We start from the raw sequence: 230,686 nt of genomic DNA, 5'->3' as shown, positions 1-230,686 counted from the left end.
CTCCAAAGTTCCTTGACTGTAAGCTATTCTAGAGCCACGGTGTTCTCCAAACTCCTCTAAAATCGCTTCAAATTCCTGCCAGTTAACATCGTTTAACAGCAGTCTATGTCCTGGGGGTACACTGATTTGTCTCAATTGCAGCGTTACCATTTCAACCTCCGATTTATGTAAGTTTATTGTAACTAAATACGATTTAGATCAGATAGGACGTACGGTTGAAACCGCGTCTACAAAAAATTTCGTCCGAATTCAGAAGGTGTAAAGAAAACAACCTAATTCCATTCGCCCTTTCTTTCTTCTTTCTTCAACCCCTCTGATCTCGGGTTTTGTCTGTGTAGGCGCGAATTCCATTCGCCCTTTCTTTCTTCTTTCTTCAACCCCTCTGAGCTCGGGTTTTGTCTGTGTAGGCGCGAATTCTATTCGCCCGATTTTCTACTCAACGATTTTTTGCTGTTTATAAAGTTCCTTAAACTTGCGCTGCTGCTCGTTGTGGTCTACGATCGGATCGGGATAATGAAGCAGCCGCCGTTCTAAAGGCGAAATATTTCCTGTTAGCAAAACTTTAGTATCTACTCGGCGCAATTCGGGAACCCACTGCCGAATATATTCCCCTTCCGGGTCAAATTTTTGAGCTTGACTGGCGGGATTGAATATTCGCAAAGGTTTCTGATCCATGCCACTCGATGCGCTCCACTGCCAGCCACCATTGTTAGCAGAAAGGTCGCCGTCTATCAAGTTTTGCATGAAGTATTTTTCGCCCCACTGCCAGTTAATAATTAAATCTTTGGTGAGAAAACTAGCGACTATCATGCGACAGCGATTGTGCATCCAACCAGTCTGATTTAACTGCCGCATTGCCGCATCGATAATCGGATAACCTGTTTTGCCCCTACACCAAGCTTGAAACAGCTTTTCATCGTTCTCCCAAGGAAAGTCTTTGAATGCTTTACGATACGGCCCGTCTGCTAATTCTGGGAAGTTATACATGGCGTGTTGGTAAAATTCCCGCCACGCTATTTCCTGCTGCCAAGTGCGGATGCTTGTGCAGGCTTCTTCGCTGCGGCAAGTATCCATTACTATCTGGGTAGCTTGCCAAACAGTGCGGATGCCTATTGCACCAAATTTGAGAGCGGCACTGAGTTGGGATGTGCCGTTATTTGCGGGGAAATTGCGCTGTTCTTGATATTGGTAAATTGCCCGATCGCAAAATTCTTCTAATTTCGATCGCGCTGCATCTTCTCCGGGTTCTATTACTAACGGATTTTCCCAAATAAATCCCAAACTAAAGGCAGTTGGCAGTGTTTCCATGGCACCTGCTTGGTTGGCGATTGCTTGTTCTTCTGCGGTTAATCCAGTCATTAATTCCAGATCAGTTATCGGCAGTGTCTCTACAGGTTGGGCTTTCGGTTTGCTGTTCCATTTTTTCCAAAACGGGGTATAAACTGTGTAGGGTTGTCCTGTCCCGCTGCGAATTTCATCCGGCGCGTGCAGGATTTGATCCCAGCAATTTTGAACGTTAATTCCTGCTTGTAGGAGGGCGTTTGATACGGATGTATCGCGTTTTTGTGCATAGGGTTCTACATCCCAGTTCCAAAAGACTGCTTGAGCATTTATCGCTGTTGCTAACTTTGGTATTCCCAAAATCGGGTCATCTTGAATTATCAGTAATTGGCTGCCAAATTCGACGTAACGCGAGGAGAGTTTTTGCAAGCAGCCGATCATGTAGGTGACTCTGGCTGGCGCTACATCGTCGAGATTTAGGATGTTGCGATCCAGACAAAAAATTCCGACTACTTTCGGGCTTTGCTGGCGCGCTGCCGCCAATCCGATGTTGTCAGAAATACGCAAGTCGCGGCGGTGCCAAAATAAAATTAAATCAGACATTTTTTTATATTTTAACTTCTTACAGTTCCCGTAGGGTGAGCATTGCCCACCTTACTAATATACCTTAAGTAAGGTGCGGATTCCGCACCCTACAGATAGATTGTTTGCGTCCAAGACTGTTTGCTTAAGTTAAAAATGGACGCGCCAAGAAAAAGCTAGAAATTGATTTCGCGTCAATTGGTTCGCCAGCTAAGATCGCTTTTTCTAATTCTTCGGGAGTGAATAAGACTGTTTCCATGTCTTCATCATCGTCTTGTGCTGGGGGCTTTTCCAATTTTTCCAAATCTTGTGCTAAAAAAGCATAAATTATTTCATCGGAATAACCGGGGGCGAGCATGAATTTGCCTAATTCCCGCCATTTTCCGGCGCGATATCCGGTTTCTTCTTCGATTTCGCGTTTGATAGTTTCGGCGGGGCTTTCATTGATTTCGACAGTACCTGCGGGAAATTCTAAAATCCTCCCTTTGGCGGCGAAGCGGTATTGTCGCACCAAGACGAGTTTGCCTTCGGGGGTGACAGGAACCGCCAGTGCTCCGCCGGGGTGGCGAATACATTCCCATTCGCCTTCGGAACCGTTGGGAAGGCGGAGGGTAGCTACGTCAAAGTTAAATTTGCGCCCTTTGTAGAACAAGCGCTGTTTGAGGAGTTGGGGTAGTTCTTGACCGATCGACATAAGCGAGAATCGAATAATGTTTGATGGCACCGATTTAAGACATCATAGGCGATCGCAGCCCGGAATTTTGCTCAATTTCTACACTTTCATTTTTTCCACTCCTGAACAGTTTACCGTTTGCAGGATTTTGCCGATCGCACTTTTGGTCACTGGATGCACCCAATCCGGGGCAATTTCTGCTAAAGGTACTAATACAAAAGCTCTTTCGGTCATCCGGGGATGAGGTAAAGTCAGTGTCGGAGTGTCTAGGATTAAATCATTGTACAGCAGCAAATCTAGGTCGAGGGTTCTCGCCCCCCATTTTTCTCGGCGAATCCGATTAAATTTTATTTCAATTTCTAATAAAGCTGCCAGCAATTGTTCTGGTTCTAGTGCAACTTCTAGGATGGCACAGGCATTGATATAATCGGGTTGCGGCGGCCCGACGGGGGCAGTTTGATACCAGCTAGAATGGGATTTTACGGTGATTTCCGGGGTGTTGTTGAGAGTTGCGATCGCACTTTTGAGTGTGGCGAGGGAGTCGCCTAAGTTGCTACCGAGGGCGATCGCGCATTTTATTAATTTCATTGGTAATTGGTAATTGGTAATTGGTAATTGGTAATTGGTAATTGGTAATTAATTTTTCAGTAACGCGGGGGCGGGTTTATCGATTTCCTTCGCTACCCAAAACGCTTCAGGTGAAACCCGCCACTACAAGCCCTATTTTCGGCCGAATCTGATTATACAGAATAATAATTTAATCAAACCTTAATTTGGGATTAATTTTTATTTATTACACTTGACAAGTGTCAGTATTTAGTCTAAAAAAAAATGAATTTGCATCGGCGCTTATTTTCAGGCCTTATTTTAGTAACGGTCTTTTTTGCCGCAAGTATGTCAGTATCTTTCGCAGAAACCAAGGAAAGCTATCTTACCCTAGATTCGGACGGCAGTCAATCTTTTGCGAGTTTAGTGCAGCAGGCGGAAGATTTAGCCGCATTGTCGATCGCCCGCGAGTTTCAACAAAATCCGGCATTAACAGAAGTTACGATCGTCATTACAGCCGATCGCAGCCGGCTAAGAGTTCCGGTTTTGCGATCGAGAGTATCCCGCAGCCAGTGGCAGAAAGATTCGAGAATCGAACAGTGGACTAGATATTTTGCGGATTCTAAATTGCTGCTGGGATTCATAGATCCCAATATTTCACCCGCCAATTCCGGCCAACCGCAAAGGATTAATGTACCAGCGCCTAGTCGATCGGCATCCCGACAAAACGATCCGGCTTTTCGAGATGATTAGCTTTTAAACTCGTAGGGGCGGGTTTAGCGAAAAAACTCCAGTTATAGACATAAACTCTGTACAAAACCCGCCCTCTAACTAGCTCCGTGTGTACCATAAAAATTTTGGAGGAAGGTGCGCCCATAAGCACCCGACGAGTTAGGAAGAATTCGCTTAGTCTAGATTTAACGTATTTTTAACCCAAATATTCCCCAACTTTAATTAATCAGAAGTTTAACTATCCTTAATTTAACAGTAGTAGATTTCTATTGAGACTCGTCTGACTAGGGATGTTGGGTTGAAAAGGAATTTATGTCTAAAATAACTCGCCGACAACTGCTAATTTTCTTCGGTAGCAGTGCAGCTACCACCGTGCTTGCTCCTGGCCTAACTCAAACACTGTTCGGCATCAATTCCAGCGATGCCAAAGCTGTAGTTCCGACATCTTTCACTCCTCTAAGACTTCCCCACCCGCTGCCAATTTATCGAGAACTGTCGAGCTTCCTGCCGACAGCCCCGGGCGGACTGGGAACAGTGCTCAGTGCTTCGCCAGATACTAAATTAACCAGCTACAACGTGGTTGACGATGTGGTTGTGCCACCGGAATACGAACGTTACGTAATTCTCCGCTGGGGCGATCGCGTTTTCCCCGATTCGGCAGACTATTTCGGCTACAACAACGATTACACGGGCTTCATAGGCCTGCGCGGCAGCACTGACGACGGCTATCTGTGGGTAAACCACGAGTACGTAGGCTTCCCAATGTCGAAAGTGGCGCCGGATACCCCGTCAGATGTGGCATCTTTTCCAGCGAGCGATCGCGCCGTCCTCGGTATAGACTTGTCAGTTAAAAATCGCGATACCCTCGGCGAATTCCTGTACAATCTCGGTGGTTCGATCGTCCGCATCACCAAACAAGCTGACGGACGCTTTGCCGCCATTCCCCGCGACTCCCTCAACCGACGCATCCACGGACTTTCCGGCCTGGGAATCAACAGCCAGCGTTCCGACAAATACAAGGATGTCACCCGATGGGGAACCAGACAAGGCGACAATAACTATCTCACAGGAACCGGCCCTGCTGCTACCCAAGTCTTCGCCACCGTCAACAGCGACGGACTCGGCAACCGCATCATCGGCACAGCATACAACTGTTCCGGCGGCACCACCCCTTGGGGGACAATCCTGTCCGCCGAAGAGAATTTCCAAGGCAGCGAACTCTTCTTCGTGGGAGTTCAGGAAAACGTCAAACCCAACGGCGGCCAAACCAGCTACGCCAAGGGAACAACCGGTGAAGAATTCGGTTTAGTCGGCGAAAAATACGGCTGGATGGTAGAAGTCGATCCCCAAGATCCCAACTTCCGCCCCCGCAAACACACTGCTTTAGGCCGTTTCCGCCACGAAAACGTCGCCTTTCGCGCCGAAGCGGGACGCAAGTTAGTAGTGTACATGGGGGACGATCGCCGCGGCGGACACACCTGGAAATTTGTCAGCAACGGTACGATCGCAAATCCCGCAGATAAAACCAACAGCCGATTATTAGAAGACGGCGTTTTGTACGTCGCCCAATACAATCGCAACGGTGCGGGAAGATGGCTACCACTGACAATCAATGCCCAAACAAATCCGGTGAGTCCCCAAAAAATGGCCGAAGCCGAATTGGCAAGTTTTGGCAAAGCTCAAAGAGATGGAAATACTCGCTTGCCAAAACGCGCCGGAATTGCAGGTCAAACCGAAGACGGCGGTTCTTTTGTAGCAGATACAACTAATGAAGCAACAGCACTTGCCGGCTACAGAAATAAAACTCTTGCTAATTTCTACAGTAGCCAAGGTGCGGTTTTAGTTGATGCTTTCTTAGCTGCTAATTTGATTGGTGGCACTCCGACGGCGCGGCCGGAAGATTTGGAAGTTAATCCTACTACTAAGGAAGTTTTCATTGCCTATACTGACGGCGCACCGGGAAGCGATGGCTATCCAGATTCTCGCATTTTTAATGTTGCAAAATACACTGCCGCCCTCAACAGTGGCCAACAGTCGGGAGGAATTTACAAGATAATTGAAGATAGTCCCGACGGTGCTGGTTTGACTTTCCGCTGGCAGCGTTTTGCCCAAGGTGGAGAAGCCGGTGCGTTAGCTGGAGCGGGATTTGCTAGTGTTGACAATTTGGCTTTTGACCCTCAAGGCAATGTTTGGGGCGTGACTGATATGTCTACGAGTACGCACAATGGTTTTGATGTGGGTTCTGTTGGGAAACCCGCTGCGATCGACCACAAGAAAACTGGAAATGTCTCGGAATTTACTGGTGTTTTCGGTAACAATTGGTTGTTCTACATTCCGACTTCTGGGCCGAATGCGGGAAGTGTAATTCCGTTTGCTCACGGGCCGAATCGGTGCGAAATGACGGGGCCGACTTTTGTCGGAGATACGTTGTTGCTTGCGGTGCAGCATCCGGGGGAAGATTGCCCGATCGATGATGGTACTGTACTCAGCCGCCAAATTGAAATGTTGGATTTGAGCGGTGCTGTTTTCAATCAAACTCGGAGTGTTGCTCGCGGCAGTTTGTGGCCGAGCAATATCTCGAATGATTCGCGCCGATCGCCGATGCCGTCGGTGATTGGAATTCGTCGCGTGCGATCGAGCCCAATCGGCCAGTTTGTCTAGAGTCATCCGCTAGATTGTAGGCAATATCAGTAGGGACACGGCAATGCCGTGTCCTTAGTTGTCAGAATAGGTATTACTTCGTTGGGCGCGACACCTAGCCAAAAGTTCAGGTTATTTCCTGCACTTGCGATCGGCTTAGTGGCTGGCATATTTTATTGTCTAAAAACTAAACCATGAGTTAGCACATTCCTTGGGCTTATTCCCCTAAAGTGGTTTTACAGAGCAAAGACCAGCAGAAATAGTCTAGAGGCTTGTTGGTTACTTGGAAATTTGCAACACCTATTCAGTGGAGGTCGTTTATGCCTTGTGCAGTCGGTACTTCGTACATAGTAAAGGCTGAAGATAAGCTTTATAACATTGCCCAGCAACAATTAGGTGATGGTAATCGTTGGCGTGAAATGAGTAAACCAGATGGCAGCTTATTGACAGACAATGATGCTAGCAATTTGCAGCCTGGTCAGGAGATATGTATTCCTGGCTATACCCCTCCCTCTCCGTCATCTGGTGGTAATGGAAATTTGCAAAATATGCTAGAAGCACTTGGAGCATTTGAATCAGGCTTACCATCAGGAGATCCCAATCAGTACAAGGTTGAAAACTCATTGGGTTTCATGGGAAAGTATCAATTTGGAGAACCTTTGCTGATCGATCTAGGTTACTACACAGCAGATGTTTTCTATGGAAATGGTGCTGACAAGAATTATTGGCTGGGTACTTGGACAGGAAAGAGGGGCGTTAATAGTCAAGAACAATTCAAGAATTCTCCAGATGTTCAAGAAGCAGCAATTCGTGAGGCTTTTAACCAAAACAGGCAGCGGGTCAATAGTGCGCTTGGGGAGCAAGGACAGTCCGTAAATAATTACCTTGGTCAGCCCAAGGCATTTATGGATAATGGGGTGTCAAAAACCATCACGATTTCCCTTTCTGGCATTCTAGCGGGAGCGCACTTGCGCGGCCCCTATGGAGTAGCTAAACTTCTATTGAATAACGAAGTCAGTCATGATGAATTTGGCACATCTATTCTCCGTTACATCGAAGAATATGGTGGTTACAACGTGACACCAGCAGATTTTTCGTAACACTTTCTCAAGCCAGCTTTTTACCCAAATTTTGGGTGTCAGCATGGGTGAGAGCATCTTTTGCGAAAACATGGCGCACTACTAAAAATTCTGTAGATTCTGTTTCAAAAATTTTGTAGCAAGTGTTCTGGATGCGCCGCACAACATATCTGGAACCCTTGCACAAAATACATCCGATCGCAAGATGTAACTATCATTATGTCGGAATTTCTTGGCGTCGCCTTGATTTATTCACAACTCAGGTAACACCAAAGCCTTCAACAAACCTAGCAAAAGGAGTTTAAACATGGAAACGGAAACGTTATATAACTTGATCCATCAATATCGTGCCGAGAATGGGATGCCAGAAATAATTCCACGATCGCGATCGCTCGATTATGTAGCTCAAACCCACGTGGAAGACTTAGACGGCTTTGCTACTGAGATTACACATAGCTGGAGCAACTGTGCTTACGATCCCAATCATGAGGAAGGTCAAAAATGTATGTGGGATGCTCCTAAGCGGTTAACCTCCTATCAGGGTAACGGCTATGAAATTGCTACAGGCCGTCTAGGTGGAAATATCACACCTGAAGCAGCCCTTGAATCATGGAAAAATAGTCCCCCTCACAATAGTGTAATTCTCAACCAAGGTATTTGGACTCAACCCTGGAATGCAATGGGTATTGGCATCTATAAAGGCTATGCAGCAGTATGGTTTGGACACGAATCCGACCCGGCTGGATAAATATTAGCTTGTTGAAAACTCACTTGTTTAAAAATTTTCATTCCACTGTCAGGGTATGAGGTTAGTTGAGGAGCGATTGCGAGGTTAATCTTATTCTTTGTTTATTCCACAGAACAAAACGCCATGAAAAAACAGCTTGGTTTAATTGGTATACATGGGATTTTTGTTACAAGCATTTTACTGTTGAAAACCGTTCCTGTTTTTGCCTACTGTGTTTATAACAGAACCGACTTCGATATTCAAGGAGAAGACATACAAAGCCGCTCATTGGACAATATGTTTAAGCGATGGCAAAGAACAACTAATCCTATTCCCAAAGGAGGAAAAGACTGCTGCCCCGGAGGTAATAGTGAATGCACAGATCCAGAGTTAAAAATTAGCGTTAGAGTGCCAGATAGAGATGAACCTCTAACTTGTAAAGAAAACATTGGTAGTCGTGATTGGCTGGTTGTGCGAACATTGTCTGAACATGGACGAACAAAATTAGTCTGTGAAAAAAACGGAAAACTTTGATTGTTTCAGTTGGCGGAATCTGTTCTATTATTCAGTCTGTTATGGCTTGTGCGGTGGGTAGCTTGTAGATAGTAACAGATTTACGCTTGACTTGATAAATCGATAGTTGCAGAAAACTCACAAAGTAAGTTGAGAAAAATATCAAAGTCAGGAGATAACGAATATGCCTTTGGAATTGGGTGCAAGTTTGAAGATCAATGTGGATCTGCTGGGAATTGCTCAAGCAATTTCATCTGGTGTTAGCGCTAATCAAAACCGAGATGGATTTGTAAAAATTCTCATGGAGACAGCCTTCTATTCTGCTAAGGAGCAGTACAACGTGATGGTGTTTAATTTGAGCCAAGATTACGAGGATCGATTCAACGGTGTTCAGCTATATGGCTCTGCTAATTATGACAGTATTGTTTACGGAATCTGGGTTTTTGAAGATGGCGAGTTCGCGAATAACGGTGATGGTGGATACATCAATTGGGCTTTTAGAGGTTGGTTTGATAGAGATGGCAGTAAAGTTAAATTTAGAAAACCTTGACTTAATAAGACAGCAGATTCCACTCAATATATCGACGCTCGACTCTATCTATTGAGCGTTGAATAAAACGCCATCCCAGTGTTTTTTTCTGTTGATGCACTTAAGAATGATTAAGGTCGGGTATATGCCTCTACAAATTTTCGACATACTATTAGCAGAGCAAACAGCAGCCGATAAAGCCTCCGGGATTGATTGTGACTTTAGGATCGTTTGGTATCTCAGGACTGCTGATCTGGGTAGGTTACAACCTAATGAGGTCAGGAAATCGTAATGAGAAAACAGGTGTTGACCTGATGGGTATAAAAATTAACATGGAGAGTGCTGCAGGAGGGTGTTGTATGTTGTTTTCGGCGCTGATACTGATGAATTTTTTGGGTCATTTTTATGGTAAGTGACTGAGGCAGGAGCTTTTATAGGGGCTGGAAACTAAACTATGAGTTACGACCTTTGTTGCGTTTATCGCCTTATAGTTTAGTTGCCGCGCCAACTTCCGGCAGCGCATCGCCCCAGCCACAAAAAACACTCATACCGCAGATATAATGCTACAAAAACCTTAAACTCAAAGGAGCGTTCCCTAATGACCCACTTCGGCATTATCTGTCCAGCATTCGACGGCCACCTCAACCCGATGACAACTTTGGGCAGCGAACTGCTTCGCCGAGGGCATCGAGTCACCCTGTTTAGTTTTGCCGATGCTCAAGCCAAAACTTTGTTCTGCGGATTAGAATTTCAGCCACTAGCTGAAGCTGAATTTCCCGTCGGCGCGATCGCCCAAAACTTTACTCAACTCGGCAAGCTCAGCGGACTGGCTGCCTTGCAATACACTATAAACTCGCTCGCCCGCATTTCGGCTGTGATGCTCGCAGAAGCTCCCGCCACCATTAAAAAATCAGGTGTAGAAGCTTTACTTATAGACCAAGTTTCATCGGAAGCAGGAACGATCGCAGATTTTCTCAACCTTCCTTTTATTACAGTTTGCAATGCGTTACTCCTAAATCAAGAGCCCAACATTCCTCCCTTTTGTACCCCTTGGCAATACAGTCCAAATTGGAGAGCGCGTTTAGGCAATCAACTTAGCTATCAGTTACTCAATTTGCTTACCAAACCAATTAAAGAAGTCATCGCGGAGTATCGCAAAGAGTGGAATTTACCTTTGCAATCCCACCCAAATGATGCTTACTCTCAACTGGCTCAACTCAGCCAACAACCTGCGGAATTCGACTTTCCCAGGCAAAAATTACCCCCACACTTCCATTTCACCGGCCCTTTTCACAACCCAGCGACGCGCAAACCAGTGCTTTTTCCTTTTGATAAATTAACAGGCAAGCCATTAATTTATGCCTCAATGGGAACTGTGCAAAATGGATTGCTGGATGTTTTTCAAATAATCGCCTCTGCTTGTGAAGGATTGGATGCTCAATTGGTGATTTCTCTGGGAGGAGGCGCGAGTCCAGAATCCTTCCCGGAATTGCCGGGAAATCCGATCGTTGTTGGCTATGCACCGCAATTAGAACTGCTGGAAAAAGCGGCTCTCACAATTACTCACGCGGGCATGAATACAACTCTGGAATCCTTGAGCAATGGAGTACCGATGGTGGCAATTCCTGTGGCGAATGACCAGCCTGGAGTCGCGGCTCGGATTGCTTGGACGGGTGTTGGTGAGGTGGTTTCTTTGAAGGAGTTGAGTGTTGCTAAAATGCGAAGTGCAATTGAGAAAGTGCTGACACAAGATTCCTACAAAAAAAGGGCGGTGGAGATGCAAGGGGCGATCCTCTTCGAGGGCTTCGCTAACGCGCGATCGGGCGGAGTCAAGAAAGCGGCTGATATTATCGAACAGGTTGTCTTGACTGGGAAACCTGTCTTGGCGTCTCAAATCTAAAATCTAAGCTGTGGAGTCCAATCTAAAATCTAACATCTAAAATCTAAAATCGGCTGATGCACGTATTGTGCGATCGGCATATTTATGCTATGTTCGACTCCACAGTTGACCGCAGGGTGAATATGCTGACTATTCCTGGCGTTGAAGTCACAAGTCAAATCTACGAAAGCGCGAATTCTCTGGTTTATCGAGCATTTAGTCGATCGCACGATCGGGCGATCGTCCTCAAAGTCCTGAAAGAAAATTATCCCACACCCCAAGAACTCGCCCGCTACCGCACAGAGTATAAGATTACGCAATCTTTGAACCTGACGGGGTGTATCAAAGCCTACGATTTGCAGCAATATCAAAACACCCTCGTGATGTTTTTAGAGGATTTTGGCGGCGAATCCTTGAAAATTTGGATGCAGCAACAAAAATTTACTCTTGAAGAAGTGTTACGAATTGCGATCGCCACCGCTGACAGTTTGGGACAAATTCACGCAGACAACATCATCCACAAAGACATCAACCCTTCAAACATCGTTTTCAATCCAGATACCGGCCAGCTAAAAATCATCGACTTTGGCATTTCCACGCAGTTAACGCGAGAGAATCACAGCCTAAGAAATCCCAACATTTTAGAGGGAACTCTCGCCTATATGTCACCGGAACAAACTGGCAGAATGAACCGCAGTCTCGATTACCGCACTGATTTTTATTCCCTCGGTGCTACCTTTTACGAACTGCTGACGCATCAACTGCCTTTTGACACTCATGATGTGCTGGAATTAGTACACAGCCATATTGCAAAACAGCCTTTATCTCCATCTGAGGTCAATCCCGAAATTCCGCAAATTATTTCGGATATTGTGATGAAGTTGCTGGCTAAAAATGCTGAAGAGCGCTATCAAAGTGCTTTGGGAATTAAAGCAGATTTAGAAGAATGCTTGAATCAATTGCACGACTATAATACAATATCAGTTTTTCCGTTAGCTTGTCAAGACATTTCCGATAAATTTCAAATTCCGCAAAAACTTTACGGCAGGGAGCGAGAAATTGCCACTATTTTAACTGCTTTCGATCGAGCTTCCGAGCAAAGCGAACTGTTTCTGATTGCGGGTTATTCTGGTATTGGCAAAAGCGCGATCGTGCAAGAACTCTATAAACCGATTACTCAAAAGCGTGGCTATTTTATTTCCGGCAAATTCGACCAGTACCAGCGCAATATTCCCTACAGTGCTGTTGTCAGCGCCCTGCGATAATTAGTCAAGCAACTGTTAGCTGAAAGTGAAGTACAACTTCAAGAGTGGCGACAAAAATTATTAACAGCTTTAGGGATAAATGGTCAAGTCATCATTGATGTAATTTCCGAAGTAGAGTTAATAATAGGCAAGCAACCAGCCTTACCAGAAGTAGGGCCGAGCGAGAGCCAAAATCGCTTTAATTTAGTGTTTCAGAATTTCATTACAGTCTTTATTAAACCAGAACATCCTCTGACTGTATTTATAGACGATTTGCAGTGGGCTGATGGCGCTTCTCTAAAGTTAATCGAACTGTTAATGAGCGGTACGACACCAGGTTTGTTTTTAATCGGCGCGTATCGAGATAACGAAGTTTCTGCCGCTCATCCGTTAAGCTTGACAATTGAAGAAATTATCAAAAATAAAGTCAGTGTCGATCGCATTTTCCTGTCACCTTTGGATTTGCCCACCCTCACTCAATTGATTTCCGACGCGCTGAATTGCCGCGAGGAAATAGTCTCAGCCCTTGCTGAGTTAGTGCTGTTAAAAACGGGTGGCAATCCTTTCTTTATGAATGAATTTCTCAAAGCGCTTTATACCGAAGGGCTGTTACAATTTGACTTTACCGCTGTCAGATGGGAATGGGATTTAGGGGAAATTAAAGCCAGGGGATTCACTGATAATGTTGTCGAATTGATGTCTAGCAAGATTCAAAAACTGCCGGATAATACGCAGGAAACTTTAAAAATAGCAGCCTGCATTGGCAATCAATTTGATGTCAAAACCCTAGCTTCGATTTGTCAAAAATCTCTGCGAGAAACGGCGGATGATTTGTATGCAGCAGTTGCGGAAAATTTAGTCGTGTTGCTGGGGAATATGGGAGATGTGGAATTAGAAATTGCCGGGAAATTACCCAGCAGCCAATCGCTAGAATACAAATTTGTTCATGACAGAATTCAGCAAGCTGCTTATTCGCTAATTGCCGATCGAGATCAGCCGATCGTCCACAGACAAATTGGACAAATGCTGCTGCAAAATACTCGTGGCGAACAGCGAGAAGAAAAAATATTTGACATTGTTAATCAACTGAATTTTGCCACTTCATTAATTAGCGATCGATCGGAAAAAGATGAACTAGCTCAGTTAAATCTGATTGCTGGCAATAAAGCCAAGGCATCAGTAGCTTATCAGCCAGCTTTCAACTACCTGCAAACAGGGATAAATTTGCTGGCAGAAAACTGTTGGCTGGTGCAATACAACCTCAGCTTGCAACTGCATCAAGAAGCCGCAGGGATAGCTTACCTTTTGGGCGATTTTGAGCTGATGGAAACTTTAGCATCCATCGTGCTAGAAAATGCTAAAACAGTCCTCGATCGAGTCAAAGTAATTGAGGTAAAAATGATGACTCATGCTGCCCAAAATCAACAAGATATGGCAATTAATCTGGGGCGATAAATTCTGATGCAGTTGGGAGTCAAACTGTCTGCAAAGCCTAACAATCTAGATAGCATAATCGGATTATTGGAAGTTAAGTTAACCCTAGTTGGAAAACGCATTGAGGATTTGGCTAATCTACCTCAAGGAAGCGATCCTGCTAAACAAGCTGCGCTACGTATCCTGTCATTTATGGTTACTGTAGCCTATGGCGCTGCTCCTCAACTGTTGCCTTTAATTGTGTTTAAGCAGGTGATTTTATCTGTAAAGTATGGCAACTATCCAGAGTCTCTCCATGCCTATACAGTTTATGGATTAATTTTGTGCGGAGTGGTGGGAGAGATTGAAGATGGTTATAAATTTGGTCAACTAGCATTGAAGATGTTGGAGCAATTTAACAAACCAGAATTGAAGAGCAAAGTCCTCGAACCATTTAATGACTTCATCCATCACTGGAAAGCACCAGTGAAAGAAACTTTACCATCTTTGTTAGAAGCTTACAAAAGTGGATTGGAAACAGGTATAGTGGAAGAAACTGCTTGTGCTGCTCAAACTTACTGCGGTTATTCGTACCTCGTAGGCTCTGAATTGTCGGGACTATAACGCGATATTATTATTTATCGTGCTGCGATAGAAAAGTTAAAATTTGACCCAATTATTTGGCAGATTAAACCTCTACAGCAGTCTGTTTTTAATTTATTAGGTAATTCGGAAAACCCCTGCTATTTAGTTGGCAGTGCCTATGATGAGCGGGCTGCGCTGCCGCTGTTAACTGAAGCAAACGATCGCACTTCGATTTTTGCCCTGCATTTTTATAAAATGATTCTTTGTTATTTATTTGGGCAATATGCTGAAGCTGTCTCAAATGCAGCTTCTACAATGCAGTATGTAGAGAGTGCTAGTGGAACTCTTCAAGTGTCATACTGTTATTTTTATGAGTCACTGGCTCAGCTTTCATTCTATTCTGATGCTTCTCAAGTAGAGCAAAAGCACTGTTTAAAAAAAGTCAGGAACAATCAGAAAAAAATTAAAAAATGGGCGCATCATGCCCCCATGAATCACTTGCACAAATTTAATCTAGTTGAGGCAGAAAGATATAGAATTATTGGTAAAGATTCCCTGGCTGTAGATTATTACGATCGCGCGATTTCCCTCGCCAAAGAACATGAGTATATCCATGAAGCCGTCCTCGCTTACGAACTCGCCGCCAAGTTCTATTTATCGAGGGGGAAAGAATTAACAGCTAAGGCTTATATGCAGGAAGCTCGTTACTGCTATCAACTTTGGGGTGCGGCGGCTAAAGTCAAAGATTTGGAAACGCGATACCCGCAATTATTTGCGATTTCGACAAGTAAAAACATTTTAACTACGACATCAACCACCGGCAGCCGTTCTAGTTCTGCTTTGGATATTTCTACAGTTATGAAAGCTTCCGAGGTAATTTCCGGCGAAATTGTGCTGGATAATTTACTGTCAAAATTGATGAAGATTTTGATTGAAAATGTGGGGGCGCAAACTGGTTACTTGATTTTGGAAAAACAAGGTAAGCTACTGATTGAAGCTGAAGGTACAGTGGATACTGAACGAGTAAAACTATTGCCTTCAATCCCTATTTAAAATTGCTCGAATCTTTGCGAAGCCGTTATTAATTATGTCGCTAGAACTCAAGAAGATTTAGTGCTAAATGATGCCAGCCGCGAAGGACAATTTACCAATGATTCTTACATTAAAGCGCATCAAACTAAATCTATCTTGTGTGCTGCTTTGATGAATCAAGGTCAACTTGCTGCGATTGTTTATCTCGAAAATAACCTCACCGCCCAAGCTTTTACTCCCGATCGCCTGGAAGTGTTACAATTGCTATCGGGACAAGCTGCGATCGCCATTACGAACGCTCAACTCTACGCCCAAGTCAAGGAACGCGAAAGCCGACTGACTCAGTTTATCGATGCAATGCCGATCGGCGTAAGTGTGCACGACACCACCGGACAAATCACCTACGCAAATCGCACAGCGCATCAACTAAGCGCCATTCCGACTATACCGGAAGTAAATACAGAGACATTAGCAGAAGTTTGTCAGCTTTATCTCGCAGGAACTAATCAGTTATATCCAACTCCACAACTCCCTTACGTTCGCTCTTTAGCTGGTGAAACGGTCAAAGTAGACGATATGGAGTTGCACCGACCTGATAAGATTGTTTCCTTGGAAGTTTCCAGCACGCCAATTGTTGATGAAACTGGCAAGATTAATTATGCGATCGCCACTTTTGCAGATATCACCGATCGCAAACAAGCCGAAAAGCTGCTAGCCGACTACAACCGCACCTTAGAACAGCAAGTGAGCGATCGCACTTTTGAACTCCAGCGAGAAATAATCGAGCGCAAACGAGCCGAATCCGCAGCCCAAGCAGCCAACCAAGCCAAAAGTATATTCCTCGCAAATATGAGCCACGAATTGCGAACTCCCCTCAAGGCAATTCTCGGTTTTTCCCAACTAATGAATCGCAATTCACACCTATTTCAAGAACAGCAAGAACACCTGAATATTATCAGTCGCAGCGGCGAACATTTGCTCGCACTAATTAACCAAGTATTAGATTTGTCAAAAATAGAAGCCGGACGTGCAACGCTGAACCAGACAAGCTTTGACCTCCACCGCCTGCTGAACGATATCGAAGATATGTTCCAACTTCACGCAGAAAATAAGGGATTGCAGTTATTAGTAGAGCGAGCATCTGGCGTTCCGCAATATGTGGAAACTGATGAAAAAAAATTGCGCCAAATCTTGATAAACCTGCTTTCTAACGCGATAAAATTTACCTCCCAAGGCGGCATTTCTGTGAGAATTAACCGTCAGGAGTTGGCTCGAAAAATCTGCTTTGAGATAGAAGACACGGGAGAGGGAATTGATGCTAGTGAATTAGACAAGCTATTTGCAGCTTTTGTGCAAACCCAAACCGGGGAAAAATCCCAACAAGGAACCGGATTAGGGTTGACAATTGCCAGTTATTTTGTGCAATTAATGGGCGGTGAAATGACTGTTAACTCTCGTGCGGGGGTTGGTACACTGTTCAAATTTGACATTAAAGTTAATCCTGTCGAAAATGCCGATCGCCCACCGGAACAGCTAAACAGGCGAGTAATTGCGATCGCACCCAATCAACCCCGCTATCGAATTTGAAGAACTAAACGCTGCGCCCAGTTTCCCAGAGAATGAAGTAAATGTATTGACAAAAACCGCCTTTTCTGAATTACCTCCTGAGTTAGTAGCCAACCTCCAGCAAGCCATTAGCAATCTCGATTTGGAACAGATGCAAATAGCGATCGGTCAAATCCGCGAAATCAATCAACCGTTGGCTAGGGCGATCGCAACTTGCATTAAAAACTTTCAGTACGAACAGTTACTAAATTTAATCCAAGACGGTTCAGTTAAGCCAGATCCCCCCTAGCCCCCCTTAAAAAGGGGGGGACAAGAAGGTTCTCAAAGTCCCCCTTGCTTTCGGGGGATTTAGGGGGATCTCCGGGTAATAAACAGTGTTAACCCAAACGTATTGACATTCAATCCACACATTGAGGGAGAAAAAATGAACAAAAACCTCAGCTTTACGAGTCAAGAAAGTATTTTAATTATTGATGACAGTCCTGAAAACTTAAAACTTTTAAGCGGGATACTATCAGCCGCTGGATATAAAGTTCACCTAGCCCCAAGCGGCAAATTAGCTCTGAACTTTATCCAGTCCCATTTACCCGATTTAATCTTGCTAGATATTATGATGCCTCAAATGGACGGTTATGAAACTTGCCAACAACTTAAATCTTGTGAGCGCAGTCAGGATATCCCAGTAATTTTTATCAGTGCTTTGCAGGAAATATTTGATAAAGTCAAAGCATTTTCTGTGGGCGGCATAGACTACATTACCAAACCTTTTCAACAACAAGAAGTTTTAGTGCGCGTCGAAAATCAATTGCGGATTAGAAGGCTTTCTAGACAACTCATCGACCAAAATATACTAGAAGAGCGCAACCGCATGGCGCGGGAAATTCACGACACTTTAGCGCAAACTTTTACAGGCATTATTATACATTTGGGAGTTGCACAAAGGCTAATTGCAGCCAATCCAGAACAAGCACAATCGCACATCCAAACAGTGTGCGAACTGGCTCGCTCTGGACTTGGTGAAGCGCGGCGCTCTGTCGAATCTTTGCGCCCGCAACTTTTAGAAAATGGCGATTTGTATAGCGCTCTCAATTACATTACCAAACAAATGTCATCAGATACTAATACGCACACTATTGTTGAAGTAGTTGGTACGGCATATTCCCTGCCCTTAGAGGTGGAAAATAACCTGTTACGCATCGGGCAGGAAGCGTTGACAAATGCTTTTAAATATGCCAAATCTACGGACATTAAAATTAATTTGGTTTACGAAACATCGAAGTTTATTTTGCGGGTTAAAGACAACGGACAGGGATTTGACACGGAAAGTATTTGTTTTAGTAATGGCTTTGGTTTATTGGGGATGAAAGAACGCGCGGGACGCATTAACGCACAATTGGATATCAACAGTCAGCCGGGAGATGGAACGGAAGTTATAATTTCAATTAATCGGGAGTAAGATAGGGTTTGGTTTTCATAAAGTAAGGTACGCAGTGAATTGGTGTTAAATTAAGCTCAAATGTAGTCACAGAATGCTGTCTGACGATTAGGCTCTCGATCCCCCCTAGCCCCCCTTAAGAAGGGGGGAACCGGAAAGGATCAAAGTCCCCCTTTTTAAGGGGGGATTTAGGGGGATCGAGACTAAGCTAGAAGCGAGATTTTTCAAGGGTTTTAGTCTTAAGTTTACACCAATGGTGCGCCCATAAGCACCCAACATAATAAGTTTGTAGTGAGGACTTCAGTCCTCTTTCATAAGATTAACAGGGGAATCATGACTAACCAATCAAATATTATTCGCGTTTTAATTGCCGACGATCATTATATTGTGCGGCAAGGTTTAGTGGCATTGTTGGAGAATGAATTAGATCTGAAAGTTGTGGCGCAAGCTAGCAACGGCGAGGAAGCTGTGACAATGTTTCGCCAACATCAGCCCGATGTAATGCTGATGGATTTGCGGATGCCTCAAATGGATGGAGTCGCGGCGATTGCTGCGATTTGTGGGGAGTTTTCTACCGCGCGAATTGTTGTCTTGACCACTTATGATGGTGATGAAAACATCTATCGTGGATTGCAAGCGGGTGCTAAGGGCTATCTGCTTAAGGATGCGGAACCGGAGGAGCTTTTAGCAGCAATTCGGGCGGTTTTTGAGGGAAAAAAGTACATTCCGCTGGCGGTGGGTGTTAAGTTAGCCGATCGCCTGAGTGGGCCCTCCTTGAGCGATCGCGAATCAGAAGTCATCCGCCTGATCGTCGCAGGTAAAAGCAACCACGAGATTAGTCAAGTGCTGCACATCAGCGAAAGCACAGTCAAGTTTCACATTAACAATATTTTGAGCAAGATGGGAGTTGGCGATCGCACGCAAGCCGCCATTACCGCCTTAAAACAGGGGATTGTCAGTTTGTAGTTTAATTCTCAGTATTTTTACTGATAAGTATGACTATTATGACGGCAAGTAATGAAAAATAAGACCTCAAGTTTTACGTCAAAACTTTTGAGAAAGGCTAAGCTAGAGCTAATCGGACAAATTAGCTCTTATCAAAAAAATGCTTTATTCACTTTTGCCCAAATCTCAAGTCAAAGTTCGAGTTTTAAAACAGTTAGCAGCCGCCATTTCGGCGTCTTTAGCCCTCAGTGCAACAATTAGTTTGAAACCCTCGCCCGTATTAGCTGCTAGCGATATCCCCACGACAACTCAAACCTCGACTCAGAAGGCCACAAAACCCGATTCTAGCTCGCAGCTAGGGCAGTTGCGCACCACTGTTCCCGTGCAGGCAATGCAGCTCGATGGGGGTGGAGTTATCCCGATCGCGATCGGCGGTATGATAATTATTCTAGTGTTGCCGTTATTTTTTGGTGGATTAGTCGTAATTGGCGATCGTGAAGTTGGCATTGTCAGTAAAAAGTTTAGCTTCAACGGCAAATCTTTACCCCCAGGAGATTTAATTGCCTTAAACGGAGAAGCTGGATATCAAGCTGATACATTACCCCCCGGCTGGCATTGGGGTTATTGGCCTTTGCAATACAACGTCCGCAAAGAATCTTTAACAGTAGTTCCCCAAGGTGAAATTGCCCTGATTATCGCAGCAGGCGGCGAGTCGATTCCGCCCCAGCGCATCCTCGGCAAATACACAGAATGCGATAATTTTCAAGACGCTCGCAAATTCCTCAAAGACGGCGGTGAAAAAGGTCGGCAACTCGGTATTATTACAGGCGGCAGCTATCGAATTAATACGGCATTATTTACGGTAATTACAGCAGCCAATGCTCCCAAACATGGAATGACAGCCGAACAGTTGAAGTTGTACAAAATTGCCCCAGATAAAGTGGGAATTGTCACAACCTTTGACGGAGTTCCGATTCAAGATGGCGAAATTGCCGGCCCGATTATTCCGAATCACGACAACTTCCAAAACGCGCAAAAATTTATCACCGCCGGCGGGCGGCGCGGTTTGCAGGAACAGGTTTTGCTTTCCGGTTCTTGGAACTTGAACCCTTGGTTTGTCGGCGTTGACCAAGTGGTGATGACCGAAATCCCGATCGGCTATGTGGGCGCGGTGATTTCCTATGTCGGCAAAACCTCCGAAGATGTCAGCGGCGCAGCTTTCACCCACGGTAACTTAGTAAATGTGGGCAATAAAGGCGTGTGGGTGACACCTCTTTATCCCGGAAAACATCCCTTGAATACTCGCATTTTGAAAGTAGAGTTAGTGCCGACTACAAACATTGTCTTGAACTGGTCGGGCAAAACAGAACGGCACAGTTACGATTCTAAACTTTCATCTTTAACCGTGCGTTCTCAAGACGGTTTTGCCTTTGACTTAGAAGTAGCTCAAATTATCCACGTGGGAGCTTTAGATGCTCCGAAAGTCATCTCTCGCGTCGGTTCGATGCAGAATTTAGTAGACCACGTTTTGCAGCCGACAATCGGCAATTATTTCCGCAATTCCGCTCAAGCCTATTCTGTCTTAGACTTTCTGTCGGCAAGAAGCGGCAGACAAGCGGAAGCCGCCGAGTATATCAAAGCAGCTTTGCGCACCTACGACGTGCAAGCAATTGATACTTTGATCGGGGATATTTTGCCACCCGCAGAGTTGATGCAAACTCAAACAGACCGCAAAATTGCAGAAGAACAGTGTAAGACTTATGAGGTGCAGCAAATAGCACAAACTCAGCGGCAACAATTGGTAAGAGAAACAGCTTTAGCAGAGATTCAGCAAGAGATGGTAAAATCGGAACAAGGCGTGAAGATTTCTGAGTTAAAAGCGAATTCTCAAGTCAAACAAGCTCAAGGCGAAGCTGAATCAATTCGGGTGAAGGGAAATGCTCAAGCTGAAGCTTATCGCGCGGGTGTTGTGGCTTTGGGTGGTTCCGGTTATACGGCTTTGCAGTTAATGCAAATTATCGGCGATAGCCATGTGCGAGTTGTGCCGGATGTTGCGGTTAGCGGTAACGGTAGCGGCGGCGGTTTGGTTGACGGTTTGCTAGGAATGATGATGTGGAATCAAACCAGCAAAAATGGGGAAAATGGCGGGGAGTTGCCTGTAATTACTTTGGAAAAATCGCAGCCTGCTGTTTTGGAACCTGCGGCCAAGTTACCAGCAAAGGTGAATTCAACAAAGCCACCAGTTGCGAAGTCTGATGCTGTTGCAGAGTCTGATATTGATTCGCTGTTTGACGACAAATCTTTTAGTTAGAAGGTTTGGGCAATTTGAATGATTCATATTTAATCATTCGTAGGGTGCGCAATGCGCACCTTATGCCAGATTTGTAGGGTGCGCATTGCGCACATTATATTTGATTATTATGCGCACCTTACATCTAATTGGTAGGGTGCGCATTGCGCATATTATACCTGATTCTTCTCGGACTACGCCTGATTCTTATGGTGCGCAGTGCACACCCTACACCGCGAAGGCGGACTTTGTTTGTGTAGACGCGAATTCTATTCGCCACGAAGCTCTCCGTTGCGACAAATCGCAGTACAATCGATCGCAGTATTGCATATAAGGAATCTCCCATGTCAGACCAGTTTTCCACTGAAATTAGCGATCGCATCTGCACTCACATGAACGAAGACCACGCTAGCGCCGTAGTCCTGTACGCTCAAGCCTACGGCGACAAGCCAGAGGCGACATCGGCTCAAATGCTCGCGATTGATGCCAACGGCATGGATTTAACCGCTCAAGTCAATGACGAAACAGTGCCAGTCAGAGTTAAGTTCGATCGCACTTTAGCAGATGCCGAAGATGCCCACCACATTCTGATTGATATGTTGAAACAAGCCCGAAAAGCTGCTAAATAGCCAACTGTGCACGATTCTGTTATAATTTCAAGGTTCGTTCGTAGTACGGACTTTAGTCCGTTTAAATCCTTGATACGGACTAAAGTCCTTACTACAAACCTTTAGTCCGGTTAAAGATTTTAAAGGACTAAAGTCCTGACTACAAACCAAATATTTAATAAAGTTCAATTTACATCTAAGATATCAAATAAAATGACAGAAACTTACCCCCATTCCAGAGAATTAGATGCCATCAATGGCAGTAAAAACAACCCTTTTGAGGCACTTATAAAGCGACTAGATTTGATGATTCGCGCCCGATATTCACTGCTGTACATTGTCGGCGCCGAAGAAGAACCAGTCGAAGCTGTAATTGCCCAAGTAGCGCTGCAAGTAACACCCGCGCGCCGAGTATTGTTCTGGGATATCGTGCGTGGCTGGGAAGATAACGGTTCCGGGAAAGGTTCGGTAATGGCGGCGCTCGATCGCATCGGCAAGACGGCTGTCGAAGAATATACTATATTTGTACTGCGGGATTTGCACCCAATTTTGAGATCGCCGTACACCGAAAAAAATGCGCCAGTAGTCCGGGAATTGCGGAATTTAACCAGGGAATTGAAGCGCAGCAAAAAAACGATCATCCTCACTTCTCACGCGCTGGAATTGCCAGAAGAATTGAAAGAAGATATCACAGTAATTGATTTCCCTTTGCCCAACATCCAAGAAATCAATCATTTAATTTCTCATGTTGTGGAAAATCCAGAACAATTGCAAGTTAGCGGCTTAGCAAAGGAACAATTAGTTAAAGCTTGTCAAGGTTTGAGTCGCGCTCGCATCGGGCGAGTTTTGGCGAAAGCTTTGGCCACCAAACAGCAAATTAACGAGTCGGATATTGACGGAGTTTTGGAAGAGAAACAACAAGCAATTCGCCAAACTGGAATTTTGGAGTTTTGCAACTCCCGAGAATCCCTGAAAAATGTGGGCGGCTTGGAGAATTTGAAGCAGTGGGTAAAGATGCGCCAAGATGCTTTTACTGACGAGGCGCGCCACTATGGTATACCCAATCCTAAAGGGGTTTTGTTAGTAGGAATTCAAGGAACGGGCAAATCTTTATCTGCCAAAACTATTGCTTGCGAATGGCGTTTACCGCTGCTCAGATTGGATACTGGGCGATTGTTTGGCGGCATTGTCGGGGAAAGCGAAAGTCGTGTTCGGCAAATGATACAATTGGCAGAGGCGATCGCACCTTGCGTCTTGTGGATCGATGAAATAGACAAAGCCTTCGGCAACATCATCAGCGGCGGCGACGGCGATTCAGGAACTTCGCGCCGGGTATTCGGCAGTTTGATCACTTGGATGCAGGAAAAAACCAGTCCCGTGTTTATCGTCGCCACTGCAAATAACGTGCGGATTTTGCCCGCTGAGTTGCTGAGAAAGGGCAGGTTTGATGAGATTTTCTTTTTGAATTTGCCCTCGGAATCGGAACGCCAAGATATTTTTAAAGTGCATTTGCAGCGTTTGCGGCCGACTAGATTGCGCGATTTTGATTTGGAGATTTTGGCGAAGTCTGCTGAGAATTTTAGCGGTGCGGAAATCGAGCAAGTTGTGATTGATGGATTGTACCGGGCTTTTGGCACTTTTGTGAACGGGCAGCGCCGAGATTTGACGACGGAGGATGTTTTGAGGTCGATCGAGGATACTGTACCATTGGCTGCGATCGCGCGATCGCAAATTGAAGATTTGAAACAGTGGGCGGCCCAAGCGGGTGCGAGAACAGCTTCTAATGATACTCGATTGATTGATGAATTGAAGCGCTACAGCCGGCCGCTGGGTGAAGATGCGATCGACAATTGACCCAAATTTGGCAAACCGAACCTCCACAGACGGATACCACCCTAATTGCAACATTAACATCTCAGTTACATTTCGTTACGATAAGGAAACAGAGAGCAAAAAACTCTCACCCATAATATCAGAGGTCGTCATTATGAATAATACATTTCGCGTCGGCAACCTGTTTGGAATTCCCTTTTATGTCAACGCTTCTTGGTTTTTAGTTCTGGGTTTAGTAACTTGGCAATACGGCGGCGCACTAGCTGGTCTGTTTCCCACATTGGGGCCCGTAGCGCCGTGGCTGCTAGGATTATTCGCAGCGTTGCTGTTATTTGCTTCCGTCTTGGCCCACGAATTAGGACACAGTTGGGTAGCTATCAAACAGGGAATTGGCGTGAAATCAATTTCGCTATTTCTGTTTGGCGGACTGGCTAATTTAGAAAGAGAATCGAAAACCCCAGCCGAAGCATTTTGGGTAGCGATTGCAGGCCCATTAGTCAGCTTATTTTTGTCCGGTTTGTTAACTGCGATCGGCGTCGGTGCAGCCCTCACAGGCCCCGCAGCAGCCATCGTTCAACTTTTAGCTTCCATCAACCTAGCTTTAGCCTTATTTAACCTCATTCCAGGTTTGCCCCTCGATGGTGGTAACATCCTCAAAGCGATCGTCTGGAAGATTACCGGCAACCCTTATAAAGGCGTAATTTTTGCTAGCCGCGTCGGTCAAATAATTGGCTGGATTGCCATTGCTACAGGCATATTCGGCAATATTTGGAATTTAGTAATCGGTTGGTTCTTGTTGCAAAATGCTGGTCAATCTGCACAATACGCCACTGTCCAAAATAAACTCGCAGGGCTGACAGCCGCAGATGCTTTGAGTGCCGAAAGCCCGATCGTCCCAGAAAACTTATCGCTCAGAGAATTTGCCAACAACTATGTGATTGGTAGCACTCATACCTGGCGCCGGTTCCTAGTTACCGATGATGCTGGACAATTGGTAGGGGCGATCGACCTTGACGACATCAAAACCATCCCCACCGGAAGCTGGCCCCAAGTTTTGGTAAAAGAGATCCTGAAGCCGATCGAATTTTCCACCACCGTCAAACCAGAATTATCCCTCCTCGAAGTCGTCAGCCTCTTTGAACAACTCAAAGTACAAGAGCTCCCCGTCATTCGCGAAAACGGCGTCCTCGTGGGGCTTGTAGAAAAAGCGGAAATTGCCCGCCTGCTACAGAAACAAGCTGAAGCTAACCCTGCTTAATACCCTCAGATACTTGACAAATAACAGTTAACCCCCTCGATTTCCCTTGACCAAAAGGGCGATCGGGGGGGTTAACTGTAGCTGGACAAAAGTCAAGTAAAATACTAAATTATTAGCTGCAAATCAACGATGATAACTATAATAGTGTATTGATCATCTGAGCGAGGACGCTATGCCATCTCAGGACGTTTCCTCTCAATCCGAAACAAAAGACTCAAAAGTTCTCCCTGCTATCACAAACAATATATTGCCCGAGGCGCAATCGCCTCAACCAACAGCTCAATTAAAAAAATCAGAGCTGACTGTTTCTGCCGCTCAAGATATCATTTACAAATTTTTTATATATCATATCAACAACTCGGCATCCGAAGTAGTTTTGCAGCAATTTAAAAAAATATTTATCGAACTGATTGCTCCAGTTAATCCCAAATTAATTCAAGCCATATACACAATTATTGAGTTTAACAGTCAACTAGAATTTAACAACTTATTTAAACGCTGCTGTTACATCTTATTAAATAACTGGATAACTCAGAGAAAATACCAACTTGCTCGCGATTTAATTCAAATTATTAGCCAGAGAACCCTCAGCGAACCCCAGGCGGACAACTGTCTGAAAATACTGAGAGTGTGGCTGACAAACTTTGTTAACAGTCAAGACTATGAAGACCTCCAATTATCTGTATTCAAATACGGTGACTACCAGCCGGTACCACATAACTGGACTTCTCGCTATCAGCCTTATTTGCTGGCTGCTCAATATCTAGATGCTAAAAACACCATCGAACAACGCCAAACCGCCAGACTGTTGTCGCAGCAGCTAAAAGACAAGTACAAGTTTGACCTCGCAATGTATACATCTCGTTCTCAGTCAGCCGCATTCAAATTTAAAAAATCTTATAATCCTACACTTTTAGGAGATGAAGCCCTGCGTTTAATCAAAATAATTTTGATTAACCGAGGCTCCAGAAGCTATCGCAGCCTAGCCAATATTTTTCTAACTCAAACTCAAAATATTACCTACAAGCAGTTTAAGGAATATCTGATTAAATATTTATTTTTTTACGATAAAGTTTTCACTCACAATGATATATCTCAAGAAAACATAATTAATCTGTTAGAGATTTTTTATCCAGAGAATGACGGAGACACTTTGAACAGCGGTATGCAGCTCAGAACTTGCAATTATCTCATCAAATGTTTGACTGTGGAAAATTCGGCAGAACCGACAGCCTTATTTCTGTGCGCCACTCAACTAAATCCTTTAACACTAGCAATTCTGATTCTCAAGATAATTTTGATTTCGCCGCATTCCCGAACCTATTTAGAACTTTGTTTAGCTCGATTAATTCAATACTATCAAGATATTTTGCCTGATGAATGTCACGGGCTGATTAATTTTTTAGAAGTTTGCCAGATTGCTCTAACTATTTATGGGGAAAATGTTCAATACAACCTAGTGAATATGTCAGAAAAACAGCAAGAAGAACAGTTGTTTATTGACCTCAATAACTGTCGCGTCTTTTCTCAACATAAACCAATCAAAAAAGATCAAGATTAGTCATGAGCCATCAGCCGTAGGGTTCGTCGAAAGTCATGAGTCATGAGTCATTAGACCTCTTGCACAAATACCTAGGACGGGCGGGACGCCCATCCCACAAGAAAAAGAAATTGTGGGATGGGCGTCCCGCCCGTCCAAAAAGTTGATTAAAAGAACTTTTGCAATCCCACAAGAAAAAGAAATTGTGGGATGGGCGTCCCGCCCGTCCAAAAAGTTGATTAAAAGAACTTTTGCAATCTTGTCTATTAGTCAATCAGCCGTAGGGTGCGTCGCAGAAAGACAATCCTCAAAAAACAGCGACAGTTGAGCTGGCATCTCGTTGAAAGACTGGGCTAATGCGCGCAGTACAGGTAGCGTCACCCACCGGGCTGTCAGCACTCCGGCAATTGTCGATCGCACATGAACGCCGCCGCACAAAGTAAAATTGTTCTGGTTGCGGCTTTCCCGACCTCTTTCTAAAGGTTGATTCTTGACTGGAACTGGCAACCAGCAAGCCCGATCGTTCAATAATCAAAATTTGTCCCCTATGGCTAAACTTGAGGCGATCGAGATATTGCTGAATTTCCCAGAGTGAAAAATCTACAGCACTAACTCTCCTGCGGGCTGGGGCCGTTCTAACAGTAAGTTTAATTCCCTGCGGTCGATCACGAAGAGCGTTAAGTTGATTTACCCAGTGCGAATTTTCCAGAAAACCAGTCAGCTTTTATTCAACTCTCTTCCCCGTCTGGGCGATAGATTCCTGCGCGAGTTTTTCAACAGCTATTTGTCCGTTGCCAAAGGAGAGATACCCGATCGTCCCGAGGGCTGCAACGATTTGAACCACAAAAGAGGCGACTAGAAGGCCGCGCAGGGCTATTTTTGTGGGCTGTTGGGAAGTTTTACTCGCGAATCGTGACAACGGCATAGGCAGGCGACAAATTGCTCCCTCACACTGTAACTGTTCTGACCCGTTATTTCATGTCGGGGCGATCGGGCTTGTTTGCTTCGAGTCAGTCCACTTGAGATTTTAGACTTGAGATTTTAGATTTTGAGAATACGTCCGCCATTTTCTTGGCGAAGTGAAGTTTCTTACCTCAACCAAACCTGCTTCTTGCCTCAAACCTCACCCGTGACATCCGTTAAATCCGTTATAAAATCCGCTGCCGAACCTCATCCGTGACATCCGTTAAATCCGTTATAAAATCCGTTGCCGAACTTCCCTCGAACCTCTTCCTTCTTCCCTCTTCCTTCGAGCAACTGTCAACTCTCAACTGCCAACTGTCAACTGCCAACTGCCAACTGCCAACTGCCAACTGTCAACTGTCAACTGTCAACTATCAACTGTCAACTGTCAACTCAACAGCTACACGGAAAATCCCCCGCTTGTCCAAACGGATATAGCGAGGGGCGAGAATAGGTATTCTCGGAAAATATGAATTAGTGGCAGTGGCTTTTGTAGAGCCATTGCCATCTCATCTATAGAAGCAATATTGCTTTAGGCGCGCCGAAAGATTTCAAAGACAACTCTTTGCTGGCAGTCAATGATTGAAATCAAACCAACCAATTCAAGCAAGAAGTCACAGCAAGTCGTAAAAGCCTAGGATACTTCTTCGCGATCGATTTGGCGCAGGTGAATGTGCTTGCGTCCCAGAGAAATTTCAAACTCATCTCCCGGTTGGAGTTCCATCTGCTTCGTGTAGGCAGCTCCAATCAGTAAGTTGCCGTTAGATTGAACGCTAATCCGATAGCTGGCCGAGCGTCCGCCACGTCCGTTGCCGTTTTGCTTCCCGTCTAGCTGAATGCCTTCTGCATCAATCAGCGCATTCAGGAATTTCATCATGTTCACCCGTTCTACGCCATTTTTGGTAATGGTGTAGTAGCCACAGGCTCTAGCTTTTTCTTCCTTGGTAAGGTTCTCTAGGTCTTTGACCTTTTTGATCAGACCTTCGCCTTCAAGGGGTTCGATAGTTTTCTTTTTAGCCATTTACTGAGTCCTGAAATATTCAACTGGTGTACGGAATTTTTCTCGGTTGATTTTTGTCTTGACCAAGAAACTTTAGCTTTATAGCTGGTCGTAAAACCATATTACACCGATCGGCTCAATTGTTAACCACTATTATCTAAATATTTTTAACAAGGTGCAGTCTTTCTTGAGGAGTAGCTGCAAGGCAAGCGAGCAATCTCTAAACTCGGTAGCATAAGCTATCAGCTATCAGCTAGCTGAATATTTGCCCCAATCTTAAAATCCCATGAAGTTAACCACACGCGGACACTACAGTGTCAAAGCATTACTGGATCTAAGTTTGCAACCTCGGTTTGGGCCGACATCGGTGAAATCGATCGCGAACCGACAGGAGTTACCGGCTCCATATCTAGAAAAATTGCTGATTGAAATGCGACGAGCCGGTTTAGTCCAATCAGTTCGGGGCTCCCAAGGAGGATATCAATTGGCCCGGGAGCCGGCTCAAATCTCTTTAGGACAAATCTTAGAGGCTGTAGGCGAAACTATTGAACCTTTACCTCGACATTCTCCCGACGCCACCCAAGCAGAGGACTGGGTAACATTCAGTTTGTGGAACCGATTGCACAAAAAACTCGCCGAAGCGCTGTACAGCATTTCCCTGGAAGACTTATACTATGATGTCCGCAGTTGGCAAGCTGCTCTTGGGGAAGAAACTAGCTTTATCATTTAGATGGTAAGTTCATTTATTCGATCGCCAGCTTGCAAACATGGACGCAACACTTGTTACCTCCTGGCGGCGGCACACGCTGCGGTGCTGTCGGCTTCACAGTCGCGGCAGGGCAAACACGAAGCACTCAATTGCAACTGCTCTATCTGTAAAAAGAAAGGATTTTTGCACCATTGTTGTGCCGCCGGAACGTTTTACGTTGCACAGCGGCGAAGATGTTTTGACCAGCTATACGTTTAATACAGGCATTGCTCAACATACTTTCTGCCGGATTTGCGGCATTCACTCGTTCTATCGCCCCCGATCGCATCCCCATCGCTTCGATGTCAACGTCCGCTGTCTTGACTCAGATGCCGTTTCCCAATTTCAGAGCCTACCCTTTGACGGTGTTAATTGGGAGCAGAACCTGCACTTGCTGGGCGACGAAAGTAATCTCAGCAGTTAAAATCAGGGATCGAAAATCCAAGTTCGCTCTTGGTAGCAGCAGTTAAAATTGCCGATCCCGGATCACTCCATCCAGCTCGGACGAACTATCAAGTTTGAGCCGCCAAAAAACGGATACCGTCTCACGTACTTAAGTCGTGGAGAGATCAAAATTTTAGACCAAAGTTAAAGATCCCAGATTCAATGCTGCAAGTAAATCTAAAATCTAAAATCTAAAATCTAAAATCGACTGACACAATATATAACGATGCCGGATCAATTTGCTGTTTTAATTTTAGCTGCGCTATTGGATTATGCGATCGGCGATCCTTGGGGTTGGCCGCATCCCGTACAGGCGATGGGTTGGGCGATCGACCTTTATACTCGATTTGTCTTTAATATCTGGAACAATCCCGCAAACATTGTACCTCCGGCTGGCGATCGTCCCGCAGGCGACCGGCACAAACTGCTGCTGCGATGTGCTGGTACAATACTAGCGATCGGGCTGATTCTAGGCAGTTATACTGTCAGTTGGTCGATCGTGCTTGCTGCTAGTTGGGTGCATCCTCTTTTAAGTATTGCCCTACAGACCGTTTTGCTGGCAAGCTGTTTTGCAGGTCGCAGTTTGAGGGCGGCGGCCCAAGACGTGCTCGCACCTTTAAATATTGGAGATTTAGTCAAGGCGCGAGAACGCTTGAGCCTTTACGTCGGCCGGGATACCGAAAACTTATCCGAGCCAGAAATACTCAGAGCACTGTTAGAAACAGTAACAGAGAATGCGGTCGATGGCGTGACGGCACCGCTATTTTATGCCTTAGTTGGGTTCGCTCTGCCGCATCTATTATTAAGTTTTACTGATTTGCCGATCGCTCCTAACTCGATGTGGGATCTGGCAATGGTTCCCTGTGCGATCGCTTACAAAGCAGCCAGCACATTAGATTCTACTGTCGGCTACAAAGAAGCGCCATACACAGATTTAGGATGGTTTAGCGCCAAACTAGATGACGTGCTGACGTGGATTCCTTGCCGGCTAACAGTGATTACTTTAGCCCTGATATCTGGAAAACCGACGTACATTTGGCAGATTTGTCAGAGAGATGCTGTGAAAGATGCCAGTCCCAATTCCGGTTGGAGCGAGTGCGTCTACGCCGCCATCTTGGGAGTACAACTAGGAGGTATAAATTCCTATCGCGGAGTTATCAAACACAAACCGCTGTTAGGCGAGCCGATTCGCCCGATCGCCCCGCAGGTAATTAGCCAAGCATTGCAATTAACTCGGTATTGCTTTCTGATTTGGTTGGGACTATCATTGCTTGTTTATACTGTATGGTGTTTTGTCCGCTAATCATGCTGACCTCACCTAGCGACAGGTACAGGGCCGCAGATTCATCTGTGAAATCAATTCTGCAATGTTGTGCAATCCCAAATCTCAAGTTGTGCGATCGCGATCGACAGCAACAATCAGCTCCCAGCAAAGCAATGACTAAAATCATCAAAATTTTATCCCCGGATGAAGTGAGGCGCACCCTCACCCGCGTCGCTTCCCAGATTGTCGAAAAATCAGGAGATCCGTCCGAGTTAGTGCTGTTGGGGATTTATACTAGAGGAGTGCCATTAGCTCAAATGTTGGCAGCTCAAATTGAAGTCCTCGAACAAGTCAAAGTATCCGTAGGCGCTTTGGATATTACGTTTTACCGAGATGACTTGGATCGATTTGCGATGAGGACGCCGGAGAAAACAGAAATTCCTTTCGATTTGACTGGCAAAACTGTGGTGTTGGTAGATGACGTTATATATAAAGGCAGAACGATTCGAGCAGCTTTGAATGCGGTAAACGATTACGGGCGGCCGGAGAAAATTTGGTTGGCAGTATTAGTCGATAGAGGCCACCGAGAAGTACCGATTCAGCCGGATTTTACGGGTAAAAAGTTGCCGACTGCAAAAGAAGAACAAGTTAAAGTTTACGTTCAAGAGTACGACGGGCGCGACGGAGTGGAATTGATTAAGCGTTGATCTCGTTGACCTTTTCATCAATAATATTTTTTGGAGTGAGCGTGCGAACTCGTATAGCTCGTGAGCGAGTCGATCAACTTGCGTGTCTAGTTGGCGATGGTACCCTAGCCTCAGAACCCTGCGAGTTCAGAAACCGGGTTTCTGCGTATATTTTTCGTGACTCAACGTAAAAATTCGTAGAAACCCCGTTTCTCGCCCCCGATGCGTCGAGGGAAGAAGCCCGGTTTCTACGCGGATAGAGCATCTTGATTTATTTAAAATCGGCAGTGCAGGAGTTGAACCTGCCTGGGGCGAATTATGAGTTCGCTGCCTAAACCGCTCGGCCAACTGCCGTTAAATCGATTTATTCGATCCAACTAGAAACCAATTATAACATAATTTCCCAGTCCGTGCTAAAACTAGAGAACAAAAATCAAAATCTTTAGATCTGTGAAATCCCCGATCGCCTGCGCCGCCGTGCGTGCCCGAGCCGATCGACCAGACAAAGCAGTTTCTATTCCCTCGGCATAAACTTATAGGCAATGGCAGTGAATTCGACGGTAGTGCTGACTCTAATTCTGCTGACTCTGATGTTTGGAGCAGGTGTGACGAGTTCTGTTTGGGGATTTACTATAGGTCGCGAAGCCTTGAAAGGAACGACTCAACCCGATGTTCGCCCCAGCAACAATGCTCGCAGCGGCAAGCAGGGAAATGTGGCTAGCAAAGACCAAGTGAGTATTTTGAAAGAAAAAGACATTCTCAAAACCGTCAAAGCGCGGGTAGAAGGTCGCGATCCTGAGAAAACAACAGCTCCAGCAAATACAAAAGCCGACAAAACAGGCTCTAAATCAGCCACAGCCAAAAAACCGGGCGCGTCAAATGCCAGCGCCAAGTTTCCCCTGAACAGTCGCGACGGGGGAGTAACCCTGGAAGTGAGCGCGGCCAGTCAGCGCAGCAACTCGATGCTGCTAGACGTGAGCATGAAAAATGAAGGCTCTCAAGCTGTGAGATTTCTCTACAGTTTTTTGAACGTCACTGACAATCAGGGCCGGGCCCTGAGCGCCACAGCCGAGGATTTACCGGCGGAACTGCCGCCAAACGGGCAGGTGTTTTACGGTACGGTGAGTATTCCCACAGCTTTGCTAGAAAATGCGAAAGAAGTTTCGCTGACGCTGACAGATTATCCAGGTCAAAAACTGCAATTGCAAATATCTGGCATTCCAGTGCCGAAGTAAGACAATCAGGAGACCAAACCTCCAGACGGATTCTCAGGTTGATCGATCGAGAAAGTTGTTCTAGGGAGAATTGTGTCACTTTTAGGGGCGAGAGTGCAGGAGATATCTGATTTACCCGCGATGAGTTGGCCAGAGGTGCTGTCGCGGTTGCTTTCAGTGCTGTTGCTGATTGCGATCAATGCTTTTTTTGTGGCGGCTGAGTTTTCGATGGTGACGGTACGCCGATCGCGCATCAATCAATTAGTCGAGGCCGGCGATGTTCCGGCGATAACTGTTCAATCTTTGATACATAGTATCGAGCGATTGCTCTCGACAATGCAGTTGGGAATTACTCTTTCTAGTTTAGCTCTCGGCTGGATTGGGGAAAGTACGATCGCCGTGCTAGTCCGAATGTCGATCGGCTATTTGCCACTGCCAATTTACATCAAGTCTGCGATCGCCCATTCTTTTAGCATATCAATAGTAACTTTTTTCCTGCTAGCTTACCTACAAATCGTACTCGGCGAACTCTTTCCCAAATCTGTAGCCTTACTTTATTCCGAACAGCTAGCCAGAAGTTTAGGGCCTCCGAGTTTATTGATTTCCCGTTTGTTCAATCCCTTTGTGTCGTTTCTTAATCACTCAACTCGATCGCTCTTGCGGCTTGCGGGCATCAAATACGACCTCACACACCGGCCGGTGACTCCAGAAGAACTGCAATTAATTATAGCCACTTCTAGCGAATCAAGCGGCTTGGAAGCAGAAGAGCGAGAATTGCTCAATAACGTGTTTGAATTTGGCGAAGTTTGGGTTGAAGAAGTGATGGTACCCAGACCGAGTATTGTCGCACTTCCGAAGACGGCAACCTTTCAAACTTTGCTCGAAGAAATAGCGATTTCCAACCATTCCCGGTATCCCGTAACGGGAGATTCTTTCGACGACATTATCGGGATTATTGACTTCAAACAACTTGCCAAACCCTTAGCTCAAGGTTTGCTATCTCCCGACACGCCAATTGTAACGTGGATGCGCCCGGTGAGGTTTGTACCCGAGATGATGGTGCTGGGGGAATTACTGCCTTTGATGCAGAGTTCGTCGTCAGAAATTGCGATCGTAGTTGATGAATTTGGCGGCATTTCCGGGTTAGTCACGCTGAGGGATTTGATCGCCGAAATTATCGGCCGTACTTACCAGTCGCCCGATCATAAAGAAATTGCTGTGCAAGTATTGGACGATCGCACTTTTTTAGTACAAGCGCAGTTAAATGTAGATGATGTGAATCAAATATTAAATTTGGATTTGCCAGTAGCTGACGACTATCAGACAATCGGAGGTTTTTTGAGCTATCAGTTGCAAAGAATGCCGGCTGTCGGGGAAGTTTGGCGCTGCGAAAATGTGGAACTTACGGTGGTTTCTGTGTGCGGGCCGCGCTTGGAGCAAATTCAAATTCAGTTGCTGTCAGGGGCGGCGGGCGATCGAGCTTTGGGTGAAGTTGCAGCCGCGGGCGGGGCATTTAGGGGGAAAGGGCGATCGAATAGCGGGTTGAGAGGTGTGGCGAAGTTTTCTAGTTAAGATGGGGATGGGGAGGGCGATCTTGACAGTTGACAGTTGACAGCTACCTCTACCTGGAAGGAAGAGGATTGAAGCAATGAATAGTCTTCTTTTAATTTCTCCCTCAAAGGGTTCCGGCTTTAAACCAATTCTTTCTGGTAAGGCACCGGATCTTGCAACCCCAATTCCTCAAAAGCCGCCAGCCGCAGCCGACAAGAATCGCAAACGCCACACGCAGTTTCGCCGCCTGCATAACAAGACCAAGTTTGCTCCCAAGGTACTCCTAATTTGTTACCCAATTCAATAATTTCTGTTTTTTTAAGTTCGATCAAAGGTGTGACAATCTTAATAGTTTCTCCTTCCCTTCCCTGCTTCGTTCCTAAGCGAAATACTTCCTGCATTGCTTGGATGTAATCGAGGCGACAGTCGGGATAGCCAGAATAATCTAAAGCGTTAACGCCGATGTAAATCCGCTGAGCTCCTAGAGTTTCGGCGTAGGCGACGGCAAAGCTGAGAAAAATCGTATTTCTAGCTGGAACGTAGGTAATTGGGATGTTTTGAGACATTTCTGCAAGGTTGCGATCGATCGGCAATTCCATCTGATTATCCGTCAAAGCCGAACCACCCCACAGCGTCAAGTCAAAGTTTACCACCTGATGCGCCTTAATATCCGCTGAAAGTGCGATCGCCCGTGCTGATTCCAACTCCCGCCGGTGCCTTTGCTGGTAGTCAAAGGAAATCGCGTAACACTCGCAGCCGTCGGCCTTGGCTTGATACAAAACTGTTGAGGAATCCAGCCCTCCCGACAATAAAATAACTGCTTTCACTTAAAACATCCTCGATCGCATCCGGTTTTATATTTATATCAAATCTGTTGTCACTTGACAAGATACAATTCCTATTTTATTTTTTTTACGGGCAAGATGCCCGTCCCACCAGAGCAGAAAACTTGCGCTGTAAAATTACAATGTAAGCTGCTTGACTAACATTAGATATCTTGCAAAAGTCTTTTTAATCAAATTTTGGAACAGGCAAGATGCCTGTTCCACATAAAAAAAAATTGTGGAACAGGCATCTTGCCTGTTCCTAGTTATTTTTGCAATATATCTAGTAAAAATGCGCGCCCCAGCACATTTTACTTAACTTGCAACAAATCATCTAGTTCGCGATAATCGGGCAAAGTTGTATCAATTTCTCTACCCTGCCGCAAAACTGTGCGATCGCGCTGCGACCTAGATAACAATTCGCTGAAATTCCGCGCCTTAAACAAAATCAAATCTGCTGGTAAACCAACGGCAATTTTTCCTAAATTCGGCAATCCCATTAAATTTGCTGGTGTCTCTGTCACTGTGCGCGGCCAATCTTCCCAAGGCCTATCTAAATGGGCGATGCGGACTGCCATATTAAAGACTTCTAAAACATCGTGATCGCCAAATCCGTAAAACGGATCGCGACAATTGTCGCTAGCAACTGCGACGGGAATTCCTGCTGCTTTGAGTTCGTGCAGCAGCGTGACTCCCCGCCACCTCGGTGTACGCCCAGATTGTCTGTCTTGCAGGTAAAGGTTGCACATCGGCAAGCTGACAATGCCAATATTTGCTTGCTTGACTAATGTCAAAGTTTCTGTTACTAATTCGGGTGGTTGTACGGCTAAACTACAGCAGTGTCCGCAGATAATTTGACCGCTAAATTCGTGGCGGATGGCGGTTTTTGCGACTTCTCGCAGTGTTGTTGATTCTGGATCGTCGGTTTCGTCGGTGTGGAAGTCGAGGTTTAAACCGCGTTCTTGGGCTAAGCTAAAAACGCGATCGAGTTGTTTTTCTAAGTCGGGATTCATGTAGGCGACGCCGCCGAGGATGCCGCCGATTTGGGCAATTTTGTCGGCTAATTTTTCGCCTGCGGGTGTCAGGAAATAGTCGAGGGAAACCAGGGAAACTGCTTGCAAGATCAGCCGATCGCCCCATTCGGCTTGCAGCGCTTCAAATACTGCTAAACTAACGGTTCCCTGTTCCCCGGCGCTGTCGATGTGAGTGCGGATCGCCTTGGTTCCGTGGGCGTAGCTGCATTTGAGGCCGAACTGCATCCGCCGGTAAACATCCTCTGCATTCCAGTGTTTTTGAGCGTCAGCCCCCACTGCTTCGATCGCCCTGGCAAAAGTTCCATCGGGATTTGGCGATCGTTCCCAAATGTGTCCTTTGTCTAAATGCGTGTGCATATCGACAAAACACGGCCAAACTAAGCCATTGCACAAATCTACAACTGGGATATCTGCAATTGGGAATAAATGTTCTGTACCTGTGGGGATGATTTGGGCGATCGTACCGGCGGCAATTTCCAGATCCACTACACAAAAATTGTTCTCAATCCCCCCTGTGGCGACATTAGAAGCTGATGGGGCGATCGATTTCATCTCTAGAAGAGACGCGGGGACGCGAGCATTTTTGAGCAAATAATTAGATGTACTTGGCAACATTAATTTTGTGAGTTAGTATTTTATTGAGAATAAAGGGCGATCGCAAAAACGCTACCGACCATCATTGTCTGTTGAGCGTCGGTTGTATTCTCGGTAACAAACGCTACCTTCTCAGTCTAACTCTTTAGACATAAAATCGTACAGCGCAGATCGGGGTCGATGCCAACCAGCCGAGCATCTACAAACACGGATCGGTCAAGAAAAATATTACTCGATCGGCTTCCAGGCGTGCACTCTACTAGCCCTACTAATGGTAAAAAATCGTGGTTGACACACTGCCATTAGCAACTGTTAGAAACTGTAAAAACTCTGAAAATGAACCATGCAAAAATATACAAAGTGCCCAGTTTGTAGCTCCCAAAAAATCAGCTTCCGGTACACAGCAGGGACAGCACGCCAACCTAAAGAGGCTCCTAAATGGTCAGTTTACGGATGCGAAGATTGCGGATTAGTATTCGTAAATCCCCGCCCGACATGGGATGAACTGAGCGATTATTACCCTGAGGGCTGGCAGTGCTACAACACTTACGCACCAGACGAAGAAGATGTAGTAAAACAAGCCAAAGAACTCAATGAATACCGACACATTCCTATCCCTGTAGGCAAGCGGCTGTTAGACGTGGGATGCGGCGGAGGTTCCATTATCCAAGTCTTCAAAAAACTCGGAGTTGAGGTAGCAGGAATTGAACCTAGCGCCTCAGCAGCAGCAGCGGGCCGCGAATGCGGTGTCGATATTTTTACCGGCACTGTAGAAGAATACATTGCACAAAAAGGTACTGGCGAAAAGTTTGATGTCATACTCTGCTCCCACGTTTTGGGTTCGACCCCTTTCCCAGCAGAAACACTCGACGGTATGAGGCAATTGCTAGCTCCAAACGGTTACATTTGGGTGGCTGTACCGAACGCTGACAGCCCCTACGCGCGGAAACTGGGCTGGCGCTGGCACAGCACCGATTATCCTTACAATTTGATCGGTTACACTCCAAAAACCTTGGCTCTAGCCGGCGAAAAGGCAGGTTTGGAAATTCAGCGCAATTACACATACTCTTTGCCGGATGCCCTTCGTTACTCTATTTGTTTGTGGCAGCGCTATAAATGGTTTGTACCGCACAAAGTTACCCGTTCCTTCCTTTCTGACGAACGTGTTGAGAATATGGCGAAGGAATTGGACTCCCGCGGCGAAGGGGAGGCAATTTTAATGGAATTCTGTCACCCTCAAAGCCTGGTTTAAGGCGTTTTGAGCAAGAATATTCGATTTGAGATTTGAGATGAACTCGAACTTCAAACATCCGGTTTTTTTGAGGTAAGTGCGTAAAATCATGTCAGGACGCAGGCCTTGACTGCCAACCCGGTTTTTGAGCAGATATCTGGTAACTCTTAACCAGATTTTTGATAGAAACCGGGTTTCTGACTGTAAGTCCTGCTTGTACGTGTCTGTCTGCATCTACTTCATGAGAGTGCCCAACAACTAGAAAAACTTACCATGCAACAACTGACAAATTGCCCTGTTTGCGATTCCCCAAAAATCAGCTTTCGCAACCAAGTGGGCAATTGCGAGCGCCCTAAAGAACCGCTGCATTGGTCGCTCTTCGGCTGTGACGATTGCGGTCTGGGATTTCTCAATCCCCAACCTAGCTGGCAGGAATTGATTCCCTATTATCCCCCCGATTATCTGTGCTACAACACTCACGTTGACGATGAAGATGCAGTAGTTGAAGAAGCAAAACGGCGGGGCGAGTACCGACACATTCCTGTTCCTGCGGGCAAGCGGTTGTTGGACGTAGGATGTGGCGGAGGTTCTTTTCTGCAAGTCTTAAAAAAGCTGGGAGTTGAAGTTAAAGGGGTTGAGCCTGGGGAATCGGCGGCGGCGGCGGCCCGCGATTCTGGACTCGATGTTTTTACAGGCACTTTGGAGGAATATATCGCACAAAACGGTACTGAGAAAAAGTTTGATGTTATCACTTGTTCTCATGTTTTGATGGCAACACCTTCGCCTGCACAAACACTCGACTGCATGAGGCAATTGCTGGCACCTGATGGTTATATTTGGGTATCCGTACCGAACCTTGACTGCGAATCGGCGCGCCTGCTCGGCTGGCGGTGGCACAGCGCTTATTTCCCCCGCAATATCATACAATTCACTCCCAAAACTTTGAGTAAAGCAGGAGAAGTTGCTGGTTTAGTAATTCGGCGACAGTCCACTTATTCTTTTCCAGCAGCGGTGGCTTATTCGCTTTGTTTGCGTTGGCGCCATCGCTGGTTTTTACCTCATAAAATTTCCAGTAGGTTGCTGTCGGAAAACTATCTCCAGCAGGCTGCGAAGGAATTGGATTCGCGCGGCGAAGGCGAGGCAATTTTAATGGAATTTGGTCATCCTCAAAGCCTGGATTAAGCAGGTTTGAGTAAAAGTATTTGATTTGAGATTTGAGATTTGAGATCGAGTGCAGCTTGGTGGCTCCGCATCTCAAATCTTTTTTTCGCATCTCTTAAAACTTCGAGTCCTGGACGCACGGGTGGTCAGAAACCGGGTTTTTTTACGAAAAGACGAGTTGTTACCCACAGATTTGGTAAAAAACCCGGTTTCTTTAGTCTTAATGCGTCCAAGACTGACTTCAAAATTGCGGTTTGACAGTTGTGCAGTCTTTGGCGTTGGCTATACTGGGAAAGATTTAACTCTGGACTCATATCAAATTTGACGAAAAGCTCCTGTCACCCTGAAACTGAAGCCGCTCAAAGGTTTTTTGTGTGTAGCGCGAGTGTTTCCAACAGGGATACCTGTACTATTGGTATGATGAATTACTGTTTCAGATGGCGATTCGGCTTACAACCAATAGCAGTGTCTATAGCAAGAGTCAAAAATAACTGTGTCAAAACCCAAGCATATAGTTTTAACATCCCATCCCGACAGAGCGGGCACAAAACCTCTTCCCATTTATTGGGGAGAAATCGATCCCCTGAAACGGGGGCCTGTGATTGGCAGCCTCAGCAAATCCTCTCACCGGAATGCGATCGGCACTCATTCGGGTTCTTACTCTGTTTATCGAGCGCTAGCAGTGGCTTCGGGCGCGCTCCAAGCGGATCACCGCCCCGATTTTACCAACACGTCTCCGGCGGCACATATCGGGCCTCACCCGAGTTGGGGCGATCGCAATTTGATTGTTTCTCTCGATCCCTTTGGGGGTTTGGTTAGCGAAATTTATACTTCATTTTCCCAGCAGGGATACGATATTCGACCGACAATTGCTGTTACTAAAGCTCACATTAGTATGCCGGAATTGCAAGATGCCATCGCTAAGGGGCGGGTGCAAATTGATGGCAAAATAGTTAAAGAAGGCGGCAATTTAGCAGTAACTAAAATTGCGATCGACCCGGTGTGGTATTTGCCGGGAATTGCTCGGCGGATCGGAGCCCAAGAAAGCTTTCTCCGCCGTGTCCTGTTCGAGCAAACAGGCGGTATGTTCTCGGATTTAGTGACGCGGCCGGATTTGCACGTTTTCTTGCCGCCCATTGGCGGAACTACGGTTTATATTATTGGCGATGTCGCGAATATTTCTGACCCAGAGAAGCAGTTGGCGGTACGGGTACATGATGAATGCAACGGTTCTGACGTGTTTAGTTCGGATATCTGCACTTGCCGCCCTTATTTGGTACACGGGATTGAAATTTGCATCCAAACTGCACAATCTGGCGGTTCTGGGGTAATTGTTTACTTCCGCAAGGAAGGCAGAGCTTTGGGGGAAGTTACTAAGTTTTTGGTGTACAATGCCAGAAAACGTCAGGAAGGTGGCGATCGCGCTGATGCCTATTTTACTCGCACTGAATGTGTTGCGGGAGTTCAAGATATGCGGTTTCAAGAACTAATGCCTGACGTGCTGCACTGGTTGGGTATCTCTCGGATTGACAGTTTAGTTTCTATGAGCGATATGAAATACAATGCGATTATCAATTCTGGCATTCAGGTGGTCGATCGCATCCCCATTCCTGAAGATTGGATTCCCGCAGACGCACAAGTCGAAATCGTCGCCAAAAAAGCCGCTGGCTACTACACGCCAGACCCCGTGCCAGATGCTACAATTCTTGCAGAAGCGATCGGACGTGATTTAGCTACATAGACGGGAATCCCTCGCTTGAAGAGCGGTACTCCGCTTGGTGTCGGGATGTTCATGCGAGCGACGGATTCCACCCGCCTACAATCTGACTCTTCGTCGCAAAGAGTGCCGCGCACCATCCGGGTGGACTCGTTTAGCGAACAAATCTTTACCCTTGTAAGAGTCTTTGTACCTGTGTTATCATGGTTTTTTTTAGCGTGATAAATAACATTGTGTTAAAAGCAGTCAAGGTCAGAATCTATCCCAGCGAGGAACAACAAAGCCATCTAGCGCAAGCTTTTGGCTGTGTCCGTTGGGTATGGAATCAGTCATTGGCTACCATGTCCCAGACCTACAAAGAGACTGGGAAAGGTGTCTCTGCTTTCACAATGAAGAAACAGATTCCACTCTGGAAGACTGAATATGAATGGCTCAAAGAGTGTTACTCTCAGTGCCTCCAGTCCTCGGTGCTGAATCTGTCTCAAGCGTTTATCAATTTCTTCGATGGTCGAACAGCATATCCAACCTTCAAAAAACGCCACGACAAACAATCGATTCAATTTCCGCAGAATGTTAAAGTTTTGGGTGATGATGCTTGCTGTGAGCGGAGTCGAACCGAGATTAAATTCCCTGGTAATCTTGGAGTGGTTAAGGCTAAAATTCATCGTGAATTGGTGGGTAGCGTAAAAACTGTTACGGTGTCTAAAATGCCTGACGGTCGTTACTACGCATCATTACTGATGGATGATGGTATTGACAAACCATTAGCGAATGAAGACGGTAAAGCCATCGGTATTGACCTTGGATTACTTGACTTTGTTGTCACATCTGATGGTTCTAAATACCAGAATCCTCGACATCTCAAAAAGCATGAACGCAACTATCAGCGGAAGCAGCGTAAGTTATCTCGCAAACGAGATAAAACTACAAAATCGCGACGTAAGGCTAAATTGGCTGTTGCTAAAGTCCATGCCAGAATCGCTAGAGTGCGTGAAGATTTCCGACATAAACTATCCCGTAAGATAGTCGATAAAAACCAAATCATTGTCGTAGAAAATCTGGCAGTAAAGAACATGGTGAAGAATCATTGCCTAGCTAAATCCATCAGTGATGCTGGCTGGGGAATGTTCTGTACAATGCTCAAATACAAAGCAGAAGCAGAGGGTAAAGTATACCTAGAAGTAGGTCGATTCTTTCCATCGTCACACCTTTGCTCTGAAACATTACTGTCGCTGCCGCATATGGATCTGTCTGTCCGTGAATTCAATTGTCCCCACTGTGGGAAACGGCATGACCGAGACATTAATGCAGCCATAAATATAAAAAATGAAGGCTTACGGATATTGACGTTGGGAACCAGCGTTACTGCCCTTGGAGGCAATGTAAGACCAAAACAGTATGGGCGCAAGTCTACTATTGTCGAGGCGGTTGCCCTTGAATTGGGAAGCAAAGAGCATATCGGTACTCCGATTGCTGGTCGGTAGTTCACGAGATTGAGATGGCAAAGACGCGATCGATCGTTCGCGAGCGATCGCGTCTTTGCCAAATGAAATTTATTGCTGGTTTTTGATCAGTCAGGGTAGGTTATGGCTAATTTGCGTTCTACTGTGATCGTAAAAACAGATATTTGCGGATATACCGCCCGAGTTAAAAAATTATCTCAGTCGGACTTAAGTAGTTTGTTGAACGAGCATAAAAATTTTATTTCAGATATTAGCACCAGAAATGAAGGCAGCGTAATTAAAGGAGAAGGTGATTCGTTTTGGATGATTTTTCCCAGCGTCACAGCAGCGGCGGTGGCAGCCCTAGAAATGCAGCAAGAATTGAGAGCTGAACAATCTAGCAAATCCAACGACGAACGATTGGCTATTCGCGTGTCGATTACATTGGGAGATGTCTTGCATCAAGATAAAGATATCTTTGGCGATACGGTGAATTTAACAGCGCGCATAGAATCAGTAACTCCGCAGGATGAAATATATTTGTCGCAAGCAGCATGGCTGGCGCTCAACAAAGCAGAAGTCCAAACATCTTTTGTGAATGAGTTTTCTTTGAAAGGAATGAGCGAACCTGAAAAGGTATACAAGGTTGACCAAAGTTACAAAACCAGAATTGTAGAAAATCAAGCAATAATTAAAGCAGATTTGAGAGGTTTTATTGCCTATCAAGAATCTAATTCTATCAAAGATGTTGAATATTTGCTCACGAACTTCGATACTTTTGAAAAAACAATTTGCGAAGAATACGGCGGCACAATTCGGAGTATTGTTGGCGACTCGCATTTGTTGACTTTCCCGGAAGCTCACTCAGCTTTAGCTGCAATGGAAAGTTTGTGCGAGAATTGGAAACTGTTTATTCACGGCAATCAAATACCTTGCGGCTTGTCGGTGGGAATTGCTAAAGGAAATTTGTATATATTTCGCTCTTGTACTTACGGCAAAGATATTAACATCGCCGACAGGTTGGAAGATTTGAGTAAAATCGTATCTCCGGGTACAGAAAAAAATTCGGTGATAGTTTCCGATCAAGTAAGACGCGAAGTCAGCGGCTCGAAGTGGGAATACAAGCTGATCAAAATTGATAGAAATGTGATTTTAGATAATCTTTTAGATTATAGTCAGTTTGACTTTTTCAAAGAAAATGATGTTTATCGGTGCTTAGTGGTATGAAGTTGGACAATATTGAACTTGAGACTGTAGAATATCTGAGAACGTCGGCTGCGATTCGCCAAAAGTGCGATCGGCTTTTTGATTTAGCCTCCGAAAATAAACTGCGCTACTTCCGCGTCGATTTATCCCAACTCGACAAAGCAGCAAATTATGTAATCGACACAACCCGCCAACAGTATCCCGATTTTAACATTCCCTTTCACAGTCGCTGGCGGCATTTTGAAGCCGGCAACCAACCGCGCATCGCCGAATTGAATGCTGCTTTAGCAGGATTTTCACTCATAGAACAAGCTAAGATCAAGTTTGATTTAGCAATTGTCAGCGTTTTGCTGGATGCCGGTGCGGGTGCAGATTGGCAGTATTGCGAAGCAGAAACAGGACAGGTTTACCGCCGTTCTGAAGGATTAGCAATAGCCACTTTTCGGATGTTTTGTCAAGGTGTTTTTTCCAGCAATCCCGATTTTCCTCTTCAAGCTGATTCTCGGGGACTTTCTCAATTAAAACTAGAAACTTTAGCTGCTGGATTTCAAGTAAGTCGAGACAATCCGCTAGTTGGTTTAACGGGCAGATTGCAATTGTTGCAGCGTTTGGGGAATGCGATTTGCCAGCATCCATTATTGTTTGGTAGCGAAAACCCGCGTCCCGGCAATTTGGCAAAATATTTGCTCGACAGTCGAGTTTCTGGAGTCGAAACTGTGGATTGTGCTGATGTGTTGAGCGCTGTTTTGACTGGTTTTGGGGAAATTTGGCCGGGAAGATATGCCATTGCTGGTGTTAATTTAGGCGATGTTTGGCGGCATCCGGCATTACAAGGAGAAAATTTGGGAGATGAATTTGTGCCGTTTCACAAACTCTCGCAGTGGTTGACTTATTCGCTGTTGGAACCGTTGCAAGAGCTTGGTTTAGTCGTCGCCGGATTGGATGAGTTGACGGGATTGCCGGAGTACCGCAACGGTGGTTTGTGTTTGGATATTGGGCTGCTGCGGGCAAAAGATGCGGCTATTTTTGAAGAGAGTTATTTGCCGGGTTCGGAGGTTATAGTGGAATGGCGATCGCTAACTGTGATTCTTTTAGATAAAATTGCCGCTGCTATGCGAAAAAAGCTGCATTTGAGTGCGACAGAATTGCCGCTGGTGAAGATTTTGCAAGGGGGAACTTGGGCGGCGGGGCGGAAAATTGCGGCAGAATTGAGGGCTGGTGGAGTGCCGCCAATTCTGATTGAAAGTGACGGTACTGTGTTTTAGAAGAGACCTCTTGCAAAAATAGCTAAGAACGGGCCGGAGAGCCAGTTCCAAAATTTGATTAAAAGGACTTTTGCAAGATATCTAAGGAAGTTCGGCAACGAGCAATGTACGGGATGTAACGGATTTCAGCCTACAAATAAGCTGTTGCGTATTTAAATTGGAAATTCGGGACGGGCTATAAGCCCATCCCACAAGAGTTTTATTGATTTTTGACACACAATTTAAATGTAGAACAGCTTACTGTTGCATGATTTTTAATAATTGGTATAATTAGCGCAGTAAAAAACCCGGTTCCTTTACGAAACCGGGTCATGGGTGTTATGTTTTTTTGGCGATTTTGCTTAGCGGCAAGTGCGATATTTGATGTGATAAACTAAACCGCGATGAGCCAAATCGAAGGAGTCAACGGTGGCTGCGCCCGCACCACTGGCTGTCATCGAGGCATTCACCCGCATATTTACACTGTCGCCACAGCGAGACCAAACATCAGCTACAGTGACTAAACTATCTCGAACATTGTAGTTAGTTTCACCGCTTAAATTCCGATTAAAAACTGGGCCGCGACTTCCTGCGAAAAAGTATTCTGCTCGCAGGTTTCCTGTGGTTCTAGGAGCAACGTAGCCGCGGTAATCGGCATCGTAGAGAGAAATTTGGAAGCCTTGGGGTACTTTGATGGGAATGCTCAGATTGCAGCTTTTCCGCCTTTCTGTTGAGACATTCCCTTGGGCTGCAAACTTATCAAATAGGATGGTGAGTTCTTGACCGTCGGGGCTGACGCTGACGCTGGCGGAGCGATCGGGGCAACCGCTACCACCGTAGCTTGCACCTAATATTTGAACTGACGGAGTAGCAGCAAAGGCGGGGCTGATAGCAGCAGTCGTTAATACTGTCGCTAGCAAGAGTTTTACAAATTTCATTGATGTTCTCCTTAATGTTTTTTTTCTTAGGACAATCCTGAATAATTCAAGGAAGATTGAGGCTATGCCCTTCCATTTAGGAGGTGCAGGCCTTTACTGAAAAGGCAGTCAGATTCTGACTGAGAGCTAGATACCTGTATTTTGCTCTGGGCTTCTTCGAGTAGCATTAGTTGATGGACTAATGCCTGTTTTGTCCTGGTACTTTCTAAGCTTCATGCCATTTAAATACTCTTCCGGACGATTCGATGCCAAAATTTATAGATTTTTTGCCAGTGTTTTTGGGGAACAACTATCGGGTTTTTGTGTCGGTGCTGTACTGGCGAATATTTGTTGAGCTGCGAATTATATTCAGGCGCTATTGCTTGAAAGAATATGCTTGATTTCTGGAATCAGATCCGCTGGAGTTGTAGTAAAAGGCTCGGTCTGGTAGCGGTAAATGATGCAAAATAGACGATATCTGTATTTGATGTCAGATTTAGGACAGGAGAATTATAATTAAGAAAATTAACTGTTTAAAAAAATGACTGCTAAAGTTACTGTGATCGAGCATCCTTTGATACAGCATAAGTTAACTCTGATGCGGCAAACTCAAACGAGTACGGGGAAGTTCCGGCAGTTGCTGAAAGAAATTGGGATGCTTCTAGCCTATGAGGTGACGCGAGATTTGCCGCTGAAATACGAATTAATCGAAACGCCGATCGCACAAATGAATGCACCGATGCTGGCTGCGTCCAAGAAAATGGTGATTGTTTCGATTATGCGCGCTGGTCAGGGACTTTTAGATGGTATTTTAGAACTGATTCCGTCGGCGAGGGTGGGACATATTGGTTTGTACCGCGATCCGACAACTCATATGGCGATCGAATATTATTTCAAAGTTCCGCTGGATATCGAACAGCGAGATGTTTTAATTGTCGATCCGATGCTGGCTACTGGTAACTCAGCAGTGGCGGCAGTCGATCGACTTAAAGAAGTTAATCCTAAGTCTATTAAGTTTTTGTGCTTGCTGGCGGCACCGGAGGGAATTGAGCACTTCCAGCAACAGCACCCTGACGTGCCGATTTATACGGCTGCTATTGATGAGCGTTTGGACGATCGCGGATATATTGTACCCGGACTGGGAGATGCGGGCGATCGGCTTTACGGCACTATGTAAATTTAATAAATTTTTTTTTGGTGTATATGCCAATACCTTCATTTAAAAATAAGTTGAATAACATAACTATTGGTTTGATACTCCCATACTATGTAAATTGTAATATTTCAATGTCAGGAAAAATCCATATGTAGCCATGGTTGCAGGATTTTTGATCTCGAATTCGCAAATTGCATGATCTAGATGTATTTACTGCATCCTATCGTTAAATTCTATGTATTTGGTGTAACTAATAGCAGTAATTAGTACATACAATAGAGGTATGATGCTGACTGCTTACATCGACTACTAACATTTTTTGAACGAGGAAAAAAATCATGGAGACTACAGCACAGAAGGAAGCCCCACATCAGCCTGCTGAGGAAGTGAAAGTTAACAGCATCAACAGTTTAGAGTTTGAGCTTTGGGCTAAAGCGGTGAAACGGCAGATGATTGCAGCACTGTCTAAAAAGGGCGCGATCTAATATCTCTAGGTTTTTTTGTGCACAAGTTCTGTAGAGCTAATTAAGAAAATTGTTGTCTGCATTGTGGTGCAAGATTGATAGGAGGGGATCGGGAGAGTGGGGAGGGGGAAAAGAAAGCCTTTTGCTTCTTCCTAGTTTTGGAGGCACCGCTGGTCGGAAACCGGGTTTTTTTACGGAAATACTTCTGTTGCAATCAACAGAAATGGTAAAAAACCCGCTTTCTTGGTGTCAAGAGTGCATCCCGGACTGTTCCCTCTACCGAATGCTCGATCCCAGATTACGAGAAAGAATTGGTTTAAAGCCTCTTCCTTAAAGGCGAGAAATTAAAACAAGACTATTCATTACTCGAATCCTCGGACTTCCAGGTAGAGGTCGCCCTCAACTGTCAACTGTCCCAGGTCAACTATCAACTGTCAACTATCAACTGTCCCAGGTCAACTGTCCCAGGTCAAGATCGCCTGTCAACGGCCGCCAGCAAGCGCAGACTTCCGTCTTGAACCTGCACGGCTTTCACCGTTCCCACAGCGACTCTTTGTTGACCGTTAGCCATCGCTACTTCAATCTGAATTTTGGGGTCAGCCTGCAAGCCCAGCCGTCCCCAGAGCCACTTGACTTGAGTATCAGGAAAAGACCGCACTTCTACATCTGCAAAAGGCGAATTGACCCAGCGTTGGCCGTCGTAAAAACTGGCTACCTGCACCTGATACCAAACTTGTTCTCCGGTCAATTTTAACTCGGTTTTCGATTGGGGTTCCAGCCACTCAGCGGGATTGATACTGCTAATTACAGTAGCAGAGCCAATGATTTGACTCTTGTGGTCTTGTAAAGTTTGAGCCTGAGAAACTGCTTCCTCAAGTTTGTTGACCAAATTCCGAATTCGACTTCTAGTTTCGCTGTCAGTATCTAATTGCTGGTCGAGCCAAGTCATCGCCTCGCGAGTTCCGTCTTGAGCGGCTACAATCAGGGCGCCCCAAGCTTTGACATCGGCGTCTGCGGCATTGACTCTCAAGGCGGCGTCTACGCGGTTCAAGAGTCGCCCGCCGTCATTTTTGAGGGTGGTGGCAATTTCGTGACTGTTGCTGGGATCGGCTTCAAATACTTGCAAAGCTTGGCTCCAGCGGCCGTCGATCAATTCTGCGAGCACTTGTTGACCGGGACTGGCCCAAGAGGCGAGGGCCTGAGCCCGAGTAATTTTAGCGTGAAATTCGATCGTTTCTAGCTGAGCTTGCGCGATTGCGGGCCAATTCTGACCGGCTTTTGTCTTAGCCATACGCATGACATTTAATCCCGGAGACCACAGCCCGCTGTTCGCAAGCCGCAGCCCATTTTTGTAAGTCTCGTCATTCAAGGCAAATTCTTCTAAAGAAATCGCTGTTAACTGAACTGGATTCGGCAGAAATTTGCGGGGGCCAATTTGATAAAGGGTAAATTGCGGCTCTAAACCAACTGTTTGGTCGATCGCCAACTGTGGGTTTTGCCCCTTAACAATTTGCTGCCAATTCGGCGGTTGTCCGGCCGCACTCACCCAATCCAACAGTGAGATTAAATGATTTTGGCTGGGGTTGTAGCGAACAACTTGTCCGTAGGGAATTTTCTTGTCACCGCGCACCAGTTTACCGCTGACATTAAACCAAATGCCCGAGGCGGGGGGCTTGCCGTCAAAGCGGCGCAATTCTGTCAGGGGTAGCGACTGATTAGAGGCTTGATTGTTAGATTGAGAATCAGCTAAAGAAGCAATGACAAAAGATTCGGCAGGGCCTTCTATATTTACTGAACTTGCTAGCTGAAAATATTGCTCTGGCTCGGAATCGCGATCGGGAAGCTGCACCCGGTTGTACACTCGAAGTTCGACAATTTGACGGCAAGGATTTTTGCAAACAGTAGAAGCATTAACAGTTCTTTCCACCATCACCGGCAACAGCAAATCGGAAACAGAATTATCGGTGGATTTATCGACAGGAAGCGGCAGGGGTTCTCCGGTGACGAATCCCAATTTTCGGACGCTGGCTTTGATTTGATCCAGAGTTTGGATGGAATCTCTGCTACCTGTAGGCAAGCGCGACCATCCTGGCACAAACTGAGAGATCAACTTGTTGCCGTTGGGATCGACAATTAACTGGTAACTCAGCCAAGCGCCGCCACCCATCAAAGCGGAGCACCCGCACAAGACACTCAGGGCTGTCAAATTTGCTACCAGTCTTTTCCAAGGATATCTGGCGGGAGTTGGGGCCGCAGGTATGGGAATCTGGGACTCTTGAAGATTTTTGGGGCGTCGGTTTTGGCGGCGGCGTCTTGTCGGAGGTGGAGCAACTTTTTGATTTTCTGGGGGTTTGGCTCGATTTTTTGAGGGGTTGATTTTGTGTTCCATCGTCCAATTTTTAGAATTTTAGATTTTAGAATTTAGAATTTAGAGTTTAAAGTTGGAATAGCCGATCGTACTGCCGACCTATGATATCCCAGGTGTATTGGCTTTCTACGAACGATCGCGCACTATCAGACAGTTCTTGTCTTAGCTGATGATTTTCAAACAAACTGGTAATCGCCTCAACATACTCCTGAACTTCGTTCGCCCGCAAGGCCCTGATCGGTTCTGAGGTGCTACCATCGACGGCTAAACCTTCCAAACCTCGATCGCTCGCAACCACTGGGGTTCCCGCAGCCATCGCCTCCAAAGTTTTATTTTTAATCCCAAAACCAATCCGCATCGGCACCACACAGACAGCAGCCTGATGCAAATATTCTGCCATCCTTTGCACCCGACCTACGACTTGAATTCCCGGAAGTTTCCCCAAAGCGAGCACGGACGGAACTGGCGAGGCCCCGACTAGGATCAGGGTAGTATCCCGATAGCGCTGCTGCAAAGAAGGCAGTATTTGCAAACTGAGAAACCGCGCCGCGTCAATATTGGGCAAATTGTTCATGGCGCCTGCAAAAATTAAGGTGTGTCCTCCCGGATCGATCGCGCGGTAAGGAAATTCTGCCACATCCACGCCGTTAGGAATCACATCAATGGGAGGGACAAAAAAATCTGCTTTCCCTCGCAGCCTGGGCGGCGACAGCAATTCGAGGAGTTGCTGCTTGTCTGTGGATGTGGTGGTGGCAATCCGGGAGAATTTGGCACAGTAGCGTTGTTCGTAGCGGGCGAGTAGGGGTAAATTCAGGCGATCGCGCAGGGGATTTTCGGACGTGCCGGTGGCTAACATTTCCCTGCAAGTTCCCCAAACCGAACTGTGAATATTTGCGACTGTCAGCAGTTTTTGCCGCCATTCTGGACGCACGTAAATCTCGTTAACGCTGTGTTCGCAGGTGACAGCATCGCATTTGCCGGCTGTTACCAACTCGTCAGCCCAATTCTGCATTGCTGTTGAGTAGCTTGAGAGTACGTTGGGAGGCGTCCCGGATAACAAAAATTGACTGAAACGCCGGATTTTTCCAGCGATCCCGGTGGAAACTGTTCCAGGAGTCTCGAAAACTGCTAATTCTGTAACTTGCCCTCGTAATGCGTCGATTTGTGCATCTGTGACATCGGGCGATCGCACAGTACCGAGAATTACATCGTGCCGCCGGCTCAAGTATTTCAATAAATTAAACGTCCTTACTTGAGTTCCGCCGCGGCTTGGCGGGTAGGGAAAAGTCGAGGAAAGCATCAAAATCTTCATAAGATGTTAGATAAATAAAGTTGCCGCTGTCGCGATAAAATTGACTGATAAAACCTTTTTAACAATCCTCGCACTTATGGACGAATTATCTGTCAAGGCGCTGCTCGAAGATTTGAAAAACTCCGACGAAAGCGTGCGCGATCGGGCAACTACAGAACTCTGGCGCACTTGGTTTAATCAGAAGGGAGATTACGGGATGCAAATTCTCAGGCGATCGCAAGTTTCGCAAGATGCAGGCGATGTTCGCCACGCTTTGGATTTGCTGACGAAACTGATCTCTGATGCGCCAGATTTTGCTGAAGCTTGGAATCGGCGCGCCGTACTTCACTATACCCAAGGAAATTATAAAAAGTCGCTCCACGACTGCGAAACGGTTCTTAAACTGAATCCGGTGCATTTTGGGGCGCTGCACGGTCTGGGTTTGTGCTACGCTGCCCTGGGAGAATACAGAAGTGCTATTCGAGCTTTTCGTCGCGCTTTAGAAATTCAACCGTTTGCTTTGGTGAATCAAAAGTTAATTCTAGAATGTACGGCTCGTTTGAGTTGAAGTCAACTAGAAGGAAGTTCGGCAACGGATTGCGTAACGGATTTAACGGATAGAAGGAAGTTCGGCAACGGATTATCTAACGGATTTAACGGATGTCTGCAAGAAGGAAGAAGGAAGAAGGAAGACTTTAATTTTTAGCAATCTAAAATCTAAAATCTAACATCTCAAATCTAAAATGGTCTAAGTTAGTGCCGAAAATTAGTGTTTGCATTCCTACTTGCAATCGAGTGCATTTGCTGGCTAGTGCGATCGCCAGCGTGCTAGATCAAACTTATACAGATTTTGAATTAATTGTCTGCGATGACGGTTCGACGGACAGCACACCGCTGTTGATGTCGGAATTTGTCGATCGCCCGATTCGCTACATTCGCCACCCGCAGAATATCGGTAAAAGCAATAATATGCGATCGGGCTTTGCGGCGGCAAGGGGCGAATATTTTATTAAATTTGACGATGACGATCGCCTGAGCGCGCAATTTCTAGAGCGGACATCTGCTATTTTAGATAAAGACCCCAGCATCGATTTTGTCAGTACAGATCACTGGGCGATCGACATTCACAATAATATTGACGAAAACCAGACAAAACTGAATTCGCAGCAGTGGGGCCGCACCGAGTTGTCGGCGGGAATTATTGAAGATTTGTTGGCTACAGTTTTTTTGAGACAAAGTTTGCAAATAGGCGCAACTTTGTTTCGGCGCAGCGCCCTAGAAGCAGTCGGATTTCTGCGGCCGAATTGGCAAAATTGCGAAGATAACGATTTGTTTGTGAGACTTGCAATTGCGGGCAAAAAGTGCTATTACTTGCCGGAGCTGTTGATGGAGTATCGATTTCATGCAGGACAGCAAGGAGTCGATCGGGCAATTCCGTATTTAAGCGATAAATTGCGCTATTTGACCAGCTACGAGTTTGACTCCGAGAAGTTGGAATCAGTCAGGTTCAAGAGGATTGCAGAAACTCAATTAGCGCTAGGTTTGCGGCTGATTGAGGTGGGTGAAACAGCAAAAGGGCGGCGGATGGTGCGATCGGGAAAGTCAGTTTCTGAGGCGAAAATGTGGGCTGGTTTGGGATTGTCGCTGCTGCCGGTAAAGTGGCGGGGGAGGGCTTTTGCGGCGGTGCGGGAGTTGTTGAAACGCGAGTTGTGAAGGTAGAGAATTTCGACAGAATACCGGGCGGTTGAGACGGCGGTTGAGACGGCGGTTGAAACCGCGTCTACACAGACAAAACCTGCCTCCGCAGGTTGAAGAGTGGGTGGTTAAAATCACGTTATTTTCTTCAGCGGTTGAGACGGCGGTTGAAACCGCGTCTATACAGACAAAACCTGCCTCCGCAGGTTGAAGAGTGGGTGGTTAAAATCACGTTATTTTCTTCAGTCTGCGGAGGCAGACTTCGTTTGTGTAGACGCGGTTTCAACCGCCGAGTCTACTTCATGAATAATTAAGACATATTGCATAGAAATCAAACCTATTTTCCTCTAATTTTAAACATTCACTGCTGAGTGACTTCGCTAAGTGCTTCACGAATGACTGCTTCGCTCACACCGTGACGCTTCAAACTGGCAATCAACGCAGAAACTGTATCACCTTCTAGACGCTCCAGATCCGATCGCAATCCTTGTCCAATATAAGCACGTAGCAATGGCTGATAACCAGAAAAACCCAGCAATGGTGCTACTCGTTTCAAATCTTCGATCACATCTTCGGGCATCCGAATGGTGATACTTGTCATGGGACGATTTCTATCTAGTCGCTTTTTCAATGCCTCAATTTTCATAGTATTCGCGTTCCTTGCGTGTAGCTTTACGAGCCGAAATTATCCGAATGATGTCGTTTTCACGCTCAATGTAGACGACATACAAAAGATTCCAATGTCTGTCCAAACCAATGACAGCATCTCGCTCTTCATCGTTGCGACTGGCATCAACCACCACTAGAAGCGGATCGAAGAAGGCTTCTGCTGCTTGCTGAAATGTTACGCCGTCATGATTTCTGGGATTGATCCGAGCTTTCTCGTCATTCCAAACGAAGGCTACACCATTGAGTACGAAATACACATCCATACCTGATAGTGTAACCAAGATGTATTTACATTGTCAATACGTTATGCGGTGAATCGACTTAAAGAATGCACGAATTTTTCTCCCTAAATCGCGATCGCCCTCTCCGGCCGAAATGGATTGAATCTCTACTAAAGTAGTACACAGTGCCCGATCGCAGTTTTTCCTAAATATCGTGTCTATATTATCTGAAATTCCGACTGTGTGGTTGCAAATTTCCCTCGTGGGAGCCTGGTTGGGCTTGATTTTGCTGGTAGCTGAGGGGTTAAACCGCTTTACCGCTGTCGATGCGGAGGTATCGCGGAAGGTGGTTCACATCGGTACTGGGAACGTGATTTTGCTGGCTTGGTGGCTGGAAATACCGGGCTGGGTGGGGATATCGGCGGGTTTTTTGGCTGGTGCGATCGCCCTAATTTCCTACCAATTTCCGATTTTGCCCAGTCTTAACAGTATCAACCGCAAGAGTTTCGGGACTTTTTTCTATGCTGTGAGTATCAGCGTTCTCGTAGCTTGGTTTTGGCCGCTACAACATCAAGAATACGCTGCTTTGGGGATTTTAGTAATGGCTTGGGGCGACGGATTGGCCGCTGTCATCGGCAAAAAATACGGTAAACATATTTATCGAGTTTGGGGAATCCAGAAGAGTTGGGAAGGTTCTGCAACTATGTATTTGGTGAGTTTTGCTGTTAGCAGTTTGATTTTGCTCTTCGTTCAAGGAAATATTTGGCAAACTTGGGCGGTGTCAGCAATTGTGGCTTTGGCTGCTGCTACTTTGGAGTCGGTTTCCAAGCTGGGAATTGACAATTTGACTGTGCCGATCGGCAGTGCTGCGATCGCCTTTTTCCTCAATCAATTTTGGGTAATTGGTTCGTAGTGAGGACTTGAGTCCTCATAAAAATATGAGGACTCTTCGTCCTCACGATCGACCTAATTCTCACCGCAGTAAGGTGAGTTTTTCTAGCGCCCTACATATAGGTATAAACTCGCTGAATTGCTGCTCATTCTTTGAATTTAGAACTTTTGGAGAGTTTACCTTCAAAAGGTTGAACTCCACTATTTGGATAGTTGTCATCGCTGGGGCTGAAAATCCGCACCGCTGCTTCCGAAACGTAACGCATCGCGTTTGCAAAAGATTTAGAAAGATTCATGAAATCTGCCTCTCTTGTCTGGGTTCTGATACTTTTATATTACTTTTAGCTTCTGTATTGCGATTGCTTTAGCAATATTTGTTTGAATTACTTATTAGTCTGCAACATCGAAGCAAACTGAAGCTTTTATGACTGGCGCTTTTTTGGGCGATCGACCTCATTGGCTGGTATATTTCTCCTTACTCAACCCCAGCAGTCACAACTTTCAGAAACGGGGTTTTTTAAGTTTGTTCCAAGGCTGCAAACAAATATTGTCCTGAAAAAACCATAACGCTTGAGTTTTTTGGGTTAATTGCTCAGATTGTCAAATTGATGTTTTTATTGATCCTACCATAATATTCATCCATAAATTAACCTGAAACCCTCTATTCACGGCGAGAATTCAGGATTATTTCAGATAGTACCAGCAATCTTAATCAAATATTTACAAAAAGATATGGTGTTTGTCACTATAATTAAAAAAACAAAGTTTGTCCGGGGTTTTTAGCTATGAAAACTGCGACAGAAAGCCTGCACCTCGCGGGTTTTGAGGAAATCTTAGAAGATCGGGAACTCACGGTTTGTCCAGCAGATTACAGCCTGTTGACCGATCTCTACCAGCTAACGATGGCTGCTTGTTATGTCGGGGAAGGGCTCGACGATCGCACTGCGAGTTTTGAATTGTTCGCGCGCAGGCTACCAGAGGGTTTTGGTTATGCGATCGCCATGGGTTTAGCTCAAGTTTTGGACTATCTAGAGAAATTTCGGTTCTCGGAGGCGCAAATTCAGGCTTTGCAGTCCACCGGGATTTTTGCTGGCGCGCCGGAGCGATTTTGGACTCTACTCGCCACAGCCCGCTTTACGGGCGATGTTTGGGCGGTGCCGGAGGGGACTGCGGTATTTGCCAACGAGCCTCTGCTGCGGATCGAGGCTCCTCTGTGGCAGGCTCAGTTAGTCGAAACTTATTTGTTGAATGCGATCAATTATCAAACTTTAATCGCGACGCGATCGGCCAGACTGCGGGATGTGGCGGGCCCAGACGCTAAGTTGCTGGAATTTGGGACGCGCAGGGCTTTTGGGCCTCAAGCTGCTGTGTGGGCGGCGAGGGCGGCTCTGGCTGCTGGGTTCGATGGCACTTCTAATGTTTTGGCTGCTTTGAAGTTGGGGCGCAAGCCTGTTGGTACGATCGCCCATGCTTTAGTAATGGCTGTGTCGGCTCTCGAAGGCAGCGAGAATCAGGCGTTTGCAGCGTTTCACCGCTATTTTCCCGGCGCACCGCTGCTGATCGATACTTACGATACTGTGGCGGCGGCGCGGATGTTGGCATCGCGAGTAAACAGCGGTGAAATCCAGTTGGAAGGCGTGCGGCTGGATTCGGGGGATTTGGCGGCGCTGTCGAAGGAAGTGCGATCGATCCTTCCGGGCGTGCCAATTATTGTCAGCGGCGATTTGGACGAGCTAGAAATTGCTAAATTAAAAAGTGCCGGCGCTTGCATTGACGGTTACGGTTTGGGAACGAAGTTGGTCAGCGGTTCGCCTGTAAACGGTGTTTATAAGTTGGTGGAAATTGACGGGATTCCGGTGATGAAGGAGGCCAGCGGCAAACTAACGTATCCGGGAAGAAAGCAAATTTTTAGAACTGTGAAAAATGGACAAATTATCGGTGATTGTTTGGGATTGTCCGAGGAAACTCTTCACAATTGGGATTCTTACATACCATTAATGAAATTGATTGTCAAGGAAGGCAAACGAGTGCAGGAGTCGGAAAGTTTGGAGGCGATCGCCAAACGAACTGCTGCTTCTGTCGCCAGTCTGCCGCCAGAAACTCGCCAACTAAATAACCCGATTTCGCCACCCGTGGAAATTTCTACCGATTTGCAAACTCTCACCCAAAAAACTAAAAAGAGTCATTAGTTATTGGTCATTAGTCATTGGTTTTAATTTAAGACTGAAATTATAACTGGTTCCCAGGCTAAGAGCCTGGGAACCCCGATCACTCTTGCTCTGCCTCGCTGCGCTTAGTCTGGTAACGAGTAAACGGTTTGTAGTGCGTCCTGGTGTCCGCGCAGCCGGAGAGCGGACACCAGGACGCACTACGAACCTACGAACCGTTTTTAGTGCGGTTAATCGATCGGACACGATATAACGAGTAATTCCCATTTCCCATTCCCCATTACCGATTCCCTATGCAGAAAATTGCCTTGTTTGGAACCAGTGCCGATCCGCCGACAGCGGGACACAAAACAATCCTGAGTTGGCTTTCTCAGCATTTTGATTGGGTAGCAGTTTGGGCGTCGGACAATCCTTTTAAGTCGCACCAAACATCCCTAGAACATCGATCGGCAATGCTGCTGTTAATCATTCAAGAAATTAATGCGCCGAGACAGAATCTGTGCTTGCATCCAGAGCTCAGCAGTCCAAGGACGCTAGAAACCGTGGAACAAGCAAGATTGCAGTGGCCGGATGCAGAGTTGACGATGGTAATAGGTTCCGACTTGGTGGGACAACTGCCTCGCTGGTACAAATTTGAACAGTTGTTAAAACAAGTGGATTTGCTAATAGTACCGCGACCTGGTTATCCCTCAGAACAGTTAGATTTGTGGCAGTTGAGGCGCCTGGGTGCAGAGGTGGCGATCGCCTCTTTGACTGCTCCCGATGTTTCTTCAACCTCCTATCGCGAAACAGGAGACACGGAAGCCCTAACTCCAACTATCGAAGATTACATTAATCGGGAGCATTTGTACGCATGGCACGAGGAACGAAAAAGAGCGAAGGTTGCTCATTAGCTGACTTTAAAGTAGGAGTAGATAATGTGATTTTCTCCGTCGATACCGTGCAGAACCGCTTGTTGGTGCTGTTGGTAATGCGGCCAGACGAACCGTTTATCGATTTTTGGAGTCTTCCCGGTACTTTGGTGCGGCATGGAGAGTCTCTGGAAAATTCGGCTTACCGGATTTTGTCGGAAAAAATTCGGGTCAAAAATTTGTATTTGGAGCAATTGTATACTTTCGGGGAACCTGGGCGCGATCCGAGGGAATTCACCAGGGGCGATCGCTATCTTTCAGTGAGTTATTTTGCTTTGGTGCGGTTTGAGGAAGCTGAGTTAATTGCTGGGAGTGTAGTTGCGGGTGTCGGGCACCGCGTCGGCGGCATTGCTTGGTATCCCGTGCAACAAGTTCCTCAGCTAGCCTTCGATCACAATCAAATTCTCGAATACGGATACCGACGACTGCGTAACAAACTTGAATACAGCCCGGTAGCTTTTGAAGTTTTGCCGGAGCTTTTTACTTTGAGCGATTTGTATCAACTGTATACGACTATTTTGGGGGAAAATTTTTCGGATTACTCTAATTTTAGAGCTCGATTGTTGAAATTGGGTTTTTTGTGCGATACCGGTGTTAAGGTTTCGCGGGGGGCCGGCCGCCCTGCTAGTTTGTACCGCTTTGATGCGGCAGCTTTTGCTCCTTTCAAAAATAAGCCGTTGGTGTTTATCTAGCGGTTCTTTGGATGACATTCGGGGATCAATTTAGTAAGATTAGAATAGAAGCTATTAAGGAGTGCCGGCGATGAAAGACCCTGAGGAATGCGCTAATATTCACGAAGTTCGGGAGGAAATTGATATCATCGATCGAGAAGTGATCGACGCTTTGAGCAAGAGATTTCAATACGTCATCGCCGCTGCAAGGTTCAAAACGAGTGAAGCTGGCGTTAGATCGTCCGATCGCTTTCACGCTATGTTACAGCAGCGGCGCGAGTGGGCTAAAGAATCTGGTTTGAATCCTGATGTGGTTGAAAATCTTTACCGGGATTTGGTAAATTATTATATTGAGGAAGAGTTGAAACATTACAAATCTGATTAATGTTTCCCTACATTCAAATCTAGGCATATAGGAAATTGAGTCCGCGCGGGCGGACTGTTAGCAAGATTTATGAGGTGATTTGGTAATATGATGAAAATTGCGATCGCACAACTCAACCCTACTATTGGTGATATCTTTGGCAACTCCAACCTAATTCTGGAGGCTGCGAAAAGATCTGCTGTTGAGGGCGCCAACTTATTGCTAACACCGGAACTTTCCCTGATCGGTTATCCGCCGCGCGATTTGTTGCTCGATCCGAGTTTCATTGCCGCCGCCGCAGCACAGTTGCACCAACTGGCGCGAGCTTTGCCACCCGAGTTGGCGGTGATTGTCGGCACTGTCGTACCTAATGCTGATGCTGTTAAACTCGGCGGCAAATCATTGTTTAACAGCGCTGTTTTGTTGCAAAATGGCGCGGTTAAACAAGTTTTTCATAAACGCTTGTTGCCTACCTATGATGTATTTGATGAAGATAGATATTTTGAACCCGGAGAAAACAGCAATTACTTTACTATTGCCGATCGCAAAATTGGCGTTACAATTTGTGAGGATTTGTGGAACAATGAGGAGTTTTGGGGTAAACGCAGTTACGCGGGCGATCCTATTTCCGATTTGGCAAAATTCGGCGTGGATTTAGTGGTTAATTTGTCGGCATCGCCGTATTCTGTGGGGAAGCGGGAAGTGCGATCGGCGATGTTGCAGCACAGCGCCATCCGCTTCGGGATACCGATTGTTTATGCTAATCAGGTAGGGGGAAATGATGATATTATTTTTGATGGCAGCAGTTTTGCTCTGAATCGCAAGGGTGATTTGATTCAGGTATTGGCTTCTTTTGAAACTGATTTTGCGGTGCTGGAATATGACGCAAATAAACAAGATTTGATTGGCAGTGGGAACGGGCAAGATGCCCGTTCCACAAGTGATTTGGGATGGGAATGTGAAGCACAAAAACCACGTTTGATTAGTAGCGGTGGGAACGGGCATCTTGCCCGTTCCATAACAGAAACAGATTTAAGTTTTGAACCGCCATTGGGAGATGCAGAAATTTGGGCGGCTTTGGTTTTTGGAGTGCGAGATTATGTTCGTAAGTGCGGTTTTTCTAAGGTTGTACTTGGTTTGAGTGGCGGGATAGATTCGGCTTTGGTGGCGGCGATCGCCAGTTGGGCGATCGGGCCCGAAAATGTGCTGGGCGTGCTGATGCCTTCTCCTTACAGTTCGGATCATTCGGTTAATGATGCTTTGGAATTAGCCCGAAATCTGGGTATGGCGATCGAACTATTGCCGATCGGCGATTTGATGAAAACTTACGATCGCACTCTCGCCGATTTGTTCCTGAATACAACTTTCGGGATTGCTGAAGAAAATATTCAATCGCGGATTCGTGGCAATCTGTTGATGGCCATTTCCAACAAGTTCGGACATCTGCTGCTTTCGACTGGCAATAAATCGGAAATGTCGGTGGGTTACTGCACTCTCTACGGCGATATGAATGGGGGATTGGCGGTGATTTCCGATGTCCCAAAAACTCGCGTTTATTCGCTTTGTAGGTGGCTGAATTCTGACAGCGGAATGGGGAAAGAGATCGTTCCGGTTAATATTATCAGTAAAGCGCCGAGTGCTGAACTGAAACCCGGGCAAATTGACCAAGATTCTTTGCCGGCTTACGATGTTTTGGATGACATCTTGCAGCGGTTAATCGAACATCATGAATGTGTCCAAGAAATTGTGGCGGCGGGACACGATGCAGCGGTGGTTAAACTTGTAGTAAAATTAGTCACGCAATCGGAGTTTAAACGGCGCCAAGCAGCGCCCGGTTTGAAAATTAGCGATCGAGCTTTTGGTACCGGTTGGCGGATGCCGATCGCCAAAGCTTCCTTTTAAGCAGGTGGTTATAAATAAACATTACATGGGAGAGGGCGGGTTTTGAATAAAATTATTGGTTGGGATGTTATAGATTGTGGCTTAACCCGCCCCTACCAGATACTATGTTTTTTGTGATGACTTACTTATTAAAAACAAAATGGTTAACATCGACGGTACTTTAGGCTTCGATTTTCTCCTGGGAACTCCCGGAAACGATACGATGAGAGGATTTGCGGGTAATGACACAATTCAAGGTTTGGGGGGAAATGACTTGATTTTTGGCGATCGCGACAATGATTTGCTCGCCGGAAATGAAGGCGCTGATACGCTGTCTGGAGGGCAAGGAAGCGATACAATCTATGGAGGAGAGGGGGACGATTGGATTAATGGCGATCGGGGTAACGATTTGCTAATCGGCGGCGAAGGCAAAGATATCTTGACAGGAGGCGCGGGCGATGATTTATTTGTAATTGAAAGTACCTCAGCCGCATCTACGATCGCCCAAGCTGATGTAATTACAGATTTTGGCAACGGTAATGATAAAATTGTCTTGACAGAAGGCATAAAATTTAGCAACTTGGATATTTCTGTTTCGGAGAATCAAACTGTTATAAAATATAAAATTTTTGGCAACTATTTAGGAGTTGTTTTGGGAAAACATAACCTGACTGAATCCAACTTTATATCGATGTTTGGCGGGATAGATATGGGTCAGCTTTTGCCAGTTTCTGTTAACACGATTGTGGGCGATCGCGCGCTCGGACTAGAAGTGGCGAAAACTCCCCAAGAACAAGCGATCGGCTTAATGTTTCGCACAGAATTGCCGGACGATCGGGGAATGCTGTTCCCGATCGCCCCCGCGCGAAACGTGCGTTTCTGGATGAGAAACGTGCAAATCGAACTCGATATGATTTTTCTGCGGCAAGGCATCGTGCAGGCGATAATTCCCAACGTACCGCCGTGTTTCAGCGAAACCTGCCCCAACTACGGCCCGGATGTTCCCGTTGACGGAGTGATCGAACTCAAAGGCGGCAGGGCGGCCCAATTGGGATTGAAAGTGGGCGATCGCATTCCCAATTTACCCTAAAAAGGTATATGATTTTGTAAAAGTATTCAACATTTGTGCATCCCATGAATCCTATAGAATTAAAAATAATCCCCAATCAAACTCAAGACGGTTTAGCTTACCAACATTTGCGCTTGCGAATTGCAACTCAAGACGGTATTATCACACCCGAGGATTTACAAGGTTTGAAAATTCCTGAAGACGTTCAATTGGGCCAAGGAATTGTCATTGAAGGCCGAGGGGCGATTTGGCTGTACGGGTATTTAGTACACGAATGCCATCCTGCGGCGTGGGTTGGATGTTACGATCCGCGATTAGAAGGTGCGGTGGTGGTAGCGACGCACAAACACGAGATATCAGTTGGACAGGTATTGAAATTAAATTTGCCGAGTTAGTAAATTGGGAGCATCTCTTTCGGAGCGCAAACAGCGTTTTTTGGGAGTGCGAGCTTAAGATATCGCTTACTGAGTTAAGTCAATACGCTTGAGTTAATGCTTTTGTACCGTCATTGCTCGCGAAAAGCGTTAGTGGAGCGCTCTAGAGATGAAAGCAATCGAGCGTAAAATCTATGATATTAGAAGTAGCAATTCTTGATGTTAAAGCTAATATGGCTGCTGAGTTTGAAATCGCTTTCAAAACAGCTTCAGCTATTATTTCTGCTATGCCGGGGTATATCTCGCACGAGCTGCAACGGTGTATAGAAACCACAAATCGTTATATTCTGCTGGTGCGGTGGCAAAGTTTGGAAGATCATACTGTGGGATTTCGAGAATCGCCAGATTATCAAAAGTGGCGTTCCTTATTGCACCACTTTTACGATCCATTTCCCACAGTGGAACATTACGAAGTCATTTTGTAAAGCTAGAATTCTCAGCATTGAGGAACATCACAAATGATTGATATCGGTTTAACTCACATCGCACTCCCCGTTTCCGATGTTGAGCAAAGTATTGATTTTTACTCTAAGTATGCGGTCATGCAGGTCGTTCACCGCCGTATTGATGCAGCAGCAGGTGTTGCTGTGGTGTGGCTTTCTGACCGCACTCGTCCTTTTGTAATTGTGCTAATTCAGACCGACTCGGTACATCCCGTTTTGTCTCCATTGGCACACCTTGGGGTTGGCTGCAAGAGCCGCGAATATATGGATGCTCTCTGCGATAACGCACGTCATGAAGGCTTACTGGTTGATGAACCAAAAGATTCTGGGTATCCGATCGGCTACTGGGCTTTTTTGCGAGACCCGGACGGTCACACTCTGGAACTATCCTACGGGCAAGAAATTGGATTTACTATGCAGGAACAACCCCCATGAATATCTCTATTCGACTGCTTCAAGAAAATGAGTTATCGACGGCTGAACATATTTTTAAACTTGCCTTTGGTACTTTTATTGGATTGCCTCAACCTACTGATTTTTGTGGTGATGCGAGCTATGTTAAAACTCGATGGCAAGTCGATCCGACAGCGGCTTTTGCAGCCGAGGTTGATGGGCAGCTCGTTGGCTCGAATATAGCTGTTTGTTGGGGGAGTGTGGGTTTTTTGGGGCCGCTGAGCGTTCATCCTGACTTTTGGGATCGAGGTGTTGCTAAACGTTTGATTGAATGTGCGATCGACCGATTCTCGGAATGGGGGACGCGACAGGCGGGGTTATTTACTTTTCCCAACAGCCCAAAACACCACGCGCTTTATCAAAAGTTTGGGTTTTACCCGCGTTTTCTGACTTTCATTATGGCAAAACCAATTCAGTCGGTTGAGCTGAAGTTTCCAGGAACAAAATACTCTGAATTAACTCCCCAGGAGCGATCGCACTGTCTCCAAGAATGTCAACAACTAACGGATGCTATTTATCCAGGGCTAGATTTATCGCGCGACATTTTGGCAGTTGAGGCTCAAAACTTGGGCGATACGGTTTTACTGTGGGATGACAAAGGTTTGGCAGGATTTGCTGTTTGTCATTGCGGTGCCGGTAGCGAAGCTGGTAGTGATGTATGCTATGTCAAGTTTGGGGCTGTGCGGCCCGGAACGCTTGCAGCCGCACTGTTTGAACGGTTGCTCGATGCCTGTGAAGCGTTTGGGGCGAGTCAAAAAATGCTGCGTCTCAGGGCTGGAGTGAATACCAGCCATGATGTCGCTTATGGTAGGATGGTCGATCGCCATTTTCGCACTGAAAGTACAGGTTTAGTAATGCACAGGCCAAACGATCCCGGTTACAATGGATCTGAGATTTTTGTATTAGACACTTGGCGCTAATGTAAACTTGTTTGGGGATTTCCTTAGATATTAAGGCAATTTGACTTCTTTTAAATGCGATCGTCCTTTTGGTAATAATTTCAGCGTTCAAAGACTGAGCCTCAAAAGTAAGGTAAGATATATCTTACAAAATATCGTTAATATTACTTTGGACGTTTAACCCCTCCCTTCCGTTTAACTTTAAACCCATACAAATAGATTTCAGGCATATTAATACGTCCATCCGAACGATTTTCTACAATCCCAAGTTGAAGTAAATATTGCAAGATGCCTTCAGGGTTAGTTACAGGTGGTTGTTTTTCAGGACTCCATGTGGTACATTTTACCGCCTCTAAAAATATTTCCTTTTGCATGGGAGCACTCAGACCTACTAAGCTCGTCTTAAGAGATTCTAACCAGGGGTACTCTTCTTGTAATTCCCTAATTCTATCATCTGAAGTATCCATTAAAGCCCCCTGTAAGTCAGAGGGTTGCAAAATTGCTGTTCCAGATAGGTTCTGTTCAACTTGTCCTTTTAATCTACGGTCTGCTGCTAAGGCAAATAATTTCAGAAAAGAACGTGGCGCAATTCGACCACCAGCATCCTGAAGGTGATTAGGAATCCAACGATAGGTAATTCCTTTTTTAGCGTTAGCCCCCATATACTTGCCAATCATTTTTTCGATCAGTTCTTCAAACAGTTTCTCGTTTGATGTTGCAGTCAATCCCAAGCTAGTTTTGTTTTCAATAATCAACTGTGGGATGTTTTGCAAATATTCTGTCATTTCAGTACCCGAGTTAGCTAGACGCTTAACCAAGAGTTGGTAAAGCCTGGAATGTTCCCATTCCAACCGAATCTGATGGGCTTGCAGTTTGGAAGCATCAGGAAAACTCAAAAATTCATCTCGAAATAGATCGGTACGCAAAAAGATTTTGGGGCGTATTCTTTCCCAACGCCGCCATCGATCGAGCCACAAAGCCAAAAGTTCGCGAATTGGGCTGGCTAAGGCGACATAGGAAGGAACTATCCGATCCAATTCGTCATAAGTGACAAACAACCAATCATCTATTTCAATGAGTCTTTCATCTAACTTATCTAAAACATAATTTAATTTCTCAATATTGTTATTAACTAGGGGCAGCCATTCTGACAAGAGAGATAATTTCCCTTTAAGTACCTTAACGATTTCCGGCTCTATTTCTTCAAGAAGAAAATCTTTGAGCTTAAATTCTTCTTGCTCTAGGATGACACCTAACATTAAACCGATCCAGAAGCTACGCCATTCAATATTTTTAGCTCCTTGCATTTGGCGCTCAACAATGTCTGGTGCTGGAAATCGCTTTTCTGCTTGGCGAGTTCGCCCAAAGCCAGCTATCCACGTGGTTTTGCTCAAAGCAGGTAATGCTCTGATTACCAAACTTTCAACCAAAGCTTCCCTTCCTGAAGGGATGGCTAGTAAACGGAATAATTCTGTTTTTCCTACCCCGCGTCCTCCTAGTATTAACAAGATGTTGGGTTCTAAAGCATGGCGATAATCTGGGAGCGGCAAGAAATTTTTTAAGAACGTCTCCTCATTATCACTTTCGCGTTCAGCAGTCGCCCTTCCGGGGGCGATTTCAATTATCAATTCCAGCAGTTTTTGTTGATTAAGTTCACTCATAGTTTCAATCAATCTGTCTTAAATTCACGAGCGAAAAATCCGCATAACTTTTCTGCAATATCCGGATAAGGATGATTAGTCATAATCCTGACCAGTTCTGACAGTCTATCGGATTCTTCTGGGGTTTCGTTTCGAGGAAATAGAGCAATGTCCCCTCGCAGGGTCTCCTGATACGGTACAACAAAAGGAGTAAAGGGCTCCTCAGTATCATTTGCATTAGGAACAGTTTCATTTTCCGAGTAATAATTTTCTTGAAAAATGGTGTATGCTTGTTCTCTAAATTCTGTTAACTCTAGTTCCCTGCCCGGTATTCCTAATGCGGGAGCCATCGAATGTACGAGAATTAATGGTAAACGCTCATCAACTCCAGGGCTTGCTAAATGGCGGATAACATGGGTTAACCCCGCCCAACTTTGACCCGATTGAGTTCCAAAGATAACTGCCGCATGGGAAAGATTAGCAATCGCCAATCCACCAATATCGTGAAAACCAGCCCGCGCATCCATCAGAATAAAATCTAAAGGTTTTGCTGCACTTTGTAATTCTTTTAACATATCTCCCATTGTACTTAGCAGTTCACCACCGACAAGGTTCTGAAAGTCAAGACGGGCTAATTTTTCTAAGTAATCTCGATCTACAGTCCCCGCCGTAAGTAATTGCAGGCTTTCACCATTATCTCCTCGCAAAGTGCGATCGTTAATATTTATTAGGTGGGTGCGAAGTTTCCAATCCTTTTCTTGAATCTTCTTTTCTAATAAATAATCGATTACACCAGGATTGTTGAAGTTGTCGGGTGAAAAAATTGTACCAAGGCCGGGTGCTTCTAAATCGAGGTCAACAATGGCAACTCGATGACCGTTCCGAGCTAAAGTCAATGCAGTAGCAACGAGGGTACTGGTTCGTCCCACACCTCCTTTGAAGGAGAAAAAAGATACGATCGCAGGCTTACGCTTTTCAGAGACTAATTCTTGTTTCCAAGGTGGTTCAGCTACGTTTTTATCTGTCCATGCCTGTTTCGCAATGTGACGCTCAAGAATATACCAGCGAGGCAGAACTAATTCATCATCCCAAGATGCAAATTCCCTGTCAGTCTTGATAATATCAATTAAGGATTTGTAAGCATCGTTTTCTCCGGCTGGCAACCAGATATCCTTGCCGTAATAAGGCCCTAGCTTTTCAGAAAGAAGCCGTTCGAGGTTAGTAGTATTAACTTCTTCGGGTTTTTGACCTTCAGATAAATCAAGAAAAAGTCTAATTTTTCCATTAACATCACGAATAATGGTTACAGACTGAAGCTTAGGCACAAGTTCAGATACAATGCTTTGTTCCTTAAAGCATTCCCGGACTCGCTCAAAAGTTTCACCAAAACTGATCGTCATGTGTTAAATATCCTTGCTGGAAATTGATCCATTTAGCACTAATGTGGGGATGATTTCTCGGTAAATTTCTTCGGCACGTTGAACAGCTAACTTTGCTTCTTCCTCCGTCCAAAGCTGAGACTTGGCGTATCTCCTCTCTGGGTGATCTTGAGCTAGAACAGTGCCAGCTATTCTTGAAGCCGGAAGTTGCCGATCCAAAATGGGATAAAGAACCCGCAACCGTTCCATTGCGCTTCCTTCAAGTTCCGTGAGGTCGTGTCCATACTTCTTTACCGCACCTCGATCGTGTTTAAAGTATAGCTCCACAAGTAGTTTAAATGAACATTCCACGACATAGGCAGCAAGGTAAACAGCGTTATCCCAGCGTTGGGTTTGCAAGAGAAGTTGGGCATCCTGTAAATGCCTGCCTGCTGAGTTGGAAAAGGACTCTTGCATTGTCTATGTAACGAATACTTCCGACAGTTGCACTATAATCATTTTCTGGATTAGTCCGGTACTGTCTTTGGCAATGCGCCATCGATCGCCCCCGACACCATCCAAATCTACTTTCGGGAGGAAGACCACAGCAACAGTATAGCAGCGCGGTGCAGCCAACTCCTCACTAAAAGCGTTCCCTGCTGAGGGGATTCGCCCTGCTGTTAAATTTACCCGCACAATTGCCCGCTTGCCGATCGCCAAAAATTAAATTTTTCCGGGGAAAAGTTGCTATTTAATGAAGAAGACTTTAAGATCCAGCAATGTCAATCAAAACTCTTAAGCAGCAGCCCTGCAAGCACTAACCTGAAATGGGTCGCAAGTGCCAGAAAGCAGCAACAGCTACCTTTATTAACTCTTCCAACAGCAAAGCATTGGCAGAAAAACTCAGGGATCGATGGTTGATACATTGCAACGAATGCTTTGCTGGCAATACTACAAATGAATCAAAATTTTTCTGCCCAAATTTAGCACCAGCAGATGCCTAGCCCAAACGCCTGCTGCGTAAGGTTTAAGTTAATAATTAGGCTGGTTTTCTTGTCTTTAACTACTTGAGGATTCCATCGCATGGTTTCGATTTCTAAAACTCAGTCCAACGTACTCCCTGTATCTGCGCCCAGCTTGACGGCTGCAACCCAAAGCAGCGCCGCTACTGCAACGGGAGTGTGCATCACAGTTCACGGTCACTTTTACCAGCCACCGCGAGAAAACCCTTACCTGGACGCGATCGAGCGCCAAGCTAGCGCCTCTCCCTTCCACGACTGGAACGAACGCATTGACAACGAGTGCTACCGCCCGAACGCCTTTGCGCGCATACTCAACGACCGCGGCGAAGTCACGGGGATCGTCAACAACTACGAGTATCTCAGCTTCAACATCGGCCCGACCTTGATGAGCTGGCTGGAACGCTACGATCCGGAAGTTTACCAGCGGATTCTGGAAGCCGATCGCAAAAGCTGTCAGCGCCTCAACGGTCACGGAAACGCGATCGCCCAAGTCTACAATCACATCATCATGCCGCTGGCGAACGAGCGAGACAAATACACCCAAATTCGCTGGGGGATCGCAGATTTCCGCTCCAGATTCGATCGCAATCCCGAAGGAATGTGGCTCGCCGAAACCGCAGTAGACTACGCCACCCTCGAAGTTTTAGTCGAGTCCGGCATCCGCTTCATTGTCTTAGCCCCCTCCCAAGCCGAACGCTGCCGCCCGCTAATCGGGCAAAACCAAGAAGGAGATCAACACACAGATTCGGAATGGCACGAAGTCGGCGGCGGCCAAATCGATCCGACTCGCCCCTACCGCTGCTATTTGAAGCCAGAAATGCGGTTGATGGCTGACCACCAACTTTCGCCGCTGAGCACTCACCACCTTACTCGCGGACACGGCCAGCATTCGGCAGCCTCAACTCCCAACACTCCCTACATCGATATCTTTTTCTACGACGGCCCGATCTCGCGGGATATGGGCTTCAATGACGTTCTCAGCAGCAGCCACCACTTGGCGGGGCGCTTGGGTCAAGCAGTACGGGGAGACCACCGACCGGCCCAATTAATCTCCGTGGCTACGGATGGCGAAACTTTCGGCCACCACAAAGACAGCACGGAAAAATGCCTCGCCTACGCCTTCACAGAAGAGTTTCCCCGCCGGGGCTGGACGGTGACGAATTATGCTCATTATTTAAGTCAAAATCCCAGCACTTGGGAAGTGGAACTCAAACCCGTGACGGCTTGGAGTTGCTCGCACGGGGTCGATCGCTGGCAAGATGATTGTGGCTGTGGTGGTGGTGGCGGGTGGCACCAAAAATGGCGCAGACCTTTACGCGATAGTTTGAATTGGCTGCGCGATCGACTGATTCCGATTTATGAGGAAGCTGGAAGCAAGCTGTTTCGCGATCCCTGGAAGGCGAGAGATGAATATATTGATGTGATGCGCGATCGATCGATCGCTAGTGTTGACAGTTTCCTCGATCGGCATCAAATTCGCGAACTTGATGTCGCCGAACAGATAGACGCATTGCGCCTACTGGAAATGCAGCGCCACGCTTTGTTAATGTTCACTAGCTGCGGCTGGTTTTTTGAGGAAATTTCGCGGCCAGAAGGTGTGCAAATTCTGCGCTACGCCGCGCGGGCGCTGGAATTGGCCGAGGATGTTGCTGGTGTGCAGCTAGAAAAAGAGTTTATCGCATTACTTGACCAAGCACCGAGTAATGTTGAATGCTTTAAAACTGGGGCAGAAGTTTACCGCCAAATGGTCACGACGGCCCAAGTCAGTCTCAAACAAGTCGCCGCCCACTACGCCATTAGTTCTCTGTTTGCCAAGTATCCCCGCGAACAGCGAGTTTACTGCTATCAGGCCGAACAGCAAGATTTCCAAATTCAGCGCATGGGATCGATGACTCTGGCTGTGGGTCAATTGCAGTTAACTTCCGAAATTACGCGGGAAACAGAGCTTTTTGTGTTTGCTGCGTTCCACCTCGGCGGCTGGGACTTCCACTGCTGTATTCAGCCTTTTGGTAGCAGCCGGTCTTACACGATGCTGAAAGAGCGGTTGTTTGGAGTTCTGCAAGAAGCTTCCGCAGCCCACGCGATTCTGGAAATGGTGCGGTTGTTTGGCGATCAGTCGTTTAGCTTGCGGGATTTGTTCGCTGAGGAACGCCACCGCATCGTCCGGTTGCTGAGTCAGGAAAATTTGACTCGCTTGGATCAGCTTTACACTCAGGTTTACCGGGAAAATTACGGGGTGATGATGGCTTTCCACCGCGACGAATTGCCGGTACCGGTAGAGTTGCAGGTGGCTGCGGAGGTGGCTTTGGGACACCGCTGTTTGACGGCGGCGAAGGCCCTGGAACAGGAAATGGGGGACGGGGAGTCGCTGCGGTTAGAAATTGAGGCGATCGCCACTGAAGCGGGCCATCTCCGCAGCCGGTTGAAGGTTCCCGAAGTTAAGCAAATTTTGGAACGGCTGGTTTGGCGCGAACTTGACGCGCTGCTGCAAGCTGGATCGGACGTGGATGAGCGATCGCCACTGAAGTTAGAAGCTGATATTCTCCACATCGAGCGTTTGATTGCTGTGGGCGATCGGCTGAGTCTGGGTTTGTGTTTGGATCGATCGCAGGAACTGTATTTCGATTCGCTGTACAGTCAAATTGTGCCTCTGTGTTTGGGCTGGCTGCAACGGCGAGCTGCGGTGGCGGGCGAAAACAAGGTCGACCCGGTTGCCTGGGATATTGCCCGCTCAGACGGCGGCTGGGAGTTGTCTTCGATCCGCCAGTTGCTGGAGTTGGGTCAAACTCTCGCCGTTGATGTTGAGTGTTGGTTAAGTCAGTTAAGCCGATCGCCTATCGATTAGCCCGCATCAATTCGGGCGCACCAGAATCCGCCCGATCGGCCTTGAAACCGATCGGGCGTGGGGTATCGAAGGAGAGTCGATCGGGATTGGGGGTTCCCCGGAATCGAAGTACCGACAGACAACCGCTAATTTTCTTTAAGTTTTCGCTCTACTTCTGTGGGAAGATGAAAAGACTGTCCCCAAAGCCTACAGGTGTTCTGCACTTGCACGCTTTGTAAAGTTTTGAAGAAAGAACACTAAATTTTTAGCTATGAAAATTGGCGATCGCGTTTGCGTTAAAAACTCTGTTGTTGTCTACCACCACCCGGAAAATCGCAGTCAAGCAGTTGAGATTAAGGGTATGGAAGGAGAAATCGTGGCGATCGTTCACGAATGGCACGGCAGACCTGTCAGTGCTAATTGGCCGGTTCTAGTTCAGTTTGACAAAAAATTTCGAGCTCACTTCAAAGAAGATGAAGTCGAAGTCATAGCTGCTGAAGTTTAGCACTCTCAAAAACAGCGCCGGAGCCCAAAGACAATATCAAATCCGGTCATATAAATGTTGTAGAGTTTGTAGTGAGAACTTCAGTCTTTTCTCTGAGTGTTAGTCGATCGGCAGACTAAAGTCCTTACTATAAACATTTTTTTGTTTAACTCTTAATGTTTGTGCCGTGCTCGGTTGAACCAACCGAAGATATTCAAATCTCCCTGCATTTTCTGCAATTCCTGCTGGTGCTGCTTGGCTGTAGCGTAATACCACTGACAGTGACGTTGTAGTTCTTCACGGTACTTAATTTCGCCGTAAAACTCCCGAACAATTTGGTTCTGTTGGAAAATTTCGGCTGCTGGGGTCGATTCTGGGACAACGTTTTGCAACTCGTGGGGCAACATGATTGTTTGGGGGCGACTGTGGCAAATATTGGCTGTAATGACTTTAAGCTAACACATAGCAGTTGACAGTTGACAGTTGACAGTTGTCAGTTGTCATTGGGAATTCTTGCATCCGTTACATCCGTTACATCCCGCACATTGCTCGCTGCCGAACTTCCTTCTTAGCTTAAGATATTCAATCTAAAATCCCAAATCCCAAATCTAAAATCTGTTAAAGCCATCCCCGCAGCCGATACACAATTAAGCCAATGTATTCTTTCAAAGCTTTAGTTGACTGATGTAGATAATAGGTATCAGGCAATAAATCCAGCGCGAATGCTTGCGAGTTGTTCTGGGATGCTGCGATATCCTGCTGCGTTATCTGAAAATCTGTTGGCGCGGCAATAACTTTTATTCCCTGACGCTGGAAAATTAAGAGCGATCGAGTCATGTGCATCGCCGATGTCACGAGCAAAACAGACCCTTTTATGCCTTTAGCGTCTAAGATTTTCCGCACGTTGACGGCATTTTGATAAGTGTTGTTTGAATCGGGATCTTGCATAATTGCTGATGCCGGTACGCCCATTGTTTGGGCAATTTCTGCCATGTCTGCCGATTCTGGAGACCCGCCGCCTTTCCAATCTACTCTACCGCCGCTGAGCACTAACAAAGGAGCTTTGCCTTGACGGTAAAGTCGTGAAGCGTAGATGATACGATCGCCCGCTTCCCCCAATTCTACCCAAGGGCGGGGCGGTAACGCTGCTTTGACACCCCCGCCCAAGACGACAATCGCGGATGCTTGCGGGAGTTCGGCGGTTGGTATATTTTGCCATTCGAGCGATCGAACTAACGATTTTGACACCCAACCGCTACTTCCCAGCAGTAAAATAATTAGAGCCGCAGCCACGGGCGCCGCCGCCCATTTGGGGCGCTTCCAAAGTGTGATTAAAGCCGCCATCATTAACAGACAACTCAACCCCAAAGGATAAATCAACAGCGGCAGCAGTTTCGACAAAAATAGAAACATTCAGCAACTTATTCCAATTGCTCGTTAGCGGGAATGGGGAATCGGTAATTAGTAACTTGGTTGACCGTAGTTTTTGATTTTTATTATTGAGTATTGAATTTTGAACGCTTTAACTTAAAGCTCAAAACTCAATACAAAAACAAATCGGTGCTAGCGGCGGTCTTCAGGAGTCGAGAACCAGTCAAACAGTGAAGTAGCTTCACGCCGGGAGGTTTTATATTTATGCCCGTCTACTTCCACTACTTCTTTATTGAGGATAGCATCCGAGGTTTTATCCTTGGAACGTGTATTCGGGTTGAGTAGTAGTTCGTTGTGCCACCAAGCCACCATTAAACCTGCTGCCACGCCGCCGATGACACCAAGGCCAAGACTCACGGGCAGGCTACATCCTACTAAGCGAAACCCAACGGTAAACAACACAAACCAGATCAGAGCGGGGTTAAACCCCTTGGAGTCTCCGTTAAATTTTGGCATAAGCTGCAAGTTTTGTTTGTAATAATACGGAAAGATATTGACAATATTAGCAGACAAGTAAGATTGGCAAGGGATCTCGCACTGCAACTACTCCCCACAAATCAAGTTTAATTGTACCTCTAAGTCTTGCGCGGTATCTACAATGTTTACAGAAATTTGCTCTAATTCTGTAAAAGGTTCAAAAGCTACTTGCTGCGAGCTCAATAGTTCTGCTGTCGCGTCGGCAATATCGCCTGTGCGCTGTTGCAGTCGTTGTCGCAATACTGCCATTGGTGCCGTGCAGTAAACGATTTGCAAAGGCAAGCCGCGGGATTGAGCCAGATTAATTGCATCGGTTCTCAAGTTTTGGCGATCGAACTTAGCATCTAAAATCACATCCCAACCTCGCTGGGCCAGCATTATCCCTAACTCTAACAATCTACCATAAGTCCGTGCAGTCATTGCATCCGAGTACAAATCTTGGCCGCCGCGTTCATTGACTGGAATTCCACCTAAATGTTTGCGAACAGCATCGGATCGAATGTGAATCGCCCCAGTACGGCGAGCCAAATATCGAGCCGCTGTACTCTTCCCAGAACCCGACAAACCCGACATCAAAGTTAACTTTCCCCGGCGCGGTTTAGTGTATTCCCAAGCCAGTTTATAGTAATCAGCCGCTGTCTGTGAAATCTGTACTTTTTCAGCAGTTAAAACCGAGGCATCATCCAACATCAACGAAGTTACTTTTGCTCTCACATAAGCTTGACGGCTCAAATACAGCGGCAGCAATTGCAGTCCTTCCCAATCGCCTGTTTGTTCGACGTAAGTATTTAGAAAAACATTGCCTAAATCTCTGCGCCCTCGCGATTCTAAATCCATGACTGTAAAAGCCACATCGTACATCACATCAACAAAGCGAAAAGGCTCGTTAAATTCAATGCAGTCGAACAGCAATATTTTATCTTGCCACAGAGCGATGTTCCGCAAGTGCAAATCTCCGTGACACTCGCGAATTTTATTGTTAACTATCCGCTGCTTAAATAAATCATTATTTTCCACAAAAAACGCATCAGTATAATCTTTAGTTTCCTGATATTGTGTCTGAGTCTGCGGCCCGCCGATATATTTGTGAGAAACCTGATAATTGTTATCTATTGCTGTGCGAATCTGACCGACTTCGCCAAATGTGCGAATGTAGCTATTAGTAACTGCCGTGCTGTGAAACTTGGCAACTTCGCGCCCTAAGTCTGCCATAAGTTGCGCGGTCAACAGTCCGCGTTCCAACAAACTGAGGAACAGCGAATCTTGAGGAAATTCCCGCATTTTCAGCGCGTATTCTACAGCAACTTGTGCTGGAGTTAAAGCAGGTGAATCGGTGCCGAGTTGAAACGAATCGCCAGTTGGAACAATTGGCAAAACTTCCAGATAAATTTCCGGTGCTGTGCGCCGGTTCATCAGCAATTCTTGAGTGCAGAAATGCTGCCGTTTCTCCAAAGTCGAATAGTCCATAAAGCCAAAATTGACTGGTTTCTTGATTTTGTAAGTATAATCTCCTGTCAGCAGGACAAAGGAAGCGTGAGTCTGAATTAGCTGCACGGGTTCTGTCACGCCGTGCGGGTAAAACCCGGGCTGCAACATTTGCTGAATCAGAAGGGGGAGGGAAGTATCAGTCATATCGATTTAAGATTTTAGATTTTGGATGTTGTATTGAAGCCGATTTATTATAGAGTTGATAGTTAGTGTAAACCAAAAATTAGTGATGACAGAAAACAATCAAGGTTCCGGTTCCGTGGATGTGTTCGGCGTGGGCAATGCCCTAGTGGACATCTTAGCATTGGTGGAAGATGAATTTGTAGTCGGACACGGGCTGAATCGTGGCGGGATGACGCTGATGAATTCGGAAACCCAGGGGGGAATTTTGCACGATTTGGAACACAATTCGCTGCAAATGCGATCGGGGGGTTCGGCCGCAAATACGATGATTGGCTTGGCTCAGAGCGGCGGTAAAGGGTATTATTCGGGGAAGGTTGCTCAGGATACTAACGGCGAATTTTACCGCCAAGATTTGCTGGCGGCGGGGATTGATTTTAACGTGCATCCTGCTACTGAGTCCCATGGGCCCACGGGTACTTGTGTCGTGCTGACTACGCCGGATGCGGAACGCACGATGTGTACTAATTTGGGGGTTTCTACTACTCTGGCGGTGACTGATATTGATGTCGATCGCCTGTCTCACTGCAAGTACAGTTATGTTGAGGGCTATCTTTGGGATGCTCCCGAACCCAGAAAGGCTAGCATTGAGACGATGGAGCAGTCTAAGCGTCTGGGTGTGAAGGTGGCTTTTACTTTTTCGGATGGCTTTTTGGTCGATCGATTTGCGGATGATTTTCACAAGGTGGTTTCGGAATATTGCGATGTAATTTTTTGCAATGCTGATGAAGTTCGGAGCTTTTTCAAGGAGGAATCTCTAGAAGAGTGTGCTCGAAAAATGAGCGAGATTTCGGATTTAGCTTTTATCACGAATGGGGATAAGGGCTGCATGGTGGTGGAAAACAAGCAGATTGTTGATGTGGCTGGATTTCCCGTAAAGGCGATCGATACTGTGGGTGCTGGAGATGCTTTTGCTGGCGGTGTTTTGTTTGGAATTACTAATGGTTTGAGTGCTGCACAAGCGGCTCGTTGGGGCAATTTCTTAGCTTCTAGGGTGGTGCTGATTCATGGGCCTCGTCTTGAGGGTTCCCAGGCTCATTTGCTGAATCAGGTGATTTCTGGTTAGGAATTAAAATGCAATACGCTTGGCTTAACACTATTTATGCCCCGGAGATCCCCCACAATCCCCCTTAGGAAGGGGGACTTTGATCGGAATCTTGTCCCCCCCTTCTTAAGGACGCAAAACACTCTTGTCCCCCCCTTCTTAAGGGGGGTTAGGGGGGATCGAGGACTCAGTTTCAGACATAAAATTTGTACTATCTTCAACATGAATTTGCACATCAGCCAACAAAGGTAGCTGCGGATGACTGCAAATCTGTTCTGGATAATTCCACACTTTCAGATATCCATCAACTCCAGAAATAGCCGTCGCTGCTGCATCCAAATCCCCAGCTTGACACCCATGATAATGTGCTCTGATCAACGGCTTAATATCCTCGATATCTTGCCATTCCGATTCAGGTTTGAGGGGAATGCTGATAAAATAGTGGTAAGCTTGGCGGTGTGCGCTGCGAAAGTTTTCGGGATTTTGATTCAACAATCTATCGCCCTTTTCGCGCACTAACGGATGCAACTGATAAGATGACCGCTGAAAATCATAATACAGCAATTGTCGGCGTTTGAGAGCGAGGATAATATTTTCTTTGAGTTCGTACTTGCTAACTTCCGGCATTTGAGCCGCAATTCCCGCAAAATTCAGCGGATATTCTGCGGTTTGATAGACAGAAATTCGGCTCAAGCAAGTTCGCTCAATGTCGCTAAGACGGGCGATGATTTCATCTAGCAGACTCTCAATCGGTCGAATTAGCAACCAGTCTCTATCTTGCAAAAATTTGCTGACATTGCCTTGATATTCGCTGTCATCGCGAATCAATGAGGCTATTAGTTGCAATGCTTCGGGATGTCCTTGATAGCGGTGGGCAAGTTCGATTAATTCTTCTATTGTACCGATTAAATTAAATGATGTCAATAGGGCAATGGCGGAATTATTTGTGAGTCCATCGAGCCTAATTTTGCGGGTAATTGTTGGTGGCAATTCTGCTAAGGTTTCGCGGCTGATAAATATGATTTTACTTTGATGTGCTGTTTCTATAAGTAGTTTGAATAACCAAGCGTATTCGGATTGGGTTTCGGCAAAATATCCGGCTGTTTCGGCTCGCCCAAATTGCAAAATTGTTTCTAGGCGATCGCACACAATTAAGCAGGGTTGATTTTTGAGCAATTTTAGCAGTTTTTCGATCTTTTGGAATGAGTGCACTGGGGCCGCACTTGGTGCATTTTGATCGGAAAAGTTAGGTGTATCTACGGAGGAAAGTGCAGATAGGAGGGAATCGAGAAACCAATCAAATTGAGGTGCTTGGTTTTTGACGAATTCCAATGATTGCCAAGCGACGGCGACAAAGGGATTGTTTTCTGTTTGAAGTTGGCGGATGAGTTGACTGATTAGGGTTGTTTTGCCGATTCCGGGTAAGCCGACAAGGGCGATCGCATTTGGGGGTGGATTTCGGTTGTCTAGGTTGAGTAGCAGGGTTTTTAGGGTGTTGAGGTGGGATGTGCGATCGAGCCAATTCCAGACTGGGGGTATGTTGTCGGGAAGTGCGAATGTGCGATCGGTTTGGGTGTCTGGGGCGATATCTGCGATCGCTGCGGCTAATAGTAATTCTGTGTGCTTGATATCATTGCGCTCAATAATATCTTCCCAGTTATTGATTCCTACAGCTTTGCAAATATCGATAAATGTTTCGCGTCGAATTCGGTTTTGCGCCCAAAATCGCTTTAAAGTCGCTTTTGAAGTTAGAGCCGCTTTGCACCAGGTATCTTCAGTTTTATTCCATCCGAAATTGCGTCTTACCATATCGATGATTTTTAGCCCTTCCTCGGATGCTCTGAGTAAACCTGCCATTTTTACCCCTTTACCATAATTTTGCCCCAATGGAATTATAGATTACATCGGAGAGCCGAAAGATGAGCTAAATGAGCTAAATGAGACAAATGAGCCGTTTATGCTGAGCCAAAGGATGAGCCGTTGAGCCGATACAGATTCAGGATTCTGGAGTATTGTGAAGTGATGAGTTCGGATTGCTGCTACATATCTAAGTTTTAGGGTGCGATCGAGGGCGATCGGGCGATCGGGCGATTCCCTAGGGGATAGCTCCGCTTCACGGCTATTTGAGCAATGTAAAGTTTTGTTACAAAAATCGGGCGATTTGCATAAAAAGCAGATGAACGCCCTGATAGATACATAGAAAGGCTTGCAAGGCGGGCTTTGCTGGTTTTTACGCAACTATATTTTTGAGGAGATGGGATTTATGAAGTTACTTACAGATGATGTGTTGTTGGGTAGTGCAGTGGATGCGAGTGCGATCGGGGCGGCTAAAAGCAATTCTGTTTGCTTGATATCATTGCGCTCAATTCATTTGCTATGTTGAAAAGTTTACAAAATCGCCACCGGAATTTTTATTTTCTAGGCTTCTTGCTTTTGGAAGTATTCAAGTATCTTGTGTTCCCAATTAGGGTAGCAGAAGCTACGACGTATTCTGTAACACCTACTTCAGAGACGGATAATTGGATATGTTATATGCAAACAGCCGATGGCAGAGTGGTGAATCTAACAAGCCTATGTACCCAAAAAACTCTAAATCAACTCAGGCAGTTGTTGACAACTAAGCAGTGTCATAAGTGCGATTTGAGCGGTGTAAATTTGAGTGAAACTGACCTACACGATGCTAATTTAAGTGGTGCAAATTTGACTGGTGCTAACTTAAAAGGAGCGAATTTATTAGGTGCAAATTTGACTGGCGCTAACTTAAAAGGAGCGAATTTGTTAGGTGCAAACTTAGCTGGTAGTCTTCTAAAGAGGGCTGACCTTAGCGGTGCAACAATGCCTGACGGCACAATCAACAAGTAAAAAGAGTTACCTGTCAGTAAGATTAACGATTAAATTCAATTGCAATCTTACTAAAGATTACGCATTCGATCGCTTGTCCTGTATTAGCAATGAACCATGAAAATTTTCAATCTACCCAAAATTTGGATGCGCTTGCTGATCGCCTTTACAATAGCTATATCCATACCCATTCTGTTGGAAGTAACACATGGGAGCAGCCTAGCGCAAGTGTTAGTGCAACCAAGAGTTCGGAGGATTGGTCTTCCGTTTAAGGCTGGTCAATATTGGTATGTTTGCCAAGGTTACAATGGAACAATTAGTCATGGTGAAAAGACTAAGTATGGAAAGACTTTCGCTTTGGACTTATCATTTACAAAAAGCAGTTTTAGACCAGGAGTAGCAGGATGCCAACCCGGTACAAATAGTGCGTCCAACAATCAACCAGTTTTGGCACCTGTAACAGGAAATGTAACTTACATGGTTGGTTTGAGTGAATTTGTCTGTCTAACGCCCGAATCTGGGGGCGGGAGCCTATTCATTGGTCATCTAAATCCTGGTAGCAGAGTGAAGCCTGGACGTGTAGAGGAAGGAACTGTACTGGGTACGGTAAATCCAGAAAAATTTACTCCCAGCGGATATGCTCACATACACATTGAGCCCCGTAAAAACCCGTCATGTAATGGTGATACATTTGCGTCAGTCCCTCTTGACGATGCCAATAGTTTTCGGTTCTATGAGTCGCGTAATCTACCAGATATAGGAGGATATAACCAACATGATGGAACTGAATTAGTCGGTCAGATGAGGCTTGAACCAAGGTTCCGTACTGTTAATGACTGGGCAACAAAACGCGGTTACAGAGGCGGTTATCCAAACTTCAATTGGACTAATTACGGCACAGGGCCTGTTTACGGTTCAATGCTAATAAAAACTTCGGCAGCAGATTGGAGAGATATACCAGCTAGTGAATTAGGCAACCCTAAAACCCCAGAAGAGCGGTTTCGGGCTATCAGTGATTGGGCAGCAAGAAATGGCTACAGAGGAGGATACCCAAACTTCCATCAGGCTAATTACGGCAAAGGAGTAGTTTACGGTGCTGTTCTCATCAAACGTGAGGCAGCAGACTGGCGGGACATCCCAACTAACGAGTTAAGAAACCCTCAAACCCCAGAGGAACTATTTCGAGCTGTCAGTGACTGGGCAGCAAGAAATGGCTACAGAGGAGGATACCCAAACTTCCATTGGGCTAATTACGGCAGAGGAGTAGTTTACGGTGCTGTTCTCATCAAACGTGAGGCAGCAGATGGGCGAGATATATCTGTTAATGAACTCAATTAGTGGTTAATTCTTTCCGAGTTCATTACATACTCAGAAGTTGAAAGTTAGTAGTCCAGCGATCGCCTTCTCATTTACCTAAAACCACTAAGAGCGATCGCCCGTTCCCCCATCCGCGTCCATCAGCGTGCATCTGCGGTTCAAAAGTGCGCCCTTCCCCGTCACAAATACTCTACCATTCCGACCATATCTTCAGATGTGTAAATCTCATAGAGCAAAATCAAAGTTTCTATTACTTGTCCCATCGAACGACTCCCCTGTTTAAAGTAAGCCACACCAGGATGACTGTTACTCATACCAGCCATAACTAGAAAATCTCGATCCTGAGTAACAAGCACTCGCTGCTGTTGTTGAATAAACAACCACTGCTGCTCATCCATCTTAGTCCTTAATCCTGCTTCAACCGTTGTCGTCACATCAATACCATAGAGACGTAACGCCCTAGCAATGTCACGATCGATATGCTCATCTAAATGAAACCTAATTCTCAGACTCACCTTTTAATTCCTTTATTTTTGCTTGTAACCTACCGGGATTTTGACGCATAAATTCATCCACAAAAGCATCATCTTCTGCCATTTCTCTGTCAATTGCTTGGCGATGATCGTAATAATAAGCCATAGCGTCATAAACGGCGGCGACAAGCAAATCGTACTTAGTGGCAATTTCTAAAAGAGAATAACCCATTTTTAGGTGCATCACCATCACATCTTGTACGGCGATTCTCGTCCCAGCTATTCGGGGTTTCCCGCCGCGCATTCCCGGTGTCATTTCAATGTGTTCTACACTTACTGTTGTTGGCATGATATTTTATTAGGTATGATTCAAAAATAATACTATTATAGCTAAAACGGAGAGTTTCATAAGCTCGATCGCTTGGAAATTTTCATAAAGTGCGATCTGTAGCTATCCAGATCGTGAATCGCCCTTTCCCCCATCCGCGTCCATCAGCGTGTATCTGCGGTTCAAAAGTACGCGCGAGCGAAGCTATCCCGTAGGGAATCGGCCTTTCGTCAAAAAGAGATCTCGACCTTACCCCCATCCGCGTCCATCAGCGTGTATCTGCGGTTCAAAAGTACGCGCGAGCGAAGCTATCCCGTAGGGAATCGACCTTTCGTCAAAAAGAGCGCCCTTTCCCCCATCCGCGTCCATCCGCGTGTATCTGCGGTTCAAAAGTGCGATCGGCCGGTGCGTCAAAAAGAGCGATCGACCTTTCCCCCATCCGCGTCCATCCGCGTCCATCCGCGTGTATCTGCGGTTCAAAAGTGCGATCAACCGGTGCGTCAAAAAGAGCGATCGACCTTTCCCCCATCCGCGTCCATCCGCGTGCATCTGCGGTTCAAAAGTGCGATCGGCCGGTGCGTCAAAAAGCGCGATCGCCCTTACCCCCATCCGCGTCCATCAGCGTGCATCTGCGGTTCAAAAGTGCGATCGACCGGTGCGTCAAAAAGAGCGATCGCCCTTTTTATATTACCTAGTTCAATAACATCAAGTTTAGCGGTAAGCAAGATATCCCATGATAATATTAAGTCAAAGCAGTGCAAGCTAATTCAGATAAATGACAGACGAAACTAGACGAGAAATAGCTAGACGACTAGCTAGCGAACTAGCATTAAGGACAGTCATCCCACCAAGAAGACCGGGGCAAAGCTTTCAAACCTTTGGTGAATTTAAAAGAACGATGGGAGTGGCAGGATCGGGCTTAGCGTGGCATCATATAGTTGGGCAAACAACATCAAACTTACAACGATTTGGAGCAGAAGCAATACACAATACAGGCAATCTCATCCGACTCGAACACGGTACGGGGTCAATTCATCAAGAAATTACCAATCTATACAACTCCATCCAACCCGAACTAACTGGTACGAATACCTTAACAGTTAGAGCATGGATCGGCACTAAATCTTTTGAAGAACAACAAGACTTTGGCATTACAGTTATTAGAGCTTTCGGAGGTACAGTTTAATGCTGACTCTAGACATCCAATCAATACTCAATTGTATTCCACATCAAATGCCCTGGCAAGATATCGTACAATTTGAAAAACTAGACGATCGCGTTGCCATTGCCAACGATCTTTGTGCCAATATTATTGGTATCAACGAAAATAATATTGAATGGTGTCCCAACGATCAACCACCAAATCATTTAGAAACACTGGTTTGGTGGTGGGTTGTTCGTCCCGATTTAGGAGCGGCGATTGCCAAAGAAGCTCCTCAAGAACTCAAACAGATTATCAGTCAGTATATTTTGCAAAATTGACAAAAATTAACGATGAAACAACCTAAATCTAGGTTTTATTGTCCTACTGCTACCTGAGTGCGATCGCCCTTTCCGCCATCCGCGTCCATCCGCGTGCATCTGCGGTTCAAAAGAGCGATCGGCCTCTCAATAGTAACATTGACCATTGTTTCCCCCTCGTGCTATAATCAAGCAATAATCTTCGTAATTACCAATTGCCAAGATGACGCAAGCCGAAAAAATATCAATCTCCTTACCACCATCGCTACTACAGTTTATTGAAACCTACAAAATTACTAAAGGATGCAAATCGCCCTCCCAAGTAATAGAAGTAGCTCTCGAACTATTGCGAAATCAAGAACTAGAATCCGCTTACCGACAAGCATCCAGTGAAATTGACACCGCTTGGGATATAACAATTGCCGATGGATTGACAGATGAAACGTGGTGAAATTTACTATGCTAATCTGGGCCCTGCGGTTGGTTCTGAGATGGATAAACGCCGTCCCGTGCTGGTAGTGAGCAATGATGCAAATAACCGCGCAGCCGACACAGTTACAATTATACCAATTACCTCTAATGTCACCCGTGTTTACCATGCACGAGGTTTTAATTACTTCAGAGGACAGCGGTTTATCCAAAGCTTCCAAAGTGCAGGCGCAGCAAGTGCGGACAATTTCTAAACAACGGATTGCTGCGAATATAGTAGGAAACTTGAACCCGGAAATGATGCAATTGATAGATGCTGCTCTCAAACTTCACTTAGACTTAGATTAACTCGCCGAGCGATCGCCCGTTCCCCCATCAGCATCCATTGTGGCACGGGCGTCCCGCCTGTGAGTTCTCTGCGGTTCAAAAGTGCGATCGACCGGTGCGTCAAAAAGCGCGATCGGCCTTTCCCCCATCAGCATCCATTGTGGCACGGGCGTCCCGCCTGTGAGTTCTCTGCGGCTCAAAAGTGCGATCGGCCGGTGCGTCAAAAAGAGCGATCGACCTTACCCCCATCCGCGTCCATCAGCGTGCATCTGCGGTTCAAAAGTGCGATCGACCGGTGCGTCAAAAAGAGCGATCGAATCTTCTATAAATACCAACAAGCGCGATGCTTCCAAAGGAATATTACACCATGTAACAATGATATTTATCCCTAAGCTCAACAAGCAATGGTATTGTTAAAAAAATCTTTGTTACAATCTATTATGTATGAGTGAAACTGTCTACATCGAAACCAGTATCTTGGGCTACCTCACCGCCAGAGCCACCAAAAACCTGATTATAGCTGCAAACATTGAGGTAACACGAGATTGGTGGGAATTTCGGCGAAGCAACTTCAGACTCTATATCTCACAAGTTGTTTTGGACGAAATAGCAGAAGGGGACTCAGAGATTGCGACTCAACGTTTGGAGATAATTCGCGATTTTCCATTGCTGGAACTCAATCAAGCTGTACGAGACTTAGCAGGACAATTTCTCGCACGAAGCAATCTTCCTCCCAAAGCTGCTAATGATGCAGTTCATATTGCAACCGCTACCGTTTACGATTTAGATTACCTGCTAACATGGAACTGCAAGCATATCGCTAACGCTCAAATCCAGAGAAAACTTGCAGAAATTAGTCTTAATTTCGGATACCAATTACCGATATTGTGTACGCCTTACGAACTACTAGGAGGTTAATTTATGTGGCAAGATGAGATCCTGGAGGAAATTCACCGAATTCGTGAAGAACACGCTAAGTCATTTAACTACGACTTGGATGCTATGTTTGCAGATTGGCAGAAAAAGCAGGCTAAAAGTGGCAGGGAAATAATCTCAAAATCACTCAAGCCTCGCACTCAGCCAACCTCCATCTGTGGTTAATAAAAGAGCGATCGCCCTTTCCCCCATCCGCGTCCATCAGCGTGCATCAGCGGTTCAAAAGTGCGATCGGCCGGTGCGTCAAAAAGAGCGATCGCCCTTTCCCCCATCCGCGTCCATCAGCGTGCATCAGCGGTTCAAAAGAGCGTGAAGCGAAGCTATCCCGTAGGGAATCGCCCTTTCGTCAAAAAGAGCGATCGACCTTGTGACAATAAAGCTCACCATCTATAATTGACTAATAACCCCTATCTTTTTCTCAGGAGTATCCTCATCAGTAAAAAGCCTAGCAGTTCCCCCGAACCTCAAGAGGAATCGCCAGCACTTTTAGGAGCGGGTGGTCGTTGGTCAGTCATTGATGAAATTGTTGACCCCACAGTTGTCAGACAGCAAAGTAACCTATCTTGTGGCCCTGCTAGTGCTGAAATACTCCTCAAAGACCGAGGAATTGCTAATATTGAGCAAGGCGAAGAATGAAAATTTAACAGGAGCACCCACATCGGCTGAAGAAATTGCCAATGCCCTTAACGAACTGACTCCGGCTACTTCTCATCGATGGCAAGCTGGTTTTATTGATACATCAACACCTCTAGCAGCTTTTAACCTGTTATTAAATACTGAACAGTCGTGGATGGCTCAAATGAAAGAATTTGGTAACAGAGTCGGACACATGGTAGTAGTTGACGGTCTCGATGTGACAGGACTTGTTCTAATTCGAGACCCCTGGGAAGGGACAAGGTATAAAATGAATATAGATGAATTTTTAAAGGTTTGGAATCAAATTGCAGTTTTCTGAGGCATCCCATGAATATCACAGTGCTTTCAATAGAACCAGCTAGCGAATTGGGAACATTCAATATGATCGTATTGCTCGATCGAGAGCAGCATCAGTTTACGATGACCGCAGAAACAGCAAAAGTTTCGGGACAAACTATCCCGTTAATCAAGGGCGATCGGCATTTCTGCAAAACCTTCAGATGGAATCCAGAAGCCAGTGTTAAACTGTACAAGCTAACGTCTCAATTTAATCAGGGAGACTTTCTAGAATTTCCCATTAATCTTGGTGATTTTGAATTCATAGAAATAGCACAATTCTCTTTAAATAAGGAAGTCAAAATATCCGTAAAATGAGGCGAAAGCTCGTTACTTCATCACTCAAGCCACGCACTCAGCCCACGTCCATCTGTGGTTAATAAAAGAGCGATCGCCCTTTCGTCAAAAAGCGCGATCGGCCTTTCCCCCATCCGCGTCCATCCGCGTGTCTCTGCGGTTCAAAAGTACGCGCGAGCGCAGCTATCCCGTAGGGAATCGCCCTTTCGTCAAAAAGAGCGATCGCCCTTATAATTTCTCACACAAACTCAACAGTTATAACCATCTTTTCACGGTTGTACACTTCATAAATCAAATTTATTTACAACTCTGCTGTCGATCGAGTGAGCGATTGCCTGACTCGCTGCAATTTTTGCAGACGAAGCTGCTCTGCCAGCATCGCATTAATTTCTCCTAATTCTAAATTGACTTCTTGAACTTCCATGCGAGTTCGGTGGAGGTTAGCAAGCAAGCGTTTAGATGTTTCTGGATCGGGGATGCGCGGTTGTTTATTCATGGCAAGTTATATTCCATTTTAACTTCTTCAATACTACGCTCCAGCGCCGGAATCCTCGCTTGGGTTCGTGCTATAGCTCGTTCTAGTAATTGTAGCATATCAGCCGAAGTGACAGGTTGAGCCTTGGCAATTTGAAGCTGGATAGTAGACAGTTGAGAATAGGAAGATTCAGCGTCTTCGGCTGCACTTTTCATTTCATCTAGTGCCGCCATCGTTGCCTCTGTCTCTCCAAATGCTTGAAAAATGGTTAATTCTAAAGCTAAAGCTTCATTAACAATGTCTAACGCCTGCTGTTTTAATTGATTGATAGTTTCAGTTATTTGTGATGGTAAATCAGCCATAATTATACCCCTGCCGTATATTATTACCATTAACTTTAACTTAAAATAGTACAATCTTCAAGATACCAAATTAAAGCATGGGAATCAGTTACAGCCTCAGACCTTAAATATCCTTCATCGGGAAGTCTCCCCACATTTGACGGCGAACTTCAGCAATGTCTGACTCACTAATATCAACTCCCCGCCACAAACCCCGTAATGACTTGCGGTGTACAGGAATTTGTGCCAATTCCCGCTCAATTTGGGGAGCAACTCGCTCAATCAAACGCACTTTGTCCACCAGCTTTAGCTGCTTTACAAAATTGAGAACTTCTTCTAAAGTAACGGCTGTTTTTGATGCCATCATTTTACCCTAGATATTTTTCCCAGTCTATCACAGTTTTCGGGCGATCGCCCTTTCCCCCATCCGCGTCCATCAGCGTATATCTGCGGTTCAAAAGTGCGATCGGCCTTCCCTCCATCCGCGTCCATCAGCGTGCATCAGCGGTTCAAAAGTGCGATCGGCCCTTATGTCAAAAAGAGCGATCGCCCTTTCCCCCATCCGCGTGTATCTGCGGTTCAAAAGTGCGATCGGCCTTTCCCCCATCCGCGTCCATCAGCGTGTATCTGCGGTTCAAAAGAGCGATCGCCCTTTCGTCAAAAAGAGCGATTGGCCTTTCCCCCATCCGCGTCCATCCGCGTGTCTCTGCGGTTCAAAAGTGCGATCGGTCTTAATCTATCCTTCTATCTGCCCTTAAAAAGCCTAATTAGCAAACAAACTCGGCTCTACATAAAAAAAACTACCCAGAATCACAGCCTGCTCTTTGCCGATCTCTCGCTCACCATTAACCAAAGCATACACTCCTTCTTCAGAGCCAACAATTCCCACCAAATCCGCAGGTTTTAGCGAGCGCTGTTCCATCAAAAATAGCAACAATGAATTAGGGGTAGCTGTGACACCCGGTGCGTAATATTCTTGCTCAAATTTTTCAATCAATGCAATCAACAATTCATACAACTCATCTTCTTCTGGAGTGCGATCTCGACGGTGCATTAACTCTTCCACAATAGCCAAAGCCTTTTCATTCTCAGCTTCTGTTCTAATGATTTTCGGCTGATACTGAGACAATAACTCTGTGTATTTATCTGGATTAAAAATAAGGGTCATTTTTCCAGTTCTCCTTATCATACTCAGCATGAGTAAGAATGTATTTGATATAAATCAATTGGCTTTCATAATCGATACTAACTATTAATCTATAATTGTTGCCTTTGATGTTAAAAACGGTAAAACCTCCAACTGCTTCTGCTTTAGGAAAAACAGATTGCACCTCAACTAAATTTGACCATTTGGCTTTCGTAGCAATTTTAAACCAGTTATCTAATACTTCCCGACAATCAGGATGACTTTCGCTATATTCACGCACTCGCCGATAGCTGATTATGTGCACCTGCTATTATTGGCAATTTCAACTAAATTCCATCTTAGCTAAACCAATTTATTTTGTCAAGAGTGGATGTGCCGAGCGCTATAGAAGCTCTTCAATAACTCAAACTATCAGTCAGTATATTTTGCAATAATGACAAAAATTAACGATTAAACAACCTAGATGTAGGTTTTATTGTCCAACTGCTACCTGAGTGCGAGATCCCTTTCCGCCATCCGCGTCCATCCGCGTGTATCTGCGGTTCAAAAGTACGCGCGAGCGCAGCTATCCCGTAGGGAATCAGCCTCAACTTCATTAGAATAGACAAACAAAATCTAATTTGTTATAATAACTAAAACTCCCTCTTATGCAATATCACACAAATTTATGATAGCTAAAGATCAGTTTTGGATTATTAAAAACTCAATCAGCACAGACCGACAAGGACAACTCAGTTTAAACATCGAAACCAAATCAACAGAGTATCGCGTGCTCGTCAACGAAGCCGGACAAATTTTATTAGACCCGATCGCCAATATACCCGATCGCGAACAGTGGTTGTGGCAAAACCCCGAAGCATTAGCCTCAGTCCAAAGAGGTCTGCAACAAGCAGCTAAAGGTGAAGTACACGATTTAGGTGACTTTTCGGAGTATGCCGATATTGCAATTACACCTCACCCTTAGAAACTCTGGCGCGAGTGGTGAATTGTCCGTCCCGATTTAGGAGCGCGTTGTTAAAATAGAAACATCATTCCCTCCAACCCATCAAAATCTATGAAAATAGAAGACTATCCACTTGCCAAAGAATTAATATTCGATACCGAAGGCAACATCAGTCAAGTCATTCTCAACTATACCGACTATCAGTATCTCCTAGAGGCGATCGAAGATAGAGGACTTCTCCAAGCTATGCGCCAAGTAAAAGATGAAAAGCCGTTAAGTTTACAGGAAGCACTTGTCGAACTCGAAAAAGAATGAAAGTCGAATATCTCCCAGTTTTTTAAAGGATTTAAAAGCTCTTAAAAGTGCGCCTGTCTTTGAGCAAGTCAAAGCGATCGTTTTTGAGGAAATTCCCAATGTTACTGATTTACAGACAATTATTAACTTAAAAAAATTAAAAAGCGATGACAATGCCTATCGGCTTAGGGTTGGCGACTATCGAATAGGTTTTTATTTTGATGGCGAGACTATTACTTTTGTGAGGGTTCTCCACCGGAAAGATATTTATCGCTACTTTCCACCATAAATCTGTTTTCCAGATACCTTTCATTGGCTTAAGTGCGATTCGTCCTTTCCCCCTGCACATTCATCCGCGTGTCTCTGCGGTTCAAAAGTGCGATCGACCTTACCATTTCTCACAAAAACTCAACACGCCCAACCATTTCGTCAGGCTTGTACACTTCATAAATCAAAACTAGACCTTCAATGATTTGTCCGATCGAACGAGTCCCCTGCTTACAATAAGCAATACCTGGATGCACGCTGCTAAGACTAGCGATCGTTAAAAAATCATCATCGTGAGTCATAATTACCCGCTTTTGTGCACAGATAAATGCTAACTGCAATTCGTCACTCTCAGCAAGCAATCGGGCCTCAATAGTTGTTGTAACATCAATTGATCGTCGGCGCAACTCTCGCGCCACAGCCGATTTAACATTCTCATCCAAATGAAAGCGAATGCGTTCACTCACCTCTAATTGCCCTCAACTTTTCCTGCAAAGGAGAGGGTGGACTGTTACGCTTCAACTCTTCGACAAAAGCATCTCCCATCGCAGTACGGCAGTCAATTTCTTCTCGATGATCGTAATAATAAACCATTGCTGCATGAACCGAGGCTAGCGATAAATTATAGTCCCTAGCAATATCTTCTATAGATTCTCCCATCTTCAGATACATCTCAGCAATTTGTGCTACTGCAATTCGATGACCAGCAATGCGTGGCTTACCGCCAAGCACTCCGGGAGTAATTTCAATATGTTCTGTAATGACTGATTGCTTAGACATAAAGCATTAAAAACTGTTAATTAGTAATGTCGATCGCCTTTTAAGATTAGCACAAACAGACTCAGGTAGATTGCTATTACCATCAAAAGTACAGCTTTCCCCCATCCGCGTCCATCCCCGTCCATCTAAAGAGCCACCACAGCAGGATATGGGTGTCGATAAGGTAGCTTATTCCCATTGTTCGAGTTCCTCGAATGGTAACGGCTCAAAAAAAGCATCACCGAGTTGTCCCCTCAGTAAACCAGGGGTGCGGGTTGTAGCTGTTCTCGTCCTAATCCGAGACGAAAGTAGTGAATCAGATCGTAGATTTCTGCCAGTTTGTCTTCGGGGATGTCTTGTAGTTCTTGAAGGATCTTCTGAATTAGCATATATCAAATTTTCCGATAGTTGCTGGTTAATCGATCGCACTACAGTGATTTCTCAATCTAAAATCTAAAATCTCATATCTAAAATCTAACATGGTTTTACCCGTGCAATTCTCCATTGGGCATAATCGTACCTCGCAATTGAGCTCCCGCTAAATTAGCAGTGCTCAAATCAGCCCTAATCAAAGTTGTGCGGTGCAAAATTGCATCCCGCAAATCAGTTCTAGCCAGGTAAGCATCAGTCAAATCAGCTTCACTCAAATTAGCCTGATTAAAATTAGCACGACTCAAATCAGCCCGCACCAAATTAGCACGACTCAAGTCAGCCATCACTAAATTAGCATTGCTCAACTTAACATCAGCAAGAAATGCACCGCGCAAATTAGCACCAGCTAATTCAGCATCAATTAACACAGCTCTTTCCAACTTAGCATTTGTCATGACAGCCCAGGAAAAATTTGTTTCTACCAGAGTTGCTTCGGTCAAAAATATGCCATGTAAAATAGCTTCGCTCAAATTTGCCTGAGTCAAATTTGCTTCCCGCAGAGATGCTTCAGTCAAATTCGCTTGACTGAGATTAGCTTTAGTTAAATCTGCACCTTGCAAATTGACGCCGCGCATATCTGCACCTTGCAAATTTGCACCCCGCAAGTTTGCACCCTCAAAAATCCGCTGCTCCTTGCGTAAATTTGCACCGCGCAAGCAGGCGCCGCGCAAATCTGCACCTTGTAAATTGACGCCTCGCATATCTGCATCGGACAAATTTGCATCGATAAAAACTGCCAAAGAGATGTTGGCTTTGCGAAAGTCTGCACCTTGCAAAGTAGCTCCGTGGAAGTCTGCATCGGACAAATTTGCTCCGCTCAAGTTTGCCTGGTTTAAGTTAGCACCGCACAACTTAGCATTAGTTAAATTTGCGCGCTGAAGGTTAATTCTGCTCAGGTACGACATCGTTAAGTTTGCACCCCAGAGGTCTGCACTGCTTAAATTAACGCCTATTAAATCCGCACCGCTCAGGTGAACGCCTCTCAGATTCATACCTTGAAAATCTAGTTCTCCTGATGTATATCGCCTTAAAATTTCGCTAGCATTCATATTTTTGCGGTTGTTAATTATTGGGGAAAATCTACTTACTATTTAGAAATTTATGGCTTTTATAGTCTCTTATAGAGGGACTAAAGTTTTTGTAGCCCCAGAGTTGAGCCTTGGCATTTAATGAGTTTGATTCACAAATTCTTGAGTCCAAGCGACTGTTTTGTTGCCTAACTGCCGGCCGTGAATTTTCACGTTAGTCAGAGATTGTGATTTTAAAGTACACAGTTTTTTGTGAATGTATATAGCTGTAGCCTGTTGGCTTGGTACTTCGGCAGACTCCAGAATGACGTGGAGCCAACCGTCTTTAAATCCGGCTGTAGCAGTAATTCCCTTGGGCTGTAACAATTGATTGATCAATAGGGCGATCGCCTTTGGTTGACCTTGTTTTGCCATTTCAACAAGCTGATACTGATTTGGTTTCTGGCTAGAGGTTGGCTGCTGTGTTGTTGAAGTATTTTCTGCAATATTCTCCTGTCTTTCAGAAGGAGAGATCCCGCTTTGTTTTGACTCCAGTTCGCTCAGGATTTCCATTAATTTGTCTGTAAATCCCTGAACTTTTCCTAGATAATCTCTGAGATTTTTATATTTCCCGTACAAACGCTCCTCTGGACTTTCTGTAGAAAATTTGCCATTCAAACCCGCTTCTAACTCGCTAAATATCTTTTCTATTTGGGCAATTGCGGAGTTAGCACTTTGACTAACTAATCCTTTCCTTTCTTCTTCCAGTCCCAACTTGTGTTTGATGGAATCGCTAATATTTATAGTAACAGGAGCTGCCGGGTTTAAAGTTTCTATAATAGTCGGCATTTCTGTGACTGGGACGGGGAATGTTTCTACCAATTCCTGTCTGAAATCGGTCGGAGAATTATTGCTGCTGGTTTCGGGTTCTTTAAACTGTATATTTTCTGCCGTGTCCGGCACTAAGTAACTCTTTTGGGGGTCATAATGATAGTGAGTCGGAGCAGCTTGAATGATGTGAGTAATGTCGCCCGCATCAAAATAATCGCTGCGTCTGTCAACTTGCTCGCTCTCTCCGTAAACACTGTTTAAATGCGTCTGATCGCAATCTTCGGTAGCAGAATCTTCGGTAGCCGAATCTTCGGCTCGATCGCGTTCTTCCTGTTGCAACTTTGCGTAACAAGGATTCATTGCTTTGATAATCACGCTAGCGGCTTGGTCGCATTCGTCTGTGTTGTCGAGATTGCCGGCAGTTCTGTAAAGCTGAGTTTCGAGTTCGGCTAGGCTGCCGCAGACATTAAACAGTTGGCGCAGCAGAGTGTCAAGTTCTTGAGTTTTTAACAGTAGCCAGTCGCGATCGCTAAAAGTGAACTCGTGATAAAGAGTAGAAAAAATGAGAATTTTCGCTCTCAGCGGATTTGTTTGCTGTAAAATTTTTTCTCTGACATCAAATAGATTTCCCGGATCTTTTTCGTGCGATTCCCCTGCTGGCAGTTCCGAACTGAAGTGGTCATCAAATGCAGGTGCTTCGTATCCGCCAAAATTAGATATGTTTGTTTCTAATTTTGTGAAATCTTCGTATTCGTAAAGCCTGCTCAGTTGGCAGACGATTTGATCTGCCACTAAAGCGTACTCGGTTTTTTTATTGACCTTGGCAACTATACTGTTTAAAACAGTTTCAATATCTTCTAACCTGCTATATTTAGCGCAGAGTTCTTCGATTAATTTCCCTAGCTCTGCGCTGGCGAGTTGGGCCGGATCGTTTTCCCAACACTCTTTACAAGCAAAAAATAATATTTTTTTAATCCGCGAGAGATTGACATCTTGTTCTAATTCGCCTACAACTTCATCTAAAATAGATAAAGCTTTCATAGTTTTCCTCCCAAAAAAATACCCTGCCCACAGTCAGCAATAAATAACACAATTATACCACATTTGATAAATGCAAGACTTTGATTCGATCGTAATTGGCAGCGGCATTGGCGGCTTAGTGGCGGGTTCGATGCTGGCTCGCTACGGCAAGCGGGTACTCGTCTGCGAGAGCCACACCATAGCGGGCGGGGCGGCTCACAGCTTTTCGCGCCGGGGATTTCACTTTGATTCGGGGCCTTCTTTTTATTGCGGTTTGACCGATCGCCAGTCGTTGAATCCTTTGCGGCAAGTTTTGAATATTTTGGATGAATCGATCGCAGCAATTGCCTACGACCCGCTGGGGCATTACCATTTTCCTGAGGGAAGTTTACCAGTTTATGCTAACGCGAGAAATTACTTAGATGCTGTAGCAAAATTCGCACCGCAAGGCGCTGTAGAATTGCAGCAATTTCAACAAAATTTATTAGTTTTGTATGAAGCTTTGCGTGGGATTCCGGCTTTAGCGTTGAGATCCGACTGGCAGTTGATACCTGTGTTGCTGTCTCGGTACTCGCCAGCTTTGCTGAAGCTGTTACCGTCATTGGGGGCGATCGCCAGTTCAGCCGGTACCTTGATGGATCGGGACGTACAAGACCCTTGGGTGCGACGTTTGATCGATTTGGAGTGCTTTTTGCTATCGGGCTTGAAAGCGCACGGAACTGTCGCGCCGGAAATCGCTTTTATGATTGGCGAACGATCGCGATCGGCGATCGAATATCCTGTAGGAGGCAGCGGTGCGATCGTCGATGCCTTAGTTCGAGGCTTGCAGCGCTGGGGCGGAAAGTTGCGATTGGGAACTCCCGTCGAGCAAATATTAGTTGAATCCGGCAAAACTACGGGAGTTCGCTTGCAAAATGGCGAAATTATCCGCGCTCCAATTGTCATTTCCAATGCCACAATTTGGGATACTTATACAAAGTTACTGCGGCCTGAAAATTTGCCAGCAAGCTACCGAAAAACCGCCTTATCGATGCCAGCAGTAGACAGTTTCATGCACCTGCATTTAGGAATTAAAGCCGAAGGACTTGAAGGGTTGACCGGCCACCACGTTGTCATTCATGACAGCAAGATTGACATTACAGTACCCGGAAATACCTGCATGATTTCGATTCCGACAGTGTGGGATGCAAATCTCGCGCCGCCCGGACATCACGCGATTCACGCTTATACATTGGAACCTTACGCAGGTTGGGAATACGGCGAAGGTTATCAGGAAAGAAAACAAGGGCGATCGCAATCTCTGTTTAAAGCTTTAGAAAGAATTATACCGGATTTGCGATCGCGAATAGTCTTGGAGTCGATCGGCACACCCCTAACCCACGCCCGATATTTGCGCCGCTATCAAGGAACCTACGGGCCTGCAATCGCCGCCGGAAAAGGCACATTTCCCGGGCCGCAAACCCCGATCGAAGGCTTGTATCGGGTGGGAGACAGCACCATGCCCGGAATCGGCGTTCCCGCCGTCGCAGCATCGGGTATTTTGTGCGCGAATACCCTGGTAAATTCCGATGTCACAGCACAATTCTTGTAAATTTGTAGATAAAAGGAGAAGGTTTTGCCAAAGAAAACCGTGCGGTTGAAACCGCGTCTATACAAACAAAACCCACCTCCGTGGGTTGAAGAATGGGTGGTTTCAACCGTACGTCCTATCTGAACTGTATTATGTTAAAAACCGATTATCCACCAGCGGCAAAAGCGCCCATAACTGCGATCGACAAAGCCAAACCGGGCAACAGCAGCAATCCCAACATCAAAGCATCGTGTGCGCTCATCACTTTCTCCTGATACTGATGTTGGATAGCTTATCATACACACCCAGATTTCGCCACCACCTTAAGAATTAAAACCGACAGATTGATTCAGGATTGACCGGACAAATCTTATCAACAATCGGATTGCCGCGCAAGTCCAGCGTCGTTAACTTTTGCAAAGATTGCAGGTAACTGATATCAGAGATTTGATTGTTGTACAAATCCAACAAAAATAAGTTATTCAAAGCTTGCAGCGCGCTGCTATCGGCAATCGGATTATTGAACAGATAAAGTTGAGTTAAATTAGTTAACGATTTCAGCGGACTGATGTCTGAGATTTGATTGTTGCCGAGGTTGAGTTCAACTAAATTAGTTAGATTTGCCAAAGGACTAATATCCGATATTTTATTTTGAAATAAAACCAGTTTTTTTAAGTTAGTCAAGGCTTTCAGCGGATTCAGGTCAGATATTTGATTCTCGAACAGAAACAGCGTGCTCAGATTTTTTAAGTCAGCCAGCGGGCTGATATCTGATATTTGATTTTTGTAAAGGTAGAGTGTCTGAAGTTCAGTTAGATTTGCCAGAGGAGCGAGATCGGCAATTTGATTTTTGTAGAGGATCAGCGCCTTTAAGTTAGTTAACGCTTGCACTGAAGTGATGTCAGAAATTTGGTTGTCAAACAAGATTAGTTCGGCAAGATTACTTAGAGGCGCCAGGGGACTGATGTCTGATATTTGATTGGTATCGAGAACGAGTCTAGTCAGATTTGTGAGAGATGAAAGCGGGCTGATATCTGATATTTGATTGACATCCATCACCAGAGTTTTTAGATTGGTTAAAGATTGCAGGGGAGCGAGATCGGATATTTGATTGCCGTCGAGGATGAGACTGGTAAGTTGAGTAAAAGATGAGAGAGGACTGATGTCGCTAAGTTGCAGTTGTTTGAGGTTGAGTTCTGTTATACTAGAAAGCAGTTGGTTGGCTCGATCACACTCGGCAGTCTCTGATATTTGTAACAATATATCTACGGTACGTTTTGCGCCGGGAGAGAGATTGTCTTTGTGCTGGCACCAATCGATAAAGTTATTATAAGTTGTACTCATGCGATTTTAGCTTGGCGATTTGAGATTTCATGGCTGGCCACCCATGTATAAGTCCTAGATTTGCGATAAGTATAACAATTTTATTGAATTTGTGAATTAGATTGTTTGCTGATTTTGATAAATTTTAGCAAAAGTTGTGTAAAGTAATATTAACAGCCTTAATCGCATTCATTCGCAGGAGCCAAGAGCCAACTATGACGCCCGAACTAATCTTCAATGCAGGTAATCTGTTCGTTTTGCCTTTCTGGGCAATTATGATTTTATTGCCCAACTGGGGAATTACCCGAAGAGTGATGAATTCCTTGATTCCGTTTGCGATACTGGCCGTCTTGTACATATATTTGTTTGGTAGCAGTCTCACTCCCGAAAATGCGGCGGCTTTGTCCAATCCCAAGCTAGCAGATATTGCTAAGTTTCTGGGGGAGGAAACGGCGGCGGCTACGGGATGGATTCATTTTTTAGTGATGGATTTGTTTGTAGGGCGCTGGATTTATTTGGAAGGACAGCGGACAGGAGTTTGGACGGTTCATTCTTTGGCTTTATGTTTGTTTGCTGGGCCGATGGGATTGCTTTCTCATATTCTAACTGCTTGGATTACTGACAGGTTTTTCCCGAGTTCGGATGTGGCGGCAACTGTTACTCCGTCGGTTTAGAGAAAGTGTTTTCAATACCTTGGAGGTTAATCGTCCCTTGGACGCAAAAACTCTAAATATAGCTATTGTATTTAGTAGGGTGCGTCAGGGCTGAATGTTGTGACCAAAGATTAAAAAATTTCCCCCTGACGCACCCTACAATAACTATCACTAGGAGTGAACTCGCCCATACAGAATTTTAAGACGTAGCTAGCGGCAGAACTAAACGAACCACAATTAAATTATTTTCTAATATTTCTAAGGAAAAGTCTCCCCCCATTAAGCGTACCGCCCGCTGACAAATTAAGAGATTTTGGACGATCGACCTATTGGACACAACAGCCAATATATCCGGCCCGGAACCGCCGTTGAAAGCAGCAAGTAACTGTCGATCGCACTTTCGACCGCTATCAATCACAGACAACTCTAGCAAATCTTCCCCCAAAAGCACCGAGCGAATCTCAATCTTGTCGCCAACTCCAGAGCGCCTGCAAGCCTGGGCCAGCAATTCGCACAGAATCAAATCCAGCTTGATGCTGTCGGCGCGAACGCTCAAAGTCTGGCCAGCGGGCAGCGACACAGCAGTCTCTCTGTTCACTTCCAGCAAGATTTCCGACTGTTTGACCAGGGGGGCCGTGCGATCGAGCGATCGCCTCAACCAAGCGCTCACAGGCACCGCATCTTGTGCGAATTGCAGCCGCCACTGTTCCTGTTTCAGCACCAAATGAATTGACCCCAAAGCATTGCCAATTTGCCGCAAAACCTGTTGGTAGCGCAAAGTTTTCAGAGCATCCTTTTGTTCCTTCGCCGACTGCAAAATCGACTGGCTCAACTCCCCCAACTCCTTCACCCCCGCTCCCACAGTGCGGTAAAAATCCTCAAAACGGCGCTGCTTGTACCAGTTGAGCAGCTCCAGATCCGATCGCTGCGACTCCTGGGCCGATTGCACCGCCAAATACCTGCGCCACCAAGCCAACTGAGACGCCATCGAGCTCAGTAAATTCACGGACAACTCCGACCACTGGCGGCCCTGAGCGTCCGCAACCACCACAATGCCCACAGGAGCGTGTTCTGGGGATGTCCGCAGCGCCACCGCCAGAATTTCGCCAATTCCCGGACTGCGGAGCCACCGCTTCGTCGCCAGCGGTAGTTCGCTCATGCTCTGTTGCAGCACGCCGTTAACCACCAGGGTTTGTTGGATCAAAGGATCTGTTTGGACAGGAATCACAGCCTCGGGATTGAGGGCAAATACGGGATTGGCAGCTACCACCGCAGAGATTGAACCCGACTCCTGGCCGGGATTCCAAGTAATTACGGCGACTAAAGGACTGTTCATTGTCAGAGAAACGTGTTGGGCAAAGTTGCGATCGAGCTTTTGCAGCGGCAACTCTGGGAACATCTTCGGCGAAGCAGCAGATTTCTGTTGTCCAGATTGCTGCTCGCCTGATTGCTGCAAAACCGCCAAACCCGATTTGATCGATCGCTCAAATTGCTGATATTTGTCGATTTCCGAACTCTGCTGCCAGGAATGCAGGATCAATCCTAACTGTTGGCTGACTACCCGAACTAATTCTCGCTCCGAGCCTCTCCAAGTGCGAGTTGCGCTGTGCCCGACAACCAGCAAACCCTCGATCGATTTGCGATTTGCGATTTGCGATTTGCGATTGGGGTTTTCTCGCTCGGACTTTTTCCCCCGAGTGCTGGATGCCAAAAGCGATCGCACCCCCGCCTCCGCGAGCACTTCCCGCCAAGCCCCCAACCGCCCGTCTTCCTCCCAATTTTCGATCGCCAGAGGTTCCGCGCGATCGTCCAGCAGCCCCACGTCAGCCGCATCGAGAGCCCCCAGCGGCGAGGGTACTGGCCTGCGGTTGCGGGGCAGATTTTGGGAGACAATTTCAAAGCGATTTTGTTCTTCCCTGTAAAGCAACAGCAAAAAGTATTCGCACTTGAGCCGAGAGCACAACTGCTCAGCCGTATTTTTCAAAGTCGCCTCCCAGTCAGCATCGCTGTAGATGGCGCGAGCGATGCCAGCAGTTAAATCTCGATCGATCTCAATTTGCTCAATCCTCTCCTCCATCTCCGACAGAGGAGCCGTCAAAGCCACTAACTGCCCCGCTCCCCGCAGGTAATGTTTTTCATTATCTTGCCAAATCCGGGGATCGCTCGCCTCCACTGCCAAAAATCCCAACAATTCCCCTTCTAAAACAATCGGCGCCGCCAACAGAGAGCGAGCGCGGATTTGCTGCATCAACCGCCCCGTCAGCTCAGTTTTCAGAGAACTATGAGATTCACCGATCCAAACGATTTCTTCCCTCGCCAAAGCCTGATAAAATTCTCCCAAGTCTTGGACAGTGATACCCGAAGCCGGTCGGATCAGGCCCAAACCCGGAGCAACTTGGCGGTTGCTGACTCGGCGCCAAAAATAGCGCCGCTCTCGCTCGAACCAATAAACATTGGTGCGCGTCGGCTCGATAAATTCATGGGCTTGTTCCACTACCGCTTCCAAGTATTGGTCGAGCGATCGCAATTCCCGCAACTGCGAAATCAGCGCTAACAAAGACTCGTCCGGGTGTTTGACTTGTTGTCGCTGCCAATCTTTTTCTATTTGATAAAGAGCAGTTGCTAGCGCTCCAAATACGATCGCCAACTGCGTTTTTTCCCCCGAATTTGGCGACGCTCCCCACACCTCAGTCCCCAGCAAAATCACGCCGTAGCAGCGGTCTTTGTAGCGCAGCGGAAACAGAGTCGTGCCTTGAATATTGAAAGTTTGAGCTGCTTTGCGCCATTCTCCGGCCCTGTTTTCCGATCGCAAATCCGGGACTCCCACCGGCCGCAGTTGAATCACCACTTGTTCCAGCAAATCCCCCGGACTCAGAGCAAACCGCTGTTTGAGAAAAGACAAATCGCCGTTAGGAGTCATGCCGCCTTTTCCGAACAATCGGTGCGCCTGTCGATCGTACAACCCGATCCAAATCAACCGCCAATCAAATTCCGCTTGCAAGTAACCGAGCGTGGTTTCCAGCAGCACTTCCACATTCTCCTCTTCTCGGAGAGTCTGGAGAACGCGCTCCAGCCCCGCGATTTGTTCGTCTGAATCCTTCGGTCTTTGCTCCTGCCCCATTTCCCAGCTTCCCCGCACCTTTGTCCAATTTCCAATTACCCACTTAAAAATTAAAAAAATTAAAATATAAAAGAATCAACTTATAATATAGTCGTCTAACTTATGCTTAAATCTAAAAGATTAGATCAAGTCGATCGAAGTTGAAGTAAAAATCTCCCCTTCGCAGTCTACTCCTGAATATTTTTATTAGCCTTCTCAACTGTCAATTGCCCCAGGACAAGTCATTGGATATTTATCAATCAAGTGTGCGGCCGCTGTTATTTTCGGTATTGAAAACCGATGCCGAGTGGCTGCACAACCGCACTCTTCAAGTTCTCGAACTCGCAGCCAGAACCCAGTCAAACCCCGCCACCAGCCAGATACTCTCGCGATTGCAGAAATCTTTGGGAGTACAAGATTCTCGCCTCGAACAATCGAAGTGGGGACTGAGCTTTAAAAATCCTGTCGGCTTAGCCGCAGGATTTGATAAAAACGGCGTAGCAGCAGACATTTGGGCAAATTTTGGCTTTGGCTTTGCCGAACTCGGCACTGTCACGTCGCAACCGCAGCCCGGAAATCCCCAACCTCGCTTGTTTCGCTTGACGGATGACAGTGCAGCCCTCAACCGCATGGGATTTAACAATCAAGGAGCCGCGGCAATGGCAGCCCGGTTTCAGGCTGCACAGAAACAGTCAAAATTCGAGGCATCGCGCCCCATGCCTCAGTCTCCATTCCCGATCGGGATCAATCTCGGTAAATCTAAGGTAACACCGTTAGAGCAGGCAGCAGCCGATTATTTGGAGAGTTTTCAGCAGCTCAAAGATTGGGGCGACTATTTTGTAGTCAATGTTTCATCTCCAAATACGCCTGGGTTGCGATCGCTCCAAGATGCGGCCGGGCTCAGCACAATTTTGGAAATTTTGCAACAAGAAAATCAAGGAATCAAGCCAATTTTAGTCAAAATTGCACCAGATTTGGAACCAGAAGCGATCGCCTCCATCCTCGACATAGCAAAAACCTACCAACTAGCAGGAATTATCGCCACAAACACCACCATCCGCCGCGACGGATTGAAAACCCAAATATTGCGAGAAACAGGCAAACCCATCGCCGAAGAAGCCGGCGGAATTAGCGGAATGCCAGTCAAAGAGCGATCGACAGAAGTCATCCGATTTATCTGGCAATATACAAAAGGCGAATTGCCAATCATTGGAGTAGGCGGCATTTTTACCGCCGCAGATGCTTGGGAAAAAATCGCCGCCGGTGCCAGTTTAATTCAAGTTTACACCGGTTGGGTTTACGAAGGGCCTTGGATGGTGCGCCGGATTCTCCAAGGTTTGCTACAAAAGTTAGAAGAAAAAGGATTTAATTCAATTTCTGAAGCCGTTGGTTCGGAAAATATTAAGTAGTCCGAAAGTCCGACAGTCAGACAAGTTTGAACCTCTGGCTATCTCAATAATCATAAATTCCCCTGGCTGACCGAGGAGTAATGATTTTACGAAAAAATAACAGACGATCCGAGCAGTTTTTCAATCTCATCAGAGGCATCAATAACACCATTTTCAGCCCCTACGAAAAGGGGGGTTTTTATAATCCCCCACCAATTATTTAAGTTCCAAGCTTGTAAGTTTTGAGTAAAACAAAATTCCCAGCACAACTCACAAATCACACCTCGCCCGTGGGTTACCGCTCCTTAACTTACTTACGTTTAGAAAGTTGTGAAAGCTTCCAATCTATGCTCACTATCAAGAAACGTTCTAGAGCTTTGAAACTGTCTTTTCGGATATTTTGAATAAGTTGAAACGCAGTTTCAGACTTAACATTCGGCGAAAATTCGTCAGCAGTTGCTGGTGCTTTTTCTGATTGAGCTGGTTCAGAAGAGGCCTCAAAGCTGACTTGTGGGTACTGATTTTCTTTGGCTGTCATTTCTGAGTCACCTCCGAGAGTGATTGCATACATAAGCATTACTACAAATGCCACTTATGTGTATCCGGGATTTGGGAATTTAATTTTTATCTACCCGAGAATCGCCGTTACCAAATGACTTCAAAGTTTTGAGTTAATTTCTGAATTATCTTCAACAGCACTTACACACTTTGCCGATCAACCAGGTCTCTTTACAAAAGTTTTGTGAAATTTATCAAAACTCAATAATTCAAAACTCGCACTATAGCGGTTATCAAAAAAGTGAGGATAGCCCTATGCCCTATGCCCTATGCCCTATGCCCTATGCCCTATGCCCTATGCCGGATAGTACCTCATATTTCTGAGAAAGGCTATACTGTCAGTGATGCACATCACTGAATTGTTATATTTACTTAACAGTAATATTTCCGAGATTCTGATATTGTTAAAGCTTAACAATTAATTTCGCTGAGATCGATCTCAAGCTGAAAGCAAGCGTCAGGAAAATATTAAGAAACTGAAGGTGTAGAGCCGATGGCAATTTATGTCGATACTGCAATTATAGCCGAAGCCACAGAGGCCAGCAAGTTCGGATGGATAGCGGGAATTACTACTAATCCGACACTTTTGGCCAAAAGCGAGCTATCACCTGAGGAAACGCTCAAACAACTGGCACAGTTAACTTCTGGGGAACTGTACTATCAGCTAACAGCATCTGATTTTGATGGCATGGTAGCAGAAGGAAAAGCCGCTTTTGAGGCGATCGGGCAACAAGCAGTTTTGAAAATTCCAGCAACAGCCGCGGGCTTCCAAGCAGTAGCCCACTTGTCGGGGGAAATTCCTTGTGCGGTAACAGCTATTTACAGCGCCGCCCAGGCCGTTGTTGCCGCAGAAGCAGGGGCAAAATATGCGATCGCCTACGTGAATCGCGCCACCCGACTCCTCGGAGACGGTTTTGCCTTAGTGCGGGATATGGCCAACGTGTTGCAGAGAACGAATACAGAGATTTTGGCAGCCAGCATTAAATCTCCAGAAGAAGCAGTGCAGACTTTATTAGCCGGCGCCCATCATTTGACATTGCCTTTGGACGTATTGCAAGCAATGGCCGTTCACGAATTGTCCCAGCAAACAGTAGATGAATTTGCCAAAAACGGGCGGGGAATTAGTTATTAGATTTTGCAACACAGAAAACTTGATTAATTCTGGAGCAAGTATCATTCGCTCGCTGAATCTATATTAGTTTGGCTATTTTGTCTACTGTTGGTAACATTTGTTGATAAATATGACTTTTATGAACTCAAGGTTATGACTTTTATGAATTGACTTTGAGACCTGCTTATTGAATGATGTCAATCAATACTTGTACTTTTAAATATCAGGGTTTATGAATATTACTCGCGTCTCTGTTGACTCAGCGGGCAATCAGGGGAATGATGGCTCCTTCAGTTCCTCCTTCTCAGCCGACGGGCGGTTTGTGGCGTTTTCATCTGATGCCTTCAACCTGGTGCCGGGGGACACTAACAATAGCCGAGACATCTTCGTGCGCAACTTGTCAACCAATACCACCACCCGCGTCTCTGTTGACTCAGCAGGCAATCAGGGGAACGACTTCTCCCGTGCTCCCTCCATCTCAGCCGACGGGCGGTTTGTGGCATTTTTTTCTGACGCATCCAACCTGGTGCCGGGGGACACTAATGGTAGCAGCGACTTCTTCGTGCGTGACTTGTTAACCAATACCACCACCCGCGTCTCAGTTGACTCAGCAGGCAATCAGGGGAACGGCGACTTCTCCTCCTTTAGCTTGGTTCCATCCATCTCAGCCGACGGGCGATTTGTGGCGTTTAAATCTAATGCCTTCAACCTCGTGCCGGGCGACACTAACAATACAGAAGACATCTTCGTGCGGGACTTGTCAACCAATACCACCACCCGCGTCTCAGTTGACTCAGCAGGCAATCAGGGGATAGACAACTCTTCCGCTCCCTCCATATCCGCCAACGGGAGGTTTGTGGCATTTTCATCTGACGCATCCAACCTGGTACCGGGGGACACTAATGGTAGCCGAGACATCTTCGTGCGCGACTTGTCAACCAATACCACCACCCGCGTCTCAGTTGACTCAGCAGGCAATCAGGGGAAAAACCTCTCCCGTGCTCCCTCCATCTCAGCCAACGGGAGGTTTGTTGCGTTTTTATCTAATTCCTCCAACCTCGTGCCGGGCGACACTAACAATAAAGAGGACATCTTCGTGCGGGACTTGTCAACCAATACCACCACCCGCGTCTCTGTTGACTCAGCAGGTAATCAGGCGATCGGTAACTCCTACAACCCTTCCATCTCAGCCGACGGGAGGTTTGTGGCGTTTCCATCTGAGACATCCAACCTCGTGCCTGGGGACACTAGGAATCTCAGCGACATCTTCGTGCGCGATTTGTCAACCAATACCACCACCCGCCTCTCTGTTTCAGGGGAACGCTATCAGTCGATCTTTACTTCCTTCTTTCCCTCCATCTCAGCCGACGGGAGGTTTGTGGCGTTTCAATCTGAGGCCTCCAACCTCGTACCGGGTGACACTAACAACGCCCAAGACATTTTCGTTGTTGACTTAACCAACGCTTCAGGCGTCATCAATACTCCTAGTAACAACATCAACGGCACTCCCGGCAACGACAACCTGACCGGCACTCCCGGCAACGATATCATCAACGGTTTGCGGGGCAACGATATCCTAAATGGCGGCGGCGGCAACGATATCCTAAATGGCGGCAAAGGTTTTGACACGCTCAACGGCGGTTTGGGCAACGATAATCTAGTCGGCGGCGCGGGCAATGATGTATTTGTTTTAGGTGCGGGGTTGGGAGTTGATACAATTTCTGATTTCGCCAACGGTCAAGATACCTTTCAATTAATCAATGGCTTGACTTTCGGACAGCTATCAATTTCTGCTGGAACTAACGGCACATTAATTAGAGTAGCTAGCAGCAATGAAGTTTTAGCTGCTTTGACAGGCATTACTCCCAATCTCATCGGCATTGAAGATTTTGTCTCAGTCTAGAGATTGCTTTCCTACCCTACCCTTCACGGAACCCCTACGGGGAACGGGAACGCATAAAAGCGAACGGATCGCTTCGAAGAGCGTTCCTCGCAATGACACCCAATATAATATGTCCACCTACTTACTCAAAGGAACATAATCATGAAACTTCGCAAACAATCCCTCGCATTAATCGGCACAGTTCTGGCAGTGTTGCTACCAACTTTTGCCGCGAATTCACAAGAAAGCAACAGCGAATTCAGCAAACTTAAATCCTTATTAGAAGCCAAAAAATGGTACGAAGCCGATCAAGAAACAGTCTCTCTGATCCGCAACAACTCCGCCAATCTGTCTTGTCCGAACCTCCGCACGATCGATCGCCTGTGGATGCAATCCAGCAACGGCAAATATGGATTGACTCCTCAGTTGGAGGTTTGGCGGCAAGTGGGCGGTTCTGGCTGTAAAACTTGCGAAGGTCAAATTCAAGAATTTAGCCAAAAAGTAGGCTGGAACATGAGTTCGCAAGTCAGTCCGATACCAGGGGAGTTTCCGGCCCAGTATCCAACTATTGCTGCATTAAGTTGGCAAAGTTATGTTGATAGTGATAAAAGCCTCACTAGATACAGTCTTTTTGCTGGCGGGCAGACATGGCAAGCGTGGAGAGTTACAGAATTTAACCTGTTTTCTACTTTCTCCAATTGTGGCAAGTAACAGTTGTAGCGTATTTTATCTATCCGTGTTAATCGACGGTTAAAAATCAAAATTAGCCAACTAATCCAAGCATCGGAATTCATGTTAACCACAGTCAGGACATAGCACTGCCGTGTCCCTAAAATTAATCGGGCGATGGTTACATTTCTCAGGTCACGATCGCGATTATTTTGGGGTATGGAAACGGCATTGCCGTGTCAAGAGTTGGTGATGACGAATAACTATGGCATTCGCCAAATCTTAATCGTGCGATCGGGACTGCCGCTCACCAAAGTCTTGCTATCTCTGGCAATCGCCACAGAATTCACAAACTGACTGTGACCCGAAAGAGTGCTTCTTTCTGTTCCCGTCTTCAAATCCCAAACTATAATATCTCCGCCCCCGCTGATCAAAGTGCGGCTGTCGGGGCTAAAAGCGATCGTCCTCACCCAGCTCGAATCCCCTTTAAAAGTGCGAGTGCGCTTCCCGTCTTGCACGTTCGACAAACGGATCGTATTGTCGCTGCTAGCACTAGCCACAACTTGGCCGTTCGGGCTAAAAGCCACAGCATTAATCACGCCCCCGTGACCTGTGATAATTCTTCTGACTTCTCCAGTGTTGAGATTCCACAAACGCACAGTTTTGTCATCGCTGCCACTAGCCAGAGTTTGACCGTCCCGGCTCAAAGCGATCGCGTTTACTGCTGCGGTGTGGCCGATCAAAGTCCGCAACCTGCTGCCGGTTCTGACATTCCACAAGCGAATAGTTTTGTCATCGCTGCCGCTAGCGAGAGTTTGACCGTCGCTGCTAAATGCGATCGCGTTGACCCCCGCTTTGTGAGCAGAAATCGTCCGCATCCGCCGCCCCGTCTTCAAATCCCACAAAATCACATTATTGTCGTCGCCGCCGCTCGCTAAAATCGAGCTGTCCGGGCTCACCGCCAGCGTCTTCACCGATTTTTTAGAATGCACCGGATTGAGAGTCCGCACCAGGCGTCCCGTCCTGACATTCCAAATTCTAATCGTCCCAAAGCTTGCGCTGACCAAGGTTTGACCGTCCGGCGACAGGGCGATCGCATTTACACTCCCGACATTATCCAAACTTCTTTCCAAAAACTGACTGCTAGGCAAACTAGAAAGCAGCCACACCGGGTTTGCCGGAAACACCCCGTAACGCATCGAACCGTAAATTTGAGACGCGCCAATACCCAGCATCACAACAGCAGCGCCCGCCAGCAACTTATTTTTCCAATCAAAAGCCTGTTTCCCGGCCTTGTTCAATCCCGAATTCAGAGGTCTGAGGCGGTTTATGGAACTTTGCTTCGTCGCCCCAGGCCCTCCGGAAGTTCCGCGAATTTTAGTTTGCCCCGTCGTCGGTAACTGAGTCGGCAACTGAGTTTCTCCGCCGTCTAGATTAATTTCCTCCAAGCACTGCAAAACCATCTGCGGACTTTGAGGTCGATTTCCTGGAAAAGGCGCCATCAGGTAATCGATCACATTAGCCAAGGGGTCGGAAACCTGAGGAGCTCCTTTGCGCCACATTAATCTACCCGTGCGCGGGTTCTCGGGAAACGCAGTCGGCGGCTTCCCAGTCAACAAATAAACAAAAGTGCGCCCCAGAGCAAAAAAATCCGACTGCGGAACAGCCTTGCCATTAGTTTGTTCCGGCGGCGTGTAGCCAGGGGAAACAATGCCAGTGACATTTTGCCCCTGGCCCACCTTAGCGAAATAAGTCGCCGACACTTCCCGAGCAGTCCCGAAATCGATCAGCACTAACTGCCCGTTCGGCTTGCACATAATATTGTGCGGCTTGATATCCCGATGAAAATAGTTGAGTCTGTGAACTTGGTCTAAAATTTCCGACAGTTGTTTGAGCCAGTTCAGAGCTTGTTCTTGACTGATCGGGCGACCCCGATGTTTCAGCCAGTCTTGCAAATTTGCCCCAGCAATTTTCTCCATCACTAGACAGTGAAAAGACTCTGTGCTGTGAGCTGGCGTAAATATAAAATAACCGTCGCGATCGACTTTTGGGATACCTGGATGTCTCAGCCTGACCAATACGTCAGCTTCTTGCTTAAAAAGTTCTACAGCTTTGGGATGTTCTTTCAGCAGGACTTTGAGCACTCTTCGGGCGCCGTTGTCGTCCACTTCAAATGTTCTACCAAAGCCGCCGTTTCCGAGAGGTGTAACTAGCCGATATCTACCTTGCAACAAAAGTTCAGACCCGCAGTGGATACACGCGGATTTGCCAGAGTTGGCTGGATCGGAGGGATTCGGGCATTTGGGATTGAGGCAATAACTCACGAAGCCACATAACCCTGATTGAGGTTGCTCTATCAAGTTTGATTTTGACACTCTCAGCACTCTTGGTGACTAGAGATTCTTGGTTCAGCGAAGTCACTTGCTTGCGACTGGATTACTCCAGCCAAAGTATGGGTGTCTTCTCCTCAAGCGTAAATTCCGGTATGCCGTACCGTACTCGATCAGTCTTCTTTATCTAGTTCGGTTTTTGTTCAAATGCGAGTTTTCCTAGACGGTAACACCGATCGGTGTAACTACGTACTCAAAAATCAGAGTGCGAGTTTTTACTTTGTCTAGTTATGCTCAATTTTCAACTTATGACGATCGTAGCACACCTAGTATAACACTGATGAGTACGGGGATTGAACTTCACAAGGATCGCACAAGTCCAGCAGACTGACTAAAGTCTTGCTCGCCAGTGCCCATCCTGTTTTTTTCCCTAACTCACAGCAGTCACATTTCAATTGTACGATCGTCACGACCACTCTCGAACAAAGAAGTAACAGAGCAGGAGAGAGGAGAAGAATGCGAGGGGGAGAGTGCCAGAGGGGAACAACAATCTGCCGAAAGCCTTTTCCTGATGACTGATGACTGATGACTCTTCCTTCTGACTGTCAACTGTCAACTGTCAACTGTCAACTGTCAACTCTTCCTTCTCTAGCCTGTTAAACAATTCCCTCGATCACCGGATGAAAGTAGAACGCCAGGGCCAAAACCGCATAAGCTGCCAACAGCAAAGTACCTTCGAGCCAGTTAGACTTGCCATCAGAACTGATAGAATTCGCGATCAGCACCGACACCGTAACCGCTACAAGTTCAAACGGATTGAAGTCCAAATCCATGGGTTTGCCCAGGATAAAACCCGCCAAAACCAACACCGGGGCAACAAACAAAGCAATTTGCAAACTCGATCCCATAGCCACAGAAACCGACAAATCCATTTTATTCTTCATCGCCACCGTCACCGCCGTCGTGTGTTCGGCCGCGTTGCCAATAATCGGCACTAAAATTACCCCGGTAAACAGTGATGTCAGTCCCAAACGCGCCGTCGCTTCTTCTAGAGTACCCACTAGGAGTTCTGACTCGATCGCCACCATCAGCGTACAGCCCAACAGCACCCCAATCCACAAAGGCAGATTCACCTTGTGATCGGGACTGTCTGGTGCTAAGTTACTTTCGGCTAATTCTTCGAGCATTTCTATATCTGCCCCCTCTGCATCGTACAGATAACTGTGGGTTTTCATCGAAAACAGCAGCGTCAGCACGTAGACGAGAATCAGGACTACAGAAACAGCGCTAGAGAGGTTCTGCATAATTTCTGGAGCGATGCCGATAGAGGTGACATCAACAGCAGTCGGCACCAAAATGGCAATCACGGCTAGGTTCATCGCTGAAGCGTTCAACCGGGCGACTGTCGGCTGAAATTCTTGTTCTTTGTAGCGCAACCCGCCCAGCAGCATCGCAAATCCCATCACCAGCAGCAGGTTGCTGATAATTGAACCGGTGATGCTGGCCTTGACAACATCTATTAGTCCGGCGTTGAGGGCGACGATGCCGATAATCAGTTCCGTGGCATTTCCGAAGGTAGCGTTCAGCAAACCCCCCAAGTTGGTGCCGAGGACGACGGCGATTTCTTCGGTGGCCGTACCCATCCAAGCTGCTAAAGGGATAATGGCTAGGGCTGAGGTGATGAAGATGGTGGAGGATTCCCAGCCGAGAAAGTGTCCGGCGATGGAAACTGGGATAAATAACAGCAGGCTGGAAATTATGTTGGTTGTGTTTAGCATTTAGATTCTGAAAAGCTCCCAACCGTCAATCATAGCCTGATACCAAGTTTAGCCAAGGGAAGCGGAAAGCAATTGAGTGTTGGCCCAAAGCTGGGGGCGGGCGATCGCACTCACGTTGTTTGGTCAAAAGTTTGGGAAGATACTTAATAAAATTGAACAGCTTTCTGGAAAATTTGAAAATGACTCAGCCGACAACTAAGCTGCTACATAGATAAATTGCCTGCGATCAAGATCCGAGAGTGCGGGAGTGTCAATATATGTGACAGTTGGTGGCGGGCTCTAAAATGCGATGCCATAATTGAGCCGAGACTGTGTTTGCCATTCAACTTTTTGAACCCAATTCTCAATGAGATAATCTCACGGACATTTTAATCAATTTTTGGATGGGTTCGATCGCAGTGTCGAGCATGGCTCAGACAGTGTAAAGCTGTCAACTAATAACTAACAGCTATATCGATCGAGGAGTTTTGTCAACATGACTTTACCTGACATTACACTAGATATTCCTTCTGAAGATTTGTCGATCGCGAATCCCGCCAGTTATCCCGAAGTCACGCAACAGCTATCGGAAAACGTGATTTTCACCACAGTCGATGACATGATCAACTGGGCAAAAATGTCGAGTTTGTATCCGCTGATGTTTGGCACTGCTTGCTGCTTCATTGAATTTAGCGCCATCATCGCTTCCCGCTTTGATTTGGAACGATTCGGTATGTTTCCCCGGATGTCTCCCCGACAGGCAGATTTGATGATTACCGCAGGCACAATTACGATGAAGTACGCTCCTGTTTTGGTGCGGCTTTACGAACAAATGCCGGAGCCCAAATACGTGATTGCCATGGGGGCTTGCACGATTACAGGCGGAATGTTTAGTGCCGATTCTCCTACTGTGGTGCGGGGTGTGGACAAGCTAATTCCGGTGGATGTTTATTTGCCCGGATGTCCGCCCAGGCCTGAAGCAATCATGGATGCGATCGTCAAACTGCGTAAGAAGATTGCCAACGAGAGCTTGCAAGAACGGCAAAAGACAGAACCAACCCACCGCTACTACACCCGCCCTCACCGGATGAACGCTGTGCCGCTAATTCACGACGGAAAATACCTGGAAACCCATCAAGTTCCGCCGCCTGAACTTGTCTCATCGGGATTGCCTGCTTTACGGGAGTTTGAATCAATTCGGGCGATCGCCGCGTCATCGTGATTGAAACTCAAATCTGGGACGAGTCTCACCGAATAATATCATCTCCGCAGCCAAGATCATAATAAACTAGGTTTGATCGTTCGGAATGCGAGTCCGCATCCATCTGATACAGACGCTATTTCGATCGCCTCCTTCATCTGATATCAAAACAGAAAATATCTCTGCGCCATTGGCAAAACAGTTGCCGGTTCGCAAGTCAGCAATTCCCCGTCCGCCCTGACTTCATAGGTTTCTGGATCGACTTCCATCTGCGGCAAATAATCGTTGAGTTTCATATCTCTTTTACTAATCTGCCGCGTCCCCGAAACTGCTACAGTTGGCTTTTGTAAACCGAGCTGTGCTGCAATATCTCGATCGCGCGCAGCCTGACTGACAAAAGTCAGACAAGTCGCCCCAATCGCACCGCCAAAACTGCCAAACATCGGCCTCATGTGCACAGGCTGCGGCGTCGGAATGCTGGCATTAGCATCTCCCATCTGCCCGTAGGCGATCGCCCCACCCTTAATTACCAGTTCCGGTTTCACCCCAAAAAACGCCGGCCGCCACAAACATAAATCCGCCAACTTACCCTCTTCCACCGAACCCACATACTGACTAATTCCGTGAGTAATCGCCGGATTAATTGTATATTTTGCAATGTACCGCTTCGCCCGAAAATTATCATTTCTCCCCCCAGTGGAACGGGCATCTTGCCCGTCCAAATCTCCTGTGGAACGGGCATCTTGCCCGTCTCTTGTTATTGTGGAACGGGCATCTTGCCCGTCCAAATGACCTCTTTGCACCTTCATTTTATGTGCAGTTTGCCAAGTCCGAATAATCACCTCTCCAACTCTTCCCATCGCCTGCGAGTCCGAAGAAATCATACTAAACGCACCCAAATCGTGCAAAATATCCTCAGCAGCAATAGTTTCCCTTCTAATTCTCGACTCAGCAAAAGCCACATCTTCAGGAATCCCCCTATCCAAATGGTGGCAAACCATCAACATATCTAAATGTTCTTCCAAAGTATTGACAGTGTAAGGGCGAGTCGGGTTAGTAGACGAAGGCAAAACATTAGCTTGGCCGCAAACTTTAATAATATCCGGTGCGTGTCCGCCGCCTGCACCTTCAGTGTGGTAAGTGTGAATAGCGCGATTTTTAAACGCAGCAATTGTAGCTTCCACAAATCCCGCTTCATTGAGAGTATCGGTGTGAATTGCCACTTGCACGTCGTACTCGTCAGCTACATTCAAACAATTGTCGATCGTTGCTGGCGTAGTTCCCCAATCTTCGTGAAGTTTCAAACCCATTGCACCAGCAATAATTTGTTCGACTAATCCTTGGGGTTGACTGCTATTTCCTTTACCTGAAAAACCGATATTTACGGGGAAAGCATCGGCGGCTTGCAGCATTCTGTACATATGCCAAGGCCCGGGAGTGCAAGTTGTAGCGTTTGTACCCGTTGCTGGGCCTGTACCGCCGCCGATCATCGTAGTGACTCCAGAGGCGATCGCCACTTCGATTTGTTGCGGGCAAATAAAATGAATGTGAGTATCAACTCCCCCCGCCGTGAGAATCATTCCTTCACCAGCAATTACTTCTGTACCGGGCCCGATAATAATATCTACCCTATCTTGAATGTAAGGATTTCCGGCTTTACCAATTTTGTAAATCTTGCCGTCTTTAAGTCCAATATCTGCCTTAACAATTCCCCACCAATCCAATATTAAAGCATTAGTAATTACCGTGTCAACCGCACCATCAGCATTAGAAATAGGCGACTGTCCCATGCCGTCGCGAATGACTTTGCCACCGCCAAACTTAACTTCATCCCCGTAGGTTGTGAAGTCTTTTTCAACTTCTATAAATAATTCTGTATCGGCTAACCGCACGCGATCGCCCGTTGTCGGCCCGAAGGTTTCCGCGTAAGCGCGGCGATCCATTCTGTAACTCATGCTCGCTCCTAATATTAATAACTTTTTAGTTAGCAGTTGAGGCTAACTTTAATTATACTATGTCCAGAGTTACTCAATCTGAGTTATCAAATATTTACAATATTTACGCGCACGTTTTGGCGCACTATGAAAATTACTCCAGCATTTTCTTCAGTTGCCTTTTCAAAATATTCACATCCACCATCATATCCATACCAATCAAACTCCAATCTTCCGGGTCTTCGCTGTTATCAACCATCCGATGGTATTCTAATCCCAATAGCTGCGAAATGTAATAAAAATATGGTGGAGTGTACCCTCCATACAAGAATTCTAATACTTTTGTTCCCGGCTGACACCACAGCAAATTTGTCAAACCAGCGCCGTGAGGGCCGACAACCACCTGCGCTTCTGCAAACAGGCGAATTTGTTCATCCACAGTGCGCGAGACATCTTCCAATATTTCAAAATCAAACTCTTTCAATACCTCTCGCACTTGTGCCTCATTTTTCACCTGGCGCCGCCCGCTTCTAGACACATAAAGTTTTCTGTAAGGCTTTACCTTTTCCTGTAGACAGAATTTTTTCCGCAAAAGCTCTATATCGTAAGGACTGGGAAAATACCAGTCTTGATTGTTTCCCAACACGACGCTTTCTGCATGATATCCCGTATCTCTAGCGCGAGTGTCGATTAGCGAACTTTCAGGAATACCGAGTTTCCTCATAAATCCTAACTCAAAAGCTGTCTGGCGCAGAGGATAACAAATTTTGGCTTTTTGCCAAATTTCCTTACCTAAAGCCTCCTCAATCCGACAAAGTTTAGCTAGTACAAAAATAACATAATCGTAATAACTGCACCACAAATGCGACCAAGGCGCAACTACCAGCGGATAGGTAATTTGGTGAGGTTTGTAAGGCCATTCCAAAATGCCCGCACCGCTAATCCGAAAATCCAAGTCTAACAGCAATTTGTTATTTAGCAACGTGTTGCCAGACGTACAAATAGTGAGAGAATCTATTTGTTGATTCAAAGAAACTTTCCAAACATAATCCGGGTCAAAAGACACGGTTGTTTCTGTGGCAAAAAACCGAGAAGGCACTTTATTTACTGAGGTTAATGCAGATATGTTGATGGGTTCGTGCTGCTGTTTGTACAGGATGCTGTCGTCTAGCAATTTGATGCTGGTGCGCCGATCTAACGGGGTTCTCCAAACACGCCTCGATGTTTCCAGCAAGCTCTGCTTCAACATCTGTTTGATCTGGTCAACTAATTTTGGGTTTATCACTCGCTTTTACTGTGTATGTTTGGGGTTTTCACAACCAGTGTCGATCGCAAATAATCGATTTTAACTCGCTCAAAAGTCTGAGAATTAACTGACAAAACAAAGGCACTTCTGCACTTATGCTGAAAGCCGATAAAAAGTTTTGATATTGCTGTGTCACTCTCCCGGCGTAGGGCTATAAACGATTTTTAACTTAAAAATAAGTTGTTATAAAATTGCAGACTAAAAAATTACTACTCGCGAACTCTCTTCTGCTTTCATGGTTCAGCATCCAGATTTCCGTTCACTTTTGAGTTGAAGCCGTATACTTGACGGCTACCAACAAATGGCACTAATTGAATTTCTCTTTCATCTCCCGGTTCAAACCTAACTGCTGTACCTGCGGGGATATCCAACCGCATTCCTTTTGCTTGTTCTCGATTGAATTCTAAGGCTTCGTTTGTCTCATAGAAGTGATAGTGGGAACCGACTTGTATGGGTCGATCGCCCGTATTTCCGACCAGCAAGCTCACTGTTGGGCGATCGGCATTTAGCTCAATTTCACCGTCTGAAACAATCATTTCTCCCGGAATCATATCTGTCTCCTGCGATTTTTTGCTATTAAATATTTAACGAATCGGATCGTGGACTGTCACCAACTTTGTTCCGTCAGGAAAAGTCGCCTCAACTTGCACTTCATGCACCATTTCCGGTATTCCTTCCATCACATCTTCCCGCGTCAGCAGAGTTGTCCCGTAACTCATTAAATCTGCGACGGTGAGGCCATCTCTTGCTCCTTCTAAAATCGCGGCTGAAATGTAGGCTAGCGCTTCTGGATAGTTTAATTTTAAACCTCTTTGTTTCCGGCGCTCTGCTACCAGGGCGGCGGTGAAAATCAGCAGTTTGTCTTTTTCTTGGGGGGTAAGCTGCATTTTTATTCTTGTAAGTGCGATCGCATTATTTATTCAAGTTCAACTCTTAGCGGCTGCCAATCATTGCTAATTACATCCCATGACTCAAGATAGTGTTAACATCCGGTTGGTGTCAAGGTGGTTATGCTTTTATTTTTGGACTTTAGCAGAGAACCGAAAACAGAGTGTTTGTCGATCGCACATTTCTGACAAAACTCGGCTATCTTGTCGGGGGGAATGTCAATCGGAAGTTGTATGTCTGGCGCTGGGGGCTGGTGTTGCATTTTATTTGTTGCAGCGGGAAGAGAAAGTATCTGAAACTAAAAAACTAAAAGAGAATGCTATTTTATCCAAACTCTGGGCAAACAGCAAGGGCGTTCCCAAAAAGACGGGCGCAGCAATTGCCAAATGCTGACAAACCAGTCTCTGGCGGCAGCGGTGGACGAACCGCGATACCGACACAGTAAACCGTTGGGAATGCGAGTAACGCCCGCAGTATAATTAACAGCCACAGATGCCGGATAAATTGTTTCTTCGCACCGCAAAGCTCGCACTTTTTCTACTATATCTGCTGTTACGGGTTCGCCGATCCAAGCCAGGGTAGCGACAACGGGTTTTCCGGCTAAGCCGTGAGGACTTTCGAGCATTTTGCTTCCGCCTTTTAGCCATTGTCTGTCAATCCACAGAGGGCTGTTTTGCTGCCAGATCTCGGTGTGCGATCGCCATTCTCCAGACAAGAATTTTTCGCCCCTAGCACTGCGTCCAAAGCGCGTAATTTCCCAGAGCAAAATACTGGCTTGCGGCGCTAATTCTACCCGCAAATCTTGCCGATAAATTGCGCCGTCGAAAACGATTGTTTCCTGCGGTAGCCATTCTAAATTAGCGCCGGAATCTACTTGAATGTCAATATTTTGTTGTGCTGACTGTCCGCTGCTACGATAGATTTTAGCAGCGGCGGCGGTGGTGATTAAGGCTTTGGCGTTTGGTTGGAGGTGGAAATTGAGCGAAAGGCGATCGCCCCCGACAACTCCCCCAGCCGTGTGCAAAACTACGCTGTGACAAACCTCTTTCCCTTCAGGATAAAACGGACGCTGCACCTTGAGGGGCGCTTGCATTTGATTGTGAATGATTTGAGTTGCGCCGGATCGGTTCGCGTAGACTAAATTCAGTCTACCGTGCCAACCATTTATCTTATTTGCAGCTTGTTCAGTCGAAGGTTCACTCACAGATTTTTGCTAAAAACAGCCACTATCAAAAACATACCACGACTGCTGCACCGTCAATCAACTTTTTAAATCATCTAGATATCCCTGGCACACCCCGGATAGTCCCTACTTTATTTCATCGGATTGAAAACTGTTATATACTAATTAATCAGGCCTTTAAAACTATCCTCCCATGCCAGCTACCCCCGACAGCCTCCAGAAATTCGTCGCTTACTGCCAACAACATATTACTGGCGATGAAAAAGGACAAGCACAAGTATTTTTAGACCGCTTTTTTCAGGCATTCGGTCACGAGGGGGCATTGGAAGCTGGCGCAACCTATGAAGAACGCATCGAAAAGGCTAGCAAGAAAGGTCAAATGGGATTTGCTGATTTGGTGTGGAAAAAGCACGTTTTAATAGAAATGAAAAAGCGGGGAGAAGACCTCACAAAAAGGGAGTATCGCGCCCAAACTGAGCGGTATTATCTGCGCCTCAAAAAAGAAGATCGCCCTCGCTACGTGATGATGTGCAATTTCGATGAATTTCACATTTACGATTTTGATCTTCAGCCCGATGAACCTTTAGACATTATAGCATTAAAGCAATTACCAGCGCGATCGCCTGCTTTTGCCTTTATGGAATCTGTCGCCCGCCGCGCCATATTCAAAAATAACCAAGTCGAGATTACAGAGAAAGCTGCTAGCAGAATGGGGATGTTGCTGGAAATGCTAATTGAGCGCGAAAAAGAGCGCAAATCTCCTAAATTTAATCAGCTTCAAGCCCAGCGATTTGTGTTGCAGTGCGTGTTAGCAATGTTTGCTGAAGATAGGGGACTTTTGCCGCTAGGACTCTTTACTCGCTGCGTCAAAGATTGTCTGGAAGGGGCAAGTACCTACGATGTTTTGGGGGGTTTATTTCAAGCAATGAACCAGGATGGAGTCACGCCTGCGGGACGTTATGAAGGTGTGGAATATTTTAACGGCGGCTTATTTTCAGAGATTCACCCCATAGAATTACAACCAGGTGAGTTAAAAATTCTCGAAGTTTGTGCCGAACAAAATTGGAGTAAAGTACGCCCTTCTATTTTTGGCAATATCTTTGAGGGGGCGTTGAAGAATGATAAAAAACAACGACACGCACATGGCATTCACTTCACATCTGAAGGAGACATTCGGCGGATTGTTTTGCCAACGATTACTTATTACTGGGAGGAACGGATTCAAGCTGCAACTACAGTTAAGGAACTGCAAAGTCTGCACCAGGAAATAGGTAGATATCGGGTACTAGATCCAGCCTGCGGTTCAGGAAATTTTCTCTATGTGGCATATCAGGAACTCAAGCATATTGAAAAGTTATTGTTAGATAAGTTAAATGAGTTTGAAGGTTCAAAGTTTCACCTTTCAGTAGTTACGCCACAGCAATTTTATGGCATGGATATTAACTCGTTTGCGGTGGAGTTGGCGCGGGTGACGCTGATGATTGGCCGCAAGGTGGCGATTGATAATTTGGGATTGCAAGAACCTTCTTTGCCTTTGGATACTTTGGATCAAAATATTGTCTGTGCTGATGCTTTGTTTACTGATTGGGTGAAGGCTGACGCGATTATCGGAAATCCGCCATTTTTAGGGGGAAAGCATATGAGAATGACACTAAATGACAAATATATTGACCGCGTATTTGAACGGTTTTCAGATGTCAAAGATTCTGTGGATTTTTGCTCTTATTGGTTTCGGATTGCTCATAATAATTTAGGCAGTAATGGCAGGGCTGGTTTGGTGGCTACCAATTCAATCAGTCAAGGGAAAAGCCGCGTTGCTGGTTTAGATTATATTGTTCAAAATGGCGGTTATATTTATGATGCTATTTCTACTCAACCTTGGTCTGGTGAAGCTAAAGTTCATGTAAGTATTGTTAATTGGAGCAAGGAAGAGCCGAAACGTTACATTTTAGATAGCCGCCCAGTTTTAAGTATTAATTCTTCGCTGCAAGCTACGATTGATGTTTCTCAAGCGGCGAAATTGTTAGCTAATTCAAACAGATGCTTTCAAGGTGTAATTCCGGTTGGAAAAGGATTTATTGTAACTCAGCAACAAGTTGAGGATTGGGTTAAAGCAGATGCTGAAAACCAAGAGGTTCTTAAACTATTTTCAATGGGTGGAAATCTAGCAAAAAATCCTAACGGTACGCCGGAACGCTGGATTATTGACTTTAATGATATGAACATTGAAGACGCGAGTGAATACGTGCAGCCTTTTGAATATGTGAAAGCTAATGTTAAGCCAGAACGGGATGGTAATCGGAGAGAATTAACTAAACTTAATTGGTGGAAATATGGGGAAAAGCGACCTGCAATGAGAAAGGCGATCGCACTATTATCTTACTACTTTACTGTGCCCAGAGTCTCGAAATGGGCTGTGTTCATTCCCGCCCCCGTTAGCTGGCTGCCTGGAGATAAATCAGTAGTTGTTGCTTCAGAAGACTTTTATATTCTTGGCATTCTCTCATCTAAAGTACACCGGACTTGGATGCACGCTCAAAAATCAACTCTCAAAGCAGATATCGCTTATACCCACAATACCTGTTTTGAAACTTTCCCATTTCCCCAGACAGCAGCGCAGCAATTAGTAGAGCAAATTCGGGCAACTGCTGTCGAAATGCACCAATATCGCACTCAACAAATGTTAGCAAAACAGTGGGGAATTACTCAACTTTACAATAAATTTTTTGAAGAACCAACCAGCCAACTTTATAAACTCCATGCTAAGCTCGATCGCCAAGTAATGCAAGCTTACGGATTTACTCACAGCGACGATATTTTAGCAAAACTGCTGGAATTGAACCTAGAAGTGGCAGAAAAAGAAAAACGGGGAGAACCCGTAGTTGGGCCTTGTGCCACCAACTGAGTAAAAATACTAATCGCAGTTATTATAAGTTTTGTAACTATCCGTAGAATCACATAGATTGTTGATACAGATCACAAACACTCCAGTTTAAGAACAGAGATAATTAAGAGGGGATCAGCTAAATCGCGTCGGCTGGCAGCGAAAACAGCGATTCCTCTGGCAGACTTAAGACAAAGATCAGTTTCGACATTTTGTACGCAACCGACTGTCCGCCCCAAAAAAACGCCAAGAGTTAAAACCCAGAAAAACTATCGGATCTCCCGATCGCGTATTTTCAGGAGTAAGCACCGAAACATTAAGGGTTTTAACTTGCGTTAAATGATTAACCGAGAAATGGAGGTTTTGGCTGTTTCTCGATATTACAAAAAATTGTGCAGGATGTCAACTACTCCTGATTTGTTTGGGAGAAACTTTCAATGTTATTATTTACCGACACTCAGCCCCAAGATTGCCAAGTAGAGCAATCTCACCCTGCTAAAAAAAGCTTGTTACAGAATTCATCCATTAATCTAAATTGGGTAAGAAGACGATTCAATCATTTGCGGATCGGTCAAAAAATTAGCTACGGCTACGCTTTAGCGATCGGCATAGCGATTGTTGGCACGGGTGCGGGACTGAAAGTAGGAGACTACTTTCGCAAGCAAGCTTTAATTCAGGTAAATGTTGCTGGGCAGCAGCAGCAACTGCTGCAAAATTTGCAAAATAGCGTATTTGCAGCCCGATCGCACGCGGCGAGATTGCCGGCAGTTTTGGGAAACGCCGTGTGGCTGAAATACGAACACGATCGGTTTGTCAAGCAAATCACTCAGGCGAAAATCCTGATTTCCGAAATTCAACTTTTTGCCAGAAAACATCCCGACAGGCTAGCAATAGAAGAGAAAAATTTGCAGTCTACATTACAAAGGTATGCGCTCGTCATTGATTACTATGCTCAGCTAACTAAACTGCAATTAAAAGAAGCCGGAGTATGGGATTTGCAGGCCAACCGCATCGATGCCGCACAGCTACAGATGTTGAGGACTAGCAGCGACGAAGAGGCGATCGTACTAGATAACCTTGCTGACAATTTGACCGAAGTAATTGCTACAATTGAAGTTCAAAAACTGCAAGGAGCGGAAGCATTAGAAGAAGCTGAAGCTTTGCGAAACCGCATTATTCTGGGGAGTATGGTGATTTCAGCACTGATCGCCGTCGCGCTGGCGGACAAAACCAGCCGCGCGATCGCCCAACCGCTCGAAACAGTGACTAACGTCGCCCAGCAAGTCGCCCGCGAATCTAATTTTAACCTGCAAGTACCGGTCACAACCGCAGACGAAATCGGAGTTTTAGCAGATTCTTTCAATCAATTGATTCAGCGAGTTAGCGAGTATACAAAAGAACTCAAACAAACTCAATCCCAATTAATTCAGACCGAAAAAATGTCGTCTCTCGGTCAAATGGTGGCAGGGATCGCCCACGAAATCAACAATCCTGTCAACTTCATCGGCGGCAACATTGATCATGCCAACCAATACATCCAAGATTTGGCAGGTTTGGTAACTCTCTATCAAGAATACTATCCAAACCCACCAGATGCTATTCTAGAGCGCATCGAAGACATTGAACTCGAATTTCTCAGAGAAGATTTGCCAAAAACCCTCTGTTCGATGAAAATGGGAGCCGATCGCATCCGCGAAATTGTCGTATCCATGCGGAATTTTTCCCGCTTAGACGACGGCAAAATGAAAGCGGCGGACATTCACGAAGGAATAGACAGCACCCTGGTAATTCTAAATCACCGGCTCAAACAAGGTATTCAAATTATTAAAGAATACGGCAATTTGCCTCTGGTTGAGTGCTATGGATCGCAACTGAATCAAGTATTTATGAACGTGATCGGCAATGCAATAGATGCGCTGGAGGAGGTGAAAAAGGCAGACAAAGAATTTTCGCCAACGATTTGGATTAGCACGGAAGTTATGGCAGACAAGGCTGTCACTGTCAAGATTCGGGATAACGGGCCGGGAATTGCAGCAGCCAGTGCCCAACAGATATTTGACCCGTTTTTTACTACAAAGTCGATCGGCAAAGGCACTGGATTGGGATTAGCTATTTCCTATCAAATCGTTGCCAAGCATCAAGGCAAAATTGAGATGAATTCCGAAATAGGACAGGGCACAGAATTTGCGATTACTTTGCCAGTTGCTGCGTGATATTGCACAAATCTGGGACGGGATCAAAGCCCATCCCACAAATCTTGCAAGAATTACTATAAGCTGGCGCGCATCTAATTTGAAGAATCTTCTTTCTTAAAACTCTTGTGGGGCGTTGCTCTGAGCATCGCCCAGAAAAATAAAGTTAAATGCCGCAACAGCTTGTTAACTCAAAAAACATGGAATTATATGGGGGTGGAGGGACTTGAACCCACACGACCGTTTCGGGTCAACGGATTTTAAGTCCGTAGCGTCTACCATTCCGCCACACCCCCCTTTCGTGAAATTGCTGTGGATTTGAGCCACTGACAACAACAGCCTTTTATTCTACAACCAAACCCCAATTTACGCAACCCCTAATCGAAAAATTCCCAAAAGTCGCGCTGGTTCTCCCCAAGCGGTACAATAGTTAACCAGCTAGCGGAGCGTGTCAGCCCACTTACCCTGTTATTTTCCCCCTAAATCAAATCTATGTATATTACCTTACTGCTTTACGCCGTCTTGGCAGGAGCCTACCTCCTGGTAGTACCCGCAGCCACCTACGCTTACCTGAACAGCCGCTGGTACGTGGCCACCTCTTTTGAGCGCGGCTTCATGTACTTCTTGATGTTCTTCTTTTTTCCAGGTATGTTTCTCCTAGCTCCCTTTTTGAATTTTCGCCCCAAACGGCGGCAGATAGAAGCCTAAATGCGACGTATTGACGTAATTGGAATCAGTCTCGGCTTTTTTGTAGCAGGTGGGTTGGCCTACTTGGTGCTGCAATTCGCCGGACTCGACAGCATGAATGCAGGGATTTGGAGTCAGCTATTTTTGGTTGTCGGCTTGATTGGCTGGCTGGTGACTTATTTATTTCGAGCGCTGACTCAAAGTATGACCTACAGCCAGCAACTGAAAGAGTACAAAGACGCTGTTTTGCAGAAGCAGCTAGAGGCACTCACTCCCGAAGAATTAGCCAAACTTCAAGCCGAAATTGAGCAGGAAAAAGATAGTTAGTTACTTGTTATTGGTTATTAGTTGTTAGTTATTGGTCGTTAGTTATTAGTTATTAGTAATTGCAACAAACACAAAAAACTAACAACTAACAAATAACCAATAACCAATAACCAATAACAATTGACTAATGACCACCGACTAATTACTAATAACTAATGACTATTTCTAATTGTTTTGAAACGTTGCGCAAAAGCAACCAATGTGCATTAATTCCTTTTATTACTGCTGGCGATCCAGACTTGGAGACAACGGCTAAAGCACTGCAAGTTTTGGATGATAACGGTGCAGATGCGATCGAGCTTGGCGTTCCCTATTCTGACCCGCTAGCTGACGGGCCTGTGATTCAAGCCGCTGCTACTAGGGCTTTGCAGCGGGGAACGCGGTTAGATCCGGTGCTGGAAATGGTAGCGAAAGTTAGTCCGAATTTGCGATCGCCCATAATTCTCTTTACATACTACAACCCGATTTTGTACCGAGGTATCGAAACCTTCTTGCAGCAAATCAAAAGTGCTGGAGTTCAGGGATTAGTTGTACCAGATTTGCCCTTAGAAGAAGCCGACAGTCTCATCCAACCGGCCAACAAATTAGGGATTGAACTAACATTATTAGTTGCTCCGACAAGTCCCAAAAGTCGCATAGAGGCGATCGCCCGCCAGTCTCAAGGATTTATTTACTTAGTCAGCGTGACGGGGGTGACGGGAGTGCGCGAAGGCTTAGACACGCGAGCAAAAGAGTTGCTGCAAGAAATCCGCAGCATCACCGAAAAACCCATCGGTGTCGGGTTTGGTATCTCGAAACCCGAACACGCTCGGCAAGTGAAAGAATGGGGTGCAGACGCTGTGATTGTTGGCAGTGCTTTTGTCAAACGCTTGGCCCAAGGCACTCCAGAAGAAGGCTTAGAATCGATCGGCGAATTCTGCAAGAGTCTAAAAACAGCGATTCAAAATGATTAGCAACTGTGCAGATACTTTCAGCCATTAGACAGATGTGTGCGATCGCCACGTGCGGCGACAATTGCGACTAAAGACCTTGTTGTACTTGAGATCATACACCCCCTTCCTTCTGGTTCCTGACCGGAAGGTTTTTTTTTTGCTCCCAAAACGCAAAATTTTTCAACGCAGTGTACGCGCTCAGTAGCAAATATAACTTGAGGAATCTAACTTGAGATAGATGAAAAACTCCTGTTTCTATTCGTATACTTAAAAAAGTGTCTAAACGCCTAATTCTTTAATGCTAGCCATCTACAGAACCAGCAAGCATTTGAGCATCTCACAATAGAAAGGAGCATTTTTATGAACCGACTAACTGCGTTTCTGAAAAAAATTCGAGCTGTACAAATTTTAACAGTGTTTCTCGCCGGCATTTTAGTATTAGTGAGCACTGCCTGTACTCGCGCTGATGTAATGTCAGAAAAAACGTCCGAGCCAACAGCAAAAACCTCCGACCTAATTAGAGAAGAAGTGCCTTCAGGGGCTGTAACTTCCGAATACAAAGGCGGCCAGAATCAATACAGTGATGACGATCCCAGAAACCCAAACGTTACAGCAGCAGAAGCAAAAGCTCAGCTTCTCAAGGATCAAGCGCAGCAACGCATCGACACCAAATCTAGCAGCAATGTCGGCGAAAACGTGCGGCGGGTAGCGGACGATGCGCCGGACAAACTCGACCAAATTGGCGAAAAACTCAATGACGATGTTCGCACGGCTCAGCAGAAAGCTGATAACTTTGGCGACAAAACCAAACAAGGTTTTGCTAATCTTAAAGAAAACACTCGGGAAGGCTTGAAGGGAGCAAAAGACATTGTTAAAGAAGCGACAGAGGGAGCAAAAGAAAGAGTAGCAGAAGGTACTGAGTCGCTGAAATACAATACCGCCAAAGGTCAAGAAAATGTCAAAAATGCAGCGCGCAATGTAAAATACAGCGCTGAAGATACCTCCGACAAGGTTCGCGCCAAGGTGAATCGAGATATCGACAAAACTCAACGAGCAGCAGAAAGAGCCGCAGACGCGATCGACTAATTTCAAATAACCTTGAGAAACGAAGCAATCTCAATTTTTGCGATTGCTTCGTTTTTCGCCCAGAACCGGCAATAGATATGTCAACCTACTTACCAGAAAGAATTGGTTTAAAGCCGGAACCCTGATCGGGGAGAAATTAAAAGAAAACTATTCATTACTCCAATCCTCTTCCTTTTAAGTAGAGGTCGCCCTCATCCCTTCGACTGCGCGAGCGGGCAAGCTGTCAACTGTCAACTGTCAACTGTCAACTGAATGAAGGATTTTTATCGCCCTTAATTGTTGACATTTTCCCAATCTTCCAGTGCTGCTTTTGCACCAGCTTCTACCATCAAACTCAAGTCGCAACCGTATTCTCCGGCACAACTAAAAGAACCAAGATCTAGCAAATAAAGCTCTCCGTCTGATTCGCAAATATCTATTGAATAAAGAGCTTCTGGATACCAGCTCACTTGCTTTAATACTTGAGTCAGATAGTTTTCTAAATAACCTCCTCTGATTGTTTCAACGACTCTTTCTTCTCCGACTAAGTAGAGAGAACCGGTAATAATTTGATTTTTATAAACAAAGAATCTCCACTCTTTAGTAATTGCTCGCTGGCGACTGACTAATACTAAAGTTGTTTCATCTCTTTTTAGTTCGCTTCCCAGAGACTGCACGGTATTTAAGATATTCAGGTTGAAAACCCCAGCCCTAAACGATTTCATATTGCTGTCGGGCCTGACAAACAAATCTCCGTCCGATCTGAAGTATTCGAGAATTTCTGCTCTTCTTCTTACCAATTCTCCCAAAGAGAGAATGAAGTATTTGTTATTTAGTAAATATTGACCGAAGTAAGTGTAGTAGGTGGAGCAGCGGAGATTTTTTTCATCCATATAAGCTCCGGGAATCCAAGATGTTCTCAAGATATCCCGACCTAAATTTAAACTTCCTTTAAATAATACACAATCGTGGTCGGGAAAATATTGGTTTGCTGCTTCTGGGCGAAAATTGAGATATTTTATTTCTTTGTATGTATATCCTTGTTTCTGCAATTCTCCGATAAATTGCTCTTCCACATCAGAGATATCTTTTTCAATCAGCCATTTTACTGGTTTCATATCGACTTATTTTCAATTTACTTAGCTATACATTGTATTTAGCCAGACCCACTACTGTCGCGATCCTACGGTCTTTCTCGTTCATTTCACCGCATTTAATATTCACCGCAGCAACTTATACCTAAGTATAAGGCTCTAATCCCGATCGCCCAAGTATAAAATATTGTTACTTAGCAGAGTATGGGCATTTTAGATCTACAGCTCGAAAATTATGCTATTTATGTCCTAAGATAGATACACTAACTATTTTTAAGTTAATGCCGGGGTTGGGGTCAGCGGATATGGATGCAACAGTAGATGTAGTAGATTTGACAGTAATGCCTGGATATCGCCCGATCGCTCGATTTTACATTAATTCTCGCTCGCCTGCTGTCCCGGCAGCACCCGAGAAACACCCGCAGCCCGGTAGCAGCAAACTCTTGCAGTTTCGTAACCGGCGCGCGAATGTCAAAAATCTTGACATCTAGGACACAATTACAGCAGTATAAAATCCTGCGCAGGCAATTACAGCCTGGTTGTGGCTCCCAGAATGCGATCGAGCTGCATCAACTGCTGTTAATTACATCGCTCTCAATCATCCTCAAGCCAACAAACTTTCACGGGCGCAACTCGAACCGAGTCGCATCATTGACAAATATATGAAATCTGGCAAGATGGGAATTTATCTTGACTGTTATCTACCCAATTGAGCGGACTCAAATTTAGAAAATAGAGGCGACAGATACGCGATATATTTGAGCCACAATCCGCAGCCGACAGACAGGGGCAACATAAGCAAACCTTATTTTGAAAATTGCGTTTCGATGCTAGTAACGATGATGCAACACTTTTACGATGCGCTGGCAGATTTGGCAATTTATGCAGGTGCCGCACCGACGGAGCGCCAACGAATCCTCAAGCGCGTTGGCGCGAGTCAGAAAAAACTTAAAGAATGCGCGCACCTCACCGCGATCGATTGCCAGCACAAGTTGGATCTGGTTGAGGCAGAATGGCGGCGCGTTTTGGGGCAGAAAGCAGAAGCAATGGAATTGTACGATCGAGCTATTGCCGGAGCTAAAGCTCACGAATATTTGAACGAAGAAGCTCTCGCGTGCGAACTCGCTGCTAAGTTTTACCTGTCATGGGGAAGAGAAAAAATTGCCCGAGTCTACATGATAGACGCCTATGATTGCTATGTCCGCTGGGGAGAAACAGCCAAAATAGATGACTTAGAAAAATGCTATCCCCAATTGTTGTCACCGATTTTGCCAGCCAAATTGGCGGCAAATCTATTAGCAACTGTCGCAAAAACTGCTAATCAAAATCCCTCGCTGCCTCCATCTATTCATCCGTCTGTCTCGGCGAGCATCTCTGATTTCGGAGTTTTTTCGACTCTGCTAAAAGCTTGTCAAACGCTCTCTAGTGAAATTGAACTCGATCGACTGATTGCCAAACTGATGCCACTGGCGATGACAAATACAGGCGCTGACAAAGCAGTGCTGATTTTGCCAAACGGCAATCAATGGGAAATCGCAGCGCTCCGGGCGATCGACAGTTTGGGAGTCGAGCGGGCGATCGGCTTACCATCGCCAACACTCGATAAAAACAGCGATATCCTGCCCCTAAAAATGGTTGACTGCGTTAAAAACTTATTGAAACCTGTGATTGTGCGGGACATCGCTCAAAATTGCGATTGGGAGTCTGATTCTTACATCCTCAAATACCAAGCGCAGAGCCTGCTGTGCTGGCCGATTCTCGATCGAGGTAACTTAGTTGGCATTTTGTATCTGGAAAATCGGTTAACTGTAGGAGTTTTTACGCGCGAGCGCCTGCAACTTCTCAATCTCCTGTGTTCCCAAGCAGCCATCAGTTTTAAAAATGCTCTGCTCTATAAAAAATCTCAGGATTACAGCCAACAATTAGAGCGATTGCTAACAAAATTCAGCCGCACCGAAGCTCAGCTTGCAGAGCAGAAACAAATGCTCCAAGCGATTATTGATGTCGCTCCGATTTGGATTTGGATGGTTAATCCCAGCGGTAAAGTACAGTTTTTTAACAATACCTTTTGTCAAGATGTGGGCGTGCCTCTGAGCGCTTTCCTCGCTGTCGATCATTACAAAGATATACTGGGGGAGAATGCAGCGAACTGTCTGGTTTCAGATGCCGCCTGCCTTGCCCAAGATTTGCCGCATTACTCCAGCGAAACTCTCACACTTGTTGACGGCAAACAACACTATTTAGAAGTCACGAAAGTGCAGTTAAAAAATTCCCAGGGCGAGACGATCGGGATTATTGGTTTAGGTGTTGATGCCACCGAGCGCAAGCGCTCAGAGGAACTTTTGCAAGAGCAAAATCAACAGCTCGAACAAACTTTAAAAGATTTGCAGCAAGCACAACTCCAACTCGTGCAAAACGAAAAAATGTCGGCTTTGGGCAATTTAGTCGCCGGAGTCGCCCACGAAATTAACAATCCGATTGGGTTTATTTCTGGCAATTTAAGCGAAGCTAAAAGGAGTTTGGCAGATGTTGTGGAACACTTAGAATTGTATCGCTCGGATGCACCGAAATCGGAAATTGCCGATCATGCCGAAGAGATTGACCTCGATTATCTCTTGGAAGATTTACCGCAGATGATTGATTCCATGCAAGTCGGGTGCGATCGCATATGCAGTATCAGCACCAGTTTGCGTACCTTCTCCCGAGGCGACAAAGACTACAAAGTTCCCTTTAATATTCATGAGGGCATTGATAGCGCTATTTTAATTTTGAAACACCGCCTCAAAGCCAACGAACACCGCCCGCAGATCGAAGTGATAACTAAATACGGCAATCTCCCTAAAATCGAATGTTTTCCCGGTCAACTGAATCAAGTTTTCATGAACCTGCTTGCCAATGCGATCGATGCCTTAGAAGATTCAAATCTGGGACGCGGTTTTAACGAAATTGCCATCAAGCCCAACCGTATCACCATTTGTACCGATGTACTGGGCGAAGCGCATATTAAAATTAAAATTGCTGATAACGGTACCGGGATGAAAGAGGAAGTGAAACAGCAGATATTCGACCATTTATTCACGACAAAAGGTGTCGGCAAAGGAACTGGATTGGGGTTGGCAATTGTCCGTCAGATTGCGGTAGAAAAACACGGCGGCACTATCGAGGTAAATGCGGAGCCAGGAGTTGGGACTGAGTTTGCGATTGTTTTGCCTGTGAAACATAAATTATAATTAAACACTCCTGGAGGTATAACCTCTCGATCTCAATCCGCTGACTGCGATTGCTTTTATAAGAGATCTCTGTCGAAGGAGTGAGTGGGTTGGCAATCACAAAAAACGTTAACCCAAGGATATTGCTCTATATCTTGTATCGCTTTGGTGCAGTTTCACAGGAAATTGCCGATCGCGCGCCAGAGATAGACATCGATTATCTGTTGGAAGATTTACCGAAGATGATTGATTCAATGCGAGTCAGGTGCGATCGGTTGTCGCAGCACCAGCACCAGTTTGCGTACCTTCTTCCCCAGCGACAAAGACATCAATAAACACAGATATGCTGTGCAGGCAAAACACCCTTCAACTGCTCGAATAAATCCCTCTTTCTTCGAGTTTCTGCATAAAAAATTCTTCCAAAGAAGGCTTAGCCAAATTCATCCCAATTAGCTGCCCTCCCGTCATGCTCAGACTAGAAATAAACTCCTTCGGATCGCCCTGCAAATGACCGTACCACAAATCATTATCGACTTCCATATCCGGTATCCATTTGTGCAGGATATTCAAATGGCCGCCCCTACCTTCAACTCGGTAAGTTTTAGTATTGCCCAAGAGTTCGTCTATCGCCCCAACGCAGATTAATTCACCCCTCGCCAAAATTGCCACTCGATCGCAAATCTTCTCCACATCCGACAATATATGCGAATTAAAAAAAATCGTTTTTCCTTGATTTTTCAGCGATAAAATTATCTCCCGCATCTGATAGCGTCCCATCGGATCTAAACCCGACATCGGCTCATCCAAAAATACCACATCTGGATTGTTAATCAAAGCTTGAGCCATGCCGATCCGTTGCAGCATTCCCTTAGAATACTGGCGCAACTGTTTTTTAATTGCCGCCGATTGAGCTAGCCCAACTAAGTCTAGCAAATGCGGAATTCGCTGCCGCTGAATCGAGGGGGGAATTTCAAACAAGCCCGCGGCAAATTGCAAGAATTCCCAGCCCGTGAGATAATCGTAAAAGTACGGATTTTCTGGCAAATAGCCGACTCGCTGCTTCACAGTGCGATCGCCCAAAGGCCTCCCCAACAGCAGCGCCCTGCCGGAAGTCGGCCGCACTATACCCAGCAAAGTCTTCAGCAGCGTAGTTTTCCCCGCCCCATTTTGCCCTAACAACCCGAAAGTTTCCCCCTCAGAGACAGTCAGAGTGCAACTTTTGAGCGATTCAATTTTTTCGTTCATCCAGAAGCCAGTACGGTAGAACTTCCCCAGATTAAATGTTTCCACCACTGGGGTAGCCCCGGGCATCTCGGTGGGAGTTGGCGCATCTATAAGAGGTTCCATTTTCGTCAGAGAAATAACTAGCATCTGATTATATTCTATTGCACAACAGAGAGTGATAGTTGCTCTATTTAATGTTAAGCTAATATTAGCTGCACTTAAATTTTGCTAAATATGGAACGTTCAAAAATTATTGCTATTATCACCGGCGTGATTTCTATAATGTTAGCAGTTGCCTACCTGCTGCTCGTCACCATCCTCGACTTCCGAGGCGAAATGCTGCCCGCACCTCAAAGTCAATTGCCAGTCTCACTGCCAATTCAGCAATTGGCAAGTGTTAATCCTACTAAAGTAGCACCGAGAATTTATCCTTAATCAAACACAATACCCCGATATCCGACTTATTTAAAAAATTCCTGTTTGCAAGGTGCGTCAGGGTATAAAATTTTGACTGTAAACTAAGAATTTCCCCTGACGCACCCTACAGTCAATACAGAAATAATCCAACTCTTGTGGGGCGATGCTCAGAGCATCGCCCGAAATATGCAATTTAAATGCAGTACAGCTTAATACAAATGAATAGCTTTCATCATGTGATATGCAACTAGCAACTGCGTCAAAGCTAGCGGGTAACTTTGCAGAACTTCGCCAGTTGTGCCAATTAGTTTACCAATTTCCGGGTTGCCTTGGGCGCTGCAAAATCCACGCAGGTGCGGCATTTCGTTGCACAAAATCTTTTCTAGTTCGTTTACTTGTTCGCTAGTAGCGTGGGAGTGTACTTCCAAAACATCAACAGGTTTGCCCATATCGCGATCGAGCCCTAAGCGAATTGCAGGTTTAAAACTCTCGCTGCCTCGACCTAAAATTTCAGTAAAATCTGGGTGAGGAATTGTCGGCCTCAGCACTAAACGAACGCTCAAATTTGATTCTTTGTCTGCTTCTGACGGGTAAAAACTAACTACAACGTCAGCAAATTTGCGCTGGGGGCGAATATAATCTTCTGAATCCGGTTCCCGCTTTTCCATTTCTGCAAGCACCTGTTCTTCAGTATAACCGCGTTTCATGATATCGCGTTTAACTTTCCACTGAGTTCGCAGTGCTTCTGGGGGAGCGAGATACACTTTTACATCGTAAGAATCGCGGATGGTTCGCGTTGAGTAACCCAGCAAACCTTCAACGATTACAAATTTACTGGGCTTGATGTATTCCGGCGGATCAAATGTACCTGAGTGGTGGTTGTAAATGGGTTTGAGAATTGCTTGTCCGGTGCGCAGCAGGCTGAGGTGCTGCTGCATGATGTCGAGGTAATTGCAGTCGGGATGCAGTGCTGTGAGTCCGATTTCGGCGCGCTGCTTTCTGTCGTAGCGGTGATAGTCATCCGTGCAAATCACAGTGACATTTTCTGGCCCCAATACTTGGGCTATTCCTCGCGTCAGGGTGGTTTTGCCCGCTGCGCTGTCTCCGACAATACCGAGAATGATTGGTCGATCGCTCATTGTTTTTACCCCGACGGACAATAGCAAATTGTGTTCTCAATCTTAAATAGTATCAAAATTTGGTTCGATCCGATCGCGATATCGCATGGTTTAACTTGCTCCCTCCGGATTTTTCCCACTCGGAAAAATTATTGTATTATTTCTTAATAAAATGCAGCACCGGAGACTCAGGGAGCATCCGATCAAAAAATCACGCCCATTTCTCGATCGCCCGCAATGTCGCTCTTAGCCTTGAGTCCGGTTATCCTCAGAATTTCGCGAAAATTCGCCCTCCCAAGTGTCCCGGCAGTCTGTGAGTGTAGTGCAAATTACAGCAGCGGTGGGACTTCTGAGATATTTTGGGTTTCAAAACAATCCGCCAGCAGCCACTCAACTTGCCAGTCCATCAATCGACGCGGAGGGCGATCGATTTACCCGCAATATAAAGTTTTAGCCAAAGCTTTCGCTGTGCATGACAAATTAGTATAAATTTGAGTTTAGGACGTAATTCAGCGCTCCTAAACCGAGTTTTTTTGCTCTTGCTCCCCTGCTACAACGAAGTTTTTTTGATAAAAAATCAAGTTAAGAAGCGCCAGTGCTTCATTCAGTTGACAGTTGACAGTTGACCTGGGACAGTTGACAGCTACCTCTACCTAGAAGGAAGAGGATTGGAGTAATGAATAGTCTGATTTTAATTTCTAGCCTTTAAGGGTGGAGGCTTTAAACCAATTCTTTCTGGTAAGTTCTAACATTTGAAACTAATCTTAATTTTAACTAATACCACCTACCTCAAATAAGGCAACTGCAAGCAAAATATCAACCAGATTCAGTAAGTGATTTCTCATCTAAAATCTCACATTGTATTAGCCCGTAGCAAGCCGATGAATCAACCATATTCTCAACCTTTTAGGGGCAGTATTTTAATTGTTGACGACAGTCTTAACAATTTAACGTTACTGGAGCGGATCTTATCGAGAAAAGGCTATCAAGTACAACTTGCCTCAAGTGGCAAACAGGCGCTAGATTCTGTGAATTTGACTCAGCCTGACTTGATTTTGCTAGATATTATGATGCCCGGGCTCGATGGCTATGAAGTTTGCAGTCGCTTGAAAGCGAACGATCGCACTCGCGGTATTCCCATTATTTTTCTGAGTGCTTTGGTAGAAGTTTCTAATAAGGTGAAAGCGTTTAATGCTGGTGGAGTGGACTACATTACTAAACCTTTTGAAGCCATAGAGGTTGTAAGTCGGGTTGAAAATCAATTGCGGCTGCGGGAATTAGAACTGCAACTGAGGGAGAAAAATAAGATGTTGCAGCGGGAAATTGCCTTTCGAGAACAGGCAGAAATTGAAACGCGGTTGCTGTTGGAAACAACCAAATTCCAGAAAGACGAAATTGAACAATTGCTCTTAAATATTTTGCCAAAAGCGATTGCCGAGCGATTGCAGTCAGGACAAAGCATAATTGCTGACAGCTTTTCGGATGTCAGCGTTTTATTCGCAGATTTGGTGGGATTTACGAATTTTGCATCTCAAAAAAGTGCGGCAGAAACAGTAAAAGTTCTGAATCAAATTTTTAGTGGATTTGATCAGTTATCGTTACAGCACGGTTTAGAGAAAATCAAAACTATTGGTGATGCTTACATGGTAGTCGGCGGTTTGCCGGAACCGCAGGAAAATCACGCTTTGGCGATCGCCCAAATGGCACTGGATATGCAAGCTGCTGTCGCTAGCTTCAATGCCAAAAACAATCACAGCTTTAGTCTCCGCATTGGGATCAATATTGGTGGCGTGGTGGCGGGAGTCATTGGTTTAACTAAATTCAGTTACGATTTGTGGGGCGATACAGTGAATGTTGCTCACCGGATGGAATCAAACGGTATTCCGGGGGAAATTCAGGTAACTGCTGCGGTTTACGAGCGTTTAAAAGATAAATTTTCGTTTAAACTGCGCGGTGCTATTGAGATTAAAGGTAAAGGAGAAATGATGGCTTATTTTTTGCTGGGGCGAAGTTAGTCATTAGTTAGTGTCCGATTAAATAGATATAAATCCTGTAGGGGCGGGTTCACAAACAATCTATAATTCACATACTTGATATTAATAAACCCGCCCCCACCCATCGATGATTTACAGGGAGCGAATCCGTCGCATAAAATCCTCTCGTTTGGTTGGGGCGGGTTGATAAATCTTTGGGTTTTATAACATAAATATGGGTGAACCCGCCCCTACGAGACTTGCGTTTTACCATTCATCGTGTCGCTTGTTGCTGTAAGTTTCCCAATCGTCGCCACGGGGCTGATGTAAGGGTTCTGGTTCCAATTCTTCTGGCATTTCTAATTCTGGTTCTGATGCTTCTGGGTGATAAATGTTCAGAGGTTCGACAACGCGGGCGATCGCATCTTTGACAAATGCTTTGACAAACTCGTCTTTGCGATTTAGCTGAAACTGCTTTTGCACGACTTCGGCGATGCCGCCGTCGCCCCAATCTTGATCGTGGCGGAAATATTCAATGAAACTTTTGCCGGCAATTCTGGTTAAATAAGCGGCGCTGACTGCTTGAATGGCTTTGCCGAGTACAAACCCGGCGACGCTTAATTGCAGCGCCCTTGACACTACTTGAATTACGCCTTCAACTATTCCCAAACTCGCGAGGGTTTTGGCAAGAGACAATGCCAATTCTTTCGCGCGATCGATATTTAGTTCGCAGCCGTAAATCTTGGCGATTTCTATTACCATTTGAGCGTTAACTGCTGCTGTCGCTAACAAATCTACAACTGGCAAAGGTGTTACGGCAATTACTCCGGCTCCGATCCACTGAAAGCGCTCTACTACTTTATCCGCGGCGCGCCGCCTTTGAGCATCAATTAACTTGCGCGCTTGGTCTCCTAAGTGCTGGGATTGCAGCAAAATATTGTCAGCAATTAAGTCTTCGCCTTCGGCTCGCAAAATTGCTGCGATGCGCCGAATTAGTGGCATAATATCCGGATATGGCTGAAATATTGTGCCGTCTTCTAGTACAACTTTTTGCGGGTTGGCGCTAATGGCGACGACATCCATTGCTGCGACTAAACCTTTAACTCGCTGCTGAAGCCGATCGACAATTTCGTCTTTGTCGCTGTCGGGATAAAGGTCAACTTTATTAAACACCACGATCGACCTTTTGCCAATTTGGGCCAAAGTTCGCAGCGGTTCGTACTCAGATTTACGCAAATCGCCGTCCAAGACAAATAAGATCAAATCAGCCCGGGCCGCCAACTGACGCGCCAATTCCTCTCTGTAAGTCCCCGCTACTCCCGCTTCCAAGATGCCTGGGGTATCAGTAATTGCTAATTCGCGATCGACTCCTTTCAATTTCAGAGTGTAAGTTTCTCCAACCTCGGTAGTTCCCATCGGCGCCCCCACTTGTCCCGCCATCCGCCCCACGAGGGCATTTACAGCGGAAGTTTTACCCGCAGAACCGGTACCGAAAACAACGATCCGAACACTACCGCGGGCCATGCTAGCTTCTATTTCGCGGGCTCTTAACAGCAAAGCTTGCCGCGCTACTTCGTCTTGAATGCGATCGACTTGCTGTCTAATTGCTTTAAGATTTTCCGAAGCAGCTTCACTTTTAATAACAGGAACTTTGGGATTAATCGCCCGTTTTCCCTTAACTTTCCCTGGGCGTTGCAGCAGCCTAAAATAGTAAAATAAGGCAAAAATTAGGGTTCCCAAAAGTACAATTATCAGGAAAATCAGCAAATTAGCCAGCAGTGGAGAAGCAGACCACGCAACTTGACTGTAAAGCCCTGTTAAGGAACTCACCAGCCCAATAATCAGCCCCAGGGTGAGGCAGAAAGCAGCAATTAAGGTTAACAGGCGCGGCAAAGGCATGAGGGGAGGGGCAAATAAAAGGGTGATACTTTGATTTTTACATTACCGCGATCGTCCTCAGTGGTTGGAAGTCTAAAATATCAAATCTCAAATGGCGAAGTGTCCGATCGCACTGCTTAGCCCGCAAATTCCGATTCTGCTTGTCTTGCGGGCGATTTGGCGGGTTTGAGCGGTAGCGGGTGCAGACTGACAAGTGCGTTAGCGTTAGCTTTCGCGATCTATACATGAAAGCCCGCCCCTACGGGGAGGCTCACCAACGAAGAGGATCGCGCCCCAGCCTGTAATTGTAGCTACGTGATTTATTCGATCGCCTGTCGAGCCATACTTTTTTATGCCGAAACAAATATCACATTAAGTACGCAGAAACCCGTTTTTTAACGCAAGTGCGTCAGGGAAGCCCCGAAAGCGGAAACGAAAAACCGGATTTTTTAGGCAGGGTAAGAGCGTCCTAATTCACAAAAATTATCAAATTAAGTATCAGGCGGCAATCTTAAATCAACGGTAAGTTAAGTTAGACTTAATCGTCAGTGCGTGAATTACTCACAGGTTCGCATCTATGCAGCTCAAACATCATAACCAGGCTTCACAAGAACTCCCTACCTCTTGCGAGTATAACATCAAAGAGATCCGGCCACCCAAGCCCAATTATTTCGATCGATTAGCCCGTTGCTTCGGCAACCTCAGTATTGGTGACAAAATCTGCGGCGGCTACGCACTGGCTCTTTGTGTGACGATTGGAGGAACGACTGTCGGGATGCTGGCGGGCAATCATTACTATCGCAGAACTAACAATCAAGTACAGATAGATCGAGAAAGTCAGCTTTTAAATAAGTTGCAGGTGGCTTTACTGCGGACGCAAAACAGCCAAGAGCGGCTGATTTACTCGCTCGAACAGCCCGATGTTTTCAACAGGAAATACCAACAGCTACAAAACAATATTTACAGTTTGAAGTTGTCGGTATCTGAGCTTAAAAGTCAGAAAAGTATGGGACAGATAGAAGGCTTACAACATTTTAGTAAAACTTATAATTCGCTACTATCTAATTATATTAAACAGCTAGAAACAGTTGCTAAACAAATTAGTAATTTGCGACAGAATCCCGCCAGACAAAGTGTTAAACGCACGTTACTATCGAATTTAGATCGAGATAAGATTGGGTTGCAAATAGATAGAGCCGTCAATGATTTAGCAGAAATTATCGATCGCGCCCAAGACCAAGAAGATGCAGCGCGGGAGGCTCTGTCGCAAGCCCAGGAGCTGCGGGTGCGAATAATTGTCGGTAGTATCGTATTGTCGATCGTAGTTGCAGCACTGCTAGCGGGCTTCACCAGTCGGGCGATCGCCAAACCCCTGGCGGCTGTAACTAAAATCGCTCAGCGAGTGAGTGAAGAATCTAATTTTCAGTTGCAAGTACCAGTTACCAGCACCGATGAAGTGGGAGTATTAGCTGCTGCGATGAATCAACTGATTCTGAAAGTAAATCACTTGCTAGAAGAAGTGAAATCCGAACAAGAAAGCCTGATACTTCAAAATGAAAAAATGGCAACTTTGGGGCGGATGTTGGCTGGGGTTGCTCACGAAGTTAACAACCCAATCAATTTTATCTATGCCAATATCGACCCCGCCAAAAATTATGTGGAAGATATTTTAGATTTGCTCAAAACTTATGAAACCGAAATCCCCAATCCGCCTCCCGCAGTCAAGGAAAAAGCTGAAGAAATAGACCTAGATTTTCTCAAAGAAGATTTGCTCAAAATATTTGACTCGATGCAAGTGGGCGCTGAAAGAGCCAAAGCTATTATCTTAAGTTTGAAAGATTTTTCTCGCCTCGACGATACTGTGCCTCATCCGGTCGATTTGCACGCGTGCATAGATAGCAGTTTGCTGATTCTCAACAGCCGGATCAAACAGGGCATTGAAGTGGTGAAAAATTATGCAAATATTCCGAATATTGAAGGATATATGGGTTTGCTTTATCAGGTGTTTGTGAATTTGCTCAACAATGCACTAGATGCTGTGGAAGAGAAAGCAAAACTTGAGAAAACTCGCTCTCAGGAGGCGAATCAAGAATCGAATTCGGAGTTAATCCAACAGGAAGTACGGAATTTTAGACCGAGAATTACGATTAGTACAGAATACTTGGATGACGACTCAGTGGTGGTACGAATTTCGGATAACGGTATGGGAATACCGCCAGCGAGTCAAGAAAAAATGTTTGAAACATTCTTTACGACTAAACCGAGAGGTGTCGGTACTGGTTTGGGATTGGCAATTGGCCGCGAAATTATCGTCAAGAAACACGGCGGAACGATTAATTGTTGGTCGGAGGTGGGAACGGGGACGGAATTTGCGATCGCCCTGCCGATTAAGCATTAGAATATACGATCGGGAGTTGGTAATTGGTAATAGGTTAATCTAGACTGGAGCAATTACAGCAAGGAGCGAAAATTATGGGACTATTTGACCAAATTTTGAGCGCGATCGACAATCCCAACCAACAAGCAAGTCCCAATCAGTTGGGCAACATTCTGGGTGCGGTAGAGCAGTTGAGCGGCAGCCAGGGCGTTGATTCGGCCACGACTCAGCTAGCAATGTCGGTTTTGGGCGGACACGTGCGATCGGCATTGCAAAACGTGCGATCGCAATCTGGAGATGCACAAGCTCAAGCAGTTGTCAACCAATTTAGCGGCACAAGTCCCAATCCGCAAGCGGTACAGAGTTTGTTTGGGGCCGGCCAACTGACGCAGATAGTAGCCGATATCGCCCAAAGAACAGGCTTGAATAACGCCACAGTGCAAGCGATGATACCTGTTTTGGTACCCTTAGTGCTGAATTTGCTGCAAACCGGTGGCAACGCCCAAAATCCAGCCCAGGGTTCAAATCCGGTTTTGAATACGTTTTTAGATACAGATGGAGATGGCGACGTAGATATTACTGACGCCATGTCGATGGCTAGCCGCTTTTTGAATAAGGGCTAATTTCCTGAGATTTTGGAGAGAGAGATTAACGGGCGATCGATCTTTTTGATAGAAAGGGCGATCGCCCGATCGCAATTACAATAATGGATAATACCAATTTTAGATGAATTTGCCATGATACAAATTCTCGATCGCCAAACCATCGATCAGCGAGTAGTGCTCGGTGGCAATTGGGATCAATTTAAGTTGATCCAGAAAGCTTCGGAAGATTCACCCGGAGTTAAGCTATCTTTTTTTGCAGGGGCGATAGAGATTCTGATGCCGGGATTTCAACACGAAAACTTTTCTGAAATTATCGGCTATCTGGTGACTACTTTTCTGCTAACACAGGGCATCAGATTTTACCCTTCCGGTTCGATGACACAGGAGAAAACCGGAGAAGTTTCAACGCAAGCAGACAAATCGTTTTGTTTCGAGACAGCTAAATCAATCCCCGATTTGTCGATCGAGATAGTTTATACCAGCGGCGGAGTTAATAAACTATCAAAATATCGAGCTTTGGGCGTGCCGGAGGTGTGGTTTTGGGAAGATGGCACGCTGCGGTTGTATCACCTGCGAGAAAATGGTTATCAAGAAGTAATTCAGAGTGAGTTGTCAGGGTTAGAAACGCTGAATATCGATTTATTGAAACGCTGCATTTTGATGGGCGAGACTGACTTTGCTGAAGCGGTGAAGGTTTTCGGACAGGGCTGATTAGCTAAGTTAGTCCTGGACGCATAGGGGCCCAGAAACCGGGTTTTTTTACGAAAAGACGTGTTGCAACCCACAGATTAGGTAAAAAACCCGGTTTCTTTGTCGGAGTGCATCCAGGACTATAAGTAATATTGTTTCCATTTCTTCCGATTAGGATTTATGTACGGGTGGGCAGAAACCGGGTTATTTAATCGATTGGTGTATAATTTTGGGGAGTGCAAAACTTTACTCACCGTCAGTATTGCGGTGCTGCAATATATCTAGAATGCGTCGATTTTCAGTCTGGAGACCCCGGATATCTAATTCCACCACCTCCATCCGCTGAAGGCTTTGAGTCATGAGTTGAAGCATGGCATCGACATTACGATTCGTGGCTTCCATATTGCGCTGATGAATTTCCATGTTGCGGTTCATGGTTTCAATATTGCGGTTGATGGTTTCAAAATTGCGTTGGTGTACTTCAGTTGTAGAAATTAAAGCACTAACAGCTACTTTAATATCGATCGCATCATTTTCTAAGCGATCGACACGATTGGGGATATTGCTAGATTCAGTCATGGGGGTGCATCGCTATTGTATATCCGTTATTTTAGCAATTTTTCAGGTGTGTTAGCTAGCGGGGCGATCGCACAATATACCCCAATTCGATTGGGATTTTTTAACCGCAGATATCAGCGGATGAACACAGAGGAACGCAGATAGTATTTTATCTGCGTACATCTGCGTTCATCTGCGGTTAAAAAAAGCCTTCCTTCTTTAACCCAAACCCAAATCAGTCACAGCACCCAGACTGCTAGAAGAAACCAACTTAGCGTATTTAGCCAAAACGCCCCGAGTATAGCGAGGTTTAGGAGCCTGCCAAAGAGCCCTGCGCCGCTCCAATTCTGCATCATCAACATTGAGCTGCAACAAGCGATTGTTAGCATCAATCGTAATCGAATCGCCCTCATTTACCAGAGCAATTGTGCCGCCAACTTGCGCTTCTGGTGCCACGTGACCGACAACCCTGCCGTAGCTTCCGCCGGAAAAGCGGCCGTCAGTAATTAAGCCGACAGAATCGGCTAAACCTGCACCAATTATTGCCGAAGTTGGTGCTAACATTTCGCGCATTCCCGGCCCGCCTTTGGGCCCTTCGTAGCGGATGACAATCACATCTCCGGCTTGAATTTTGCCGGCCAAAATTGCAGCCAAACAATTTTCTTCCGATTCAAATACCCGCGCTGGGCCTGTAATTTTTGGTGTTTTAACACCTGTAATTTTAGCAACGGCTCCTTCTGTTGCCAGATTTCCCTTGAGAATTGCTAAATGTCCTTGGGCGTACATCGGGTTGTTCCAAGGACGGATGACATCTTGATCGGCGCGCGGTTCGGCTGGAATATCTGCTAACACTTCAGCAATAGTTTGGCCGCTAATTGTCAGGGCGTCGCCGTGTAGCAAACCGCGTTCCAAAAGCATTTTCATGACTTGCGGAATGCCGCCGGCTTTGTGCAAATCGACGGCTACGTATTTGCCGCTTGGTTTGAGGTCGCACAAGACTGGCACTTTGGCTCGAATTGTTTCAAAATCGTCGAGGCACAGTTCAACGCCGATCGTATTTGAAATCGCCAATAAATGCAGCACAGCGTTGGTTGAACCGCCGATCGCCATAATTACCGCGATCGCATTTTCAAAGGCCGCTCGTGTCAAAATTTGGCTCGGTAACAACTGTTTGCGAACCGCTTCCACCACAACTTTGGCAGATTCGGCCGCGCTATCAGCTTTTTCGGCATCTTCAGCAGCCATTGTCGAAGAATAGGGCAAACTCATGCCCATCGCTTCAAAAGCGCTGGACATTGTATTTGCGGTGTACATTCCGCCGCAGGAGCCCGCACCCGGACAAGCTTTTTTTTCCACTGCGGTGAGCTCTGCTTCATCAATTTTGCCCGCGCTAAATTGGCCGACAGCTTCAAAAGCGCTGACAACGGTTAAATCTTTTCCGTTATGGTGTCCAGGTTTGATCGTGCCACCGTAAACAAAAATAGCAGGAATGTTCATGCGGGCGATCGCAATCATCGCCCCCGGCATATTTTTATCGCAGCCACCGACAGCCAGCACCCCGTCCATACTTTGGCCGTTGCAAACAGTTTCTATCGAATCTGCAATCACATCTCTCGACACCAGAGAATATTTCATCCCTTCGGTTCCCATCGAGATCCCGTCGCTGATAGTAATCGTACCGAACATCTGCGGCATGGCGCCAGCTTCTTTGGCACCCGCAACAGCCCGCAAAGCGAGCTCGTTCAATCCCATATTGCAGGGCGTAATCGTGCTGTACCCGTTAGCAATGCCCACAATGGGCTTAGTAAAATCGCCGTCGCCAAAACCGACGGCGCGCAGCATTGCTCGGTTGGGTGAGCGCTGCACGCCCCCAGTCACAGCTTGGCTTCTCAAATTTTCAGGCATTTTAAAATTTCCTTTGTCTGTTGTTGTGTTGTCTGTTTTTCTTGGCTGCTGGCTGTTAACTGCTTAGTGCTGATAGTCTTACGCTATTTTTGATTCTCTCAGAAGCGTTGATATTTTTGAGGCCCTCTAGAATAGATTCGCACAGCATTGCCCCGAAAGCAGTGCCAAAATTCTACAGATACTAAAGCGTACAGGGTGAATACCGTGGTTATCTGGGATGATGTGGTAAAACCCATCACTCTAACGTTTGAAACAAAAATTGCGAGGCGAATGACATGGAGGCCGATCGAATTTTGAGGCAATATGCGGCCGGAGAAAGAATTTTTCGAGAGATTAACCTCGCCGGCGCCGACTTAAAAGGGGTAAACCTCAGCGAGGCTAACTTTACCAGAGCGAATTTCCAAGACGCAAACCTCCAAGGCGCTAACCTGACGGGAGCGAACTTGCGCGAGGTGAAATTGGCAGGGGTGGACATGACTGAAGCCAATCTCAGCGAAGCAAATCTCATCGGTACCGATTTGAGCCGCGCCAATCTCAGCGGGGCTCTGCTGAGCGGAGCCAACCTGCGCGGCTCAATGGCGAGAGAAGTCAACATGACCAAGGCTAATTTGACGCAAGCTAATTTGACCGAAGCCAACTTTACTGAAGCGAATTTGTTTGCGGCCAACTTAACGGAAGCTACCATGATTCGCACTAATTTGATGAAGGCAAATTTGAGTTGGTCAACTCTCAAAGCGGTAAACCTGACAAATGCTATCCTCAGCGAGTCGCTTCTGGAAAGAGCTAATCTGACTCAGGCAATTCTCAGCGGGGCGATGCTCAGCGGGGCCAACCTGACTGGGGCAGATTTGCGCCAAGTCACCATGGTTGGAGCTAATCTCACCGAAGCTAATCTCAGCAATGCTAATTTGAGAGTTGCGAATGTGAGTTGGTCAACGCTGCGCGGAGCTAACTTGAGCGGTGCTAATTTGTACCGGGCCAAACTGTGCTGGTCTAATTTGAGCGGGGCTGTTTTGGTGGAAGCGGTTTTGATTGACGCTAATCTCAATCGAACTAACTTCCGCGATGCAGATTTGAGGCGGGCAATTATGCCTGATGGCACCACTAATGACTCTTAATAGTTGACAGTTGACAGTTGACAGTTGACAGTTGACAGTTGACAGTTGACAGTTGACAGTTGACTAATATCATGTCCGGTTGAATAGTTATCATACTTTTGTCCGACCATGCCCTGTTTGCCCTGTTTGCCCTGTTTGCCCTGTTTGCCCTGTTTGCCCTGTTTGCCCCATGCCCAATGCCCCATGCCCAATGCCCTATGCCCCATGCCCGTAGAGGTTTTATTAGCAATTAACCGGACTTGATATAATGACTGTCAGCGAATTATTGATTCTGGGTGCGGCCGGACTTTTTACCGGAATTCTAGCTGGTTTTTTGGGTATCGGCGGCGGTACGGTGCTCGTACCTTTTTTGGTTGCTCTCAACTACGATCCGGTGCAAGCGGTTGCTACTAGCGGTTTGTCGATCGTGATTACAGCTCTTTCTGCCAGCATTCAGAATTGGCGCATGGGCTACCTCAGCTTGAGTCAAGTCGCAGGCATCGGATTTCCCGCCGTGCTCACAGCACAAATCGGTGCTTATTTGGCGGGGATATTTCCCCCTTATTTGCTGTTACTTTCTTTTGGGTTGTTGTTGTGGCTGAATATTTATTTGATTGAAGTTCGCAAGCACCTGACAGCTAAAAAGAAAGCGGAAGCAGAAGCAGGGGAACTGGCAGGACAATCGGGGCAATCGGAAAATGCTCAATTACCAAGTAATTCCCATATTTTATTCAATCCCACTTTTGCGAAAATTGCGACTGGCAGTGCGGCGGGTTTATTAGCGGGTTTGTTCGGCGTTGGCGGCGGCGTGATTATGGTTCCCCTGCAAATTTTGCTGTTAGGAGAAAGCATTAAAACGGCAATTCAAACGAGTTTGGGCGTCATCGTGATTACGGCAATTTCGGCGACGGCGGGACACGCGGCGCGCGGCAATGTTTTGTGGGTTGTGGGGTTGGTTTTGGGCGGCGGCGGTTTGTTGGGCGCGCAAATCAGCACCAGGTTTTTGCCGAGATTGCCCGATCGCACTATTAGTTTAGCCTTTCGATCGCTCTTGGCAATCTTATCGATCTATGTTTTTTGGCAAGCTTGGCAAAAATTTAGTCATGGGTAATTGGTAATAAATCGTATCAAATCCGGTGAAATATGATTGATATCGAGCGTCAGCGCCCATAAAGCACGCGCGGGGACGCTCGCACTGGAATCGAATGAAGTGCAAAATTGTTGTCAATCAAATTTATGGACGATGCTCAAAGCCAATCCCACAAGTTTTTTTTTCTTGTGGGACGTTGCTCTGAGCATCGTCCAAAGTATTTTTGCAATTCAAGTCTACTGTAGAACCACTAATTTTCTGAGAGTTTCTTGACGGCGCGAGTCAGACGCTGCAAATAAGGCTTGACAATTTCTTGATTTTGGCGCTGCAACTGGGAAACTTGCTTTTGCAAATGCTGAATCTCGGTTTGCAGTGTCGCTGCGTCTATTGTCGGTCGATCGAGCAAAACCTGCAATTGCTTCAGAGAACCTTGGATTTGATCCAAGTCTACTTCAGTCGATCGCTCCTGTAACTGGGCCGTAATAGTTTTAACTTCAGTTAACTTTTCGCCCATCAATAAAAATCGGACGTTGACATTTTCCCAATCATGCTCTCTGAGGGCGCTATTTTCCAAAATGCGGAGTTTTTGCTGCAAATCTGACAGGATGGTGTAAAGTTCCTGAGAATCCGCAGGAAGCGCCTGTGTTTGGCGTTCGAGAGATGCTACGGCACCTTGTAAGTCGGCGATGGCGCTCGATTCCAAGCCCAGAAGTTTTTGTTTCAAGTCCGAGACGGCGCTGTAGAGTTCCGCAGGTTCTCCAGGCAGGATCTGAATTTGCTGCGATCGACCTTCTGCTGCGGCCTGTACCTCCGCGATCGCAGAATTTGCCTTTTGTTGCATTTGTTGCTCGAAACGCTGGCGATTGGCGAGATTCAGCGATAGTGCTGCGGTTAGCGGGGCGGCAGCGTAGAGAAATTGTCCCGACAATCCCGCAGCAATCGTGCCAATCGCTGAACCGGCAATAGAGGCGTATTCTGCCAATTCTAGCCAATCCTGCTGGTTTGGGGAAACTCTCAAAGCTGGGAATGATGCGTCTTCGATCTTCTGCATAGCCTTTTAGTCGTAGTCTGATATATTTCGATACGGACATGATAAAAGCGATCGGCAAATAAAACAGAGCTATTTGTCAATATTTCGGGATTGTGATGTTTTTATTGACTTCTGCCGCCTGCTGTGGGATGAGTGTTTTGCCCTCCAAGCGACCGATGTCGGGTAAAATTCAGAATGCGCCGCCGTCTGTCAGGAGTATAGAAAAAATGGGTCTCAAAATTATTGAAAGTTACGATAGCAGTTTTGTCCTCGAACCAGATACTAAAGCTGCACTGTTCGGTTTGTTAACCAGTGAAAGCTTTCTCAAACAAGTAGCGCTGCAATGCGCGAGCTCGCGCATTGAGTTTGCCGAGTTACTTTTTCAACCAGTCCCTTACAGCAGCGAGACGCCCAAGGGAATGCCTGCGGAATTTGAAAAGTATCACGAATCGAGCGATTTTGCGATCGTCAACGTCCCGCCTAATTTCATGTTCCAAGCCAAAATATTTAAACCCAGCCGTCTCTGCGCCATTTATCGCGTTTTCAATAATTAGTTAAAAGCTGGTTCATCTGTGGTTTAATCTAAAATCTAAAATCTAAAATCTAAAATCGGATGACAGAAGACATTCACCCTCTCGCCAGCTTAGAATTCTTTCCCTACATTGACTCAGAAGGAAAATTGCCCGAATTTGTCCAGGGAAAAATCGGCGTGTACGCGATTTTTGACAGCGACAAAGTGCTGCAATTTGTCGGCTATTCCCGCGATACTTACCTCAGCCTCAAACAGCATTTGGTGCGCCAAACCGAATATTGCTACTGGCTAAAAGTCCAAACTATCGACAAGCCCAGCCGCACTATCCTAGAAAACATCCGAGCAAGTTGGATTGCCGAAAACGGTGCCCAGCCCCAGGGAAACGGTGCGGATGCCGCTAAGTGGAACGATCCCATAGACACCAAAACCGTGATGACTGCCCAAGAAGTAGCCAACTATGAAGGTATCGTCGCCGATGAACTTGCTAAAGATAAATTGTTGAAAAATGTAGCGCGGCGCGTGGAAAATGAAATTTTATCGCTGCTCAAAGCTCGCGGTGTAACTGAAGAAATCCGGTTTAATCCCAAGCTGAAAACTAGCGGATTGCTCGATTTAAAATAACTACTACCAACCGTAGAAAAACGGCAATGTCTATGGGGGTCAACTTAAGCTTGAAACCATGGAAAATCTCGCTTCTATCCGAAGCCCGATCCCCCCTTAAAAAGGGCTACGGTGTACACACAAGTCCTGAGATCCCCCCTAGCCCCCCTTTTTAAGGGGGGAACCGGAGTCAAAGTCCCCCTTTTTAAGGGGGATTTAGGGGGATCTCCGAGGATTTTCGTTCTACACAGAGATGTGTGTACACGGTAGCTTAAAAAGGGGGGGACAAGAGCATTCTCAAAGTCCCCCTTCTTAAGGGGGATTTAGGGGGATCGGGCCTCGGCGGTAAACAGCAGTCTGTGAATAGGTTTGCGATTAAGTTGACACTAATTGGCGAGGCCATGTCCATATTCCCCGCGCCGGACACGGCAGTGCCGTTTCCCTACGGTATATCATCTCCATTTGTTAACATTTAACACCTAACATTTAACAGCTATCGGAATTTCCAAAATTAACTCTGTCCCTATGCCGGGATGGGAAATACAACTGATTTGACCTCCATGTTTTTCCACTACAATATCGTGACTGATAGCCAATCCCAGTCCAGTACCGCTGCCGACAGGCTTCGTAGTAAAAAATGGGTCAAAAATCCGGTGGCGCACTGCCTCGCTCATCCCGCAACCGTTATCAGTAATGCGAATCGTAACGGATTGATACTTTTGAGTTGCTAATTTTGAATCTGGATTGTGTAGCCCAGGTTCCGATTCAGAAGTTACTGAAGTGCTGATGGTAATTTTTCGGGGAGACGGTTGAGCTTGTAGGGCATCAATAGCATTAGTTAGCAGGTTCATGAACACCTGATTTAACTGACTGGCATAACAGGTGAGTTTTGGCAGTTTACTGTAGTTTTTGATGACCTCAATCTCACTGGCATTGTTTGCTCCCTTGAGGCGATGTTGCAAAATAACTAAAGTATTGTCAATGCCTTCATGAATATCCACTGGCTTGTACTTTTCTTCGCCCAGGCGGGAGAAGTTGCGAAAAGACAGCACAATCTCGCTAATTCGAGAAGCACCATCTTTCATCGAATGCAGCAGTTTTGGATAATCATCTGCGATGAAGTCGGGTTGAATTTTGTCCAATTCGCCGACAATTTCTGCCACGGGGTGCGGGTAGTAATGTCGGTACAATGTGACGAGGCGAACCAAATCTCGTGCATAGTCAGCCGCCATACCAATATTGCCGGAGATAAAGTTGACGGGATTGTTAATTTCGTGAGCAATTCCTGCCGCTAGTTGACCTAATGAAGCCATTTTTTCCTTCTGTATTAACTGAGCTTGAGTCTTCTTGAGTTCAGTTAAAGTTTGTTCGAGTTGCTGGGCGTAGGATTGTGTTTGTTGGAACAACTGGCGCTGTAAGAGTTGAGTGGAGACGCGCACCAAAACTTCTTGTTCCTGAAACGGTTTAGTGATATAGTCTATCCCGCCTACTTCAAAAGCTTTAATTTTATCGAACACTTCATTTAAAGCACTGATAAAAATAACGGGAATGTCTTTGGTTGTGGCAGAAGCTTTCAAGGCTTGGCAGACTTTGTAACCGTCCATACCGGGCATCATGATGTCCAGCAATATTAAATCAGGAGGAGTTAACTCGATCGACCTTAGAGCTAGTTGGCCGTCGGGTGCGGTGCGGGTTTTGTAGCCTTGCTTGGAGAGTATTTTAGCTAGAAGGTGCAAATTATTCGGAACATCATCAACAATTAAAATATTCCCTTTTAAGATGGGAGTTGCTTCGTCATTCATATCTACTCTCGTAAAATAACCTTTATAGGTTTGATCGTTCGGACTTTAGTCCTCTGAGTTTATGAGGACTAAAGTCCTCACTACGAACCTTCTCTCCTATCATTTTTATTTGGTTTCGGGACGAATGAGAGCTAGTATTTGATTGAACTGAAACTCGTTAGCTAATGCGGCGAGAGCGTTAGCTAAAGAGCGATCGCGATCGCGAATTTGTTCTATTTGACTGAGCATTAACTCTAAATCGCATTCAATTGTCGCTTTCTCTAAAGCTGCCAGCCAATCTTCGGGTAAAGCTGCGACGGTTTCTGGAGTGGGAGCTTCCATTTGAATTGGCTCCGGCACAGTCTCCGGTTCATCGTAAATGTAACGCACTCCGAGATGTTTGTGTAATGTGGCAAAGATTTCTGCCTCTCGAAAGGGTTTGTGGATAAAGTCATCGGCATCATCTGATACAGTAACGGTTCGCGCTTCCTCGGCGCTAGCGGCACTCACGGCAATAATCGCGGTAGCTTGACCTTTAACGGTGGCTTTAATGCGTTTCGTCGCTTCATATCCATCCATCACTGGCATCCACATATCCATAAAAATTAAGTGTGGCTCAAAACTCGACCATATTTCAATAGCTTCTTCGCCGTTGCTGGCTTCTTGGAGTTCAAAGTCAAAGGCTGCGAGGATTTTGATCAGCAGTTTGCGGTTGTCCTTGCGATCGTCCACAATCAGTATACGATAGCGCTGTTGGTTGGCTTCGAGGGCGATCGCCCGACGCGGCTGCTGTACGGGTTGAATCGCCGCCGCATCAACCGTGCTGACGGGGATATCGAAGGAGAAGGTGGTACCGCCTCCTACTTGACTGCACACAATAATCATGCCGCCCATCAACTTGACAAAGTGTTGGCTGATGGCCAGCCCCAAGCCGGTTCCCTGCTGAGATTTTTCCCCGGTTTTGGTTTGCACAAAGGCTTGAAAAAGCCGATCTAACTCATCAGCAGCCATGCCGGAGCCTGTGTCTTCTATTTCAAAATGCAATTGGAAATTATTGATTGGTAATTGCTGATTGTCCTGCTCCATCACCGAACTTACTCTTAGTGCAATGCCTCCTTCTTTGGTAAACTTAATGGCGTTAGAAAGCAGATTAATTAAAACTTGACGCAACTTAACTTGATCGGTTTGCACGTATTGGGGAATATCGCTAGAGTAGCTAAATATTAACTGCAATTGTTGCTCCCGTGCCTGGAGTTGGAACATCTCTTCTACCTCGTTTAGCAAGCTGCTTAATTTAAAGTCTGTGGGGTTGAGGGTAATGCGTCCCGCCTCTATTTTGGCTAAATCTAATATTTGATTGATCAGAGTTAGCAAGTGTTCTCCGCTGCGGTTGATGATGCCGATATTTTCCTGTTGTTCGGGATTGAGGTTGGCTCCTCGCTGCATCAGTTGGGAAAACCCCAGAATTGCGTTGAGGGGTGTGCGGAGTTCGTGGCTCATATTGGCCAAAAAAGTGCTTTTGGCGAGGTTGGCGGCTTCTGCGGCCCAGGCGGATTGTTGGAGCTGTACTGCTTGCTGTTGAGTGGCTTCGAGAAATTGAGCTTGTTGTAAAGCGATTCCCAGTTGAGTGCTAATTTGCAGCGCAATATTGATTTCTGCTTCGCGCCAAGTGCGGGGCCCAGAATTTTGATAGCTGGCGAGCAAACCCCACAGTTGACTGCCACATAATATGGGTGCAATAATGTAGGCTCTAGCTTGAAATTGCTCTAACAGTTTTACGTAACAAGGAGTAAACCCAGCGGTGTATATGTCTTCAATCATGCGGTAAGCAACGCCTAGATCGTACATACCGCCTTGATTTATTTGTAGATAGGTATCCCGCACTGGTTCTCTGTAGGTTTGGAGCCTTTTTACTGTACAGCTAGAGTCTTCCAGAAGATTGTTTGACCAATCAGAATCGTTCGATTGTTTTTGGATCAGAGATGTCCAGCCTTCCGCCATTGACTCGGCAACAAATTCGCCGCTCCAATCTGGATTAAAACGATAGATGGCGACTCGATCGCACTTGAGGGTTTCTCGCAATTCCGAGGTTGTGGTTGCGAAGATTGTGTCAATATCTAAGGACTGACGGATGCGATCGATCGATCGGGCGATCGCTTGTTCTCGCTTGGCGCTTTCTCGCAAAGCTGCCTCGGCTTGTTTGTACTCGCTAATATCCAAGACAGTGCCGAACCAACGGATCAACTGTCCTTTTTCATCAAAAACAGGTTTCCCTCGGACTTGAAGGTAAGTGAGCGAGCCATCTCTGCGGATCACTCGCTGATCGAATTCAAAGCTTTTTTTGTGGATAGATCGCTCGTGAAGCATTGTCAGATAGGGCGATCGATCTTCTGGATGAAAACGCTCGATTAATTCTGCGGTTGCTAGCGGTTTTTGAGTCGGATCGAGCTCGAACATACGATATAGTTCTTCACTCCAAGTGGGTGTTGCTGTGGCTATATCGTATTCCCAACTACCAATACGGGCAATTTTTTGGGCTTCCAGCAGTCGGGTTTCTGCCAACTGGCGATCGCTAATGTCGCGGGCTACCCAAACCACTGAGTTATTGGACAGCGGCGAAATTTTAGCAGCAAACCAAACTTCTTGGTTGTTAATCTGGAGACTGTAATCAAAATCAATAGTTTGTTCGGTTGCTAAGGCCTCTCGAACTTGAGCGAAATAAATCTCCTCGGTTTCCGGCTGAAAAAATTGTTCGATGATGGAGTCGCTCGGATTCGCGTGATTGTGGTATTGAAAAATTCCTTTGGTGGGTATAATTTGGATAGTTTTTTCTTCGGGTTCGATCATCAGGATAATATCTGCGATCGAGTCGAATATTTTCAGAAATTGCTCGGTAGAACTGTAAAGTTTTTGTTCGATCAATTTGCGATCGGCAACTTCATACTGCAATAATTCGTTAGCATGAGCTAAGGCGCAGGTACGTTCAGCAACTTCGGCGGCTAAAGTGCGATTGTAGTCAGTTAAGATTTTTTCAGATTGTTTGCGCCCTGAGATGTCAGTAAAAGCATTGATGGCATAAATAATGTTTCCGGCTGCGTCGAAAATTGGTGTGGCGCGCACCTCAAGACTAATAATTTCCCCATCTCGATGCAGTTCTAAATCGTCAAGGATTACCGTTTCGCCGTGCAGCGATCGCAAGGCGGGCAGTTCTTGAGTTGGATACGGCTGATTTTGGCGGTAGACTTGATAAACTTCTGCGATTTCTTCTAAAGTCGCGTCGGGGATATTTTCTACGACGAGCAAACGCTTGGCAGTTTGGTTTAAGTACACGACTTTACCGGAGGGGTCGTGGATAGAGACCCCCGTTGGTATGGCTTCGAGAAATTGCTTGAGTTGGCTCTCGCTCTGCGCTAAAGCTTCAGTTAAAGTTTTTTGTTCTGCAAAAGCCTTTTGCAGTTGCGCTGCCATGAGATTGAAGGAATCGGCGAGTTCTCCGACTTCATCGATGCGTCTAATTTCTAACGGTTGATCCCATTCGCCTTTTGCTATATTTTGGGCGGCGGTATTCAAGCGCCGAATGGGTTTTGTTACCCAACGGGCAGTCAACAATCCGATCGCACTTGCCAGCACCAGCGTACCCGCGCACAACCACAATGTATTGCGCGTATTCGCTTGAACGCGAGCCATAAAATCCGACTCAGGAACCACCACCACAATCAACCAATCCCCGCCGCGAGCATCTCGACAGGGAGCGACGCGGACAAATTGCGGAGATCCCTTGCCCGTCAAAGTAAACTGCTGGGCTGTTTGCAGCGTGCCCAAGTTGCCAAAGCGGTTGGCGAGTTGCCGAGCAATATCTCGGGTGCGGCTATCCTGGCTGTCGGTGGGTAGCAATGGCATCGGTTGCTGTTTGGGCTGCTTCACGAAAGGCTTTTCTAGGGTGGATGTGGCAACCAAATTGCCCGATCGATCGATAATAAAAGTTTGTCCAGATTTAGAGAAGTGCAGGCGATCGAGAAAAGTGCTAATTTTGGACGGCCCAGAATCATTGGTGAGGCGATCGTTAATTCGCTCTGCTACTTGCTGCATTAGCTGCTGGGCTACCTCCTCGACTGCTTCCCGGCCGCTTTGGAAAGAAAGAAAGCCTGCTAGCCCGACGGCGCTGACGGTTAGCAACACCAAGGGAACAGTCAGAAATGTTCGCAGGGGAAGCTTGCGAAAAAGTTGGTCTGCTGGGCGGTTGAGGGGATTAAGGGGCATGGCCGTAAAAAATTGCCCTAGTGGAGGCTGATTGTTCTGAGTTTTTTTACCCCTACTTTCGCACATTTAACCGGGCTAAGACGGCGGCGAATCGAGCAGAATCGATCGGCTTTGTCAAGTGTTCGTTGTAACCAGCGGCGATCGCCCGATCGCGGTCTTGTTCGCTAGCATAAGCTGTCAGCGCCACAGCCGGCAAGCGCTTGATTTTGTCAGATGCGGACGATCGCACTTTGCGGATCAGCGAGTAGCCATCCTCAACCGGCATCCCGATGTCGCTGACTAAAATATCCGGCGGCGACTGCTGCAAAATGTCGATCGCCTCAGCAGCCGAAGCAGCAGCCGTCGCCGTCGCCCCCAACTGTTGAAGCGCCACCACCAAAAACTCGCGGTTGTCGGGTTCGTCGTCAACTACCAACACCTTTAAACCAGCCAAATTACCCGGAGGCATTTGAGCGGCTTTACTTTCCTCTCTCAACTGCGGCTGCTGACTGCGACGCTGTTTCAGGGGCAGCATTACCGTGAATGTCGCCCCGAGTCCCTCTCCGGGACTTTCGGCGCGCACAGTGCCGCCGTGGAGTTCCACCAAGTGGCGGACGATCGCCAATCCCAGCCCCAAACCGCTGTCAGCCCGAGTAATCGAGCCGTCTGCTTGTCGAAAGCGATCGAACACGTAGGGCAGAAACTCAGCAGAAATGCCTTTTCCGGTGTCGCTGACAGTAATTTGCACATACTGATTGGTGGTTGGTAATGGGGAATTAGCAGCAGTTGCGTTATTTTCCAATCTAAAATCGGCGATCGAAAATCCAAAATCCCTTGACAAACGCAGTTGCACAGTTCCCCCCGGCGGCGTAAACTTGACGGCGTTAGTCAGCAAATTCGAGACTACCTGCTGCAACCTCGGGGCATCGCCCCACATCAAACTGACTGCGGGGTCAAATTCCGAGGAAACAGTCACAGACTTAGCCTGGGCCGTGAAAATGACTGAATTCAGAGCAACTTCGATCGTCTTTCTCATGATGAACCAGCCGGATTTGAGAGCCAGCTTGCCTTGAATAATCCGGGAAACGTCGAGCAAATCTTCCACTAGCTGCTCCTGCACCCTCGACTGACGCTCGATCGCTTCCAAACCGCAAGCCAAAGAATCTTCCGTGTACGGGCGGCTGCGCAGCGTCTGCGCCCAGCCCTTAATCACATTTAAAGGCGTCCGCAGTTCGTGGGAAAGCGTGGCTAGAAACTCGTCTTTCTGGCGGTTGATGGCTTCTGCTTGGGCGCGCGCGGCTTGTTCGCGATCGAGCAATTGAGCGAGTTCTGCCTCGGCTTGCTTGCGATCGCTGATGTCGGCAATGATCGACATACAGTTAATGTTACCCTTGGCGTCGCGGACTGGGGTCGCCCACACAGCGAGGTCGATCGAAGTGCCGTCTTTCCTTTGGCGCTGGGTTTCCATTCCGGCGATCGGGTTTCCTTCGCGAATTCCTTCCAAGTTGGTCATGAATTCCTCCCGCTTGTCTGGGGGAATGCTGGGCACAAATTGACCTACCGCCTCTGATTCTGACCAGCCAAAAATCCTCTCGGCGGCTGGGTTCCACATTTTCACAATCCCGTCGTCGGCGCTAAAAACGGTAATTCCGAGGGGACAAGCTTGGATCAAGGCTTCTAAAGTTTGATTGATCTGCGATCGCGCTTCCTCTGCTTGTTTGCGATCGCTGATATCAACGTTCACGCCAATCATCCGCAGAGGTAAACCGATCTCGTCCTGAAACACCTTAGCCCTGCAAGCAATCCAGCCCACGCTGCTGTCAGGGCGGCAGATGCGGAACTCAATGTTTAATTCCTCCCCGGAATCTGCTGCGGCCTGCACCTGCTGTTCGGTGAAAGTGCGATCGTCTGGATGCACCAGTTCCGCCCAATTTTGATAGCTGTCCAAACCGCCGGCCGGCAGCCCGTACAAAGCCTCTAAATCCGGCGTACAGCCGAGTTTGCCCGTTTGGACGTTCCATTCAAAAGTTCCGATTTTGCCTGCTTGCTGAGCAATTTGCAGCCGTTGTTGATTGTTTTTGAGTTCTGCTTCCACCCGCGAGATTTCGGTCAAGTCGATGTAGAAGGCGACGATCGTCTCTAGTCCGGGGTTGTCCGGGCACAAAGTCGTCCCGCCCATCAAAATCGGCACGCGGCTGCCATCAGAGCGGATGTATTCTTTCTTAAAAGGAGTTGCGACTCCCGACGCCCGCAGTTCTTGCGCCGCCTTGGCGTCGAGGTGGAGGTATTCGGGGGGGGTCATCCTGTCCCACCGCATTTGACCCGAGAGCAACTCTGAGCGGGTGTAGCCGACCATGTTGAGCAGGGAGTCGTTGGCGTAGGCGATGCGGCCGGTAAAATCGCCGATCGCGACTCCGAAAATATTTGACTCTAACAGCCGCCGGAATAAAGCTTCGCTTTGCTGGATTACCCGTTTTGCTTGGTTGCGATCGGTAATTTCGGCAACCACGCTGCTGACTCCCAACAGCGTTCCCGATTCATCGATTACGGGGTAAAAACTGACTTGCCAATCCCGCACAACTCCCGGCTGTTGAAGGGTTGCAGCCTTCATTTCCAAGTCGAGGACGGGGGTTTGCGTTGCCAGCACTTGGCGGTAAATCGGCTCTACCATATCTGCAAGTTCTGGAATCGCTTCTCTGATGGTGCGCCCGAGGTGGTCTGCGATCGATCTGCCGTTGATCGCAGCGAGGCATTCGTTCATGCGGATGTAGCGCAAATTGGTATCGACAAAGCACAGCCCGACTGGTGTGGTGTTGTACACTAAGTCGAGTTCTGCTAGTTGGCGGCGAATGCGAATTTCGTTTTCTCGGAGCTGGTTTTGGGCTTGTTTGCGATCGGTGATATCGAGCACGAAGAACGAGCCTTTGTCTGTCCATCCTTGCAAGTTTCCGCCGCCGATTAAAATTGGGAAGCGCGAGCCGTCAGAGCGGATGTATTCTTTTTCATAAGGCGTGCAACTTCCTGATGCTGCGATTTGGGCGATGGCGGTGCGATCGAGTTCTGCGTATTCCGGCGGAGTGATATCTATCCAGCGAATCTGTCCCGAAACTAAGTCTTCTCTCGTATATCCGATCATTTCCAGCAAGGCGTCGTTAGCTTCCGTAATTGCACCGCCCACATCCCAGAAACCGATGCCGATCATATTAGATTCTACCACGCTGCGGAAGCGAATTTCGCTTTCCCGCAAAGCTAATTCTGTTTGTTTTGCTGCGGTAATATCTGCGAGAATTATGCCTGCGCCGATGATTTCTCCCCTTTCATTTTTCACTGCGTAGTAGTTGGCTAGCCACCAGCCGAAATATCCCGGTTTTCCAGGATGTTCGCCGCTCACTTCTACGTTTAAAACAGCCTCGCCGCTTTCTAGAACTTGCTCAATAATTAAACAAGTTTCGGCTGCTGATTCTGGCAATAGTTGGCGGAAATCTTGACCGAGATGCTCTTGGGCAGTTAAACCATTTAATTCTGCTAATACTTGATTGACGCGGATGAAGCGCATTTCGCGATCGAGAAAGCAAATCGCTAGGGGTGATGCTTCTAACAGCGAGTCAATTAATGCGAAGGATTCCGATGTTTGTGATAGTGCTTGCTGCGCTTCTGCATAAAGTCTGGCGTTGTCTAGGGCGATCGCCACGCGGTATGCTAAATCTTCTAGCATTGCCATGTCTTCGGCACTGTAGCGGCGCCCCAACTTCGAGGTAAAGCAACTGATCGCACCCATTACCCGCCCGCGGGCCTTCAGCGGTACGCAAGCGTGAGATCCGATATTGAGCGATTCCCTACGGGATAGCTTCGCTTCACGCAATATTTCGATTTCTGCTGCATTTTCGGCTCCTGCTGCTAAAATCTCCTCATCCACTTCGGCAATTAGCTCGGATTTGCCGCTGCGAATTACCAGCGGATAGCCGTTAACTGCATCGGAGGCTAACGGGCTGCGGACTCTCAAGTTATTCAGAGTATCAACTGTAGAGGGTTCTGCGTGAGCTACAGCGACTTGGCGCACTTTTGAGTCGGTTTCGGTCAAATGAATGTAGCACCCGTCTGCGATCGAATTAACTGCTAATTCAGCGACATTTTGCAGCACTGTTTCCCCGTCAAACGCATCAGCCAGCATTTTGCTAACTTCTGCTAAAAATGCCGATCGCTGCTGTTCAATTTGGGCTTTTTCCCGGGCTGCTTGCTCGATTGTCAACTGCAATCTTTGAGTTTCTGCAAGTTTTAGTTCTGTGATATCGCGGGCGACAATTAAGGCCGATTCTGGTACGCCGTCTTTGTCAAATTCGGGAACTATGCGAGATTGATAAGTTCTGATACCGTCGGTTGAGTCCGCCTGAAATTCGATAATTTCTTCTCGACCTGTTTCTAACACTTGGCGCAGAGTTTCATCCCACATCTGGCAGAGTTCTGGCGGCATTCCTAGGTCTTGATTGGTTTTGCCAAGGAAGAATGAAACTGGTTTTCCTTGGCTGGTGGCAACTGCTTGATTGACATAAACATAACGCAGTTCTTTGTCGGTGCGGATAATCACATCTGGCGTATTTTCTAGCAGTGTTCTCAGTTGCTGTTCGCTGCTAGACAAAGCTGCTTGCGTTTGCTGTCTTTCGGTGACATCTCGCACAGTGCCCACGTGTCCGACGAGTTCGCCAGAGTCGGAGAACATCGGCGCGGAAGCAACGTTAATCCAGCGGACAATCCCTTCTGCTGTTTGCAGGCGATATTCGATCGCATATTCCCCAGCTTCCCGAGTATAATCCCGCCATTGGCTCAATACGCGCGATCGGTCTTCCGGGTGAATGCAATTCTCCCAACCGCGGCCTAAAACTTCTGCCAAACTCAATCCAAAAATCGCTTGACAGCGAGGGTTTGCATAGGTGTAGCGCCCCTCAAAATCTGCCATGAAAATCCCCATCGGCGAACAGGAACTCAAACAGCGAAATCGTTCTTCTTGAGCTTGCAGCGCTTCTTTAGCTACAGTTAGTTCGGCCGTGCGCTGTTTGACGCGGTTTTCTAGATTGGCGTAGGATAAAGCTAGGGCTATTTCGGCTGATTTGCGATCGGTAATATCGATGCCAGTTGCTATCACATATTCTACCACACCGTCGCCATCGACCATCACTGTATTCGACCAAGAAATGAAGCGCTTGTCACCATTCTTAGTACGCCAATAGTTTTGATATTCGCTGTAAAAATATTCCGCGTTGAGTTTAGTAAAAAATGTTTGAACCGGCTCTACTTCTTCGGGAATCAAGAACACATCCCAAAGATATTTATCCACAACTTCTGCTACCGAGTAGCCAGTGGTTTTTTCGCAAGCTTCGTTGAACCGGACAATCCGTCCTTGACTGTCAAGAACTACAATCAAGCAAGCCGTCGTGTCAATGACTTTTGAAATAATCTGGCGTTCTATTTCTAGTTCTTTTTCTGCGGACTTTAAGCCAGCATACCAAGCGCCAACCATTGCAGCGGCAAAAAGTAAGATTGCAGGAGTTGCCTGGAATGCAAACAGTAACAGAATTGTCAGCAGTAATGCCGTGGCGGCGCTAAATGTAGCAATGCTGTAAGATTTAATGGGTAAGGGCAAGACCTGAAACCGACTCATTTTTGTTGACCTGTAGCGATGGCGCGATCGCGCGAGTTCTGGTGTCGATGAAACAATATTGTTAAAACTAATTATGTGTTTTTTCTATATAAGGCCACATTTGTCTGCACCCTGCCATCTTCCCAGAGACAGATTTGCAGGGGGACTGGTGCTGGATAAGGTGTTATGCTAGAGCGAGGGACAAATTCGAGCCGCTCATTTCTGGGAGAAACTTCAGGTGAATCACAAGCTGGCAAAAATTATCGGATTATTCTTCGCAGCCGCCACCGTCTTCGGATTCATCGGTTACTCGCTGCAACATCTCAACTGGCCAGGCAACTCCACGATATCGATCGGCTTCCCCAATCTTAGCATCGCAGCTCTCGGGGCGATCGACAACAAACGCGACCAAATCTATCTCAACGGAAATTGGCAATTTGTCCCCGCAGTTGGCAACCCCCAAAACCCCCCCGCCTCCCCAAGTTGGGGCTCCATCCAAGTACCCGGAAACTGGGAAGAAGAAAACAACGAATCAGTACCCGGAATCATCAGCCGCGGCAGCGGCAAAGAATGGGAAAACTTCAACAGCAAACAACTAATAAAAGCTTGGTACCAGCAAACAACCAACATTGCCGACAACTGGAAAAACCGCCGCATATTTATCGACTTAGCCAGAGTCAGCACCGATGCAATCATCTTTGTCAACGGCCTTAACTGCGGTCAAATTGAATGGCCCTACGGCACTATTGAGATTACCAAAGCAGCCAAACCCGGTCAAAACACCATATCTATTTTAGTCGCCGCAGTATCCGACGAAAAAGACAAAGCCGTGATTATGGGCCCCACAGAAATCTACACAGAAAAATCCAACTTGCAATCCCGCGGAATCATCGGCGAAGTCCGGCTTTTTGCCGTTCCTCCAGGCCCGCTAATTAGCGACGTATTCGTACAAACTTCCACCCGCAAAAAACAAATTAAAATCGATGTAGAGTTCAAAGACGTTACCCAAAACGGTAAAGTTGAACTCACCGCCAAAATGCTCGACGAAAAAGGCAAAGTCGAACAAAAATTTACAACCACCGCCCGCGTTCAAGCCAAACCAATTCAAACAGTAAAAATGCAGTGGGACTGGCCGAAGCCTCGCCTCTGGGATATCGGCAAACCCAACCTTTACACCATGCAATTAGAAGTAAAAGGCAGCGGCATTGACACGCAATACGACCAACCTTTCGGCTTCCGCGAATTTTGGATTGAAGGCCGCAAATTTTTCTTAAACGGCACAGAGTTGCGCCTGCGCCCCACCTTGCACGCAGACGGTGCTTGGGAAAGCGGCACAGTAGAAGTTACCGACAAATTAATTGACGGCTACACAAAAGCAGGTTTTAACATCGTAGAAACCTGGCCTTGGGATCACGACGAACGGGGTAGGTGGCATTTTCGAGAACTGTTATCCGAAAGGGCAGACCTCAAAGGTTTTCCAATTATGGCCCCCACATTAAACGTTACATCTATAGGTTGGAACGGCAAGTGGAAAAACCCCTATTTTGCCAACCAGTGGAAATCGCGAATGGCAACAGAAATGCGCCGCTACCGCAATCATCCATCAGTATTAATGTGGGCGACAAGTCCCAATTTTTTCGGCAACGCTGACGACCAAAATCCCCGCCGCATCGGCAAAAGAAAAATCGAAGGAACTCTCGGCAAGTTGGAAGACGACCGCTTACGGGGCAACACTCCCTTGGGAAACGACACTGTAGCTGCGATTAAATCGGCAGACCCAACCAGACCGGTGATGGTACACCAAGGAGCAAACTTCGGCGATGTTTATGCGCTGAATTCTTATTTAAATATGATTCCTTTGCAAGAACGGGAAGAATGGATTTCCGAGTGGAGCAAAACTGGGGATATGCCCTACATGGTTGTCGAGTTTGGTACGCCGCTGTTCGCGACAATGATGCGCAACCGCGAAGGTTTCAATCAAGTGATTGTCAGCGAACCTTGGATGACTGAGTTTGCGGCAATTTATTTCGGCAAGCAGGCTTACGAGTTGGAAAGTCCGGCTTATAAAGCTAAAATTCGCGAGCAATTTGTCAAGGGTCAGGAGTACCAAAGCTGGCACCTCAAAAAAGAGTTAGATTTTGCACCAGCTTTTCAAAAGTTGCAGCATTTGTTCAGTACCAACACGTGGCGCAGTTGGCGGACTTTTGGAATGTCTGGGGGGATGATTCCTTGGAGTGACGGACACGGCTGGGAAGTTTCCGATGCTGGCAGAAATAAGGTGGATATGGGGGGATTTCAAGCGGGACGGCGAGGAGTTTATTTGAAGCAAGTCTCTAATCAATATTTGAATTATTTGCAGCCAGAAGCTTACACTATTCATCCTGGGGGCGAGGCAATTATCAATAATAATAGCTCGACTTTGGCTTGGATTGCTGGCGCTAGTCCGGTGTTTACTGCCAAAGACCGCAATTTTTTTGCGGGCGGCAAACTTGCCAAACAAGTAGTGTTAATTAACGATAGGCGATCGCCCCAACAATTTGCATATAATTGGCAGGTTTTGGTGGGCGGCAATCAAATTCAAAAAGGCGAATATAAAGGGATTATTCAGCCAGCAGGAACTCTGTTCTTCCCAATTGATGTAAAATTGCCAAATACGATTTCTAGCAAGACTGACGGCGAAATTCGCTTGACGGCGCGAGTGGGCGATCGGCCGCATTCCGATACATTTGCTTTCCGGGTATTTGCCAACCCAGCCAAAATCAAAGATTCCGTAGCAATTTTTGACCCTGTGGGCAAAACATCGGCAATGTTAAAACAGTTAGGCCATCAGCTTGTCCCGTGGAACGGTTCGCAAGTTTCATCCGTATTAATTATCGGGAGAGAAGCATTTTCCAGCGGGGAAAAACTGCCGGGAAATTTAGAAGACTTTGTACGCAAAGGCGGCAAAGCAATCGTGTTTTCCCAGCGCCCAGAATGGCTGCAAAACACAGGTTTCCGGGTGGGCGGCCACGTCAGCCGCCGCGCTTATCCCGTTGACAGCAACCAATCCGCAGTTATCGGTTTAGACAGTGAAGATATGCGCGATTGGATCGGGGAAAGCACGCTGGTTGAAGCTTATCCAAATACGATTGAAAACAGGGCAAACTTTAGTCCGGCAAATATGCCTTGGTACGGATGGCATTGGGGAAATCGCGGCGGTGTCAGCAGCGCTGCAATCGAGAAGCCGCACCGCAGCGGTTGGCGACCAATTTTGGAATCTGAGTTTGATTTAGCTTATTCGCCGCTGATGGAATTGGATTACGGAAAAGGGCGGCTGATTTTAAACGAGTTGGATTTGGAAGACCATTATGCTGTAGATGGTGGGGCGGCGCAGTTAGTGCAACAAATTGTGAGTTACGGGATGAATTCTGCGGTGATGGGAAAGCCGGATAAAGTGGTTTTAATTGGGGGAGACAAGGATGCCCAGAAGTTGGACAGTTTGGGGGTAATTTATCAGCGGGCTAGTGCGCTTTCTCAGGATGTTGGTTTGGCGATTGTCGGGCGGGAAGCAAATCTGAAAGATGCAGAATTGCGCGGTTATTTGAATGGTGGGGGTAAGGCGTTTTTCTTGCCGCGTCAAGCGCCTGTTGCTGGTTTGGGCGTCGGTTTGCAGCAGGCGAAGGATTTTGGGGGTTCGCTGGCGGTTCCGAGTTGGGATGAGGTGAAGGGGCTTAGCAGTTCGGATTTGCGATCGCGCTCTTTTTATGATACTTGGTTGATTAAGTCTGGCGGAGAAATCGGTGCTGACGGTTTGTTAAGCCGGGTTGCTGTAGGTAAGGGCGTGGCGATTTTCTCTCAGATTGACCCGGAAAGTTTGAATGCGGATAATAAGACTTATTTCCGTTTTAGTCGCTGGCGGCAAACACGGGCAAATGCTCAGATTTTGGCTAATTTAGGGGCGAGTTTTAAGGCGGATGCTGGTGTATTTAACGGTGCGAGTCGGGAGTTTTATCACTGGGATTACAAGACGGATTTTGAAAATGGGGACGATCCTTATCGGTATTATCGATGGTAAGTTTTACCAGTCAATTTTGACCTCTTTTGACAATATCCCCGGCGAATAGAATTCGCGGCTATACAAACGATGTCCGCCTCCGCGGACTGAAGAATAGAGGGAGTATTTAAACAGGATTTGGTATGAGTATTCAGGAGTGATTTCATAGATTACCTGTCCAGAATTCGTCAGATAACGGCTCATCAAAATCCTCACTTGTCCAGATTGTTCCAGCGTGCAATCCTGCTGTGCGCGGCTTAGCTGGGGATGAAATTGGCGCTAAGCGGACAAGGGGAATACCACCTTCTGTGAGCACAACTTCTATGCCTTTAAGTGCTAGAGATAATAACTCTTTTAAATTTGTTTGTGCTTCTTGTACGTCAACTGTTTTTGTGAGCATTGCAGTTATCCTAGCTAGGAGTTAAAAGTGCGATCGCATGGCAGAGTGCAATTTCCATCTCAAACGGTCAAACTTATTATACTAAATATCACAGGTCAAAGTGTCGCTGAAAGCGCGGGTCTAATTTGTCGGTTTTCCTTTGGTTGCAGGTGCGGCAGAGGGTTTGCAGGTTGCTGATGTCGTTGCTGCCGCTGCGCGCTAGGGGGATGATATGGTCGATCGTCAGTTCTGCTTCTAGTTTAGTTTGGCCGCAGCTTTGGCACTGGTATTTGTTGCGAGTGAATACGTATTTTCTGACTTCTGGAGGGATGGGAATTCTGGGGGTTTTAGTCATGATGTATTTTAACCGCAGATTAACGGGAATGAACGCGGATGTTTGATGGATTAGTCGGCAAATAGTTCGTCATAAATGTCATTTTCCGCACTCAGCCAATCTTGATAAGCTTGGGATGCAAGCATCGGTTGAACGGATTCTTGCCCATTTTTCAAGAACAGCGCTAACTTGAGAAGTGTTGTTAACTTATCATCTAGAAGTTGCTCGATTATTGTTAGAAGTTTTTGGCGAATGTTCATAGGATTAAAGTCGCTCTTTGTTGGCTATTATAGCACAATCATTCACAATCCACAGCAACGCTATTGTTTTCTCCAATTACAGGCAACAAATGCTCGTGCAACTTCATCGCCTGCAAACAGCTATTAATCCCAGAAACCGCCCGATCGTACTCTTGAATCTTGCCTTCATTCTCAACTTGCAGCCGCAGATTCTTAGCAATCTTCTCCTCAGCTTCCTGTGCCAAAGTTTGCTCCAAATAATCGCGGGCTTGACTGTATTTCTGCAAAATATCATCAGCTTGCTTTTCCGCCATCGGCAACAAATGCTCTTTCAGCGTTTGATTCACAGTTTGGCGGAAAGTTTGCCGAATAGTTCGAGATACTTTCGGCTCGAAATCTAGCCTCAGCAATTGCCTAATTGCTGGTTGCGCGTCCACCATATTTTCGCAGTCAAAACCTTGAGATGTTTGCTGCAATGTTTCCCGGAATTGGTAAATTGAAAACGTGCCTTCGTCGTAAAAACGGGGACTTTCTCGCACGTAGCGATCGCACTCGACGCCCGCTGCATTTACCAAAGCATGAGAAACCCGCTGTGACAACTCCTCTAACTGCTGTTCAATTCCCCCGTCATTCCCCAATAACCGATAAAGCAATCGATAGTATTCCGATTTGCGAATGCTGTCTTTCAAATACTGGAAATAGTTATCCACCAGTGATTTAGTAGCCTCTACTAAAATATCTTCCAACTGATTTGCTAAATAATAAAGCGCTTCCACCAAAACCGCAATTAAAGGTGCAGTAGCATTGCGGGGATGAGTCATCAAAGTGCGTCCGTAAGCCGCCTCAACGGAAAAGCCATCTAGCAATTCATCTAAGCGGCGGATCATCCGAGATTGCAGTTGGCGAAAATCTGTATCGAAAATATCGCATCTGTTCATAATCATGTCATTGACTTCTTTGGCGATATGTTCCCGAAATTCCTGTCCAACTTGCTGCAATTCTTGATTTAGTCGCAAAAGTTCTTGCGCTTTCATCGCTTCAATCTCGCGGGGTTGGCTGTCCAAATTCCGCTGAATTGTTTGGTACTGTTTCCGCAGTTGAATGCACAAATCCTCTAAATCGTCAGCGAGATTTTTGAACAGTTGCGGGCGCTTTTCTTTGGTGAGATAATCGGTGATGGCTGTGCGGAAATCTTCGATGCCGCTATCTTGAATTAATTGCTGAATTAACGGCTGGCCTTGTTCCGCTAGAATCCGCACGTAATTTTCGCTGGGCGTTTCGTAGCTGTTAACTGAAATCCGAAATTTGCTGGGAGACAGTTTGCCGGAATTCGCACAGTAGCGGTTAAATTCGCTGACAAATTGCGGTGTTTCTTCACTATTTTCGCTGTGATTAACCGCCTTCGTGGCTGCATCAACCCGATCGCGACTGGCGGCAAAAATGGTATCCAAACCAAAACGATCGCGCCCGGTTGTCCCCCTAATCAAACTCCCGTAAAATCCCAACAAGCCGCTAGTTTTATAGACTCTGGCGGTTTCGCGAAAGTCGGAATTAATCAGATTTTCCAAGCGCTGTCGCAGTTGCGTGTTGTACCAAGTTTCGTCAATGCGGTTGAAAATGTAAAACAGCCGATCGCGAATTCCCGGATTTGATCGCGTTTTCTCCATCAACTCCGTCTCTTCCGTCGTCATTTCCCCAGACGACGCAGCCTTCAAAACACAGACAACCGCCGAAGTATCAGGGCTTTCAATTCTATCATAGGTCAATTCCGCATCCTGTTTGACAGGCGCATCAATTCCCGGCGTATCGATAATAATATTGCCATCTTGCAGCAGCGGGTGAAAACAGTAATATTCAACTCGCTTGAGTACAGCACTGTTGCTACCGCGCCGCGCGTAACTAGCAGCTTCCTTGAGATTAGAGAAATTAAACTGTTCCATCGAATAAGTAGCATTTTCGACAGCTTGGATGCGATCGCGATTCGTTTCAAACCCTTCTAAAAGCAGAGTCAAAGCCTTCGCTTTTTTGGCTACTTCCGATTTATTTTCTCCGCCTTCCTTTTCGATAATTATCTTGCATCCCTGAGCTAAAATATTTACAACATCGCTTTGATTAATATCGATTTCAGTAGTTAAATTCAACTGTTCGCAAAGAGCATAAGCTTGCTGGCGAATCTCAACTTCGCTCGAAAAAGTGAGAACAACGCGCTCTTTCTCAGCAGATTCAGCATAGGCGATATAACACTCAGTACCAGTCGCGTGTCCTTCAGCACTGTAGAGCAATTCTCGCTCCAGCAAAGCATTAATCAGCATAGATTTTCCCGCACTAAAAGCGCCCGCAAACACAATCTCAAATTGCGGAGAAATTGCCTTTTTGAGAGACGCTTGTACCGCCGTGATATCTTGTTGTCGCAAAGACTGTTCTTGACGGAGCAGTTGCAGTAGAGAGTCAACTTGCTCTTGCAGATTTTTGCATTGAGGCGGCATTTGAGTCATTTTAGCACTGCTCCTGATTGTGGGAAAATTACCTTATTGTTAATTCTCTGTTAGTTCCTGAAGAATTGCAACAGTAATTTTACTTATGTTATCCAAGATTGTTCAATAGAATTAGTAGAAGGTGCGCCATGCGCACCCTACAGAATTAAACCGATAAATCTTGACGCGGTTTGAAAGTCTCAATTTGCCGCAACTTCTCGTACAATTCCCGTTCTTCGTCGCTAATTTCTTTGGGAATTAACACCTGAATTTCTACTAGCTGATCTCCCCGATCGCCATTTCCAGTCGGATAGCCCTTATTCGCCATCCGCAACCGCTTCCCAGACGTTACTCCCGGCGGTAGTTTCATCTTCACAGGGCCGTCTAGAGTCGGCACTTCAACGTCTCCGCCCAGCACCGCTTCGCAGGGAGTTAGCAGCAATTCGCAGCAAATATCCGACATTTCTAAGCGAAAAAATGGATGGGGAGAAACGGTGATTTTCAAATACAAATCGCCGCCGCCAATGCCTTGATTTCGCAGGCGAATTTGCTGGCCAGATACCATCGCCCCCGGCATATTTACCTCGATCCACCGCCCGTCATCTAACCGGATGCGCTCGGTACCGCCGGAATAAGCTCTTTCCAAAGGCAGAGTCAGCCTAGCATCAATGTCTTGTCTGATTTCGCGATCGTCCATTTCCCGACTTTCTCGCCGCATTTCGCGATCGACTGTTTCTCGTCGAATTTCGCGATCGTCCAAATCCCTCCTATCTTCCCGAGAATTAGCAACATAACTCGTTTTCTTAGAACCGGTACTCCACGGTTCCGAAGCGGAAACTCGCGGGGCATCATTTGCTGTCGCCATCCTCACTTCCCTGCGCCTTCCGAGCACTTGGTCGAGAAATTTATTAAAATCCGAGTAATCGCTAAAATCGATATCTTCCGCTGGTTTTTTGCGGCTATTTTTATTGTTTCCCCAAGTTGCAAAATTGGGAAGTTTTACGCCTTGTTTACCTTGAAATCCCTTTTGTTTCCAGAATTTACTAAACTGATCGTATTGAGCGCGCTTTTCGATGTCGGAAAGAATATCGTAAGCTTCATTAATATCTTTAAAGTTATCTTCAGCCGATTTATCGCCCGGATTTACGTCAGGGTGCAACTGTCTCGCCAGTCGTCGATAGGCTTTCTTGATTTCATCAGCCGTAGCATCTCTGGGCACTCCCAGAATTTGATAGTAATTACGAAAGTTTTGCATAATTTGAGAAGGAAGTTCGGCAACGGATTGTGTAACGGATGTAACGGATGTAACGGATAGAAGGAAGAGTATCAATAAACATTCGATGGGGAGGGCGGGTTTTGCCGTTATAAACTAGCTTGTTTCATATATTTTTAGCTAAACCCGCCCCTACAAGATACTATTGTTTTTTCGCAATGACCTACTTATAGCAATCCTATTTGATTTGTAAATGATTTTTTTTGCATAAACCGCAGAGGCGCAGGCGAATAGAAGAGTGGGGAAATAAAAAGCTTTGAGAAGTAGTGGGAAAAGAGCAGTCATATATTCTTAGAATTAAAACCTGCTCTTTTCCTTCTTCCTTCTTCCTTCTTCCTTCTTCCTTCTTCCTTCTTCCTTCAATTACAACCAATCGTCATCATCATCCCAGTCGTCGCTTTGGTTTTGATAGGGGCGAGTCGGGCGATTAGTGCTGGTTCTGCGATCGGGTGTGCGATCGTAGGATCGATCGCGATCTGGCATCCGATCGCGATCGTAAGAGCGATCGGGAATTGGATCAACAGTCGATCGCCTGTACGGCTTAGCATTTTGATAATAGTTATTATCATCGCTGCGCCGCTTCGTACCGTCGCCCGTAAAAGTCCGCTTCACAGACTCAAAGAAATCATCATCATCGTCATCCTCAGCAAAAGCCGAAACTTCGCGGCTCAAATCGTACAGAGCATCCTGCAAATCCGAGCCAACTTTATCGACTCCCCGCTCGTCGTTGCGCTCCAAACTGTCTCGCAATTCCCGAATTAAAGTTTCAATGCGCTGGCGGCTTCTTTGAGCAAACTGCATTCCGCGATCGAGCGCCACCTCCCGCAACTGCCGCTCAGCTTGATAAGCCAAAGCCTCAGCGCGATTGCGTTTTTCCACCCTTTCCCGCTGCAACTTATCAGCTTGAGCAAACTGTTCCGCATCGCGAATCATTTGATTCACTTCCTGCTGGCTCAGCGTCGAAGCACCTTGCACAGTAATGCTTTGTTCCCTGCCGGTAGTTTTGTCCAAAGCAGTCACCAACAGCATCCCGTTAGCATCAATATCAAAAGCTACTTGTACCTGCGGAATCCCTCGCGGTGCCGGCGGAATTCCACTTAGTTTAAACCGTCCCAAAGACTTATTATCTTTGCCTAATTCCCGTTCCCCTTGGATGATGTGAACTTCTACCACAGTTTGGTTGTTTTCAGCAGTCGAAAAAATGTCCGATCGCCTAACTGGAATAGTAGTATTGCGAGGAATCAGTTTTTTCATCACCCCGCCGATCGTTTCCAAGCCCAGGGACAGCGGCGTCACGTCCAACAACAGCACATCGCGGACATCCCCCGCCAAAATTCCCGCCTGAATAGCAGCACCCACCGCCACAACTTCATCGGGATTCACATTTTGATTCGGCTCGCGATCGATCAAACTGCGGACAATTTGCTGCACCAAAGGAATGCGAGTCGAACCGCCAACCAACACAACTTCATCAATCCGAGAAGGAGTCAAATTTGCATCAGCCAAAGCTTGTTTCACCGGACGGCGCAGCCGCTGCACCAAATCGCTGCACAGCCCCTCAAATTGACCGCGAGTTAAGCGCGTTTCCAAATGCAAAGGCCCATCTTCATTGGCATCGATAAACGGCAAATTAATCTCGGTGACACCGACTCCCGACAGCTCTATTTTTGCTTTTTCAGCCGCTTCGATCAAGCGCTGCAAAGCTTGGCGGTTTTTGCGCAAATCCACGCCTTCTTTTTCTAGAAATTGCTCAGCCAACCAGTCAACAATTTTGGAGTCAAAATCATTGCCACCCAATTGAGTATCGCCGCTAGTTGCTTTGACTTCAAATACTCCATCTCCAACGTCTAAGATAGATACATCAAAAGTACCACCGCCCAAATCAAACACTAAAATAGTTTGACTTTCTCGCCTTTCCAAACCGTAAGCCAAAGAAGCCGCCGTCGGCTCATTTAAAATCCGCTTGACATCAAGTCCGGCAATTCTGCCAGCATCCCGCGTCGCCTGTCGCTGCGAGTCGTTGAAATAAGCGGGAACAGTAATTACAGCCCCCGTCACTTCTTGTCCCAGATAGCGGCTGGCTTCATCGGCCAACTTCCGCAACACCATCGCGGAAATTTCCTCTGGGGCGAAATCTTTTTTCAGGCGAGGGCATTTGATTTTGATGTTCCCATTATCCTCGCGGCGAGTGGTGTAAGGGACGCGCTTTGCTTCTGGAGTCAGTTCGGTATATTTGCGTCCGATGTACCGTTTGACGGCGTAAAAGGTGTTTTGAGGGTTCAGAACATTTTGGCGTCTGGCCATTTGTCCGACAAGGCGTTCTCCTTCCTTGGTGAAAGCAACCACCGAAGGAGTTGTGCGCATCCCTTCTGCGTTGGCAATCACAACCGGTTTGCCGCCTTCCATGACGGCTACTACTGAGTTTGTCGTTCCGAGGTCAATGCCAACTACTTTTCCCATACGTCCGTTGTCTCCTGTGGCGTTGTGTCTAGCTTTTTCAATATAAGCGTTAAGTACGATCGCATTTATTGTACCGCGTCGAGCATCGGGGCTGCGGAGGGGTTGCCTCACTCCGGGCTGCGGCTGCGGTGGGATGGGTGCAGGCGACGGGTAGCAGGCGTGTGTAGGTTGGGTTTGCGTCAACCTGCGGCTTCCTCGAATCAGCATTATGTGTTGGGTTTCGTTGCAAGGGCGCAACCTAAGCTCTTTAAACTAGAATATAAAGTAAATTTAAGGGGTTAATTATTATGCAAAGTATTAAAGTGCGATCGCGCGTCGGTGCAGACGGGATGCTGCATTTGCAAATCCCCGGTGGCATCAAAGATACAGATTTGGAAGTTATTGTAGTTTTCCAGCCGATTGTACCAGCAACTGAGGCTAAAACAGCGGAAGATTTAGGCTGGTCGCCGGGTTTTTTTGAGACAGTAATAGGAAGTTGGGAGGGAGAACCGCTTGTTCGTCCTGAGCAGTTGGAATATGAAATCAGGGAAGAATTGCTGTGATTTATCTTTTAGACACCAATACTTGCATCCGTTTGTTAAATCCCGACCGCAACTCATCGGTATCTCGCCGACTAGCAATGATGCGGTCAGGTGATGTAGCAATATGCTCTGTAGTTAAAGCAGAACTTTACTGGGGTGCTTTTAAAAGTTCTCGTCAAGATAGCAATCTAGCTAGACTAGAACGTTTTTTCAATGAGTTTGTAAGTTTGCCTTTTGATGACCCTTCGGCCCTAATTTACGGTCAAATTCGCGCTCAATTAGCTGCATCTGGGACACCAATTGGCCCTAATGACCTTTTGATTTCCTCTATTGCTCTTGCCAACAACCTAATCGTGGTAACTCACAATACCCGCGAATTCAGCCGCGTTGAGGGTTTGCGTCTGGAGGACTGGGAGATAGAGGCATGAGTTAGATTTATCTCAGATATTGCACCTTTCTTAATAAGCTGTAGGGGCGGGTTCACCAATAGCCTTAAAGGGTGCAAACAGGTTAAATAAACCCGCCCCCACCCACTCAGATGTATCGAGTTAGCCTACAATCAAAATCAAAAGCTCGATCGCAACAATGACTGCAATCAAAATAAAACTATGAAATTCACCCTAGATGTAGAAAACAATCCCACAGGCTGGCCAGACCACACTCAACTACCAGAATCCGACGGCACTTTTGTGAAAAACTTTCAAGAACTTCCCCAAAGCATTCTGTTAACCGATTCAATTACTCCTGTCTTCCAAAACATTCATCCAGATGGTAACTATTGTATCGGTCAAGACAGCGGCATTTATTGGCGGTTGACAGAGCCGCTAGAACGGGGTGCAGAAGCACCGGACTGGTTTTATGTTCCCAACGTTCCGCCCACAATTGACGGTCAATTGCGCCGTTCCTATGTGATGTGGCAAGAATTTGTAGCGCCGTTAATTGTGTTGGAGTTTGTATCGGGAAATGGTGCCGAAGAACGGGACAGAACGCCTTTATTGCGATCGGGTCAACAGGAAACTAAGCCCGGTAAATTCTGGATTTATGAAAATGTCATCCGTCCGGCTTTTTACGGAATTTATGAAGTGACAAAGGCGAGTGTTGAAGTTTACCATTTAGTAGATAATAGCTATCATTTAGTCCCGGCAAACGATCGCAATCATTATCCCATTCAACCGTTAGGAGTGGAATTGGGCATCTGGCAGGGGAGGTATCAAAATGCTGAGTTACCTTGGCTGCGCTGGTGGGATAGTGCAGGGAATCTGTTGTTAACGGGCTTTGAAACAGTAGATCAAGAGCGGCAAAGAGCCGATCGCACTCAGCAAGAATTAGAGCAATTGCGCGCTCAATTGCGATCGGCCGGCATTGAACCGGAATTGTGAGGGAAACCATTGCTGGGACGATGATCGCACTCTTGTACAATCATTCCTGGAGGCAGAAACCTGGTTTTTTTACGAAAATATTGAATCGTAGCCTTTAATATCGGTAAAAAACCCGGTTTCTTTGGTAAGCTATTCTGCGTTTAAATTATAAATAATCAATTAAGTTCTTTGTGGGATGGGCATCTTGCCCGCCCCAAATATGCAATTTTAATGCACAATAGCTTATCCAATTTAATCACCTTAATTCTAACACAAAAACCCCAATGCCACGCATCTTTGACAACATCGAAATATCCCTACTTCCCGCACTCCGAGAAACCATCAAACTCTCCTATCGATCCGATTTTTGCGTTGGCTACTTCAATCTCAGGGGATGGCGGAGCATTGGCGATTTAATCGAAACATACGTGGGCAATCAAGGAAACTGCTGCCGCCTTTTAGTCGGAATGCAAAGATTGCCTTCCGATGAATTGAATGCTAGTCTTAGCCTGCGTTCCCATCACAGCGGGATTGACAATAGTGAAATCAATCGGCTCAAAAAGCGGATGGCTGAAGAATTTCGGCAACAGCTTACAATCGGCGCTCCAAACGATGAAGACGAGAAAGGTTTGCAACGATTGAGCTATCAAATTAAAACCCAAAAAGTTATTGTTAAATTATTCTTAGCTTACCCGCTACACGCCAAGCTATATCTCGTGCACCGTCACGATCCAACCACTCCGATTGTGGGGTTTTTGGGTAGCAGCAATCTAACTTTATCGGGACTTTCCAAACAAGGGGAATTGAATATTGATATTTTAGATGGCGATGCTTGTAATAAATTGCAAAAATGGTTTGACAACCGCTGGGAACAATATGGCTGCATTGATATTTCTCAAGAACTTGCAGAAATTATCGATCGCAGTTGGGCGCGAACAGAAACAATTCCACCATACCACATTTACCTAAACATAGTCTATCACCTATCTCGCGAAGCCATTGCCGGTCTTGCGGAGTTTCGCATTCCCAAAGAGTTTAAAGGTTTATTTAGGTTTCAAGAAGAAGCTGTTAAATTAGCCGCCCGTCACATTACCAAACGCGGCGGCGTGATTATTGGCGACGTTGTGGGTTTGGGCAAAACTTTAGTCGGTACGGCGATTGCCAAAATCTTACAAGAAGATTATCTCTTAGAAACACTGATTATTTGTCCGAAAAACTTGGTAAAAATGTGGCAAGAATATGCAGATGATTATCGGCTATTTGCCAAGGTTTTATCCATCAGCCTGGTGCAGCAAGAATTGCCAGAATTGCGACGCTATCGAGTTGTGTTGATTGATGAAAGTCACAATCTTCGCAACCGACAAGGTAAGCGCTATCGAGCAATTCAGGAATATATTGCAGCTAACGAAAGTAAATGTATTCTACTTTCGGCAACTCCCTATAACAAAACTTATTTAGATTTATCTTCTCAGTTACGCTTGTTTGTTCCTGAAGACGAAAATTTAGGACTGCGGCCCGAAGCTTTGCTGAATGAATTGGGCGGCGGAATTGAAGGAGAATTAGAATTTATCAAGCGCCATCAATGTTCGGTTCGCTCTTTAGCAGCCTTTGAAAAAAGCGGACATCCCGATGATTGGCGAGACTTGATGAAGCGCTATATGATGAGACGAACTCGCTCGTTTATTAAAGATAATTATGCCGAAAATGATCCAGAAACCGATCGCAAATATCTACAATTTGCCGATCGCACTCGCTCCTATTTTCCCAGCCGCATCCCCAAAACCATCAAGTTTAGCTTAGACAACTCCGCAGCCAGCTTGTCGCCCCAGCCTGACTTTGAGGAAATTGTCGAAGTAATTAACGCCCTAAATCTGCCGCGTTACGGGCTGGGAAACTACATCGCCAAAAAGCCCAAACAAGCACCGACAGAAGCCGAACAGCGACAGTTAAATGCCCTTTCCCGCGCAGGCCGCAGCTTGATGGGTTTTTCGCGCACAAACCTGTTTAAACGGCTGGAAAGCAGCGGTAGTGCGTTTATTCAGTCCCTTGAGCGACACATCCTACGCAATTTTGTGTACTTATATGCGATCGACCATAACTTAGATATCCCGATCGGCACCCAGGATGCAGACTTGTTAGATACCCGCAACATCGACGAAGATGCTGATTCTGTAGTGGCTAACAGTTTGGAGGCAGAAGAAATCGACGATGAGGCGGGCGAAACCTTAGATATCGAAGCCCAATTGCTGTTAAGCGAAAAAGCTTTTAAACAGCGGGCAGAAGTTGTTTATCAAGAATATCAAAATCGTTACCAGCGCAGGTTTAAATGGCTGGGAACCCACTTGTTTGATACTAAGAAGCTAAAACGGGATTTGTTAGCAGATGCCCGCTGTGTCATGCAAATTTTGCAAACTTGCGGTTACTGGCATTCTCAACCCGATGAAAAGTTAGCGGCTTTGGTGAAGTTGGTAACAGAAACTCATCCCGGTGAGAAGGTACTAATTTTTACTCAGTTTGCCGATACAGTGCGCTACATAACTGATAACTTAACACGGTTAAATATTGCCGGAGTTGCAGCGGTGACAGGGCAAACAAAAGACCCGACGGAACTCACATTAAGGTTTAGTCCTGCTAGCAGCGGTAAGCGGAATACAGTCTCGCCCGATCGAGAATTGCGGATATTAGTTGCTACGGATATTCTGAGTGAAGGTCATAATTTGCAAGACTGCGGAATCATTGTTAACTATGACTTACCTTGGGCAATTATTCGGTTGATTCAGCGGGTGGGAAGAGTTGATAGAATCGGACAACAAGCTGAGCAGATTTTATGTTATTCGTTTTTGCCTGCTGAGGGAATCGAAAATATTATTAATCTGCGGGGAAGACTGCGGCGGCGCTTACAAGAAAATGCCGAAGTTGTGGGAACCGATGAATCCTTTTTTGAGGACGATGATCCACAAGTTATTTTGGATATTTATAATGAAAAATCAGGGATTTTAGACGGAGAAGAAGATGGCGAAGTTGATTTGACTTCCGAAGCTTTTCAAATTTGGAAAAATGCCACAGACAATAATCCAACTTTGAAAAAAACCATTGAATCAATGCCGAATGTAGTTTATTCAACTCGTTCTCATACTCCCGCGCCGATGCAGCCGGAAGGAGTTTTATTATACATGAAAACAGCCGAGGGAAATGATTCGTTAATTTGGGTCGATCGCGCTGGGAACAGTGTTACTCAGTCGCAATTGGCAATTTTAAGGGTTGCAGCTTGCGATGAATCTACGCCAGCTATTCCTAGGGATAAACAGCATCACGAATTGGTCAAAAAAGGGGCGGAATTGATCGCAGAAGAAGAACAAAACGCGGGCGGACAATTGGGGCGGCCTTCCGGTGCTCGGTTCCGAACTTACGATCGCCTAAAACGATATGCACAGCAAATGCAGGGTACAATATTTGCATCTGATGAATTGGTAAAGGCGATCGACCAAATCTACCGCTATCCCCTGCGCCAGTCAGCCATTGACACCTTGAATCGGCAGTTAAAAAGCGGTATTGGTGACAACCAGCTAGCAGAATTAGTTGTAGCGATGCGGATAGATGACCGTTTGTGCATCGTCAACGAAGACGATGAAAAACGGGAACCAATGATTATTTGTTCATTAGGTTTGTTCGAGGGAACAGAAAGCTAGACTCAAGAAACCGGGTTTTTTAGCTAATCTCCCGACTCCGCCCAAAAATCTGGGAAAAACCCGGTTTCTGGCCACCCCTACAAACCTAGACTCAAGAAACCGGGTTTTTTCCCTAATCTCGTGACTCCGCCCATAATTATCGTAAAAACCCGGTTTCTGGCCACCCCTACAAACCTTTAATCCAAAATACAATAACCAAAATCATCATTATGTCTCTCAACATTCAACAAGCGCGCCAACTCATCCAAGAATTTGACTTTAGCAAATTATTCATCCGCGAACTCGGTTGGTCAAATCCAGCATCCCAGAAAGCCGCACCCTTATTAGTAGGCGATGAGACATACTCCCGCCAGCAAATCGCCCAACTCTTAGGAGTAGTTGTATTTGAAATTAGCAGCCCTAGCGGTCAAATTCCCAATAGCAACCAAAGACTCACAATTTATCGCGAACTCGTCCAAATATCCGGCGAAAACCTCTTGATATTTGTAGACAAAAACCGCACCCAAAGTCTGTGGTATTGGGTGAAACGGGACGGCCAAAAACTGTATCCCCGCGACCACGTATACGTCAAGGGCGAACCTTGCGACTTGCTGTTGAGTAAAATCAGCAGTTTAAAAATATCATTAGCAGAATTAGAAACGCTATCGGTGATTGATGTCGCCCAAAGATTGCAAGCAGGATTGGATGTCGAACGAGTTACCAAGAAGTTTTTTGCAGAATTCCAACAGCAGCATATCGAATTTTTGCAAGTAATTCAGGGGATTGACAAAGAAAGCGATAGACGCTGGTATACATCCGTTTTGCTAAACCGCTTGATGTTTGTTTATTTCTTGCAGCGCAAAGGATTTATAGATGGCGGCAAAATGCTGTACTTGCAGGAAAAATTAGCAGAAAGCAAGCAGCGGGGAACGGATTTATTTTATTCGGAATTCCTGAATGCGCTATTTTTTGAAGGATTTGCTAAACCCCTCGATGCGCGACAGTCTGACGTTCAAAAATTGATTGGGGAAATTAAATATTTGAACGGTGGACTGTTTCTGCAACATACCATCGAACAACATTATCCTAACATCGCCATAGCCGACGCTGCTTTTGAGAAAATCTTAGATTTATTTGAGCGATATTCTTGGAATTTAGACGATACAGTGGGCGGGAAGGAAAACGAAATTAATCCGGCAGTTTTGGGATACATTTTTGAGAAATACATTAACCAAAAAGCCTTTGGCGCTTATTATACCAGACCGGAAATCACCGAATATTTGTGCGACAGAACGATTAACAAACTAATTCTCGATAAAATCAACCATGCCCTTAACTCTTCTTCCCATGCCCAATCCCCCATGCCCGATGCCCAATTCCCGATTACCCGTCAATTTGAAACAATCACCGAACTCCTGACAAATTTAGACGCAAACCTCTGCCGCCGCCTGCTAGAAGAAATTCTGCCAAATCTAAGCTTATTAGACCCAGCTTGCGGTTCCGGCGCGTTCTTAGTCGCGGCGATGAAAACCCTAATTTACATCTATTCAACTGTCATCGGTAGAAGCAAGTTTTTCACCGACGATTACCTCACAAACTTACTCAAAAAAATAGAATCCGAGCATTTGTCCCTCAACTACTACATCAAAAAACGGATTATTAGCGACAACCTCTACGGCGTGGATATCATGCCGGAAGCGGTAGAAATTGCTAAACTGCGCTTGTTTTTAGCTTTGGTTTCGGCGGCGCACGATGTCAGCGAGTTGGAACCGCTGCCGAATATTGATTTTAATATTATGGCGGGTAATTCCTTAATTGGATTGATTCGGGTAGACGAAGAAAGATTTGATATGGTGGGAGATTCGCGGCAAGGAAATTTGCTGCAACCTTTAGCAGCTATGGATTACCAGAAAATCTTAGCTGAGAAGAATCAATCGATTGATTTGTACAAAAAACACGCTTTTGAGTCCGGGGAACAAGCCGCAGGTTCTCAAGAATCTCGGTTGTTATTGTTGCGTGGTCACATCGAACAGTTAAATTGGGAGTCGCAAGCTAAGTTAAATCAGTTATTGTTGAATGAGTTTATCCGGCTGAAAATTAAGTATGAAGATGTGCAGTTATCGGGGAAACCGAAGAAACGAGATTTGACGATTGATGATATTGCCGAGTTGCAGCCGTTTCATTGGGGATATCATTTTGATCGAGTCTTGGAACGCGGCGGGTTTGATGCGATTATTGCTAATCCGCCCTGGGAAACTTTCAAGCCGCAATCTAAGGAGTTTTTTGCTCAGCATAGCGAATTAGTGACCAAGAAAAAGATGGATATTAAAGCTTTTGAGAAGGAGCAAAAAAAACTATTGCAAGATGCTGATGTTGCTGATGCTTGGCTGGAATATCAAAGCAAATTTCCTCATATTAGTGCTTACTATCGTTCTGCGGAACAGTACAAAAATCAGATTTCAATTGTCAATGGGAAGAAAGCTGGAACAGATATTAATTTGTATAAGCTGTTTGTAGAACTATGCTTTAATTTACTTTGCGATAAGGGTGAGTGTGGGATTGTGATTCCTAGCGGTATCTACACCGATTTGGGGACTAAGCAACTGCGAGAAATGTTGTTTGAGCAAACTAACGTCACGGGTTTATTTTGTTTGGAGAATCGGCGCACAATTTTTGAGGGAGTTGATAGCCGTTTTAAAATTGTTGTTCTCACTTTTGAAAAAGGCAGCACAACAACTGAGTTTCCGTCGGCTTTTATGCGGCTAGATGTGCAGGAACTGCAAGGATTTCCCAATGACGAGAGTTTGAAAATTAGCGTTGAATTGGTGCGAAGGTTATCTCCTGATTCTCTGTCGGTGATGGAGTTTAAAAATCTGGGAGATATTCGGATTGCCGAGAAAATGCTCCAATTCCCTTTGCTTGGCGAAAAGATTGATGGTAAGTGGAATCTGCGGTTAACTGCTGAATTTCACATGACTAATGACAGTCATTTATTTAAGCAAGAAGCTGGTAATGGGAGGCTGCCACTTTATGAAGGGAAAATGATTCATCAATTCAATCATAAGTGGGGACAGCCAAAGTATTGGATAAATGAAGATGAAGGACGACAAAATTTATTAGGAAAAAAAGGTTTAGATAGCGGTCAACAATTGGAATATCAAAAATATCGTCTGTGTTTTAGGGATGTGGCATCAAGCACTAATGAGCGGACTATGATTGCAGCCATCATTCCCAAAAAACTTTTCACTGGCAATACACTGATTGTCGCTAACTCATCAATAGAATCAAAGGAATTATTGTTGGCTCTTTCTATCTTAAATAGTTTTGCCTGCGATTTTATAATTCGTCAAAAAGTGACTGCACATTGCAATATGTTCTATGTCTACCAGCTACCAGTCCCCCGCTTAACATCAGGCGAGAAATACTTCTGGGACATCGTACAACGCGCGGCCAAACTCATCTGCACCGCGCCAGAGTTTGACGAATTAGCGGCAGAAGTCGGCTTAAATTCCCACAAAGAAGGCGTTACCGATGAAACAGAACGGGCTAAATTGCGCGCAGAATTAGACGGCATCATCGCTCATCTTTATGGCTTAACTGAAGCGGAATTTGCTCATATTTTGACCACTTTTCCGATTGTGCCAGAAACTGTCAAACAAGCGGCATTGGTAGCTTATCGCAGTTTTGCGGCGTGAGATTAGTTATCGGCAGAATCTTCGGGATTATCTTCAGGAAAAACAACATCTTCATACAGCAGAGAAATCGGACAACAGAAATCAACGCTAGTAAAATCAACTTGTAGTTCTGTCCCGTCGGTAGTTGTTGCGTCAAGGGAATAAGCCGTGAGCTCCCATTTGCCTTTTTCATTAATTCGATAGCACTCTACATTCAGGCGATCGGCTTCTATCAGAACATATTCTTTTAAACTTTCAATTTGACGGTAATGTCTAAATTTCTGACCGCGATCGAATCCCTCTGTACCTGGAGATAGCACTTCGACAATTAAACAGGGATGATAAATAACTTTACGCGCTCTTTGGTCTTGCGGATCGCAACTAACCATCACGTCAGGATAGTGAAAAGGGCCATTTTGCGAAACCCCTATTTTGGCATCTGCCATAAAGACTTTACAACCTTTACCCCGCAGGTGATTTTTAAGTCCAGAGGCTAAATTCAAGGCAATAGAAGTATGGGGGAGGGTTCCCCCGGTCATAGCAAAGACTTCCCCATTAATGTATTCATATTTAATGGGTTGTTGTTCTTCCCATTCCAGATATTCTTGGGGAGTTATGAATTGAGGTTGTAGTTGAGCAATCATTTGAAATATCTCCTTCGATTTTGGACTATAAATTTAACCAATTTATTAAAGTTTTATCATAATTTATGATAGCGAGAGGGCGGGTTTATGAGATTGTAAATTATGGGTAGGGAAACGGCAATGCCCATTAGTGTCAACTTAAGCCTGAAACCCATATAAATGTGGCTTTTAGGCAAAGTCTAGATCCCCCTCGCATCCCCCGAAAGCAAGGGGGACTTTGATCGGACTCTTGTTCCCCCCTTATTAATGGGGGTGCCAGGGAGATCTGGCCTTAATCGTCAAACAGTCGTCTCTGACTGGGTTTGACCTTAAGTTGACACCTATGGGCTCTTGGAGTGTCCTCCCCAGTCCGCACACCGGAAACGGCAGTGCCATTTCCCCACAGATTGTCCAAAAAGATGTAACGAGTTGTAAAGTATAATGAAAACAAAGTGAATATAGAGGCCAAGTAGTATTAAATGCGAGTTGCGATCGCCGGAGCCGGCTTAGCAGGACTTTCCTGTGCAAAATATCTCACCGATGCGGGCCACACCCCCATCCTCCTAGAAAGTCGGGACGTACTCGGCGGTAAAGTGGCCGCCTGGAAAGATGCAGACGGCGACTGGTACGAAACCGGCCTCCACATCTTCTTCGGTGCATACCCAAATATGCTCCAATTATTCAAAGAACTTGACATCGAAGACAGGCTGCAATGGAAACAGCACTCAATGATTTTCAATCAGCCGGAAACGCCCGGAACCTATTCGCGCTTTGATTTTCCGAATATTCCGGCTCCGTTGAATGGCCTTGTGGCTATCCTCAGAAACAACGATATGCTCACCTGGGGCGAAAAAATCAGTTTCGGCCTCGGTTTGATTCCGGCGATACTTCAGGGCCAAAAATACGTTGAAGAAATGGACAAATACTCCTTTTCCGACTGGCTGAAAAAGCAAAATGTCCCCCCCAGAGTCGAAAAAGAAGTATTCATCGCCATGTCTAAGGCGCTGAATTTTATTGACCCCCACGAAATATCTGCAACCATTCTGCTGACAGCCCTCAACCGCTTCTTGCAAGAGACAAAAGGCTCGAAAATGGCTTTTTTAGACGGCCCCCCTACGGAGAGGTTGTGTCAGCCGATGGTAGACTACATAACTGAGCACGGTGGCGAAGTCCGGCTGAATGCACCCATTGGTGAGTTTTTGCTGAACGATGACAACACGGTGCGCGGCTTCCAGATTCGGGGCGTGAAAGGGGCAGAGTCAGAAGTTCTGACGGCCGATATTTACGTTTCGGCGATGCCGGTTGACCCGCTGAAGTTGATGATGCCGAAACCTTGGGGCAAAATGGATTATTTCAAAAAGCTCGAAGGTTTGGAGGGTGTACCGGTGATTAATGTACACTTGTGGTTCGATCGCAAGCTGACAGATATCGACCATTTGCTATTCTCGCGATCGCCCTTGCTGAGTGTCTACGCCGATATGAGCAACACCTGTCGCGAATATGCCAACCCAGACAAATCAATGCTGGAACTGGTACTCGCACCGGCAAAAGACTGGATAGGCAAATCCGACGAAGATATCGTCGCCGCCACAATGGTCGAGTTAGAAAAACTCTTTCCTGACCAAATCCCAGACCACGCCAAAGTGCTGAAATATCACGTAGTCAAAACCCCACGTTCCGTCTACAAAGCCACTCCCGGCCGTCAAGAGTGCCGTCCCACACAAACAACTCCGATTAGTAATTTCTATCTAACGGGGGATTATACGATGCAGCGTTATCTGGCGAGTATGGAAGGTGCCGTGCTTTCTGGTAAGCTGACAGCGCAGGCTATTTCAACAGCCAATAACAAATGAAAAATTAAGAATTTTTCATAAAGCAGTAAAAAATCTCCCGTTGTCTCAACGGGGGAATGTCAGTTCTAATCTTTAAATTTCTTATTCTCGGATGCTGCAACTGTCAAAACTCCAGTGCATGAGAACTCTGGCTTCTTTGGATGAATCCTACGAACTGTGTCGCCAAGTCACAGCGAGTTATGCCAAAAATTTTTATTTAGGCACTCAACTCATGCCCGAAGCCAAGCGTCGGGCTATCTGGGCGATTTACGTCTGGTGCCGCCGCACCGACGAACTCGTAGACGGGCCTGGTTCTGAGGCTACGACCCCTGAAACCCTAAATTTGTGGGAAAAACGCCTAGAATCGCTGTTTGCGGGGCATCCGCACGACGATTACGATGTCGCTTTGGTGGATACTTTGTCTCGTTTTCCGATCGACATTGGGCCGTTTCGAGAGATGATTGCGGGCCAGCAAATGGACTTGTACCGCAGCCGCTACGAAACTTTTGAAGAGCTCAATCTTTACTGTTATCGAGTAGCGGGCACCGTCGGGCTGATGTCGATGTCTGTGATGGGCGTAGACGAATCGAGTTCCGCTGCTAACTGGAATTGGCACTGGGCAAATAGAATTCCTAAAGAAGAAGCCATCGCCCTCGGTATTGCCAAGCAGTTGACTAATATTCTGCGCGATGTCGGAGAAGATGCGCGTCGCGGCCGCATTTACATTCCCTTAGAAGATTTAGCGCTGTTTAACTACACTGAAGAAGATTTATTCAACGGTGTAATTGACGAACGCTGGCGGGAATTGATGCGGTTTCAAATTCAGCGAGCTCGCAAGCTGTACACTAGCGCCGAACCGGGAATCAAAGTGCTCAGTCCCGATATTCGCTGGACAGTTTGGGCTGCGACAATGTTGTACAGTAAGATATTAAATGCGATCGAACGCAATCAGTACGATGTTTTTCAGAAGCGGGCTTATGTTCGCAATTCTCAGAAACTGCTGTGTCTCCCCGCCGCTTGGATGAAGTCAAAAGTGCTTTAGCCACGGGCAATTTTGCTGGCGATTCGGGAAGGGGTAAGGGGTATTTGTCAAGTTACAAATTATATGATGTCCAGCAAATTGCATATTAGATTGGTAGGGACACGGCAGTGCCGTGTCCTTAGCTGTTGTGTGTTAATCTAAGTCAAATGGGTGGTGTAGCGGGTGGAATGTTCAATTGGGCGATCGAACTTTCCAGTAATTGCTTTTCCTGCTGAAGTTTTGCCTCTAAATTTTGAATTTGTTCTCGGCGGGCTTCAACTTCAATCAAGCGGCGAGACAACTCTTGACTCTGCAAAGTCAGAGATTGCCGCCACTCTTCTGCTTTCTGGGCTTCCTGCTGCAAAAAATCGGGAGTAAAGCCTGTGGTTAAATACTTCTGAACTAATTCTAGCACCCAGTTTGTAGCTGCTTCAATATTCAAAACCTTGCTATTTTCGCCAATATCTGCTAATACTAGCATCCCTTCATTTAAAACATTTTGAGCAAAATCTGGCGGTAGCGTCAAGACAGTTTCTTGAAAAAGCATAGCCCAAGTCTCATCAGAATTTTGACAAGCCAACAATTGCAGACTTATCTCACCTAAAATTTCCTTCTTTTGTACTTGGGCTAAATATAGCATCAGGGTAATTGGTAATTGGTAATCACCTCAGAAACCGGGTTTCTTTCGAGATTTATCGTACTAAACAGAAAATTTCGTAGAAACCCGGTTTCTCACCCCACCCGCGACTAATCACCTCAGAAACCGGGTTTCTTTCGAGATTTATCGTCACTAAACAGAAAATTTCGTAGAAACCCGGTTTCTCACCCCACCCGCGAATGAGTGGGCTGCTGACTAATGACTAATAGGTGAGTGAGGGCGGGTTTTGCCATTTTTTTAGTCATTTGTATCATATATCCTTAGCTAAACCCGCCCCTACAAAATGACTAATGACTAATGACTGGTGACTAATTACTCATTAAAACAATTTTAGCCGATCGCGCAAAATCTCCGCCTGTTTCTCGGCCTCAGCCAAACCATCCCGCGCCACCTGAACCACTTGCGGATCAGCCTTATCCACAAACTTCTGATTAGTCAAACGCGCCGCAGTATGCTTAATTTCAGCTTCCACCTTGCCCAGCTTCTTCTCCAACTTACCACGCAAAGCCGCCAAATCGACCACCCCAGCCAGAGGAATCAATACTTGCACAGTACCGACAACCCCAGCAATTGTCTGTCCCAAATCTGCATCCAAACTAGCTGTTACTGTCAGATTTTCTACCCTTGCCAAATCTTTAATGTAAACGCCTCCATCCGAGATAATCTGGCGTTCTTTCTCGCTTTCACTTTGCAAAATCGCCGTCACTTTCAGTCCAGGTTTGATATCAGAATCTGCCCGCAAATTGCGAATAGTCCGAATCACGCCAAATAGTAACTCAAACTGTTGTTCCAATTCTGGATTAATCAGCGATGGTTCTGGTTCAGGATAAGCTTGCAAAGCCAAACATTGATCGTCACCTGTTTGAGTCAGAGTGTGCCAAATCTCCTCAGTAATGTGCGGCATAAAAGGATGCAGCAGTTTCAGAATCCCTTCCAACACAAAGGCAAAAGTTTGCTGCGCCACTTTCTTAGAATTTGGTTCAGCATCCTGTTGTAAGCGAGACTTGACTAACTCAATGTACCAGTCGCAAAAATCGCCCCAAATAAACTCGTAAAGTCCCTTCGCCGCTTCTCCCAAACCGTAATTTTCCAAACAAGTGCGACTTTGTTGTACAACTTGATAATAGCGAGAAAGAATCCACCGATCGCACAATTCCAAACCAGTACCTTCAACAGTAGGACTTCCCAACTGCTGCGGAGTCTGTCCCTCCAGATTCATCATCACAAACCGGGCCGCATTCCACAACTTATTCGTGAAATTCCGCGAGGACTCGACTGATTTCGATTCATCAGTTTTGCGATCGTACTCCATGCGAATATTCTGCCCAGCCCCAATCACTTCCTTAACCAAAGTGTAGCGCAAAGCATCAGTCCCGTACTTCGCAATCAACAACAGCGGGTCAATACCATTGTTTTTACTTTTAGACATTTTGTGACCATTTTCATCCAACACCAAACCGTGAATATAAACAGTATCAAAAGGCATCTTTTCCGTAAAATGTCCAGCCATCATCGTCATTCTAGCAACCCAGAAAAAGATGATATCAAAACCCGTCACCAGAGTAGTTGTCGGGTAGTAAAAATCAAAATCCTTAGTTTCGTCCGGCCATCCCAAAGTTGAGAAAGGCCATAATCCAGAGGAAAACCAAGTATCCAATACATCTGGATCTCTTGCTAATTCGACATCTTTGCCAAACTTAGCCTCCGCTTTTTCCCTAGCCTCAGCTTCAGTTTTCGCCACCACAAACGGCGTTGTATCAGTAATTTCGCCGTTAGTTTCGCTAACAGCATACCAAGCCGGGATTTGGTGTCCCCACCACAATTGGCGGGAGATACACCAATCTTTTAGCTTCACCAACCAATCGCGATAAACCTTTGTCCATCTGTCAGGAACAAAGACTGGTGAGTTACTTTGGTCTAATGCTTCTAAAGCGCGTTGAGAAAGCGGATCGATCTTGACAAACCATTGAGTAGACAGCAACGGTTCGACGGGGACTTTGCCACGTTCGCTGTACGGTACTGTATGTTTGTAATCTTCAATTTTTACTAAAACGCCGTCTGTTTCTAACCGCTTTACCACATTTTTGCGGGCGACAAATCTGTCTTGTCCGTTGAACTCTCCGGCATTTTCATTTAAAGTACCGTCCTTGTTCATGATGTTGATAAACGGCAAATTGTGGCGCTTACCCATCTCGAAGTCATTCGGATCGTGGGCTGGAGTGACCTTAACACAACCAGTTCCGAAAGTTGGATCGACAAACTCATCGGCAATGATGGGAATTTCACGATTGATAATGGGCAAAGTGACAGTTTTACCGATAAGATGTTTGTAGCGATCGTCCTGTGGATTCACCGCCACCCCGGTATCGCCCAACATCGTCTCCGGCCGAGTCGTCGCCACCTCCAAATAACCAGAACCGTCGGTCAAAGGATAGCGGAAATGCCACAAATGCCCTTCAACTTCCTGCTGGTCAACCTCCAAATCCGACACAGCAGACTGACTCGCCGGACACCAATTCACCAAGTAATTGCCGCGATAAATCAGCCCCTCATCGTAGAGGCGAACAAAGGCTTCTAAAACCGCAGCGGATAAGCCTTCATCCATCGTAAAGCGTTCCCGCGACCAATCGACAGACACGCCCAAACGCCGGAGTTGATTAGTAATAGTATTGCCAGACTCAGCTTTCCATTCCCAGGCCCGTTCTAAGAATTTTTCTCGACCTAAATCGTGGCGAGTTTTGCCTTCTGCTTTGAGTTGTTTTTCGAGAATAGTTTGAACTGCGATACTAGCATGATCTGTTCCTGGCAACCACAGGGTATTGCGTCCAATCATGCGGTGATAGCGGACGAGGACATCAATGAGGGTTTCTTCAAAGGCGTGTCCCATGTGGAGGCTGCCGGTCACGTTGGGCGGCGGAATGACGACGCAGTAGGGTTCGCCGCCTGCTTCAGGGTCTGCTTTGAAGGTTTGATTATCTTCCCAGTATTTTTGCCACTTGGTTTCGGTGGCGAGGGGGTCGTATTGGGGCGGTAGGTTTGCGGTCATGGTGGCTTTGGATTTGTCTGTTATCCAGATTGTGCCACATCGGGGGGGAGAGTATGGGGAATTTGGGGGAAAGTGCGATCGATTTAATTCTCAACTCGTCTGGAAACTAGATTATTTGACTTCCTTGTAATCCACCCCATAACTCGTATCTCTCCCCGACAAATACGTAGTTTTCCCCGTTAAAGTCTCCAGAGTTTGCTTTGTTTTACTCGAAGTAATCGTATTCAGCGGCACTCCCAACTTGCTCGCCAAACCCGCCGCCACGCCCACACCTTGTCCTTGATAAATATTTACTGTCGCAATTCGCCCGACTGATACCGCCATACCGACATATCCGGACGATCGCCCTACAATAGCCAAATTACTCACTTTACTAGCCAAAGCGCTCTCTATCCCAAAATTATACGTCGGCAGCGGTGGAATTCTCGAACCCAAATCCTTGACTCCGCCCCGCAAGTCGAAATCGTAGGAAAAACTGCCGATCGACTTTTCGGGTAATGTGCCACCTTGAATAATCTCCTTCCCACTTAGCGGCGCTACCACATCGCGAACATTCAAAGTCTGTCTGATATAAATCTCATCCGGGACAAAAACTCTGACATCTTTACCAGACTTCTTTTGCAGCCATTCTTGCAGATATGACATTTCTTTGAGCATTTCAGCATTCGGTTTTCTGCCGTTAGCTTCCATCTTCATCAATTCGTCTACTTGGTATTTAAATAAAAACCCGTTCCACGACATCGAATTATCTTTATAAACACAAACATTGGCTTTATCAAAGAAGAATCCTTTATCTTGAGTAAACGGCAGATTTCTGTTTACGTGATATGCTGCCCCTATCGCTACGCTTCTGATGTTGTAGCCGTCTCGATAGGCTTGATAAATCGGAGTCAAAAAATTCCTCATCCAGAATTCTGTACTCGCCGGGTCTTTATATTTTGTAATGCTTGCTTTAATCTTTTCTACTAAAGGCGTGTCGTAGAGAATGTCATCTTCTATTTTGCGGAAGTCTGCCATCGTTATCCCGGTAATTGTAGGGACTACAGATACAGCTAAAGTTTCATTCTTTGATTTGATATTTTGCGATTCATATCCTGTATAATAAGATAATCCTGCTTTTCTTGCCAGTTCCGCGTCTTGAGTTACATCAATAAAAGAGTTAGCTTTAATTTTGATATTGCTCTCTTTGACTTCGGCATATTCGATTTTTTGATTGACTACATGAGGAGTCAGAGTTGAGTTGGAAATAACTTTAACTCCGGCTTCCGAAAGCATATCTTTAAGAGCTTTGTCGGCGGTTTTTGGTTCTAAGCAAGATTCGGGGACATTCGCCTTGTCTAAGAATTCTCGGAAACATTGGGCGTAGGGTTGGCGGTACCAGTCGGGGATTTTATCTAAATCGACGTAACCTAAACCGCCGCGGGTGAGTACGCCGCCCAAAAGAGCAGTTGCGTAGTTCGATCGCACGACAGCAACTTTGCCCTTTTCACCTAAAGTCTTCTTTGCCCATATAGCTGCACATATCCCCGGCACTTCATCGCCATACACTACTACATCGAACTTTTGTTCTGGTGATTTGTGGGGTTCTGCGGCGGCGGGGCTGCTGGCTTTTTGTCGCAGAGTTTCGGTGTCTGATGTGGCGCTGGCTGGGTTTCTGTGTGTGATGTCATTGGCAGCTTGTTGGAACTGCGGAGAGTCAACTAAAATTTTTACGGCTACGAAGAAGATTGCGATCGAAGCTAATTTCTTGAAAGTAAAGGGCATTTAGTTGACTCGTTGATAATTTTGGCAGACCTGAAAGCGCTGTTCAGGGTTTACGCAGTTGAATATAACACTTTTAAGTAAGTTTGACATAATTAATATGATGTCCGGTAAATTAACCGCGATACTTATAGGGGCGATTTCACTGACAATTTTTAAGTCTAACTAACAATCTACATAAACCAGCCCCCCACATCAGGATTTTATGGGAGATACAGGCATCTTTTTGAAGTGGTGGGGGCGGGTTTTTATCATTGGTCGATGGGTATCAAATATCAGGCGCGAACCCGTCCCTACCAGAACATCATACAATACGCTTGGGTTAGTGTTTTTTAAAGATATAATTTATCACAAAAAAAGAGGCGCACTGGCGCCTCTCAAATCTTTCATGTCTGGGTTCTAAACACTAACAGCCACTTTCGATTCTTTCGCAGTCAACTTCTCGTAAGTCGCCCGCATCTTCAATCCGACCAATACTTGGAACAAACCTGTTCCATTGTTGGAACCGGGATATTCGCGGTGTTGGAGTAACAGGTGAGTCAACTCGCCTTCGTATTTCGCAGAAGTCTTGCTCAAATGGCTTTCGATGTAAATCACTTCTTCGAGATTCTCGAACTGACCGTCTATTTCCAAAATCGAGACTTCGTGACCGTAGAAAGCGTCGGGCCCGTAGTACATCTTAATTCCGGGATAGGAGCAAGTCAGCTTGCGGCCGCAAGGAACCCAGTTAATTGTTGAACCTTCGTCAAACAAATACGCAGGCTCAAAATTGGCGATGCCTTCGCGCTGGATCATCTGCACTCGCAGAACTTTCCGTTCTTTGTCGTCTTTGATCAAGTTGGTCGGCAATACTTGAATTACCACGTCAGCATATTGCTTTTGCGGGTCGATGTAGGCTGTGAAATCTGGTTTGCGAGCATTGATCGCAAACAGCACGTCTTCGTAACGGTGGCCCCGTTCCGCCATGTCGCGCTGGATTTTCCAAGCAATTTTTACTTCGTCGCTGATGTCGAGGTAGACGCTGAAGTCGAGGAGCGATCGCACTCGCTCGTCATAAAGGGGGTGCAACCCCTCAATCACAATCACGTGATTCGGCTCTATCCGCTCAGCAGGATCGAGCATACCGGTTTCGTGGTTGTAAATCGGCTTATCGATCGCCTGACCTTCTTTGAGCGCCTTCATTTGCTCGGCCATCAGGTCAAAATTGTTCGCTCTGGGGTCAAGGGCGGTAATCCCTGTTTCCTTGCGCTGCTTGCGATCGAGACAATGATAGTCGTCGAGGCAGATTACAGTAACGAAATCTTCCCCGAACAAATCTGTCAATCGGCGCAAAAAAGTAGATTTTCCGCATCCGGAGTCTCCGGCAACGCCAATTAAAACCACGCGATCCGGCTTACTGGTCATAGTTTCCCTCTAACAAAATCACTGTTTACTAACTCAAGTCTAGATTCCACAAAATTTCAGCCCGCAGGTAGCGCGCCGGCTTTGTGCGGCTTTGCTACCCCGAGAGGATCGAGCACTCACCAGCATACAGCAGTCAGTTGACTGCCTGCCAGGGAAGACCCAAGCAATCTTCAAGGCAAGTAATTAATACTAACTTTAGTGGTTAATCTTACCAGAAGGCGTCTGCCCCCTACAAGCTCAACATCATTTAATCAAATCCTGCTTTCAGCAGTTGTGCATTTAAATTGTATATTTCTTGAGCGGTATCAAAACCAGCAAGAATCCTCAGCAGCTCTCGGACTCGGACGCTCTCTCTCATCTTGCCCTCTGTCTCTCCCCAAATCAGAACTACTTCTTGGCGGGGGCGATCCCGCGATCGGGTAAAATATTGGCAGTACGCAGACAACAATAGCTATAGGTCAACACCTGAACGCAGCAGAGCGAGGCAAAGCGCCACGTTCGGCTAATTGGGAATTGAAGACGCGGGCGATCTCGCAACTTCACACCCCGCCCGCGTGGCGAGGCCCAAAGATTGGCGTGGCCAATTAGTCCAGATGACCTTAAGAAAAAAGTAAATTGAGTCTAACGTCACATTCTGATTCTTTATAACTCTGTATGGTGAAGGACAAGCAACAAATGTACAGCCCCAGCATATCTGGTGTGGCGGCCAACTCAGAATCAGGCAACCGCATCTTTGTTTACGAAGTGGAGGGTATGCGTCAGAGCAAAGCAACTGACCAGACAAGTCACCAGATTCGCCGTAGCGGCAGCGTGTTTATCTCCGTGCCCTACGATCGCATGAATCAGGAAATGCGCAGGATTGCTCGCATGGGTGGCAAAATCGTCAGCATCCGCCCCTCAAACGGCGCTCCCGAAACAAGTGGCAAAGTCACACCAGAAGCAGGGCTACAGAGTCAGAAATCTGGAGAAAAAACTAAGCCCATGACCCAAGCCAAGGAAAAAGTTCAGGTTCCTGTTAACTTATACAAGCCGGCCAATCCCTATATTGGTAAGTGCATTTCTACAGAAGAAATGGTCAAGGAAGGCGGAGATGGCACAGTCCGTCACGTTAAAATTGACATTTCTGGAGGAAATTTGCACTATCTGGAAGGTCAAAGTATTGGCATTATTCCAGATGGGACAGATAAAAACGGCAAACCTCACAAAATTAGGCTTTACTCGATCGCCTCCACACGTCACGGAGATGATGTCGATGACAAAACTGTCTCTGTATGCGTCCGCAGGCTAGAGTACAAAAGCCCAGAAACAGGCGAACAAGTCCTCGGCGTTTGTTCGACTTTTATCACCGGTTTGGAACCAGGGGCTGATGTCAAAATCACCGGCCCGGTAGGCAAGGAAATGCTCTTGCCCGATGACGAAGATGCCACCATTATTATGATGGCTACTGGTACTGGTATTGCTCCTTTCCGCGCTTATTTGTGGCGGATGTTCAAGGAAAACAATCCAGAGTACAAATTCAAAGGTTTAGCTTGGCTGTTCTTTGGAGTTGCTTACACTCCCAACATTCTTTATAAAGAAGAGTTGGAGCAATTACAAGCTGAATTCCCCGACAATTTCCGATTGACTTATGCCATTAGCCGCGAGCAAAAGAATGCTGACGGCGGCAAGATGTACATTCAAAATCGGATTCAAGAGAACGCTGACGAATTGTGGGAATTGGTTCAAAAACCCAAAACTCACACTTACATCTGTGGTTTGAAGGGAATGGAAGGCGGCATTGATGAAGGAATGTCGGCGGCATCTAGCAAGTACGATGTTGACTGGACTGCCTATCAGAAACAGTTGAAAAAAGAGCATCGCTGGCACGTTGAAACTTATTAATGTGTAGCCTGATTTAATCTGATTTGTAGGGTGGGCTTTTGCTCACCCTATTTTTTTTTGAAACAGTTTTGAGTTTTGAGTAATACCAATTTGAAGAAATATTGCAGAATCAGAAATTAGAGATTTTCACCTGTAGGGAAACGGCACTGCCGTGTCCGGCCGAGAGTTATGACGCGAGGACAGATAATTTATATACGGTTAATAACCGTAGCAGCAATTTTTCACGCATGGTATAACTTATTCACCCAAGACAAGTGTAAAATATACAGTAAGCTCACCGAAAAAGGGAGATGACTGACATGGTATTAATTTCTACCCAAAAACTCACCTTTCAAGAATATCTGAACTATCAGGGAGAATCAGGTGTTTGTTATGAATTATATCGGGGGAATTTGATTGAAATGCCAACACCTACAGCAATACATATCAAAATTTGTGAATTCTTGGTTTACCAGTTCCGGCGCTTCTTTGCAACACATAACCTACCGCTAATGGCAATTGTGACTACCGCAGTCCGAACTGAGGAAAACTCTTCCCGCATTCCTGATGTTGTGATTTGCACTCGGAGTCTGTGGGAACAAGTCTGCGCGCAACCTGGTTCCGCAGTGCTGGATTTTGAAGAAAAACCGCTGTTAGTTATCGAAGTTACCAGTCAAAATTGGCGGGACGACTACATCCGCAAACGGGCCGAATATGACTTGATTGATATTCCTGAATATTGGATTGTAGATCCAAATCAGCCGAAAATACGAGTATGCAGCCGCCCCGAAAATGAAGGCAGTTATTCTCATCAGGAATTTTTGCCTGGAGATCAAGTTCAGTCTGTACAGTTCGCTGAATTTATTTTATCGGTGAATCAAGTGCTATCTCCGCCGCTAGTAGAAGATTTAATTCGAGAAGAAGAAGCACAGCTACAGCAACTAGGACAGCAAAATCAGCAACTAGAACAGCAAAATCAGCAACTAGAACAGCAAGTTAGTTCCGAAAGGCAGCGGGCCGAAATATTGGCGCAGCGGCTGCGAGATATGGGGGTAGATATGGATGCAGAACTTTAAATTGCCATGCAAAGTCTGGATGAATTAGTCAGATAGTGTCCGAAGATAAAAACCACAATAAAATAGGTTCGTAGTGAGGACTTTAGTCCTTGGATTTGGAATGCGGACTAAAGTCCTCACTACGAACCGTTTTTATTGGGAGTGATTGACCGGACATGATATGATATAGAGTCGGACTTTTTAAAGAAGTCGAGCCTGTGGGTATTCTGTGAATGCCCGGTTGTCCTACAATGATTGTAGATTAAGTGATTTTCTACGGGTCAAAGTCGTGGCTTTCAAAATTGGTTTGCTAGGTTTGGGTACAGTTGGCGCGGGAACGGCAGAGATTTTGCTCTCCCCAGATGGCCGCCATCCGCTGTTACAGGAATTGGAAATCTATCGGGTGGGAGTGCGCGATATTTCTCGAACTCGGTCTTTACAATTGCCAGAAAATGTGCTGACAACTGACCTAGAGGCGATCGCCACTGACCCGGATGTTGATATTGTAGTAGAACTGATTGGCGGATTGGAACCGGCGCGATCGCTCATTCTGCAAGCTATCGCCAACGGTAAGCACGTAGTCACCGCCAACAAAGCAGTTATCGCCCGCTACGGTAGTGAAATCTTCGACGCTGCTAACGCAAAAGGCGTTTACGTAATGTTAGAAGCTGCTGTGGGCGGTGGCATTCCGGTCATTCAAACCCTCAAACAATCTTTAGGTGCAAACCGCATCAAAAGTGTCACGGGCATCGTTAACGGCACAACTAATTACATCCTGACGCGGATGCAGACAGAAGGCGCAGACTTTGCCGAAGTGCTCGCGGACGCTCAGCAATTAGGTTATGCTGAAGCTGACCCTACAGCGGATGTAGATGGATTAGATGCGGCTGATAAAATTGCTATTTTAGCCTCGTTAGCTTTTGGTGGACGCATCAAATTAGCAGATATTCACTGCGAAGGTATCAGACAAGTTAGTGCGGCTGATATTGACTACGCCGATAAGCTGGGATTTGTGATTAAATTGTTGGCTATTGCTCAAGAAACTTCCCAAATTTCCGAGCAAAATGGGGATGCAGAAGGGGAACTCCTATCGATTCGGGTGCATCCTACTTTTGTGCCGAAAGCTCATCCGCTGGCGAGTGTTAATGGGGTTTATAATGCAATTTTAGTCGAAGGAGATGCGATCGGGCAATTGATGCTGTACGGGCGTGGTGCGGGGGCTGGGCCCACAGCTAGCGCGGTAGTATCCGACATTTTGAATGTGGCTGCTATCCTGAAAACCGAAACTGTGCCGATTCCCCATCCTTTGCTGAGTTGCACTCACCAACACTACTGCAAAATTGCAGAAATGCAGGAACTTGTGACTCGCTTTTACGCCCGTTTTCTGACGGGGGATACTCCGGGGGTAATTGGCAAACTCGGCACTTGTTTCGGCAATCATAAAGTGAGTTTGGAGTCAATCGTGCAAACGGGAATTCACGGCGATTTAGCAGAAATTGTGGTGGTGACTCACGATGTTAAGGAAGGGAATTTCCAACAAGCACTTGATGAAATTCGCGCGATGGAAGCAGTCGATAGTATTGCGAGCACGTTGCGAGTTTTGTAAGGATTGCACAAGGTTCGTAGTGAGGACTTTAGTCCTTCTTTTTCAAGGTTCGTAGTGAGGACTTTAGTCCTTCTTTTTCTGAGGATTAAAGTCCTCACTACGAGCCTTTTTTAGATTGTTTTTAGTTTAGTATGGATCAATAAAATTGGATTTTGTCGATCGCCCTACAGGAAGGCACTTGCTAGATTTCCTCTATGAAAAGTTTGCCAAACCCCAACTCCACGATACTCAGCAGCCCAGCAATCCGTCTATTTACATTCGGCACGAATCGGGGCAAGTTGTTGAGGGAAATTATACCATAGAAAAAGTGTTTGAAGACACTCGCACGGGTTTTTATGCTGAAAGTCGCCTTCCCGTTTCTGGGAATCATCCGCCCGTACTCGTGATTCGCGGATACGGTTCGTGGTATCCTTTCGATCGCGTTTTGGAAGATACACCCGATGTATTTATCGCAAAACTAGAACGCCAGTTAAAAGCGGCGGAGACTGTAGGCGCTGTTGATTGGCTGAAGCAACAATTTCACAGCGGTAATCCGGCGGATATCATCGGAGAAAGTTTAGGCGGCAAGGTTGCTCAACAAATTGTAGCAAAATACCCGGATTATTTGCGATCGACTGTAATTTTTAATTCTTTGGGCGTTGCGGAAAAGTTAGCTCAAACTTGCACCGCTAATAATGTTTTTCACTACTTTACTTTAGGCGAAAGGTATGCTTTCTGGGCAAATGAAGGCGATTACATACCGGGAAGGATTTTTGTGATTTCTCAGCAAGGGGAAAACTGGTGGTATAAAATCGAAGAGGCGATCGTCCGAATAGCCCGTTTTGAAGGCAAGTTTCCTAAAAGGCGAGTCCTGGTGGTAATATTGGCTCAGTGGCTGTTGTTAAATCGGCATAATGCGATCGTCCTAAACAAGAAAAAGCCGATAGTCGTTGAGATCGATCGCACGCAATTACAAATTTTCCGAAAAAGTCGCTTTACCTAAACTCCTACCAAAGCCTTTGATCCGCTAGATCGCTCATTTTCCCGCGCTGCGACGGCGAGTACCAGACAAAGCGCTGCGATCGCTTTTTCCCACTCTTCCTTGACGGCGGTGGGTTGAACCTCATCAAAGGCGCTAACCAATCGAGGAATCGATCGATCTAATGCAAGTCTTGGAATCGATTTGTGCATCTCAACTAAATGAGTTAAACTCTCTTGATTCTTCAAAAAACCGACTACCCATTTTGTGGCATGATCGGGACTATCAGGGACATTTTTAAGGCCTAATTCTGTTTGCAACCAGTCATAAAAAGCTGGGAGTTTTTGGGATAAGACAGCGCCAGCAGTAGGCAAAGTTTCTTTGAGTAAAGCAGTATCCAGACTTCCCAAAAGTTGATTTAACTCCGATGAATCGAGCAAGCTGGCTAAGGGGAGTGAAAGCAGGGCTTCGGAAGCGTCAGGGGATAAATTTAAAGTCCGAGAAAATGTTGGTAGCATTGGAAAGTATCTGGTAGAGATGATGCTTTCACTATGCCAGTGACGCACAAGAATTAATATGAGCTAGCTCATGTTAGCTGAATATGTTCGTAGTAAGGACTTTAGTCCGCATCCAAACTGAGGACTTTAGTCCTCACTACGAACCTATATTTGAATATTCTAAACAAATTCTCCTTTCGCCACCATCACCACTTTACCACCAACCAAAACTTCTATTTCTTTCTGATTTTTTTGAGCTTTCAACAACAGCAGCGAAGGTCTGCCAATCTCATAACCTTGTTCGACTCTCACATCAATCTTGGCTTCCCCACAATAACCATATTCTACCAAATATCCAGCCAAACAGCCATTGGCACTGCCCGTCGCCGGGTCTTCGGTAATTCCTAATGAAGGGGCGAAAACTCGGACGCTTAAATCATTAATGTCGCTGTAGGTTTCCGGGCAGAAAATTAAAATTTCTTTGGCTTCTGTAGTATTAATCAGTTCAAAATATTTGTCTAAGTTAACTTGAGCTTTTTTGAGCGCTGCGAGGTTTTTTAACGGTACAATGATAAACGGCACTCCGGTGGAAACTTCTTTAATCGGGAATTTTGCATCAATTTCATTGATTTCTAAATTCAGGATGCTGGCGATAGTTTCGGCTGATAAAACTTGACCGAATGTTGGCGGGTTTTGTCGCATCCATAAAATATCTACGGATTGATTATGATAATTAAAGGTGACAGGAATTTGACCGACGGCTAAATTGAGAATTACTCGATCGACCTTTTCGCCAATTATCTCTTGCTGCAACACAAACGCAGTGCCCAACGTCGGATGACCGGCAAAGGGCAATTCCTTCTTGGGCGTGAATATCCGCACGTCGTAGCCGTTATTTCGTTGATCGGGCGATCGAATAAATGTGGTTTCAGAATAATTGATTTCCCTCGCTATCAGCAGCATTTCTGCCTCTGAGAGCTCGGCAACTCCTGCGCCGCAAAATACAGCTAGCTGATTGCCAGCATATTTTGACTCGGCAAACACATCTACTATGTAAAAATTCATATTTCTCTCCTTTAAGATTAGAATACCGGGCGATTGAAATCGCGTCTATAAAAACAAAACCCGCCTCCGCGGGTTGAATACCAGGCGGTTAAAATTACGTTATCTTCTCTTTGTCTGCGGAGGCGGACATTGTTTGTGTAGGGGCGATTTCAATCGCCGACTTTTATCGACACTATTTCAAACAGCGAATTGCCTGCAACATTCCCCTGGCTTTACTGAGAGTTTCTTCATACTCCATGTCCGGGTTAGAATCGGCCACCAAACCAGCACCGGCTTGCACAGAAACTGAATGTTTATCGCCGCCATGCGATCGCACAACCATAGTCCGAATTGCGATCGCACTATTCAATTGTCCTTCAAAATCATAATACCCATAAACCCCAGAATACGGCCCCCGGCGACAACCTTCCAACTCATGCACAATTTCCATCGCCCGAATCTTTGGAGCACCACTAACCGTACCCGCCGGAAAAGCAGCTTTCAACAAATCCCAAGCCGTCTTATCCTCAGCCAATTCTCCGATCGCATTACTCACAATGTGCATCACATGAGAATAACGCTCAATTCCCATTAATTCATCAACCTTTACCGTACCACTGCGGCAAACTCTGCCCAAGTCATTTCTGCCCAAATCAACTAACATCACGTGTTCAGCAATCTCCTTCGGATCTTGCAACAATTCAGCAGCCAAAGCATCATCTTCTTGAACAGTTTTACCCCGGCGGCGAGTACCGGCGATCGGCCGCAAAGTTGCGATTCTCTTGCCATCCGCAGTGTTTTCTGCCTTCACCATAATCTCTGGACTCGAACCGATAATCTGCCAATCTTTGAAATTGAAATAAGCCATGTACGGAGAAGGATTGATCAGGCGCAAAGAACGGTAAAGTGCAAAAGGATCGCCACTATATTCAGATTCCAAACGCTGCGAAACAACTACCTGAAAAATATCTCCCGCTTTGATATAATCCTTAGCTTTTAAGACATTCGCACAATACTTTTCGGGAGTAGTATTGCTGGTATAACTCAATTCTGTATTTCCACTTGTGGAACGGGCATCTTGTCCATCATTGGGAGGAGTCCATTCTATCAGAGTAGATTGCTGAGAAAGTGGCGATTTCAGCTTGTTAACTAACTGAGAAACCCGATCGCACGCCGTCGCATAAGCCTCTGCCAAATCAACCCCAGTCTCGCGCAAATCCGCATAGGCGATCGCCCAAATCTTCCGTTTCACCTGATCAAAAATCAACAAATTATCAACCTGCATCCACAACCCATCCGGCAAATCCTTTTCCCCAGCCGGATACACAGGAACACGCGGCTCAATCCACTTAATTAACTCGTAACCCCAAAACCCAAACAACCCGCCAATTCCGGCTGGTAACTGCGGCAATTTCACCGGCTGATAGGACTGCAAACATTCAGTTAAAGCCACAAACGGATCGCCCGTAAATACTTTTTGGGAACCGTCGCGGTAAACTTGAGTTGTTCGATCGCCTTTTGCTTCCAAAATCCACAGCGGATCGCACCCTAAGAAACTATAACGCCCAATTTTTTCCCCACCTTCGATCGACTCCAGCAGAAAACTGTAAGGTTGACCGGCACACACGCGATACCAAGCAGAAACTGGCGTATCCAAATCGGCAACCCATTCTTGATACACGGGCACAAAATTGCCTTGTTTCGCCAGTTCGGAGAATTGTGAGAAATCGGGAAATATCATATACTTATTTTGCTATACAATCAATAAACAAAAGACGGAAACCAACATCCCTCCGGCGATTGGTACTCGCCAACAGCCATCACCGCCATCGGCTTGACGACGCGCAGCCCGGATTGCAAACACCAGCGAAACAAACTTCCATACCTCAGCGGCAAGTGAAAACCCAGCACATCTTCGGGACTGTACGCAGCAGCCCCCAAAAGCAAAACCTGCATATCTGCCTCGGTTTCGGCGACGCTGTGACCCAAAGTAGATATCGCACAAGTATAAGCCACAATCCGACCTTGCTGGTACGCAACTAACGGACAATAATTATTTAGGGCGTATTCGATCTCGGAAGTTCGATCGCACCCACAGACTTTTTCGCACAAAGCCACACATTCACCAACATCCTCACTAGCCATCGGCCGCACCTCAAACCCATACTGCGGCTGGCTGTGAAACTCACCCTCCATTAACACGAAAGGTTCTTTCACCTCGAAACCCAGAGAGGCGTACAGCGACAGCGAAGCCATGTTGAAAGATTCTTGCACCAAACGGATGCCCACAGCGTCCTGTCCCCTTTCCAGCAAGGCTTTCATGATTTCTCGTCCTGTCCCGCGGCCTTGAAAAGTTCGATCGACACTGACTGGCCCAATACCACGAATCGGGTTGCGTTCATCCATAAAACCGCAGCCCACCACCGTACCTTCACTCTCGGCTACGATGCCAAAATACGACGGATTTTCGATCCAAAACCGAGTAATTTCTGCCGCCGACTCCAGCGTCAGAAAGTCTGTATGAGGGAAACAATGGCGATCGGAAATATCTTTAAAAGCTTCATAATTAATGCGAGCGCAAACATTTATATCAGAAGTTTGCGATCGTCTGATTGCCACATTCATTTTTAATTTAACTTTAACGATTAAGTTTTAATTACATTAGAAGTTTGCAGTAGAATTCGGGCGTTGCGGGCTTAGCCTTCAACGCCCGAACACTACTGCAAACACAAGCTTACAAGCTCAGCCAAACATAGGCAATATTACTTATGCTTGGTTCAGCAATGCAGTCATGGCTTAAGGATCGTAAGTCTTCTTACCGGTGAACTTCACCTTAATCGGATCTGGATTGCTGCCAATATTGCGGTCAATCTTACCGACGTAGGGACGACCTTCGTTCACCTTCTCAGGGAACACGCCATCCTTGGGATGCAGGTACTCATTAGAACCGTCGGGAAACACGCGGTAAACTTTGTAGTTCGTGATTTTGAATTTTGCCCGCAGTTGCTGGCCGCCCAAAGCGATGCACTGCTCCTTGCGGGGCAGATACAGCAAGTTGTCGCCTTGACGCATAATCGCAGCGCCACCAGTAGGCATTTCAAACACTTGTTCCTTGGGGCTAGTCCAAGTGATAGCATACTTCTCTTCAACTAGCGCCTTGGTCAGCAAGCCGCCGGTGCTGCCGCCGAAGATGGGGGGTTGTCCAGTCAGTTCTTCTGCCATAGATATATCCAAAGGATTTTTACGGCATCGTATCATCGCCACTGTACCCTGTTCTCGAAATCGTAAGGAAAATTAACAGTTTTTTGGCGATCGATCTCTTCTGATAATTGATAATTAATAATTGGTAATTGATAATTGGTAATTTCTACGAATGCCCAAAAACAGAATTAGCCAGCAGGAATAAATACAAAATCAGCATCAAAAACGCCCATTGGTGCCTATGGCAAAGGCTTACCGCCCTGTTCCAGAAAATCGACTTCTTCCTGCTTCGTTCGACCATGCCGCCGCAGAGGCAGGTTTTGCAGTAAAAATTTTTCTGTGCTATCCTGCGTTGGGCGATCGACTAACTCGATCGCAACTGCCGCACCCAAACGATCAAAAACCCAGTTTTTACTGCAAGTCTTGTCGATCTGCACCGCCAGCATCCGACAAAAAGACTTTTTACCTAAGTAATATCCACACCGTGCACCCAAAAACGAGATTTTACACGTAAGTAGTATCAAATCCTCTCTGCATCGCAATAGTAAATTAGAGTTAACTTTTAACCGTCAACATCACCTAACGGTGCAACCGGAATTGATAAGCTATTGTGCATTTAAACTGTATCGTCAAGCTTGATCAAGTTCTTGGTGGGCATAAGAGCCTGCACAAAGAATACAATTCAGATGCGGAACAGCTTATCATTTTGATTATTAATTTTTGATTAACTTAATTTATAGCGATCGGCACAATATTGTAAGATTTCATTAAATACCTGTTACATTTGGACAGGAAGAACAAAAAATAGATCGTGGCCATTGCTCGATCGCTCTACCTTATTTTAACAAAACACCTTTGAATACGTAAGTAATTTTTAAGTTATGCGATTAATCTATACCTCATTTAAACATGGTTGTTTGCTAAAGGTCGATCGTCCGCGATCGATATTGGTTTAAGATGTGGCATTGTAGAATTAGGAATTGATTATAAACTGGGGAAGATCAACTATGCTGCCAGCTTCAGGAATTTCTGGTTACAACTTACAAGAACTGATTCACCAAGGGACTAACACAGTTGTTTATCGGGCAATATCGACAGCAGAAAAACAGTTGGTCATTCTCAAAGTTTTAAACACCGACTGCCCAACCCTAGAACAAGTCGCCCGTTTTAAACACGAATATCAGATCGCACAACATCTCGACTCTCAGTATGTCATCAAAGTCGATCGACTCGAAACTCATCAAAATCACTTAGTTTTAATCTTAGAAGACATTGGAGGGATATCCTTAAAAAAATGGATAAGCCCCCGTGAAAATCAACGACAAATCGCCGATCTAGAAACCGATAATAATTCAGTAGCGATTGCTACCAATCGCCCATTATCGCTTGCCGATTTTTTAAACGCAGCAGTGCCATTGGCAAAAGCTTTAGTATTCCTGCATCAAAATCAGATTATTCACAAAGATATTAAACCGCATAATATTATCATAAATCCCGAAACAAAGCAAGTAAAAATTGCAGATTTTAGCATTGCTTCCCGGTTAAGAAAAGAACAACCTGACTTGAAAAATCCCGATCGCCTAGAAGGAACTCTAGCATATATGTCGCCCGAACAAACTGGGCGCATGAACCGTGCTGTAGACTACCGCAGCGACTTCTACTCCCTCGGTGTCAGCTTTTACGAACTGCTGACAGGACAATTGCCATTTCGCAGCACCGATCCGCTGGAATTAGTCCACTGTCACATTGCCAAACAACCAATTCCTCTGCAACAATTAAATCCGCAAATTCCCCAAGTTTTGGCGGAAATTGTGGAAAAATTGATGGCAAAAAATGCCGAAGACAGGTATCAAAGTGCAGCCGGATTGTTAGCAGATTTAGAACGCTGCCAGAATCAAATAGAGAATTTAGGTACAATTTCTAATTTTATCCCCGGACAACTGGATGCAATGAGTCAGTTGTTAATTCCGCAAAAACTTTACGGGCGGGAAGAGCAAATAAAACAGTTATTGCAAGTGTTCGAGCGCGTCAGCCAAGGTAGCGGTGAAATTGTATCGGTAGGTGGCTATTCTGGGATTGGCAAATCAGCATTAGTACACGAGATTCTCCGCGATTTAACCAGGCAGCGCGGCTACTTGATTTCGGGCAAATTTGACCAATTCAAGCGCAATGTTCCCTACACTTGTTTCAATCAAGCTATGCGGAGTTTGGTGCAGCAAATTTTGAGCGAAAGCCAAGCTCAGATTGACTTGTGGCGAGAAAAACTGCTGGATGTTTTGGATGCGAATGCTAAAGTTGCGATCGAAGCCATCCCCGAATTAGAGTTAATTTTAGGCCCGCAACCAGACGTACCCGAACTCGGCCCTATTGAATCTCAAAAGCGCTTCAACCGAGTGATGCAGCAGTTAATTCAAGCAATTGCCACTGCCGAACATCCCTTAGTAATGTTTCTCGATGACTGCCAGTGGATAGATGCTGCAACAGTTAATTTATACGAACAAAATTGCCTTGAAAAAATTCCTTACTTGCTCGTAATTGTTGCTTATCGAGATAACGAAGTCAGCCCGACGCATCCGTTTATGCTGGCAAATCAGGCAATTCGGGCAGGGGGAGTTCCGATGACAGCTATTACTTTAGAACCGCTAACAATTGGCCGCGCTACTCAACTGGTTGCTGACACTTTGATCTGTGCCGCCGCGTCAGCGACACCGCTGGCAAATTTGCTCGTAAAAAAGACTGACGGCAATCCATTTTTTCTCAAACAACTGCTCAAGTATTTGCATCAAGAAGGTTTCCTAAAATTTAATCACCAGGCGGCTGAGTGGCAGTGGGATATCAAACATATTGAACGGCAGGAAATTTCAGAAAACGTTGTTGAGTTGATGGTGACAAAAATTCAAACTTTGTCAACCGCAACCCAACGAATTTTACAAATAGCGGCTTGTATAGACAATCAGTTTAGTTTGGATGTGCTGTCGGTGGCTAGCGGATACTCTTGGACGAAAACAGCACAGGATTTGTGGGAAGCGCTGCAAGTGGGGTTGATTTTACCTGTAGGAGATGCTTATCGGATACCGCAAGTATTTGAGCCGGAAGAGTTGGAAAAGTTGGGCAAAATGCCCGGACAGGTGTGCTACAAATTCATGCACGATCGCATTCAGCAAGCTGCTTATGCTATGATTCCTGACGAACAGAAACAAGCAGTTCATTTGACAATCGGGCGTTTGTTATTGCAAGGAAGCAGCGAAGCTGAACGCCAAGAAAGAATTTTTGATATTGTCAATCATTTGAATTTTGCTGGCGGCTTGATTTGCGATTTGAGTCAATATGAATTAGCAGAGTTAAACTTGCAGGCGGGCAAAACTGCGAAAGCTGCTTCTGCCTTTGAAACTGCGCTGAGTTTTTTCCAATCGGGCTGCAATAGTTTGCCAGCACAAAGTTGGGAAGATAATTATGCGTTAACTTTGGCGCTGCATTTTGAATTGGGCGAAGCGGAATATTTGAATGGGAAAAATGACGAAGCTTTGGTAATTTTCGACTTAATTATGCCCCAAACTAGGACATTATTGGAACGGTGTCAGGTTAATGAGTTGAAAATGACTTGTCTGCGGATGAAAAATGATTTGCCTGCTGCTTATCAGTTAGGTATCGATACGCTGCAATTTTTGGGAATTGAGTTTGAAGCGTACCCGGATGATGCGTATTTGCTGCGGGAGTTGGCGAAGACGAAGGCGATGATTGGGGAATCCATCGCAGATTTAGCCGATTTACCTACACTCACCGATCCGCTGCAACTCTCCGCCCACCAGATTTTGAAAGAACTTTACCCCATTGCTTACTTTATCAGTCCCAACGCTCAATTTTTGTGTGCGATGAAGTTTGTGCAGGCGACAATCGAACACGGTAATTGCAAAATTTCCGCCTTTGGCTACATTTTGTATGCCTTTACTTTGATTGTTAAATATCGCGATATTGAGGCTGGTTGCGCATCAGGAGAATTGTCTCTCAACCTCTACGAACAGTGGGATTCCAAAGAGTTAGGCGCTTGTATTTTGCATATTTGGGGCGGTTTAACTTTGCACCACATTAAATATATTGATGAGTGCAAGCTTTTTCTGATCAAATCTTTTAATAGCGGTTTAGAGACAGGTGCTTATCAGTGGTCGGGATATTCTGCGGTTACTTATCTGTGGATCTGCTTTTTAGGCAATGAAACGCTGCAAAAATCCGCCGAAATCATTGATGAATTTCTTCCAGTATTGGAGAAGATAGACCGAAATATGCTAGCATATTGTTTGCTAAATAAACAGACAATATTCCAGCTTACTTGTCCTCTGGATAGTGCTGAAAATCCGCCAAGTTTCATCGATGAACAGTCGCTTTTAGAATTTGCTGAAGCCTCGGCAGATTTGACGACTTCTTTTATGGTTTATCTCTACAGACTAACCGTGGCAAATTGGTTTGGGGAGGTCGATCGAGCATTAGAATATACTAATATGGGTGTTAAATTTTCGGCAGGTGCTGTCGGGACTTTTATGCTCCCGGTTTTTTGCTTCCACCGCGCTATCGCCCTGGCTGCTGCTTGTAAAAATGCCAGCGAGGCCGATCGCCAAATCTACCTAGAACAGCTCAGCATTAGCCTGGAAGAGCTTCGAGAATTTGCGAAAAACTGCCCTGCAAATTACCAGCACAAATATTCATTAATTCAGGCAGAAATCGCCAGGTTGTCAGGAGACAGCTATACAGCAGCACAACATTATGATTGGGCGATCGCCTCCGCGCTCAAAAATGGCTTCGTCCAAAATGCTGCCCTAGCCAATGAATTAGCTTCCCGATTTTATCTAGCACAAAATCGTTACAATCTCGCCAAAATTTATCTCAATGATGCCCGCTTTTGCTATATCGAGTGGGGAGCAACTACCAAAGTTCATCAACTAGAACAATCTCATCCAGATTGGTTTAACACCATCAGCGACGAGCCGATCGCAATAACTACAACTGCGAGTACAGCCGCTGATGTCAATATTTTTGATTTAAAAACAGTAATCAAAGCCTCTCAGGCTATTTCTAGCGAAATAGTCTTAGAAAAATTGTTGAAAAAACTGCTGCATATCATTTTAGAAAATGCAGGCGCCCAAACCGGGTGCATTCTTTTAGAACGAGACGGGTACTTGTTCGTTGAAGTGTCGGATAGCGACCAGCAGGATTATGCAATATTTGAAGAATTGCAGCCTGTCAAAAAGCACTGCCAAGTGCCTCTTTCTATCATCAATTACGTGGCGAGAACTCAGGAATCGCTGGTGCTGAACGATGCCACCCAAGAAAGCCTTTACCAATTCGATATCTACCTTCAAAATCAGCAGCCAAAGTCGGTTATGTGCGCGCCAATTGTCTATCAAGGAAAGTCGATCGGTATAGTTTATTTAGAAAACAAATTGGTAGCCGGAGCCTTTACTCGCGAAGGTTTGACACTTTTGGAAATGCTGACGGCCCAAGCAGCAATTGCGATTGCAAACGCGCGCTTCTACGCTGGCGAACAAGACAAATCCCGCCAGTTAGCTGAATCCCTAGAACACTTACAAAAATCTCAAGTCGAACTCGCCCAAAAAGAAGAGGAGTACCGCACTATTTTTGAGAGTGTAGCAGACGGACTTACCTTAATAGATTTGGAAACAGGAAAAATGGTGGCAGCAAACCCCGTAGTCTGCGAAATGTACGGTTATTGTCTGGAGGAATTCTTGAGCTTAAGTCCCTTAGCTCTCCTGCACCCAAACTACCTACATCTCTTCGACGAGTTTATCGCAACCGTCAGCTCGCGCCAAGAATTTTATTCTCAAGCTGTGATGCGGCGAAAAGACGGTACAGAATTTGACCTTGAGGTAAGAGCAAAGTTTTTTGAATACCGAGGAAAACCCCATGCTTTGTCAATTTGTCGCGATATCAGCCAGCGCAAAGCAGCGGAACAAGCTCTACAAACATCAGAAGCTCAACTGAGAGAGAAAGCGGAAAATTTAGAAGCTATACTGATCGAACTGCAACAAACTCAAGCACAATTAGTTCAAACTGAAAAAATCTCGCAACTCGGACAAATGGTTGCGGGAGTTGCTCATGAAGTGAACAATCCTATTAGCTTTATTTCTGGGAACTTGCATCACGTTCAAGAATATATTGCTGATTTAATTAAGTTGGTGAATCTTTATCAAGAAAGGTTTCCCGAACCGGGAGCAGAAATTGAAGAAGAAATTGAATCGATCGAGCTAGAATATCTATTAGCTGACTTGCCGAAAACTACCGCGTCAATGAAGATGGGCATCGATCGCATCCGCGACATTATGCAGTCTCTGCGCAACTATTCCCGTAGCGACAGTCTGGAAAAAAGAGCAGTTGACATCCATGAAGGCATTGAAACTACTTTAATGATTTTGTCTCACCGACTCAAGGCAAAGCACAACAGACCGGCAATTAAAATTATTAAACATTACGGTAATTTACCAAAATTAGAATGCCATCCCGGTCAAATCAATCAAGTATTTATGAATTTGATTGCTAATGCGATCGATGCTTTGGAAGAATCCAACACGGGCAAAACCTACGCCGAGATTGAACAAAATCCGAATACCATTATGATTTCTACGGTGGGTGTTTGCCAGCAAGAACCGCAAATAATTGACACGATTGTGATTCAGATTGCTGACAGCGGAGTGGGAATGCCGGAATCTGTCAGACAAAAATTGTTTCAGCCATTTTTTACAACGAAAGCAGAAGGCAAAGGTACGGGCTTGGGACTGTCTATTTGCTATCAGATAGTTACTGAAAGACATGGGGGAACTTTGGAATGTTTGTCTTCGCTAGAAGGTGGAACAGAGTTTGCAATTTGTATTCCGATGTAGGGGAGTCATTGGTCATTGGTCATTGGTCATTGGTCATTAGTCATTAGTCATTAGTCATTTTCGTTGAATTACGCGTCACAAAAACGGTTTGTAGTGAGGACTAAAGTCCTTTGATTTATGCGGACTTTAGTCCTCACTACAAACCGTTTTTTTATTATGGTCTGTCGAGCAGCGAAAATTTGTCAATTGATTCTAAACAATCGGAATAGTAAAGTGAAATTCACTTCCTCGGTCTTTTCCTGGGGAATCTGCCCAAATTTTACCGCCCCAGCCGGCGACAATCTGCTTGCAAATTGCTAATCCCAAACCGGTGCCGCCGGCGCTGCGCCGCAATGCTCCTTCTTCTTGATAAAATCGATCGAACACTATTTTTAAACTGCTCGCCTCTATTCCCCGCCCCGTATCGGCTACAAGCACTTCTACCATCTGAGAGCCGCTGCATTGCGCCCTTATGGTGACGCTTCCCTGCGGTGTGGTGAACTTGCAAGCGTTGTCTAGCAGTTTGGACAGTACCTCCACCAACCACTCGCCGTCAGCTTGCACTAGAGGCAATTCTTCGGATACTTCGGCGATAATTTGCGGCAACTTGCGATCGAGTCCGCCGCGCGATCGCACGCTGCTGAGGGCCAAATCAACGCATTCTTGCAGTGTCAGCGATTCTACATTCCATTTGACTCGCCCGCTTTCTAAGTGGGAAAGAGTTAAGAAGTCCTGCACGAGTTTCCGCATTCGATCGGCATCGCCGAGGGCAGTTTCTAACATGATTTTCCGCAATTTTTGGGGCATATCTGGTTCGGAGTTCAAACTTTCTAGACATACTTGAATCGTCGAAAGTGGAGTGCGGAGTTCGTGACCGGTGATGGCAATTAGATTGCTGCGAGTGCGGTCTAATGCTTCTAATTGTTGGTTGAGTTCTTCTAAATGAGCGTAGGTTTCGGCTTGAATTAAGGCTGCTCCGAGTTGGGTGGCGATCGCCTCTACTAAAGCAATTTCGTCTTGTTCCCAAGGCGAAGTCGATCGGCATTGGTGCATTTCCACCATGCCCAACACCCGCCCCTGATAAAGCACTGGCACCATTAACCAAGAGATAATCTGCCAATTTTTGACAGTTTTTTCTAGGGATTTTGTATTGACAATCAGCGGATGTTGTGCTGTGTCTTGGATGTAAACTCGTTCTTGCCGGGTGACGGCATCGCGGAATATGGGATTTTTCTGCAACTGCCAAGTCTGATCGAGCATGGAAGTAGTGCCTGGACGCAAAAACTCGCGATCGATCTTGACGGCAATATCTACGGCTTTGCACCGATAAATCAAACAGCGGCTGGCTGACAAAGCTGTTCCCAGTTCTTGTACTGCGACTTCGACGATTTCTTGCGGGTTGAGAGACTGCCGCATTGCCGTTGTAATGAGGTTGATCAGGCGTTCTTTGCGTTCCTGGGCGGCGATCGCGCTGTATGCTTTGAGCAGTTTGTGCTGGCCTGATTGCAAGTAGGTGACTAAGCGTTCGGCAAAAGCGTCGCTCAATTTGGGATTGGGAATTTTTGAGTCTTTTGGCGCACTTTTTTTGGGTTTTGCGGCTTTGGAAGCGGCGGATTTCCGCGTTTTTTTCGGTGCTTTTGCCAGATTGTAAGTTGTGCGCGCTCGATCGATCTTTTCGGTCAATTCCGGGCGATATTTGAGAATTTTATCCAGCAACAATTCGGCAGCTTTGCAGCTTACCTCGCGATCAAACGTCCAAATTCCTTCAAATCTACGAGCTTGGTCTATTAATAGCGGATCGCGATCGTCATGGTTGTCGATCGGCATAAATTTTTCTTGACAAATCAGACAAGTTGAGTAGTATTGCCCGAGTACGACTAAGTGCCACTCTTTACTTAATGTGTCCTCCGGTGCAAACGCGACAGTTTCGTGATGTTCCGAGGAATTTTTAAACTCAGTTTCCGGTGATGATAGCACGTATACCTGAGAGGAGCGATCGGCAATGCGCCGGTAGCGGTGAGCCTCATGGCGGTAGAAGCGCTCTTGCTGAAAGCTGGCAATGACTAGCGGTTCGTCGTCGGAGCCCGCCAAAACCAAGTCTTCCATCGCGTGAGACAGCGCTGTCATGGAAGATTTGAAATAAATTTGTGCCCGCAGATGGGGCAAAGCTTGCAGAAGTTCTGCCAGTAGCGAAATTGGGACGATCATCTAGCCTTAAGCGTGCATTTTTGCCGATGACAAAACAGGATCGGAGGTTTAGATCGATCCTGTTTCAGTATCTGATATATTGATGCTTCATGACGCGACTGTTTATGTCCGATCATACTAGCAAGCCCTTAGACGAATCTAAGCCTAGGTATCTTTCAAAGACCTTGAGCTCATCCCAAAGTCACTTCTAAACCAATACGGTTGGGTTAACATTTTTTTGTCATTGCCAGCCCCCCGCGTTAGCAATCGCAGTATCTGTTTTTCACAGGTATTGCCGACCGCACTGTATGATCCCAAGCGTATTGACTTATAAACACCTGTTTTTACGTCTTGGTTTTGACGCTAACTCATCTATTCAGACCGACTTCGGGTCAGCGCCAGTCCCACCATTGAGACTCGCGCCGACACCGCTGGCGGATATCTTGCATTATACTATCCTTAAGCTATTTGATATCAGTGCCATAAGTATCGGTTGTTGGCCCTTGATATCGCGATCGCAGTTTTAAGTTTTTCTCACCCAAGCCTAAAACCTTGAGTTTTCCTCGGCTGCTAGTAGCACTCGCGCTGGCTGCTAGAACTCAGTCCATCGCCGGAAGGCTTTTGGGAAGCTACCGCCAACAGCGCTCCCTGAAGCTAAAGTTCCGCTCTCAGCGGAACTTCAGCTTAAGTTAACACTTTCCCAAAGGCACGGCGCCGTGTCCTTACTTGGCGTTTATTTAAGCAAACCTGATATCATTCGATCCAAAAAAACGCTAGTCCTACTTGGCATCACCCGGGATTAAAACCTTATCAATTACGTGAATAACGCCGTTGCTAGCTTTGATATCAGCTTTCACAACATTAGCGCCGCTAACAGTAACTTTGCCTGCTGCAACTGCCACCTTCAGCGAGGTACCTTCAACACTTTTAACATCGCCGGATTTCAGGCTAGTAGATAAAACCGCACCAGGAACAACGTGGTAAGTCAAAACCTTAACAAGTTTGGCTTTATTTGCTGGTTTGAGCAAATCATCCAACGTTGCTTTTGGCACAGCAGCAAATGCCGCGTCTGTCGGTGCAAAAACAGTGAAAGGGCCTTTTCCTTGCAAGGTTGTAACCAAACCTGCTGCTCCCAAAGCCTTTGTCAATGTCTTGAATTGAGGGTCGCCAGATGCAATAGCGACAATATCGTTAGCAGCAGCAACTTTTTCCGGTGCGTTAGGGGTTTTCACATTTCCTGCAACTTGTTGAGTTGGGGTTGCAGTAGCAACATTGGTATTGGAGTTGATGTGAGCCCAAGCCGGGAAACCAATCAACGCGCTAGCGCCGATTACTCCTGCAAAACCTGTAAGTTGTTTCATCCAGCTAGGTACATTTGAATTTTTCATTACGCTTGCATTTCCTTATGACAATAAAACAGTGAACATGAATTCTTGTGTTAGCCAAATCTCCACAAAAGGTAAGGTTGCCAGAGGCTAAGGTAGAGAGAAAATTCCCTGGCATTCCCGATCGACCAAAACTCCCTAACTATAACGCAAGCTTAGGGAAAAAGAGGCTCAACCGCTAAATCTGTAACTCAAAACCTCAATCACCGAACCTGTTTGGGGTAAGTCAGCGGATTTGATCGAAATCGTATCCTGATCCAATCTTCGTACTGGTGTACCATCCATCAGGGCCAAGAATTCATCTAGCGGCACTAAATCGCACGCAGCAGCATCGGCGGCTGGCGTTTTAAAATGCGTGGGAATCACCATCTTTGGTTTGAGAAGTTGCACAGTTTGCTTCGCTTCCGCCGGAGTGTAAGCTTTCGGCCCTCCGCCCACGGGAATCAGCAGGATATCCGGGCGCCCGATCAAGATTTGTTCTTCAATGCCGATCGGCCCTGCCACTCCACCCAAGTGTAAAATCTTAATACCAGCTTGCTGCCACAGCCAAGCCACGTTCACCCCAAACCGCCGTCCTCCCTCACGGTCTTTCTGCGTGCGAATCCCTTGAATCCTGAGCCCGTTCGATCGATAAGCGCCCGGTTCGTACAAAAGACCGGGATTGCCCGAAAATCCGTCTACCGCCCCTTCATCGAGCAACCGGCTGCTAATCAGAATCAAATCTGTAGGTACTTTAGGAGAGCGGTAGCCAGCCGTACAGCCCAGGGGGCGAAAAGGATTCACCAGCACCCTCGCACCGCCTCCTGTAAACAAAAAGCAAGTGTGCCCCAACCACTTAACCGATAAAGAATCAGCAGTTTGAGCTTGATAGCTTTCCCATCCAGATGGCAAACCAGTCGCCAAAGCTGCTAGCAAACCCGTCTGTGCGTAACGTATTAATTGTCGCCGTTTCATCTTGTGGTTGGGTTATCGGGTGTTGGTCGTTGGTCGTTTGTTGTTATACCATAAAACACAGTGAGTCGATTTTAGATTTTAGATTTTAGATTTTAGATTTATATTGTGCGCGATCGATTAACAGCACTACGAACCGAAGAGCCTTCTTGCTTCTTAAAGTCTTTTTAAGAAATTTCGCAATAACTGCTTTCCCGAAGTCGTCAAAATACTTTCCGGGTGAAACTGTACGCCTTCAATGTGCGGATATTCTCGATGCCGCACGCCCATAATCGTTCCGTCTTCCACCCAAGCCGTAATTTCCAAAACTTCTGGACAACTCTGCTTTTCAATTACCAAACTATGATAGCGAGTTGCAATCATCGGCGATTCCACTCCCACAAAAACCCCGACTCCTGCGTGTTCTACCTGAGAAGTTTTGCCGTGCATCAACACGGGTGCAGAAACAATTTTGCCACCAAATACTTGACCGATACTTTGATGTCCGAGACACACGCCTAAAATTGGTAGAGTCGGCCCCAATTCTTTGATTAATTCCAGGGAAATTCCCGCATCTTCCGGCCGCCCTGGGCCTGGAGAAATTACCACTGCTGCGGGCTGCAATCGGCGAATTTCTGCTAAGGAAATTTGGTCGTTACGGTAGACTTGGACTTCGCTGGCTACGGGTAACTCAGCACCGAGTTCTCCTAGATACTGTACCAAATTGTATGTAAAACTGTCGTAGTTATCGATGACTATAATCACGGGTTAAGTTGGATTTTAGGTTTGAGATTTTAGATTTTAGATTGAGTCGCTGCCTGAATGCAATAGTTTGAAGATTTTAGATAGATGCCCAAGATTAAAATAGCTGCAATATGTAGGAATAAAACCAAAAATCTCAAATTGGTCATCTAAAACCTAAAATTTGCCTGGCCCATAAGTTACTAAGTAGATAGGCGGAAATGAACCTTGCTGTGTAACAGAATGTGTATTGCTATCATAACCTCTGCGTTGGCGAAGCCTGCCCGAAGGGCTTATGCTGCGCTTCACTTCGTTTCACTCTCTTCGGACATACTTATGTATTTTTCCACTCATTTACTTAACGGACGATCGCAATTTGAACCACCGCCCACAACGCAGGAAGCAGAAGTGCAGCAGCGACAATTGCCGCAGCCATTGCGGATACCAGAACGGCTCCGGCAGCGCAGTCTTTGGCAATTTTGGCGAGTTCGTGGTAAGATTGCCCGACAGTCAAGTCTACCACCGATTCGATCGCCGTATTTAACAATTCCATTGCTAAAACTATGCCAATTGTGACACCGATCACAGATATTTCTACAGGTTTTAGCTGCAAAAACAGTCCGAGTCCGATCGCCAAAGTGCCAATAATAGTGTGAATCCGAAAATTGCGCTGAGTTTCAAAGGCATAAGTCAGCCCACCCCAAGCGTATCTGAAACTCGTAGCTAAACTAGAGGCGATTTTCCAGGACAGTTCTCGTCTGTATTTCAAGGGCTTTTTTGACTCGTGGACTGTCGGGCTCGAAGAGTCTTGAGGCATGATCGCAAACGGTGGGATGTTTGGTGAAATTGACGGTCTATCTATTGTCATAACAACCAACTTTAAGTTACAAAGATGAATTCAAGCTAGACTTGTAAAATTCACTTCATCAAGTCTAGGTAACTTTCCTCAGCTTTTGGTAAAGTTTTGATGTAATTTTAGAGATTTATGTTGGCCTTGGCATGATTGATTAAATCAGTATCAACCTCAGTTATGGTGTTTGGATCTCAAGACCGATCGCGCGCAACAATGTTTCTTGTCGATCGAGCATTTCAGTCAGACTTGCTTCATCCGGGTGATCCCACCCCAAAAGATGTAGAAAACCGTGGGATGCCAGCCAAGCTAGTTCGGTCTTCAGGGGATGTCCTTGCTGCTGGGCTTGTCGCTGGGCTGTATCGATCGAAATCACGATATCACCCAAGTATAATGGCTCGGATGACTGCATTTCCTCTAGCTGAGGACAGTTTACCTCTAAAGCTGCAAAAGCTAATACATCGGTAGGTCGATCGAGCTGGCGGTACTGGGCGTTGAGGGCTTGGATATCCGGATCGGCGGTTAAACGCAGACTGACTTCATAGCCGGGAGCCACTGGCACATCCGCCTCCTGGTTTTTCAGCCAAACGCTAAACCAATGTTCCCAGGTTTCGGCGGCAATCTCCCCGCTGGGTTGATTTTCCGGGCGGTTGTCAGCGTCGGCGAGTCCATAACAGTCTTCGACGTTCACCTCGATTAGCATTTTTCGCATCTCTTGTCAAGCAATATATTCAATTTTTTTACAATTTGAGAGTGTGCGATCGGGCTAATAGACTTTTTGCTTTTAGCAGGCAGATTACAGGAATCTGTTGAACATTGCAACGGTTCGATCGCACAATCACATCAAACGGCGCGGTATTTAACCCGCGGAGGCGGGTTTTGTCTGTATCGACGCGGTTTCAACCGCCGGGTATTCTAAGAGTTGAAATAATGATCGAGAAAAGCCAAACCGACGAGTACGCCCAAAAGTCCACCCGCCGTCAAAGCAAAATGAAACAAAGAAGTCGCCCGCTTGCGAACCATATTCCGCATCGCCAGCTTGACATAACTCGGTGGAGGTGCATTGTTTGTCGGCGGTGTCGCAGTTTCGGGGGCGAGCTCTTCGGAGGCGGGAGTTGTTGAGGGAGGTTGATTCATAGTGGTTAGTTTAGGAGGTTAACAGAGAGGCTGCTGAGCACAGACTCGCCACGATGTTAACAAAAATGTAACGTTTTGTGTAGTTTTTTTTAGGTTTCGGATAGAGATCCCCCTAAATCCCCCGAAAGCAAGGGGGACTTTGAGAATACTCTTGTCCCCCCCTTCTTTAAGGGGGGTTAGGGGGGATCAGTCTTAACTAAACCATATTTTCAAATGGAGATCCCCCTAAATCCCCTGAAAGCAAGGGGGACTTTGAGAATACTCTTGTCCCCCCCTTCTTTAAGGCTACGGTGTACACACAAGTCGAGTTGGAAATCAAATGATGGAAAAAACGGAAATTTATTTTTGAAATCCTTGATTTTCCGTCAACCATTATCAATAATTTAAAACTATTGATAAAAACTTCGCTCATCTAAAAACCTTGCCTACTAAGGGTTGTGTCAGACACAGCCAGGTTTGTAGGAGTTGTGTGTACACGGTAGCCTTAATAAGGTGGGGACAAGAGTTATTCTTTGTTCTCAATCGGGAGCGTCATCAAAATCGGGGCGCAGATTAACAAAAAATTTTATTTTTTATGTAAAAATTTCAATATCAGTTATCAACTTATTTTACTAAAAATTACTCTTAATATGTGCTTTAAAAATAGAATTTAGCTGAAATTTTGCTAGCTCTTTTTTGGGAACTTTTTCTACTAAACAGCGTCTGGTTAAAGATTGTATAATGTGCATAAATTTAGCTTGAGATACTTCCATATTAGCGGGTTTTTGGGAAATATCTATCGGTTCATCTTGATTGGCTAGCCAGCTGATCACATTTTTTTCTAATTCTGATAACCGCTCTAACTGCGATTCTAAATAGGTTTCTATGTCACCTAAAAACAACTCATTTTCACCTGTCATAAAAAGGAAAACTTTCCCGTCAAAGAACTCTACAAGTGTTGAAGCAATAATATTTAACCAAGCCGGATGACTTTGATATAGTGTTATTAATTAATCCCATCTTTCCTCATCTTGTAAATCTTTTTGTCTCAAGATTTCTTTGGCTTCTTCTCCTAATCCTTGAAGTTGTAATACTCTTGTATGTTTGTTTTCTTTTTCTAAAGTCTCTATTTCACCAGGGTTTTCCCAACTAATTAAAATTAAACAACTTTGATGAGATAAGGTAGCAATTTGCTGAAAAAATTTACAATAATCTTTATAGTCTGTTAAATACTGACCCGCTAAGTTACCAGTTTTAAAAATATTCTCCAGGTCGTCAATAATTACTAAACAACGAGATGAGCGAAAATAATCTATTACTTCAGGTAATGGAGTTGATTGGGATTGAGAAAAAAACTGTTTAAGTTCATCTTTAAGATTGATCAGTTTAGGCAAATGCTCAAGACTGCGATAAATAATATAATCGAATTGTGTGTTAATTTCTGAGATTAATTTCAGGGTTAAAGCTGTTTTTCCGATACCACTCAATCCATAAATTGTGATTAATTTAGTCTTATTTTCTAAAATCCATTCTTTAAGAGTGGAAATTTCTGAATTACGCCCATAATTATAGTTTAATTCTGGCGCTGTTGTTAGATCAACTATTGGGGATTGATTTTCCGTTTGGGGATGGCGCGATCGCTTTTCTATATCTTCTAAAGATTGGGAGTTTTCTCTACAAATATTTATATGACTATTACTAATATTATTACTATTAATCTGTGGATAATTAAGAAAACTGTAGATAGTAGATCCCGCTTTATTTTCTAAAAGAGAACGCACATTCCCTTGTTTAATATCTTCTTGAAAAACCTCAGAGAGAAGTTTCCATAATTTTGCACCCTCTTTTTTAACATGATCATAACTATACCCATTATTTACCGCAATTTTTTGAAAATTTTGACGTTGTAAAACACTTTCTAATATAGATTTTTGTAAAGAATCAAGATGTTGTCCTGTTTTAGCGAATACCTGGTCATCGGTCGATTTTGACAATTCTTGAATGTCCATAAATATTTTTTAACCTGACTCAATCTTTTTAGTTTAGCCACCAAAACCCACTTTTTGCCACTAAAAGTTAAGTTTTGTAAAAATAGAGCTAAACAGCGCCACTCAAACCCACTATATCACACCAAATCCCCCTATACTAATTTAGCCACTAAATGCCACTCTAATCTAAAAACTATAAATTACAATCTTAAATGTTAACCAATTTTCAAGAATAAATCACATGAAAACACAAATTTGTGATGAAACAGCAACATCAGTGCCTTTTACCCTAAGTTTTGTAGAAAGGCTCGACCAAGCATTGTATGATGAAGCGATTAAGGGTTCAGAGATACTAAAACAATCCTATGATCCTGAAACTCAAACATCGAATATTCCGATATATGCTGGTACTTCATTGACATATGATGATACATATAGCGGCCTTCTTTCGGGTAAAGATGATTCAGAGCAATCTGATACTTAAAGCTGAAATTTTCATTAGGTGAAGACCATTATCATGGCTTTCTGCATAAAATAAGATAGATTATACGGTACGGTAGGGTGCGAAGCATTCTATCGTCCCGCTTTAAGCTGTTAGCTATCGTAAGTAGTAAAATCCTGATTTGGATACCGCATAAATATTAATTAACCAACATATAGCGGTTCTCAAAAAAGTGAGGTATGCCCATAGCCCATAGCCCTATGCCCTATGCCCTATGCCCTATGCCCAGTCGTACCTCATCTTTCTGAGAAAGGCTATATCTGATTCATCACCCCAAAACGAGATTACAAATTAAAATATGATATTAATTTTTACGAACAAGCAGGATACACACACTGATGAAGTTATCAGAAAACTACATAAAAAAGATATTGAAGTTTTTAGATTAAATTCAGAAGATTTGCTTCGGAAATATCAGGTAAATCTTTACATTGATGAAAATGGTTTATGGAATGGAGAGATTACTGACGAACTTGGTAGAATATTAAATTTAGCAAAACTAAAAGTAGCATGGTTGAGAAAACCTGACTTTGATTTTTTTGGTAAAATTGCTGAATCTACAGAGGAACAGTTTATAGTTTCAGAAACAAAGGCTTTTGTCAATACACTATACTCTATACCCAGTATAAAATGGATAAACGATCCATTGATCGCCAATCAAGCGAAAGTTAAATTTCAACAACTTTTACTGGCTAATAAATACGGGGTCAAAATTCCCAAAACACTGATAACAACACAGCCAGAAACAGCCAAAGAGTTTTTTATAGAGTGCGGAGAAGAGGTCTTAGTTAAAACCATTTATACTGGAAATGTAACAATCAACGGTATGAATCAAGGAATACCGTCAAGAAAGATTGGCAAAGATGATTTTTATAAAGTCTATAAAAACATTTCTTTATCACCTACTCAATTGCAAGAATATATCGAAAAAGCTTTTGAATTAAGGATTACAATTATTGGTAAAAAGGTATTTGCAATCAAAATTGATTCACAAGCCCATGAAGAGACCAAAATTGATTGGCGACTCCATACTCAAATTAATCCACATTCTATCTTTGAACTACCGGCAAAAATAGAAAAATTCTGCATCGATTTTTTGGAGGAGCAAAAACTATTATATGGGGCGATGGATTTTATTGTGACTCCCAAGAATGAATATGTGTTTTTAGAAAATAATCCTTTTGGTCAATACCTTTGGCTAGAAATAGAAACAAAAATACCATTAACGGAAGAGATTTGTAATTTATTAATAAGCTATCTTGATGCTTGATTACTGTTTTTTGGGCTTCACCCTTCGACGAGTGAAAGTTGTGCGGTATAGTCGATCGTAAAATCATATCCGGCGCGCTCGTACACCGTATTCAACAACGCCTGTAAATCCACAATTGGTTCCACATCGCCGCCACGCAAAGGCAAAGGAAAAGCCGGAATTGCATCCGGTAGATTAAACAAATACAAATCAGCCATAGGGCGACAATCTCCCCGACTCACCAAAATCCGATAACTTCCCTCAATATCATTCCCAAAAACAGGCAAAGGTTGGTAACTTCGCAGCAAGTCAATTTCCACTAAGTGCGATCGACTTCCGAACACCTTATACCGTTTTTCCTCATACATCTCCCGCCCTTTGCCGCGCTTGTTCGTCGGCGAAAGCACTTCTATTACTGTAACTACTTTCTTAGTTTCCTGTTCTATTACCTGCAAATAACTTTCTCTAACTTCCACCGTTGTAGGCACTCTCACTCTCAAAGCCGTCACAGGCGGCGCGATGACAGCGACATTTCCAGTGCTAGGAGTTGCTGGAATTGGCGATCGCTGTACGGCCACATCGGGAATACCGACCAATAAAGCATCTTCCCCGCTGATTTGATAAATTCTTTGTTCGATGTCCACTAAATACTTAGGCAGCAGTTGCGGAGTCAAAAAATCTGCGATCGCTACTATCAACCGATTGTGAACCGCCCGCCAAAAGTCAGGACTTTCTAAATAGGGATTCATCCCCGGAAATGGATTAGGCATAGTAATATATTGTTGAAATTTTCCACTACATTAACCTCTCACTCCCGTCTCCCGCAACCAAGCATCAGCCCAAACAGCATCCGGTTCCGACAGCGCAGGCACTGGTTCGGCAGTATAATCGATTCTAAAATCATAGGCGGCGCGATCGTAAACCCCATTTAATAACGCTTGTAAATCTACAATTAGTTCCGCATCACCCGCGCGCAAAGGCAATGGAAATTGAGGAATCATATTGGGTAAATTGAAAAGGTACAAATCTGCCAAAGGCTTTTGATTTGCCCGACTTATCAAAATTCGATAATTTGCCTCAATCTCGTTCCCAAAAACTGGTAGAGGTTGGTAACTTCGTAGCAAGTCAATCTCTATCATATGAGTCCGACTACCAAACACCTTTTCTCGCTTTTCTTCATACATTTCTCGCCCTTTCCCAGGACGCTTGTTGGCGGGTGACAGCACTTCAATCACTGTCACAACTTCCCTAGTTTCTGTATCTCGCACCTCTAGATAGGCTTCCCTACATTCGACAGGTACTGGCACTCTTACTTTCAAAGCTGTCACAGGTGGTGCGGCAACTGCGATATTAGAAGAAGTAGGGTTTGTTTGAATTGGAGAGCGCTGCACGGTGACATCAGGAATCCCCACTAATAGGGGATTTTCCCCGCTAATCTCATAAACTCTTTTTTCAATATCGACGATATATCTTGGCAGCAACTGCGGTACTAATGATTCAAAAATGCTACTAATTAGCAAGTGATGTACTTGGGGCCAAAAGTCAGGACTTTCTAAATAGGGATTCATCCCCGGAAAAGGATTAGGCATGATCTTACCTCCCGTTTACTACTATCATTTTACCCGATAGATTAGAAAAACGCAGACAATATCAAACTATCATCTGCGTTAATCCCCGTGCATCTGCGGTTAAAAAACTCCCCTAAAAATCGCCATAACTACTAATAGCAGCCTGCAACCTCCCGATCGCATCATCAACCGAAATCGCCCCCAACTCCCCAGAAGCACGAGTCCGAACATTCAAACTATTCGCCTCAACCTCCTTCGCACCCACAACACACATCACCGGAATTTTATCCTTCTCAGCATTGCGAATCAACTTGCCCAAACGCTCACTACTCTCAACTTCCGCGCGAATATTCAGCGCCTTCATCCTCGCTTCTACTTCCTTAGCAAACGGCAAAAAATCCTCGCTAACAGGCAACAACCGCACCTGAATCGGCGCTAACCATATCGGGAAATCCCCCGCATACTGTTCGATCAAAATCCCGATTAAGCGCTCCAAAGAACCGAAAGGAGCGCGGTGAATCATCACCGGACGCTTGCGAGTGCCGTCTTCAGCAACGTATTCCAAATCAAAACGTTCGGGCAAATTGTAATCTACCTGAACAGTTCCTAATTGCCATTCTCTATCCAACACATCTTGGAAAATGAAATCGAGTTTCGGGCCGTAAAAAGCCGCTTCCCCAATTCCCTCAAAATAATTCATTCCCAAAGTTTCTACCGCGCGGCGGATGGCACCTTGCGCTTTTTCCCAAGCTTCATCGGAACCGATGTATTTCTCTAAATTGTTCGGATCGCGGAAACTCAAACGCGCCTTGAAATTCTTCAGTTGCAGACTCTTGAATACTGACAGAATCAAATCCACCACACTCAAGAATTCAGCATCCAACTGTTCCGGCGTGACAAACAAGTGGGAATCATCCACCGTAAAACCGCGCACTCGCGTTAAACCGCCCAATTCTCCCGATTGTTCGTAGCGGTAAACTGTGCCGAATTCGGCTAAGCGCATCGGCAGTTCGCGATAGGAACGCAACTCGCTTTTGTAAATTTGAATGTGAAAAGGGCAGTTCATGGGTTTCATCACAAAACCCTGTTCATTTGCAGCAGCTTCCTCATCTTCTGCCATCAGCGGAAACATATCTTCTTTGTATTTCTGCCAGTGTCCCGAAATTTTGAACAAATCGACTCTTGCGATGTGCGGTGTCACAACTTGCAAGTAGCCGCGCTTGATTTGTTCTTGTTTCAAGTAATCTTCTAAAATACTTCTCAAAATCGTGCCTTTGGGCGTCCACAGCGGCAAACCGGGGCCAACTGCATCGGCAAAAATAAATAAGCCTAATTCTTTGCCGAGTTTGCGGTGATCTCGCCTTAATGCTTCTTCTTTGCGGTGCTTGTATGCTTCTAACTGTTCGGGTGTTTCCCAAGCAGTGCCGTAAATGCGCTGCAACTGAGCTTTGGTTTCGTCGCCGCGCCAGTACGCGCCCGCGAGACTTTCTAGCTCGATCGCCCTGCCATTGATTTCACTGGTATTATCCAAATGGGGCCCAGCGCACAAATCCCACCATTCGTCACCCAAATGGTAAAGAGTAATCGGTTCAATCAAACCTGCCAAAATTTCTAACTTGTAAGGTTCGTTTATCTCCTTAATTCTGCGCTCCGCTTCCTCGCGGCTGACTTCTTCCCGAGTTACAGGCAATTTGCGGTTGATGATTTTGATCATTTCTTTTTTAATTGCCTTGAGATCCTTTTCGGTAAAAGGTTCGGGGCAATCAAAATCGTAATAGAAACCGTTTTCAATCCAAGGGCCAATTGTGACTTGGGCCTTGGGAAATAACTTCTGTACCGCCATCGCCATAACGTGAGATGTGGTGTGGCGAATTTTTTTTAGTTGTTCCGACTCACTCGTGCGGGGCAACTCAATCTTAACGGACTCTTCTGGAGCGTTCATGGATTCTGAGCTAGACATCGGCTGAATTAGCAATTAATGAGAGTTGCAGTTGCTTCTATCTTACTCAGAATGGGACAGCAACCGCCGACTTGCCGCTGGGGGACTCTTAAAGGAGTGCTAACTAACCGTAGGGTGCGTCAGCGGGGCACAGTCTTTAGCCTGGGGTAGTCACATTCAGCCCGCTGACGCACCCTACAAGAGCTGCTGACACTGTTAATTTTATTCACGCCCACCTGCTAATTTTTGTGAATTATTGAATTTTTGTTAAAAATATGTTAATTTTTGTAAACCACCCTTAAGGTTATAATAGATAAATAACTCAATTTTAATCCATGCTTAATTCCAATTTGCCGGAATCAGAATTGCTCAAAGCGTTACTGGAACCGCTGTTAGAGGATTTTAATTACTGGTTCGAGCGATCGAGCAACCTCTTAGAAACTGAGGAAATTCATTTTTTGAGCGGCGAAGCTCAATCCGACTTGCTGGCGCGAGTCAAACAGGCTCAGCAAGAAGTAGGCGCAGCTAAAGCCCTATTTCAAGCAACTGGAGGTCAAGTTGGGATTGAAACCGCAGCACTCATGCCGTGGCACAAACTGCTCGCCGAATGCTGGCAAGTATCGGCGCGCTTTCGCTCGTGGCAGTCAGCTCCCCCTGGAAAATAAGAAGGCGAGTTACAGTTAAACCCGCAGTCTCATCTCAAACCTTGGGAAAGTCGCGGCCGACTTGACAAACTCAAACCGATTTCCAGTTAATAAGTTATTACTTGCTGAAACACATTTGTAAATTGCTGTGGCTGTTTAGCCCGGAGGAGAAAATAATGTTACACCTGCTTTATATTTTAGCTTTCACCGTTCTGGCATTTTTGGCTGTCAGTAACTTAATCCGCAGTCTAGTCAGCGTAGGTATGGAATCCCAACGCCCTCAACAATTCAGGGCAAATAATCGCTACGCATCCTATCCTCGCTCTCAAGCCGTACCCCATCCCGAACTATTAGACGAATACGGAAATATTGTCAACGAACCGTTGTTAGTGATGCGTTCGCTGACTGTCCAAGACGCGCGCGAACAATTAGATGCTCTCTACAAATCATCTCCCGGCGGCAGCGACGAAGGAGGCGAACTAGCCTGAACCAAGCACAGCCAGTCGATTTGAGATTTTTGATTTGAGATTGACTCGGAAAATGAATCAGGGAGCTTAAACAAAAGTCTAAATTTTAAGCCGCTTTAAAGATATTCTGTAGGGACACAACAATGTTGTGTCCTTATTTGTAGAGCGGGCTATTCAGAATTCGTAGAGTTCAAATTTTAGGCTGCTGGCATTTCTGAAAATCGCTGCCAACCCTTTTCCCCAAAGCCAAAATCGAAGATTTCCGGGTGGAGAATTTCTGCTAAAATTTCTAACGAATCCACCAATCTCGGCCCCGGACGATTAAAGTAAGAATTGCCGTCAGTTATGTAAACTTTCCCGGTTTTTACTGCTTGCAAATCTTGCCATTCTGCGTATTTAGTTATCTGCATTGCTTCGCTGCGAGTGCGGTTTAAATCAAAGCCGCAAGGCATGAAAATAATTACATCGGGATTAGCTTCTACTAGCGATTCCCATTTTAACCACGGGGAATGTTCCCCGACAATGCCAAACAGCGAATTGCCTCCCGCCATTGCCACTAATTCGGGAATCCAGTTTCCCGCAGCCATCAAAGGTTCAATCCACTCGATGCAGGCTACTTTCGGAAGTCTCTGTTTTGTGGTAAGAATAGATGATGCTGGGATTTTGGATGTAATAGCATCGATGCGGGATTGCAAAAGCGCGATCGTACTTTTGGCATCGACACCCAAAGCAGCAGCAACTCGCTCAATATCCGTCCAGATTTCTGCCAGCAAATTTGGCTGCAAAGAAATAATTTCCGGCTGGCTATTTACCAACGTGCTTACCGCCTGTTCAACCTCTGTCAGAGAACAAGCGCAGACTTCACATTGAGCTTGAGTGATGATGTGAGTTGGCTGCAATTTTTCCAAAGTATCTATTTCTACTTTATACACGCTCAGCGCATTTTGCAACAATTCTGTCACGCGGTTGTGAATTTCGCTGCTAGTTCCTTCGGGATTAAATTTGGGCTGAGTGCAAACAGGTAAATTTTGGATTTCCGGGGGATAGTCGCATTCGTGGGAACGGCCCACAATTGCATCGGTTAATCCTAAAGCTGCTACAATTTCGGTGGCACTGGGAATGAGCGAGACAATTCTGAGTTGATTCATAATTTAACCCTAGTTTTTGTTGCTTATTCGTTCAGACTTGTTTTTACCCGCAAAATCGAAGGGCTTTCTTGCTGCTGCTGTAGTTGTTAGATTTTCAAGTTTTTTAAGAATTGCAAATCTTGCCACGCTTGGATGAGATTGCCTTGCATCAAAGCCGCTAAACCGTTTAAAACTCTAATTTCCGCGAGGTTGGGGTTGAGCGCGAGAGCTGGTTTTAAGGCTGTTTCAGCGGCTTTGGGATGCCAGCCGTAAATTTGGACGAAAGCGAGATAAGCATAAGCATAAGGGTTTTGAGAGTCGAGTTGGGTAACTTTTTCTAAAGCTGCGATCGCACTTTCGACATTCTGCTGCAATACTCTAGAAAATGCCAAAGCATAAGCGAATTCTAGATTATTGGGTTCCTGCTTCAGCCGATATTCTAACGCTTGTTCCGCTTGCACGGTATAATCTTGAATTGGATCGTACTGATTGATGCGCCCAATCTGCTCGAACACAGGTTCTAAACCGGGCAATCCTTTGGGTAAATTAACCGCCATCTCCCGCAATTGAGTCACTAAATCTAACTCAGGCTTATCCTCATTTTCAGGGGCTTGCTCGGCGATTTTAAACTTTTTATCATCTTCGTTCCCTCTGGGAGCCTGGGAACGCATAACTACAGGTTCTGCGTCGATTTTAACTGTTACCTGCGGCACCTGAATCGGATAAGTTTCGCCGGTTTTCCGGTTGAGATAAGTAGCTTGAAGAGTGTACCTTCCCGGTGCAATATTAGCAGGAATCAGCATCGCCGTGCGATCGACTACTCGAAAGCCCACAGCAAATTTATCCGCTTCGAGCATCCCCGGATGCAAAGTTGCTTGGCCGATCGCGCGATCGTGTAAAATCCTGAAAGTCTTTCCCGTTGAAATATCGCCAGACTGCTGATTTTGCCACGTTACCAACACTAAACCAGACTGCAACTGCTGCCAAGGCCCAGACCAAGTATACGTTACCGGCAGCGGGACTCCGGGTAGTGAAGCAGCAGCCACAGTAACTCGATATAATTGTACTTGCGATCGCGCTTCATGCAACGGCTGTATTTCCACCGGGTGCGATCGTTTGCGGTAAAGATTCAAATTAGTATTGTCAGGCAAAACCCAACTTTTTTGCAAGTTAAACTTGCCGCCTGTTTCAATCGCCGCCACCGCTGCGTTTTGAGCTTTTTTAATCCGTTCGCGAATCGAACCTTGCGGCCCAGTTTTAGTTAAAAACCAAGAAAGCGATCGCACATCTTGCGGCACTTCCTTTAAATTGGTTCCCACCTGCCGCCCGTAAACCTGAAAATTCGCCAAAGCACCGTAATAATTCAAATTATGCTGATTAATTTCCGGCGTCGAAGGTAACACGCCCAAAGTCGATTGCAAATAAGGTTCCGTAGCGATAATTTCGGCAATTACCTCTCGGTGCGGCCACTCTTTCCCCAAGTAAGGATAGCTTGAATTCCCCGGACTGACAATTTGAACTAAGCTATGTCCAAAACCACCGCCCAGCGGCCACATATGGAACAGCATCGCCAGCATTCCTAAGCCAATTGTTCCCCAGCGAATTTGTCGCCCCCAACGAGAAGGCCACAGCGTTAAACAGTAGGCTAGGAAAATAGATAAAACGGGCAAATAAGGGATCGCATATCGATCGTCTTTGTTGAGATTTAGGGAATTAATTAAATAAGCTCCCACCCAAAATACTGCCAGCCACCGACAGGAATTAAGGTGCAAGATTGACCGACTATCCGCTCTATTTCGGCAATAATAAAGTATAAATCCGACTAAGGGAATCAGTAACAGAGGCCAAGAAACGTGTTCGGGTAAGTGTTGAGCATAGTAAATCCAAGCGTCGATCGTATTGAGGCCCGGATCTCCTTCAGCGATCGCAGAATCCACAGTTGCCCGTTTACCCCCAGTCAAAATTAACAGCCAATTAGTTTTTGCCCACGGGCCAAACACCGCCGCAGACAGCAACAAAGCACCAGTTAATTGAGCTAAACTTCCCCAAGCTTTTTCCCGCACAGTACCAACAGCCAACCACAAAATCGGGGTAAACAGAAATAATACAGTAGTGTGTTTGACTAATATTGATAAACCGAGAGAAATTCCAAAGGCGATCGCCCAAAAGAAAGATAATCGACTCAGGTAAAACTTTTTACCCTTTTCCTGATTTCTGCTATCCGTTACATCCGCTACATCCGTTACATCCGTTACAAAATCCGCTGCCGAACCTTCCTGCTTCCACATTGTCAGACAATAGAAACAAAAAGTAATCGCAGCAGTTAGGGGAAAGTCGAGTAAAAATTGCAAGCGGTACCGATAAAGTCCCGGTAACAAAACGCAAATTGCAGCAGCCCACAAACCCACTTGTCGGTTAAATAATTTGACGCCCAGACTGTAGACTGAGGCGAGCAGAATTGCACTAAATAATAAATGAACCAAGGTTGCCCGATCGCCCCCAACCCCAAAAATATGCAGAAACGGCACCGTTAAGATGTACACCAAGGGCGGAATTTTCGTCGAAAGCAGCCAGAAATTTGTCCACCAATCCCCCGAAAACCACTGAGGATGCTGAAATGCCTGCAAGTAATTCAGCGTGCTCGTGAGGTATTCTGCCTGATCCCAGGCGGGGACAGATCGATCGAGGGCAAACCAGAGGCGATCGCTAATTGCCCCCAGCAGCCAAATTATGCCCAGCACAAGCCAACTTTTGCCTCCGCTGTCCCGATGTTGCAGTGCCATAGCGATTTTTGGATTTTAGGTTGCAGCTTTTAGCTTACAGGTGGGCGGTTCCGGGCGCTCTAAAAAATATTTTGAAAAAGTGCTTGCTAAATTCTGTATGTGTCTGTTAAGGTAGTAAAGCGAAAAAAAAACAAGCCGAGATAGCTCAGTTGGTAGAGCAGTGGACTGAAAATCCACGTGTCCGGAGTTCAAATCTCCGTCTTGGCATCGCAAAACCCTCACATTGTTGAGGGTTTTTTTTTAAGGAAAATGCCGACCATGCAATCAATTATCGAACTCGACTTATTTTTTATGCAGCAGGGCAAGGTATATCAAACTCTGGCAAACTTAAAAGATAGACTCACCAGGGCTGGTATCGACTACGCGGTAATTGGTGGCATGGCTTTAACTATTCACGGTTACGTCAGAGCGACTCAAGATGTAGACTTGCTGATGACTGCTGAAGGTCTAGAGGAATTTCGATCGTCCCTGGTAGGCAGAGGTTTTGTCCTGGCATTTGCAGGGGCAACAAAGATGTTTAAAGACGCTGCCACGGGGGTATCAGTAGAAATTATCACAGCGGGGGAGTTTCCCGGCGACGGCAAGCCTAAGTCGGTTAGTTTTCCAGATCCGGCGATCGTCTCAGTTGAGTTAGACGGGATTAAGGTGGTTCGGTTAACTACTCTGATTGAGCTTAAATTGGCTTCGGGATTGACAGCGCCCGATCGACTGAAGGATTTGGCGGACGTACAGGAATTGATCCGAACTCTCAACTTGGCTGAAAGTTTAGCTGACGAGATTGATGAATCTGTTCGACCTGAATATTTGAAGCTGTACAGAAGTGTTCAGCCCCGCCGAGAATAATCGTTTCGGGATCGCGCCTTATTTTTGAGTGAGAAATGCCGCTAATTCTGGAATTTCACCAGCGCGCTGCCACTCGGTTTGTCCCAGCCGCACTTTGGTGCGATCGGTAATCTTCTGCACATCTCGCAACTGCCGCTTAGTATAAGGCCCCTCGGCTTTACCGCTGCGGAATACGTACCACTGAGCCTGCTCTGACTTAGGCTTTTTAGTTGCTGACGGCGGTTTTCTGACAGGCCTCATCCGAGCATCGCCGAACTCGGCTGCAAGCTGGTTGAGTTCGACTTCAACCGGATCGGGAGCGGGTAAATTACGATCGCGCGAGGTCTTTTTGACTGAAGGCTGGCCGCTGGCAATTTCTACTTCGCGACGCCATCCCCAAAAATGCCACACCCCAACCCAAACTAGCGCCACGCCAGATCCTAAAATCTCTTCTTCTGTTTGTGACCATTGTGATGGCTCTCCAAACAGCACAGAAGCGATCGCACCGACTACGATCGCACTCAAATTGAAATAAATTAAGTAGGTAGTATCATTAGCCGCTAAATGCCAACTGGTTGTATGCCGTACAAAAGATTGGCTGGCTGCTGTTTTGTTGTGTTTCCAGGCTTTTCGAGCTTGAATCCGACTGTAACCAGGAGAGTCAGCCGGCCACCACTTCGCTGCCCAATTAACTAAATGCGCCGACCAATATTGCAAAGCTGCATATCCGACTATTCCGCTCAGCATTACGGAAATAACTAACAGAAAGGTGGTCAGCGGCAGGAGCTGTTTTGGCGCGATTTGGGCGATCGCAAAAGTTAACTTTAACAACGGAGTACCGATGATTGTTGGAACTAACAAAAGTTCTAATATCTTGAGAAGGTCTGCATAGAAAATCCATAACAATTTGAGAAGAATTTTCAGCCGCTTGGCAAAGCGGAAGTGATACAAATAAGCAGATGCGATCGCAGTTCCCAAAATTAAAGCAACCATCGCGCCGGAAGATTCCCTGAGCGGCAGCATCAAAAGGGCGATCGCCGGAATTCCCATGACGATCGCAGCCGGCAGCGTCGCAAATGCGATAAACCCTTCCCTCCAGTGCAGCCACGGCGATACTGTGATTGTCGGCGGTTGGTTGTGGCTGCGACTTTCCACCCACTCAGCAAATTTAGCTAATCCCCAATGGTAGAAAGCAAATAACGGGATTTGGCACAACCAAGCAAATGCGATCGCGCCTTCAAAGTCAGAGCTGCTGATGCTGCGCCAGTACGCTGTGCTAAATCTGTAGTAGTAGTAATAAGATCCAGGCAGCAGTACCGAAACAATCAGCCAAAAGCCACTGCTTAATGCAAAACCTTTTGCCCATGATGCAGGAAGGGGGAGGAACTTCGGCCAGTTATTCATGAGAGGGACAATTGAAGCGGATATCAATATTGTCTCACTACACTTGAGCTGTGGCAATTGCTTTAGTGTTCAGACAAAGCATTGGCTCATCATTGAACCTCTCGGGCTTTGCGAAACTTTTCTTGCAATTGCTCGATCGCACTCTCTAACGGAATTCCCTCACCCCGCGAGAGTTCCGCCTCTGCCTCCTCAACTGACTTACGCACTTCCTCCTCCCACTCCCAATAATGCTTCTGCGTTTGCGCCAGAGTCTGAAGGGCTTTGGTGATTACCTCGGAGGGCGAAGTTAACTGCCCCTGCGCCAATTGTGCCTCGATCAATTGCATCTGTTCTGCACTCAAAGTAATATTCATTACGCCACCTCTGTTAGACAGATCCATGTTTTAAGAATAGCGCTACATTCGGGCACTCTCGATCGCCCCAAAAGCGTGCCCGAAAATTGCAAATCCGATCGCTTGTCGCTGTTTTCGTCATCGCCACAATTGCTAAATCAACAACTCAACTGCGCTATAGCGATCGTATTAATATCAAAAAAATTCTGATTTAGAGTCAAGATAATTATCCTTCTCTTTCCCTAAAAACCTCGCAATCTCGATCGAACTCATGAAATACTCCGGTCATTTTTTGATTGACAAAAAGAAGTATCTATAGTAAGCAAGCTCGGAAATGGTTTTAAACTCATCTGGCTCGGAGAATCACCCAGCCGGAAACAACAGGCTACAATCAACAATAGATTCTATTTCGATAACATTACAGTTTATAGCTTGAACTCCTCAGTGCCAAATAACCACACCTCCACACAATCCTTTCAATTTGACTCAATTGACAGCGCCCTCGCAGACCTGAAAGCAGGTCGGATGGTGGTAGTAGTCGATGACGAAAACCGCGAAAACGAAGGCGACGTGATTTGTGCCTCCCAATTCGCCACCCCTGACAATATCAATTTCATGGCTGTACAGGCGCGGGGTTTGATTTGTTTGGCATTGACGGGCGATCGACTCGATCGACTGGAACTCCCACTCATGGTCAGCAAAAACACCGACAACAACCAAACAGCATTCACCGTCAGCATCGATGCAGTCAACGGCGTCAGCACCGGCATCTCCGCCGAAGACAGAGCCCGCACCATCCAAGTTTCGATCCACCCCGATACCAAACCTCAAGACTTGCGTCGTCCCGGTCATATTTTCCCCCTACGCGCGATCGACGGTGGTGTCCTCAAACGCGCCGGCCACACCGAAGCCTCAGTTGACCTCGCCAGACTCGCCGGGCTGTATCCCAGCGGCGTCATCTGCGAAATTCAAAACCCCGACGGTTCGATGGCGAGGTTGCCGGAATTAATCGAGTACGCCAAAACCCACAACCTCAAACTGATCAGCATTGCTGATTTAATTACCTACCGGCTCAAGCACGATCGATTTGTCCGCCGCGAAGCAGTCACCAAATTGCCAACTCAATTTGGCGAGTTTATGATTTACGGCTACCGCGACACCAAAGACAACTCCGAACACGTTGCGGTTGTTAAAGGCGATCCAGCAGAATTTAAAGACAAAGCCGTGATGGTGCGAGTACACTCCGAATGCTTGACGGGCGATGCTTTGGGTTCCCTGCGCTGCGACTGTCGGATGCAACTGCAAGCCGCACTGAAAATGATCGAAAGTGTCGGTTCCGGCATCGTAGTTTACTTGCGCCAAGAAGGTCGGGGCATTGGACTGATTAATAAACTAAAAGCTTACTCCCTGCAAGATATTGGATACGATACGGTAGAAGCCAACGAGCGATTGGGATTTCCCGCCGACTTGCGAAACTACGGCGTAGGAGCACAAATGCTCAACGATTTGGGAGTCCAAAAAATCCGGTTAATTACCAATAACCCGCGCAAAATCGCCGGGTTGAAAGGTTACGGCATTGAAGTAGTCGATCGCGTTCCCCTACTCATTGAAGCCAACGATTACAACTCCATCTATCTCGCAACAAAAGCCGAAAAACTCGGTCATATGCTGTTGCAAACTTATTTAATCACAGTGGCAATTCAGTGGAACGCAGCGAAGGAAGAAGGAAGAAGGAAGAAGGAAGAAGGAAGAGGTCCGAGGGAAGAAGGAAAAGAGGAAGATTCTGCCATCCAAAATCGGTACGAACACCTCGAAAAACTGCGGCAGTTGGCTGCAAACCACGATTTATTGCTGAAAGAAGAAGCCAGACCGGTGGGTATAGCCCTGTTCGGAGAAGGCTCCACGATCGTTCACCTGGGCTTCGACCAAGCCGGACTCGCGGCCCCGGACTGGTACAAAGACCCAAACCATCCTTACGTCAAGGCGATCGCCCAAATTCTAGGTTCCATTAGCACAGAGCCGAATTTGCAAAAATTAGAATTCATGGTTTCCTCCGGCGGCGATCCGCTCAAAACCCTGCAAGTCCAGCTCGATCGAGAAACCTTCCCCCTCGGACAAGTCGCCTCCGTATGTGCGAGGCTTCAACCTCAAACAATCTATAGTTTTTCCCCTATTCCCGATTCAGCCCTCGAAATGTCAAGCTAGGGTCAAGAATAGAAAGGGCAAATTTACATGGACATGAACGTTGGTGACTTTCTGCACCGGCTCGACCTCAGGGGACAACCGCTTAAAGGCACCAACCTCGGCGGTGCGGAACTCCGAGGAGCCAACCTCAGGGGAACAGACCTCCGAGAAACCAATCTCAGCGACGCTATTCTCAGGTATGCAGACCTGATCGAAGCCGACCTCACCCGCGCCAATCTCAGCGGGGCGGACTTAGCTGAGTCATTTCTCAATTTAGCCAACCTCACTAGAGCCGATTTAACTGGTGCTGTCCTCCGAGAAGCTACTCTCGTAGGAGCCGAACTCATGGGAGCCAACCTCAAAGGCGCAAGTTTGATCAAGGCAAATTTAGTTGGAGCAAATCTCGCCGAAGCCAACTTAACCAGAGCCAACCTCAGCGGAGCAGATTTGCGCGGTTCTCAGATGAGTGGCGCCATTTTAGACAAAGCTGTCTACAACAACCGGACAATTTTTCCTGACGATATTGACCCACGCGCAATGGGAGCAATTTTGCTAGCTCCCAATGCTTCGCTCCCGGGCTTAAATCTGATTATGGTAGATTTGACCGAAGCGGATTTAAAAGGAGCCGATTTGCGGCGGACAAACTTATACAAAGCTATTTTATTTGGAGCCAAGCTCGATCGGGCAAACTTAGCAGGAGCCAACCTCAGCGGCGCCGACTTGAGGGAAGCCAGTTTGAGCGGCACCATCTTAGAAAAAGCTGTTTACAGCAACCAAACCTTGTTTTCAGAAGGCATTGACCTCAGTCTAGGCGGAGCTTATTTAATTGCTCCCAATGTATCGCTGCAAGGGGTAAACTTAACCGGAGCCGACTTAAACGGGTCAGATTTAAGCGGAGCTAATTTGAGCAATTCTAACTTAAGTTCGGTCAATCTCAAAAATGTAGACCTCAGCAGAGCCAGCTTAAAAAAAGCTTACCTCAAAGGTGCAAACTTGGAAGGAACAGATTTGAGAGGAGCCGATTTAAGCGGCGCAATTTTGCACCAAGTAAACATGAGTTCTGCCGACCTCCGGGGTGTAGACTTAACCAGAGCAGACCTCAGCGGCGCTAATTTGAGCGATGCCGATTTGAGGGAAACAGATTTCACCGGAGCTAATTTGCTGTTCGCTAACTTGAGCGGCGCCGACTTGAGAGGTGTAGACTTGACAAAAGCAGACCTCAGCGGCGCTAAATTAAACGAAGCAGACCTCAGAAAAGCAGATTTGATGAGAGTAAATTTGGAGGGAGCAGATTTAACTGACGTAGACTTGAGCGATGCTCATTTATTCCGAGTTAATCTCAGAGGTGCTAACCTTAAAGGTGCAAACCTCAAAGGCGCAAGTTTAAAAGGGGTATCTTTGACCGACGCTTATTTGAGCGAAACCGATTTGACAGATGTAAATCTGACTCCTAGTTTCTTTGAACCGTCATGATTATTAGTTATTAGTTATTAGTTATTAGTTATTAGTTATTAGTTATTAGTTATTAGTTATTAGTTATTAGTTATTAGTTATTAGTTATTAG

Annotated in this window: 208 protein-coding genes, 3 tRNA genes and 2 pseudogenes (1 of these 213 cut by a window edge); 114 read left to right on the top strand and 99 right to left on the bottom strand. The window is 45.8% G+C overall.

Annotation, left to right across the window (positions count from 1 at the left end; genetic code table 11):
* The 4 genes from QUB68_RS17015 to folK form a co-directional block, all read right to left on the bottom strand.
* Positions 1-150 carry the 5' end (the start) of a Uma2 family endonuclease gene (locus QUB68_RS17015; protein WP_332994585.1) on the bottom strand. The gene continues 498 nt to the left of window position 1, outside the view, so the window shows 150 of its 648 coding nt (coding positions 1-150); its start codon is at positions 148-150; its stop codon lies beyond the left edge, outside the window.
* A 282-nt stretch (positions 151-432) separates the two neighbouring features.
* The gene (locus tag QUB68_RS17010) at positions 433-1,884 is read right to left on the bottom strand and encodes an FAD-binding domain-containing protein (RefSeq protein WP_332994582.1); all 1,452 of its coding nucleotides are present in this window, start codon (positions 1,882-1,884) and stop codon (positions 433-435) included.
* Positions 1,885-2,008: 124 nt separating this feature from the next.
* Positions 2,009-2,557 (bottom strand): NUDIX hydrolase, encoded by a 549-nt coding sequence (locus QUB68_RS17005; protein ID WP_332994579.1) that lies wholly within the window; start codon positions 2,555-2,557, stop codon positions 2,009-2,011.
* 78 nt (positions 2,558-2,635) lie between these two features.
* Positions 2,636-3,124, bottom strand: coding sequence for a 2-amino-4-hydroxy-6-hydroxymethyldihydropteridine diphosphokinase (gene folK / locus QUB68_RS17000; protein ID WP_332994576.1), 489 nt, complete (start codon positions 3,122-3,124; stop codon positions 2,636-2,638).
* 306 nt (positions 3,125-3,430) lie between these two features.
* Between folK and QUB68_RS16995 the strand changes: the two genes are divergently transcribed.
* From QUB68_RS16995 to QUB68_RS16905, 19 genes and pseudogenes are all read left to right on the top strand, one after another.
* Positions 3,431-3,835 carry a hypothetical protein gene (locus tag QUB68_RS16995; RefSeq protein ID WP_332994574.1) on the top strand — a complete coding sequence of 135 codons (405 nt, stop codon included), beginning with the start codon at positions 3,431-3,433 and terminating at the stop codon, positions 3,833-3,835.
* A gap of 291 nt (positions 3,836-4,126) precedes the next feature.
* A complete protein-coding gene (locus tag QUB68_RS16990; RefSeq protein WP_332994571.1) occupies positions 4,127-6,475 on the top strand; it encodes a PhoX family protein in 2,349 nt (782 codons plus the stop codon).
* Between the two features lie 299 nt (positions 6,476-6,774).
* Positions 6,775-7,554 (top strand): LysM peptidoglycan-binding domain-containing protein, encoded by a 780-nt coding sequence (locus QUB68_RS16985; protein ID WP_332994568.1) that lies wholly within the window; start codon positions 6,775-6,777, stop codon positions 7,552-7,554.
* 286 nt (positions 7,555-7,840) lie between these two features.
* Positions 7,841-8,281, top strand: a complete 441-nt coding sequence (locus tag QUB68_RS16980) for a CAP domain-containing protein (RefSeq protein WP_332994565.1) — start codon at positions 7,841-7,843, stop codon at positions 8,279-8,281.
* Between the two features lie 123 nt (positions 8,282-8,404).
* On the top strand, positions 8,405-8,794 hold the full coding sequence (locus tag QUB68_RS16975; protein WP_332994562.1) for a hypothetical protein: 390 nt from the start codon (positions 8,405-8,407) through the stop codon (positions 8,792-8,794).
* 163 nt (positions 8,795-8,957) lie between these two features.
* On the top strand, positions 8,958-9,323 hold the full coding sequence (locus tag QUB68_RS16970; RefSeq protein WP_332994559.1) for a hypothetical protein: 366 nt from the start codon (positions 8,958-8,960) through the stop codon (positions 9,321-9,323).
* 577 nt (positions 9,324-9,900) lie between these two features.
* A complete protein-coding gene (locus tag QUB68_RS16965) occupies positions 9,901-11,202 on the top strand; it encodes a glycosyltransferase (RefSeq protein ID WP_332994557.1) in 1,302 nt (433 codons plus the stop codon).
* Between the two features lie 56 nt (positions 11,203-11,258).
* Positions 11,259-13,880: pseudogene (locus QUB68_RS16960) on the top strand (ATP-binding protein).
* A 6-nt stretch (positions 13,881-13,886) separates the two neighbouring features.
* Positions 13,887-14,462: a hypothetical protein gene (locus QUB68_RS16955; protein WP_332994555.1), complete on the top strand. Its 576-nt coding sequence runs from the start codon at positions 13,887-13,889 to the stop codon at positions 14,460-14,462.
* A gap of 216 nt (positions 14,463-14,678) precedes the next feature.
* Positions 14,679-15,476 carry a hypothetical protein gene (locus QUB68_RS16950; protein WP_332994553.1) on the top strand — a complete coding sequence of 266 codons (798 nt, stop codon included), beginning with the start codon at positions 14,679-14,681 and terminating at the stop codon, positions 15,474-15,476.
* Positions 15,477-15,536: 60 nt separating this feature from the next.
* Positions 15,537-17,042: an ATP-binding protein gene (locus QUB68_RS16945; protein ID WP_332994551.1), complete on the top strand. Its 1,506-nt coding sequence runs from the start codon at positions 15,537-15,539 to the stop codon at positions 17,040-17,042.
* 46 nt (positions 17,043-17,088) lie between these two features.
* Complete coding sequence (locus QUB68_RS16940) at positions 17,089-17,310, top strand: hypothetical protein (protein WP_332994549.1); 222 nt, start codon at positions 17,089-17,091, stop codon at positions 17,308-17,310.
* Positions 17,311-17,445: 135 nt separating this feature from the next.
* Positions 17,446-18,477 (top strand): ATP-binding response regulator, encoded by a 1,032-nt coding sequence (locus QUB68_RS16935; RefSeq protein ID WP_332994547.1) that lies wholly within the window; start codon positions 17,446-17,448, stop codon positions 18,475-18,477.
* A gap of 312 nt (positions 18,478-18,789) precedes the next feature.
* The gene (locus tag QUB68_RS16930; protein ID WP_332994545.1) at positions 18,790-19,422 is read left to right on the top strand and encodes a response regulator transcription factor; all 633 of its coding nucleotides are present in this window, start codon (positions 18,790-18,792) and stop codon (positions 19,420-19,422) included.
* A gap of 139 nt (positions 19,423-19,561) precedes the next feature.
* Complete coding sequence (locus QUB68_RS16925; protein WP_332994543.1) at positions 19,562-21,712, top strand: SPFH domain-containing protein; 2,151 nt, start codon at positions 19,562-19,564, stop codon at positions 21,710-21,712.
* Positions 21,713-22,035: 323 nt separating this feature from the next.
* A complete protein-coding gene (locus QUB68_RS16920) occupies positions 22,036-22,320 on the top strand; it encodes a DUF2470 domain-containing protein (RefSeq protein ID WP_332994541.1) in 285 nt (94 codons plus the stop codon).
* 192 nt (positions 22,321-22,512) lie between these two features.
* A complete protein-coding gene (locus QUB68_RS16915) occupies positions 22,513-24,153 on the top strand; it encodes an AAA family ATPase (protein ID WP_332994539.1) in 1,641 nt (546 codons plus the stop codon).
* Between the two features lie 133 nt (positions 24,154-24,286).
* Entirely contained in the window at positions 24,287-25,390 is a 1,104-nt protein-coding gene (locus QUB68_RS16910) for a site-2 protease family protein (protein ID WP_332994537.1), read from the top strand.
* Between the two features lie 172 nt (positions 25,391-25,562).
* Entirely contained in the window at positions 25,563-26,951 is a 1,389-nt protein-coding gene (locus QUB68_RS16905; protein WP_332994534.1) for a hypothetical protein, read from the top strand.
* A gap of 249 nt (positions 26,952-27,200) precedes the next feature.
* Here QUB68_RS16905 and QUB68_RS16900 read toward each other — a convergent pair whose 3' ends face one another.
* From QUB68_RS16900 to QUB68_RS16885, 4 genes are all read right to left on the bottom strand, one after another.
* Positions 27,201-27,437, bottom strand: a complete 237-nt coding sequence (locus tag QUB68_RS16900; RefSeq protein WP_332994531.1) for a hypothetical protein — start codon at positions 27,435-27,437, stop codon at positions 27,201-27,203.
* 217 nt (positions 27,438-27,654) lie between these two features.
* Positions 27,655-27,855 carry a hypothetical protein gene (locus QUB68_RS16895; RefSeq protein ID WP_332994529.1) on the bottom strand — a complete coding sequence of 67 codons (201 nt, stop codon included), beginning with the start codon at positions 27,853-27,855 and terminating at the stop codon, positions 27,655-27,657.
* 223 nt (positions 27,856-28,078) lie between these two features.
* Entirely contained in the window at positions 28,079-28,243 is a 165-nt protein-coding gene (locus tag QUB68_RS16890; RefSeq protein ID WP_332994528.1) for a hypothetical protein, read from the bottom strand.
* A 284-nt stretch (positions 28,244-28,527) separates the two neighbouring features.
* Positions 28,528-28,914 carry an AbrB family transcriptional regulator gene (locus QUB68_RS16885; RefSeq protein WP_332994526.1) on the bottom strand — a complete coding sequence of 129 codons (387 nt, stop codon included), beginning with the start codon at positions 28,912-28,914 and terminating at the stop codon, positions 28,528-28,530.
* Between the two features lie 265 nt (positions 28,915-29,179).
* Here QUB68_RS16885 and QUB68_RS16880 point away from each other — a divergent pair, with 265 nt between their 5' ends.
* The 4 genes from QUB68_RS16880 to pyrR all read left to right on the top strand — a co-directional run bounded on the left by QUB68_RS16880 (position 29,180) and on the right by pyrR (position 32,056).
* Complete coding sequence (locus QUB68_RS16880; RefSeq protein ID WP_265240040.1) at positions 29,180-29,623, top strand: Rrf2 family transcriptional regulator; 444 nt, start codon at positions 29,180-29,182, stop codon at positions 29,621-29,623.
* A 37-nt stretch (positions 29,624-29,660) separates the two neighbouring features.
* On the top strand, positions 29,661-30,065 hold the full coding sequence (locus tag QUB68_RS16875) for a GFA family protein (protein ID WP_332994523.1): 405 nt from the start codon (positions 29,661-29,663) through the stop codon (positions 30,063-30,065).
* A gap of 246 nt (positions 30,066-30,311) precedes the next feature.
* On the top strand, positions 30,312-31,388 hold the full coding sequence (cbiB, locus tag QUB68_RS16870; RefSeq protein WP_332994521.1) for an adenosylcobinamide-phosphate synthase CbiB: 1,077 nt from the start codon (positions 30,312-30,314) through the stop codon (positions 31,386-31,388).
* A 134-nt stretch (positions 31,389-31,522) separates the two neighbouring features.
* Entirely contained in the window at positions 31,523-32,056 is a 534-nt protein-coding gene (pyrR, locus tag QUB68_RS16865; RefSeq protein ID WP_332994704.1) for a bifunctional pyr operon transcriptional regulator/uracil phosphoribosyltransferase PyrR, read from the top strand.
* 260 nt (positions 32,057-32,316) lie between these two features.
* On the opposite strand, the gene QUB68_RS16860 is transcribed toward pyrR, so the two are convergent.
* Positions 32,317-32,389, bottom strand: a tRNA-Ile gene (locus QUB68_RS16860).
* Between the two features lie 188 nt (positions 32,390-32,577).
* On the opposite strand from QUB68_RS16860, the gene QUB68_RS16855 reads away from it, so the two are divergent.
* Together QUB68_RS16855 and QUB68_RS16850 are read left to right on the top strand one after the other, a co-directional pair.
* Positions 32,578-33,270, top strand: coding sequence for a hypothetical protein (locus QUB68_RS16855; RefSeq protein ID WP_332994519.1), 693 nt, complete (start codon positions 32,578-32,580; stop codon positions 33,268-33,270).
* Positions 33,271-33,342: 72 nt separating this feature from the next.
* Positions 33,343-34,821 (top strand): hemolysin family protein, encoded by a 1,479-nt coding sequence (locus QUB68_RS16850; RefSeq protein WP_442923098.1) that lies wholly within the window; start codon positions 33,343-33,345, stop codon positions 34,819-34,821.
* A gap of 119 nt (positions 34,822-34,940) precedes the next feature.
* Here the strand turns inward: QUB68_RS16850 and queC are convergent, their stop codons facing one another.
* Complete coding sequence (gene queC, locus QUB68_RS16845) at positions 34,941-35,627, bottom strand: 7-cyano-7-deazaguanine synthase QueC (protein WP_332994517.1); 687 nt, start codon at positions 35,625-35,627, stop codon at positions 34,941-34,943.
* Between the two features lie 308 nt (positions 35,628-35,935).
* Positions 35,936-37,273 (bottom strand): cytosine deaminase, encoded by a 1,338-nt coding sequence (locus QUB68_RS16840; RefSeq protein WP_332994514.1) that lies wholly within the window; start codon positions 37,271-37,273, stop codon positions 35,936-35,938.
* Between the two features lie 322 nt (positions 37,274-37,595).
* On the opposite strand from QUB68_RS16840, the gene QUB68_RS16835 reads away from it, so the two are divergent.
* The 6 genes from QUB68_RS16835 (at position 37,596) to QUB68_RS16810 (ending at position 45,274) form a co-directional block, all read left to right on the top strand.
* A complete protein-coding gene (locus tag QUB68_RS16835) occupies positions 37,596-38,504 on the top strand; it encodes a class I SAM-dependent methyltransferase (RefSeq protein WP_332994512.1) in 909 nt (302 codons plus the stop codon).
* A 252-nt stretch (positions 38,505-38,756) separates the two neighbouring features.
* Positions 38,757-39,665 (top strand): class I SAM-dependent methyltransferase, encoded by a 909-nt coding sequence (locus QUB68_RS16830; RefSeq protein WP_332994510.1) that lies wholly within the window; start codon positions 38,757-38,759, stop codon positions 39,663-39,665.
* Between the two features lie 472 nt (positions 39,666-40,137).
* Positions 40,138-41,385, top strand: a complete 1,248-nt coding sequence (locus QUB68_RS16825; RefSeq protein ID WP_332994508.1) for a GTP cyclohydrolase II — start codon at positions 40,138-40,140, stop codon at positions 41,383-41,385.
* Between the two features lie 209 nt (positions 41,386-41,594).
* Positions 41,595-42,845 carry an RNA-guided endonuclease InsQ/TnpB family protein gene (locus QUB68_RS16820; RefSeq protein ID WP_332994506.1) on the top strand — a complete coding sequence of 417 codons (1,251 nt, stop codon included), beginning with the start codon at positions 41,595-41,597 and terminating at the stop codon, positions 42,843-42,845.
* Between the two features lie 102 nt (positions 42,846-42,947).
* Complete coding sequence (locus tag QUB68_RS16815; RefSeq protein WP_332994505.1) at positions 42,948-44,030, top strand: adenylate/guanylate cyclase domain-containing protein; 1,083 nt, start codon at positions 42,948-42,950, stop codon at positions 44,028-44,030.
* Positions 44,027-45,274: a URC4/urg3 family protein gene (locus QUB68_RS16810; protein WP_332994503.1), complete on the top strand. Its 1,248-nt coding sequence runs from the start codon at positions 44,027-44,029 to the stop codon at positions 45,272-45,274. The genes QUB68_RS16815 and QUB68_RS16810 overlap by 4 nt, the downstream gene beginning before the upstream one ends.
* A gap of 341 nt (positions 45,275-45,615) precedes the next feature.
* Here the strand turns inward: QUB68_RS16810 and QUB68_RS16805 are convergent, their stop codons facing one another.
* Positions 45,616-46,191: a DUF4360 domain-containing protein gene (locus tag QUB68_RS16805; RefSeq protein ID WP_332994500.1), complete on the bottom strand. Its 576-nt coding sequence runs from the start codon at positions 46,189-46,191 to the stop codon at positions 45,616-45,618.
* Positions 46,192-46,711: 520 nt separating this feature from the next.
* On the opposite strand from QUB68_RS16805, the gene upp reads away from it, so the two are divergent.
* Positions 46,712-47,347 carry a uracil phosphoribosyltransferase gene (gene upp, locus QUB68_RS16800; protein WP_332994497.1) on the top strand — a complete coding sequence of 212 codons (636 nt, stop codon included), beginning with the start codon at positions 46,712-46,714 and terminating at the stop codon, positions 47,345-47,347.
* A gap of 317 nt (positions 47,348-47,664) precedes the next feature.
* Positions 47,665-47,811 (top strand): hypothetical protein, encoded by a 147-nt coding sequence (locus QUB68_RS16795; protein ID WP_332994496.1) that lies wholly within the window; start codon positions 47,665-47,667, stop codon positions 47,809-47,811.
* A gap of 448 nt (positions 47,812-48,259) precedes the next feature.
* Here QUB68_RS16795 and QUB68_RS16790 read toward each other — a convergent pair whose 3' ends face one another.
* A complete protein-coding gene (locus QUB68_RS16790) occupies positions 48,260-50,179 on the bottom strand; it encodes a hypothetical protein (protein ID WP_332994493.1) in 1,920 nt (639 codons plus the stop codon).
* 46 nt (positions 50,180-50,225) lie between these two features.
* On the bottom strand, positions 50,226-51,470 hold the full coding sequence (locus tag QUB68_RS16785) for a glycosyltransferase family 4 protein (protein WP_332994490.1): 1,245 nt from the start codon (positions 51,468-51,470) through the stop codon (positions 50,226-50,228).
* A gap of 76 nt (positions 51,471-51,546) precedes the next feature.
* Here QUB68_RS16785 and QUB68_RS16780 point away from each other — a divergent pair, with 76 nt between their 5' ends.
* Both QUB68_RS16780 and QUB68_RS16775 read left to right on the top strand, forming a co-directional pair.
* Entirely contained in the window at positions 51,547-52,017 is a 471-nt protein-coding gene (locus QUB68_RS16780) for a tetratricopeptide repeat protein (protein WP_332994489.1), read from the top strand.
* A 188-nt stretch (positions 52,018-52,205) separates the two neighbouring features.
* The gene (locus tag QUB68_RS16775) at positions 52,206-53,162 is read left to right on the top strand and encodes a glycosyltransferase family 2 protein (RefSeq protein WP_332994488.1); all 957 of its coding nucleotides are present in this window, start codon (positions 52,206-52,208) and stop codon (positions 53,160-53,162) included.
* Between the two features lie 343 nt (positions 53,163-53,505).
* Here the strand turns inward: QUB68_RS16775 and QUB68_RS16770 are convergent, their stop codons facing one another.
* Both QUB68_RS16770 and QUB68_RS16765 read right to left on the bottom strand, forming a co-directional pair.
* Positions 53,506-53,745: a hypothetical protein gene (locus tag QUB68_RS16770; protein ID WP_332994486.1), complete on the bottom strand. Its 240-nt coding sequence runs from the start codon at positions 53,743-53,745 to the stop codon at positions 53,506-53,508.
* A gap of 34 nt (positions 53,746-53,779) precedes the next feature.
* Positions 53,780-54,094 carry a BrnT family toxin gene (locus tag QUB68_RS16765; RefSeq protein WP_332994484.1) on the bottom strand — a complete coding sequence of 105 codons (315 nt, stop codon included), beginning with the start codon at positions 54,092-54,094 and terminating at the stop codon, positions 53,780-53,782.
* Positions 54,095-54,248: 154 nt separating this feature from the next.
* On the opposite strand from QUB68_RS16765, the gene QUB68_RS16760 reads away from it, so the two are divergent.
* Positions 54,249-54,947, top strand: coding sequence for a diacylglycerol/polyprenol kinase family protein (locus tag QUB68_RS16760; protein WP_332994482.1), 699 nt, complete (start codon positions 54,249-54,251; stop codon positions 54,945-54,947).
* A gap of 124 nt (positions 54,948-55,071) precedes the next feature.
* On the opposite strand, the gene QUB68_RS16755 is transcribed toward QUB68_RS16760, so the two are convergent.
* The gene (locus tag QUB68_RS16755) at positions 55,072-55,221 is read right to left on the bottom strand and encodes an isochorismate synthase (RefSeq protein WP_332994480.1); all 150 of its coding nucleotides are present in this window, start codon (positions 55,219-55,221) and stop codon (positions 55,072-55,074) included.
* A gap of 128 nt (positions 55,222-55,349) precedes the next feature.
* Between QUB68_RS16755 and QUB68_RS16750 the strand changes: the two genes are divergently transcribed.
* The 11 genes from QUB68_RS16750 (at position 55,350) to QUB68_RS16700 (ending at position 64,239) form a co-directional block, all read left to right on the top strand.
* Positions 55,350-55,481 (top strand): hypothetical protein, encoded by a 132-nt coding sequence (locus QUB68_RS16750; protein WP_332994478.1) that lies wholly within the window; start codon positions 55,350-55,352, stop codon positions 55,479-55,481.
* Positions 55,482-55,710: 229 nt separating this feature from the next.
* Positions 55,711-57,114 carry a nicotinate phosphoribosyltransferase gene (locus QUB68_RS16745; RefSeq protein WP_332994475.1) on the top strand — a complete coding sequence of 468 codons (1,404 nt, stop codon included), beginning with the start codon at positions 55,711-55,713 and terminating at the stop codon, positions 57,112-57,114.
* Positions 57,115-57,386: 272 nt separating this feature from the next.
* Positions 57,387-57,986, top strand: coding sequence for a nicotinate-nucleotide adenylyltransferase (locus QUB68_RS16740; protein WP_332994472.1), 600 nt, complete (start codon positions 57,387-57,389; stop codon positions 57,984-57,986).
* On the top strand, positions 57,947-58,696 hold the full coding sequence (locus tag QUB68_RS16735; protein ID WP_332994471.1) for an NUDIX hydrolase: 750 nt from the start codon (positions 57,947-57,949) through the stop codon (positions 58,694-58,696). The genes QUB68_RS16740 and QUB68_RS16735 overlap by 40 nt, the downstream gene beginning before the upstream one ends.
* Positions 58,697-58,766: 70 nt before the next feature.
* Positions 58,767-59,060, top strand: coding sequence for an isochorismate lyase (locus QUB68_RS16730; RefSeq protein ID WP_332994469.1), 294 nt, complete (start codon positions 58,767-58,769; stop codon positions 59,058-59,060).
* Between the two features lie 90 nt (positions 59,061-59,150).
* On the top strand, positions 59,151-60,941 hold the full coding sequence (locus tag QUB68_RS16725) for an NAD+ synthase (protein ID WP_332994699.1): 1,791 nt from the start codon (positions 59,151-59,153) through the stop codon (positions 60,939-60,941).
* Positions 60,942-61,080: 139 nt separating this feature from the next.
* Complete coding sequence (locus QUB68_RS16720) at positions 61,081-62,010, top strand: DUF192 domain-containing protein (RefSeq protein WP_332994466.1); 930 nt, start codon at positions 61,081-61,083, stop codon at positions 62,008-62,010.
* Positions 62,011-62,054: 44 nt separating this feature from the next.
* On the top strand, positions 62,055-62,384 hold the full coding sequence (gene crn3 / locus QUB68_RS16715; RefSeq protein WP_332994463.1) for a CRISPR-associated ring nuclease Crn3/Csx3: 330 nt from the start codon (positions 62,055-62,057) through the stop codon (positions 62,382-62,384).
* A 173-nt stretch (positions 62,385-62,557) separates the two neighbouring features.
* Entirely contained in the window at positions 62,558-62,848 is a 291-nt protein-coding gene (locus QUB68_RS16710; RefSeq protein ID WP_332994460.1) for an antibiotic biosynthesis monooxygenase family protein, read from the top strand.
* A gap of 33 nt (positions 62,849-62,881) precedes the next feature.
* On the top strand, positions 62,882-63,301 hold the full coding sequence (locus tag QUB68_RS16705; protein ID WP_332994457.1) for a VOC family protein: 420 nt from the start codon (positions 62,882-62,884) through the stop codon (positions 63,299-63,301).
* Positions 63,298-64,239: a GNAT family N-acetyltransferase gene (locus tag QUB68_RS16700; protein WP_332994456.1), complete on the top strand. Its 942-nt coding sequence runs from the start codon at positions 63,298-63,300 to the stop codon at positions 64,237-64,239. The genes QUB68_RS16705 and QUB68_RS16700 overlap by 4 nt, the downstream gene beginning before the upstream one ends.
* Before the next feature lie 143 nt (positions 64,240-64,382).
* On the opposite strand, the gene QUB68_RS16695 is transcribed toward QUB68_RS16700, so the two are convergent.
* From QUB68_RS16695 to QUB68_RS16680, 4 genes are read right to left on the bottom strand one after another with little or no spacing between them, the layout of a single operon-like run.
* Positions 64,383-65,879, bottom strand: coding sequence for a P-loop ATPase, Sll1717 family (locus QUB68_RS16695; protein ID WP_332994453.1), 1,497 nt, complete (start codon positions 65,877-65,879; stop codon positions 64,383-64,385).
* Between the two features lie 8 nt (positions 65,880-65,887).
* Positions 65,888-67,258 (bottom strand): tyrosine-protein kinase family protein, encoded by a 1,371-nt coding sequence (locus QUB68_RS16690; protein WP_332994451.1) that lies wholly within the window; start codon positions 67,256-67,258, stop codon positions 65,888-65,890.
* A gap of 3 nt (positions 67,259-67,261) precedes the next feature.
* The gene (locus QUB68_RS16685) at positions 67,262-67,693 is read right to left on the bottom strand and encodes a HEPN domain-containing protein (protein ID WP_332994450.1); all 432 of its coding nucleotides are present in this window, start codon (positions 67,691-67,693) and stop codon (positions 67,262-67,264) included.
* A gap of 3 nt (positions 67,694-67,696) precedes the next feature.
* Positions 67,697-67,936, bottom strand: a complete 240-nt coding sequence (locus QUB68_RS16680) for a hypothetical protein (protein WP_332994448.1) — start codon at positions 67,934-67,936, stop codon at positions 67,697-67,699.
* Positions 67,937-68,299: 363 nt separating this feature from the next.
* Here QUB68_RS16680 and QUB68_RS16675 point away from each other — a divergent pair, with 363 nt between their 5' ends.
* Both QUB68_RS16675 and QUB68_RS16670 read left to right on the top strand, forming a co-directional pair.
* Entirely contained in the window at positions 68,300-71,083 is a 2,784-nt protein-coding gene (locus QUB68_RS16675) for a DUF3536 domain-containing protein (protein WP_332994446.1), read from the top strand.
* Between the two features lie 250 nt (positions 71,084-71,333).
* Positions 71,334-71,567 carry a ferredoxin-thioredoxin reductase variable chain gene (locus QUB68_RS16670; protein ID WP_332994444.1) on the top strand — a complete coding sequence of 78 codons (234 nt, stop codon included), beginning with the start codon at positions 71,334-71,336 and terminating at the stop codon, positions 71,565-71,567.
* Between the two features lie 152 nt (positions 71,568-71,719).
* On the opposite strand, the gene QUB68_RS16665 is transcribed toward QUB68_RS16670, so the two are convergent.
* The 4 genes from QUB68_RS16665 to QUB68_RS16650 form a co-directional block, all read right to left on the bottom strand.
* On the bottom strand, positions 71,720-71,953 hold the full coding sequence (locus QUB68_RS16665; protein WP_332994443.1) for a hypothetical protein: 234 nt from the start codon (positions 71,951-71,953) through the stop codon (positions 71,720-71,722).
* 211 nt (positions 71,954-72,164) lie between these two features.
* Entirely contained in the window at positions 72,165-72,959 is a 795-nt protein-coding gene (locus QUB68_RS16660; RefSeq protein WP_332994441.1) for a YdcF family protein, read from the bottom strand.
* A gap of 150 nt (positions 72,960-73,109) precedes the next feature.
* Positions 73,110-73,490, bottom strand: a complete 381-nt coding sequence (locus tag QUB68_RS16655) for a hypothetical protein (protein WP_332994439.1) — start codon at positions 73,488-73,490, stop codon at positions 73,110-73,112.
* A 30-nt stretch (positions 73,491-73,520) separates the two neighbouring features.
* Entirely contained in the window at positions 73,521-75,086 is a 1,566-nt protein-coding gene (locus QUB68_RS16650) for a bifunctional aminoglycoside phosphotransferase/ATP-binding protein (RefSeq protein ID WP_332994437.1), read from the bottom strand.
* A gap of 85 nt (positions 75,087-75,171) precedes the next feature.
* Here QUB68_RS16650 and QUB68_RS16645 point away from each other — a divergent pair, with 85 nt between their 5' ends.
* The gene (locus QUB68_RS16645) at positions 75,172-76,188 is read left to right on the top strand and encodes an adenosine kinase (protein WP_332994434.1); all 1,017 of its coding nucleotides are present in this window, start codon (positions 75,172-75,174) and stop codon (positions 76,186-76,188) included.
* Positions 76,189-76,326: 138 nt separating this feature from the next.
* Here QUB68_RS16645 and QUB68_RS16640 read toward each other — a convergent pair whose 3' ends face one another.
* Complete coding sequence (locus QUB68_RS16640) at positions 76,327-78,024, bottom strand: ATP-binding protein (protein WP_332994432.1); 1,698 nt, start codon at positions 78,022-78,024, stop codon at positions 76,327-76,329.
* A 197-nt stretch (positions 78,025-78,221) separates the two neighbouring features.
* A complete protein-coding gene (locus QUB68_RS16635; RefSeq protein WP_332994429.1) occupies positions 78,222-78,365 on the bottom strand; it encodes a hypothetical protein in 144 nt (47 codons plus the stop codon).
* Positions 78,366-78,543: 178 nt separating this feature from the next.
* Between QUB68_RS16635 and QUB68_RS16630 the strand changes: the two genes are divergently transcribed.
* Positions 78,544-79,029: a pentapeptide repeat-containing protein gene (locus QUB68_RS16630; RefSeq protein ID WP_332994426.1), complete on the top strand. Its 486-nt coding sequence runs from the start codon at positions 78,544-78,546 to the stop codon at positions 79,027-79,029.
* A 96-nt stretch (positions 79,030-79,125) separates the two neighbouring features.
* Entirely contained in the window at positions 79,126-80,346 is a 1,221-nt protein-coding gene (locus QUB68_RS16625; protein WP_332994423.1) for a hypothetical protein, read from the top strand.
* Between the two features lie 158 nt (positions 80,347-80,504).
* Here QUB68_RS16625 and QUB68_RS16620 read toward each other — a convergent pair whose 3' ends face one another.
* The 4 genes from QUB68_RS16620 to QUB68_RS16605 all read right to left on the bottom strand — a co-directional run bounded on the left by QUB68_RS16620 (position 80,505) and on the right by QUB68_RS16605 (position 81,851).
* Entirely contained in the window at positions 80,505-80,840 is a 336-nt protein-coding gene (locus tag QUB68_RS16620; RefSeq protein ID WP_332994421.1) for a DUF5615 family PIN-like protein, read from the bottom strand.
* Positions 80,824-81,147 (bottom strand): DUF433 domain-containing protein, encoded by a 324-nt coding sequence (locus QUB68_RS16615; protein ID WP_332994419.1) that lies wholly within the window; start codon positions 81,145-81,147, stop codon positions 80,824-80,826. Before QUB68_RS16615 ends, QUB68_RS16620 begins: the two co-directional genes overlap by 17 nt.
* Positions 81,148-81,375: 228 nt before the next feature.
* Positions 81,376-81,735, bottom strand: coding sequence for a hypothetical protein (locus QUB68_RS16610; RefSeq protein ID WP_332994417.1), 360 nt, complete (start codon positions 81,733-81,735; stop codon positions 81,376-81,378).
* Entirely contained in the window at positions 81,726-81,851 is a 126-nt protein-coding gene (locus tag QUB68_RS16605) for a hypothetical protein (protein ID WP_332994414.1), read from the bottom strand. Before QUB68_RS16605 ends, QUB68_RS16610 begins: the two co-directional genes overlap by 10 nt.
* A gap of 50 nt (positions 81,852-81,901) precedes the next feature.
* Between QUB68_RS16605 and QUB68_RS16600 the strand changes: the two genes are divergently transcribed.
* The 5 genes and pseudogenes from QUB68_RS16600 (at position 81,902) to QUB68_RS16580 (ending at position 83,364) form a co-directional block, all read left to right on the top strand.
* On the top strand, positions 81,902-82,312 hold the full coding sequence (locus tag QUB68_RS16600; RefSeq protein ID WP_332994412.1) for a hypothetical protein: 411 nt from the start codon (positions 81,902-81,904) through the stop codon (positions 82,310-82,312).
* A gap of 47 nt (positions 82,313-82,359) precedes the next feature.
* Positions 82,360-82,608, top strand: a complete 249-nt coding sequence (locus QUB68_RS16595) for a hypothetical protein (protein WP_332994410.1) — start codon at positions 82,360-82,362, stop codon at positions 82,606-82,608.
* 202 nt (positions 82,609-82,810) lie between these two features.
* Positions 82,811-83,038 (top strand): ribbon-helix-helix domain-containing protein, encoded by a 228-nt coding sequence (locus QUB68_RS16590; protein ID WP_332994408.1) that lies wholly within the window; start codon positions 82,811-82,813, stop codon positions 83,036-83,038.
* A pseudogene (locus tag QUB68_RS16585) lies at positions 83,025-83,111 on the top strand (type II toxin-antitoxin system PemK/MazF family toxin); the annotation flags it as partial. The gene QUB68_RS16590 and the pseudogene QUB68_RS16585, both read left to right, overlap by 14 nt.
* 1 nt (position 83,112) lies before the next feature.
* Positions 83,113-83,364, top strand: coding sequence for a type II toxin-antitoxin system PemK/MazF family toxin (locus QUB68_RS16580; protein ID WP_442923097.1), 252 nt, complete (start codon positions 83,113-83,115; stop codon positions 83,362-83,364).
* Here the strand turns inward: QUB68_RS16580 and QUB68_RS16575 are convergent.
* Complete coding sequence (locus QUB68_RS16575; RefSeq protein ID WP_332994406.1) at positions 83,361-83,567, bottom strand: hypothetical protein; 207 nt, start codon at positions 83,565-83,567, stop codon at positions 83,361-83,363. The two genes, QUB68_RS16580 and QUB68_RS16575, sit on opposite strands and share 4 nt — an antisense overlap.
* A gap of 220 nt (positions 83,568-83,787) precedes the next feature.
* Between QUB68_RS16575 and QUB68_RS16570 the strand changes: the two genes are divergently transcribed.
* The 7 genes from QUB68_RS16570 to QUB68_RS16540 all read left to right on the top strand — a co-directional run bounded on the left by QUB68_RS16570 (position 83,788) and on the right by QUB68_RS16540 (position 85,782).
* On the top strand, positions 83,788-84,261 hold the full coding sequence (locus QUB68_RS16570) for a type II toxin-antitoxin system VapC family toxin (protein WP_332994404.1): 474 nt from the start codon (positions 83,788-83,790) through the stop codon (positions 84,259-84,261).
* 3 nt (positions 84,262-84,264) lie between these two features.
* Positions 84,265-84,444, top strand: coding sequence for a hypothetical protein (locus tag QUB68_RS16565; protein ID WP_332968911.1), 180 nt, complete (start codon positions 84,265-84,267; stop codon positions 84,442-84,444).
* Complete coding sequence (locus QUB68_RS16560; RefSeq protein WP_332994402.1) at positions 84,437-84,592, top strand: hypothetical protein; 156 nt, start codon at positions 84,437-84,439, stop codon at positions 84,590-84,592. Before QUB68_RS16565 ends, QUB68_RS16560 begins: the two co-directional genes overlap by 8 nt.
* An 80-nt stretch (positions 84,593-84,672) precedes the next feature.
* Positions 84,673-84,915 (top strand): hypothetical protein, encoded by a 243-nt coding sequence (locus QUB68_RS16555; RefSeq protein WP_332994401.1) that lies wholly within the window; start codon positions 84,673-84,675, stop codon positions 84,913-84,915.
* Positions 84,896-85,234, top strand: coding sequence for a papain-like cysteine protease family protein (locus tag QUB68_RS16550; protein ID WP_332994399.1), 339 nt, complete (start codon positions 84,896-84,898; stop codon positions 85,232-85,234). Before QUB68_RS16555 ends, QUB68_RS16550 begins: the two co-directional genes overlap by 20 nt.
* An 8-nt stretch (positions 85,235-85,242) precedes the next feature.
* On the top strand, positions 85,243-85,569 hold the full coding sequence (locus QUB68_RS16545) for a hypothetical protein (RefSeq protein ID WP_332994397.1): 327 nt from the start codon (positions 85,243-85,245) through the stop codon (positions 85,567-85,569).
* Positions 85,570-85,623: 54 nt separating this feature from the next.
* Positions 85,624-85,782, top strand: a complete 159-nt coding sequence (locus QUB68_RS16540; RefSeq protein WP_332994394.1) for a hypothetical protein — start codon at positions 85,624-85,626, stop codon at positions 85,780-85,782.
* 67 nt (positions 85,783-85,849) lie between these two features.
* Here the strand turns inward: QUB68_RS16540 and QUB68_RS16535 are convergent, their stop codons facing one another.
* The 6 genes from QUB68_RS16535 to QUB68_RS16510 all read right to left on the bottom strand — a co-directional run bounded on the left by QUB68_RS16535 (position 85,850) and on the right by QUB68_RS16510 (position 87,815).
* Positions 85,850-86,044 carry a hypothetical protein gene (locus QUB68_RS16535; protein WP_332994392.1) on the bottom strand — a complete coding sequence of 65 codons (195 nt, stop codon included), beginning with the start codon at positions 86,042-86,044 and terminating at the stop codon, positions 85,850-85,852.
* A complete protein-coding gene (locus QUB68_RS16530) occupies positions 86,041-86,385 on the bottom strand; it encodes a hypothetical protein (protein ID WP_332994390.1) in 345 nt (114 codons plus the stop codon). Before QUB68_RS16530 ends, QUB68_RS16535 begins: the two co-directional genes overlap by 4 nt.
* Before the next feature lie 103 nt (positions 86,386-86,488).
* Positions 86,489-86,731 (bottom strand): hypothetical protein, encoded by a 243-nt coding sequence (locus QUB68_RS16525; protein ID WP_332994388.1) that lies wholly within the window; start codon positions 86,729-86,731, stop codon positions 86,489-86,491.
* A gap of 166 nt (positions 86,732-86,897) precedes the next feature.
* Positions 86,898-87,050, bottom strand: coding sequence for a hypothetical protein (locus tag QUB68_RS16520; protein ID WP_332994385.1), 153 nt, complete (start codon positions 87,048-87,050; stop codon positions 86,898-86,900).
* A gap of 77 nt (positions 87,051-87,127) precedes the next feature.
* Complete coding sequence (locus tag QUB68_RS16515) at positions 87,128-87,532, bottom strand: helix-turn-helix domain-containing protein (protein WP_332994383.1); 405 nt, start codon at positions 87,530-87,532, stop codon at positions 87,128-87,130.
* Positions 87,516-87,815, bottom strand: coding sequence for a type II toxin-antitoxin system HigB family toxin (locus tag QUB68_RS16510; RefSeq protein WP_332994380.1), 300 nt, complete (start codon positions 87,813-87,815; stop codon positions 87,516-87,518). The genes QUB68_RS16515 and QUB68_RS16510 overlap by 17 nt, the downstream gene beginning before the upstream one ends.
* A 363-nt stretch (positions 87,816-88,178) precedes the next feature.
* On the opposite strand from QUB68_RS16510, the gene QUB68_RS16505 reads away from it, so the two are divergent.
* The 3 genes from QUB68_RS16505 to QUB68_RS16495 all read left to right on the top strand — a co-directional run bounded on the left by QUB68_RS16505 (position 88,179) and on the right by QUB68_RS16495 (position 89,037).
* Positions 88,179-88,475 carry a hypothetical protein gene (locus tag QUB68_RS16505; RefSeq protein WP_332994377.1) on the top strand — a complete coding sequence of 99 codons (297 nt, stop codon included), beginning with the start codon at positions 88,179-88,181 and terminating at the stop codon, positions 88,473-88,475.
* Between the two features lie 90 nt (positions 88,476-88,565).
* Positions 88,566-88,769 (top strand): hypothetical protein, encoded by a 204-nt coding sequence (locus QUB68_RS16500; protein WP_332994375.1) that lies wholly within the window; start codon positions 88,566-88,568, stop codon positions 88,767-88,769.
* Positions 88,747-89,037 (top strand): type II toxin-antitoxin system RelE family toxin, encoded by a 291-nt coding sequence (locus tag QUB68_RS16495; protein WP_332994373.1) that lies wholly within the window; start codon positions 88,747-88,749, stop codon positions 89,035-89,037. The genes QUB68_RS16500 and QUB68_RS16495 overlap by 23 nt, the downstream gene beginning before the upstream one ends.
* A 109-nt stretch (positions 89,038-89,146) precedes the next feature.
* On the opposite strand, the gene QUB68_RS16490 is transcribed toward QUB68_RS16495, so the two are convergent.
* The 5 genes from QUB68_RS16490 to QUB68_RS16470 form a co-directional block, all read right to left on the bottom strand.
* Positions 89,147-89,482 (bottom strand): DUF5615 family PIN-like protein, encoded by a 336-nt coding sequence (locus QUB68_RS16490; protein WP_332994371.1) that lies wholly within the window; start codon positions 89,480-89,482, stop codon positions 89,147-89,149.
* The gene (locus QUB68_RS16485; RefSeq protein WP_332994368.1) at positions 89,475-89,795 is read right to left on the bottom strand and encodes a DUF433 domain-containing protein; all 321 of its coding nucleotides are present in this window, start codon (positions 89,793-89,795) and stop codon (positions 89,475-89,477) included. Before QUB68_RS16485 ends, QUB68_RS16490 begins: the two co-directional genes overlap by 8 nt.
* Positions 89,796-90,028: 233 nt before the next feature.
* Complete coding sequence (locus QUB68_RS16480; protein WP_332994367.1) at positions 90,029-90,163, bottom strand: hypothetical protein; 135 nt, start codon at positions 90,161-90,163, stop codon at positions 90,029-90,031.
* Positions 90,164-90,259: 96 nt separating this feature from the next.
* Positions 90,260-91,255 carry a pentapeptide repeat-containing protein gene (locus QUB68_RS16475; RefSeq protein ID WP_332994365.1) on the bottom strand — a complete coding sequence of 332 codons (996 nt, stop codon included), beginning with the start codon at positions 91,253-91,255 and terminating at the stop codon, positions 90,260-90,262.
* A gap of 117 nt (positions 91,256-91,372) precedes the next feature.
* Complete coding sequence (locus QUB68_RS16470; protein ID WP_332994363.1) at positions 91,373-93,085, bottom strand: hypothetical protein; 1,713 nt, start codon at positions 93,083-93,085, stop codon at positions 91,373-91,375.
* Positions 93,086-93,155: 70 nt separating this feature from the next.
* Between QUB68_RS16470 and QUB68_RS16465 the strand changes: the two genes are divergently transcribed.
* Positions 93,156-94,655: a phytoene desaturase family protein gene (locus tag QUB68_RS16465; protein ID WP_332994361.1), complete on the top strand. Its 1,500-nt coding sequence runs from the start codon at positions 93,156-93,158 to the stop codon at positions 94,653-94,655.
* A gap of 309 nt (positions 94,656-94,964) precedes the next feature.
* Here the strand turns inward: QUB68_RS16465 and QUB68_RS16460 are convergent, their stop codons facing one another.
* Positions 94,965-95,978, bottom strand: coding sequence for a leucine-rich repeat domain-containing protein (locus tag QUB68_RS16460; protein ID WP_332994360.1), 1,014 nt, complete (start codon positions 95,976-95,978; stop codon positions 94,965-94,967).
* 194 nt (positions 95,979-96,172) lie between these two features.
* On the opposite strand from QUB68_RS16460, the gene QUB68_RS16455 reads away from it, so the two are divergent.
* Complete coding sequence (locus QUB68_RS16455; protein WP_332994359.1) at positions 96,173-96,631, top strand: ABA4-like family protein; 459 nt, start codon at positions 96,173-96,175, stop codon at positions 96,629-96,631.
* Between the two features lie 178 nt (positions 96,632-96,809).
* Here QUB68_RS16455 and QUB68_RS16450 read toward each other — a convergent pair whose 3' ends face one another.
* A complete protein-coding gene (locus QUB68_RS16450; protein ID WP_332994357.1) occupies positions 96,810-99,731 on the bottom strand; it encodes a sensor histidine kinase in 2,922 nt (973 codons plus the stop codon).
* Positions 99,732-99,955: 224 nt separating this feature from the next.
* On the opposite strand from QUB68_RS16450, the gene QUB68_RS16445 reads away from it, so the two are divergent.
* Positions 99,956-101,119, top strand: a complete 1,164-nt coding sequence (locus QUB68_RS16445; RefSeq protein WP_332994354.1) for a quinone-dependent dihydroorotate dehydrogenase — start codon at positions 99,956-99,958, stop codon at positions 101,117-101,119.
* A 289-nt stretch (positions 101,120-101,408) separates the two neighbouring features.
* Here QUB68_RS16445 and QUB68_RS16440 read toward each other — a convergent pair whose 3' ends face one another.
* A complete protein-coding gene (locus tag QUB68_RS16440; protein WP_332994352.1) occupies positions 101,409-101,636 on the bottom strand; it encodes a hypothetical protein in 228 nt (75 codons plus the stop codon).
* Between the two features lie 513 nt (positions 101,637-102,149).
* On the opposite strand from QUB68_RS16440, the gene QUB68_RS16435 reads away from it, so the two are divergent.
* The 3 genes from QUB68_RS16435 to QUB68_RS16425 all read left to right on the top strand — a co-directional run bounded on the left by QUB68_RS16435 (position 102,150) and on the right by QUB68_RS16425 (position 105,360).
* Positions 102,150-102,788 carry a transaldolase family protein gene (locus tag QUB68_RS16435; RefSeq protein ID WP_332994351.1) on the top strand — a complete coding sequence of 213 codons (639 nt, stop codon included), beginning with the start codon at positions 102,150-102,152 and terminating at the stop codon, positions 102,786-102,788.
* 211 nt (positions 102,789-102,999) lie between these two features.
* Entirely contained in the window at positions 103,000-104,670 is a 1,671-nt protein-coding gene (locus QUB68_RS16430; RefSeq protein WP_332994350.1) for a calcium-binding protein, read from the top strand.
* Between the two features lie 141 nt (positions 104,671-104,811).
* On the top strand, positions 104,812-105,360 hold the full coding sequence (locus QUB68_RS16425; RefSeq protein ID WP_332994348.1) for a GUN4 domain-containing protein: 549 nt from the start codon (positions 104,812-104,814) through the stop codon (positions 105,358-105,360).
* A 221-nt stretch (positions 105,361-105,581) separates the two neighbouring features.
* Here the strand turns inward: QUB68_RS16425 and QUB68_RS16420 are convergent, their stop codons facing one another.
* Together QUB68_RS16420 and cax are read right to left on the bottom strand one after the other, a co-directional pair.
* The gene (locus QUB68_RS16420; RefSeq protein ID WP_332994346.1) at positions 105,582-107,693 is read right to left on the bottom strand and encodes a serine/threonine-protein kinase; all 2,112 of its coding nucleotides are present in this window, start codon (positions 107,691-107,693) and stop codon (positions 105,582-105,584) included.
* A gap of 611 nt (positions 107,694-108,304) precedes the next feature.
* Positions 108,305-109,426, bottom strand: a complete 1,122-nt coding sequence (gene cax, locus QUB68_RS16415; RefSeq protein ID WP_332994345.1) for a calcium/proton exchanger — start codon at positions 109,424-109,426, stop codon at positions 108,305-108,307.
* 475 nt (positions 109,427-109,901) lie between these two features.
* On the opposite strand from cax, the gene nuoB reads away from it, so the two are divergent.
* Positions 109,902-110,627, top strand: a complete 726-nt coding sequence (nuoB, locus tag QUB68_RS16410) for an NADH-quinone oxidoreductase subunit NuoB (protein WP_332994344.1) — start codon at positions 109,902-109,904, stop codon at positions 110,625-110,627.
* 143 nt (positions 110,628-110,770) lie between these two features.
* Here nuoB and ureC read toward each other — a convergent pair whose 3' ends face one another.
* From ureC to QUB68_RS16385, 5 genes are all read right to left on the bottom strand, one after another.
* Positions 110,771-112,561 carry an urease subunit alpha gene (ureC, locus tag QUB68_RS16405; protein WP_332994342.1) on the bottom strand — a complete coding sequence of 597 codons (1,791 nt, stop codon included), beginning with the start codon at positions 112,559-112,561 and terminating at the stop codon, positions 110,771-110,773.
* A gap of 133 nt (positions 112,562-112,694) precedes the next feature.
* The gene (locus QUB68_RS16400; RefSeq protein ID WP_332994341.1) at positions 112,695-113,789 is read right to left on the bottom strand and encodes a glycosyltransferase family 61 protein; all 1,095 of its coding nucleotides are present in this window, start codon (positions 113,787-113,789) and stop codon (positions 112,695-112,697) included.
* A 290-nt stretch (positions 113,790-114,079) separates the two neighbouring features.
* Positions 114,080-114,397, bottom strand: a complete 318-nt coding sequence (locus QUB68_RS16395; RefSeq protein WP_332994339.1) for an urease subunit beta — start codon at positions 114,395-114,397, stop codon at positions 114,080-114,082.
* A gap of 33 nt (positions 114,398-114,430) precedes the next feature.
* Entirely contained in the window at positions 114,431-114,733 is a 303-nt protein-coding gene (gene ureA / locus QUB68_RS16390) for an urease subunit gamma (RefSeq protein ID WP_015179363.1), read from the bottom strand.
* A 320-nt stretch (positions 114,734-115,053) separates the two neighbouring features.
* Positions 115,054-115,938, bottom strand: a complete 885-nt coding sequence (locus QUB68_RS16385) for an urease accessory protein UreD (RefSeq protein WP_332994337.1) — start codon at positions 115,936-115,938, stop codon at positions 115,054-115,056.
* Between the two features lie 172 nt (positions 115,939-116,110).
* Here QUB68_RS16385 and QUB68_RS16380 point away from each other — a divergent pair, with 172 nt between their 5' ends.
* Both QUB68_RS16380 and QUB68_RS16375 read left to right on the top strand, forming a co-directional pair.
* Positions 116,111-118,822 (top strand): DNA methyltransferase, encoded by a 2,712-nt coding sequence (locus QUB68_RS16380; protein ID WP_332994334.1) that lies wholly within the window; start codon positions 116,111-116,113, stop codon positions 118,820-118,822.
* 416 nt (positions 118,823-119,238) lie between these two features.
* Complete coding sequence (locus QUB68_RS16375; protein WP_332994332.1) at positions 119,239-121,014, top strand: sensor histidine kinase; 1,776 nt, start codon at positions 119,239-119,241, stop codon at positions 121,012-121,014.
* Positions 121,015-121,204: 190 nt separating this feature from the next.
* Here the strand turns inward: QUB68_RS16375 and QUB68_RS16370 are convergent.
* Positions 121,205-121,289 (bottom strand) — tRNA-Leu (locus QUB68_RS16370).
* 196 nt (positions 121,290-121,485) lie between these two features.
* Here QUB68_RS16370 and ndhL point away from each other — a divergent pair.
* The 4 genes from ndhL to QUB68_RS16350 all read left to right on the top strand — a co-directional run bounded on the left by ndhL (position 121,486) and on the right by QUB68_RS16350 (position 124,025).
* On the top strand, positions 121,486-121,701 hold the full coding sequence (gene ndhL, locus QUB68_RS16365) for an NAD(P)H-quinone oxidoreductase subunit L (protein ID WP_193972727.1): 216 nt from the start codon (positions 121,486-121,488) through the stop codon (positions 121,699-121,701).
* Positions 121,702-122,007, top strand: a complete 306-nt coding sequence (locus QUB68_RS16360) for a DUF3007 family protein (protein WP_332994330.1) — start codon at positions 121,702-121,704, stop codon at positions 122,005-122,007.
* Positions 122,008-122,162: 155 nt separating this feature from the next.
* Entirely contained in the window at positions 122,163-122,960 is a 798-nt protein-coding gene (gene trpA / locus QUB68_RS16355) for a tryptophan synthase subunit alpha (RefSeq protein ID WP_332994328.1), read from the top strand.
* A 339-nt stretch (positions 122,961-123,299) separates the two neighbouring features.
* Entirely contained in the window at positions 123,300-124,025 is a 726-nt protein-coding gene (locus tag QUB68_RS16350) for a DUF6658 family protein (protein ID WP_332994326.1), read from the top strand.
* Positions 124,026-124,297: 272 nt separating this feature from the next.
* On the opposite strand, the gene QUB68_RS16345 is transcribed toward QUB68_RS16350, so the two are convergent.
* Positions 124,298-125,122 (bottom strand): ATP-grasp domain-containing protein, encoded by an 825-nt coding sequence (locus tag QUB68_RS16345; RefSeq protein ID WP_332994322.1) that lies wholly within the window; start codon positions 125,120-125,122, stop codon positions 124,298-124,300.
* 281 nt (positions 125,123-125,403) lie between these two features.
* Between QUB68_RS16345 and QUB68_RS16340 the strand changes: the two genes are divergently transcribed.
* From QUB68_RS16340 to QUB68_RS16325, 4 genes are all read left to right on the top strand, one after another.
* Positions 125,404-125,589, top strand: a complete 186-nt coding sequence (locus QUB68_RS16340) for a hypothetical protein (RefSeq protein ID WP_332994321.1) — start codon at positions 125,404-125,406, stop codon at positions 125,587-125,589.
* A 48-nt stretch (positions 125,590-125,637) separates the two neighbouring features.
* The gene (locus QUB68_RS16335; protein WP_332994318.1) at positions 125,638-125,811 is read left to right on the top strand and encodes a hypothetical protein; all 174 of its coding nucleotides are present in this window, start codon (positions 125,638-125,640) and stop codon (positions 125,809-125,811) included.
* A gap of 114 nt (positions 125,812-125,925) precedes the next feature.
* On the top strand, positions 125,926-128,328 hold the full coding sequence (locus QUB68_RS16330) for an ATP-binding protein (protein WP_332994316.1): 2,403 nt from the start codon (positions 125,926-125,928) through the stop codon (positions 128,326-128,328).
* A gap of 122 nt (positions 128,329-128,450) precedes the next feature.
* Positions 128,451-128,642: a hypothetical protein gene (locus tag QUB68_RS16325; protein WP_332994314.1), complete on the top strand. Its 192-nt coding sequence runs from the start codon at positions 128,451-128,453 to the stop codon at positions 128,640-128,642.
* 31 nt (positions 128,643-128,673) lie between these two features.
* Here QUB68_RS16325 and QUB68_RS16320 read toward each other — a convergent pair whose 3' ends face one another.
* Positions 128,674-129,654, bottom strand: a complete 981-nt coding sequence (locus tag QUB68_RS16320) for an ABC transporter ATP-binding protein (protein ID WP_332994694.1) — start codon at positions 129,652-129,654, stop codon at positions 128,674-128,676.
* Between the two features lie 111 nt (positions 129,655-129,765).
* Here QUB68_RS16320 and QUB68_RS16315 point away from each other — a divergent pair, with 111 nt between their 5' ends.
* The gene (locus QUB68_RS16315) at positions 129,766-129,966 is read left to right on the top strand and encodes a hypothetical protein (RefSeq protein ID WP_332994311.1); all 201 of its coding nucleotides are present in this window, start codon (positions 129,766-129,768) and stop codon (positions 129,964-129,966) included.
* A 191-nt stretch (positions 129,967-130,157) separates the two neighbouring features.
* On the opposite strand, the gene QUB68_RS16310 is transcribed toward QUB68_RS16315, so the two are convergent.
* The gene (locus QUB68_RS16310) at positions 130,158-131,087 is read right to left on the bottom strand and encodes a phosphoribulokinase (protein WP_332994308.1); all 930 of its coding nucleotides are present in this window, start codon (positions 131,085-131,087) and stop codon (positions 130,158-130,160) included.
* Between the two features lie 860 nt (positions 131,088-131,947).
* Here QUB68_RS16310 and QUB68_RS16305 point away from each other — a divergent pair.
* Entirely contained in the window at positions 131,948-133,081 is a 1,134-nt protein-coding gene (locus tag QUB68_RS16305) for an adenylate/guanylate cyclase domain-containing protein (RefSeq protein ID WP_332994307.1), read from the top strand.
* Between the two features lie 225 nt (positions 133,082-133,306).
* Here QUB68_RS16305 and QUB68_RS16300 read toward each other — a convergent pair whose 3' ends face one another.
* Positions 133,307-134,938, bottom strand: coding sequence for a YcjF family protein (locus QUB68_RS16300; protein WP_332994305.1), 1,632 nt, complete (start codon positions 134,936-134,938; stop codon positions 133,307-133,309).
* Between the two features lie 556 nt (positions 134,939-135,494).
* Here QUB68_RS16300 and QUB68_RS16295 point away from each other — a divergent pair.
* The 3 genes from QUB68_RS16295 (at position 135,495) to QUB68_RS16285 (ending at position 138,610) form a co-directional block, all read left to right on the top strand.
* Positions 135,495-137,315, top strand: a complete 1,821-nt coding sequence (locus tag QUB68_RS16295) for a sensor histidine kinase (protein ID WP_332994302.1) — start codon at positions 135,495-135,497, stop codon at positions 137,313-137,315.
* A 74-nt stretch (positions 137,316-137,389) separates the two neighbouring features.
* Entirely contained in the window at positions 137,390-137,917 is a 528-nt protein-coding gene (locus tag QUB68_RS16290) for a hypothetical protein (protein WP_332994299.1), read from the top strand.
* Between the two features lie 114 nt (positions 137,918-138,031).
* Positions 138,032-138,610, top strand: coding sequence for a Uma2 family endonuclease (locus QUB68_RS16285; protein ID WP_332994297.1), 579 nt, complete (start codon positions 138,032-138,034; stop codon positions 138,608-138,610).
* Positions 138,611-138,835: 225 nt separating this feature from the next.
* On the opposite strand, the gene QUB68_RS16280 is transcribed toward QUB68_RS16285, so the two are convergent.
* Positions 138,836-139,168 carry a hypothetical protein gene (locus QUB68_RS16280; protein WP_332994295.1) on the bottom strand — a complete coding sequence of 111 codons (333 nt, stop codon included), beginning with the start codon at positions 139,166-139,168 and terminating at the stop codon, positions 138,836-138,838.
* Positions 139,169-139,366: 198 nt separating this feature from the next.
* Positions 139,367-141,052 carry a dihydroxy-acid dehydratase gene (gene ilvD, locus QUB68_RS16275; RefSeq protein ID WP_332994290.1) on the bottom strand — a complete coding sequence of 562 codons (1,686 nt, stop codon included), beginning with the start codon at positions 141,050-141,052 and terminating at the stop codon, positions 139,367-139,369.
* A gap of 275 nt (positions 141,053-141,327) precedes the next feature.
* Here ilvD and QUB68_RS16270 point away from each other — a divergent pair, with 275 nt between their 5' ends.
* A complete protein-coding gene (locus tag QUB68_RS16270) occupies positions 141,328-142,170 on the top strand; it encodes a pentapeptide repeat-containing protein (RefSeq protein ID WP_332994287.1) in 843 nt (280 codons plus the stop codon).
* Here the strand turns inward: QUB68_RS16270 and QUB68_RS16265 are convergent.
* Positions 142,167-142,376, bottom strand: coding sequence for a hypothetical protein (locus QUB68_RS16265; protein WP_332994285.1), 210 nt, complete (start codon positions 142,374-142,376; stop codon positions 142,167-142,169). The genes QUB68_RS16270 and QUB68_RS16265 overlap by 4 nt on opposite strands.
* Positions 142,377-142,417: 41 nt before the next feature.
* Here QUB68_RS16265 and QUB68_RS16260 point away from each other — a divergent pair, with 41 nt between their 5' ends.
* A complete protein-coding gene (locus QUB68_RS16260; RefSeq protein ID WP_332994282.1) occupies positions 142,418-143,260 on the top strand; it encodes a sulfite exporter TauE/SafE family protein in 843 nt (280 codons plus the stop codon).
* Between the two features lie 229 nt (positions 143,261-143,489).
* On the opposite strand, the gene QUB68_RS16255 is transcribed toward QUB68_RS16260, so the two are convergent.
* Positions 143,490-144,290 (bottom strand): hypothetical protein, encoded by an 801-nt coding sequence (locus QUB68_RS16255; protein WP_332994279.1) that lies wholly within the window; start codon positions 144,288-144,290, stop codon positions 143,490-143,492.
* Between the two features lie 206 nt (positions 144,291-144,496).
* Between QUB68_RS16255 and QUB68_RS16250 the strand changes: the two genes are divergently transcribed.
* On the top strand, positions 144,497-144,823 hold the full coding sequence (locus tag QUB68_RS16250) for a hypothetical protein (protein ID WP_332994277.1): 327 nt from the start codon (positions 144,497-144,499) through the stop codon (positions 144,821-144,823).
* A gap of 59 nt (positions 144,824-144,882) precedes the next feature.
* Positions 144,883-145,422 (top strand): GIY-YIG nuclease family protein, encoded by a 540-nt coding sequence (locus tag QUB68_RS16245; RefSeq protein WP_332994274.1) that lies wholly within the window; start codon positions 144,883-144,885, stop codon positions 145,420-145,422.
* A gap of 458 nt (positions 145,423-145,880) precedes the next feature.
* Here QUB68_RS16245 and QUB68_RS16240 read toward each other — a convergent pair whose 3' ends face one another.
* The 3 genes from QUB68_RS16240 to QUB68_RS16230 all read right to left on the bottom strand — a co-directional run bounded on the left by QUB68_RS16240 (position 145,881) and on the right by QUB68_RS16230 (position 157,077).
* Complete coding sequence (locus tag QUB68_RS16240) at positions 145,881-147,203, bottom strand: hybrid sensor histidine kinase/response regulator (protein ID WP_332994272.1); 1,323 nt, start codon at positions 147,201-147,203, stop codon at positions 145,881-145,883.
* A 105-nt stretch (positions 147,204-147,308) separates the two neighbouring features.
* Positions 147,309-151,442 carry an ATP-binding protein gene (locus QUB68_RS16235; RefSeq protein WP_332994271.1) on the bottom strand — a complete coding sequence of 1,378 codons (4,134 nt, stop codon included), beginning with the start codon at positions 151,440-151,442 and terminating at the stop codon, positions 147,309-147,311.
* A gap of 52 nt (positions 151,443-151,494) precedes the next feature.
* The gene (locus tag QUB68_RS16230; protein ID WP_332994269.1) at positions 151,495-157,077 is read right to left on the bottom strand and encodes a PAS domain S-box protein; all 5,583 of its coding nucleotides are present in this window, start codon (positions 157,075-157,077) and stop codon (positions 151,495-151,497) included.
* A 217-nt stretch (positions 157,078-157,294) separates the two neighbouring features.
* Here QUB68_RS16230 and QUB68_RS16225 point away from each other — a divergent pair, with 217 nt between their 5' ends.
* Positions 157,295-161,110, top strand: a complete 3,816-nt coding sequence (locus QUB68_RS16225) for a glycoside hydrolase family 2 TIM barrel-domain containing protein (RefSeq protein WP_332994267.1) — start codon at positions 157,295-157,297, stop codon at positions 161,108-161,110.
* A gap of 142 nt (positions 161,111-161,252) precedes the next feature.
* On the opposite strand, the gene QUB68_RS16220 is transcribed toward QUB68_RS16225, so the two are convergent.
* The 6 genes from QUB68_RS16220 to dnaK form a co-directional block, all read right to left on the bottom strand.
* Complete coding sequence (locus QUB68_RS16220; protein WP_332994265.1) at positions 161,253-161,489, bottom strand: type II toxin-antitoxin system Phd/YefM family antitoxin; 237 nt, start codon at positions 161,487-161,489, stop codon at positions 161,253-161,255.
* Between the two features lie 88 nt (positions 161,490-161,577).
* A complete protein-coding gene (locus QUB68_RS16215) occupies positions 161,578-161,823 on the bottom strand; it encodes an HNH endonuclease (protein ID WP_332994262.1) in 246 nt (81 codons plus the stop codon).
* A 50-nt stretch (positions 161,824-161,873) separates the two neighbouring features.
* Positions 161,874-162,062, bottom strand: coding sequence for a hypothetical protein (locus QUB68_RS16210; protein WP_332994260.1), 189 nt, complete (start codon positions 162,060-162,062; stop codon positions 161,874-161,876).
* A gap of 38 nt (positions 162,063-162,100) precedes the next feature.
* Positions 162,101-164,536, bottom strand: coding sequence for a dynamin family protein (locus QUB68_RS16205; protein ID WP_332994259.1), 2,436 nt, complete (start codon positions 164,534-164,536; stop codon positions 162,101-162,103).
* Between the two features lie 145 nt (positions 164,537-164,681).
* The gene (locus QUB68_RS16200; protein ID WP_332994257.1) at positions 164,682-165,770 is read right to left on the bottom strand and encodes a J domain-containing protein; all 1,089 of its coding nucleotides are present in this window, start codon (positions 165,768-165,770) and stop codon (positions 164,682-164,684) included.
* Positions 165,771-166,151: 381 nt separating this feature from the next.
* Positions 166,152-168,248 (bottom strand): molecular chaperone DnaK, encoded by a 2,097-nt coding sequence (gene dnaK / locus QUB68_RS16195; RefSeq protein WP_332994691.1) that lies wholly within the window; start codon positions 168,246-168,248, stop codon positions 166,152-166,154.
* A 287-nt stretch (positions 168,249-168,535) separates the two neighbouring features.
* On the opposite strand from dnaK, the gene QUB68_RS16190 reads away from it, so the two are divergent.
* From QUB68_RS16190 to QUB68_RS16170, 5 genes are all read left to right on the top strand, one after another.
* Positions 168,536-168,790, top strand: coding sequence for a hypothetical protein (locus QUB68_RS16190; protein ID WP_332994254.1), 255 nt, complete (start codon positions 168,536-168,538; stop codon positions 168,788-168,790).
* Complete coding sequence (gene vapC / locus QUB68_RS16185) at positions 168,787-169,197, top strand: type II toxin-antitoxin system tRNA(fMet)-specific endonuclease VapC (protein WP_332994250.1); 411 nt, start codon at positions 168,787-168,789, stop codon at positions 169,195-169,197. Before QUB68_RS16190 ends, vapC begins: the two co-directional genes overlap by 4 nt.
* Positions 169,198-169,377: 180 nt before the next feature.
* Entirely contained in the window at positions 169,378-170,148 is a 771-nt protein-coding gene (locus tag QUB68_RS16180; protein ID WP_332994247.1) for a Uma2 family endonuclease, read from the top strand.
* A 263-nt stretch (positions 170,149-170,411) separates the two neighbouring features.
* Positions 170,412-173,816 carry a helicase-related protein gene (locus tag QUB68_RS16175; RefSeq protein ID WP_332994245.1) on the top strand — a complete coding sequence of 1,135 codons (3,405 nt, stop codon included), beginning with the start codon at positions 170,412-170,414 and terminating at the stop codon, positions 173,814-173,816.
* A gap of 209 nt (positions 173,817-174,025) precedes the next feature.
* A complete protein-coding gene (locus QUB68_RS16170; protein ID WP_332994242.1) occupies positions 174,026-177,490 on the top strand; it encodes an Eco57I restriction-modification methylase domain-containing protein in 3,465 nt (1,154 codons plus the stop codon).
* A gap of 2 nt (positions 177,491-177,492) precedes the next feature.
* On the opposite strand, the gene QUB68_RS16165 is transcribed toward QUB68_RS16170, so the two are convergent.
* A complete protein-coding gene (locus QUB68_RS16165) occupies positions 177,493-178,113 on the bottom strand; it encodes a Uma2 family endonuclease (protein WP_332994240.1) in 621 nt (206 codons plus the stop codon).
* A gap of 458 nt (positions 178,114-178,571) precedes the next feature.
* Between QUB68_RS16165 and pds the strand changes: the two genes are divergently transcribed.
* The gene (pds, locus tag QUB68_RS16160) at positions 178,572-179,945 is read left to right on the top strand and encodes a 15-cis-phytoene desaturase (RefSeq protein ID WP_332994238.1); all 1,374 of its coding nucleotides are present in this window, start codon (positions 178,572-178,574) and stop codon (positions 179,943-179,945) included.
* A 91-nt stretch (positions 179,946-180,036) separates the two neighbouring features.
* Complete coding sequence (gene crtB, locus QUB68_RS16155) at positions 180,037-180,966, top strand: 15-cis-phytoene synthase CrtB (protein ID WP_332994234.1); 930 nt, start codon at positions 180,037-180,039, stop codon at positions 180,964-180,966.
* Between the two features lie 142 nt (positions 180,967-181,108).
* Here the strand turns inward: crtB and QUB68_RS16150 are convergent, their stop codons facing one another.
* From QUB68_RS16150 to QUB68_RS16130, 5 genes are all read right to left on the bottom strand, one after another.
* Positions 181,109-181,585, bottom strand: a complete 477-nt coding sequence (locus QUB68_RS16150) for a hypothetical protein (protein ID WP_332994232.1) — start codon at positions 181,583-181,585, stop codon at positions 181,109-181,111.
* Positions 181,586-181,922: 337 nt separating this feature from the next.
* Positions 181,923-184,649, bottom strand: a complete 2,727-nt coding sequence (locus QUB68_RS16145) for a valine--tRNA ligase (RefSeq protein WP_332994229.1) — start codon at positions 184,647-184,649, stop codon at positions 181,923-181,925.
* A gap of 111 nt (positions 184,650-184,760) precedes the next feature.
* A complete protein-coding gene (locus tag QUB68_RS16140; protein ID WP_332994227.1) occupies positions 184,761-186,413 on the bottom strand; it encodes an FAD-dependent oxidoreductase in 1,653 nt (550 codons plus the stop codon).
* Positions 186,414-186,809: 396 nt separating this feature from the next.
* Positions 186,810-187,814 carry a phosphoribulokinase gene (locus QUB68_RS16135; RefSeq protein ID WP_332994225.1) on the bottom strand — a complete coding sequence of 335 codons (1,005 nt, stop codon included), beginning with the start codon at positions 187,812-187,814 and terminating at the stop codon, positions 186,810-186,812.
* A 247-nt stretch (positions 187,815-188,061) separates the two neighbouring features.
* A complete protein-coding gene (locus tag QUB68_RS16130) occupies positions 188,062-188,259 on the bottom strand; it encodes a hypothetical protein (protein ID WP_332994224.1) in 198 nt (65 codons plus the stop codon).
* 230 nt (positions 188,260-188,489) lie between these two features.
* On the opposite strand from QUB68_RS16130, the gene petH reads away from it, so the two are divergent.
* From petH to QUB68_RS16110, 4 genes are all read left to right on the top strand, one after another.
* On the top strand, positions 188,490-189,695 hold the full coding sequence (petH, locus tag QUB68_RS16125) for a ferredoxin--NADP reductase (protein ID WP_332994689.1): 1,206 nt from the start codon (positions 188,490-188,492) through the stop codon (positions 189,693-189,695).
* Positions 189,696-189,994: 299 nt separating this feature from the next.
* Positions 189,995-190,750 (top strand): Uma2 family endonuclease, encoded by a 756-nt coding sequence (locus tag QUB68_RS16120; protein WP_332994221.1) that lies wholly within the window; start codon positions 189,995-189,997, stop codon positions 190,748-190,750.
* A gap of 268 nt (positions 190,751-191,018) precedes the next feature.
* A complete protein-coding gene (locus QUB68_RS16115; RefSeq protein ID WP_332994220.1) occupies positions 191,019-192,335 on the top strand; it encodes a homoserine dehydrogenase in 1,317 nt (438 codons plus the stop codon).
* 145 nt (positions 192,336-192,480) lie between these two features.
* Positions 192,481-193,317: an alpha/beta fold hydrolase gene (locus QUB68_RS16110; protein ID WP_332994218.1), complete on the top strand. Its 837-nt coding sequence runs from the start codon at positions 192,481-192,483 to the stop codon at positions 193,315-193,317.
* Here QUB68_RS16110 and QUB68_RS16105 read toward each other — a convergent pair.
* From QUB68_RS16105 to QUB68_RS16080, 6 genes are all read right to left on the bottom strand, one after another.
* A complete protein-coding gene (locus QUB68_RS16105) occupies positions 193,314-193,811 on the bottom strand; it encodes a hypothetical protein (protein ID WP_332994216.1) in 498 nt (165 codons plus the stop codon). The genes QUB68_RS16110 and QUB68_RS16105 overlap by 4 nt on opposite strands.
* A 159-nt stretch (positions 193,812-193,970) precedes the next feature.
* Entirely contained in the window at positions 193,971-194,855 is an 885-nt protein-coding gene (locus tag QUB68_RS16100) for a PhzF family phenazine biosynthesis protein (protein ID WP_332994214.1), read from the bottom strand.
* A gap of 172 nt (positions 194,856-195,027) precedes the next feature.
* Positions 195,028-196,575, bottom strand: coding sequence for an anthranilate synthase component I family protein (locus tag QUB68_RS16095; RefSeq protein ID WP_332994212.1), 1,548 nt, complete (start codon positions 196,573-196,575; stop codon positions 195,028-195,030).
* A gap of 20 nt (positions 196,576-196,595) precedes the next feature.
* Entirely contained in the window at positions 196,596-197,459 is an 864-nt protein-coding gene (locus QUB68_RS16090; RefSeq protein ID WP_332994209.1) for a GNAT family N-acetyltransferase, read from the bottom strand.
* A gap of 171 nt (positions 197,460-197,630) precedes the next feature.
* Positions 197,631-198,056 carry a photosystem I reaction center subunit II PsaD gene (locus tag QUB68_RS16085; RefSeq protein ID WP_332994207.1) on the bottom strand — a complete coding sequence of 142 codons (426 nt, stop codon included), beginning with the start codon at positions 198,054-198,056 and terminating at the stop codon, positions 197,631-197,633.
* 218 nt (positions 198,057-198,274) lie between these two features.
* Positions 198,275-198,529, bottom strand: a complete 255-nt coding sequence (locus QUB68_RS16080) for a hypothetical protein (protein ID WP_332994205.1) — start codon at positions 198,527-198,529, stop codon at positions 198,275-198,277.
* A gap of 513 nt (positions 198,530-199,042) precedes the next feature.
* On the opposite strand from QUB68_RS16080, the gene QUB68_RS16075 reads away from it, so the two are divergent.
* The gene (locus QUB68_RS16075; protein ID WP_332994203.1) at positions 199,043-204,925 is read left to right on the top strand and encodes an AAA family ATPase; all 5,883 of its coding nucleotides are present in this window, start codon (positions 199,043-199,045) and stop codon (positions 204,923-204,925) included.
* A 192-nt stretch (positions 204,926-205,117) separates the two neighbouring features.
* Here the strand turns inward: QUB68_RS16075 and QUB68_RS16070 are convergent, their stop codons facing one another.
* The 9 genes from QUB68_RS16070 to QUB68_RS16030 form a co-directional block, all read right to left on the bottom strand.
* The gene (locus tag QUB68_RS16070) at positions 205,118-207,112 is read right to left on the bottom strand and encodes a DICT sensory domain-containing protein (protein WP_332994200.1); all 1,995 of its coding nucleotides are present in this window, start codon (positions 207,110-207,112) and stop codon (positions 205,118-205,120) included.
* 758 nt (positions 207,113-207,870) lie between these two features.
* Positions 207,871-208,479: a fasciclin domain-containing protein gene (locus QUB68_RS16065; RefSeq protein WP_332994196.1), complete on the bottom strand. Its 609-nt coding sequence runs from the start codon at positions 208,477-208,479 to the stop codon at positions 207,871-207,873.
* A 168-nt stretch (positions 208,480-208,647) separates the two neighbouring features.
* On the bottom strand, positions 208,648-209,430 hold the full coding sequence (locus QUB68_RS16060; protein ID WP_332994195.1) for an MBL fold metallo-hydrolase: 783 nt from the start codon (positions 209,428-209,430) through the stop codon (positions 208,648-208,650).
* A gap of 153 nt (positions 209,431-209,583) precedes the next feature.
* Positions 209,584-210,171 (bottom strand): anthranilate synthase component II, encoded by a 588-nt coding sequence (locus tag QUB68_RS16055; RefSeq protein WP_332994192.1) that lies wholly within the window; start codon positions 210,169-210,171, stop codon positions 209,584-209,586.
* Between the two features lie 334 nt (positions 210,172-210,505).
* The gene (locus tag QUB68_RS16050) at positions 210,506-211,015 is read right to left on the bottom strand and encodes a diacylglycerol kinase family protein (protein WP_332994189.1); all 510 of its coding nucleotides are present in this window, start codon (positions 211,013-211,015) and stop codon (positions 210,506-210,508) included.
* Positions 211,016-211,175: 160 nt separating this feature from the next.
* Positions 211,176-211,700 carry an rRNA maturation RNase YbeY gene (gene ybeY, locus QUB68_RS16045; RefSeq protein ID WP_332994187.1) on the bottom strand — a complete coding sequence of 175 codons (525 nt, stop codon included), beginning with the start codon at positions 211,698-211,700 and terminating at the stop codon, positions 211,176-211,178.
* A gap of 212 nt (positions 211,701-211,912) precedes the next feature.
* Positions 211,913-212,134, bottom strand: a complete 222-nt coding sequence (locus QUB68_RS16040; protein WP_332994184.1) for a DUF3285 domain-containing protein — start codon at positions 212,132-212,134, stop codon at positions 211,913-211,915.
* Positions 212,135-212,745: 611 nt separating this feature from the next.
* Complete coding sequence (locus QUB68_RS16035) at positions 212,746-213,033, bottom strand: hypothetical protein (protein WP_332994182.1); 288 nt, start codon at positions 213,031-213,033, stop codon at positions 212,746-212,748.
* A 90-nt stretch (positions 213,034-213,123) separates the two neighbouring features.
* Positions 213,124-214,122 carry an NB-ARC domain-containing protein gene (locus QUB68_RS16030; protein WP_332994179.1) on the bottom strand — a complete coding sequence of 333 codons (999 nt, stop codon included), beginning with the start codon at positions 214,120-214,122 and terminating at the stop codon, positions 213,124-213,126.
* Between the two features lie 220 nt (positions 214,123-214,342).
* Between QUB68_RS16030 and QUB68_RS16025 the strand changes: the two genes are divergently transcribed.
* On the top strand, positions 214,343-214,585 hold the full coding sequence (locus QUB68_RS16025) for a hypothetical protein (protein WP_332994176.1): 243 nt from the start codon (positions 214,343-214,345) through the stop codon (positions 214,583-214,585).
* 316 nt (positions 214,586-214,901) lie between these two features.
* A complete protein-coding gene (locus QUB68_RS16020) occupies positions 214,902-215,873 on the top strand; it encodes an MvdC/MvdD family ATP grasp protein (protein ID WP_332994174.1) in 972 nt (323 codons plus the stop codon).
* Positions 215,874-215,890: 17 nt separating this feature from the next.
* Here the strand turns inward: QUB68_RS16020 and QUB68_RS16015 are convergent, their stop codons facing one another.
* From QUB68_RS16015 to thrS, 3 genes are all read right to left on the bottom strand, one after another.
* On the bottom strand, positions 215,891-216,622 hold the full coding sequence (locus QUB68_RS16015; RefSeq protein WP_332994172.1) for a DUF4058 family protein: 732 nt from the start codon (positions 216,620-216,622) through the stop codon (positions 215,891-215,893).
* A 30-nt stretch (positions 216,623-216,652) separates the two neighbouring features.
* Positions 216,653-217,441 carry a DUF4058 family protein gene (locus QUB68_RS16010; protein WP_332994169.1) on the bottom strand — a complete coding sequence of 263 codons (789 nt, stop codon included), beginning with the start codon at positions 217,439-217,441 and terminating at the stop codon, positions 216,653-216,655.
* A gap of 112 nt (positions 217,442-217,553) precedes the next feature.
* Positions 217,554-219,380 carry a threonine--tRNA ligase gene (thrS, locus tag QUB68_RS16005; RefSeq protein ID WP_332994166.1) on the bottom strand — a complete coding sequence of 609 codons (1,827 nt, stop codon included), beginning with the start codon at positions 219,378-219,380 and terminating at the stop codon, positions 217,554-217,556.
* A gap of 314 nt (positions 219,381-219,694) precedes the next feature.
* Between thrS and QUB68_RS16000 the strand changes: the two genes are divergently transcribed.
* Both QUB68_RS16000 and QUB68_RS15995 read left to right on the top strand, forming a co-directional pair.
* Entirely contained in the window at positions 219,695-220,024 is a 330-nt protein-coding gene (locus QUB68_RS16000) for a DUF2605 domain-containing protein (RefSeq protein WP_332994164.1), read from the top strand.
* A 155-nt stretch (positions 220,025-220,179) separates the two neighbouring features.
* On the top strand, positions 220,180-220,491 hold the full coding sequence (locus QUB68_RS15995; RefSeq protein WP_332994162.1) for a DUF2973 domain-containing protein: 312 nt from the start codon (positions 220,180-220,182) through the stop codon (positions 220,489-220,491).
* Between the two features lie 176 nt (positions 220,492-220,667).
* On the opposite strand, the gene QUB68_RS15990 is transcribed toward QUB68_RS15995, so the two are convergent.
* Both QUB68_RS15990 and QUB68_RS15985 read right to left on the bottom strand, forming a co-directional pair.
* Entirely contained in the window at positions 220,668-221,618 is a 951-nt protein-coding gene (locus tag QUB68_RS15990) for a cobalamin-binding protein (RefSeq protein ID WP_332994160.1), read from the bottom strand.
* Between the two features lie 86 nt (positions 221,619-221,704).
* Entirely contained in the window at positions 221,705-224,380 is a 2,676-nt protein-coding gene (locus QUB68_RS15985) for a glycosyltransferase family 39 protein (RefSeq protein WP_332994159.1), read from the bottom strand.
* 134 nt (positions 224,381-224,514) lie between these two features.
* On the opposite strand from QUB68_RS15985, the gene QUB68_RS15980 reads away from it, so the two are divergent.
* A tRNA-Phe gene (locus QUB68_RS15980) sits at positions 224,515-224,587 on the top strand.
* A 51-nt stretch (positions 224,588-224,638) separates the two neighbouring features.
* Positions 224,639-225,223: a hypothetical protein gene (locus QUB68_RS15975; RefSeq protein ID WP_332994157.1), complete on the top strand. Its 585-nt coding sequence runs from the start codon at positions 224,639-224,641 to the stop codon at positions 225,221-225,223.
* Between the two features lie 18 nt (positions 225,224-225,241).
* On the opposite strand, the gene QUB68_RS15970 is transcribed toward QUB68_RS15975, so the two are convergent.
* Both QUB68_RS15970 and QUB68_RS15965 read right to left on the bottom strand, forming a co-directional pair.
* Positions 225,242-226,606, bottom strand: coding sequence for a DUF4339 domain-containing protein (locus QUB68_RS15970; protein WP_332994155.1), 1,365 nt, complete (start codon positions 226,604-226,606; stop codon positions 225,242-225,244).
* 89 nt (positions 226,607-226,695) lie between these two features.
* Positions 226,696-226,959 (bottom strand): ribbon-helix-helix domain-containing protein, encoded by a 264-nt coding sequence (locus QUB68_RS15965; protein WP_332994153.1) that lies wholly within the window; start codon positions 226,957-226,959, stop codon positions 226,696-226,698.
* Between the two features lie 423 nt (positions 226,960-227,382).
* Between QUB68_RS15965 and ribBA the strand changes: the two genes are divergently transcribed.
* Positions 227,383-229,143 (top strand): bifunctional 3,4-dihydroxy-2-butanone-4-phosphate synthase/GTP cyclohydrolase II, encoded by a 1,761-nt coding sequence (gene ribBA, locus QUB68_RS15960; RefSeq protein ID WP_332994151.1) that lies wholly within the window; start codon positions 227,383-227,385, stop codon positions 229,141-229,143.
* Positions 229,144-229,170: 27 nt separating this feature from the next.
* Complete coding sequence (locus QUB68_RS15955) at positions 229,171-230,595, top strand: pentapeptide repeat-containing protein (RefSeq protein WP_442923096.1); 1,425 nt, start codon at positions 229,171-229,173, stop codon at positions 230,593-230,595.
* Positions 230,596-230,686: the final 91 nt, after the last annotated feature.

It is taken from the genome of Microcoleus sp. A006_D1, assembly GCF_036702805.1.
Taxonomy (GTDB): Bacteria; Cyanobacteriota; Cyanobacteriia; order Cyanobacteriales; family Microcoleaceae; genus Microcoleus.
This window is presented reverse-complemented; position numbering and strand designations above follow the sequence as displayed.

What these genes read in the sequence shown, in the direction of transcription:
- QUB68_RS16000 (WP_332994164.1), top strand. Translation starts at nt 219,695, where the DNA reads ATGCTTAATTCCAATTTGCCGGAATCAGAATTGCTCAAAGCGTTACTG.
- QUB68_RS16060 (WP_332994195.1), bottom strand. Translation starts at nt 209,430, where the DNA reads ATGAAACGGCGACAATTAATACGTTACGCACAGACGGGTTTGCTAGCA.
- QUB68_RS16740 (WP_332994472.1), top strand. Translation starts at nt 57,387, where the DNA reads ATGCAGAAAATTGCCTTGTTTGGAACCAGTGCCGATCCGCCGACAGCG.
- QUB68_RS16460 (WP_332994360.1), bottom strand. Translation starts at nt 95,978, where the DNA reads ATGAGTACAACTTATAATAACTTTATCGATTGGTGCCAGCACAAAGAC.
- QUB68_RS16770 (WP_332994486.1), bottom strand. Translation starts at nt 53,745, where the DNA reads ATGACAAGTATCACCATTCGGATGCCCGAAGATGTGATCGAAGATTTG.
- ilvD (WP_332994290.1), bottom strand. Translation starts at nt 141,052, where the DNA reads ATGCCTGAAAATTTGAGAAGCCAAGCTGTGACTGGGGGCGTGCAGCGC.
- dnaK (WP_332994691.1), bottom strand. Translation starts at nt 168,248, where the DNA reads ATGGGAAAAGTAGTTGGCATTGACCTCGGAACGACAAACTCAGTAGTA.
- QUB68_RS16785 (WP_332994490.1), bottom strand. Translation starts at nt 51,470, where the DNA reads ATGAAGATTTTGATGCTTTCCTCGACTTTTCCCTACCCGCCAAGCCGC.
- QUB68_RS16015 (WP_332994172.1), bottom strand. Translation starts at nt 216,622, where the DNA reads ATGCCTAATCCATTTCCGGGGATGAATCCCTATTTAGAAAGTCCTGAC.
- QUB68_RS16700 (WP_332994456.1), top strand. Translation starts at nt 63,298, where the DNA reads ATGAATATCTCTATTCGACTGCTTCAAGAAAATGAGTTATCGACGGCT.
- QUB68_RS16500 (WP_332994375.1), top strand. Translation starts at nt 88,566, where the DNA reads ATGAAAATAGAAGACTATCCACTTGCCAAAGAATTAATATTCGATACC.
- QUB68_RS16280 (WP_332994295.1), bottom strand. Translation starts at nt 139,168, where the DNA reads ATGACTGAATCTAGCAATATCCCCAATCGTGTCGATCGCTTAGAAAAT.
- QUB68_RS16840 (WP_332994514.1), bottom strand. Translation starts at nt 37,273, where the DNA reads ATGTTGCCAAGTACATCTAATTATTTGCTCAAAAATGCTCGCGTCCCC.
- QUB68_RS16980 (WP_332994565.1), top strand. Translation starts at nt 7,841, where the DNA reads ATGGAAACGGAAACGTTATATAACTTGATCCATCAATATCGTGCCGAG.
- QUB68_RS16675 (WP_332994446.1), top strand. Translation starts at nt 68,300, where the DNA reads ATGGTTTCGATTTCTAAAACTCAGTCCAACGTACTCCCTGTATCTGCG.
- QUB68_RS16885 (WP_332994526.1), bottom strand. Translation starts at nt 28,914, where the DNA reads ATGGCTAAAAAGAAAACTATCGAACCCCTTGAAGGCGAAGGTCTGATC.
- QUB68_RS16300 (WP_332994305.1), bottom strand. Translation starts at nt 134,938, where the DNA reads ATGCCTTTGCCGCGCCTGTTAACCTTAATTGCTGCTTTCTGCCTCACC.
- QUB68_RS16140 (WP_332994227.1), bottom strand. Translation starts at nt 186,413, where the DNA reads ATGCCCTTTACTTTCAAGAAATTAGCTTCGATCGCAATCTTCTTCGTA.
- pyrR (WP_332994704.1), top strand. Translation starts at nt 31,523, where the DNA reads ATGACTAAAATCATCAAAATTTTATCCCCGGATGAAGTGAGGCGCACC.
- QUB68_RS15955 (WP_442923096.1), top strand. Translation starts at nt 229,171, where the DNA reads ATGGACATGAACGTTGGTGACTTTCTGCACCGGCTCGACCTCAGGGGA.
- QUB68_RS16735 (WP_332994471.1), top strand. Translation starts at nt 57,947, where the DNA reads ATGGCACGAGGAACGAAAAAGAGCGAAGGTTGCTCATTAGCTGACTTT.
- QUB68_RS16265 (WP_332994285.1), bottom strand. Translation starts at nt 142,376, where the DNA reads ATGGGGCATAGGGCATTGGGCATGGGGCATTGGGCATGGGGCAAACAG.
- ureA (WP_015179363.1), bottom strand. Translation starts at nt 114,733, where the DNA reads ATGCAGCTTACCCCCCAAGAAAAAGACAAACTGCTGATTTTCACCGCC.
- QUB68_RS16600 (WP_332994412.1), top strand. Translation starts at nt 81,902, where the DNA reads ATGACAGACGAAACTAGACGAGAAATAGCTAGACGACTAGCTAGCGAA.
- QUB68_RS16690 (WP_332994451.1), bottom strand. Translation starts at nt 67,258, where the DNA reads ATGACGATCAGTTTTGGTGAAACTTTTGAGCGAGTCCGGGAATGCTTT.
- QUB68_RS16515 (WP_332994383.1), bottom strand. Translation starts at nt 87,532, where the DNA reads ATGACCCTTATTTTTAATCCAGATAAATACACAGAGTTATTGTCTCAG.
- QUB68_RS16635 (WP_332994429.1), bottom strand. Translation starts at nt 78,365, where the DNA reads ATGTATCTATCAGGGCGTTCATCTGCTTTTTATGCAAATCGCCCGATT.
- QUB68_RS16705 (WP_332994457.1), top strand. Translation starts at nt 62,882, where the DNA reads ATGATTGATATCGGTTTAACTCACATCGCACTCCCCGTTTCCGATGTT.
- QUB68_RS16105 (WP_332994216.1), bottom strand. Translation starts at nt 193,811, where the DNA reads ATGCTACCAACATTTTCTCGGACTTTAAATTTATCCCCTGACGCTTCC.
- QUB68_RS16235 (WP_332994271.1), bottom strand. Translation starts at nt 151,442, where the DNA reads ATGCCCCTTAATCCCCTCAACCGCCCAGCAGACCAACTTTTTCGCAAG.
- QUB68_RS16730 (WP_332994469.1), top strand. Translation starts at nt 58,767, where the DNA reads ATGAAAGACCCTGAGGAATGCGCTAATATTCACGAAGTTCGGGAGGAA.
- QUB68_RS16245 (WP_332994274.1), top strand. Translation starts at nt 144,883, where the DNA reads ATGACAGAAGACATTCACCCTCTCGCCAGCTTAGAATTCTTTCCCTAC.
- QUB68_RS16520 (WP_332994385.1), bottom strand. Translation starts at nt 87,050, where the DNA reads ATGGGGGAAAGGCCAATCGCTCTTTTTGACGAAAGGGCGATCGCTCTT.
- QUB68_RS16350 (WP_332994326.1), top strand. Translation starts at nt 123,300, where the DNA reads ATGAACCGACTAACTGCGTTTCTGAAAAAAATTCGAGCTGTACAAATT.
- QUB68_RS16450 (WP_332994357.1), bottom strand. Translation starts at nt 99,731, where the DNA reads ATGGGGCAGGAGCAAAGACCGAAGGATTCAGACGAACAAATCGCGGGG.
- QUB68_RS16750 (WP_332994478.1), top strand. Translation starts at nt 55,350, where the DNA reads ATGACTGGCGCTTTTTTGGGCGATCGACCTCATTGGCTGGTATATTTC.
- QUB68_RS16875 (WP_332994523.1), top strand. Translation starts at nt 29,661, where the DNA reads ATGGACGCAACACTTGTTACCTCCTGGCGGCGGCACACGCTGCGGTGC.
- cbiB (WP_332994521.1), top strand. Translation starts at nt 30,312, where the DNA reads ATGCCGGATCAATTTGCTGTTTTAATTTTAGCTGCGCTATTGGATTAT.
- QUB68_RS16075 (WP_332994203.1), top strand. Translation starts at nt 199,043, where the DNA reads ATGCTGCCAGCTTCAGGAATTTCTGGTTACAACTTACAAGAACTGATT.
- QUB68_RS16905 (WP_332994534.1), top strand. Translation starts at nt 25,563, where the DNA reads ATGCCATCTCAGGACGTTTCCTCTCAATCCGAAACAAAAGACTCAAAA.
- ureC (WP_332994342.1), bottom strand. Translation starts at nt 112,561, where the DNA reads ATGAGTTACAGAATGGATCGCCGCGCTTACGCGGAAACCTTCGGGCCG.
- ndhL (WP_193972727.1), top strand. Translation starts at nt 121,486, where the DNA reads ATGTATATTACCTTACTGCTTTACGCCGTCTTGGCAGGAGCCTACCTC.
- petH (WP_332994689.1), top strand. Translation starts at nt 188,490, where the DNA reads ATGTACAGCCCCAGCATATCTGGTGTGGCGGCCAACTCAGAATCAGGC.
- QUB68_RS16725 (WP_332994699.1), top strand. Translation starts at nt 59,151, where the DNA reads ATGAAAATTGCGATCGCACAACTCAACCCTACTATTGGTGATATCTTT.
- QUB68_RS16330 (WP_332994316.1), top strand. Translation starts at nt 125,926, where the DNA reads ATGCTAGTAACGATGATGCAACACTTTTACGATGCGCTGGCAGATTTG.
- QUB68_RS15995 (WP_332994162.1), top strand. Translation starts at nt 220,180, where the DNA reads ATGTTACACCTGCTTTATATTTTAGCTTTCACCGTTCTGGCATTTTTG.
- QUB68_RS15970 (WP_332994155.1), bottom strand. Translation starts at nt 226,606, where the DNA reads ATGAATAACTGGCCGAAGTTCCTCCCCCTTCCTGCATCATGGGCAAAA.
- QUB68_RS16780 (WP_332994489.1), top strand. Translation starts at nt 51,547, where the DNA reads ATGGACGAATTATCTGTCAAGGCGCTGCTCGAAGATTTGAAAAACTCC.
- QUB68_RS16835 (WP_332994512.1), top strand. Translation starts at nt 37,596, where the DNA reads ATGCAAAAATATACAAAGTGCCCAGTTTGTAGCTCCCAAAAAATCAGC.
- nuoB (WP_332994344.1), top strand. Translation starts at nt 109,902, where the DNA reads ATGACTTTACCTGACATTACACTAGATATTCCTTCTGAAGATTTGTCG.
- QUB68_RS16950 (WP_332994553.1), top strand. Translation starts at nt 14,679, where the DNA reads ATGATTCTTTGTTATTTATTTGGGCAATATGCTGAAGCTGTCTCAAAT.
- QUB68_RS16615 (WP_332994419.1), bottom strand. Translation starts at nt 81,147, where the DNA reads ATGCCAACAACAGTAAGTGTAGAACACATTGAAATGACACCGGGAATG.
- QUB68_RS16640 (WP_332994432.1), bottom strand. Translation starts at nt 78,024, where the DNA reads ATGGCAGGTTTACTCAGAGCATCCGAGGAAGGGCTAAAAATCATCGAT.
- QUB68_RS16135 (WP_332994225.1), bottom strand. Translation starts at nt 187,814, where the DNA reads ATGACCAGTAAGCCGGATCGCGTGGTTTTAATTGGCGTTGCCGGAGAC.
- QUB68_RS16065 (WP_332994196.1), bottom strand. Translation starts at nt 208,479, where the DNA reads ATGAAAAATTCAAATGTACCTAGCTGGATGAAACAACTTACAGGTTTT.
- QUB68_RS16685 (WP_332994450.1), bottom strand. Translation starts at nt 67,693, where the DNA reads ATGCAAGAGTCCTTTTCCAACTCAGCAGGCAGGCATTTACAGGATGCC.
- QUB68_RS16425 (WP_332994348.1), top strand. Translation starts at nt 104,812, where the DNA reads ATGAAACTTCGCAAACAATCCCTCGCATTAATCGGCACAGTTCTGGCA.
- QUB68_RS16360 (WP_332994330.1), top strand. Translation starts at nt 121,702, where the DNA reads ATGCGACGTATTGACGTAATTGGAATCAGTCTCGGCTTTTTTGTAGCA.
- QUB68_RS16315 (WP_332994311.1), top strand. Translation starts at nt 129,766, where the DNA reads ATGGAACGTTCAAAAATTATTGCTATTATCACCGGCGTGATTTCTATA.
- QUB68_RS16965 (WP_332994557.1), top strand. Translation starts at nt 9,901, where the DNA reads ATGACCCACTTCGGCATTATCTGTCCAGCATTCGACGGCCACCTCAAC.
- QUB68_RS16830 (WP_332994510.1), top strand. Translation starts at nt 38,757, where the DNA reads ATGCAACAACTGACAAATTGCCCTGTTTGCGATTCCCCAAAAATCAGC.
- crtB (WP_332994234.1), top strand. Translation starts at nt 180,037, where the DNA reads ATGCTGCAACTGTCAAAACTCCAGTGCATGAGAACTCTGGCTTCTTTG.
- QUB68_RS16100 (WP_332994214.1), bottom strand. Translation starts at nt 194,855, where the DNA reads ATGAATTTTTACATAGTAGATGTGTTTGCCGAGTCAAAATATGCTGGC.
- QUB68_RS16985 (WP_332994568.1), top strand. Translation starts at nt 6,775, where the DNA reads ATGCCTTGTGCAGTCGGTACTTCGTACATAGTAAAGGCTGAAGATAAG.
- QUB68_RS16120 (WP_332994221.1), top strand. Translation starts at nt 189,995, where the DNA reads ATGGTATTAATTTCTACCCAAAAACTCACCTTTCAAGAATATCTGAAC.
- pds (WP_332994238.1), top strand. Translation starts at nt 178,572, where the DNA reads ATGCGAGTTGCGATCGCCGGAGCCGGCTTAGCAGGACTTTCCTGTGCA.
- QUB68_RS16660 (WP_332994441.1), bottom strand. Translation starts at nt 72,959, where the DNA reads ATGTTTCTATTTTTGTCGAAACTGCTGCCGCTGTTGATTTATCCTTTG.
- QUB68_RS16925 (WP_332994543.1), top strand. Translation starts at nt 19,562, where the DNA reads ATGCTTTATTCACTTTTGCCCAAATCTCAAGTCAAAGTTCGAGTTTTA.
- QUB68_RS16580 (WP_442923097.1), top strand. Translation starts at nt 83,113, where the DNA reads ATGATGCAAATAACCGCGCAGCCGACACAGTTACAATTATACCAATTA.
- QUB68_RS16790 (WP_332994493.1), bottom strand. Translation starts at nt 50,179, where the DNA reads ATGGAACACAAAATCAACCCCTCAAAAAATCGAGCCAAACCCCCAGAA.
- QUB68_RS16240 (WP_332994272.1), bottom strand. Translation starts at nt 147,203, where the DNA reads ATGAATGACGAAGCAACTCCCATCTTAAAAGGGAATATTTTAATTGTT.
- QUB68_RS16470 (WP_332994363.1), bottom strand. Translation starts at nt 93,085, where the DNA reads ATGAAAGCTTTATCTATTTTAGATGAAGTTGTAGGCGAATTAGAACAA.
- QUB68_RS16090 (WP_332994209.1), bottom strand. Translation starts at nt 197,459, where the DNA reads ATGAATGTGGCAATCAGACGATCGCAAACTTCTGATATAAATGTTTGC.
- QUB68_RS16485 (WP_332994368.1), bottom strand. Translation starts at nt 89,795, where the DNA reads ATGTCTAAGCAATCAGTCATTACAGAACATATTGAAATTACTCCCGGA.
- QUB68_RS16435 (WP_332994351.1), top strand. Translation starts at nt 102,150, where the DNA reads ATGGCAATTTATGTCGATACTGCAATTATAGCCGAAGCCACAGAGGCC.
- QUB68_RS16030 (WP_332994179.1), bottom strand. Translation starts at nt 214,122, where the DNA reads ATGGACATTCAAGAATTGTCAAAATCGACCGATGACCAGGTATTCGCT.
- QUB68_RS16650 (WP_332994437.1), bottom strand. Translation starts at nt 75,086, where the DNA reads ATGACTGATACTTCCCTCCCCCTTCTGATTCAGCAAATGTTGCAGCCC.
- QUB68_RS15975 (WP_332994157.1), top strand. Translation starts at nt 224,639, where the DNA reads ATGCAATCAATTATCGAACTCGACTTATTTTTTATGCAGCAGGGCAAG.
- QUB68_RS16815 (WP_332994505.1), top strand. Translation starts at nt 42,948, where the DNA reads ATGGCTAATTTGCGTTCTACTGTGATCGTAAAAACAGATATTTGCGGA.
- thrS (WP_332994166.1), bottom strand. Translation starts at nt 219,380, where the DNA reads ATGTCTAGCTCAGAATCCATGAACGCTCCAGAAGAGTCCGTTAAGATT.
- QUB68_RS16480 (WP_332994367.1), bottom strand. Translation starts at nt 90,163, where the DNA reads ATGCTAATTCAGAAGATCCTTCAAGAACTACAAGACATCCCCGAAGAC.
- QUB68_RS16755 (WP_332994480.1), bottom strand. Translation starts at nt 55,221, where the DNA reads ATGAATCTTTCTAAATCTTTTGCAAACGCGATGCGTTACGTTTCGGAA.
- QUB68_RS16525 (WP_332994388.1), bottom strand. Translation starts at nt 86,731, where the DNA reads ATGATGGCATCAAAAACAGCCGTTACTTTAGAAGAAGTTCTCAATTTT.
- QUB68_RS16070 (WP_332994200.1), bottom strand. Translation starts at nt 207,112, where the DNA reads ATGATCGTCCCAATTTCGCTACTGGCAGAACTTCTGCAAGCTTTGCCC.
- cax (WP_332994345.1), bottom strand. Translation starts at nt 109,426, where the DNA reads ATGCTAAACACAACCAACATAATTTCCAGCCTGCTGTTATTTATCCCA.
- trpA (WP_332994328.1), top strand. Translation starts at nt 122,163, where the DNA reads ATGACTATTTCTAATTGTTTTGAAACGTTGCGCAAAAGCAACCAATGT.
- QUB68_RS16910 (WP_332994537.1), top strand. Translation starts at nt 24,287, where the DNA reads ATGAATAATACATTTCGCGTCGGCAACCTGTTTGGAATTCCCTTTTAT.
- QUB68_RS16020 (WP_332994174.1), top strand. Translation starts at nt 214,902, where the DNA reads ATGATATTAATTTTTACGAACAAGCAGGATACACACACTGATGAAGTT.
- QUB68_RS16895 (WP_332994529.1), bottom strand. Translation starts at nt 27,855, where the DNA reads ATGCCGTTGTCACGATTCGCGAGTAAAACTTCCCAACAGCCCACAAAA.
- QUB68_RS16395 (WP_332994339.1), bottom strand. Translation starts at nt 114,397, where the DNA reads ATGATTCCGGGAGAAATGATTGTTTCAGACGGTGAAATTGAGCTAAAT.
- QUB68_RS16270 (WP_332994287.1), top strand. Translation starts at nt 141,328, where the DNA reads ATGGAGGCCGATCGAATTTTGAGGCAATATGCGGCCGGAGAAAGAATT.
- QUB68_RS16025 (WP_332994176.1), top strand. Translation starts at nt 214,343, where the DNA reads ATGAAAACACAAATTTGTGATGAAACAGCAACATCAGTGCCTTTTACC.
- QUB68_RS16145 (WP_332994229.1), bottom strand. Translation starts at nt 184,649, where the DNA reads ATGACCGCAAACCTACCGCCCCAATACGACCCCCTCGCCACCGAAACC.
- QUB68_RS16310 (WP_332994308.1), bottom strand. Translation starts at nt 131,087, where the DNA reads ATGAGCGATCGACCAATCATTCTCGGTATTGTCGGAGACAGCGCAGCG.
- QUB68_RS16095 (WP_332994212.1), bottom strand. Translation starts at nt 196,575, where the DNA reads ATGATATTTCCCGATTTCTCACAATTCTCCGAACTGGCGAAACAAGGC.
- QUB68_RS16085 (WP_332994207.1), bottom strand. Translation starts at nt 198,056, where the DNA reads ATGGCAGAAGAACTGACTGGACAACCCCCCATCTTCGGCGGCAGCACC.
- QUB68_RS16430 (WP_332994350.1), top strand. Translation starts at nt 103,000, where the DNA reads ATGAATATTACTCGCGTCTCTGTTGACTCAGCGGGCAATCAGGGGAAT.
- QUB68_RS16260 (WP_332994282.1), top strand. Translation starts at nt 142,418, where the DNA reads ATGACTGTCAGCGAATTATTGATTCTGGGTGCGGCCGGACTTTTTACC.
- QUB68_RS16975 (WP_332994562.1), top strand. Translation starts at nt 8,405, where the DNA reads ATGAAAAAACAGCTTGGTTTAATTGGTATACATGGGATTTTTGTTACA.
- QUB68_RS16290 (WP_332994299.1), top strand. Translation starts at nt 137,390, where the DNA reads ATGGGACTATTTGACCAAATTTTGAGCGCGATCGACAATCCCAACCAA.
- QUB68_RS16200 (WP_332994257.1), bottom strand. Translation starts at nt 165,770, where the DNA reads ATGCAAAACTTTCGTAATTACTATCAAATTCTGGGAGTGCCCAGAGAT.
- QUB68_RS16855 (WP_332994519.1), top strand. Translation starts at nt 32,578, where the DNA reads ATGGCAGTGAATTCGACGGTAGTGCTGACTCTAATTCTGCTGACTCTG.
- QUB68_RS17010 (WP_332994582.1), bottom strand. Translation starts at nt 1,884, where the DNA reads ATGTCTGATTTAATTTTATTTTGGCACCGCCGCGACTTGCGTATTTCT.
- QUB68_RS16380 (WP_332994334.1), top strand. Translation starts at nt 116,111, where the DNA reads ATGCCAGCTACCCCCGACAGCCTCCAGAAATTCGTCGCTTACTGCCAA.
- QUB68_RS16990 (WP_332994571.1), top strand. Translation starts at nt 4,127, where the DNA reads ATGTCTAAAATAACTCGCCGACAACTGCTAATTTTCTTCGGTAGCAGT.
- QUB68_RS16610 (WP_332994417.1), bottom strand. Translation starts at nt 81,735, where the DNA reads ATGGGGGTAAGGGCGATCGCGCTTTTTGACGCACCGGCCGATCGCACT.
- QUB68_RS16625 (WP_332994423.1), top strand. Translation starts at nt 79,126, where the DNA reads ATGAAAATTTTCAATCTACCCAAAATTTGGATGCGCTTGCTGATCGCC.
- QUB68_RS16920 (WP_332994541.1), top strand. Translation starts at nt 22,036, where the DNA reads ATGTCAGACCAGTTTTCCACTGAAATTAGCGATCGCATCTGCACTCAC.
- QUB68_RS16175 (WP_332994245.1), top strand. Translation starts at nt 170,412, where the DNA reads ATGCCACGCATCTTTGACAACATCGAAATATCCCTACTTCCCGCACTC.
- QUB68_RS16955 (WP_332994555.1), top strand. Translation starts at nt 13,887, where the DNA reads ATGCAGTTGGGAGTCAAACTGTCTGCAAAGCCTAACAATCTAGATAGC.
- QUB68_RS16340 (WP_332994321.1), top strand. Translation starts at nt 125,404, where the DNA reads ATGGATGCAACAGTAGATGTAGTAGATTTGACAGTAATGCCTGGATAT.
- QUB68_RS16285 (WP_332994297.1), top strand. Translation starts at nt 138,032, where the DNA reads ATGATACAAATTCTCGATCGCCAAACCATCGATCAGCGAGTAGTGCTC.
- QUB68_RS16305 (WP_332994307.1), top strand. Translation starts at nt 131,948, where the DNA reads ATGAATCAACCATATTCTCAACCTTTTAGGGGCAGTATTTTAATTGTT.
- QUB68_RS16710 (WP_332994460.1), top strand. Translation starts at nt 62,558, where the DNA reads ATGATATTAGAAGTAGCAATTCTTGATGTTAAAGCTAATATGGCTGCT.
- QUB68_RS16170 (WP_332994242.1), top strand. Translation starts at nt 174,026, where the DNA reads ATGTCTCTCAACATTCAACAAGCGCGCCAACTCATCCAAGAATTTGAC.
- QUB68_RS16535 (WP_332994392.1), bottom strand. Translation starts at nt 86,044, where the DNA reads ATGAATAAACAACCGCGCATCCCCGATCCAGAAACATCTAAACGCTTG.
- QUB68_RS16745 (WP_332994475.1), top strand. Translation starts at nt 55,711, where the DNA reads ATGAAAACTGCGACAGAAAGCCTGCACCTCGCGGGTTTTGAGGAAATC.
- QUB68_RS16720 (WP_332994466.1), top strand. Translation starts at nt 61,081, where the DNA reads ATGGTTAACATCGACGGTACTTTAGGCTTCGATTTTCTCCTGGGAACT.
- QUB68_RS16695 (WP_332994453.1), bottom strand. Translation starts at nt 65,879, where the DNA reads ATGAGTGAACTTAATCAACAAAAACTGCTGGAATTGATAATTGAAATC.
- QUB68_RS16165 (WP_332994240.1), bottom strand. Translation starts at nt 178,113, where the DNA reads ATGATTGCTCAACTACAACCTCAATTCATAACTCCCCAAGAATATCTG.
- QUB68_RS16935 (WP_332994547.1), top strand. Translation starts at nt 17,446, where the DNA reads ATGAACAAAAACCTCAGCTTTACGAGTCAAGAAAGTATTTTAATTATT.
- QUB68_RS16345 (WP_332994322.1), bottom strand. Translation starts at nt 125,122, where the DNA reads ATGAAACCAGTAAAATGGCTGATTGAAAAAGATATCTCTGATGTGGAA.
- QUB68_RS16035 (WP_332994182.1), bottom strand. Translation starts at nt 213,033, where the DNA reads ATGACAGGTGAAAATGAGTTGTTTTTAGGTGACATAGAAACCTATTTA.
- QUB68_RS16590 (WP_332994408.1), top strand. Translation starts at nt 82,811, where the DNA reads ATGACGCAAGCCGAAAAAATATCAATCTCCTTACCACCATCGCTACTA.
- QUB68_RS16805 (WP_332994500.1), bottom strand. Translation starts at nt 46,191, where the DNA reads ATGAAATTTGTAAAACTCTTGCTAGCGACAGTATTAACGACTGCTGCT.
- QUB68_RS16150 (WP_332994232.1), bottom strand. Translation starts at nt 181,585, where the DNA reads ATGCTATATTTAGCCCAAGTACAAAAGAAGGAAATTTTAGGTGAGATA.
- QUB68_RS16810 (WP_332994503.1), top strand. Translation starts at nt 44,027, where the DNA reads ATGAAGTTGGACAATATTGAACTTGAGACTGTAGAATATCTGAGAACG.
- QUB68_RS16205 (WP_332994259.1), bottom strand. Translation starts at nt 164,536, where the DNA reads ATGACTCAAATGCCGCCTCAATGCAAAAATCTGCAAGAGCAAGTTGAC.
- QUB68_RS16595 (WP_332994410.1), top strand. Translation starts at nt 82,360, where the DNA reads ATGCCCTGGCAAGATATCGTACAATTTGAAAAACTAGACGATCGCGTT.
- QUB68_RS16880 (WP_265240040.1), top strand. Translation starts at nt 29,180, where the DNA reads ATGAAGTTAACCACACGCGGACACTACAGTGTCAAAGCATTACTGGAT.
- QUB68_RS16295 (WP_332994302.1), top strand. Translation starts at nt 135,495, where the DNA reads ATGCAGCTCAAACATCATAACCAGGCTTCACAAGAACTCCCTACCTCT.
- QUB68_RS16995 (WP_332994574.1), top strand. Translation starts at nt 3,431, where the DNA reads ATGTCAGTATCTTTCGCAGAAACCAAGGAAAGCTATCTTACCCTAGAT.
- QUB68_RS16545 (WP_332994397.1), top strand. Translation starts at nt 85,243, where the DNA reads ATGAATATCACAGTGCTTTCAATAGAACCAGCTAGCGAATTGGGAACA.
- crn3 (WP_332994463.1), top strand. Translation starts at nt 62,055, where the DNA reads ATGAATCCTATAGAATTAAAAATAATCCCCAATCAAACTCAAGACGGT.
- QUB68_RS16670 (WP_332994444.1), top strand. Translation starts at nt 71,334, where the DNA reads ATGAAAATTGGCGATCGCGTTTGCGTTAAAAACTCTGTTGTTGTCTAC.
- QUB68_RS16255 (WP_332994279.1), bottom strand. Translation starts at nt 144,290, where the DNA reads ATGCAGAAGATCGAAGACGCATCATTCCCAGCTTTGAGAGTTTCCCCA.
- QUB68_RS16440 (WP_332994352.1), bottom strand. Translation starts at nt 101,636, where the DNA reads ATGACAGCCAAAGAAAATCAGTACCCACAAGTCAGCTTTGAGGCCTCT.
- QUB68_RS16215 (WP_332994262.1), bottom strand. Translation starts at nt 161,823, where the DNA reads ATGACTAAAACCCCCAGAATTCCCATCCCTCCAGAAGTCAGAAAATAC.
- QUB68_RS16475 (WP_332994365.1), bottom strand. Translation starts at nt 91,255, where the DNA reads ATGAATGCTAGCGAAATTTTAAGGCGATATACATCAGGAGAACTAGAT.
- QUB68_RS16320 (WP_332994694.1), bottom strand. Translation starts at nt 129,654, where the DNA reads ATGGAACCTCTTATAGATGCGCCAACTCCCACCGAGATGCCCGGGGCT.
- QUB68_RS15965 (WP_332994153.1), bottom strand. Translation starts at nt 226,959, where the DNA reads ATGAATATTACTTTGAGTGCAGAACAGATGCAATTGATCGAGGCACAA.
- QUB68_RS16795 (WP_332994496.1), top strand. Translation starts at nt 47,665, where the DNA reads ATGGAGACTACAGCACAGAAGGAAGCCCCACATCAGCCTGCTGAGGAA.
- QUB68_RS16010 (WP_332994169.1), bottom strand. Translation starts at nt 217,441, where the DNA reads ATGCCTAATCCTTTTCCGGGGATGAATCCCTATTTAGAAAGTCCTGAC.
- QUB68_RS16230 (WP_332994269.1), bottom strand. Translation starts at nt 157,077, where the DNA reads ATGAGTCGGTTTCAGGTCTTGCCCTTACCCATTAAATCTTACAGCATT.
- upp (WP_332994497.1), top strand. Translation starts at nt 46,712, where the DNA reads ATGACTGCTAAAGTTACTGTGATCGAGCATCCTTTGATACAGCATAAG.
- QUB68_RS16530 (WP_332994390.1), bottom strand. Translation starts at nt 86,385, where the DNA reads ATGGCTGATTTACCATCACAAATAACTGAAACTATCAATCAATTAAAA.
- QUB68_RS16455 (WP_332994359.1), top strand. Translation starts at nt 96,173, where the DNA reads ATGACGCCCGAACTAATCTTCAATGCAGGTAATCTGTTCGTTTTGCCT.
- QUB68_RS16505 (WP_332994377.1), top strand. Translation starts at nt 88,179, where the DNA reads ATGATAGCTAAAGATCAGTTTTGGATTATTAAAAACTCAATCAGCACA.
- QUB68_RS16250 (WP_332994277.1), top strand. Translation starts at nt 144,497, where the DNA reads ATGGGTCTCAAAATTATTGAAAGTTACGATAGCAGTTTTGTCCTCGAA.
- QUB68_RS16645 (WP_332994434.1), top strand. Translation starts at nt 75,172, where the DNA reads ATGACAGAAAACAATCAAGGTTCCGGTTCCGTGGATGTGTTCGGCGTG.
- QUB68_RS16565 (WP_332968911.1), top strand. Translation starts at nt 84,265, where the DNA reads ATGTGGCAAGATGAGATCCTGGAGGAAATTCACCGAATTCGTGAAGAA.
- QUB68_RS15990 (WP_332994160.1), bottom strand. Translation starts at nt 221,618, where the DNA reads ATGAATCAACTCAGAATTGTCTCGCTCATTCCCAGTGCCACCGAAATT.
- QUB68_RS16040 (WP_332994184.1), bottom strand. Translation starts at nt 212,134, where the DNA reads ATGAATCAACCTCCCTCAACAACTCCCGCCTCCGAAGAGCTCGCCCCC.
- QUB68_RS16190 (WP_332994254.1), top strand. Translation starts at nt 168,536, where the DNA reads ATGCAAAGTATTAAAGTGCGATCGCGCGTCGGTGCAGACGGGATGCTG.
- QUB68_RS17005 (WP_332994579.1), bottom strand. Translation starts at nt 2,557, where the DNA reads ATGTCGATCGGTCAAGAACTACCCCAACTCCTCAAACAGCGCTTGTTC.
- QUB68_RS16665 (WP_332994443.1), bottom strand. Translation starts at nt 71,953, where the DNA reads ATGTTGCCCCACGAGTTGCAAAACGTTGTCCCAGAATCGACCCCAGCA.
- folK (WP_332994576.1), bottom strand. Translation starts at nt 3,124, where the DNA reads ATGAAATTAATAAAATGCGCGATCGCCCTCGGTAGCAACTTAGGCGAC.
- QUB68_RS16375 (WP_332994332.1), top strand. Translation starts at nt 119,239, where the DNA reads ATGTTATTATTTACCGACACTCAGCCCCAAGATTGCCAAGTAGAGCAA.
- QUB68_RS16400 (WP_332994341.1), bottom strand. Translation starts at nt 113,789, where the DNA reads ATGTTGAAGCAGAGCTTGCTGGAAACATCGAGGCGTGTTTGGAGAACC.
- QUB68_RS16930 (WP_332994545.1), top strand. Translation starts at nt 18,790, where the DNA reads ATGACTAACCAATCAAATATTATTCGCGTTTTAATTGCCGACGATCAT.
- QUB68_RS16465 (WP_332994361.1), top strand. Translation starts at nt 93,156, where the DNA reads ATGCAAGACTTTGATTCGATCGTAATTGGCAGCGGCATTGGCGGCTTA.
- QUB68_RS16630 (WP_332994426.1), top strand. Translation starts at nt 78,544, where the DNA reads ATGTTGAAAAGTTTACAAAATCGCCACCGGAATTTTTATTTTCTAGGC.
- QUB68_RS16210 (WP_332994260.1), bottom strand. Translation starts at nt 162,062, where the DNA reads ATGAACATTCGCCAAAAACTTCTAACAATAATCGAGCAACTTCTAGAT.
- QUB68_RS16180 (WP_332994247.1), top strand. Translation starts at nt 169,378, where the DNA reads ATGAAATTCACCCTAGATGTAGAAAACAATCCCACAGGCTGGCCAGAC.
- QUB68_RS16220 (WP_332994265.1), bottom strand. Translation starts at nt 161,489, where the DNA reads ATGCTCACAAAAACAGTTGACGTACAAGAAGCACAAACAAATTTAAAA.
- ybeY (WP_332994187.1), bottom strand. Translation starts at nt 211,700, where the DNA reads ATGCTAATCGAGGTGAACGTCGAAGACTGTTATGGACTCGCCGACGCT.
- QUB68_RS16570 (WP_332994404.1), top strand. Translation starts at nt 83,788, where the DNA reads ATGAGTGAAACTGTCTACATCGAAACCAGTATCTTGGGCTACCTCACC.
- QUB68_RS16970 (WP_332994559.1), top strand. Translation starts at nt 8,958, where the DNA reads ATGCCTTTGGAATTGGGTGCAAGTTTGAAGATCAATGTGGATCTGCTG.
- QUB68_RS15985 (WP_332994159.1), bottom strand. Translation starts at nt 224,380, where the DNA reads ATGGCACTGCAACATCGGGACAGCGGAGGCAAAAGTTGGCTTGTGCTG.
- QUB68_RS16050 (WP_332994189.1), bottom strand. Translation starts at nt 211,015, where the DNA reads ATGACAATAGATAGACCGTCAATTTCACCAAACATCCCACCGTTTGCG.
- QUB68_RS16915 (WP_332994539.1), top strand. Translation starts at nt 22,513, where the DNA reads ATGACAGAAACTTACCCCCATTCCAGAGAATTAGATGCCATCAATGGC.